Annotated in this window: 221 protein-coding genes and 3 pseudogenes (2 of these 224 cut by a window edge); 102 read left to right on the forward strand and 122 right to left on the reverse strand. The window is 68.7% G+C overall.

From position 1 onward, the window contains the following. From T333_RS26195 to T333_RS26210, 4 genes are all read right to left on the reverse strand, one after another. On the reverse strand, nt 1-92 hold the 5' portion of the coding sequence (locus tag T333_RS26195; protein WP_355001551.1) for an ectoine synthase. It extends 304 nt beyond the left edge of the window; the window shows 92 of its 396 coding nt (coding positions 1-92); it begins with the start codon at nt 90-92; its stop codon lies beyond the left edge, outside the window. Beyond that, on the reverse strand, nt 89-1,399 hold the full coding sequence (ectB, locus tag T333_RS26200) for a diaminobutyrate--2-oxoglutarate transaminase (RefSeq protein WP_496426166.1): 1,311 nt from the start codon (nt 1,397-1,399) through the stop codon (nt 89-91). The genes T333_RS26195 and ectB overlap by 4 nt, the downstream gene beginning before the upstream one ends. After that, complete coding sequence (gene ectA / locus T333_RS26205; RefSeq protein ID WP_496426167.1) at nt 1,396-1,974, reverse strand: diaminobutyrate acetyltransferase; 579 nt, start codon at nt 1,972-1,974, stop codon at nt 1,396-1,398. The genes ectB and ectA overlap by 4 nt, the downstream gene beginning before the upstream one ends. A gap of 118 nt (nt 1,975-2,092) precedes the next feature. After that, on the reverse strand, nt 2,093-2,803 hold the full coding sequence (locus tag T333_RS26210; RefSeq protein ID WP_357247950.1) for a response regulator transcription factor: 711 nt from the start codon (nt 2,801-2,803) through the stop codon (nt 2,093-2,095). 316 nt (nt 2,804-3,119) lie between these two features. On the opposite strand from T333_RS26210, the gene T333_RS26215 reads away from it, so the two are divergent. Further along, nucleotides 3,120-7,826, forward strand: coding sequence for a cation-translocating P-type ATPase (locus tag T333_RS26215; RefSeq protein ID WP_496426168.1), 4,707 nt, complete (start codon nt 3,120-3,122; stop codon nt 7,824-7,826). A 61-nt stretch (nt 7,827-7,887) separates the two neighbouring features. On the opposite strand, the gene T333_RS26220 is transcribed toward T333_RS26215, so the two are convergent. Beyond that, nucleotides 7,888-8,160: a hypothetical protein gene (locus tag T333_RS26220; protein WP_355001555.1), complete on the reverse strand. Its 273-nt coding sequence runs from the start codon at nt 8,158-8,160 to the stop codon at nt 7,888-7,890. Nucleotides 8,161-8,197: 37 nt separating this feature from the next. After that, nucleotides 8,198-8,596: a hypothetical protein gene (locus tag T333_RS26225; protein WP_355001556.1), complete on the reverse strand. Its 399-nt coding sequence runs from the start codon at nt 8,594-8,596 to the stop codon at nt 8,198-8,200. 193 nt (nt 8,597-8,789) lie between these two features. Here T333_RS26225 and T333_RS26230 point away from each other — a divergent pair, with 193 nt between their 5' ends. Next, on the forward strand, nt 8,790-9,149 hold the full coding sequence (locus tag T333_RS26230; protein WP_496426169.1) for a hypothetical protein: 360 nt from the start codon (nt 8,790-8,792) through the stop codon (nt 9,147-9,149). Between the two features lie 74 nt (nt 9,150-9,223). On the opposite strand, the gene T333_RS26235 is transcribed toward T333_RS26230, so the two are convergent. The 5 genes from T333_RS26235 to T333_RS26255 all read right to left on the reverse strand — a co-directional run bounded on the left by T333_RS26235 (nt 9,224) and on the right by T333_RS26255 (nt 14,236). Continuing rightward, nucleotides 9,224-10,009: an RNA polymerase sigma factor SigF gene (locus T333_RS26235; protein ID WP_067777991.1), complete on the reverse strand. Its 786-nt coding sequence runs from the start codon at nt 10,007-10,009 to the stop codon at nt 9,224-9,226. Further along, a complete protein-coding gene (locus T333_RS26240; protein ID WP_357247287.1) occupies nt 9,999-10,430 on the reverse strand; it encodes an ATP-binding protein in 432 nt (143 codons plus the stop codon). Before T333_RS26240 ends, T333_RS26235 begins: the two co-directional genes overlap by 11 nt. 158 nt (nt 10,431-10,588) lie before the next feature. Then, on the reverse strand, nt 10,589-11,209 hold the full coding sequence (locus tag T333_RS26245) for a PAS and ANTAR domain-containing protein (RefSeq protein ID WP_355001719.1): 621 nt from the start codon (nt 11,207-11,209) through the stop codon (nt 10,589-10,591). A 125-nt stretch (nt 11,210-11,334) separates the two neighbouring features. Then, nucleotides 11,335-11,760, reverse strand: coding sequence for an STAS domain-containing protein (locus tag T333_RS26250; RefSeq protein WP_496426170.1), 426 nt, complete (start codon nt 11,758-11,760; stop codon nt 11,335-11,337). Between the two features lie 340 nt (nt 11,761-12,100). After that, nucleotides 12,101-14,236, reverse strand: coding sequence for a catalase (locus tag T333_RS26255; RefSeq protein ID WP_496426171.1), 2,136 nt, complete (start codon nt 14,234-14,236; stop codon nt 12,101-12,103). 223 nt (nt 14,237-14,459) lie between these two features. Here T333_RS26255 and T333_RS26260 point away from each other — a divergent pair, with 223 nt between their 5' ends. Then, on the forward strand, nt 14,460-15,698 hold the full coding sequence (locus T333_RS26260; protein ID WP_355001561.1) for a glycosyltransferase: 1,239 nt from the start codon (nt 14,460-14,462) through the stop codon (nt 15,696-15,698). On the opposite strand, the gene T333_RS26265 is transcribed toward T333_RS26260, so the two are convergent. Together T333_RS26265 and T333_RS26270 are read right to left on the reverse strand one after the other, a co-directional pair. Beyond that, nucleotides 15,652-16,164, reverse strand: a complete 513-nt coding sequence (locus tag T333_RS26265) for a DUF6328 family protein (protein WP_496426172.1) — start codon at nt 16,162-16,164, stop codon at nt 15,652-15,654. The genes T333_RS26260 and T333_RS26265 overlap by 47 nt on opposite strands. Beyond that, on the reverse strand, nt 16,151-16,573 hold the full coding sequence (locus T333_RS26270) for a ChaB family protein (RefSeq protein WP_355001720.1): 423 nt from the start codon (nt 16,571-16,573) through the stop codon (nt 16,151-16,153). The genes T333_RS26265 and T333_RS26270 overlap by 14 nt, the downstream gene beginning before the upstream one ends. Before the next feature lie 123 nt (nt 16,574-16,696). Between T333_RS26270 and T333_RS26275 the strand changes: the two genes are divergently transcribed. From T333_RS26275 to T333_RS26285, 3 genes are read left to right on the forward strand one after another with little or no spacing between them, the layout of a single operon-like run. Further along, nucleotides 16,697-17,275, forward strand: a complete 579-nt coding sequence (locus tag T333_RS26275; RefSeq protein WP_355001563.1) for a nucleotidyltransferase family protein — start codon at nt 16,697-16,699, stop codon at nt 17,273-17,275. A 4-nt stretch (nt 17,276-17,279) separates the two neighbouring features. Continuing rightward, the gene (locus T333_RS26280) at nt 17,280-17,543 is read left to right on the forward strand and encodes a BON domain-containing protein (protein WP_355001564.1); all 264 of its coding nucleotides are present in this window, start codon (nt 17,280-17,282) and stop codon (nt 17,541-17,543) included. Between the two features lie 4 nt (nt 17,544-17,547). Further along, entirely contained in the window at nt 17,548-18,288 is a 741-nt protein-coding gene (locus T333_RS26285; protein WP_355001565.1) for a metallophosphoesterase family protein, read from the forward strand. Between the two features lie 47 nt (nt 18,289-18,335). Here T333_RS26285 and T333_RS26290 read toward each other — a convergent pair whose 3' ends face one another. Continuing rightward, nucleotides 18,336-18,755 (reverse strand): CBS domain-containing protein, encoded by a 420-nt coding sequence (locus T333_RS26290; RefSeq protein WP_355001566.1) that lies wholly within the window; start codon nt 18,753-18,755, stop codon nt 18,336-18,338. 134 nt (nt 18,756-18,889) lie between these two features. Here T333_RS26290 and T333_RS26295 point away from each other — a divergent pair, with 134 nt between their 5' ends. The 4 genes from T333_RS26295 to T333_RS26310 all read left to right on the forward strand — a co-directional run bounded on the left by T333_RS26295 (nt 18,890) and on the right by T333_RS26310 (nt 21,125). Further along, nucleotides 18,890-19,903, forward strand: coding sequence for a glycosyltransferase (locus tag T333_RS26295; protein WP_496426173.1), 1,014 nt, complete (start codon nt 18,890-18,892; stop codon nt 19,901-19,903). A 70-nt stretch (nt 19,904-19,973) separates the two neighbouring features. Beyond that, entirely contained in the window at nt 19,974-20,288 is a 315-nt protein-coding gene (locus T333_RS26300) for a hypothetical protein (protein WP_355001568.1), read from the forward strand. Between the two features lie 2 nt (nt 20,289-20,290). Continuing rightward, nucleotides 20,291-20,788, forward strand: coding sequence for a hypothetical protein (locus T333_RS26305; RefSeq protein WP_357247275.1), 498 nt, complete (start codon nt 20,291-20,293; stop codon nt 20,786-20,788). Nucleotides 20,789-20,813: 25 nt separating this feature from the next. Further along, nucleotides 20,814-21,125 (forward strand): hypothetical protein, encoded by a 312-nt coding sequence (locus T333_RS26310; RefSeq protein WP_355001570.1) that lies wholly within the window; start codon nt 20,814-20,816, stop codon nt 21,123-21,125. Between the two features lie 72 nt (nt 21,126-21,197). Here the strand turns inward: T333_RS26310 and mbp1 are convergent, their stop codons facing one another. Next, nucleotides 21,198-21,443 (reverse strand): microaggregate-binding protein 1, encoded by a 246-nt coding sequence (gene mbp1, locus T333_RS26315; RefSeq protein WP_355001571.1) that lies wholly within the window; start codon nt 21,441-21,443, stop codon nt 21,198-21,200. Between the two features lie 189 nt (nt 21,444-21,632). Between mbp1 and T333_RS26320 the strand changes: the two genes are divergently transcribed. Continuing rightward, the gene (locus T333_RS26320) at nt 21,633-23,123 is read left to right on the forward strand and encodes an FAD-dependent oxidoreductase (RefSeq protein WP_496426174.1); all 1,491 of its coding nucleotides are present in this window, start codon (nt 21,633-21,635) and stop codon (nt 23,121-23,123) included. A gap of 14 nt (nt 23,124-23,137) precedes the next feature. On the opposite strand, the gene T333_RS26325 is transcribed toward T333_RS26320, so the two are convergent. From T333_RS26325 to T333_RS26345, 5 genes are read right to left on the reverse strand one after another with little or no spacing between them, the layout of a single operon-like run. Then, nucleotides 23,138-23,692 (reverse strand): AAA family ATPase, encoded by a 555-nt coding sequence (locus T333_RS26325; protein WP_496426175.1) that lies wholly within the window; start codon nt 23,690-23,692, stop codon nt 23,138-23,140. A 19-nt stretch (nt 23,693-23,711) separates the two neighbouring features. Further along, nucleotides 23,712-24,368 (reverse strand): double zinc ribbon and FHA domain-containing protein, encoded by a 657-nt coding sequence (locus T333_RS26330; RefSeq protein ID WP_496426176.1) that lies wholly within the window; start codon nt 24,366-24,368, stop codon nt 23,712-23,714. After that, entirely contained in the window at nt 24,368-25,654 is a 1,287-nt protein-coding gene (locus tag T333_RS26335; protein ID WP_496426177.1) for a vWA domain-containing protein, read from the reverse strand. The genes T333_RS26330 and T333_RS26335 overlap by 1 nt, the downstream gene beginning before the upstream one ends. Before the next feature lie 22 nt (nt 25,655-25,676). Further along, nucleotides 25,677-27,122, reverse strand: coding sequence for a PP2C family protein-serine/threonine phosphatase (locus tag T333_RS26340; RefSeq protein WP_496426178.1), 1,446 nt, complete (start codon nt 27,120-27,122; stop codon nt 25,677-25,679). Then, on the reverse strand, nt 27,119-29,125 hold the full coding sequence (locus T333_RS26345; RefSeq protein ID WP_496426179.1) for a serine/threonine-protein kinase: 2,007 nt from the start codon (nt 29,123-29,125) through the stop codon (nt 27,119-27,121). Before T333_RS26345 ends, T333_RS26340 begins: the two co-directional genes overlap by 4 nt. Here T333_RS26345 and T333_RS26350 point away from each other — a divergent pair. Then, nucleotides 29,124-29,489: a hypothetical protein gene (locus tag T333_RS26350; RefSeq protein WP_496426180.1), complete on the forward strand. Its 366-nt coding sequence runs from the start codon at nt 29,124-29,126 to the stop codon at nt 29,487-29,489. The two genes, T333_RS26345 and T333_RS26350, sit on opposite strands and share 2 nt — an antisense overlap. Before the next feature lie 40 nt (nt 29,490-29,529). Here the strand turns inward: T333_RS26350 and T333_RS26355 are convergent, their stop codons facing one another. The 6 genes from T333_RS26355 to T333_RS26380 form a co-directional block, all read right to left on the reverse strand. Further along, nucleotides 29,530-30,714: a hypothetical protein gene (locus tag T333_RS26355; protein WP_496426181.1), complete on the reverse strand. Its 1,185-nt coding sequence runs from the start codon at nt 30,712-30,714 to the stop codon at nt 29,530-29,532. Beyond that, nucleotides 30,711-31,679, reverse strand: coding sequence for a glutamate ABC transporter substrate-binding protein (locus T333_RS26360; RefSeq protein ID WP_355001578.1), 969 nt, complete (start codon nt 31,677-31,679; stop codon nt 30,711-30,713). The genes T333_RS26355 and T333_RS26360 overlap by 4 nt, the downstream gene beginning before the upstream one ends. Next, nucleotides 31,676-32,947 carry a GlnX family signal transduction membrane protein gene (locus tag T333_RS26365; protein WP_496426182.1) on the reverse strand — a complete coding sequence of 424 codons (1,272 nt, stop codon included), beginning with the start codon at nt 32,945-32,947 and terminating at the stop codon, nt 31,676-31,678. Before T333_RS26365 ends, T333_RS26360 begins: the two co-directional genes overlap by 4 nt. A 135-nt stretch (nt 32,948-33,082) precedes the next feature. Then, on the reverse strand, nt 33,083-35,047 hold the full coding sequence (locus T333_RS26370) for a CocE/NonD family hydrolase (protein ID WP_496426183.1): 1,965 nt from the start codon (nt 35,045-35,047) through the stop codon (nt 33,083-33,085). 26 nt (nt 35,048-35,073) lie between these two features. Next, a complete protein-coding gene (locus tag T333_RS26375; protein ID WP_355001581.1) occupies nt 35,074-35,934 on the reverse strand; it encodes an SDR family oxidoreductase in 861 nt (286 codons plus the stop codon). 150 nt (nt 35,935-36,084) lie between these two features. Further along, nucleotides 36,085-37,092, reverse strand: coding sequence for a tyrosine-type recombinase/integrase (locus T333_RS26380; protein ID WP_496426184.1), 1,008 nt, complete (start codon nt 37,090-37,092; stop codon nt 36,085-36,087). Nucleotides 37,093-37,367: 275 nt separating this feature from the next. Here T333_RS26380 and T333_RS26385 point away from each other — a divergent pair, with 275 nt between their 5' ends. Beyond that, on the forward strand, nt 37,368-38,012 hold the full coding sequence (locus T333_RS26385; protein ID WP_397102628.1) for a class I SAM-dependent DNA methyltransferase: 645 nt from the start codon (nt 37,368-37,370) through the stop codon (nt 38,010-38,012). 476 nt (nt 38,013-38,488) lie between these two features. Here T333_RS26385 and T333_RS26390 read toward each other — a convergent pair whose 3' ends face one another. The 3 genes from T333_RS26390 to T333_RS26400 form a co-directional block, all read right to left on the reverse strand. Further along, nucleotides 38,489-41,506, reverse strand: a complete 3,018-nt coding sequence (locus T333_RS26390) for a Tn3 family transposase (protein WP_496426185.1) — start codon at nt 41,504-41,506, stop codon at nt 38,489-38,491. A gap of 169 nt (nt 41,507-41,675) precedes the next feature. Then, complete coding sequence (locus T333_RS26395) at nt 41,676-42,320, reverse strand: TetR/AcrR family transcriptional regulator (RefSeq protein ID WP_357247245.1); 645 nt, start codon at nt 42,318-42,320, stop codon at nt 41,676-41,678. Beyond that, a complete protein-coding gene (locus tag T333_RS26400; protein ID WP_496426186.1) occupies nt 42,304-42,915 on the reverse strand; it encodes a TetR/AcrR family transcriptional regulator in 612 nt (203 codons plus the stop codon). The genes T333_RS26395 and T333_RS26400 overlap by 17 nt, the downstream gene beginning before the upstream one ends. A 357-nt stretch (nt 42,916-43,272) precedes the next feature. On the opposite strand from T333_RS26400, the gene T333_RS26405 reads away from it, so the two are divergent. The 10 genes and pseudogenes from T333_RS26405 to T333_RS26450 all read left to right on the forward strand — a co-directional run bounded on the left by T333_RS26405 (nt 43,273) and on the right by T333_RS26450 (nt 52,277). Next, nucleotides 43,273-44,118, forward strand: coding sequence for an MlaE family ABC transporter permease (locus tag T333_RS26405; RefSeq protein WP_355001584.1), 846 nt, complete (start codon nt 43,273-43,275; stop codon nt 44,116-44,118). Next, nucleotides 44,118-44,984, forward strand: coding sequence for an ABC transporter permease (locus T333_RS26410; protein WP_355001585.1), 867 nt, complete (start codon nt 44,118-44,120; stop codon nt 44,982-44,984). Before T333_RS26405 ends, T333_RS26410 begins: the two co-directional genes overlap by 1 nt. A gap of 4 nt (nt 44,985-44,988) precedes the next feature. After that, nucleotides 44,989-46,050 (forward strand): MlaD family protein, encoded by a 1,062-nt coding sequence (locus tag T333_RS26415; protein ID WP_496426187.1) that lies wholly within the window; start codon nt 44,989-44,991, stop codon nt 46,048-46,050. After that, nucleotides 46,047-47,069 (forward strand): MlaD family protein, encoded by a 1,023-nt coding sequence (locus tag T333_RS26420; protein ID WP_496426188.1) that lies wholly within the window; start codon nt 46,047-46,049, stop codon nt 47,067-47,069. The genes T333_RS26415 and T333_RS26420 overlap by 4 nt, the downstream gene beginning before the upstream one ends. Continuing rightward, nucleotides 47,057-48,091 (forward strand): MlaD family protein, encoded by a 1,035-nt coding sequence (locus tag T333_RS26425; protein ID WP_496426189.1) that lies wholly within the window; start codon nt 47,057-47,059, stop codon nt 48,089-48,091. Before T333_RS26420 ends, T333_RS26425 begins: the two co-directional genes overlap by 13 nt. 3 nt (nt 48,092-48,094) lie before the next feature. Then, nucleotides 48,095-49,192 (forward strand): MlaD family protein, encoded by a 1,098-nt coding sequence (locus T333_RS26430; RefSeq protein ID WP_496426190.1) that lies wholly within the window; start codon nt 48,095-48,097, stop codon nt 49,190-49,192. Next, nucleotides 49,189-50,247 carry an MlaD family protein gene (locus tag T333_RS26435; RefSeq protein WP_496426191.1) on the forward strand — a complete coding sequence of 353 codons (1,059 nt, stop codon included), beginning with the start codon at nt 49,189-49,191 and terminating at the stop codon, nt 50,245-50,247. Before T333_RS26430 ends, T333_RS26435 begins: the two co-directional genes overlap by 4 nt. Next, nucleotides 50,244-51,293 (forward strand): MlaD family protein, encoded by a 1,050-nt coding sequence (locus T333_RS26440; protein ID WP_496426192.1) that lies wholly within the window; start codon nt 50,244-50,246, stop codon nt 51,291-51,293. The genes T333_RS26435 and T333_RS26440 overlap by 4 nt, the downstream gene beginning before the upstream one ends. 269 nt (nt 51,294-51,562) lie before the next feature. Then, nucleotides 51,563-52,004 (forward strand): annotated as a pseudogene (locus T333_RS26445) (Tn3 family transposase); the annotation flags it as partial. A gap of 99 nt (nt 52,005-52,103) precedes the next feature. Then, nucleotides 52,104-52,277, forward strand: a complete 174-nt coding sequence (locus tag T333_RS26450) for a hypothetical protein (RefSeq protein ID WP_496426410.1) — start codon at nt 52,104-52,106, stop codon at nt 52,275-52,277. Nucleotides 52,278-52,380: 103 nt separating this feature from the next. On the opposite strand, the gene T333_RS26455 is transcribed toward T333_RS26450, so the two are convergent. From T333_RS26455 to T333_RS26470, 4 genes are all read right to left on the reverse strand, one after another. Next, nucleotides 52,381-52,800, reverse strand: coding sequence for a hypothetical protein (locus tag T333_RS26455; RefSeq protein ID WP_496426193.1), 420 nt, complete (start codon nt 52,798-52,800; stop codon nt 52,381-52,383). Nucleotides 52,801-53,543: 743 nt separating this feature from the next. After that, nucleotides 53,544-54,710: a hypothetical protein gene (locus T333_RS26460; RefSeq protein ID WP_496426194.1), complete on the reverse strand. Its 1,167-nt coding sequence runs from the start codon at nt 54,708-54,710 to the stop codon at nt 53,544-53,546. Nucleotides 54,711-54,805: 95 nt separating this feature from the next. Then, nucleotides 54,806-55,378: a DUF3558 domain-containing protein gene (locus T333_RS26465; RefSeq protein ID WP_496426195.1), complete on the reverse strand. Its 573-nt coding sequence runs from the start codon at nt 55,376-55,378 to the stop codon at nt 54,806-54,808. 41 nt (nt 55,379-55,419) lie between these two features. Then, nucleotides 55,420-55,950 (reverse strand): DUF3558 domain-containing protein, encoded by a 531-nt coding sequence (locus tag T333_RS26470; protein WP_496426196.1) that lies wholly within the window; start codon nt 55,948-55,950, stop codon nt 55,420-55,422. 528 nt (nt 55,951-56,478) lie between these two features. Between T333_RS26470 and T333_RS26475 the strand changes: the two genes are divergently transcribed. The 4 genes from T333_RS26475 to T333_RS26490 all read left to right on the forward strand — a co-directional run bounded on the left by T333_RS26475 (nt 56,479) and on the right by T333_RS26490 (nt 59,805). After that, nucleotides 56,479-56,994 (forward strand): DUF3558 family protein, encoded by a 516-nt coding sequence (locus T333_RS26475; RefSeq protein WP_496426197.1) that lies wholly within the window; start codon nt 56,479-56,481, stop codon nt 56,992-56,994. 47 nt (nt 56,995-57,041) lie between these two features. Continuing rightward, on the forward strand, nt 57,042-57,668 hold the full coding sequence (locus T333_RS26480; protein WP_496426198.1) for a DUF3558 domain-containing protein: 627 nt from the start codon (nt 57,042-57,044) through the stop codon (nt 57,666-57,668). Between the two features lie 77 nt (nt 57,669-57,745). Next, on the forward strand, nt 57,746-58,816 hold the full coding sequence (locus T333_RS26485) for a hypothetical protein (protein ID WP_496426199.1): 1,071 nt from the start codon (nt 57,746-57,748) through the stop codon (nt 58,814-58,816). Next, nucleotides 58,813-59,805 carry a DUF3558 family protein gene (locus T333_RS26490; RefSeq protein ID WP_496426200.1) on the forward strand — a complete coding sequence of 331 codons (993 nt, stop codon included), beginning with the start codon at nt 58,813-58,815 and terminating at the stop codon, nt 59,803-59,805. Before T333_RS26485 ends, T333_RS26490 begins: the two co-directional genes overlap by 4 nt. Nucleotides 59,806-59,808: 3 nt before the next feature. Here the strand turns inward: T333_RS26490 and T333_RS26495 are convergent, their stop codons facing one another. From T333_RS26495 to T333_RS26525, 7 genes are all read right to left on the reverse strand, one after another. Next, entirely contained in the window at nt 59,809-60,273 is a 465-nt protein-coding gene (locus T333_RS26495) for a hypothetical protein (RefSeq protein ID WP_496426201.1), read from the reverse strand. Between the two features lie 465 nt (nt 60,274-60,738). Further along, nucleotides 60,739-61,752, reverse strand: a complete 1,014-nt coding sequence (locus T333_RS26500; RefSeq protein ID WP_496426202.1) for a HEAT repeat domain-containing protein — start codon at nt 61,750-61,752, stop codon at nt 60,739-60,741. Further along, nucleotides 61,739-62,422 carry a HEAT repeat domain-containing protein gene (locus T333_RS26505; protein ID WP_496426395.1) on the reverse strand — a complete coding sequence of 228 codons (684 nt, stop codon included), beginning with the start codon at nt 62,420-62,422 and terminating at the stop codon, nt 61,739-61,741. Before T333_RS26505 ends, T333_RS26500 begins: the two co-directional genes overlap by 14 nt. A gap of 95 nt (nt 62,423-62,517) precedes the next feature. Continuing rightward, nucleotides 62,518-64,044, reverse strand: coding sequence for an FAD-dependent monooxygenase (locus tag T333_RS26510; protein WP_496426203.1), 1,527 nt, complete (start codon nt 64,042-64,044; stop codon nt 62,518-62,520). 200 nt (nt 64,045-64,244) lie between these two features. Beyond that, a complete protein-coding gene (locus T333_RS26515; protein ID WP_357247217.1) occupies nt 64,245-64,535 on the reverse strand; it encodes a hypothetical protein in 291 nt (96 codons plus the stop codon). Between the two features lie 88 nt (nt 64,536-64,623). Further along, the gene (locus tag T333_RS26520) at nt 64,624-65,274 is read right to left on the reverse strand and encodes a pentapeptide repeat-containing protein (RefSeq protein ID WP_496426204.1); all 651 of its coding nucleotides are present in this window, start codon (nt 65,272-65,274) and stop codon (nt 64,624-64,626) included. A 69-nt stretch (nt 65,275-65,343) separates the two neighbouring features. After that, nucleotides 65,344-68,532, reverse strand: coding sequence for an acetyl-CoA carboxylase family protein (locus T333_RS26525; RefSeq protein WP_496426396.1), 3,189 nt, complete (start codon nt 68,530-68,532; stop codon nt 65,344-65,346). 50 nt (nt 68,533-68,582) lie between these two features. Here T333_RS26525 and T333_RS26530 point away from each other — a divergent pair, with 50 nt between their 5' ends. Continuing rightward, nucleotides 68,583-69,215, forward strand: a complete 633-nt coding sequence (locus T333_RS26530; protein WP_357247214.1) for a TetR/AcrR family transcriptional regulator — start codon at nt 68,583-68,585, stop codon at nt 69,213-69,215. Between the two features lie 64 nt (nt 69,216-69,279). Here T333_RS26530 and T333_RS26535 read toward each other — a convergent pair whose 3' ends face one another. Together T333_RS26535 and T333_RS26540 are read right to left on the reverse strand one after the other, a co-directional pair. Then, entirely contained in the window at nt 69,280-69,753 is a 474-nt protein-coding gene (locus T333_RS26535) for an iron chaperone (RefSeq protein ID WP_496426205.1), read from the reverse strand. A gap of 43 nt (nt 69,754-69,796) precedes the next feature. Next, the gene (locus T333_RS26540; RefSeq protein WP_496426206.1) at nt 69,797-70,141 is read right to left on the reverse strand and encodes a VOC family protein; all 345 of its coding nucleotides are present in this window, start codon (nt 70,139-70,141) and stop codon (nt 69,797-69,799) included. A 209-nt stretch (nt 70,142-70,350) separates the two neighbouring features. Between T333_RS26540 and T333_RS26545 the strand changes: the two genes are divergently transcribed. Next, nucleotides 70,351-73,149, forward strand: coding sequence for an ATP-binding protein (locus T333_RS26545; RefSeq protein ID WP_496426207.1), 2,799 nt, complete (start codon nt 70,351-70,353; stop codon nt 73,147-73,149). A gap of 98 nt (nt 73,150-73,247) precedes the next feature. Here T333_RS26545 and T333_RS26550 read toward each other — a convergent pair whose 3' ends face one another. After that, entirely contained in the window at nt 73,248-74,747 is a 1,500-nt protein-coding gene (locus tag T333_RS26550) for a flavin-containing monooxygenase (protein ID WP_355001600.1), read from the reverse strand. A 435-nt stretch (nt 74,748-75,182) separates the two neighbouring features. On the opposite strand from T333_RS26550, the gene T333_RS26555 reads away from it, so the two are divergent. Further along, the gene (locus T333_RS26555) at nt 75,183-76,598 is read left to right on the forward strand and encodes an amino acid permease (protein WP_496426208.1); all 1,416 of its coding nucleotides are present in this window, start codon (nt 75,183-75,185) and stop codon (nt 76,596-76,598) included. Here the strand turns inward: T333_RS26555 and T333_RS26560 are convergent. Next, the gene (locus tag T333_RS26560) at nt 76,595-76,996 is read right to left on the reverse strand and encodes a hypothetical protein (RefSeq protein ID WP_355001602.1); all 402 of its coding nucleotides are present in this window, start codon (nt 76,994-76,996) and stop codon (nt 76,595-76,597) included. The genes T333_RS26555 and T333_RS26560 overlap by 4 nt on opposite strands. A gap of 183 nt (nt 76,997-77,179) precedes the next feature. Then, nucleotides 77,180-78,571: a phenylacetate--CoA ligase family protein gene (locus tag T333_RS26565; protein ID WP_355001603.1), complete on the reverse strand. Its 1,392-nt coding sequence runs from the start codon at nt 78,569-78,571 to the stop codon at nt 77,180-77,182. Nucleotides 78,572-78,778: 207 nt separating this feature from the next. Between T333_RS26565 and T333_RS26570 the strand changes: the two genes are divergently transcribed. The 3 genes from T333_RS26570 to T333_RS26580 all read left to right on the forward strand — a co-directional run bounded on the left by T333_RS26570 (nt 78,779) and on the right by T333_RS26580 (nt 81,434). Continuing rightward, nucleotides 78,779-80,332 (forward strand): alpha/beta hydrolase, encoded by a 1,554-nt coding sequence (locus T333_RS26570; RefSeq protein ID WP_496426209.1) that lies wholly within the window; start codon nt 78,779-78,781, stop codon nt 80,330-80,332. A gap of 21 nt (nt 80,333-80,353) precedes the next feature. Continuing rightward, nucleotides 80,354-80,995 carry an HAD family hydrolase gene (locus T333_RS26575; protein WP_496426210.1) on the forward strand — a complete coding sequence of 214 codons (642 nt, stop codon included), beginning with the start codon at nt 80,354-80,356 and terminating at the stop codon, nt 80,993-80,995. A gap of 286 nt (nt 80,996-81,281) precedes the next feature. Beyond that, complete coding sequence (locus tag T333_RS26580) at nt 81,282-81,434, forward strand: cold-shock protein (protein WP_496426397.1); 153 nt, start codon at nt 81,282-81,284, stop codon at nt 81,432-81,434. A gap of 55 nt (nt 81,435-81,489) precedes the next feature. Here the strand turns inward: T333_RS26580 and T333_RS26585 are convergent, their stop codons facing one another. The 3 genes from T333_RS26585 to T333_RS26595 all read right to left on the reverse strand — a co-directional run bounded on the left by T333_RS26585 (nt 81,490) and on the right by T333_RS26595 (nt 83,737). Then, nucleotides 81,490-81,894, reverse strand: coding sequence for a MerR family transcriptional regulator (locus T333_RS26585; RefSeq protein WP_496426211.1), 405 nt, complete (start codon nt 81,892-81,894; stop codon nt 81,490-81,492). Nucleotides 81,895-82,340: 446 nt separating this feature from the next. Then, complete coding sequence (locus T333_RS26590) at nt 82,341-82,538, reverse strand: hypothetical protein (RefSeq protein ID WP_496426212.1); 198 nt, start codon at nt 82,536-82,538, stop codon at nt 82,341-82,343. Between the two features lie 32 nt (nt 82,539-82,570). Beyond that, nucleotides 82,571-83,737 carry an erythromycin esterase family protein gene (locus T333_RS26595; protein WP_496426213.1) on the reverse strand — a complete coding sequence of 389 codons (1,167 nt, stop codon included), beginning with the start codon at nt 83,735-83,737 and terminating at the stop codon, nt 82,571-82,573. Between the two features lie 81 nt (nt 83,738-83,818). On the opposite strand from T333_RS26595, the gene T333_RS26600 reads away from it, so the two are divergent. Further along, on the forward strand, nt 83,819-84,580 hold the full coding sequence (locus T333_RS26600) for a MerR family transcriptional regulator (protein ID WP_496426214.1): 762 nt from the start codon (nt 83,819-83,821) through the stop codon (nt 84,578-84,580). Here T333_RS26600 and T333_RS26605 read toward each other — a convergent pair. Further along, on the reverse strand, nt 84,567-84,914 hold the full coding sequence (locus tag T333_RS26605) for a hypothetical protein (RefSeq protein WP_496426215.1): 348 nt from the start codon (nt 84,912-84,914) through the stop codon (nt 84,567-84,569). The two genes, T333_RS26600 and T333_RS26605, sit on opposite strands and share 14 nt — an antisense overlap. A gap of 370 nt (nt 84,915-85,284) precedes the next feature. Further along, nucleotides 85,285-86,457, reverse strand: a complete 1,173-nt coding sequence (locus tag T333_RS26610) for an FAD-dependent monooxygenase (protein ID WP_496426216.1) — start codon at nt 86,455-86,457, stop codon at nt 85,285-85,287. A gap of 73 nt (nt 86,458-86,530) precedes the next feature. Here T333_RS26610 and T333_RS26615 point away from each other — a divergent pair, with 73 nt between their 5' ends. Both T333_RS26615 and T333_RS26620 read left to right on the forward strand, forming a co-directional pair. Continuing rightward, complete coding sequence (locus T333_RS26615; protein ID WP_496426217.1) at nt 86,531-87,106, forward strand: TetR/AcrR family transcriptional regulator; 576 nt, start codon at nt 86,531-86,533, stop codon at nt 87,104-87,106. A 50-nt stretch (nt 87,107-87,156) separates the two neighbouring features. Continuing rightward, nucleotides 87,157-87,645 (forward strand): NUDIX hydrolase, encoded by a 489-nt coding sequence (locus T333_RS26620; RefSeq protein WP_496426218.1) that lies wholly within the window; start codon nt 87,157-87,159, stop codon nt 87,643-87,645. 61 nt (nt 87,646-87,706) lie between these two features. Here T333_RS26620 and T333_RS26625 read toward each other — a convergent pair whose 3' ends face one another. Beyond that, a complete protein-coding gene (locus tag T333_RS26625) occupies nt 87,707-89,989 on the reverse strand; it encodes an ATP-binding cassette domain-containing protein (protein ID WP_496426219.1) in 2,283 nt (760 codons plus the stop codon). A 114-nt stretch (nt 89,990-90,103) separates the two neighbouring features. Here T333_RS26625 and T333_RS26630 point away from each other — a divergent pair, with 114 nt between their 5' ends. Beyond that, on the forward strand, nt 90,104-90,682 hold the full coding sequence (locus T333_RS26630) for a class I SAM-dependent methyltransferase (protein ID WP_355001614.1): 579 nt from the start codon (nt 90,104-90,106) through the stop codon (nt 90,680-90,682). A 7-nt stretch (nt 90,683-90,689) separates the two neighbouring features. Here the strand turns inward: T333_RS26630 and T333_RS26635 are convergent, their stop codons facing one another. Genes T333_RS26635 through T333_RS26645 form a run of 3 tightly spaced genes read right to left on the reverse strand, consistent with a single transcriptional unit; the run spans nt 90,690 to nt 92,944 of the window. Next, nucleotides 90,690-91,574: an LLM class F420-dependent oxidoreductase gene (locus tag T333_RS26635; protein WP_496426220.1), complete on the reverse strand. Its 885-nt coding sequence runs from the start codon at nt 91,572-91,574 to the stop codon at nt 90,690-90,692. 56 nt (nt 91,575-91,630) lie between these two features. Continuing rightward, on the reverse strand, nt 91,631-91,852 hold the full coding sequence (locus T333_RS26640; RefSeq protein ID WP_357247156.1) for a hypothetical protein: 222 nt from the start codon (nt 91,850-91,852) through the stop codon (nt 91,631-91,633). Between the two features lie 9 nt (nt 91,853-91,861). Next, a complete protein-coding gene (locus T333_RS26645) occupies nt 91,862-92,944 on the reverse strand; it encodes an SDR family oxidoreductase (RefSeq protein ID WP_496426221.1) in 1,083 nt (360 codons plus the stop codon). Nucleotides 92,945-93,052: 108 nt separating this feature from the next. Between T333_RS26645 and T333_RS26650 the strand changes: the two genes are divergently transcribed. The 4 genes from T333_RS26650 (at nt 93,053) to T333_RS26665 (ending at nt 95,681) form a co-directional block, all read left to right on the forward strand. Continuing rightward, nucleotides 93,053-93,673, forward strand: a complete 621-nt coding sequence (locus T333_RS26650) for a TetR/AcrR family transcriptional regulator (RefSeq protein WP_355001618.1) — start codon at nt 93,053-93,055, stop codon at nt 93,671-93,673. 95 nt (nt 93,674-93,768) lie between these two features. Then, nucleotides 93,769-94,083 carry a nuclear transport factor 2 family protein gene (locus tag T333_RS26655; RefSeq protein ID WP_355001619.1) on the forward strand — a complete coding sequence of 105 codons (315 nt, stop codon included), beginning with the start codon at nt 93,769-93,771 and terminating at the stop codon, nt 94,081-94,083. 40 nt (nt 94,084-94,123) lie between these two features. Next, complete coding sequence (locus T333_RS26660) at nt 94,124-95,266, forward strand: alkaline phosphatase family protein (RefSeq protein ID WP_355001620.1); 1,143 nt, start codon at nt 94,124-94,126, stop codon at nt 95,264-95,266. 100 nt (nt 95,267-95,366) lie between these two features. Further along, a complete protein-coding gene (locus T333_RS26665; RefSeq protein WP_355001621.1) occupies nt 95,367-95,681 on the forward strand; it encodes a hypothetical protein in 315 nt (104 codons plus the stop codon). A gap of 37 nt (nt 95,682-95,718) precedes the next feature. Here T333_RS26665 and T333_RS26670 read toward each other — a convergent pair whose 3' ends face one another. Beyond that, entirely contained in the window at nt 95,719-96,147 is a 429-nt protein-coding gene (locus T333_RS26670) for an MmcQ/YjbR family DNA-binding protein (protein WP_355001622.1), read from the reverse strand. 202 nt (nt 96,148-96,349) lie between these two features. Here T333_RS26670 and T333_RS26675 point away from each other — a divergent pair, with 202 nt between their 5' ends. The 3 genes from T333_RS26675 (at nt 96,350) to T333_RS26685 (ending at nt 99,595) form a co-directional block, all read left to right on the forward strand. Next, a complete protein-coding gene (locus T333_RS26675) occupies nt 96,350-97,570 on the forward strand; it encodes a transcriptional regulator (RefSeq protein ID WP_355001623.1) in 1,221 nt (406 codons plus the stop codon). Between the two features lie 82 nt (nt 97,571-97,652). Then, a complete protein-coding gene (gene exaC, locus T333_RS26680; protein WP_355001624.1) occupies nt 97,653-99,170 on the forward strand; it encodes an acetaldehyde dehydrogenase ExaC in 1,518 nt (505 codons plus the stop codon). A 20-nt stretch (nt 99,171-99,190) separates the two neighbouring features. Beyond that, complete coding sequence (locus tag T333_RS26685; protein ID WP_355001625.1) at nt 99,191-99,595, forward strand: DUF779 domain-containing protein; 405 nt, start codon at nt 99,191-99,193, stop codon at nt 99,593-99,595. Nucleotides 99,596-99,655: 60 nt separating this feature from the next. Here T333_RS26685 and T333_RS26690 read toward each other — a convergent pair whose 3' ends face one another. After that, nucleotides 99,656-101,209, reverse strand: coding sequence for a succinic semialdehyde dehydrogenase (locus T333_RS26690; RefSeq protein ID WP_355001626.1), 1,554 nt, complete (start codon nt 101,207-101,209; stop codon nt 99,656-99,658). A 202-nt stretch (nt 101,210-101,411) separates the two neighbouring features. Between T333_RS26690 and T333_RS26695 the strand changes: the two genes are divergently transcribed. From T333_RS26695 to T333_RS26710, 4 genes are read left to right on the forward strand one after another with little or no spacing between them, the layout of a single operon-like run. Beyond that, nucleotides 101,412-103,757 carry a sensor histidine kinase gene (locus T333_RS26695; RefSeq protein WP_496426222.1) on the forward strand — a complete coding sequence of 782 codons (2,346 nt, stop codon included), beginning with the start codon at nt 101,412-101,414 and terminating at the stop codon, nt 103,755-103,757. Beyond that, entirely contained in the window at nt 103,757-104,152 is a 396-nt protein-coding gene (locus tag T333_RS26700) for a roadblock/LC7 domain-containing protein (protein ID WP_355001628.1), read from the forward strand. Before T333_RS26695 ends, T333_RS26700 begins: the two co-directional genes overlap by 1 nt. After that, entirely contained in the window at nt 104,149-104,523 is a 375-nt protein-coding gene (locus tag T333_RS26705; protein WP_355001629.1) for a DUF742 domain-containing protein, read from the forward strand. The genes T333_RS26700 and T333_RS26705 overlap by 4 nt, the downstream gene beginning before the upstream one ends. Then, nucleotides 104,504-105,118 carry a GTP-binding protein gene (locus T333_RS26710; protein ID WP_355001630.1) on the forward strand — a complete coding sequence of 205 codons (615 nt, stop codon included), beginning with the start codon at nt 104,504-104,506 and terminating at the stop codon, nt 105,116-105,118. The genes T333_RS26705 and T333_RS26710 overlap by 20 nt, the downstream gene beginning before the upstream one ends. 78 nt (nt 105,119-105,196) lie before the next feature. On the opposite strand, the gene T333_RS26715 is transcribed toward T333_RS26710, so the two are convergent. Genes T333_RS26715 through T333_RS26725 form a run of 3 tightly spaced genes read right to left on the reverse strand, consistent with a single transcriptional unit; the run spans nt 105,197 to nt 108,115 of the window. Beyond that, a complete protein-coding gene (locus T333_RS26715; RefSeq protein WP_496426223.1) occupies nt 105,197-105,562 on the reverse strand; it encodes a hypothetical protein in 366 nt (121 codons plus the stop codon). 4 nt (nt 105,563-105,566) lie between these two features. Continuing rightward, a complete protein-coding gene (locus tag T333_RS26720; protein ID WP_355001632.1) occupies nt 105,567-106,085 on the reverse strand; it encodes a hypothetical protein in 519 nt (172 codons plus the stop codon). Then, the gene (locus tag T333_RS26725; protein WP_496426224.1) at nt 106,082-108,115 is read right to left on the reverse strand and encodes a PEP/pyruvate-binding domain-containing protein; all 2,034 of its coding nucleotides are present in this window, start codon (nt 108,113-108,115) and stop codon (nt 106,082-106,084) included. The genes T333_RS26720 and T333_RS26725 overlap by 4 nt, the downstream gene beginning before the upstream one ends. 343 nt (nt 108,116-108,458) lie before the next feature. Between T333_RS26725 and T333_RS26730 the strand changes: the two genes are divergently transcribed. Beyond that, nucleotides 108,459-108,704 carry a hypothetical protein gene (locus T333_RS26730; RefSeq protein WP_355001634.1) on the forward strand — a complete coding sequence of 82 codons (246 nt, stop codon included), beginning with the start codon at nt 108,459-108,461 and terminating at the stop codon, nt 108,702-108,704. 9 nt (nt 108,705-108,713) lie between these two features. Here T333_RS26730 and T333_RS26735 read toward each other — a convergent pair whose 3' ends face one another. The 4 genes from T333_RS26735 to T333_RS26750 form a co-directional block, all read right to left on the reverse strand. Further along, on the reverse strand, nt 108,714-109,211 hold the full coding sequence (locus T333_RS26735) for a hypothetical protein (RefSeq protein WP_355001635.1): 498 nt from the start codon (nt 109,209-109,211) through the stop codon (nt 108,714-108,716). A gap of 62 nt (nt 109,212-109,273) precedes the next feature. Further along, entirely contained in the window at nt 109,274-109,807 is a 534-nt protein-coding gene (locus tag T333_RS26740; RefSeq protein WP_496426225.1) for a hypothetical protein, read from the reverse strand. A 184-nt stretch (nt 109,808-109,991) separates the two neighbouring features. Next, on the reverse strand, nt 109,992-110,408 hold the full coding sequence (locus T333_RS26745; protein WP_355001637.1) for an NUDIX hydrolase: 417 nt from the start codon (nt 110,406-110,408) through the stop codon (nt 109,992-109,994). Nucleotides 110,409-110,417: 9 nt separating this feature from the next. Beyond that, nucleotides 110,418-110,927 (reverse strand): winged helix-turn-helix transcriptional regulator, encoded by a 510-nt coding sequence (locus tag T333_RS26750; RefSeq protein ID WP_496426226.1) that lies wholly within the window; start codon nt 110,925-110,927, stop codon nt 110,418-110,420. Between the two features lie 53 nt (nt 110,928-110,980). Between T333_RS26750 and T333_RS26755 the strand changes: the two genes are divergently transcribed. Continuing rightward, nucleotides 110,981-111,787 carry an acyl-CoA thioesterase gene (locus tag T333_RS26755; RefSeq protein WP_496426227.1) on the forward strand — a complete coding sequence of 269 codons (807 nt, stop codon included), beginning with the start codon at nt 110,981-110,983 and terminating at the stop codon, nt 111,785-111,787. Nucleotides 111,788-111,800: 13 nt separating this feature from the next. Then, the gene (locus tag T333_RS26760) at nt 111,801-113,228 is read left to right on the forward strand and encodes an MFS transporter (RefSeq protein ID WP_496426228.1); all 1,428 of its coding nucleotides are present in this window, start codon (nt 111,801-111,803) and stop codon (nt 113,226-113,228) included. A 50-nt stretch (nt 113,229-113,278) separates the two neighbouring features. Here T333_RS26760 and T333_RS26765 read toward each other — a convergent pair whose 3' ends face one another. Together T333_RS26765 and T333_RS26770 are read right to left on the reverse strand one after the other, a co-directional pair. Beyond that, complete coding sequence (locus T333_RS26765) at nt 113,279-114,097, reverse strand: ABC transporter permease (protein ID WP_355001641.1); 819 nt, start codon at nt 114,095-114,097, stop codon at nt 113,279-113,281. After that, nucleotides 114,097-115,056, reverse strand: coding sequence for an ATP-binding cassette domain-containing protein (locus tag T333_RS26770; RefSeq protein ID WP_355001642.1), 960 nt, complete (start codon nt 115,054-115,056; stop codon nt 114,097-114,099). The genes T333_RS26765 and T333_RS26770 overlap by 1 nt, the downstream gene beginning before the upstream one ends. Nucleotides 115,057-115,148: 92 nt before the next feature. Here T333_RS26770 and T333_RS26775 point away from each other — a divergent pair, with 92 nt between their 5' ends. Then, nucleotides 115,149-115,892 (forward strand): TetR/AcrR family transcriptional regulator, encoded by a 744-nt coding sequence (locus tag T333_RS26775; protein ID WP_357247109.1) that lies wholly within the window; start codon nt 115,149-115,151, stop codon nt 115,890-115,892. 599 nt (nt 115,893-116,491) lie between these two features. Further along, a complete protein-coding gene (locus T333_RS26780; protein WP_355001644.1) occupies nt 116,492-116,746 on the forward strand; it encodes an IPT/TIG domain-containing protein in 255 nt (84 codons plus the stop codon). 178 nt (nt 116,747-116,924) lie between these two features. Here the strand turns inward: T333_RS26780 and T333_RS26785 are convergent, their stop codons facing one another. From T333_RS26785 to T333_RS26800, 4 genes are all read right to left on the reverse strand, one after another. Beyond that, the gene (locus T333_RS26785) at nt 116,925-117,386 is read right to left on the reverse strand and encodes a hypothetical protein (RefSeq protein WP_496426229.1); all 462 of its coding nucleotides are present in this window, start codon (nt 117,384-117,386) and stop codon (nt 116,925-116,927) included. Nucleotides 117,387-117,591: 205 nt separating this feature from the next. Next, entirely contained in the window at nt 117,592-118,698 is a 1,107-nt protein-coding gene (locus T333_RS26790) for a winged helix DNA-binding domain-containing protein (protein WP_496426230.1), read from the reverse strand. Between the two features lie 78 nt (nt 118,699-118,776). After that, nucleotides 118,777-119,703, reverse strand: a complete 927-nt coding sequence (locus T333_RS26795; protein WP_355001647.1) for a M56 family metallopeptidase — start codon at nt 119,701-119,703, stop codon at nt 118,777-118,779. A 17-nt stretch (nt 119,704-119,720) separates the two neighbouring features. Continuing rightward, entirely contained in the window at nt 119,721-120,101 is a 381-nt protein-coding gene (locus tag T333_RS26800; RefSeq protein ID WP_281292405.1) for a BlaI/MecI/CopY family transcriptional regulator, read from the reverse strand. Nucleotides 120,102-120,218: 117 nt separating this feature from the next. On the opposite strand from T333_RS26800, the gene dinB reads away from it, so the two are divergent. Then, a complete protein-coding gene (gene dinB, locus T333_RS26805; protein WP_496426231.1) occupies nt 120,219-121,481 on the forward strand; it encodes a DNA polymerase IV in 1,263 nt (420 codons plus the stop codon). 106 nt (nt 121,482-121,587) lie between these two features. Further along, the gene (locus T333_RS26810; RefSeq protein ID WP_355001649.1) at nt 121,588-121,965 is read left to right on the forward strand and encodes a PLD nuclease N-terminal domain-containing protein; all 378 of its coding nucleotides are present in this window, start codon (nt 121,588-121,590) and stop codon (nt 121,963-121,965) included. Nucleotides 121,966-121,968: 3 nt separating this feature from the next. Here the strand turns inward: T333_RS26810 and T333_RS26815 are convergent, their stop codons facing one another. From T333_RS26815 to T333_RS26835, 5 genes are read right to left on the reverse strand one after another with little or no spacing between them, the layout of a single operon-like run. Further along, nucleotides 121,969-122,847, reverse strand: coding sequence for a phosphoribulokinase (locus T333_RS26815; protein WP_355001650.1), 879 nt, complete (start codon nt 122,845-122,847; stop codon nt 121,969-121,971). A gap of 43 nt (nt 122,848-122,890) precedes the next feature. Continuing rightward, nucleotides 122,891-123,982 carry a class 1 fructose-bisphosphatase gene (locus tag T333_RS26820; RefSeq protein WP_355001651.1) on the reverse strand — a complete coding sequence of 364 codons (1,092 nt, stop codon included), beginning with the start codon at nt 123,980-123,982 and terminating at the stop codon, nt 122,891-122,893. Between the two features lie 14 nt (nt 123,983-123,996). Further along, nucleotides 123,997-125,058 (reverse strand): AAA family ATPase, encoded by a 1,062-nt coding sequence (locus tag T333_RS26825; RefSeq protein ID WP_355001652.1) that lies wholly within the window; start codon nt 125,056-125,058, stop codon nt 123,997-123,999. After that, on the reverse strand, nt 125,048-125,470 hold the full coding sequence (locus T333_RS26830; RefSeq protein ID WP_355001653.1) for a ribulose bisphosphate carboxylase small subunit: 423 nt from the start codon (nt 125,468-125,470) through the stop codon (nt 125,048-125,050). Before T333_RS26830 ends, T333_RS26825 begins: the two co-directional genes overlap by 11 nt. Before the next feature lie 11 nt (nt 125,471-125,481). Beyond that, nucleotides 125,482-126,924 (reverse strand): form I ribulose bisphosphate carboxylase large subunit, encoded by a 1,443-nt coding sequence (locus tag T333_RS26835; protein WP_355001654.1) that lies wholly within the window; start codon nt 126,922-126,924, stop codon nt 125,482-125,484. A 125-nt stretch (nt 126,925-127,049) separates the two neighbouring features. On the opposite strand from T333_RS26835, the gene T333_RS26840 reads away from it, so the two are divergent. Continuing rightward, nucleotides 127,050-127,931, forward strand: coding sequence for a LysR family transcriptional regulator (locus T333_RS26840; RefSeq protein WP_355001723.1), 882 nt, complete (start codon nt 127,050-127,052; stop codon nt 127,929-127,931). 172 nt (nt 127,932-128,103) lie between these two features. Here T333_RS26840 and T333_RS26845 read toward each other — a convergent pair whose 3' ends face one another. The 5 genes from T333_RS26845 to T333_RS26865 all read right to left on the reverse strand — a co-directional run bounded on the left by T333_RS26845 (nt 128,104) and on the right by T333_RS26865 (nt 133,728). After that, nucleotides 128,104-129,042: a sigma-70 family RNA polymerase sigma factor gene (locus tag T333_RS26845; RefSeq protein ID WP_496426232.1), complete on the reverse strand. Its 939-nt coding sequence runs from the start codon at nt 129,040-129,042 to the stop codon at nt 128,104-128,106. Between the two features lie 10 nt (nt 129,043-129,052). After that, complete coding sequence (locus tag T333_RS26850; RefSeq protein WP_496426233.1) at nt 129,053-130,243, reverse strand: NAD(P)/FAD-dependent oxidoreductase; 1,191 nt, start codon at nt 130,241-130,243, stop codon at nt 129,053-129,055. 91 nt (nt 130,244-130,334) lie between these two features. Further along, nucleotides 130,335-131,687 (reverse strand): FHA domain-containing protein, encoded by a 1,353-nt coding sequence (locus T333_RS26855; protein WP_496426234.1) that lies wholly within the window; start codon nt 131,685-131,687, stop codon nt 130,335-130,337. 52 nt (nt 131,688-131,739) lie between these two features. Further along, entirely contained in the window at nt 131,740-132,183 is a 444-nt protein-coding gene (locus T333_RS26860; protein WP_355001658.1) for a hypothetical protein, read from the reverse strand. A gap of 3 nt (nt 132,184-132,186) precedes the next feature. Next, the gene (locus T333_RS26865; RefSeq protein WP_496426235.1) at nt 132,187-133,728 is read right to left on the reverse strand and encodes a hypothetical protein; all 1,542 of its coding nucleotides are present in this window, start codon (nt 133,726-133,728) and stop codon (nt 132,187-132,189) included. 136 nt (nt 133,729-133,864) lie between these two features. Between T333_RS26865 and T333_RS26870 the strand changes: the two genes are divergently transcribed. The 15 genes and pseudogenes from T333_RS26870 (at nt 133,865) to nuoN (ending at nt 150,624) form a co-directional block, all read left to right on the forward strand. Beyond that, a complete protein-coding gene (locus tag T333_RS26870; RefSeq protein WP_496426236.1) occupies nt 133,865-134,275 on the forward strand; it encodes an Rv3143 family two-component system response regulator in 411 nt (136 codons plus the stop codon). Between the two features lie 531 nt (nt 134,276-134,806). Then, nucleotides 134,807-135,181, forward strand: coding sequence for an NADH-quinone oxidoreductase subunit A (locus T333_RS26875; protein ID WP_496426237.1), 375 nt, complete (start codon nt 134,807-134,809; stop codon nt 135,179-135,181). Nucleotides 135,182-135,229: 48 nt separating this feature from the next. Next, entirely contained in the window at nt 135,230-135,784 is a 555-nt protein-coding gene (locus T333_RS26880) for a NuoB/complex I 20 kDa subunit family protein (protein ID WP_141810953.1), read from the forward strand. Continuing rightward, nucleotides 135,781-136,560, forward strand: coding sequence for an NADH-quinone oxidoreductase subunit C (locus T333_RS26885; RefSeq protein ID WP_496426238.1), 780 nt, complete (start codon nt 135,781-135,783; stop codon nt 136,558-136,560). The genes T333_RS26880 and T333_RS26885 overlap by 4 nt, the downstream gene beginning before the upstream one ends. Then, on the forward strand, nt 136,560-137,939 hold the full coding sequence (locus T333_RS26890; protein ID WP_355001662.1) for an NADH-quinone oxidoreductase subunit D: 1,380 nt from the start codon (nt 136,560-136,562) through the stop codon (nt 137,937-137,939). The genes T333_RS26885 and T333_RS26890 overlap by 1 nt, the downstream gene beginning before the upstream one ends. After that, nucleotides 137,936-138,646 (forward strand): NADH-quinone oxidoreductase subunit NuoE, encoded by a 711-nt coding sequence (gene nuoE, locus T333_RS26895; RefSeq protein ID WP_496426239.1) that lies wholly within the window; start codon nt 137,936-137,938, stop codon nt 138,644-138,646. The genes T333_RS26890 and nuoE overlap by 4 nt, the downstream gene beginning before the upstream one ends. Next, on the forward strand, nt 138,643-139,965 hold the full coding sequence (gene nuoF / locus T333_RS26900; protein ID WP_355001664.1) for an NADH-quinone oxidoreductase subunit NuoF: 1,323 nt from the start codon (nt 138,643-138,645) through the stop codon (nt 139,963-139,965). Before nuoE ends, nuoF begins: the two co-directional genes overlap by 4 nt. Nucleotides 139,966-139,988: 23 nt before the next feature. Continuing rightward, entirely contained in the window at nt 139,989-142,499 is a 2,511-nt protein-coding gene (locus T333_RS26905) for an NADH-quinone oxidoreductase subunit G (RefSeq protein WP_496426398.1), read from the forward strand. Next, a pseudogene (gene nuoH / locus T333_RS26910) lies at nt 142,492-143,781 on the forward strand (NADH-quinone oxidoreductase subunit NuoH); the annotation flags it as partial. The gene T333_RS26905 and the pseudogene nuoH, both read left to right, overlap by 8 nt. 15 nt (nt 143,782-143,796) lie before the next feature. Further along, nucleotides 143,797-144,375 carry an NADH-quinone oxidoreductase subunit NuoI gene (nuoI, locus tag T333_RS26915; protein ID WP_496426399.1) on the forward strand — a complete coding sequence of 193 codons (579 nt, stop codon included), beginning with the start codon at nt 143,797-143,799 and terminating at the stop codon, nt 144,373-144,375. A gap of 8 nt (nt 144,376-144,383) precedes the next feature. After that, nucleotides 144,384-145,205: an NADH-quinone oxidoreductase subunit J gene (locus T333_RS26920; RefSeq protein WP_496426400.1), complete on the forward strand. Its 822-nt coding sequence runs from the start codon at nt 144,384-144,386 to the stop codon at nt 145,203-145,205. Then, nucleotides 145,202-145,501, forward strand: a complete 300-nt coding sequence (gene nuoK / locus T333_RS26925) for an NADH-quinone oxidoreductase subunit NuoK (RefSeq protein WP_036536861.1) — start codon at nt 145,202-145,204, stop codon at nt 145,499-145,501. Before T333_RS26920 ends, nuoK begins: the two co-directional genes overlap by 4 nt. Nucleotide 145,502: 1 nt before the next feature. Further along, nucleotides 145,503-147,389 carry an NADH-quinone oxidoreductase subunit L gene (gene nuoL / locus T333_RS26930; protein WP_496426240.1) on the forward strand — a complete coding sequence of 629 codons (1,887 nt, stop codon included), beginning with the start codon at nt 145,503-145,505 and terminating at the stop codon, nt 147,387-147,389. Further along, complete coding sequence (locus tag T333_RS26935; RefSeq protein WP_355001666.1) at nt 147,386-149,008, forward strand: NADH-quinone oxidoreductase subunit M; 1,623 nt, start codon at nt 147,386-147,388, stop codon at nt 149,006-149,008. The genes nuoL and T333_RS26935 overlap by 4 nt, the downstream gene beginning before the upstream one ends. After that, a complete protein-coding gene (gene nuoN, locus T333_RS26940) occupies nt 149,005-150,624 on the forward strand; it encodes an NADH-quinone oxidoreductase subunit NuoN (protein WP_355001667.1) in 1,620 nt (539 codons plus the stop codon). Before T333_RS26935 ends, nuoN begins: the two co-directional genes overlap by 4 nt. A gap of 60 nt (nt 150,625-150,684) precedes the next feature. Here the strand turns inward: nuoN and T333_RS26945 are convergent, their stop codons facing one another. From T333_RS26945 to T333_RS26965, 5 genes are all read right to left on the reverse strand, one after another. Further along, the gene (locus T333_RS26945) at nt 150,685-151,044 is read right to left on the reverse strand and encodes a hypothetical protein (RefSeq protein ID WP_496426241.1); all 360 of its coding nucleotides are present in this window, start codon (nt 151,042-151,044) and stop codon (nt 150,685-150,687) included. Further along, nucleotides 150,935-151,456 carry a hypothetical protein gene (locus T333_RS26950; protein WP_496426242.1) on the reverse strand — a complete coding sequence of 174 codons (522 nt, stop codon included), beginning with the start codon at nt 151,454-151,456 and terminating at the stop codon, nt 150,935-150,937. Before T333_RS26950 ends, T333_RS26945 begins: the two co-directional genes overlap by 110 nt. After that, nucleotides 151,453-151,803: a hypothetical protein gene (locus T333_RS26955; RefSeq protein ID WP_496426243.1), complete on the reverse strand. Its 351-nt coding sequence runs from the start codon at nt 151,801-151,803 to the stop codon at nt 151,453-151,455. The genes T333_RS26950 and T333_RS26955 overlap by 4 nt, the downstream gene beginning before the upstream one ends. A 216-nt stretch (nt 151,804-152,019) precedes the next feature. Beyond that, nucleotides 152,020-153,381: a serine hydrolase domain-containing protein gene (locus tag T333_RS26960; RefSeq protein ID WP_496426244.1), complete on the reverse strand. Its 1,362-nt coding sequence runs from the start codon at nt 153,379-153,381 to the stop codon at nt 152,020-152,022. A 252-nt stretch (nt 153,382-153,633) separates the two neighbouring features. Then, nucleotides 153,634-154,482 (reverse strand): helix-turn-helix domain-containing protein, encoded by an 849-nt coding sequence (locus T333_RS26965; RefSeq protein WP_496426245.1) that lies wholly within the window; start codon nt 154,480-154,482, stop codon nt 153,634-153,636. A 154-nt stretch (nt 154,483-154,636) separates the two neighbouring features. On the opposite strand from T333_RS26965, the gene T333_RS26970 reads away from it, so the two are divergent. Beyond that, nucleotides 154,637-155,383: an NADPH-dependent F420 reductase gene (locus T333_RS26970; protein ID WP_496426246.1), complete on the forward strand. Its 747-nt coding sequence runs from the start codon at nt 154,637-154,639 to the stop codon at nt 155,381-155,383. 41 nt (nt 155,384-155,424) lie between these two features. Here the strand turns inward: T333_RS26970 and T333_RS26975 are convergent, their stop codons facing one another. The 4 genes from T333_RS26975 to T333_RS26990 form a co-directional block, all read right to left on the reverse strand. Beyond that, complete coding sequence (locus tag T333_RS26975) at nt 155,425-155,919, reverse strand: GNAT family N-acetyltransferase (protein WP_496426247.1); 495 nt, start codon at nt 155,917-155,919, stop codon at nt 155,425-155,427. Between the two features lie 146 nt (nt 155,920-156,065). After that, nucleotides 156,066-156,734 carry a hypothetical protein gene (locus T333_RS26980; RefSeq protein ID WP_496426411.1) on the reverse strand — a complete coding sequence of 223 codons (669 nt, stop codon included), beginning with the start codon at nt 156,732-156,734 and terminating at the stop codon, nt 156,066-156,068. Nucleotides 156,735-156,806: 72 nt separating this feature from the next. After that, nucleotides 156,807-157,280 (reverse strand): hypothetical protein, encoded by a 474-nt coding sequence (locus T333_RS26985; RefSeq protein ID WP_496426248.1) that lies wholly within the window; start codon nt 157,278-157,280, stop codon nt 156,807-156,809. A 67-nt stretch (nt 157,281-157,347) separates the two neighbouring features. Continuing rightward, entirely contained in the window at nt 157,348-158,886 is a 1,539-nt protein-coding gene (locus tag T333_RS26990) for an alpha/beta hydrolase (RefSeq protein WP_496426249.1), read from the reverse strand. Nucleotides 158,887-159,132: 246 nt separating this feature from the next. Here T333_RS26990 and T333_RS26995 point away from each other — a divergent pair, with 246 nt between their 5' ends. Further along, complete coding sequence (locus tag T333_RS26995; protein ID WP_496426250.1) at nt 159,133-159,723, forward strand: TetR/AcrR family transcriptional regulator; 591 nt, start codon at nt 159,133-159,135, stop codon at nt 159,721-159,723. Further along, entirely contained in the window at nt 159,720-160,574 is an 855-nt protein-coding gene (locus T333_RS27000; protein ID WP_496426251.1) for an alpha/beta fold hydrolase, read from the forward strand. Before T333_RS26995 ends, T333_RS27000 begins: the two co-directional genes overlap by 4 nt. A gap of 116 nt (nt 160,575-160,690) precedes the next feature. Here the strand turns inward: T333_RS27000 and T333_RS27005 are convergent, their stop codons facing one another. The 8 genes from T333_RS27005 to T333_RS27040 form a co-directional block, all read right to left on the reverse strand. After that, nucleotides 160,691-162,319 (reverse strand): TlrC/CarA/OleB/SrmB family ABC-F type ribosomal protection protein, encoded by a 1,629-nt coding sequence (locus tag T333_RS27005; RefSeq protein WP_496426252.1) that lies wholly within the window; start codon nt 162,317-162,319, stop codon nt 160,691-160,693. A gap of 193 nt (nt 162,320-162,512) precedes the next feature. Beyond that, nucleotides 162,513-163,733: a DUF418 domain-containing protein gene (locus T333_RS27010; protein ID WP_496426253.1), complete on the reverse strand. Its 1,221-nt coding sequence runs from the start codon at nt 163,731-163,733 to the stop codon at nt 162,513-162,515. 119 nt (nt 163,734-163,852) lie between these two features. Further along, entirely contained in the window at nt 163,853-164,602 is a 750-nt protein-coding gene (locus T333_RS27015; protein WP_355001678.1) for a hypothetical protein, read from the reverse strand. A 201-nt stretch (nt 164,603-164,803) separates the two neighbouring features. After that, nucleotides 164,804-166,177 (reverse strand): three-helix bundle dimerization domain-containing protein, encoded by a 1,374-nt coding sequence (locus tag T333_RS27020; RefSeq protein ID WP_496426254.1) that lies wholly within the window; start codon nt 166,175-166,177, stop codon nt 164,804-164,806. 462 nt (nt 166,178-166,639) lie between these two features. Continuing rightward, entirely contained in the window at nt 166,640-168,067 is a 1,428-nt protein-coding gene (locus T333_RS27025) for a S8 family peptidase (protein WP_496426255.1), read from the reverse strand. A 91-nt stretch (nt 168,068-168,158) separates the two neighbouring features. Beyond that, nucleotides 168,159-168,758 (reverse strand): HdeD family acid-resistance protein, encoded by a 600-nt coding sequence (locus T333_RS27030; RefSeq protein WP_496426256.1) that lies wholly within the window; start codon nt 168,756-168,758, stop codon nt 168,159-168,161. A 69-nt stretch (nt 168,759-168,827) separates the two neighbouring features. After that, nucleotides 168,828-169,205, reverse strand: a complete 378-nt coding sequence (locus T333_RS27035; RefSeq protein ID WP_496426401.1) for a maltokinase N-terminal cap-like domain-containing protein — start codon at nt 169,203-169,205, stop codon at nt 168,828-168,830. Between the two features lie 24 nt (nt 169,206-169,229). Then, nucleotides 169,230-170,156 (reverse strand): coiled-coil domain-containing protein, encoded by a 927-nt coding sequence (locus tag T333_RS27040; RefSeq protein WP_496426257.1) that lies wholly within the window; start codon nt 170,154-170,156, stop codon nt 169,230-169,232. A 557-nt stretch (nt 170,157-170,713) separates the two neighbouring features. On the opposite strand from T333_RS27040, the gene T333_RS27045 reads away from it, so the two are divergent. Beyond that, a complete protein-coding gene (locus tag T333_RS27045; RefSeq protein ID WP_496426258.1) occupies nt 170,714-172,045 on the forward strand; it encodes a carboxylesterase/lipase family protein in 1,332 nt (443 codons plus the stop codon). 190 nt (nt 172,046-172,235) lie between these two features. Here the strand turns inward: T333_RS27045 and T333_RS27050 are convergent, their stop codons facing one another. Next, a complete protein-coding gene (locus T333_RS27050) occupies nt 172,236-173,201 on the reverse strand; it encodes a helix-turn-helix transcriptional regulator (protein ID WP_496426259.1) in 966 nt (321 codons plus the stop codon). Between T333_RS27050 and T333_RS27055 the strand changes: the two genes are divergently transcribed. Continuing rightward, nucleotides 173,154-174,050 carry an SDR family oxidoreductase gene (locus tag T333_RS27055; protein ID WP_496426260.1) on the forward strand — a complete coding sequence of 299 codons (897 nt, stop codon included), beginning with the start codon at nt 173,154-173,156 and terminating at the stop codon, nt 174,048-174,050. The genes T333_RS27050 and T333_RS27055 overlap by 48 nt on opposite strands. Before the next feature lie 37 nt (nt 174,051-174,087). Here the strand turns inward: T333_RS27055 and T333_RS27060 are convergent, their stop codons facing one another. The 3 genes from T333_RS27060 to T333_RS27070 all read right to left on the reverse strand — a co-directional run bounded on the left by T333_RS27060 (nt 174,088) and on the right by T333_RS27070 (nt 176,312). Next, complete coding sequence (locus T333_RS27060; protein ID WP_496426261.1) at nt 174,088-175,113, reverse strand: alpha/beta hydrolase; 1,026 nt, start codon at nt 175,111-175,113, stop codon at nt 174,088-174,090. A 157-nt stretch (nt 175,114-175,270) separates the two neighbouring features. After that, nucleotides 175,271-175,717, reverse strand: a complete 447-nt coding sequence (locus T333_RS27065; protein ID WP_357247011.1) for a YybH family protein — start codon at nt 175,715-175,717, stop codon at nt 175,271-175,273. Nucleotides 175,718-175,727: 10 nt separating this feature from the next. Continuing rightward, entirely contained in the window at nt 175,728-176,312 is a 585-nt protein-coding gene (locus tag T333_RS27070) for an NADPH-dependent FMN reductase (protein WP_496426262.1), read from the reverse strand. Between the two features lie 155 nt (nt 176,313-176,467). On the opposite strand from T333_RS27070, the gene sigJ reads away from it, so the two are divergent. Further along, entirely contained in the window at nt 176,468-177,358 is an 891-nt protein-coding gene (gene sigJ / locus T333_RS27075) for an RNA polymerase sigma factor SigJ (RefSeq protein ID WP_496426263.1), read from the forward strand. 159 nt (nt 177,359-177,517) lie between these two features. On the opposite strand, the gene T333_RS27080 is transcribed toward sigJ, so the two are convergent. After that, entirely contained in the window at nt 177,518-177,682 is a 165-nt protein-coding gene (locus T333_RS27080; RefSeq protein WP_496426264.1) for a hypothetical protein, read from the reverse strand. Here T333_RS27080 and T333_RS27085 point away from each other — a divergent pair. Beyond that, the gene (locus tag T333_RS27085) at nt 177,675-177,830 is read left to right on the forward strand and encodes a hypothetical protein (protein ID WP_496426265.1); all 156 of its coding nucleotides are present in this window, start codon (nt 177,675-177,677) and stop codon (nt 177,828-177,830) included. The genes T333_RS27080 and T333_RS27085 overlap by 8 nt on opposite strands. Here the strand turns inward: T333_RS27085 and T333_RS27090 are convergent. Further along, nucleotides 177,827-178,402, reverse strand: a complete 576-nt coding sequence (locus T333_RS27090) for a winged helix-turn-helix transcriptional regulator (protein ID WP_496426266.1) — start codon at nt 178,400-178,402, stop codon at nt 177,827-177,829. The two genes, T333_RS27085 and T333_RS27090, sit on opposite strands and share 4 nt — an antisense overlap. Before the next feature lie 88 nt (nt 178,403-178,490). On the opposite strand from T333_RS27090, the gene T333_RS27095 reads away from it, so the two are divergent. After that, a complete protein-coding gene (locus T333_RS27095; protein ID WP_496426267.1) occupies nt 178,491-179,702 on the forward strand; it encodes a pyridoxal phosphate-dependent aminotransferase in 1,212 nt (403 codons plus the stop codon). A gap of 135 nt (nt 179,703-179,837) precedes the next feature. Here T333_RS27095 and T333_RS27100 read toward each other — a convergent pair whose 3' ends face one another. Then, the gene (locus tag T333_RS27100; RefSeq protein WP_496426268.1) at nt 179,838-180,698 is read right to left on the reverse strand and encodes a TIGR03619 family F420-dependent LLM class oxidoreductase; all 861 of its coding nucleotides are present in this window, start codon (nt 180,696-180,698) and stop codon (nt 179,838-179,840) included. Nucleotides 180,699-180,965: 267 nt separating this feature from the next. Here T333_RS27100 and T333_RS27105 point away from each other — a divergent pair, with 267 nt between their 5' ends. Then, on the forward strand, nt 180,966-182,168 hold the full coding sequence (locus tag T333_RS27105) for a site-specific integrase (protein ID WP_496426269.1): 1,203 nt from the start codon (nt 180,966-180,968) through the stop codon (nt 182,166-182,168). Nucleotides 182,169-182,955: 787 nt separating this feature from the next. Here the strand turns inward: T333_RS27105 and T333_RS27110 are convergent. After that, complete coding sequence (locus tag T333_RS27110) at nt 182,956-183,402, reverse strand: hypothetical protein (protein WP_496426270.1); 447 nt, start codon at nt 183,400-183,402, stop codon at nt 182,956-182,958. A 4-nt stretch (nt 183,403-183,406) separates the two neighbouring features. After that, nucleotides 183,407-184,195, reverse strand: a complete 789-nt coding sequence (locus tag T333_RS27115; RefSeq protein ID WP_357246987.1) for a hypothetical protein — start codon at nt 184,193-184,195, stop codon at nt 183,407-183,409. Nucleotides 184,196-185,182: 987 nt separating this feature from the next. On the opposite strand from T333_RS27115, the gene T333_RS27120 reads away from it, so the two are divergent. Together T333_RS27120 and T333_RS27125 are read left to right on the forward strand one after the other, a co-directional pair. Further along, nucleotides 185,183-186,685, forward strand: coding sequence for an amidase (locus T333_RS27120; RefSeq protein ID WP_496426271.1), 1,503 nt, complete (start codon nt 185,183-185,185; stop codon nt 186,683-186,685). Continuing rightward, nucleotides 186,645-187,028, forward strand: a pseudogene (locus tag T333_RS27125) (GNAT family N-acetyltransferase); the annotation flags it as partial. The gene T333_RS27120 and the pseudogene T333_RS27125, both read left to right, overlap by 41 nt. 261 nt (nt 187,029-187,289) lie before the next feature. Here T333_RS27125 and T333_RS27130 read toward each other — a convergent pair. Next, on the reverse strand, nt 187,290-188,033 hold the full coding sequence (locus T333_RS27130) for an oxygen-binding di-iron domain-containing protein (protein ID WP_496426272.1): 744 nt from the start codon (nt 188,031-188,033) through the stop codon (nt 187,290-187,292). Between the two features lie 312 nt (nt 188,034-188,345). Here T333_RS27130 and T333_RS27135 point away from each other — a divergent pair, with 312 nt between their 5' ends. Further along, nucleotides 188,346-189,797 carry an APC family permease gene (locus T333_RS27135; protein WP_496426402.1) on the forward strand — a complete coding sequence of 484 codons (1,452 nt, stop codon included), beginning with the start codon at nt 188,346-188,348 and terminating at the stop codon, nt 189,795-189,797. A 50-nt stretch (nt 189,798-189,847) separates the two neighbouring features. On the opposite strand, the gene T333_RS27140 is transcribed toward T333_RS27135, so the two are convergent. Together T333_RS27140 and T333_RS27145 are read right to left on the reverse strand one after the other, a co-directional pair. Continuing rightward, nucleotides 189,848-191,464, reverse strand: a complete 1,617-nt coding sequence (locus T333_RS27140) for an FAD-dependent monooxygenase (protein ID WP_496426273.1) — start codon at nt 191,462-191,464, stop codon at nt 189,848-189,850. A gap of 113 nt (nt 191,465-191,577) precedes the next feature. Beyond that, the gene (locus T333_RS27145) at nt 191,578-192,135 is read right to left on the reverse strand and encodes a TetR family transcriptional regulator (RefSeq protein WP_357246973.1); all 558 of its coding nucleotides are present in this window, start codon (nt 192,133-192,135) and stop codon (nt 191,578-191,580) included. Nucleotides 192,136-192,222: 87 nt separating this feature from the next. Here T333_RS27145 and T333_RS27150 point away from each other — a divergent pair, with 87 nt between their 5' ends. Continuing rightward, nucleotides 192,223-192,693, forward strand: coding sequence for a DUF4334 domain-containing protein (locus T333_RS27150; protein WP_357246970.1), 471 nt, complete (start codon nt 192,223-192,225; stop codon nt 192,691-192,693). Beyond that, nucleotides 192,690-193,778, forward strand: a complete 1,089-nt coding sequence (locus T333_RS27155) for an NAD(P)-dependent alcohol dehydrogenase (protein ID WP_496426403.1) — start codon at nt 192,690-192,692, stop codon at nt 193,776-193,778. Before T333_RS27150 ends, T333_RS27155 begins: the two co-directional genes overlap by 4 nt. 87 nt (nt 193,779-193,865) lie before the next feature. Here the strand turns inward: T333_RS27155 and T333_RS27160 are convergent, their stop codons facing one another. After that, nucleotides 193,866-194,600: a TylF/MycF/NovP-related O-methyltransferase gene (locus T333_RS27160; protein ID WP_496426274.1), complete on the reverse strand. Its 735-nt coding sequence runs from the start codon at nt 194,598-194,600 to the stop codon at nt 193,866-193,868. Between the two features lie 95 nt (nt 194,601-194,695). Beyond that, the gene (locus T333_RS27165; protein ID WP_496426275.1) at nt 194,696-195,595 is read right to left on the reverse strand and encodes a 4-hydroxy-tetrahydrodipicolinate synthase family protein; all 900 of its coding nucleotides are present in this window, start codon (nt 195,593-195,595) and stop codon (nt 194,696-194,698) included. Nucleotides 195,596-195,665: 70 nt separating this feature from the next. On the opposite strand from T333_RS27165, the gene T333_RS27170 reads away from it, so the two are divergent. Next, nucleotides 195,666-196,538, forward strand: coding sequence for a LysR family transcriptional regulator (locus tag T333_RS27170; protein ID WP_496426276.1), 873 nt, complete (start codon nt 195,666-195,668; stop codon nt 196,536-196,538). A gap of 6 nt (nt 196,539-196,544) precedes the next feature. Here T333_RS27170 and T333_RS27175 read toward each other — a convergent pair whose 3' ends face one another. Beyond that, the gene (locus T333_RS27175) at nt 196,545-197,021 is read right to left on the reverse strand and encodes a nitroreductase family deazaflavin-dependent oxidoreductase (protein ID WP_355003475.1); all 477 of its coding nucleotides are present in this window, start codon (nt 197,019-197,021) and stop codon (nt 196,545-196,547) included. A gap of 302 nt (nt 197,022-197,323) precedes the next feature. Here T333_RS27175 and T333_RS27180 point away from each other — a divergent pair, with 302 nt between their 5' ends. The 3 genes from T333_RS27180 (at nt 197,324) to T333_RS27190 (ending at nt 202,188) form a co-directional block, all read left to right on the forward strand. Next, a complete protein-coding gene (locus T333_RS27180) occupies nt 197,324-199,546 on the forward strand; it encodes an MMPL family transporter (RefSeq protein WP_496426277.1) in 2,223 nt (740 codons plus the stop codon). A gap of 111 nt (nt 199,547-199,657) precedes the next feature. After that, on the forward strand, nt 199,658-200,458 hold the full coding sequence (locus tag T333_RS27185; protein WP_355003476.1) for a class I SAM-dependent methyltransferase: 801 nt from the start codon (nt 199,658-199,660) through the stop codon (nt 200,456-200,458). Between the two features lie 404 nt (nt 200,459-200,862). Continuing rightward, the gene (locus T333_RS27190; protein WP_496426278.1) at nt 200,863-202,188 is read left to right on the forward strand and encodes a family 1 glycosylhydrolase; all 1,326 of its coding nucleotides are present in this window, start codon (nt 200,863-200,865) and stop codon (nt 202,186-202,188) included. Between the two features lie 50 nt (nt 202,189-202,238). On the opposite strand, the gene T333_RS27195 is transcribed toward T333_RS27190, so the two are convergent. Then, on the reverse strand, nt 202,239-203,561 hold the full coding sequence (locus tag T333_RS27195; protein ID WP_496426279.1) for a PucR family transcriptional regulator: 1,323 nt from the start codon (nt 203,559-203,561) through the stop codon (nt 202,239-202,241). Nucleotides 203,562-203,683: 122 nt separating this feature from the next. Beyond that, nucleotides 203,684-205,303: an amidohydrolase gene (locus tag T333_RS27200; RefSeq protein WP_496426280.1), complete on the reverse strand. Its 1,620-nt coding sequence runs from the start codon at nt 205,301-205,303 to the stop codon at nt 203,684-203,686. 210 nt (nt 205,304-205,513) lie between these two features. Here T333_RS27200 and T333_RS27205 point away from each other — a divergent pair, with 210 nt between their 5' ends. Both T333_RS27205 and T333_RS27210 read left to right on the forward strand, forming a co-directional pair. Next, complete coding sequence (locus T333_RS27205; protein WP_355003479.1) at nt 205,514-206,734, forward strand: cytochrome P450; 1,221 nt, start codon at nt 205,514-205,516, stop codon at nt 206,732-206,734. Then, complete coding sequence (locus T333_RS27210; RefSeq protein WP_496426281.1) at nt 206,731-207,288, forward strand: TetR/AcrR family transcriptional regulator; 558 nt, start codon at nt 206,731-206,733, stop codon at nt 207,286-207,288. The genes T333_RS27205 and T333_RS27210 overlap by 4 nt, the downstream gene beginning before the upstream one ends. A 32-nt stretch (nt 207,289-207,320) precedes the next feature. On the opposite strand, the gene ctaD is transcribed toward T333_RS27210, so the two are convergent. Beyond that, entirely contained in the window at nt 207,321-209,075 is a 1,755-nt protein-coding gene (gene ctaD / locus T333_RS27215) for an aa3-type cytochrome oxidase subunit I (RefSeq protein ID WP_355003481.1), read from the reverse strand. A 406-nt stretch (nt 209,076-209,481) separates the two neighbouring features. Between ctaD and T333_RS27220 the strand changes: the two genes are divergently transcribed. Continuing rightward, complete coding sequence (locus tag T333_RS27220; protein ID WP_496426404.1) at nt 209,482-210,204, forward strand: TetR/AcrR family transcriptional regulator; 723 nt, start codon at nt 209,482-209,484, stop codon at nt 210,202-210,204. Between the two features lie 16 nt (nt 210,205-210,220). Here the strand turns inward: T333_RS27220 and T333_RS27225 are convergent, their stop codons facing one another. The 3 genes from T333_RS27225 to T333_RS27235 form a co-directional block, all read right to left on the reverse strand. Further along, entirely contained in the window at nt 210,221-211,210 is a 990-nt protein-coding gene (locus T333_RS27225; protein WP_355003482.1) for an AurF N-oxygenase family protein, read from the reverse strand. A gap of 123 nt (nt 211,211-211,333) precedes the next feature. Continuing rightward, nucleotides 211,334-212,029, reverse strand: a complete 696-nt coding sequence (locus tag T333_RS27230) for a TetR/AcrR family transcriptional regulator (protein WP_496426282.1) — start codon at nt 212,027-212,029, stop codon at nt 211,334-211,336. 35 nt (nt 212,030-212,064) lie between these two features. Next, nucleotides 212,065-212,748 carry a MerR family transcriptional regulator gene (locus tag T333_RS27235; protein ID WP_355003484.1) on the reverse strand — a complete coding sequence of 228 codons (684 nt, stop codon included), beginning with the start codon at nt 212,746-212,748 and terminating at the stop codon, nt 212,065-212,067. A gap of 101 nt (nt 212,749-212,849) precedes the next feature. On the opposite strand from T333_RS27235, the gene T333_RS27240 reads away from it, so the two are divergent. Next, nucleotides 212,850-214,583: a GMC oxidoreductase gene (locus T333_RS27240; RefSeq protein ID WP_496426283.1), complete on the forward strand. Its 1,734-nt coding sequence runs from the start codon at nt 212,850-212,852 to the stop codon at nt 214,581-214,583. Nucleotides 214,584-214,654: 71 nt separating this feature from the next. Here the strand turns inward: T333_RS27240 and T333_RS27245 are convergent, their stop codons facing one another. Beyond that, nucleotides 214,655-215,311, reverse strand: a complete 657-nt coding sequence (locus T333_RS27245; protein ID WP_357246934.1) for a cyclase family protein — start codon at nt 215,309-215,311, stop codon at nt 214,655-214,657. A 278-nt stretch (nt 215,312-215,589) separates the two neighbouring features. Here T333_RS27245 and T333_RS27250 point away from each other — a divergent pair, with 278 nt between their 5' ends. From T333_RS27250 to T333_RS27265, 4 genes are all read left to right on the forward strand, one after another. Further along, nucleotides 215,590-216,753 carry a lipase family protein gene (locus tag T333_RS27250; protein ID WP_357247925.1) on the forward strand — a complete coding sequence of 388 codons (1,164 nt, stop codon included), beginning with the start codon at nt 215,590-215,592 and terminating at the stop codon, nt 216,751-216,753. 268 nt (nt 216,754-217,021) lie between these two features. Further along, nucleotides 217,022-217,936 carry a D-alanyl-D-alanine carboxypeptidase family protein gene (locus tag T333_RS27255; RefSeq protein ID WP_496426284.1) on the forward strand — a complete coding sequence of 305 codons (915 nt, stop codon included), beginning with the start codon at nt 217,022-217,024 and terminating at the stop codon, nt 217,934-217,936. Nucleotides 217,937-218,012: 76 nt separating this feature from the next. Continuing rightward, nucleotides 218,013-219,347: a hypothetical protein gene (locus tag T333_RS27260; protein WP_496426285.1), complete on the forward strand. Its 1,335-nt coding sequence runs from the start codon at nt 218,013-218,015 to the stop codon at nt 219,345-219,347. After that, entirely contained in the window at nt 219,347-220,750 is a 1,404-nt protein-coding gene (locus T333_RS27265) for an outer membrane protein assembly factor BamB family protein (RefSeq protein WP_357246925.1), read from the forward strand. The genes T333_RS27260 and T333_RS27265 overlap by 1 nt, the downstream gene beginning before the upstream one ends. A gap of 29 nt (nt 220,751-220,779) precedes the next feature. Here T333_RS27265 and T333_RS27270 read toward each other — a convergent pair whose 3' ends face one another. Next, nucleotides 220,780-221,016, reverse strand: a complete 237-nt coding sequence (locus T333_RS27270) for a hypothetical protein (RefSeq protein ID WP_357246922.1) — start codon at nt 221,014-221,016, stop codon at nt 220,780-220,782. Between the two features lie 213 nt (nt 221,017-221,229). On the opposite strand from T333_RS27270, the gene T333_RS27275 reads away from it, so the two are divergent. Then, nucleotides 221,230-222,819 carry a GMC family oxidoreductase gene (locus T333_RS27275; protein WP_357246919.1) on the forward strand — a complete coding sequence of 530 codons (1,590 nt, stop codon included), beginning with the start codon at nt 221,230-221,232 and terminating at the stop codon, nt 222,817-222,819. A 21-nt stretch (nt 222,820-222,840) separates the two neighbouring features. Here the strand turns inward: T333_RS27275 and T333_RS27280 are convergent, their stop codons facing one another. Then, on the reverse strand, nt 222,841-223,317 hold the full coding sequence (locus tag T333_RS27280; protein ID WP_355003492.1) for an HAD-IIIC family phosphatase: 477 nt from the start codon (nt 223,315-223,317) through the stop codon (nt 222,841-222,843). An 873-nt stretch (nt 223,318-224,190) separates the two neighbouring features. Here T333_RS27280 and T333_RS27285 point away from each other — a divergent pair. Beyond that, entirely contained in the window at nt 224,191-225,411 is a 1,221-nt protein-coding gene (locus T333_RS27285; RefSeq protein ID WP_355003493.1) for a PucR family transcriptional regulator, read from the forward strand. A gap of 247 nt (nt 225,412-225,658) precedes the next feature. After that, nucleotides 225,659-226,318, forward strand: a complete 660-nt coding sequence (locus tag T333_RS27290; RefSeq protein WP_496426286.1) for an HAD family acid phosphatase — start codon at nt 225,659-225,661, stop codon at nt 226,316-226,318. Between the two features lie 81 nt (nt 226,319-226,399). On the opposite strand, the gene T333_RS27295 is transcribed toward T333_RS27290, so the two are convergent. Next, a complete protein-coding gene (locus tag T333_RS27295; RefSeq protein ID WP_496426287.1) occupies nt 226,400-226,996 on the reverse strand; it encodes a hypothetical protein in 597 nt (198 codons plus the stop codon). A 121-nt stretch (nt 226,997-227,117) separates the two neighbouring features. Next, nucleotides 227,118-227,276, reverse strand: coding sequence for a hypothetical protein (locus T333_RS27300; protein ID WP_357246908.1), 159 nt, complete (start codon nt 227,274-227,276; stop codon nt 227,118-227,120). A gap of 227 nt (nt 227,277-227,503) precedes the next feature. On the opposite strand from T333_RS27300, the gene T333_RS27305 reads away from it, so the two are divergent. Together T333_RS27305 and T333_RS27310 are read left to right on the forward strand one after the other, a co-directional pair. Continuing rightward, nucleotides 227,504-228,661 (forward strand): NAD(P)/FAD-dependent oxidoreductase, encoded by a 1,158-nt coding sequence (locus T333_RS27305; protein WP_496426288.1) that lies wholly within the window; start codon nt 227,504-227,506, stop codon nt 228,659-228,661. A gap of 485 nt (nt 228,662-229,146) precedes the next feature. Next, nucleotides 229,147-229,440, forward strand: partial view of a 2-amino-3,7-dideoxy-D-threo-hept-6-ulosonate synthase gene (locus T333_RS27310; protein WP_357246902.1) — the 5' end (the start) only. 519 nt of this gene lie beyond the right edge of the window; 294 of the gene's 813 nt are visible here — the first part of the coding sequence; the start codon lies at nt 229,147-229,149; the stop codon falls past the right edge of the window.

Genomic DNA, 229,440 nt, shown 5'->3' on the forward strand with positions numbered 1-229,440 from the left:
TCGCCGCCGAGCACGATCCGCTTGCTGCGCCAGCCCTTGCCCGCGACGTCGCGTTCGGTGCCGGTGATCTCCGCGGTGCTGCGCACGATCACTGGAACTCACCGCCCTCGGCCGGGCCGCGGTGGTGCAGGCGGCCCCAGCCGGTGCACACCGTGTCGATGGCGCCGGTGAGCAGCTGCAAGCCGTGGTCGAGCTCCTCGTCGCTGATCGTCAACGGCGGCAACAGCTTCACCACCTCGTCGGTGGAGCCGGAGGTCTCCACCAGCAGACCGCGCTCGAAGGCCACCTGGCAGACCTTGCCCGCCTGCGACGGGTCGTCGAAGGCGATGCCGTGCACCAGGCCGCGGCCGCGGGTGGACAGGCCGGGGAAGTGCGCGGCCGCCGCGCCGAGCGCCGTCGCGATGCGCTCGCCCTTGGCGTAGGTGGCGCGCTCGAGCGTGTCGTCGGACCAGTAGTGCTGCAGCGCGGTCTGCGCGGTGACGAAGGCGGGGTTGTTGCCGCGGAAGGTGCCGTTGTGCTCGCCGGGCGCCCACTGGTCCAGTTCGGACTTGAAAAGCACCAGGGCCATGGGCAATCCGTAGCCGCCGATGGACTTCGACAGGGTCACGATGTCGGGGGTGATGCCCGCGACCTCGAAGGAGAAGAACGGGCCGGTGCGGCCGCAGCCCATCTGCACGTCGTCGACGATCAGCAGGATCTCGCGCTCCTCGCACAGCTTGGCCAAGTGCCGAAGCCATTCGGCACGAGCGACATTCACGCCGCCCTCACCCTGCACCGTCTCCACGATGACCGCGGCGGGACGGTCGAAGCCCGAGGAGGTGTCGTCGAGCACCCGCTCCATCCACTGGAAGTCGGCGGTGGTGTTGTCGAAGTAGCCGTCGTAGGGCATGTGCGCCGCGTGCACCAGCGGCACGCCCGCGCCGGCGCGCTTGGCGGCGTTGCCGGTCACCGACAGCGCGCCGAGGGTCATGCCGTGGAAGGCGTTGGTGAAGCTGAGGATGGTCTCGCGGCCGGTCACCTTGCGGGCCAGCTTGAGCGCGGCCTCGACGGCGTTGGCGCCGGTCGGTCCGGGGAACTGGACCTTGTAGTCCAGGTCGCGCGGCGCGAAGACGGTATCGCGCAAGGTCTCCAGCAGCTTGCGCTTGGCCGCGGTGGACATGTCCAGGCCGTGCGTGATGCCGTCACTGGCGATGTAGTCCAGCAGCGGCTGCTTGAGGATCGGGTTGTTGTGGCCGTAGTTCAGCGCGCCAGCGCCCGCGAAGAAGTCGAGGTAGTCCTTGCCCTCCTCGTCGCGCAGCCAGGCGCCCTTCGCGGTGGTGAACACGGTGGGCCAGGCACGGCAGTAGCCGCGCACATTCGACTCGAGCGACTCGAAGACGGTGGTTTCGGCGGTGATCATCGAAGCTCCTTCTCAGGCTTTCGCTGCGCGGTCGGCGCGATGCGGTAGAGGTCTTCTGCGGCGTGGTTGTCGGGGAAGACGCCAGGATCGAACAAGGGGCGCTTGGTCATTCGCGCGCCGCGACGGCGGGCCACCGCCGCGAACATCGCGATCGAGGCCGGATTGTCCGGCGAGACGGTGGTTTCCAGCGCCGTGACCCCGTGCGGGGCGACGGTGTCGAGCAGGTGCTCGATCAGCGCGGAGCCGGTGCCCCGGCCGCGCTCGCTGTGCGAAACCGCCACCTGCCAGACGAATACGGTGTCCGGAGCCTGCGGCCGCAGGTAGGCGATGACGAAGCCGACGACCCTGCCGTCCACCTCGGCGACCACCGTCGTGCCGGGGAAGTCCCGACACCACAGCAGGTACGCGTAGCTCGAGTTGGTGTCGAGCACGTGCGAATCCTTCGCGATCCGCCAGATCTGGGCGGCGTCGCCCAGCTGTGGCGCACGAAGGAGTGGAACACCGATGCGGTCGGATCTGTGCCACGCCGACGCGGCGCGATCGATCGTTTCCGTGGACAAGGTTGGCAGTGACATACAACTCCCAGGTCGGGTCTGCAGTACTTATCCAGGCTTACGAACCAACTTTGAGCTGAAGTGGTCGATCTCTTTGCGGTTGTATTACGAACAGATCACGAGGCAAAACATAATGTGATCAACGTTGCACGTCGAGGCGATATCCGAGCCCGCGCACAGTGACCACGACGCACGGATCCGATGGATCGCGCTCGATCTTCGTTCGCAACCGCCGCATATGGACGTCTACAATGCGCTCGTCGCCGAAAAACCCATCGTCCCAAACTCGTTCGAGCAACAGGGCGCGGCTGAGCACGCGCCCCGGCGATTCGGCGAGTTCGCAGAGGAGTCGAAACTCGGTGATTGTCAGGCGTATTTCCTCGGCGCCGCGGCGTACCGCGCCGCCGTCTTTGTCGAGGACGAGCGGCGCGCCCGGATACGCGTCCAGCACCATTTCTCGCGGCGCTTCGCGCTCGGCGGCCAATCGCGCTCTGCGACGTAGTGCGCGCATGCGCGCGGAGATTTCCTTGATTTCGAATGGCTTGGTGACGAAATCGTCGGCGCCTGCCTCGAGCGCGGCCACGACGTCGTGCGTGTCGTCGCGCGAGCTGATCACGATGATCGGGACGTCGTGGTCGCGGCGGATCTCGCGGATGCAGTCGAAGCCGTCCATGTCGCCGAGCATCAGTTCGACGATCATCACATCGGGGGCGCCGTTGCTGCGCAGACGCGACAGCGCGTCCTCGGCCTCGTTCGCCTCGGCGACGTCGTAGCCTTCGTCCTCCATGGCCATCCGCAGCGCGCCGCGGATCTGGTCGTCGTCGTCGACGATCATCAGGTTCGCGCTCAAGACCCTCATCCCTTGCAGACAGGCGGAAGCGCGGCGTGATGCGGAAATCGCATGCCCAGACGACGCGACAGTCCGCTTCGAGCAGCTTGCCGACCACACGAATACCCGTACCGACCGCTCGGTAAACATCGGGTGGCTGGCGGGTGCCGCTCCGTTCGGGTACCCACCCTTACCCGCGCGCGCATCAATGGCAAATCGGCAGTGATCCTCGCCACGTCGTCTCGGCGGCGCGAACCGGCCGAACAGCGCCGTCGGAACCGCTTCCGCGCTGTTTGTCCGGTGCACTGCCGGGTAGCTGACCGGTATGGGCTTATCGGTGCGCAATATCGTGTTCAACCCGCTGGTCTCCTCCGTCGCGGGCACGGCGGTCGACGTCGCGCGCTCCGGGGTGGGGCTCGCCGTCGACACCGGGATGAAAGCCGCCACCGTGCCGATCCGCGTCGCCGAGACCGGTGTGCGCGCCGCCGTCGCGGGCGCGGAGCTGATGCTCCCCGACGCCGCCGGCCACCTGCGTGACGACCTGGCCGACCTGGTCGACCCGCACACCGGACGAACCCATCGCCGGATCGCCGTGAGCGAGGATCGCGCGACCGTCGAGGTGCGCGGCCTCACCGACATGGACAACCCGGCCATCACCAAGGCGCTCGGCAAGCGACTCGACCGGCTGCGCGCGGTGCGCTGGTGGGAGGTCAACGCGGTCACCGGACGGGTGGTCGCGGCGCTGGCCAACGGCGCGGCGGATCTGCCCGCACTGCTCGCCGAGGTGGAGCGGACCGAGCGCGAGGTCAAGGTCGCGGATCGGGAGTGGAACCGTCGCGCCGAGTTCCCCTCGGATCGAGAACCGTTGCTGGTGGCGGGGATTCAGGTCGCCGGGGATCTGTGCGCGATGGCCGTGGCGACCACGAGCTGGCTGCTGCCGATCAAGCCGCCGGTGCGGGTGCTGCGCTCGATGGCCGCGTTCACCGACGCCCAGCCGCGGCTGCGGCGCGTGCTGGAAGATCGATTGGGCCGTCCGAGAACGGATCTGGTGCTGAGCACCGCGATGGCGATCGGCAACGCGATCGGCAACGCGCCTGCCGCGGGCATGGCGAACCTGGTCGTCGACACGATGCAGCGCACTATGGTGCTGACCGAGGTCGTGGCGCGACGCGCCCAGTGGCGCGACTGGGAGTGCGAACTCACCACGCACGAGGCGCTGGCCGTCGACGATCCGTTGCCCGAGCACTCCAGGCCCGCCGAACTGCCGCGCGGGCCGGTGGAACGGGTCGCCGACGAAGCCTCGGCGGGCGCGCTGCTCAGCGCGGCCGCGTTCGGCGCCTCTCGGCGCGGGGGCGCGGCGTCGGAGGCGCTCGAGCTCGGCGCGCCGAAGGCCGCCCGAGCGACGCGGGAGGCGTACGCCGCCGCCGTCTCGATGACCCTGTCGCGCGCAGGTGTGCTCACCCTGGAGCCGGTCGTATGGCGTCGGTTGGATCGCCTCACCGCGCTGGTGGTGGACGGCGAATCGTTGCTGACCTCGCGCCGCCTGGTGCTCGCGGCCGAACCCATCGACCCGCGCTGGCGGGACCCACGCAGGCGTCTGCGGCGGGACGGCGCCGCCGCGACGGACAGCTCGTCCGAGACCTCACGGGTGTCGACCAACGGGTCGCGACCGACGCACGACGAGCTCGACGAGCAAGTGAAAGCCGACGAGGAGCGCGCCGCGGCCCACGTGTGGAGCGCCGCGCAGCGCCTGCTGCGGTCCGCGGACGGCTTGGACGACGAAGCGGGGCCGAGTGGTTCGCACGGGTTGCGCTTGGTCCAGCCCAAGAGCGGAGCGCCGGATCGCGGCGTCACGGTGCGCCCGGTCTGGCGCGAACTGCGCGACGGCGGCCGCCCGGTGGGCCGGGTCCTGATCGGGCGCGAGCTGGACCGTCGCGCGCACGCCTTGCTCGGCGCCGCGCGCACCGCGGGTCTGCGGGTGACGCTGGTCGGCGGCGAGGATGTCGCGGAATTGCGTTCCCTCGCCGACGAATTCGTCTCCGCGGGGGTGTCGATGAGCAAGCTGGTGAACGGCGCGCAGCAGGACGGTCATGTCGTCGCGGTGCTGAGTCCGCGTGCGCACAAGGCGCTGGCCTGGGCCGACGTGGCGATCGGCGTGTGCGGCGGCGAGTGCGAGTCGATGCGGCCCCCGTGGAGCGCCGATCTGATGTGCCGCGATCTGAGCCAGGTCCAGCGGGTGCTGGCCGCGGTGGTCCCGGCCAGGCAGGCCAGCGAACGCGGCCGCGCGCTGGCGCTGTCGGCGTGCGCGCTCGGCGGATTGCTGCTGGCGACCGGTCCGGCGCGGCGCGGACGCAGCTCGCCGATGGTCACCGCGCATTTCGTCGGTCTGGTCAACGGCGCGTTCGCGGGTTGGCAGGCCGTGCGCGGCGAGCCGCGCGCCACTCTGGCGCCGCTGCTGCCGTGGAACGCGCTCGAACCCGACGAGGTGCTCTCCCGGCTACCGGAGCCGCAGGCGCTGGACGCGCGGGTCACCGAGGAATCGCGCACGCCCGCGCTGCTCGCGCCCTTCGCGCCGCTGATCTCGTTCGCCGGGCAGCTTCGCCGTGAGCTGGCCGACCCGCTGACGCCCATCCTCGGTGTCGGCGCCGTCGCCACCGCCATCCTCGGCTCTCCCTCCGACGCCCTGCTGCTCTCCTCGGTGCTGACCGTCAACGCGCTGGTCTCCGCGCGGCAACGCCAGAAGGCGGAGAACGCGCTGCACCAGCTGATCGCCGAAGAAGAGGTGACCGCCCGGCTGCTGGATCGCGCCGCGGTGGGCGAGGGCGGCACCGAGCCGGCCGCCGACGCCGACGAGCGGATCGTGCCCGCCCACCGGCTCGTCCTGGGTGATGTCGTCGCGCTGCGGGCGGGCGACGTGGTGCCCGCCGACGCGCGTCTGCTCTGGGTGGACGACCTGGAGATGGACGAATCCGGACTGACCGGCGAATCGGTCACCGTGGAGAAGCAGCTGGCCGCCACGCCGGGCGCCGAGCTCGGTGACCGGGCGTGCATGGTGTTCGAGGGCAGCACGGTGGTGACCGGCGAGGCCTGCGCGGTCGTTGTCGCCGTTGGCGCCGACACGCAGGCCGGGCGCGCTACCGCGGGCGCGGTGCCGCCCGAAAAGGGCGGTGTGCAAGCGCAATTGCGACGTCTGACCGAGCGCGTGCTGCCGCTGACCCTGGCGGGCGGCAGCGCGGTGACGGCGCTGGGCGGCCTGCGCGGACAACCGCTGCGCATCGCGATCGCCGACGGCGTCGGCGTGGCCGTCGCCGCAGTACCGGAAGGGCTGCCGCTGGTCGCCACCGTGGCGCAGCTCGCCGCCGCCCGCAGGCTGTCCCGGTACGGCGTGCTGGTGCGGGCCAGCCGCACCGTCGAGGCGCTCGGCCGCGTCGACACGCTGTGCTTCGACAAGACCGGAACTCTCACCGAAGGGCGATTGCGGCTGACCACCCTCGCCGACTTGGATCGGCAGTGGCCACACGACGCCGATGTCTACAACGCGCGCCGTCTACTGCGCGCCGCCGCGCGAGCCTGCCCCGACCCGGACGACGGTCCGGTGCTGCACGCCACCGATCGCGCGGTCCTCGATGCCGCCGACGTGCTCGGCGACGACGACCAGTGGGACCCGATCGAGGAGATCCCGTTCGAGTCCAACCGCGGCTACGCCGCCGCGCTCGGGCACACCACCCGCAGGCTGCGCCTCGTCGTCAAGGGCGCCCCCGAGGTGGTGCTGCCCCGGTGCGCGAAGGTGCGCACGGGCGATGAGGACAAGCAGACGCTCACCGACCACCATCGCGAGCGCGCCCAAGCGGTGGTGCGTGATCTCGCCGAACAGGGCCTGCGGGTGCTGGTGGTGGCCCGCCGCGACTTGGCCGAGAAGCCGGCGGACGTCGAGGAGGCGGTCGGCGAACTCACCCTCCTCGGCTTCCTCGGGTTGGCCGACACGCCGCGCCCGCAGACGCTTCCGCTCGTGCAGGCGTTGCGCGAGAACGGCATCGGCATCCGCATGATCACCGGCGACCATCCGGTGACCGCGGCGGCCGTCGCACGACAGCTCGGCATCGACGCGGAGTCGGTGACCACCGGCGCCGATCTGGACCGCCTCGACGACAGCGAACAGACGAAGCTGATCGAGCGGACGACGGTGTTCGCCAGGGTCGCCCCCGAGCAGAAGGTGCGCATCGTCGCCGCGCTGCGCCGCGCGGGGCATGTCGTCGGCATGACCGGCGACGGCAGCAACGACGCGGCCGCGATCCGCAGCGCCGACGTCGGAATCGGTTTGGCCGCACACGGTTCCGCCGCCGCCCGCAACGCCGCCGACTTGGTGCTCACCGAACCGGACCCGACCGCCCTGCTACACGCGCTCGTGGAGGGACGCGGCATGTGGCAGCGGATCAACGACGCCGTCGGCGTGCTGGTCGGCGGCAACGCGGGCGAGGTGGCGTTCACGTTGTACGGCACCGCCGTCAGCGGACACGCACCGCTCGGCACCCGCCAGTTCCTGCTGGTGAACATGCTCACCGACATGTTCCCCGCGCTGGCGCTCGCGCTCTCTCCCGACCGCGCCGAACAGGACGCCACCGATCCCGAAGAGCGCGCCAGGCAGTTGTCCGAAATCCCGCCCGCGCGGCTCGGACCGGAGCTTGCGCACACCATCGCGGTCCGCGGCGTCACCACCGCCGCGGGGGCGGCGACCGCGTGGACCATCGCCCGCTACACCGGGTCGCAGCGCCGGGCCGCCACCATCGGTCTGGTCGCGCTGATCGGCACCCAGCTCGGGCAGACGCTGGTCTCCGGGCACCGCAGCCCGCTGGTCTGGGTGACCACCGCGGCCAGCGGCGTGGTGCTCGGGGCCGTGGTCATGACCCCGGGTGTGTGCGGCTACTTCGGCTGCACCCCGCTGGGCCCGATCGGCTGGACCATCGCGGCGACGACCGCCGCCGCGGCCACCGCGGGCTCGGTGGTGCTCCCCCGCTTCCTGCCGGCACCGGCGGCGACGGACTGACCGCGGACGCGAGAAGATCGGCGCGGCACCGGTGCCGCGCCGATCGCTCGGTCGTTTCCGGTCAGGACTCCTCGGGGCCCCTGGTGAGCGGGGGCTGGTCCGGAGCGACGTCCGGTTCCTCGGCGTCGAGACGCTCGCCGATCGACTCGCCCGCGCGCTGCTCGGCAGGCGACCGGGCGTAGCGCTCGGCGCCGGACCACGCGTCGGGCGGGTCCATCGCCTGCTCGAGCGGGTCGGCGTCGAGTTCGTCCTCGTCGAGCTGTTCGGTGGTGGACGGAATCTGATCGGTCCACGCCGTGTCGTCCAGCGGCTCCTCGCCTATCGGTTCACTCATGCTTGGGGTTTTGCCGCTGCCGAGCCGACGAAACGGATCAGCGGTCCTCGCGGCGCGGTCGCTCCAGCCGGTTGAAATTGCTCGGCGAGCCGTCGGCCCGTTGCTCCTGGTAGAGGAAGCGCAGCCGCCGGTCGTCGAAGGTCTCGAACCACTCGTCCCAGCCGACCGGGCGCAGCACCGCCCCGCCGTAGCCGGGGAAGTCGAAGCGCAGCACGCCGAGGCGGCCGTTGTACTCGCTGCCCGGCATGGTGGCGGGACGAGCTCCGCGCTCCTCGGCCCACCGTCTGATCACGTCGTGGTTGCGCGTGATCAGGGTGCGGCCCGCTCGGTCCGGCCGCTGCGTCGGCGACGTGATCTCCTGTGCCTGCTGCAGCGACCTCGAATGCCCGGGTCCGGTGTACGGAGTCCGGGTGGCGGGTCGTCGTTGATCGTCCATGACGACTCCCTCTGCGCCCTCGTATCTCTTTGTCCGGTTGTTCCCCCTTTACCCGAACCGGATCGTCGGCAAACGAGAGTGAGGCGTACACCGCACCCGATTCGTCCCGTGCTGGGTGGGTACCCGGCTCGGTGACCGGCCCGCTCCGCCGCGCGGTTTCCGGCGCCGCGGGTCACCACCGAGGAGATGTCGCATGGACGACCACACGCCACAGCCGATGCCCGATCCCATTCCGCCGATTCCGGAGCCCGACCCGGTGCCGACGCCGCCGGAGCCGGAGCCGATCCCGAATCCGGACCCCGCGCCGCATCCGTTCCCGCCCCCGTTCCCGCCCGATCCGGGTCCGTCGCCGCTGCCGCCGGAACCAGATCCGAGCCCGGCGCATCCCTTCCCCCCGGAACCGGATCGGCCCACGCCGCCGGTGCCCGGCCCGGACCCGCGCGAACCCGGTACCCCGCCGGTGCCGGGCCCGGGTCATCCCCCGCCGGAACCGTCGCCCAGTCGTCCTACTCCGGGGCCGGATCCGGCGCCCCCACCGCCGAATCCGGTGTGAGCCGCGCGGGCGCCGCGCCAATGAATCGCAAAGCGCCGTGGGCCCGTGCCAACGAGTCGCGGACGTCGCGTCGATCAGTCGCGCAGCGCTTCCTCGCGCAGCCAGCGCAGCGTCTTGGCCAGGATCCGGGAAACGTGCATCTGGGAGACGCCGAGGACGTCGGCGATCTGCGTCTGGGTCTTGCCCTCGAAGAAGCGCATGACGAGGACCTGCCGTTCGCGGTCGGGCAGGTCGGAGATGAGCGGCTTGACCGCCATGAAGTCCTCCACCAAGTGGTAGGACGGTTCGTCTGCGCCCAGGCTTTCCAGCAGCGGAAGCGGGGCGCTGTCGATGTCGTCGCCCGCGACGGCGTCGATGGACGACGATTGGTAGGCATTGCCCGCGATCAGGGCCTGGGTGACCTCGACCAGGTCGACGTCGAGTTCGTCGGCGATCTCCCTGGCGCGCGGCATCCGGCCGAGCCGTTGCGAGAGCGCCTCCACGGTCGCGCCGATGCTGAGCTGAATCTCCTTGGTGCGCCGTGGCACCCGCACGGCCCAGGTGTTGTCGCGGAAGTGCCTGCGGACCTCGCCCATGATGGTGGGCACCGCGAACGCCAGGAACGACGAGCCACGGCTCACGTCGAACCGGTCGGCGGCCTGCACCAAGCCGAGGCGCGCGACCTGGAGCAGGTCGTCGAAGATCTCACCGCGCCCGGAGAACTTGCGGGCGATGTGCTCGGCCAGCGGCAGGCACCGCCCGATCAGTTCCTCTCGGAGGGCTGCGCGGCGCGGGTCGTCGGGGCCGAGGGCGGCGATCTTCTCGAAGAGCGGCTCGATGTTGTCGTAGCTGTCGCCCGCCGATTTCGATTCACCCGCCATCGGCGCCCCCTCGCACCCAGGTGAAGTCGACAACCGTCGGGTACCCCGACAGCGCTCCGTCGTAGGGCTCCTGCTGCGCCGCGATCGATTCGGTGAGGGTCCGCACGATGTGCCATCCGAAACCGGCCTGTTCCACTACCGATTCGGTCGTGGCCACCGAGGAGACGTGCACGAACATGCGGTTCTCGTCGTAGGTGAAAGCGCAGTCGACATTCGAGCCGGGCACCGCGTCCAAGATCAGCGCGGTGGCGACCTCGTCCAAGGCCAAGCGGATGTCGGTCACTTCATCGATGGCGAAATCCGCGATGAGGGCCACGGTTTCGGCGAGCGCGCGGAGCATCGTCAGCTGCTCGAGGCGCGCGGGCACGCGCACCCCGATGGTCGTCGTTTCCGTAGAGGACTGAGAGGTCCACTCCCCCATAACCCATCACCACCTTGTTTCGCGCGGCCGATCCGTCAGGCTACCGCGCAACAATCACCGAACACCTCGAGGTGAGGCGACCGCGGCGTCCCTCATCGTTGCGCTTACCCGTCGGACACGAACTGAAACGTCGGTTATCGCCGACGCGGGTACCCACCCTACCGCCGCACCCGTTCGTGGGCGGTCAGCAACAGGTGATCGAATTCCGTGCGCAGGCCGACGGCGACCTGCGTCGTGGCATGCATATCGGCGATCAACTGGGAGGCGAGCGAGCGCAGTTTCACGTTGGTTTCCTGGGAACGCCAGCTCAGCACTCGGAAGGCCTGTTCCGCGCTGATGCCGTACACCAGCATCAGCGCGCCCTTGGCCTGTTCGATGATCGCGCGCGCCTCGTACAACTCCGGCAGAGTGTCGTCCAGCGTCTCCTGCCGGTGCTCCTCGAGCGTGTCGGTGACATCGATGTAGTAACCCGCGGTGCCGACCACCTCGCCGGATTCGTCGGTCATCCGGTCGGCCACCACGATCATGTGGTGCACCGTGCCCTTCGTGTCGATGATCCGGTGCCTGCTGGAGAACGGCTCGCCGGTCTCGATGGAGTTCGCCAATACCGTGGCGACCTGCTCACGGTCCTCGGGATGCTTGTGCGAGAGCAACAGTTTCGTCGTGGGCCGCACCGTTCCCGGCGAGTACCCGTGCATCAACGCCACCTCGTCCGACCACTCCCACCGCTGGTCCGCGAACCAGAATCGGAAACTGCCGACACTCTGCGGCGTCCCCATACCGATCACCCGGTTCAGCGCGAACGCGTCTTCGGGCTGAACCGACCCACTCTCCGTCACACGGCAAGTATCCGTCCTCGGCGGGTGAGCGGCGAGCAGATCGATGCGGCCGAGGACTATCGGCCTCACGCGTCCAGTGCGGCGCGCATGGAGGGGTAGCGGAAGAACAACGAGCGAACGCCCGCGACGTCGAGCGCCCGTTCGATCTCGGCCCGACCGGCTACGACACGCAGGTCGACGCCCGCGCACGCGGCCCGTTGCCGGAGCGTGCCCAATGCGCTCGCGGTCCGGATGCTGAGGAATCTGGCGGCGCGTAGATCGACGACCACGGCCTGGCACCCCGCTCGCGTCGCATGTTCGACCGTTTCCCGGAATCGGTCGTGCACGAGCGCGTCGATTTCGCCCTCGACGCGGACCACGACGCACTGTCGGCGCCGGTCGACCCGCTGCGACCACATGCGGCTGTCGGGCTGCGAGTGCGCACCACCTGGACGAGCGCTCGGATCGACTCCGTCGATGCGGTGCCGGGGTAGAGCGGCGTCAACTGGCATGGCAAACCTCCCTTGGCAAAGGGATGTCCGGCTCGGTGCGATCGGCTCGGTCGACGGGCGAGCGCCGTCGATGGGAGGGGGCACGGTGGGATGACGGCCCGCTGTCGGGTACGCGGTGCGTCGAGCCGCCGCGTGCCGGGCCTGTCAGCCACCTGGCGGCACGCTCGGAGTTCGTCCCAGCGCGCCCGCCGATCGGCATCGATCGGCAGTTGCCGTCACGCTCCCGTCCGAATGATCGCGGTGGCCCGTCGTCTGGGCCGACCGCGTCGAACCGGGTTCGGCTGTAGTCTCAACCTCCCTACAGTCTGGCACGTCCGCCCGGCGGTGTCAGGGACTTGTCTCAGGCAGGCACCGCGGAGGTCGCCCGGCGCCAGATGCGGTGCCTGGCCAGCGCGTCGGCGAAGGCGTCCACGAAATCCCCAGGTAGTGAGCCGCCGCTCGACTCGGTGGTGACCACGCCCTGTTCGATGCCGAGCCCGCCATCCGGTGGCGTCTCGGGGATGATCCCGGAGATGCGCAGCACCGAGACGCCCGCGCCGAAGGCGGCGACGGCTTTCGCGTGCTTGAACGCCTCCAGCACGAAGTGCACCGCGGAACCGTTGCGCGCCAACGTCTCCGCCGCGCCGGGACCGCCGGGGACGACAACGCCGTCGTAGAGCACCGAGGCGGCGGTGGCCAGCGACCGGTCGACATCGAGCTGGTCGCCGTCGGATCCGTCGCCCCTGATTCGTCCGCCGTGCAGGCCGAGCACCTCGACGATCGCGCCGCGTTCGGTCAGCGCCGTGCGCAGCGCGCGCACCCCGGCCGCGTCGATGCCGTCGGCGGCCAGCACCGCGATCTTGCGGGTCCGGATCGTGTCCATCGCGGTGTTGGCCTGGGACAGCGCGGGCGAGACGAAGGAATCGGAGGTGTCGATGTCGGACTCCGGGGCGGAAGTGCCCAGCTTGCCCGCCACTCGCACCGCGAGGTCGGTGTCGATGCGGACCAGGTGCTCCACGACCCGCTCGCGGATCTCCGTCCGATTCACCTTGCCCAGCTCGAAGGCGAACGCGTCGACGATGTGCTCGGCCTCGGGCGGGGACATGCTGCGCCAGAACATCCTCGGCTGCCGGTAGTACTCCTTGAAGCTCTCCGCGCGCTTGCGCTGCGCTTCGCCGTCGATCCGTTGCGGATAGTGTTGGTAGGCACCGGAATCGGCCAGGAACGGGCACCCGCCGCCGATGCTGTTCTTGGTGTAGGAGGCGGGCCCGACCGGGATGGCGTGCTGGCCGTAGCCGTCCTGCTGGTGATTGCGGACCTCGGCCACCGGCCGGTTGATCGGCAGCTGGGCGAAATTGGGACCGCCGAGCCGGATCAACTGGGTGTCCAGGTAGGAGAAGTTGCGCAGTTGCAGCAGCGGATCGTTGGTGAAGTCGATGCCGGGCACCAGGTTCGCGGTGTGGAAGGCGACCTGTTCGGTCTCGGCGAAGAAGTTGTTCGGGTTGCGATCGAGCACCATGCGCCCCACCGGGCGGACCGGGACCTGCTCCTCGGGAATGATCTTGGTCGCGTCGAGCAGGTCGAAATCGAAGTCGAACTCACGCTCCTCGGGCACCAGCTGAACGCCGAGCTCCCATTCGGGGTACTGGCCCCCCTCGATGCAGTCCCAGAGATCGCGGCGATTGAAATCGGGATCGCGCCCGGCGATCTGCTGGCATTCGTCCCACACCAGCGAGTGCACGCCGAGCTTCGGCTTCCAGTGGAACTTGACGAAGGTGCCCTTGCCCTGCGCGTTCACCAGCCGGAAGGTGTGCACGCCGAAGCCCTGCATCATCCGGTAGCTGCGCGGCAGTGCCCGGTCCGACATCAGCCACATGATGGCGTGCAGGGTCTCCGGTTGCAGCGACACGAAGTCCCACAGGGTGTCGTGCGCCGAGGCGGCCTGCGGAATCTCGTTGTGCGGCTCGGGTTTCACCGCGTGCACGAAGTCGGGGAACTTGATGCCGTCCTGGATGAAGAACACCGGGAAGTTGTTGCCGACCAGATCGAAATTGCCCTGGGCCGTGTAGAACTTGGTGGCGAACCCGCGCACGTCGCGGACCGTGTCGGCGGAACCGCGGGATCCGGCGACGGTGGAGAACCGGACGAAGACCGGGGTGCGCACGCTCGGGTCGGTCAGGAACGCCGCCGCCGTGACGTCGGCGAGCGCGTTGTCGTAGGGCTGGAAGTAGCCGTAGGCGCCCGCGCCGCGTGCGTGCACCACGCGCTCGGGGATGCGCTCGTGATCGAAGTGGGTGATCTTCTCCCGCGCGTGGAAGTCGTCCAACAGCGTGGGTCCGCGATCCCCCGCGGCCAGCGCGTCGTCGGTGCTCTCGACGCGCACGCCCTGCTGGGTCGTCAGATAGCCGCTCTCCCGATCGACACGGTGCGCGTCCAGCTGTCGCTGCTTGGAATCGGCACCGGATCCGCCGACGCCGTTGTCCGATCGCTCGTTCACTGGCTTCCTCCTGCCTGCCGTCAATCGCTCTCGTCCGGCCGACTGCCCGCATTCGGTGCAGGTAAACCGCGCTCATCCGGACATTTCCAGCCGAAAAGGCCGGGCCGCACCGTTTGCGCGCCACGGTGGCGGGCATATCCCGCACATATCGCCGACGACACGTCCGGCCATGGCCGCGCCGAGTATCGGCATGCGCCCGCCTTCTCGCCGGAACGGAGTAGCCGTGAAGATCGCCATGGTTTCCGAACACATCAGCCCGCTCTCGGATCCCGGCGGCGGCGCGGGCGGTCAACAGGTGCACGTCGCGGCGCTCTCCGCGGCGCTGGCCCGTCGCGGGCATCGGGTCACCGTCTACACCCGGCGTGACGACCCGCACGTCCGGACCGAGGTGGCGACCCGCGACGGCTACCGCGTCGTGCACGTCCCCGCCGGGCCGCCGCGGCCACTCGGCCGCGACCAGACACTGCCCCACCTCGGCGAATTCGGCACGTTCCTGCGCAAGCACTGGGCCATCGACACCCCCGATCTGGTGCACGCGCACTTCTGGATGTCCGCGCTGGCCGCCGAGCTGGCGGCACGGGCGCACGACATTCCGGTGGTGGTGACCTTCCACGCGCTCGGCACCGTCAAGCGCCGCCACCACGGACTGGCCGACACCAGCCCACGCTCCCGAATCCGATTCGAGCGGCTCATCGCGACCAGGGCCGCGCACGTACTGGCGACCAGCGCCGACGAGGCCGTCGAACTCGTCAGGATGGGCGTGCCGCGTTTTCGTATCTCGGTGGCGCCCTGCGGAGTCGATCTCGGGACCTTCCGCCCCGAGGGTGGCGTCGCCGACCGCAAGGCGCGCCACCGGATCTTCGCGGCGGGCCGACTGGTGCGCAGGAAGGGATTCGACCTCGCGGTGCGCGCCATGCCCGACCTGCCCGACACCGAACTGGTGATCGCGGGCGGTGCGGTCGGCGACGACGTGGACGACGACGCCGAAGCCAAGCGGTTGCGTCGCATCGCCGTGGAAAACGGTGTGCACGAACGGGTTCGGCTGCTCGGCCGGGTCTCGCACAGCGCTATGCCGCGGCTGTACCGCTCGGCCGACGTGGTGCTGTGCACGCCCTGGTACGAGCCGTTCGGCTTGGTTCCGCTGGAGGCGATGGCCTGCCGGAAGCCGGTGGTGACCACCGCGGTCGGCGGCATGCTCGACACCGTGGTGGACGGAGTCACGGGCAAATTCGTCGCACCGCCCGAGCCGGATGTCGTGGCCCGTGCGGTGCGCCCGCTGCTCGAGGACGCGACATTGCGCGAAACCTGGGGCGCGGCCGGGTATCAGCGGGCGAGCAGCCGCTATTCCTGGGATGCGGTCGCCGCCGCGACGCTGTCGGCGTATCGGCGTGCCGCGCCCGCGCGGGCCTCGGTGGTCACGGGTGCCGTTGGCTCCGGGCGCGCCATCGCCACGGCGCGATGAGCCAGGCCGCGGCGAAAAGCACCGCGGCGACGACGCCCGCGACCACGCCCGCCACGTCCCCGGCGACCACGTCTACCACCAGGACCAACGCCCCCGTCAGCGCGATAGCGAGTAAGGCGACACCCGCCATGGCGCACCGATGCGCGGCCGAGACGACGTTGCCCAGCCGATGCCTGCGGAACAGGATGCGATGCCAGGACACCGGCGCCACCAGGAACACCGTGGCGCCGAACGCCGCGCAGACGGTAACCAGATACAGCGTGCGCATCTGCTGCGACACCACCGCGAACTCGGGTTGGAAGGGCAAGAGCAGCAGCGCGCCGATGAGGAACTGCACGCCGGTCTGTACGACGCGCAGTTCTTGGATCAGGCTGGCCCAGTTGCGGTCGAGTCGTTCGAGCTCGGTTTCGTCCCGTCCCTCGTAGGCCCTTGCCGGGCGCTGCGAGGTGTCCTCATTGTCGTGCACTTGCGGTCTTCCGGCGATTCTCCTTCTCGATCGCCGAGATGAGCTCTTCTTTGGTCATCTTCCAGCGCCCGGTGATCGACAGGCGACCCGCGACATTGATCAGGTGCTTCTTCGTCGCATTGGCGTTCACGCCTTCGGCCGTCCGGCCCCGGGCGTTCGGGCCCCCGCTCTCGGCGCGCTCGTCGGAGGGTCCGCGCCGCTCTTTCGGCTCCCAATGGTCGCCGATCTTCTCGTAGCTGTGCTTCAACGCGCTGTAGCCCACACGGTAGGCGCGTTCTTCGCTGCCGTACTCCTCGAGGGCGGCGTCGTGCGCCTTCGCGAACGTTCGCTGCGCCTTGTCGTCGGACCGGCGCACGGTGCTCGGCAGCTCGGACTTCTTCGCCTCTCCACTGCGGGTTGTCTTCGGCATGTCACCGCCCCTTCCTAGTGGTCGGCCGCGGTCGTTTCCGGCCGAGGTGTACGTCATCGCATACCCGGTCAGGCCCTGATTAACCCGGAATCCGCCGGGTACCACCGCAGCATGGTCGCGACGATGGACGAACTGCTGCACGCGCTGACCCGCGCCGCCAACACGCTGCTCGACGCGGAGATCAGGTTCGCGGTGGCGGGTGGCTGCGCGGTGTACGCCCGCGGCGGTCCCGCGTCGGATCACGATGTGGATCTGTTCGTGAAACCCGCCGATACCTCGCGCGCCATCCAGGCACTCGCGCGGGCGGGTCTGCGGGTGTGCCAGCCGCCCGAGGACTGGCTGTCCAAGGTCTACGACGGCGACACCCTGATCGACGTCATCTACCGGCCCAACTGCCGCGACGTCACCGACGAGTTGCTGGACCGTGCCACGGTCATGCGCGTCGGGCCGACGGTGGCGCCGGTGATCAGCGCGACCGACCTGATGATCGACAAGCTCCTCGTCTTCGACGCGCACCGGCTGGATCTGAGCCCGCTGCTGCACATCGCGCGCGATCTGCGCGAGCAGGTGGACTGGTCCGTCGTGCGCAGTCAGACGAAGGAATCACCCTATGCCCGAGCCTTTCTCGGCCTGGTCGACGACCTCGGTATCACCGACGCGGGCCGGGCCGACCCGGGCACTCGAGACCGAGAAGAAGGCTGAGCCGATGGAAAAGCCCCAGTACCTCGTGGCCCGTCTGCGCCGCGCGCTCGCCGAGGACCCGCGCACCGCCGAACTCGGCGTGCAGGTCACCATTCGCGGTGAGGTGGTGGTGCTCGACGGCGAAGTGACGAGCGAACAGCGCAAACAGCAGATGGAAGCGGTCGTGCGCGAACAGCTGCCGGGCGTCGTCATCCACAACGACGTGCGCGTCTCGGTGCCCACCGCACCGACCGGAACCGAACACCTGTCGACGCACGAAGGGAGCTGACGCCATGCGGATCGCCGCGGTAGGCGACATACATCTGGGCGCCGAGTCCTCCGGACAGCTGCGCCCCGTGCTGCGCGAACTCCCCATGCGCGCCGACGTGCTGCTGCTCGCCGGAGACCTCACCAGGCACGGCACGCTGGACGAGGCGCGGGTGGTGGCGACGGAGTTCACCGATCTCGGCGTGCCCGTCATCGCCGTGCTCGGCAACCACGACCACCACAGCGACGCCCAAGACGACATCACCGCCCTGCTCGGCGACTACGGCATCACCGTGCTCGAGGGCAGCTCCACCACCGTCTCCGTCGACGGGCAGACGCTCGGCGTGGCGGGCACGAAGGGCTTCGGCGGCGGGTTCGCCGGTAAGTGCGCCAGCGTGTTCGGCGAGCGGGTGATGCGCGAATTCGCCTGCCACACCGTGGCATTGGCCGATTCGCTGCGCGACGCGCTGGCCGAGCTGGACACCGACGTGACCGTCGTGCTCACGCACTATTCGCCCGTCAGCGACACCCTGCACGGCGAGCCGAGGGAGATCTACCCGTTCCTCGGCTCCTATCTGCTCGGCGAGCCGATCGACGAATTCGGCGCGGATCTGGCGCTGCACGGCCACGCGCACGCGGGCACCGAGCGCGGAACGACGCCGGGCGGCATCCGGGTGCGCAATGTCGCCGAGCCGGTGATCCGGGCGGCCTACGCGATCTACGAGCTGGAACCCGCCAGGCAGCGGGTCGTCAGCGCGCCTACGTGACCGTGCGCCGCGATGAGCGGCGCACGATCGGTGGGCGGGTTGCCGCATCAGAAGTCCAGCGAGACCGCCTCCACCATGTTCCCCGCCTGCGCGTTGCCCAGGGCGGTCGCGACATCGGCTTGGGCGATGATGCCGACCAGCCGCCCGCGATCGAGCACCGGGATGCGCCGCACCTGGTGCTGGGCCATCAGCGACACCACCTTGCGCACGCCGTCGGTGACGTCCACCGTGTACGGCACACCGCCCGCCAGCTCCCCCGCCGTCACCTGCTGCGGATCCTTACGCGCCGCAACGACTTTCACCACGATGTCGCGGTCGGTGAGGATGCCGTGCAACCGGTTGTCCTCGCCGCAGATCGGTAACGCGCCGATGTCGAGTTCGGCCATCTGGTCCGCCGCCTCGGCCACGGTGTCGCCCGCGCGAATACAGTGCACGCCCGCCGTCATGATGTCGCCTGCCGTTGTCATCCCCGACCTCCCTGGTCCACGTGAGAGGCGCCACGGTATGGGCGCCTCGGTGACCGCGTACCCGGGTCGCGCTCGGGTACACGGGTTCTCGGGTATCCAGGTTTCGGGCGAACGCGCCGGGGCACACCGGGCGTATGGAAGCTCCGACGATCACTTCGAACGGGGCGGCCGGACCGCTGAACGTCCTGGTGTGGCACGCGCAGAGCCCGTGGATGACAGCTTTCGTCCAGGGCGGGCACCGCTATCTGGTGCCCTATGACGCACGCCGCGGCGAGTGGGCGCGTGGCCGGTGCGGTCGTCCCTGGCCCGCGAACGCGGTCGACATCGCACCCGCCGATCTGGTCGACACCGACATCGATCTCGTTGTCCTGCAACGCCCGAGGGAGATGGACCTCGCGCACGAATGGCTCGGTCGCGCGCCGGGCATCGACGTGCCCGCGGTCTACGTCGAACACAACACGCCACATCAGCACGCGGCGCTGACCAGGCATCCCCTGGCTGGCCGCTCGGACATCCCGCTGGTGCACGTCACCCAGTTCAACCGGCTGATGTGGGACAACGGCCGCTGCCCGAGCACGGTCATCCGCTACGGGATCCCCGATCCCGGCCAGCGGTACACCGGTGAACTGGCCAGGGCCGCGACGATCATCCACGATCCGGTGCGCCGCTGCCGCATCACCGGCACCGATCTGCTCGCGCCGCTCTCCGAAGCCGCGCCGATCGATGTCTACGGCGCGGGCACCGAACGGCTGGCTGCCGCGCTGCACCGCCCGCCCGACCGGATCACCGGCGCGGGCGATCTCGAACAGGACCGGCTGTACGAGGAGCTGGCCCGCCGCCGCGTGTTCCTGCACGTGCCGCGCTGGACCTCGCTGGGCATGTCGGTGCTGGAGGCGATGTATCTGGGCATGCCGATCGTGGCGCTCGGCACCACCGAGGTCTCCGCCTCGATCCCCGCGGAGGCCGGGGTGGTGTCGACCGAGCCGGAGATCCTGGCCGAGGCGGTCCGGCAGTTCCTGCACGAACCCCTGTTCGCCGAGCTGGCGGGCAAATCGGCAAGGCAGTGGGCGCAGGCCAATTTCGGTCTCGCCGAGTTCCTGCAGGCCTGGGACCGGCTGCTCACCGACCTCGTCGCCAGCCGCCGCTGATTGACCGGTGATTCCCCGGGTACCCGTCGAACGGCACCCGTTCGCTGGTTGCACTCGGAAGGAGACCACTATGCGTGCCGAGAACAATTTCCGAGACGACAAGAAGCCGGAAGGCGTATTTCCAGACCACCACCGCACCACCCGGACACACGCGGGCGAGGCGATCGAGGACGCGAAGAACTGGCCGGGCATGGTCCTGGTCGGCGTCGGCATCGTGCTCGTCGCGCTGACGCTCACCGCGGCGGGCTACGGCTTCGAGGGCTGGGCGATCGTCGCGGGCATCGCGGCCGGGCTGAGCATCGTCGTCGGCGCCGCGCTGGTCTTCGCCGAACACAAGCGCGTCCAGCGCAAGCACGGCGACTTCTACGACGACCGGGGGCACTGATCGTGCACCACCGATCACCGGAAGCCGACGGCCGAACTCGGCTGCCGAGCCGGAGTCTGGCCGTGCTCGCCGGGCTGGTGACCGTGGGCTCGCTCGTCGCCGGATGCGGCGGCGACGGCAACACCGACCCGGTACCCGCCACCCCCACCGAGGGCACCATCTCGCTGACCATCGCGGCGCCGACGAGCGCCGACGTGCCCGATCCCAACGCCGACGTGCCCAATCCCGACGAGGTGACGCCCGAGGCCGCCGCGCAGCTGTGCGACATGATGCGCGCCGAGGTCGGCAACTGGAGCGAACAGGGTGAGATCGTCGGCCGGGTCAGCTTCAACGGCACGGTGCACAACTGGGCGGTGCGCAACGGCGGACTCAACGACGCCGTGCTCGCGGATCAGTCGATCATCGACACCGCCACCATCCAGCAGTGCCCCGACGTGCGCCAGCAGGTGCTCGACGCGCTCAACCTCGATGACCTGGCCGCCGGCCTCGCCGGATTCTGAGCCGCCCCGACACAGGAGAGTTTCGATGAGAATGCGTAGCCTCGCCGTCGCGGCGCTGGCCTCGGCCGCGATGTTCGCGGCGGGTTGTGCGGAGGCCGAGAAGGCCGTCAACAAGGGCGGCGACACGCCGTGCAGCGAGTTCGTCGAGCAGGACGCCGACAAGAAGCGGACCACCGTCACCAAGTTCCTCGAGCAGGAGCGCAGCGGTCAGGAGGCGCCGGACGACCGCATGGTCGACGCCGCCATCGCCTCGATCGAATTGATGTGCACCGCGCAGGCCAATCCGGACACACCGATCCGGAAAGCGGACCTGACCGGCATCTTCGTTCCGAAGTAAGACAACGAAAAACGGGGTGTCCGGCTCGAGCCGGACACCCCGTTTTTTCACCGCGTGGCGCGGGTGCGGGGACTACTGCCCCTTCTGGTGAGCGCGCTGACGCTGCTCGTCGGCCGACGCCTCGGCACGCTCCTTCTCGGCTGCGGCTTCCTTCTGCGCGGCCTCGCGCTGGGATTCGGCCTTGTCCTGCTGGGCTTTGCCCTCGTCGCGCAGATCGTCGTTTCCGAAGACGCTTCCGGCGGCCTCCTTGGCCTTGCCCTTGACGCCTTCGACAGCGCCTTCGACGCCTTCCCGGGGACCACTCTTGTGCTCGGACACGATATCTACCTCCGAAATATCGGTTATCAGGTGGACAGTGGCGGTCTACCCGGCCGAGGCGGGCTCAATCAGCGGTGCGGATATTCGCCGAAGTCGATCACGCGTGGTCGCCCGTTGGAAGATCGGCCGGTCAGCGCCGGGTTTCGGGCCGGGTCGATCGGCTATGTCCCGACTATGACGTCCTTGTGGATGAACGACGCGCAAGTACCCGCCCGACTGCGGCTGACGCCCGGCTCGCGTTTCGACACCGTCGTGATCGGCGCGGGCATCACCGGGCTCGTCACCGCGCTGCTACTGGCCCAGAACGGCATCCAGGTCGCGGTGGTCGAGAGTCGGCGCGTCGGGCTCGGGACGACCGGTGGCACGACCGGAAAAGTCAGCCTGCTCCAGGGAACTCGCGCGCAGAGCATCGCCGGGCGGCACGGTGTCGGCACCCTCGCGCAGTACCTGGCGGCGAATCGGGACGGCCAGGATTGGCTGTTGCGCTTCTGCGACGAGCACGGAATCGCCTATCAGCGCGCCACGGCGGTCACCTACGCCCAGTCCGAACGCGAAAAGCGCTCGGTACAAGCGGAATTCGAGGCGACAAGGGCGGCGGGACTGCCGACCGAGCTGATCGACGACCTGGAAGCGCCCTTCCCGGCCTACGGCGGGGTCCGGTTGATCGAGCAGGCCCAGATCGACCCGATGGCCGTGCTCGCCGCACTGGCCGCCGAGGTGGAGTCGCACGCCGCCCCGATCTACGAATCGACCCTCGCGCAAGGGGTGCATCACGGCTCCGACGGTGAACTGCTCGTGCAGACCGAACACGGCGACCTGACCGCGGGCACGGTCGTGCTGGCCACCGGGACCCCGATGCTGGACCGGGGCGGGTTCTTCGCGCGGCTCACGGCACAGCGCTCGTACCTCGCGGCGTTCCGGGTACCCGGTTCGGTGCCGCACGACATGTACATCAGCGCGGGGCAGCCCATCCGCTCGCTGCGCTACCACCCCACCCCCGAGGGCGACCTGCTGTTGGTCGGCGGCAGCGGCCACGCGGTCGGGCGGACCGACGAGGCCGCCGAGCACGCCGACGAACTCCTGGACTGGACCGCCGCCTGGTTCCCCGGCGCGGAGGTGCTGCACCGCTGGTCGGCTCAGGACTACCACCCGGTCGGTGAATTGCCGTACGTCGGCTCGCTGCTGCCCGGCCAGGACGACATCCTGGTCGCCACCGGCTACGCCAAATGGGGCCTGACCAACGGCGTCGCCGCCGCGCTCGCGCTGGCAGGCAGGCTCACCGGCAAGCCGCCCGCCTGGTCCGGCACCTTCACCACCTGGCGGCCCGCCGAACTGCGTTCGCTACTGTCCGGTGCGAAAGCGAACACGGCTGTTGCCCAACAACTTTCGACGGGATGGCTGCGCATGCTCGGTGGCGGCTCGGCGAGCATGCCCGAGGAGGGCTGTGGGCGGGTCGAGCGACACGGGCTCACGCCCTCGGCGATCTGCACCGTCGACGGAGTCACCACCGAGGTATCGGCCGTCTGCCCGCACCTGTACGGCATCCTGCGGTGGAACGACGCGGAACGGTCCTGGGACTGTCCACTACACGGCTCCCGCTTCGCGCCGGACGGCGCGGTCCTGGAGGGACCGGCGACCAAGCCGCTCGCGCGGCGCGCGGTCTTGCGCAAGGACGTGTAGGTGACGGCCGGGGCCTAACGGCCCGCTCGGGATCGGTCCTGTTGCCGCGCGATCGGGCGCGCGGTGTCGAGGATGACGTCGACGGTCTCGGCGACGGTCAGCTCCGACGTGTCGAGCCATAGACCGAGGCGGGGTGTGCTGTCGCGCAGCACGGCGTCCAGGGCCGCCACGGTGAAGGTGTCGTAGGCGTTCTTGTCGCGAGCCGACTCACGGGCGGCGATCGCTTCGTGGCTGGGCACGAGCACCACCACGTAGAGCGGATCGGTGCGGATCTGGTCGATCGTGAACGGCAGGAACTCGCCCAGCACCACGTCTTGCAGGATCGCCGTGAACCCCGCCGCGGCGTACTCGTCGGCGACCGACGCGGCGAGCCGATGGCGCAGCCGCAGCTGATCGAGGGCGGCGGCAGACGGTTCCGGACCCATCTCCGCGCGGCCACCGACCACGAATCTGCGAAAGGTATCCCCGCGCACGTGCGCCGAACGGGGCAGGCGCTCGGCCAGCGCCTGGGCCACCGTCGACTTGCCCGCGGCTTGGATACCGGTGATCAGATAGACAGCGGAGGCCATCCGGCCATGATCGCAGACCTCAGGCCGGTTCCACGGTGAGGGTGATGGTGGTCCATGCCCCGACGTGGACGCGGTCGCCACTGCGCAGCGCGACCGGCTGCTCCGCCGGGATCAGGTCGTCGCTGTCGTTGAGGCTGGTGCCGTTGGTGGAGCCGAGATCGGTGACGGTGAGACCGGTCGGAGTCAGGTGCAGCAGCGCGTGCGCCCGCGAGACGCCCGCGTCGGCGGGGGCGATGCCTAGATCGATGTCGGGGTTCAGGCCCTGCGAGACGCTGCGCTTGCCGATCAGGATCTCGCTGCCGCGCAAGGCGATTCGGCGCGGCGGATAGTATCCGGGGAACTCCACGCGATCCGCGTCCGGACCTTCGCGCGCCAGCACGCGATCGTAGAAGGCGCGATCGGCGGTGACGGTGGCGATCCAGGTGACGGCCGGTGGCCGCGCGGTGGCCGAATCGGCGATCTCCGGATCGACTTCGCGCGGAACGGGTTCCGGTGTGGACGGCGCGGGCAGCGCCGAATCGTGACCGCAAGCCTCGCAGAAGCGTCCGCCGCTCGGCGCGCCACAGGCCGGGCAGCGTGGCGCGGCGACCGTCGTCGGCGACGCGCCGATCGGTGCTCCGCACACATCGCAGTAGTCGACCGCCGCCGACGGGTGTCCCTCCGGGCAGGTGACCATCAGGACTCCTTGCGTACCCGCGCCGTCTTGGTGGAGCGGGCGTCCAGTGCCATCTCGTCCTCGGCCGCGACGCGCGACCGCAGCCGCACCGTGCCGTTGCGCTCGTCCACCTCGACCACGCCGCGCAGCAGCTTCGCGGTGCTCTCGTTGCCCGACTCGGCGGCCAGCTGGACCGCGCGCCGCAGTTTGGCCGTCGCGGTCTCCACGTCGCCGTTCTTGCGGGCCGCCAGCCCCTCCTGCACCGCATCGGCCAGCTCGGCCTGACCGGTGTAATGCGCGACGCGCCTGCTGATCCGGGCCGACAATTCCGTCTCGGTGGTCCACACCGCCCGCACCAGACCCTGCCCGACGACCTCGTCGCCCGCGATCACACTGACCCGCGCCGCCAGCTTCTCCCGTCCCGGCGCGGCGGGTTCCACCCGCACTTGCACGTGGTAATCGCGCTCCTCGGCGCCCCACGCTCCGAGCGGATACTCCCCCACCTGCGCGCCCGCCTCGACGCGGCGAGCCGTCAGGTCCTCGATGGCGGGCGCGACCTGCTTGACGAAGCGCACCGTCGCACCGGCCGGAGTCCAGACCCGCAATGTCAGTTCGGGAATCGCCTTGGCCATCGAGGTGTGCGTCATCGCCGCGAAGTCCGCGGCCAAGTGCGCCGGATCGGCGACGATGTCGACGGTGCCGTGCAGCGCCGAGGCGATGGACCGCAATTCGTCCACCCGCCAATCGGTTCCGACGCCGCGGCAGTCGCAGGTGAACACGCCCGCGGACTGGGCGATCTCGGCGGCGAGGGACTCCGGCGACTCGTGTTCGTTCTTGCCGTCGGTGAGCAGGATCGCGTGCACCATGGCGCCCTCGTGTTTCTTGGCCAGTTGCCGGGCCAAGCCGAGCCAGGTACCCATGGCAGTGCCGCCGTCGGCACGCAATTTGTCGAGCTTTCGGCGCGCCGCCGCGCGCGTGGTCTCGTCCGCGGGCACCGAGGGCACGTCGGTCGGAAAGACCAGGCGGGCCATGGAGGTGCCCTGCACGATCGCGAAGCGGGTGCCGTCGGGCAGCGCGTCGAGCGCGGCCATGGCGGCGCGGCGGGCGCCTTCGAGCTTCTTGCCGTTGCCCATCGACCCCGAACTGTCGATGATCAGGATCTCCACGCGCTCCGGCGGCGGCCCGGCCGCGACGAAATCGGCGCCGGTCTCCACCGAGACCACCGCGTCGACCGTGCCCGAACCTTCCGCGAGGAACTCGTTCTGGTCGACGACCACCGAGATGCCATTGCCGGCAACAGAATTCACAGTACTTCTCCTGGCTGGTCGATCAGGGCACCCGCGCGAGCGCGACGGTGATGTTGTCGCTGCCCCCGCTGTGCAGCGCGAACTCGACGAGATCGCGGGCCGCTCGCATCGGTTCCGCGGCGGTCGCGAGTGCGGCGAGCGCGTGGGCGTCCGGCTGGTAGTTCCACAGGCCGTCGCTGCACAGCAGCAGCAGGCCGGGACCACGGGTGCGGAAGACGCGCACGCAGGTGTCCGACCACGGCCGATCCCCCGAGTCCGCGCCGAGCCAGCGCAACAGGGTGTGCGCCCTCGGGTCCTTCATGGCGGCCTGCTCGTCCATGGCGCCCGCGTCGACGAGGGCCTGGGCCCAGGAGTCGTCCACGGTGAGCCGTTGCGAGGGCGGGATGTCGGGCGCGCCGGGCGCGGGCACGAGCCAATACGCGCGGCTGTCACCGACGTTCGCCACCGTGATCTCGACCGTATCGGCGTCGTAGCCGCGCACGATGGCCGAGACGTACGTGCAGGACGGCGCGTGACTCTCGTGCACGGCGATATCGCGCACCGCCTGCGCCGCGGCGGCGAGTCCGGCCAGCGCGGCGTCGGGGGCCTCCTGGCCTTCGGCCAGCGCGGCGAGCGTGGCGTCCACACCCGACCGAGATGCGGTGCCGGAGGCGGCCTGCGGATCCTCGGAGGTGGACACGCCGTCGCACACCACGATGACGACGGTTTGCGGACCCGCCGCGTCGTCCACCACGGCGGCGGCGACCGAGTCCTCGTTCCGCGCGTGCGCGATGCCACGGTCGGTGGCCACGCACACCGCGCCCAGGTCGGCCTCGAAACGGTCACGCGGAGCGCGCAATTGGCCGCAGCCGCGGCAGTAGCCGTCCGGGTCGTACACCTGCGCGCCGCAGGCGTCGCACGGCCGCGGAGTCGCCGACTCGGACTCCGGATGCGGCAGCGCGACCCGGCGCGCGCCCAGTTCCCGCCCGCAGGCCTCGCAGTACCGATCGGCGCTCGAGACGCTCTCCCCGCAACCGGGGCAGCGCGGCGAAGCGCTCGGCGGTTCGGCGGGTTTCGCCAAGGGCATGGTCGGCACGGTGTCCGCCGGATGGGTCGGAACTGCGCTCACAGGTGGGGTCACGTAGGCACTCACGGTCGAAGTCGGCTGGTCGGGTGGGGTCGGCGCCGGGCCGGGCTCGGCGGGGTTGTCAGGCTCGGCGGGACGGGCTGTCTCGGTTGGACTGGTCGGCTCGGCGGGGTTGTCCGGCCCGGTGGTAGCGGTTGGCGCGGTGGGGCTGGTTGGCGCGGTCCGTCTGCCGGGCTCGGCGGGGGTGATCGGCTCGGTAGGTCGGTCGGGCGCGGCAGGGGTGATCGGCACGGTCGGACTGCCGGGCTCGGCAGGGGTGATCGGCTCGGTGGGTCGGTCGGACGCGGCGGGACGGTCGGGCTCGGTGGGTCCGCCCGGCTCGGTGCTCCCGTCCCGGTTCACAGCGTGGTCCTCGGACGGATGGCGTTGGCGCGGTCCACCAACTCGAAACGGGCCCACATGTCCTCGGTCTCGCGCGCCAGGTGGCGGAAGCAGCGCTCCAACCCGGTGCGCACCCCCTCCTGGTCGAATGGGACGCCGAGCAGCGGCACGTGGTTCGTCACCGCTCGGCCGCCGTCGAGCCAGGCCAGCGCGGCGTCCAGCACCCGCATCCGCACCTGTGCGCCACGGCGTTTGGAATCGAGCGCCAGCGCGTCGACCCGGCCGCCCGCGTCGCGCAGTACCGCCTCGGTCAGCTCGGCGGGCCCGCGTTCGGCGAGCAGCGCGTCCACCGCGGCGACGCGCGCGTCGGTGTACAGCGACGAGGACGGATCGACTTGGTCGAGTGCCGCGACCGCGCCGTCCCGGTCGCCCGCGCGGCGGCGCATCCGCGCCAGACCGAACACCGCGGCGGCGAAGGAGCGGTCGGTGCGCCAGACGGTGTCGTAGTAGCGCGCCGCCGCGCCGCCGTCGGCGGTGAGTTCGGCGACGGCCGCCAGCGCGAGCTTGGGCGCCGGTTCACCGGGCAGCGCCGTGTACACGGCGTCGAATTCGGCGCGGGCGGCGGCGAAATCGCGGGCGAGCAGCCTGGCCTGCCCGCGATACCAGGCCAGCCGCCAGTCACCGGGCAACCGGTCGGCGAGCTCGGTGAGCCTGCGCTCGGCCTCGGCCGGATCGCCGGTGTCGAGCGCGGCGCGCACCAGACGCAGCGGGATCTCCACCGATTCGCCGCGGCCGGTGACCACCGAACGCAGCCCGTCGGCGAACGCGCGCTCCAGTTCGCCGGGCGTCGTCCCCGCCGTCGTGGCGAGCAGCGCGGCGCCGCTGTCGCTGGGATCCACCAGCGGCACCGGCAGTCCGGCCACGACGTCTTGCGGCGCGACCGCCGCGTCGACGCCGACACCGAAGACCGCGCGCGGCGGCCCGAAATACGCCGACATGCCGGGGCGCGGTACCGCGTCGTCGGCGCTGAGCACCTCGCGCAGCACGCCGGTCAGCTGATCGGCCACCTCCTCCATCGAGGCGAATCTGGCCTCGGGATCGGCGTCCGTGGCGCGCAGCAGGAACCGGTGCAGCGAGTCGTAGCGGGTGAGCAGGGGTTCGGCGTCGGGTCCCGGCAGCGCGCCGAAATGCCCGCCCTGCTGTGGCACGTGCATGATCAGCACCGCCAGCGTGCGGCCGACGGTGTACACCTCGGTCGCGACGGTAGGTCCGGTGGCGGCGATCTCGGGCGCCTGGTACCCGATCGTGCCGTAGATGGCGCTGTCCTGATCGTCCATGGCGATCACCGCGCCGAGATCGATGAGCTTCAGTTGCTCGTCGGTCTGCATCACGTTGTCTGGCTTGAAGTCGCAGTAGGCGAGACCGAGCGAGTGCAGGTAGCCGAGTGCGGGCAGCATCTCCAGAATGTAGGCGATGGCTTGGGGCACCGGCAGGTATCCGCCGTCGGTGTCGCGCCGATCGCGCAGGATCTGCTTGAGCGAGGTGCCGCCGACGAACTCCATGACGATGTAGCCGACCGCGACGCCATCGGGTCCGGCGTGTTCGACGAAGTTGAAGATCTTGACGATGCTCGGATGCTCGACCTCGGCGAGGAACCGTTTCTCGGCGACGGCCGCCGCCATGGCGTCCAGGTCGCCGGAGTTGAGCAGACCTTTGAGCACCACCCAACGGTTGCCGACATTGCGGTCGGTGGCCAGGTAGATCCAGCCGAGCCCGCCGTGCGCGAGGCAACCGACCACCTCGTACTGGCCGCCGACCAGGTCGCCAGCGCTCAGCTTGGGCGCGAAGGAGAATCGGGCGCCGCAGTTCGGGCAGAAGCCCTCGGTGCGGCCCGGCGCACCGTCCCTACCGCGGCCGACCGGTCGTTCGCAGGCGCCGCAGAAGCGCTTCGACTCGGCGACCATCGGGTCGGCGAGAACGGCCGAGGTGGGATGAATCCGAGGCACCCGAGGCACGTCGACCATGCCCGCGCCGAGCCGTCCGCGCGCGCTGGGCTTCGACGACGTCGACCGGCCGGTCCGCACCGAGCGCGCCGATCCCCGCGTGCTGCCCGCGGACGTGCGGGCCGAGGCGGCGACGGTCTCGGTCGCCGCCGGAGCGGTGCCGCAGGTGTCGCAGTACCCGCCGGATACGGTTCCGCCGCAGCCGGGTTCGGCGCAGACCTCGGCCGTCGTGCCCGCCGAATGCCCTGATCTCGATACCGAGGCCACCGGCGCGGCACCCGCCGAACGGCCGGTCGTCGCACCGGTGGCAACCGGTGCGGTACCCATCGACGGCCCGGCCGTCGCGCCGGTCGCAGCCGGTGCGGTCCCGCACACGGTGCAATAACCGTCCTCGACCGCCCCGTCACAGCCTGGCTCGGTGCAGGTCATGATCTCCTCCCCGATTTCCGCGCGACGATCTGCTGGTAGTCGGCGACCGCGCGGGTGGCCGCCGCGAGATCGCACGGCCGGTGCGCGAGCAGGTCGCTCGCGATCCGATGGCTCGCCAGGAGCTCGTCGTCCTCGGCAAGCGCCAGCCTGGCCGCCTTTGCGCGGTACGCGGACAGTCGCCCGCGCAGCTCGGCGCGGCGGTCCAGCAAGCCCTGGGCGAGTTCGGCCGCGCCGGCGGCCGCCTGGGTCGCCGCGGCGATCCGGCGGCGCAGGTTCAGTAGCTCCGCGGCCGCGCCGGGTTCGGCATCGAGGGCGGCCAGTTCGGCGTCGAGCCCCTTCTGTTCCGCGCCGGATGACGGCAGCGGCCCGGTACGGATCTTGCGTTCGGCTTCCGCACGCGCGCGTCCGGCTCGGGCCTCGGTCTCGGCGAGCACGGTCAGCCGGTCGCGGGTCGCCGCCACGGCGGCATCCCAATTCGCGGTGATCGATGTCAGCTCGGCGAGCACGTCGGCCGCGCGGTCCAGGCGCGCGCCGATATCGGCGAGGCGGGCGTCGATCTCGGGCGGTGTCAACGCCAGCGGGTCGGTGGCCGAGCGGCGCAACAGCTCGGCGATGGCCGCGCCGATGTCCCGCAGTTCGGCCGTGACGGCGCCCGCCCGATCCAACCGATCCTGAAGGGGCGCGAGCCCGGTCAGCACCCGGTCGTTCACCGCGCCGACCTCGTCGAGGAAGGCGGCGATTCGGGGAAAGGTCGCGCGCATGCGATCCACCGTGTCGGCCAAGCCGACGAACAGCACGTGTTCGCCGGGCCCGGTGAGCGACCGCTGCGCCAACGGAATCGGGGTGCGCGAGGCCTCGTGCGGCCGCCCGTACAGCAGCCGGGTGAGTTCGGCGCGCGTCTCGGCGTCCAGCCGGGGGCGCGTGCCGCGCACCGTGCGCGCCGAGTCGAGGATGGCTTTCAGCCTGGCGAAGTCCTGCCACATCAGGTCCAGCTCGGCGTTGATCGGCGTCCACCGGCGCTCGGTGCGGCCGGTGGGCGGAAAGCGGCGCAGCAGGGTCAGTCCGGGGTGCCGGTCCAGTTCCAGCAGGGTGGCGGCGATCGCGTCGAATTCGCCGGTGCGGGCGGCCAATTCGCTGTCGATCTCGGCGAGGGTGCGTGGCTGCATGATCGCCCGGCTCACGCGGTGTACCGGGTTTCCGGCGGGCCGGGCGAAGGTCCGAGGGCGCTGAGGCGCGCGGCGTAGATGCGCTGCCAGGTGCCGTCGGCGCGCATCCGTTCGAGCACCGCGTTGACGAAGCGCACCAGATCGGGTGCGCCCTTCGCCACACCGACGGCGTAGGCGCCGCTGCCGATCGGTTCGCCGACCACCTCGAGGTTCCGGTCCTGGGCGACGAGACCGAACAGAATGGGGTCGTCGGCGCTGATCGCGTCCACGTGACCCTGTTGCAGCGCGGCCAGGCAGTCGGTCCAGTTGGCCACGCCGAACACCGTGAGTCGCTTGGGCAGCGCGAACAGCGGCCCCGACGCGGTGGTGCCCCTGGTGACGCACACCCGCTTGCCGCCGAGATCGGCCCCGGACCGGATGCCGGAGTTCTTCGGCGCCAGAATCCGCTGCGCCGCACGGTAGTACACGGCGGAGAAGTCGACGTCGCGGCGGCGCTCGCAGGTGGCCGAGAAGGTGCGCACGATCAGGTCGACCTTGTTCTCGCGCAGCGCCGAGATGCGCTCCTCGGCGGTCACCGAGCGCAGTTCGATCCGATTCGGGTCGCCGAACAGGGCCCGAGCGATCTCCCTCGCGATATCGATGTCGAAGCCCTCGATCTCGTTGGTGGTGGGATTGCGGAAACCGAACAGGTAGGTGTTCTGGTCGACGCCCACCCGGATCCGGCCGTTGGCCACGATCGCGGCCATCGGCGAGCCCGCGGGCATCGCGCCCGGCGGCGGCAGTGGGCCCGGCCGCAGGCTGGCCTCGGCATCGCACTCGTCCTCGGCCTGGCCGGGCGTGGTGATCTCGGCGAATTCGGGCGGGGCCGGATTCACCGCGGCCGCTGGCGGAGTCGCAGGCACCGAGCTGTCGGTGCTGCACGCGACCAGCGGGCCGAGCGCGGCCAGGGCGACGACCAGTGCGAAGAGCCGTCTTGTCACAGGAACTCCTTCAGCCGCGGCCACAATCCGACGACCGCGGCGCCCGCCGCGAACAGCATCAGCAGCAACACTCCGGAGGGGCTCCAGGTCAGCGCGTCACCGGCGGCGTCGACACCGCCGCGCAGGTCGCTGCGCACCCGCTGCACGTCGGCGCGCAACGATTCGTCGAGCTGGGCGAACCGGGTCGCCGAACTCTCCGGCCCGGCGCCGATGGCTTGGTCGACGGCCGCCGGATAGTCGGCCGCCTGATACGCCGCGAGCTGGCGGCGATGACCCGCGGTCCAGCCCTCGAAGCGCAGGGCCGCGGGCGAATCCGGTCCGGTGACCTCCGCGAGCCGGTCGCGCAGCGCCGCGGTGTGGCGGGTGAAGGTCTCCTCGCCCGCGGCGATGTCACCGCGGGTGATCAGCTGCAAGGTCTCCGCCGTGCGGGCCTGCTGCGCCAGAATCCTTGCCTCGGCGAGAGTTTGGAATCGCAGGGCCGCGCCGTCGTCGCCGGTCTCCAGTGCCGCTGCGGCCACCGAGGTCGCCAGCACGGTCCACAGCAGCGCGACTCCGGTCGCCGCCGCCGCGGCGACGAGTCCGGGGTTGACCCGCCGGTTGGTGCGGCGCAGCAGGACGAAAGAGCCCGCGCCGCAGGCGAACAGCACCAGCAAGAGTGTCGTGATCGTGGTGAACGGCAGCGCGCCGATCGCCCGCTGCTCCTCGTGCAGGGCCGCGAAGCGGAGGGTGCTGAGCTCCTCGGCGTTCTTCAACAGCGAATCCTGCATGACCTCGGAGGCCTCGCGCAGGTAGGCCGAACCGACCGGGAACCCTTGCCGGTTGTTCGCCCGCGCCGTCTCTACGAGACCGGTGTAGGCGGGCAATTCGGCGCTGATGGCCGCCACGATACGGCGGGTGCGCTCGTCGGAGGCGTCCGCGGTGGCTTGGGCCAGCGCGTCGGCCGCGTCGGCGAGCGCCTGCTGGTAGCGTGCGCGGACCTGCGGCGTCTCGATGCCGCCGGTCAGAAATGCCTCGGCCGCGGCGGCGTCGGCCGCCGAGAGCGAGACGTAGAGGTTCTGCGCCGCGTAGGCGAGCGGCTCGGTGCGAGCCAAGGCGGCGTCGCGGCGGTCGATCTTCCCGCTCGACTGGTTCGCGCCCGTGAAACCCGCGAGCAGGCACAACCCCACCGTCACCAGCGCGAGCGCGCCGATCAGTCCCGGTGTCGTATGCGCGAAGCGCCGCACCCACGCCGCCCCGTCGCGCGCGGTCGCCGGAAGGCGAGGTCCCACACCGTCCCCCCTTCATCTACCCGGCCGGTGTCTCCGCACGCGATAGTACGGTAGGTCGCTGCGATCCGCTCCCCCTTGCCTTTCCGGTCTCGCGACCGCGCGGCAACGGCCGCCGATCCAGCTCGTTCGCGAGTTTCAGTCGCCGCCGAGCGCGCGGAAACTCAGGTAGCTGGGACGGTCGGGGCGCAGCAGGATGCGCTGACCGGCGATCTGGCGCTGCTTCCACGGCGGAATCAGATGGCGCGGGAAACTGGTGGGGCTGACCGCGACTCGCAGCCGATGCCCGGCGCGAAGCAGCGCCTCGGTGGGGTTGATCTCGATGTCGATCTCGAAGGCCTTCCCCGGCGTCACCGGCAGCGCGGAATCGGCGGTCATGGGGTGCATGGCGAAAAGCAGTTCGCCCTCGGCGTAATAGCTGTCGGCGGCATCGATCGCGCGGAGCGTCGACAGCAGCGCGCCGCGGGTGAGCGGCGCCGACACACCGTCGGGGCGCACGTCGCACACGGTGACCGACCAGAAAGCGTCGGCCCCGTCGACCGCGGCGAGCAAGTGCAGATTCATCGGACCGGAGAGCACGGTGTCGGTCTCGAACGGCGCGCTGGTGAAGGTGATCGCGGTGGCCTCGCTGCGCCGGTCGTCGTTGCCGAAACGGTCGCCGAACAGCAGCGCGACGCCCATCGTCATGACCGCGGTATTGTTCGAGGCCGCGCTGACCCGGCCCGTCGGCACCGTCAGCGGGTACTCGGTATCCGTTGGCGCGGTCGACAATCCGCCGTCGGCGGCGGCGTGTGCCGCGGTGCCGCTCGGATCGGCGGTGAGGTAGAGCCTGCGCACACGCGTCGCCGGGTCCGGGAACTCGGCGCGGCGGATCCAGCGTCCATCGCCTTGTCTGCGCACCGTCACCGGTCCGTACCGGTCGATTCCGTTGTCGACGCCCTTGACCCAGCGGTCGAAGAACGCGCACTGGAGTTCGTCGAGCGCCTGCGGGTTGCCGGGATCGCCGAAGCCGGAGCCTGGCGTGAGGTGGTAGGAGTCGTCCACCAAGATCTGCTTGGCTCCCGGCGCGACCGGAATACGTTCGTAGATGCGGAAATTCGAGCGGTTGTAGACGTCGTGCCAGCCGCCGTGGATCCAGGTGGGGACGTCGATCTCCTCGAAGTGCGCCAGCCGCGCCGCCCACTCCGGATTGAGGTAGCCGTCGGGGTGGTCGATGCTGACGGCGATCCGGATGGCGCGGCGTACCCAATCCGAGCGCCCGGTGATCCGGTCGCGCAGGTATCGGCCGAGCAGCCCGTTGCGGACGAGACCGGGCAGCGCCGGAAGCCGCCCGGCTCCGTGCACGAACAGGATCCATGCGAGCATGCCCGGCGTGGGCACCCCGCCGGTGAGCCCGAGTTCGCGCACCGGGTTCTCTCCCGCCTCGATGGCGAATACGGCGGCGAGTCCCTCGGGGCGCAAGCCCGCGGTGACGAGCGCCGCGATCGCGCCGTAGGAAAGACCCGTCACCGCAACGCGTCCGTCGCACCAGGGCTGTTCGCGCACCCACCGGACCACCTCGAGATAGTCCTGCTGTTCCCGGTGACCGAAGAAATCCCAAGTGCCCGTAGAACTTCCGGTGCCGCGTACGTCCACCATCAGCCCCACGTACCCACGCGACACGGCGGTACGGTTGATCGCGAACGGTTCCAAGACACCCCCCGCGGGTGTGCGCAGCACGTCCCGCGCGGTCATCCTGGCGCGGTCGGACGGTGCGACGCGACCCGCCAGCGTGCGCAGCGCCCGATTCGCGCGCATGCCGTGCCGGTTGATCATCTTGTTGTAGGCGGTGAAGTTGATCAACGCCGGGAGCGGTTCGGTGGTCGGCCCGGAGCGGTCGCCTGGGCGCAGGACGTCGGCGCTCAGGACCGCGCCGTCGGACATGGGGATCGGAACCGTCACGGACGCATGCAGTTTCGGATAGCGCTCCGGTCCGATGTCGAAACGTGCGTCCGGCGGTGCGCCGGTGGCGCTCGTCAGCGGTTCGACCATGGCGATCCCCTCTCCGAGGTGGGTGTCCGGCCGCTGGCGCAGCCGGACGAAGCCCGCCGTCGACCCGCGCATGGCCGGAGCGAAGGCGGAGGTACGCCTCAGGGTGCGCGCAGCACCCCTGGCTTGTCGACGTACCGCTGCATCGCCCAGTTCAGCCCGCGCATGGCGAGGTTGTAGGCGGGCGGGAAGTAGCGCTGGGCCCAGTGTCCGATGCGAATGTCCTGCGAGGTGTAGATCAGGTACCTGTTCCGCTCGACCCCGCGCACAATGGAATTCGCGGCCTGCTCGGCGGTGACGGCGTGCCGCAGGAACAGCTTCAGCCCGCGCTGTACCGCCTCTGCCTCGCGGTCGACGCCCGCGATGTCCACGCGGTTCACCATCGGGGTCGACATCGCGCCCGGGCACACCAGGCTCACGCCGATGCCGTGCCTGCGCAGGTCGAAGCGCAGCACCTCCGAGACGCCGCGCAGCCCGAATTTGCTCGCGCTGTAGGGCGCGTGCCACGGCAGGCCGAACAGGCCCGCGGCCGAGGACACATTGACCAGGTGTCCGCCGCGTCCAGCCTCGATCATCGGCGGCAAGAACTCCTCGATGACGTGGATCGGCCCCATCAGGTCGATGTCGATGGTGCGCCGCCACTGGTCGTGGGTGAGCCGATCGACGGCTCCCCAGGTGGCGATGCCCGCCACGTTCATCACGATGTCGACGCTGCCGATCTTCTCGTGCACCTTGGCGGCCAGCGCGACGACGGCGGTGTGGTCGCTGACGTCGAGCGCTTCGGCCAGGTGCACGGTGGCGCCCGCCGCGCGCAACTCTTCGGCAGTACGCTGCAGGCCTGCCGCGTCGATGTCGGTGAGAATCAGTGACGCGCCCTTGGCCGCTACCGCGTGCGCGGTGCCGCGGCCAAGACCGCTGGCCGCCCCGGTGATCAGGCAGCTCTTACCGTCGAACTTCGTCATGGCTAGACCATAGTGTTGACGAACATCATTGTCTATAAATCGGGCGCGATCCGTCCCAGACGGAACCGACCATGCGGCTGCGCAGCCCGCCGCCACTGGGGGTCCCGGTAGCAATCGCCGAAGAAACAACGGATATGGAAACGCCGCAGCTCAGCGTCGGCGGTCGGCTCCCGGACCGAGTAGTGCGGTGAGATCGCGCATCGCCTGCGGTGATGGTTTGAAGTAGCGGCGGAGGTTCTCGGCCTTGCGATGCCGGGATTTCGCCATCAGTTCCAGCAGGCTGGCTCCTGATTCCCCCAGGTGTGTCAGGCCGGAGTGCCGGAGTTCGTGCAGATCCCAGCCGGTTCCGGGTCCGTCGATCGCAGTTGCGGTGTCGAGTAGGTCGCGGGCCTGGTCGTAGGACAGCCGCGCCAGCCCGGTGTCGGGGTACAGGTCGCGGTCGGCGAGGTACTTGCCGGGCCCGGGCCGGCGGTGGGTCACGAATACCGGCCCGCGTGTGCGGCCCTTGATCAATCGCGGGAGCAGCCGGGCGGTGCCCGCGTCCCAGTACACGATCTCGAGGACGTGTTCGTGGTGGGCGGGCCCGCGGCGGCGGGTGCGGGGTTTGGCGCCCTTGGACTTCACCGGGGCGCATCGGCCCGTCTGGTCCAGGTCCTCGATGTTGAGTTGCAGCAGTTCCTCTGCGCGAGCACATGTTTCGTAGAGCATTCGCCACAGCGTCTTTTCCCGCACGTGGATCTCGCGGCGGCCGATGAGTCGATCGATTGCGGTGCGCGAGCGCACCGGCGTCTCGGAGTCCGGCGGGGTCGACCGCGCGGCCGAAGCGGGCAGTTGCGGGGCGTCCCAGCCCTGTTCGGCGCACCAGCTCAACCATTTGCCGACCGCGGCGCGCCGGGAGTTCCAGGTGTTGACCGCAGCTTGGCCCCACAGCGATTCCAGCGCCGCGCCGATCTCGGCGTCGGTGACCGAGTCCAGGGCGCGCGAGCGGCCGATCAGCCCGTCGGGGCCGGGCCCGTCGAGGGCATCGACGGTCTTGACGATCGCGATGCCGTAGGCGCGGCGGGTGTTGGGCGATCCGATGGTGTCCAGGAACGCCTCGGCGGCAGTGCACAGGGTCCGCGCTGGCGGCGTGCGCAGCCGGGTCACCTTCGCAGCCATCGCCCCCGCCTCTCCTGGCTTGCCCCGGATAACGGGGCCGGTTCATGTTGCGCGGCAGCGTGATCGCCGCAGCACGACTCCGATGTTACCCCGGATAACAGACCATTATCCGGGGTATCACTGCTATCGTTGACCGGTCACGGCCAGACGCGTACCGCCGTTCGCCGCAGTCACCGATGCCCACGCCACCGTATGACAGAGTCGGCCAGGGTCTCTCGGGCCCGCGCAATGAGCAACGCCGTCCTGCCTACCGGTGATGGAATATCGTGCCGGTCATGACCACGGATGACTGGTTGGCCGACACCCGAACCTCTTATGACACGGTCGCGGTCAGCTATGCCGACCAAGTGCGCGGCGCCCTCGCCGGACACCAGTACCTTCGCGCGGCTCTGGCGTTGTTCGCCGACAGCGTGCGGACCGCTGGCGGCGGACCGGTCGCGGACGTCGGCTGCGGCCCCGGTGAAGTCACCGCCCACCTGCATGAGCTCGGTGTCGACGCCTTCGGTATCGACCTCTCCCCGGCGATGATCGACGTGGCCCGGCGCGACCACCCCGGCCTGCGGTTCGAGGTGGGCTCGATGACGGAACTGAACCTGCCCGTCGCTTCGGTGGCCGGCCTGCTCGCCTGGCAGTCGTTGATCCACATCCCAGACGACGAGGTGCCGACTGTATTCGGGCGCTTCCACCGAGCATTGCGTCCCGGCGGACCGTTGCAACTCCTGTTTCACGTCGGCGACGAGTCGCTGTTGAAGACGGACGGCTACGGCGGTCACCCGATGAAGGTCCATGTCCACCGCCGTCAGCCGGACCAGGTGGCGTCCTGGCTGCATGATGCCGGATTCGTGGTCGAGGCCCAGATGCTGCTCGACCCGGATGCGAAAGCTCAGCAAGCGATTCTGTTCGCACGCAGTAAGTCCTAACCGCGGGGTCCCCGACGTACACGGCCCGGCGGGAAGCGTGGACCTGGGGTACGCATGTCACCGACCAACGCGACGCCGAACCGCATCGCCCCCACTGCCGCGCCGCCCCTTCGGCGCCGCGGTCACCGGCCGACCCGACGCCCCGCCCGCGCAGTCGCCCCAGGAGCCGGCATGGAATCCCGGCGTCACCCACAGCGAGCCAGAAATACGCCCTGCACGTGTGCTGGGTGTGGTGGGTGATCAGCTGGCACACCGGAACGCCAATGGGCGGGCATCACCGCCGACAAGCTGCGGATCGGAGTCGAGGGCGCCCCTACTCCTTCGGCTACCTCGCCGGACCGCACTACCCGCGAGCCTGGGACCGCGACTGGCCCCAGGCCGGACGATCCTGCGCGGACCTGATCCCGGACATGAGGACCACCGAATGGCTCGACCGCGAGCACACGAACCGGGCCCTGGGGTAACGCCGGGACCGGTCAGAACAGGGTGTCGCGCACCCGCAGCGGCCGGTAGCCCGTCGGGTCGAGGGCGGCGAGTTCGGCGTCGATGTCGACTTCGATCGCGCCGAAGAAGTTGATGTTGGCGCTGTGCGCGGGGCTGATGTGGGCCAGGACCTCGTCGTCGATTCGCTGTCCGGCCCGGCGCATCTGCTCGACCGCGAGGCCGTAGTACTCGGTGGTCCGGGCGATCACGGCGTTGGTGGCCAGGGTCAGACACCACGCCTGCTCGGTCTGGTCGGCGAGCTGGCGGGCGCGGATCGTGCCCTCGTGGGCGTAGAGCAGGTCGCGGCGCAGCGCGTGCAGGGATTCGCCCTTGTTGAGCTGGCGGGCGATCTTGCGCCGGTAGTCCGGCTCGGCGAGGTACTTGGCGGCGTAGATCGTGCGCCGCAGCGCCCCGTACTCCTTCAGGGCCGCTGCCAGGGTGTTCTGGCGACCCGACGCCGAGAGCTTGCCGACGAGCAGGGAGGCGGTGGCGTGCCCGAACTTCAGCGAACCGGCCAACCTGAGCAGATCGTCCCAGTGCCCGGCGATCAGATCCAGGTTGGCCTTGCGGGTCATCAACGGGCCCGCGTGCGGGAACCGGGCCTCGGCGCCCGCGCGCGGACCCGGCCGGTAGAGGGTGATGCGGCCCAGGTCCCGGATCCGGGGCGAGAGCTGCATGCCGAGCAGGTCGAACAGGCCGAAGTTGACCAGGGTGACTCCGTGGGTGTCGGTGGCGTGCTCGGTGATCGGCAGATCGGTGGCGTTACCCAGGATCTCGTCGAGCACGTAGTGAGCTTCGCGGCGGGTAGCGACGATGATCTTGGTGCCGTAGGTGGCGTGGGTGTCGGTGACGTGGGTGTAGGTCGACAGGCCCTCGTTCGCGAAGTAGCGGCTCATCGGCCGCGCGGTCGTGGACTTCCCGCGTGTCGGGAAGCGCTGCCCATCGCTCGACGACAGCGTCCCGGTGCCGAACACCGGAGTCAGCGGGAGCCGCTGGTGGTAGCCGATGATCACCAGGTTGGCCGCGCGCAGGGTCTCCTCACGCACATACCATTCGTCGGTCCAGGACAGGATGTCGTAGGAGATGCCGCAGGCCTCGGCCATCCGGGTCAGACCCAGGTTGGTCGAGTGCGCCAGCAGCACCGCGAGCAGGTTGCGCTTCAGCTCGGGCGTTCGGGTCGCCTGGCCGCCGGCGTGGGTGAAGCAGTCCAGGTAGCCGGTGCGTTTGTCCAGCTCGATCAACAACGACACGATCGGCGCGAACGGCAACATCTCGGTCAGCTCCGCCTTGAGTGCGACCGCCTCGGCCGGAACGTCCTCGGCGGTCAGTGGGGAAATGACCAGCTCCCCGGACTCACCGTCCAGCCGCACCGGGCCCTCACCCTCGGCGAGCACCGCTTCGAGTTCACCGACCGCGGTGTGCAGCTCGTCGATGACGGCGGCCAGGGCGACGCCGGGGTCGGCCGGGCGCCCGACCAGACGGCAGAACTCACTGCGCTGTGGTTCCCACTGCTCGGGTGTGAGCAGGTAGGCGGCCGGGTCGGCGTAGCGGCGCGAGCCCGGCACGTACACGTCCCCGCTGCGCAGCCCGTCGCGCAGCCCGAGCAGCACGCACAGCTCCCAGTAGTGCCGGTAGGCGGTGGTGCTGCCGGACTTGCGGGCAGCGTCGAGGTAGCCGCGCCACTTCGCGGGCACGAAGCCGGTCGGGGCCTCGTCGAAGACCTTCCGGCGCCCGGTGGCGTTGAGTTCGCGCAGCATCGCCACCGCGATCAGCAGCTCGACCGCGGCGGTGCCGCCAGCGAAACCAACCGTCGACAGCACCGCGGGCGTGAACTGGCGCAGGTAGTTGTAGGAGGAGTCCAGCGCGGCCAGATGCCCGTGATCACGCGGCAACCGGGGTTTGGCCTGAGCGATCGCCGCGCGCAGGCGCTCCCACCCGATCGCATCGCCACGGATCAGCGCGCCGATCTCCTCATCGGCCACCGCCGGGTCGGTGACGATCGCCAGCAGGTCGTCGAGCAGGGCTTGGCGGTCCTCTCCGGAGCGGCCGCGTTCGGCCAGTTCCTGCTGCATCCGGCGTTCGGCGGTACCGAACTTCGCCGAGATCGCCTGATCGAACAAGGCCACGACCTCGTCGAGGACGTCGGTGCCCGACTGGGCCAGCACCGTGAGCAGGATCGGGTACCGGCGCTGCGGGTCCCGGCGTTCCAGCGCCTGCGGGGTCAACTGGCGCCCCATCGTGGCCAGGAACCGCCGCCGCTCGGTCGGGAGCACCGACATATCGAGGCGGTCCGCGCCCAGCCCGCGCAGGAACGCCAGCTTGTCGACCTCCGCGCGCACCGCGGCCGCCGACGCCTCCACCGGCCCGGTCGACAGCCACCGCAACCGCGACACCCCCAACGAGGCATCGGTGACCAGCAGCGCGTCCAGCTCGGTGCACCGGGCCGGGGTGAACTCGTGGGCCAGCCGGTCGTAGGTCTCGCGCTGGGCCTGCTCACGGGCATGAGCGATGCGTTCGACCATGCTCACCGGGCCGGGCCGGATCACCCGCGCCGAGATCAGGTACTCACATCCCAACCGGAACAGCAGAGTCGGGGAATCGTGCTCCATCGCCCGTGCGAGCAGGAACTCGTCGAGCTCCTTGAGTTCGAGCGCACCAGCCGCCCGCCAGCCCAGATACTGGGCGACCAGGCGCAGATGATCGGTGCGGGTCTGGGCGCGGCGGCCGTAGGAACGGATCTCGCTACCGTCGAGGCGCAGCTGCTCGGCCAGCCTGGCCACCGCGACCGGCGGGGCGCCCACCACGCGGTCCGGCACGAACCCCAGCCATGGCAACGTGCACAACGCGATCGCGATACCGAGCCGATCAGCCGGACCACGCCCGCGCCCCGGATCGACGAACGCCAGATCCGCCGGCGAGAGCGTGAAGAACCGGAACAGCTCTTCGCGGCCGATCTCCGGGAACTCCCGCAGACGCGCCAACTCCTCATCCGCGAACACCCGCGTCGCCACGAAACCGACCTCCCACCAACCAACCACGTTGGGAGCCAAGCCAACCAGTAACCCGCCTCCACCGCAGACCGAACCTGGCCTCACCAGCGGCCAGCTGCGGCTACGCCATATCCGTTGGTTTTTCGGCGGTTACTACCGGAACCCCCACTGCCTCGGAGCCCGTTGTAGCTCAGGGTTTTTCGTACAGCAGCAGATCGACCACCCGCAGAATCCGGTCGAGGTCGAAGCGCTCGGGTTCGGCGAGCATCTGGCGCGCGACGGTCTGCACGGCGCCTTGCACGATTTCGACGAAGACGTCCAGATCCACCTCGTCGGCGCGCTCTTCGGCAGGTCGGCTCGCCAGCCAGTCGCGCAGCAGCCGCCGCAACGGTGCGCGCAGTTCGTCGCGCGCCCGCTCGATCGGTGCGCGCAGTGCGGCGGGCACCCCGTCGATCGGGTAGTAGACCAGCCGCCAGCTGTCCGGTACGGAGCGCAGATCGCACAAGAAGCGCCTCAGGCCCGAGAACAGCGCCGCCTTGGGATCGGCGGGCGCGGCGGCACTCTCGGCGACGTGCGAGGTGGCGGCGACCATGCGCGCGGTCTCGCGCGCGATGAGATCGCGCAGCAGGTCGTCGCGGTTGGCGTAGAGGTCGTAGACCACCGGGCGGGTCACGCCGCCGCGCTCGGCCACCGCCGCGATGGTGACGTCGGCGAATCCGGACTCGGCGAGGATACGTAAGGCCGTGTCGAGCAACTGTTCTCGCCGGTCGGCGGGCTGCAGGCGCTTGGCGTACCTGCGGCGCGGCCGCGCGGCGTCGCTACCGGCCCGCGCCACCGGACGCCTCCCCGATTCCAGTCGTCGCCACCGCTCGGCGCGCGATCCAGCGCAAGGTCGAGGCGATCGCGTCGCGGCGCTGCGTTCCGCCTTCGGCCAGCAGCAAGCGCGCGGCGGTCTCGCTGGTGCTGATGGCGGTGTAGCTGACGAGTTCGGCGTCCAGTTCGCGTTCGGCCATGGCGGCGATGATCCGGATCATCGCTTCGGAGCGCTCGCGCAGCGCCATCCGGCCGCGCGCCACCCGTTCGTGCGCCGAGGGCGGCAGGGCTTGGTCGCGCATCAGCACGAAGCGCCACGTGCCAGGCGCGGCCAGCACCATGTCCAGGAACAGGTCGGCGGCCTCGACCGCGATCGCGGTGGGATCGGTCCCTGGCCGGATTTCGGGAAAGGCCGCGGCGGCCATCGTCAACGCGCGCTCTTCCTCCCGATCGAGCAGGGCGGTGAAAAGTGCGTCGCGGTCGCCGAATTCGGCGTAGAGGGCGGGCCTGGTCAAGCCGGCGGCTCGGGCGATGGCGTGCATGCTCGCCTGGGCGTAGCCCTCGCGGAGGACGAGATCGCGTGCCGCGTCTAGGATCTGGTCGCGTCGCGCTGACACCTTCGCCTCCATGGTCGTGGGTTGTTGAGCGTCAGCACTCCCCCAGCGAACTGGTCACTCGATTGAAACAGTGTACGCAGGAGATGACTCGCTGGGGCGGAGCGCGCTCGAACGTCGGGCTGCCACACCTCGGCTTGCCCTCGGAGACAACGGGATTCGTCGAATTCTACGGCGACGACGTCGGCTCGGAGGTAAATTGACGTCGTTGTATTTGCGTGTGACGTGGATTACTTCCGGCCGGTAAAAGTGCTGGCTGTCACATGCGAATGTGTCGTCGGGCTACCGGCTTCCGGTGACTGTCGGGCGACGAGCGCCGAGGCGGATCGGCGTGTGCAACGGGGGACGCAGGGAGGAATCATGAAGGAGGCGCCACCGAGCGTCGCGGACGCGGGCGCGATCCGGATCGTGCGGGAAAATGTCACCGGCACAGCGGTTTCCAGCGTGCGCACCTTCGGAAGGGCCGTCGATCTCGGCATCGAGTCGGTGCGCGGTGCGCTCTCCGATCTGATCGGCCTGCGCTTCCAGTGGCAGGAGATGCTGCGCCAAGCCTGGTATCTGGTGACCGTCACGGCACTGCCCGCCGTCCTGATGGCGGTGCCCTTCGGCGTGGTGGTGTCGGTGCAGGTCGGCAACCTGATCCACCAGCTCGGCGCCGACTCGATGATCGGCGCGGCCGGCGGGCTCGGCGTGATCCAGCAGGGCGCGCCCATCGCGACCGGCCTGCTGCTCGGCGGTGCGGGCGCCTCGGCCATCGCCGCCGATCTCGGCGCGCGGACCGTGCGCGAGGAGATAGACGCGTTGCGCACCATGGGCATCAGTCCCGTGCACCGGCTGGTGATTCCCCGGGTGGTGGCCATGCTTTTCGTCGCGCCCCTGCTCAACGTGCTCATCATCTTCGTCGGCGTGGTCTCCGGCTACGCGGTGGCGATCAGCGCGCAGAACGTCACGCCGGGCAGCTACTGGGCGACGTTCGGTTCCTTCGCGGTCGTCGCCGACGTGTGGATCTCGCTGGCCAAGGCCATGCTGTTCGGATTCCTGGTGGTGATCATCGCCTGTCAGCGCGGGCTGGAGGCCAGAGGCGGTCCGCGCGGCGTCGCCGATGGTGTCAACGCCGCCGTGGTGATCTCGGTGGCCTCGATCATCGTCGTCAACCTGGTGATCACCCAGATCGTCACGATGTTCCTCCCGCTGCGGGTGGCCTGATGACCGCGACACCGTACGCGCCAAGGGGTCTCGGCTGGGCCTATCGCGTCGTCCGCGAGCGCGGCAGGCTCCTCGCTCCGGTCGAGAACACCGGCTTCCTGCTCGGGTTCGTCTTCCAGGCGCTGTGGGCGATACCGCTGACGTTGCGCCGCTACCGCGCCCAGACGATGCGCACCATCACCGATATGACCTGGGGACGCGGGTCGGTCATCGTCGGCGGCGGCACCGTGCCGATGCTGGTGGTGCTCGGCGTCGCGATGGGCGCCGGTGTCGGCATCCAGTCCTTCGCCGCGCTGGACCTGATCGGGCTCGGACCCGTCACCGGGGTGGTGTCGGCCTTCGCCAACACCAGGGAGCTCGCACCGATCGCGGCGGCGGTCGGCTTCGCGGCGCAGGCGGGCTGCCGGATGACCGCGGAGATCGGCTCGATGCGCATCTCCGAGGAGATCGACGCCATCGAGTCCCTCGGGCTGCGCTCGGTGCCGTTCGTCGTCACCACGCGGGTCATCGCGGGCGCCGTCGCGATCGTGCCGACCTTCCTCATCGCGCTGATCCTGAGCTACCTGGCCTGCTCGGCCGTCATCGTGCTGCTGCACGGTCAGGCGGGCGGGGTCTACAACCACTACTTCTTCCAGTTCACCAGCGGCTACGATGTGCTCGCCGCGGTGATCAAGATCCTGGTGTTCGGCGTCACCGTGATCCTGATCCATTGCTACTACGGCTTTTTCGCCTCCGGCGGACCCGAGGGAGTCGGCATCGCCTCCGGTCGCGCGGTGCGTGCCAGCTTCGTCGCCATCATCGCCCTCGACATGGTGCTCACCATCGTGCTGTGGGGCGTCGACTCCGCCATCGAATTCCCGGGGTGAGCGCATGCCGAACTACGGACTGCCCGGCGTGCCGATGAACAAGCGCGGTTCCCGCGCGCTCGGCGCGGCCGCGTTGATGCTGACGGTCGTCGCGGCTCTCACCTGGCGCGCGGAGCTCGACGACCGGCCACCGGACCGCCTCCAGGTCCAGTTGCGCACCGAGCAGATCGGCGAGGGCGTCATCGAGGGCACAAGGGTGCGCTACGACGGCGTCACCGTCGGCGAGATCACCGAGATAACCGCCATCGGCGTGGGTCGCCAGCTGATCACGCTGAATCTCGACAAGACGCAGACGGCGGGCCTGACCGACGCGCTGACCGTGGACTACGCCCCCGAAAACCTGTTCGGCATCAGCGCTCTCACGCTGCGAGCGGCCGACGGCGGCGCCCCGCTCACCGAGGACGACCTGATCGATCTCGCCGGAGCGCACGCGGACAAGGTCACCGACGTGACCATGGGCAGCCTGCTGCGCGCGCTCACCGAGACCTCCACTGAGGTGCTCACCCCGCGGCTTTCGGAATTGCTCGCCACGGTCAACAGCGAGATGAGCTCGTTCGCACCGCTCTGGGAGGCGATCATCTCGCTGAGCCGCGCCGTGGCCGACACCCAGCGTTATCCGGCGCCGTACCTGATCGACCAGTACTCGGCCTTCTTCGGTGGCGTCGGCGATTTCGCCTCCGCGACCTTCCGGCTGCTGCACTCGGTCATGAACATCGAGATCTTCCTGAACGACCGCCCGCGCTACGACGCCACCATCACCATGGTCGTGGACGGTGCGCTGCCGTCGATCGGCGCGCTCGGCGACGCCGCGAACCGGCAATTGTCGCCGTACACAACCGAACTGACGCCGCTGGTCGCCGCCGAAGCCGCCACCGTGCCCGCGCCGGGTCGCTCGCGCGCCGAGCTGCCGGAACTGATCGATCGGTTGAACCGCATGTTCTCCGACACCCCTGACGGCCCCGCTTTGAACGTGGCCGTGATCCTGCGCGGGATGCCCGGGCTGGCGGTGCCGTTGCTCGGGACATCGGACTTCGCGGCGCTCGATGGTTCGGGGGGTGCGCGATGACGACCCTGCCGATCCGAGCGGTGATGTGGCGACTCGGACTGTTCGCCGTCGCGATGCTCGTGCTGCTCGTCGTCATCGTGCAGGCGATCACCCGGCCGGTGGACGGCGAGACCGGTTCCTATACCGCGGAATTCACCGATGTGAGCGGGTTGAAGACCGGCGACGACGTCCGGATGTTCGGCGTCTCGGTCGGCAAGGTCGCCGACATCGAGCGGGCGGGCACCAACGCGCGGGTGCGCTTCACGGTTCAGCGCGACCGTCCGATCTACGACTCCAGCGTCCTCGCCATCCGCTACCAGTCGCTCACCGGGCAGCGCTACGTCGATGTGCGGCAACCGGATCGGCCGGGCACGCCGCTGCCGCCCGGTGCGGCGCTCGGGGTGGCCAACACGGTGCCGTCCTTCGACATCACCCAGCTGTTCAACGGGTTGCAGCCGGTGATCGCCGAGTTCTCCCCCGGCGCGCTCAACCAGTTCACCGAGAGCGTGCTCGCGGTGATCGAGGGCAACGGCTCCGGCATCGGTCCCGCGCTGGACGCCATCGAGAAACTCAGTCGCTACACCTCCGATCGGCAGGCGGTGATCGCGACCATCGTGGCCAACCTGCACGCGATCTCCGGGCAGATCGGCGGTCGCTCACCGCATCTGGTCACCCTGATGGCAGGCATCGCCGAGGTGATCAGCGCGTTCCGGGTGAAGCTGGACGGATTGCTCGACTTCGCCGCCGCGGCCCCCTCGGCGATGGCGCCCCTGAACCGCCTGATGGAGACCCTCGGATTCACCGAACACGCGAACCCGGACCTGATGACGGACCTGCGGCTGCTGTTCCCCGACCCGGACGCCGCGCTGGACCTGCTCGGCAGGCTCCCCGGTCTGCTCCAAGCGCTGAGCAATGTACTGCCGCCCGCCCCCGGCGCGGCGGGACCGGTGTCGATGAGCTGTTCCAAAGGGTCGGTCCAACTTCCCCAGGTGCTTTCGGTGCTCGTCGCCGGGCAGAGGATCGCGATATGCAACGGATGACGCAACGTCTGCTGAATCGGCTCGCGCCGCACGGGTTTTCGCACGACCGGCACCAGGCGGCGAAGAACGCGAGGGAGTTCCGCCTCGGCGTCCTCGGCGGACTGTCCGTCGCCGCGTTGCTGCTGGCCACGGCGGTGATCTATCTGGTCCCGTTCGGCAAGGCGAGTTACACCGCCGACCTGGTGGAGGCCAACTCGGTGAAGGTCGGCGACCAGGTCCGCCTGGCAGGCATCACCGTCGGCTCGGTGACGGCGCTCGAGCTGGGCGAGACGAAAGTGCGAATGACCTTCACCGTCGACCGCGACGTGTTCCTCGGCGACACGACCAGCCTGGAGATCCGCATGCTCACCGCAGTCGGCGGCCACTACGTCGCGGTGTTCCCCTCGGGCACAGAAGCTCTCGGCTCGCGACCGATTCCACCAGATCGAGTCCGCCTCCCCTACAGCCTGGTGCGCATTCTGCAGGACGCCGCCGCGCCGGTCTCCGAGGTCGACGGCGAGACGCTGCGCCAGAATCTGGCCGCCCTCCAGCAATCCCTCGACACCAGTCCGGACGCGCTGCGTCAGATGGGCGGCGCGATGCAGTCGTTCGTCGACATCCTGCGCAGGCAGAACCACGAGGTCTCGCGCGCGCTCACGGTGATGGACGAGTACCTGCGCACCATCGACGTCAACAAATCGCTCATCGGCACGTTCGTCCGCGAGCTCGGCACACTGATGACCGTCGGCCTCGGCAAGCGCGCCGAGATCGCCTCGGCACTGACCATCGCCGCCTCGCTGCTGTCCAGGATCGCCGCCATAGAGCCGTCTTGGCGCGAGATCCTCGCGCCGCTGGCCGGGAAGCTTCGCGAGTTGCTACCCCAACTGGAACAGCTTGCCGCGCAACTGGATCTGGCCCTTCCGCAGTGGAACCAGCTGCGCGAGCGACTCGTGGCGCTGACCGCCTCCGAGGAGGGTGTCGTCATCGATCAGTCGGCGCTCACCGCGCCGGTGTGCATTCCGCTGCCCGGATGGGAGTGCTGAGCGATGAAACGCATTCTGCGTTCCCAGGGTTTCGTGACCGTGCTCGGCGCGCTGGTACTCGCGGCGGTCGCCGCAGTCGCTTACCTTGTGGTGTTCGATCCCGTGAAGAAGACGGTCGCCTACTGCGCCATGATGCCCGACGCCATCGGCCTGTACGCCGGCAATCACGTGACAGCCCTTGGCATTCCGATCGGCACTGTGAACTCGGTGCGCCCCGAGGGCACTGGTGTGCGGGTGGACTTCGAGGTGCGGGAGGATCGCGTGTTGCGCGGCGAGGTCACCGCGACCACGGTCTCCGACACACTGGTGGCCGATCGCGACCTCGCGGTCCTCGGCGAGCCGGGCGCCGCGCCGTGGGACCGGTCGACGTGCATCACCAACACCTTCACGCCGAAGAGCATCAGTCAGACGCTCCAGGGCTTCTCCCAGCTCGCCGGACAGCTGACCGGCGGCGGAAATCCGGGCGAGCAGACAAGGATTCGCGACAGCGTCGTCGCCTTCGAAGCCGCCACCTCCGGCACCGGACCGGCGCTGAACAAGCTGATCACCGATCTCGGCGACGCGCTGCGCGCGCCCGACGCGGCCATCGGACATATCGGCGGGCTGCTCGACTCCTACGGCAGGCTGATGTCGAGCATCGCGATGAACTGGGACGACATCCGGATCGTGCTGTTGCAGGCGAGCGAGGGCATCGCCTTCATCAACGAGCTCTGGGACCGGGTGGTGCAGCTCATCGACTCGCTGCTGGTCATTCTGCCGTGGCTGAACAGCATCGCCCGCGAATACGGCAGGCCGATCCTCGGGGCGCTGGACGGCGCGCTGCCCGGACTGCGGCTGCTCTCGGCGAACGTCGCGACGCTGCGGCAGCTGGTGGAGATGATTCCGCCGATCGTGCAGTTCTTCGAGGAGGTGATCGACCCGGCGACCGGCAGGCCGCAGCTGACCTACGCCGCGCCCAAGGTCGGACTGCCCCGCGAGCAGGCCCACCAGGTCTGTGCCGCGCTGAACGCGGTGCTGCCCGGCCACTGCGACGGAGCCGAAAACGGTTTGGCCGACATGAATCTCGTGTCCCTGGTGCTCGGAACGGTAGGTGCCCGATGACTACGCGATCTGTCCGGCGCGCCGCGCTCGTCCCGGTGCTGACACTAGGGCTGCTGTCGGGATGCGGATTCGATCCCGCGCAAGTGCCGGTGCCCGGCGCGACGGTGTCCGGCCCCACCTACCAGGTGCGGATCGAGCTGGCCAACGCGCTGAACCTGCCCGCCCGGGCGAAGGTCGTGGCCAACGGCGCGCAGATCGGCAGCCTGCGCGAGGTGAGCGTGGTGGATCCGACGCTCGAGCAGCCGGGCCGGGTGGAGGCCGTCGTCGAGATCGCCGAGCGGGTGCGGCTGCCGGTCGGCACCACCGTCCAGCTGCGCCAGAACACCATCCTCGGCGACATCTACATCGGACTCACCACGCCGACAAGCGATTTCGACCGCACCATCCCGCCGGGCGGAACCATCCCGCTCACGCGCACCCGGCCCGCGCTCCAGGTCGAGGATCTGCTGGCCGGCATGTCCACCTTCGTCGGCGGCGGCGCGATGCAGCAGATGCAGGACATCGTCAACCGGGTCAACGCGACCCTGCCCGACCGGCCCGCCGAGACGGCGCGGATCTTCGAGGTCATCGGTCGCGACGTGTCCGACGTGGCCGCCGACATGGCGGTGGTGGACCGGTTCCTGGACACCATCCAGCGGGATCTGGATGCCGCGCTGGACAATCCGCGTGAACTGGACGCGCTGCTCAGTGAGCGCGGGGCGGTCGAGATCCCGGCCGACGCGAAATCGCTGGTCCTCACGCTCGGCGTCGTCGGCGGGCTCGGCATCGTCGGTCACGCGATCGCCTGGCTCGGCCCGCTGCTGGAGGCGAGTGACGCGGCCGCGAAAGCCTTGGTGCCCTTGCTGTTCGCGGATCAGCCACTGGACTTGACCGCGCCGTCGAACTTGAACCGGGTCGTGTCGCTGGTTCGCGACAAGATCATTCCGTTCGTCGAGCGCGGTCCGAAACTGAACATCGGCGCAGTAGCGGTGGACGGAGCCGAGACGCCGGTCGCCACCGACGAGCAGGTGGCGCGAATCATCGCCACCCTCAGGATGATCGGAGTCGTGCGATGACCGTCGCCACCGAGCCCGACTATCCCGGCTACGTTCCGCCTGCTCCCGCGGGCAGCACGAGCGACGAGGTGCTGCGGCGGCTCGGCCCGGTCGCCTCGCTGGCCGCGATCGCGGCGATTCTGCTGATCGGCGTCGGCTACCTGAGTTTCGGCGTGGTGCGGGTCGGCTGGTTCACCGAGCACACCGAGGCCACGATGACGGTCCCGGATTCCGGCGGACTGCTGCCGCGCTCCAAGGTCCTGCTCTCCGGTGTCCAGATCGGGCAGATCACCTCGGTGACCCACACCCGCGCGGGCATCGAGGTCGACTTCCGCTACGACGCCGAATACCTTGTGCCCGCGAACAGTTCGGTGCGCATCGAAACACTCTCCGCACTCGGCGAGCCCTACCTGGAATTCCGGCCGACGGCCGCGGGTGGGCCGTATCTGCGCGACGGCGACCGGTTGGCGGCCGCCTCGGTGCAGCGTCCGGTGTCGATTCCCGAGGTCGCCCGCACCGCCACCCAGCTGCTGGAACAGGTGGATCCAGCGACGGTGGCCGCCATCATCGAGAACTTCAGCACCGGTCTCGCGGGCACCGAGGCGGTGATCCCGCAACTGTCCAGAGCCTCCGATCTGCTGGCCGCGACGCTCGTGAGCCGCACCGACCTGATCCGCGAACTGCTGATCGACATGCAGGCCCAGGCCGCCGAGATGACCTGGGCGGGTGGCGAATTGACCGCCGCCGCCAACCCGTGGGCGGACTTCGGGCCGCGGGTCAGCGAGGTGGCCGCGGCGATCGCGCGAGTCGTGCGGATCGGCGACACCCCGGGCGACTACCTCACCGACACCGAAGACGTGATCGGACTGCTTCCCTTCCTCGACGCGCTCACCCGGAAACTGGACATGCTCGGACCCGAACTGCGCGAACTGTTCCCGGTCGTCCAGCCGCTGCTCGCGCTGACCACCGGCGTGCTCGGCAAGGTCGACCTCGGCAGCCTGATCTCCCAAGCGCTGCACGCCACGACACCGGACGGCGCGCTGCGATTGCAGATCACCGTCCGGTAGGACGTGTCATGGCCGATCCGGGAATCCGGGAATTGGAAAGTATGCGCGGCAAGTGGATACGCCAGGCCCATCGGGACCGGGGTTCCGGTAGTAACCGACGAAAGACCAACGGATATGGCGTCGCCGTAGCTGATCGCTGATGAGTCCTGGTTCGGCCTGCGGTGATGGCTGGTTGCTGGTTGGCTTGGCTCCCAACACGATTGGTTGGTGTGGGAGGTCGGTTTCGTGGCGACGCGGGAATTCGCGGATGAGGAGTTGGCGCGTCTGTGGAGAACACCCTGGCCGCGGCAATGAAGGAGTACGGGGCGATGCGGCGCACGATCTACGCCGCGAAGTATCTCTCCGATCCGGACTACCGTCGTAAGATCTCCGGTCAGCTCAACAAGGGCGAATCCCTGCACGCACTGCGCCGCGACCTGCTCTATGCCCACGAGGGCATGATCCGGGCCCGCCAGCTCGCCGACCAGACCGAGCAAGCGTGGTGTTCGACCCTGGCCGCCAACGCCGTGATCGCCTGGACCAGCGAGTACTACGGGCTCGCGGTCGAACAGATGCGCCGGTCGTGGCAGCGCATCGATGACGAGGTCCTGGCCCACATCTCCCCGGCCCACAGCGCCGACATCAACTTCTTCGGCGCGATCGAGGTCGACATCGAGGGCGAACTCCGCCCAGCTCGGGCCCAGGGTAGGCGCGGTCTTGTGCGCCCGCGATGGCCAGGACTGGCACCGCGCAGTCCGCCAGGCCTTCGAGCACGCTGTCGCGTCTGACGACCGCGTCGGCGGCTTCTACCTCATCAACGTGGCGTGCACAGTGAATGTCGAGATGAAGGGCGGCAGTCTCGCAATCGAGGTCTATGACCCGAAGGCACGGCCGAATCCTGGCGGCGATGCGATACCCACTGTGAATCCTGGCAGCACCGACGTCTGTGTGCTCGCACGACATCTGACCGAACAGGTCGTGCCCAGCCTGCCCGCAACTGCGTGACTGTCAGTTACCGGCCGACCCGCGACACGTCGGCGACCATCCTGGGCGGGGGCTCGCGTAGGGCTGGGGTGTCGGCGCCTGCGCGGCAGGCTCAGGGCGGTGATTATCCGGCGGCCGCGACGATGTCGCCAGCGATTTTTTCGAGAGCTTGACACGCGTCGAGTGGTGCGGTCGGCCCGGTCGGGTTGATGTCGAGGGTGAGGACGATCAGGTGCGCGGTGATGCTGCCCGGCGCGTCGGCGGGCCGATAGACCAGTGAGGCGGTGCAGCCGACCGCTCGGGCCGGGTCAGCGGTGTGTACGGCGCGGATCTCGAGGCCGTTCAATCCTGCTCGCGGCTGGTAGCGAGAGGATTGGATGAGCTGGCCGCCGTCGAGACCACCGGCGGGCAACCGGATCTCGGCCGAAGGGGCTTGCTCGGCGTTGCGCGCGAAGCGCACTGACAGCGTGATCTCGCGCTGCTCGCCGTCGCGGTGCAGGGTGAGGCGGCACTGGTAGGCCTTGATCATCCCGGTGGATCGCACCTGCCAACCAGGGTAGGCCGCGGCGATCGGTCCCTGAGCTGGGCATGGATCCTTCTGCAGCAGGGACCGGCCGCCGCCGGTATCGCTGATCGGGTGCGGGGCAGAGTGGTGAGGTTGGGCAGGACCGCGGTCATGTACGCGCGGGTGTATGTGCAGCGTTCCGGCCATTCGACCGGGGTGTTCTTCGGCGGCGCGAGTCGGGCGATGCGCAGTCTGGCTGCGTAGCCGGTCTCGCCGTAGAGGGCGGTGAATCCGCAGGAATAGCTGCCTCCGACGTAGTCGCGGTAGACGGTCTGGCCAGCAAGTTGTTCGGCGGTGTCACGCATGCGGTCGGTGGCTGTGTAGTCGCGCGCCAGTTCGAGCTCGAAACGATAGAACGTGCCTGGCCGCTCGCGTCGGCGATGAATCTCTGACAGGCGGTCCAGCTGCCGTCTCGGTCGAGTCGCTGGAACGCACCGAGTTGCTCGCCGACCGGGCGGTCATGCAGCGCGCACGCGTCGGTCGCACGGACTTTCGCCATCGCCTCGGCGGTGCCCGGTGAGACGGCTGCGTCATCGATCGTCGCTGGATACGGCCGCGGAGTGGCTGCCGTCGAGGTGGTCGTGGCACTCGGTGAAGTTGCCACAGGTCTACCGGAGACTGCCTGGTCGCAACCCGCCAGCACGCTGCTGGTGATCAATGCTGCCAACTCGACGGCCGCTGCCCTGCGTAGCGCACCGACATGGTCAACTCCTTGCTGCGCGCTATCCGACACCGGCGACGATGTCGCCAGCGATCTGGTCGAGGGCCTGGCACGCATCGACCCGCGGTGCAGGGCCGCCCTTGCGGTTGATGTCGATCCCGATCGTGACCAAGTGCGCCGAGTTGGGAATCGAGGGGTTCGCCCGCCGATACACCAGCGAGGCACTGCACCCGATCGCCACCGCGGGATCAGCGCTGTGCACCGACCTGATCTCGACGCCGTCCAAACCTGCCCGTGCTTGGTAGCGGTCGGTCATGATGATCTGGCCGCCCTCGAGATCGCCTGCGGGCAGACGCGTCTCGCCAGCGAGGGGTACTTGTTCGGCGTTGGGCTGGAGTCTTACCTCGACTTCGATGGTGCCGTAGGCGTTGTCGCGGCGCAGGGTGAGCTCGCACGTGTAGGCGTTGGTCAGGCCTGTGGATTTCACCTTCCAGTCCGGGAACACCGCGACGATCGGCCCCTCGGCCGGACACGGGTCCTTCTGCACGAGTGAGCGATCGCCCTCGGTCTCGAGCGGATGCGGTGGCAGTGCAGTCAGGTTGCCGATGATCGCGGTCATGTACTCGCGGGTATAGGTGCACGCCTGCGCCCACGGAATCGGCTGGTTCTTCGGTGGAGCCAGCCGCGACACCTCCAACGTCGCGGCGAATCCACTGGCGCCGTGCGCGATCCGGATCGAGCACGACCAGCCATCTGGCTGATCGTTGAGCAGGTGCATCCACACGGGCTGGCCGGCGAGCTGATCGGGTTTGTAGAGGCTGCCGCGGTCGACGGCAAGGAAGTGGTCGATCAGATCGAGTTCGAAGCGGTAGAAGTTGTTCGGGTCCTCGGCGTCGGCGACGAACATGAGGCAGCGAGTCCAGTTGTTGTCACGGTCGAACCGCTGAAACGACCCGAGCTGCTCGCCGAGCGCTCGGTCGTGCAGGTCGCAGGCGTCGGTGGCACGCACTTTCGCCATCAGCTCTCGGGTTCCCGGCGCGACGGCGGCCTGCTCCATCGTGGACGGAACCATCGCGGGCCGCGGCGCCGCCGAGGTGCTCGTGCTGGCTTTGTTGCTGCCGGGTTGGCTTTGTGGTTGTCCAGCAACAGTTTCCCCGCACCCGGCGACCGCCACCACGGCGATCACTGCCATCGCGGCCACCGCCAGCCGTCGAAATACCGCCGCCATCAGGTCCTCCTCTTGCGTTATGTCTGCTCGGCCCGGTCCGGTCCGATCCGTACGCCAGCCTTGCGGGTCGACGGACCCTGTTCCATATCGCGTTCTCACGCGCCCGCGGGCAAGGTGGGTACGACTTTCTCTGCCAGCGCCAGGCCGAGTTCGCAGGTGTCGATGTGGCCGGTGTCGCGGTTGGAGGGCGGGTTGTCGAAGTGGAATTCGAGTGACCCGCCATGGATCTCGACGTTGATGCTGCATACCTGGCGCGGTCGATCCTCATTGCGGCGCGCCATCACCGCGGGACGGCCGCCGATAGTGACCTCGCGCCCCTGGAAGTACCAGGTCTTGCGTACGTGTGGCAGGGTCATGTTGGTGGTTTGGATCGCGACGGCATATCCGCCGGGGACAACCCATCGACAGCCGCGCCATTTCACCCCGTCGGGGCCCTCGGCGTTGGCCCTGTTGTCGGCGATACCTTTGACCATCCGCTCGGACTTCAGCAGGCTGTCGGGGACATCGGTGCAAGGGTTGTAGGACGTTGGCGCGTCGACGAGCAGACCGACTCGGTTCACGGTGCTGGCCACCGCTGGATGTCGCGATTGTTCCTCGCTGGGGCTAGCGCAGCCGACCAGCTGTGACAGCGCTACGGCGCTCAGCAAGACGCTGGCAGCGATGCGCACCGGAGGTTGTTGTGCCATCGGCGGATTCCTCTTCACTCGGGTCACTTCGGCAGGAACGGCTCCAAGGCGCGAGCGTGGCGCACCGCGAACGAGCACGGCGGCCATTCGAGCTTCGAACCATGGTCCATGGCGTGGGTTGCCGCCCATCCGACGATCACGTTGAGCATGCCCTCGGCGAAGGGCATGCTCACATAGCAGCGAGGCTCGGCGGTCTTGTCCCGACAGGTCAGCCCGGAGCGAGCACCGATCATGACCGGTTCGAAGCCGGTGACAGTGCTGTTGCTGCGGACGTCGTCTTGCGGGTGTGTCGAGGCGGCGACGGAGATGAAATATGGTGCCTGCATCGCTCGCCACTGACAGATCCGCCACGCTGCAGGACCCTCGGGCGGATCAGTGACGACGTCCCTGCTGGCTGGATCCGCCCCCGCCGCTGACAGCGCAGCGTCCGACAGATCGGTGCATGGGTTGTACACCACTGTCCGCTCGCCGTATTCAGCATCGAACCCTTCGGCGATGGTCGGATCGCCGGGGATCGTCGCCCCGCAGCCGCTCAGCGAGACGATCGCGAGCACCGCGAGAACGCCGAGGACCCATCGGCCCGAGAATGCGGAGCGTCGCGTGAATCCGCTGCGCGAGCAAGGTTGTGGCATTGCTCCCCCAAGGTGTCGGTGCGGATGGTTCGGTCGCTAGTTCTGACGCACCAGGCTCCCCCGCGGTTCCATTCAGCGGTCGAAAGCCTAACGCAGGCCCCGCCCCGGCGATCGTTGCCGCGGACGGTGATGAATCCACGCCGGACATTGCAGCGGCTGATTTGTAGAACGTTCCTTACCGGCTCACCCGGATCGGTCAGCCAGACTGTCGGGGCCGAGCGCTCAGGTGCTCAGCCACGTGGTCGACCCCGGCGCTAGGCTCGCTCACGCCAGCAGATGTATTGCGCGAGGGGGGAACCGGTGCCATACCGACGTGGGTGGCGGACACTACTAGTTGTGGCAGTCGCCGCCGTGCTGGGTGCAGCTCCGTAGTCTCCGGTCACCCGACCGTAGAGACGATCGTCCACGACGAGACGACACCGCTGTGGAATCCGTGCAGCGAGATCCCCGATGAGGTCTTGCGCGGCGACAAGCTCGATCCCGCAACCAGACGCATTACAGTCGGGGGCCGGGGGGGACCCCAACGGTTGGTGGAACGTCTGCAATTGGGATTCCACCGAAAACCCCTACGGGGTCAGCATCTTCTCCACCCGCCGCACCGTCGGTGAACGACGAACCAATCCCAACAGCGTGTTCCTCCGCGACGTCACCGTCGGCGCAAGCCGCGGGATCGTCACCACAAAACGAGCCGATCCCGACGAGCTGACCTGCTACGTCAGCATCCCTGCCAAACAGGGCATGGTCGAACTCGGTATCACCTGGTTGTACGGCGAACGCCACACCATGCTCGAAGCACCGCCCTGTGCCGTGGCGGTGCAGCACATGACCTACTTCGAACCCGGACCGGTGGTCAACGCCCGGTGGGGGCGCTCTCCAGCCCAGCAGTCCGGCGCCGGATGCGCCCCCAGTGCTGCGGTAATCTCACGGCAGTTGGTTGGGGGCGGACAAGCCGGTCCACCCGGGTGATGCGGCAGCGCTGGCGGAGGGGCACTGGTGACGAATCGGACGAATGCGTGGCGGGCAGGCTGATGCCAGCGCCCAGGATGAACGCACGGCGAGGAGGTTTCACGCATGTTGTGCGGCGCCTAGCACGGCGAGCGGTGGCCTGTGCGGTATTCGCGACCACTATTCTCACCGGCTGTGCTCAGACGACAATCGGAAACCCAACCATCGCAGGCGGTTTCGACACCGAGTCCGGTGAGCGCACGGTGGTCTACAACCCGTGCACCGATCTGTCCGATGCCGCGTTGCGTGCGGCCGAACTCGATCCGGCCAGCAAAGACGTCATCACCGATGCGCCGGAGGGTCCAGCGGCCTGGCGGGTGTGCCAGTGGCGTTCCACGCAGGGCCCGTACGGGGTGGTCGTCGCGTCCTCGATCCGGCCGCAAGACGACGTCCGCTCCAACACCACCGTGACAGACTTCGCGCCGATGACCATCGGCGCCCGCGCCGGACTCACTTATCGCGACAAGGCTGACGAGGACCAGTTGGGCTGCTATGTGAGCATGCCCTACGCAGAAGGCATGCTCAACGTGAAAGCCGCATGGAACTACAGCGAGCGCCACTCCGTGACCGAGCGGCCGCCGTGCTCGATCGCGGTCCAGCACGCCCGCGCCCTCGAACCATTCTTTCCGAAGTGACTTCGGATTGCTCGGGTCCGTCGAAGGCTAGCGTCCGACGTTGAAAGACCCGCCGGTAGGCTCCATTTCGAAAATTCGTGCAGGAGGGGAATTTCGATATGGTGCGACGCAAGCTACCTCGCGCGGTGATGGCGGCGCTGCTGCTAGGGGTGGCCGCGCTTGCCGGGTGCGCCCCGCCGCCGCCGGACGAACCGCTGCGTAAACCGGCGCCGCCGAACAGGCCACAGGTCACCTACGGCGTGACAGTGCCATCCGGCGATTTTCAGAAGCTGCAGGTCGCCGATCAGGCGCGCGCCATCGACCCCTGCGGCCTGATCGATCGTGAACGCCTCGCCGTCCACGGTCAGATCGCCACAGTAGGGCCGGATTTCGAGTTCGGTGACTGCTCGGTGGGGGTAGCTCTGCCGGAGCGAGCGCGGCTACTGGCACGTGTGAGCATCGACCTGTCGGTCGGGGAACCGGGCTCCAAGGACACCCAAACCCGCCAGATCGCAGGGGAAACGGTCTTCGTCGACGGCCTACGCACCGACAGCCTCCAGTGTGTGTACCGGGTGCCCTTGCACTTTCGCGCTGCTGAACCAGCGGCCGGGGGTGCTGTACCCGATGTCGTAGAGGTTCCGGCCGTGCAGTACGCGCGCGTCTCGGCGTTCGCCTTCGACCCCGAACGCGATTGTGGGATCGCCGAGGAGGTGACAGCTTCGCTGCTCGACGCCGTAAAGCACAATCGGTTGCCGCGCCGTGATCAGGCCACTGTGCGCCTGCCGCTGGCCGAGCGCAGCCCGTGTGAATTGATGTCCAAGCTGCCGGCTGGGATTTCGGTGTCGCGGTTCGACGTCCAGACCGACCCGTACGACTGCGATTTCACCGTCGACGGAGACGGCGCGTCACAGCTCCTCAGCAACATGGTCAGCGTCAGCTTCCGGTTGGTCGGTGCCGATGATGCCCTCGTCCCAATCCGCGACGGACAGCACTGCAACCTCGCCTTCCCGGTCGGTCCGATCCTGGACACCTATCAACCGGGGACGCGCGCCAGCCAATCCGAGATCAACGGCGCCCGCAAACAGGTGGTCGTGCGGATGTCCGGTCCATGCCCGGTGCTGGACCGCCTGGCACCGATCGCCGCTGAAACCTTCGGAGCCAACCGATGACCCGCCTGATGGCAATGGCAGCCGCACTGACCGTGGCAGCGGCGTCGCTCCTGGCTTCGGGATGCGCCAGCAGCATCGACGGCACCGCAGTGGCCATCGACCGCGGATACCGAGCCAACCTCACTACCGACACCGCCCGAGAGGTGTTGAACGAGCAAGACCGGATGCGGCGATTGGACCCGTGCGGGTTCATCGATGAGGCCTCGGTCAACACGCTCGGGCGCATCGCCTATTTCGGGCCTGGACTCGACCAGGACGGCTGCGAAGTGCGGTTCGACCGCACGACCACGCCCAAACGGATCTATGCACTGACCCTGGGCCTGACCGTGCTCCGGACCGGGTACGGGCAGGCCACCAGCTTCGGCGGACGCAGCGCCTCGGTAACCAGCGACGAGGACGGGATGTGCAGCATCGCGGTGGACTTCCAGGGGCAACGGGCCTTCCATTACTTAATCCATAGCGATGGCGCCTCACCCTGTGAGGAACTGCGCGCGATCGTGGCCGCCTCCGCCCCGCTGCTCGACACCTTCCCCCCGCGCGCGGCGTCGACGAAGATGCCGAAAACCAAAGCCTGGACATTGGATCCATGCGCCGCACTGTCTACCGCCTTCCCAGCCGATCAACGCTTCTACATGACCGGCCTGCCCAGCAACCCATACAAGTGCGATTTCTGGCTTGGTGACCGCTCCGCACCCGGAGATACCAACCGCCACACCATCACCTACTCCCACACCCAGCAGACCCAAGTCACTTTCATGCCAGAAGCCGACCGACGCCTCCGGATCGTCGGGTTCGACGCCCGCGAACACAGCGGGGACCAGGACTACTGCAAGATCTCCGTATTCGTCGGCGCAAACAATCCATTCCCCACCACCGACTACTACGGCAACCCAGAACCGCTGGTCGAAGTCATCGAAATCACCGGCAAAGGCTGCGACAAAGTCCGCCGCCTCGCCGCCGAAGTCGTCAAGAACTACCAGAACGGCTAGGCCTCATGTTGATGGTTCGGTCGCGGGCTGCGGCAAGTTGCAAGCGGGCCGCTCCAGCAGCCACTGGTGGGCAGGCGCGGTGAGGTGCACACCTGCCAGAACCAGGGGAACCCGCGACGGTCCATACCACCAGACCCGGCGAGATCCTGCACCGCACGCAAGATCATTGCCCCAGTCCATGGCTCGTCCAGCCGATCGACCGCAGCACTGACCACATCGCAGGCCGAACCCCATCAACGGCGACCCGACACCGAGGTAGGCCGGGCTGTCGACGTCGTCGACCAACCGTTCGAACAGTTGCCGAATGCCGGGGTTCGCCTTGCACAGTGCGGCGTCGAGTAGGGCCCGGTTGGAATTGTTGAGCTTGCGTGAGGAATAGGCACGCCATCGAGCCACGGTCGTGGTCGCGACGACGAGGCGCAACGCGGTCACGAAGGTCGCGAGGCTGACCACTTCCAGAAGCCCCATCCGCAGATATAGGTCCCAGTCGGCCCGCAGGCTCGTCCACAGTGGAAATCCGCGGATCACGGCGATCCAAGCAGAGTCACCGCCCAGTCAGCAAGCGCTTGCATGTGGCGGTCGTTGAGCTGCCGCGGCGTTGTCTCGGCAGGATGGCTATGACGGCCGTAATAGACGAATCTCCCACCTCGAGTGGGACATGCAGGCCTACCGAGCCGATGACTGGCCAGCATGACTTTCATGCTGGTTTCGGCCGCACGCAGGACGGTCAAGCCGTCGTCGGCGATCCAGCGCCGTTGCCAGCCACCGATCGCGAAAAGCCCAGCGGTGAACGTCCGTCGAGGTAAGTCATGGGATCTTCCCCTCATTGGTACGGACGAACCATACTGTGCAGAACAACGAGGGCCCACCCTGCAATCCTGGGTCCGTCATGCGGCTAGGCCTACGTCGAGGATGGCTCGCGCACAAGTACTTTCAGGGCCGCGTCGGCGCTTCGAGCACTTTCACGAGGGACGAGGCGAGGAGGGCCACGGCCCGATCATCGTCATCGGCCAGCTGCCGCAGGATATCGAGCGCGATGGTCCCCGGCATTTCGGCGAGTGCCTGTGTCAGTCGCATCCGCACCGCCGAATCCGCTGTGGGGGTCGCGAGTTCATCGGCTATCGCGCTCATGATCCGGGCCGCCCACTCGGGGTCGCCTGCCAAGGTGCCCAGTATCTCGGCTGCCTCCACATCGTTCGGGCCTTCGACCACTGTGCCGACGAGCGTCGGCACAGCTCGGGTGACGCCGCGCGCACCGAGGGCCAGAGCGGCATGTCTGCGGATCGTCGTGTCCGTATCGCCGAGCGCGTCCGTGAGCGCCGCGATCGCTACGTCGCCGGGTAGTTCGGCGAGCGCCATGACCGCGCGCCGCCGGATGTCGACGTCGTCCGAGCTCATGGCGGGTATCAGACTTGCCACACCGTCACCGCCCGCCCTCGTGAGGGCCCACCGAAGGGCCCCGGCGACGTTCGGATCCGATTCGGTGAGGACCGCCTCGGCCAGCAACTCGGCGGGCATCGCCGGGACCTCGGCCGAGGCTAGAACGGCTTGCTGCCGTCGCGCGGCACTCGGCGATTCGAGTCCGTGCAAAAGCTCGACGATGCGCGCGACGTCCCGCCAGCTCGAGGGCTCGGCCGTATCGACCATGCGGAGCCGCTCGAGTAGCTCCCGCTCCCGGTTCAGTCGTTCCTCGGCTTTTCGGATGAGGTCGCCGACCAGTGCGGATGGAGTGAATCCTGGATCGTCGAGAGCGGATCCGATCTGGCGCAGTGACAGTCCCAGGGATCGCAGACCCTCGACGTGGAAGATCCGCCGGATGTCGTCGTCAGAGTATTCCCGGTAGCCGCCCACGGTGCGGCCGGTGGGTCGTACCAGCCCGAGCGAGTCGTAGTGCCTGAGCATTCGGGCGCTTACACCCGAGTAGCGCGCCACTTCACCGATCAGCACGCGTTTCCTCCTTCCGGTCCGGACCGAGCGCGACGACCCGCCGTGCCTCGTCGACGGCGAGGTCGAATCCGGCGTCCGGGTCGTGCAGCAGCCGCCGCGTGGCGCTCGCATGGGCACGCACCGTCGGGTCGTGACTTGCCGTCGCCGCCTCCAGGATCGGCTCGATCACGTCGCCGAGCGCGAGGAGGGCGCGGCTCAGACTCAGCCGTACGTCCCGGTCACCGCGGCCCAATTGACTGGCCAGTTCCGCGGCCAGCACCGCCTTCTCACCATCGGGCACGAGAACGACGGCGGCGCGCCATGCACTCCGCGCGACGTCGTCGTCGGAATCGTGCAGCAACGACCGCGTGAGCGCGGGCCACGCGTCCTTGTCCCCGATCTTCGACAGTGTGTGCAGGGCCTGGCTCCGGGCTTGTGCGCGTTCGGAAGACAGTTCCGCGCACAGTTTCGGAACCGTGATCTCCGACGGGTGGCGGGTCAGCGCCCAGGTGAGCATGTCGCGCACGAAGAAGTCCGGCTCGATCGCGCACCGTGCTACGAGCGCATCGATGAAATCGGGTGCGGGTCGCGTACCGATCGCCAGCGCCGCCTTCAGCCGCGTCGACGAGTTCCCAGCGGCCAATGCGTCGCGCAGCCGCGTGTCCGGTGAATTCCAGTGTCTCGAGTTGATGGGGACCACCTCCGACCGCCAGTGAAGACCTTCGCACTGTGACAAGGTCAAGCTGGCGGGCAAGACGACATGCACATCTGAAGTGGGCATGGCGCTTACGCAGCGGCCGCCGAGCCGAACCAGTGCGACAGCGCTTCGCGCAGAGTCGGTGCGGCGGTCTCGGCCGGTTCGCCGATCGTGGCGGCCCAGGCGATGTGGCCGTCCGGGCGGATGAGCAGGGCGTCCGCTGATTGATCGTCGGCCTTGGCCGTGCGAATGTCGATGCGGTGCGCCCATTCCCCGGCGATCTCGCGGAGCTGCGAGCGTTCGGCCAGGTCGAGGAAAACAGGCCGCCCGGCGCGCATGAGTTCCGCGACACTTGTCGTGCCCTGGTCGGTGCGCAGGGCGAGATCGGTCGCGAAGACGCCGGTCAGGGCATGCTCGCCGGGCATCGGGTAGCGGATGTCGGTGCCGCCGACCAGCGCTCCGATGCGGCGCAGAGCCGATTCGTCCCGGAGCAATTCCTGGAAGACCTCGCGCAGCGAGTCGGCGGCCTCGTCGTGTCCGCGCCGCAACGCCACCTGCGCCCGGGTCTGCAACCGCGCCCGCGCCCCGGCGAAGTGGCGTTCGTCGTGATAGGTGTCCAGCAGTCCGGCCGGAGCCCAGCCCTGGACGTCGGCGGCCAGCTTCCACGCGAGGTTGACCGAATCGAGCATGCCGACATTGAGCGCGGTGCCGGTGGCCGGCAGCAGGTGGGCCGCATCGCCGGCCAGCAGGATCCGCCCGGCCCGGTACCGTTCGGCTTGCCGATCCTTGAAGGTGAAGCGAGACAGTCGCTTCGGATCCGATATGGGAAGATCAACGCCCAGCACCCGGCGCACGCTGTCCGCGAGTTCGGTCAGGGTCAGCGGCTCGTCATCGTCGTAGTCCGCGGTCTCGTCCTCGACGGTCTGCAGAAACAGACCCCCGGGGTTGGGCGCGAACGCGAACATACCGCGGTCGGTTCGGTTGAACCCGAAGGGAAGCCGCCCCAAACCGGGGACATCGATGTCGCCGTTGTCGTGCACGGTGACCGCATCGCCCACCGAGACCTGAGCGACCCGGTTGACCTCCGGATAGGTGGTGCCGGGGAACCCGATACCCGCCATGTCGCGGATCCGGCTGCGGCCGCCGTCGCAGCCGACCAGGTAGCGGGCGGTCAGCCGGTACGGCCCGTCCGGCCCGCGCACGTCCGCGGTCGCCGAGTCCTCGTCCTGGCTCACTCCGACCACCTCGTGACCGCGGCGGATCTCGGCGCCGAGTTCGCGGGCGCGTTCACCGAGTAGTCGTTCGATCTCCATCTGCGGAAGCGGCACCGCCCGCATCGGCGGATCCGCCATCTGTGTGAAGTCGAGATGCGTTCCGCCGAAAGGGAATCGGGCGGCCACGTGTGGGTCGCTGCTGGCCGCTTCGAAGCGATCCAGGATGCCGCGGTAGCGCAGCACGTCCAGGATCCGACCGGCGATACCGCTGGCCTTCGGGACGTCTCGGGGCTCCAGATGCTTCTCCAGCACCAGCGGCCGCACACCGGCCAGGCTCAATTCGGCGGCCAGCGTCAGTCCGGCCGGTCCGGCGCCCACGATGATCACGTCGATGTCGGTCACGCGTTACTCCCAATGTCCGCAGATTCTGGCTCAGGTCGGCAATTCTGCGGCACACCCGGGGTCTTGCCGCAAGGCCCCCGGTCGGCTATACCTTGAAAAGGGAAAGCACCGAGTACCTCCCGTTTCCATGGAGCGGCTGTTCACGAAGAGCCGGTGCGGAAACCTGCTGGCTTACCGGCGATCTGGTGGCCGTAGTCCGCTCAGGGGTTCGGCGGAAGAATCGGCGGCGCGAACACATCCTCCAACGGAGTCGGTCCGTTGTACCGGCGGCACTGACAGCCGACCCACTCCCGCATGCCGTGCATACCTCTCCGCGAGATCTCGGCATGACACTTACCCGTCTCCCGGTCGTGCAGCGCCAGGTCGTGCCCGCAACCGCAGCGCGCGGTGAGCGCCTTCGCCCCCGACCGAGCTCGCCGCCGCCCGAACCTGCCGCACACGAAGCCGACACCGACCAGCGCGGCACCAACCGCAAGGCTCAGGGGATCCATGCCCGAAGTATACGTATACGCATAGCCGCGGTCATTCGAACCGTACAGTGCCGCCAAGGGCCGTGGCCTCGAAGTCGGTGGTTCTCCGTTACGGCTCGTCGGCGACGGTGATGCCGAGGGCGCTTGCGAAACTCGGTGCGAGGTCCATCAGCTGTAATGGGGTGATCGTCGCGCCGCGGAGGCCGTCGAGTCCTTCGGCGACGCCGATTCGGGTGGCGCCGCGTAGGTCGACCTTGCGCATCCGGGTTTTGTTCAGTGCGAGGTCGGTGAGGGTGGATCCGGGGAAGCTCACCGTGTTCAGCTCGGCGTCGCCGAAATCGGGGTGGCGCAGGACGCAGTCGACGAAGGCGACCTCGCGCAGCTTCGCGCCGCGGAAGTTGACCGAGTCGAATTTGCAGCCCTCGAATCGGACGCGGCGCAGCACCGCGCCGCCCGCGTCCACGCCGGACAGCGCGCCTTCGACGAATTCGGCGTCGTGCCAAGAGGTATCGGCGAGCTCGGTGCCGACGAAGGCGACGGCACGCAACCAGACGTCGTCGAACCGGCCGTACCGGAAGCTTCCCCGGGTGACCGTCAGCGAGCTGAACGCGGACTGCGCGAAGCGCACGTGCTCGGCGGCGGGGTGTTCGAGCTGCCGGTCCTCGACGTGCACGCAGTCGTAATCGCCCTCGCGCGCCGGTTCCTCCTCGAACGGCGTCAGGTATCGCGCGAACGGCAGATCCGCCAGCTCACGTGCCACGCCCCACCTCCCTACCTCGGTCGACAACGGTCGGTCCTGTCTATCAGCACCCACCGACAACAGACGTCGTCACCGCAGCGTGCGCAACCAGCGGCGGGTGTCGGCGGGATCGATGACGTCGTCCAGCTCCAGCACGGTCGCCGCGGTGAGCGCTTTGCCGTTGGCGTAGGCGAGTCGCACCAGGTTGTCGAAGGCGGTTTGTCGTTCGGCGGGGTCGTCGATGGCGGCCAGTTCCTTGGCGAAGCCGAGCCGCACCGCGCCCTCCAGGCCCATGCCGCCGATCTCGCCGGTCGGCCAGGCGATCACGAAGCGCGGCGCGCGGAACGAGCCCGCGGCCATGGCCTGCGCGCCGAGGCCGTATCCCTTGCGCAGGATCACCGTGCCCCACGGCACCGACAGCCCGGCGGCCTCGATGAACAAGCGGCTGAACTTGGTCACTGTCGCGTGCGTCTCGGCTTCCGGACCGACCATGAAACCCGGTGTGTCGCAAAGGGATACGATCGGCAGTCCGTGCGCGTCGCAGAGCCGGAGGAACATGGCGAGCTTGTCGGCGGCGGGCGCGTCGATGGCGCCACCGAGGTGGTGGCAGTCGTTGGCGATCAGGCCGAAGGGCCTGCCCTCGACCCGCACCAGGGCGGTCACGACGCCGACGCCCCAGTCCGCGCGCAGCTCCAGCACAGAGCCGACATCCGCGACCGCCGCGATGGCGGCACGAATATCGAAGGCGCGCAGACGATTCTCGGGCACCACGTGACGCGCTAGACGCGGATCGGGCGCCGTCCATTCGGCGGTGCCGCCTTGGAAGTAGCCGAGATAGCGGCGAGCGAGGGCGACGGCTTCCGCTTCGTCGGCCGCGACCAGGTGCACTACGCCGTTGCGGCGCTGGACATCGATCGGCCCGATGTCCTCCGGCGCGTAGACACCGAGACCGCCGCCTTCGATCATGGCGGGCCCGCCCATGCCGATGTTCGCGTCGGGGGTGGCGATCACGACGTCGCACATGCCGAGCAGCGCGGCGTTGCCCGCGAAGCAACGGCCGGAGACGATGCCGATCAGTGGCACGCGCCCGGACAGCGCGCCCATCGCACGGAAAGTGGTGACGTCCAGGCCCGAGATGCCCGGGTAGTCGGTGTCGCCCGGCCGTCCGCCGCCGCCCTCGGTGAAGAAGACGACCGGAAGTCGTTGCTCGCGAGCCAGTTCCAGCATTCGGTCGGTCTTCGCGTGGTTGCGCATGCCCTGGGTGCCCGCGAGCACCGTGTAGTCGTAGGAGAGGACAACCGCGCGGCTCGCGTCCGCGCCGAAGCGGTCGGCGTTGATCGTGGCCACGCCGGTGATCAGGCCGTCGGCGGGGGTGTTGGCGATGAGGTCCTCGGGACTGCGGCGCAGCCGCTGGGCGGCGACCGCGAGGGCTCCGTACTCGACGAAGCTGTCGGCGTCGACCAGATCGGCGATGTTCTCGCGAGCGGTGCGCCTGCCGAGGCGGTGGCGTTTGGCGACGGCCTCGGGCCGGGCGGCGTCCAAGCCGACGCGGTGGCGCTCCTGCACCTCGGCGAGGTCGGCGCGGATCGCGTCCAGGTCCACGGTAGTGACGTCCGCGGTCTCGCCGTCGTGCTCGGCGGCCGCCCAGACCAGCAGCGCGGTGTGCGGATCGACCGTGTCGCCGGGGGCGACCAGGTGTCGCAGTACACGCAGCGGCTGCTCCGCGCGCAGCACGTGCTGCATCTTCATGGCCTCCAAGACGGCCACCTCGTCGCCCGGCGCGACGACGACGCCCGGCTCGACCACGCTCACGACCGTGCCGCCCATCGGCGCCAGCAGCGCGGTCTCCCCGTCGAGGAGCGGGTCGGAAACGCGGGCGACGGCGTTGTCGGACGTCGTGTCGGCCATCGGGAGGGCGGTGGCGAGATCCCCTGCGCGAGCGACGAATTCGGCGACGCGCTGCTCGAACCAGGAGGTGCTCACCGTGCGTCCGTCGGCGAGTTCGTCGAGCACGACGCGCAGCACCGTCGCGTTGGTGTCCACACCGGCGACCACGGTCTCGGCCAGCGCGTCGGCGCACCGACGCAGCGCCGCCGGATACGTCCCGGCGCGCGCGATCACCTTGGCCAGCAGCGAATCGAAGTGCACACCGTGCCGCATACCCGCGTACAGCCCGGTGTCGACCCGCACGCCGACGCCGGTCGGCGCGGCGAACCGCGCGACGGTGCCGGAGGCGGGCAGCACTTCCCCACCGGCCGTGACGATTTCGGCGTTCACCCGAGCCTGGACCGCGTAGCCGCGCGGCGCGAGATCGGGCAGCGCGAGCTCGGTGAGCGAGGCGCCGCGCGCCAGCTCGAACTGGATCGCGACCAGGTCGATGCCCGTGACCTCCTCGGTGACGGTGTGCTCCACCTGGAGTCGCGGATTCACCTCCAGGAACCAGTAGTGCGCTCCGCTGACCAGGAATTCGACGGTGATCACGCCGCGACAGCGCACCGATTCGGCGAGCGCGACGGCGTCCGCGTGCAGCCGCTCGCGCAGCGCGGTATCGAGTCCGGGCGCGGGCGCGATCTCGATCAGCTTCTGGTGGCGGCGCTGCACGCTGCAATCCCGGTCACCGACCGCCACCGCCGCGGCGCCGTCCGCGACGACCTGCACCTCGATGTGCCTGGCCTCCGGAACCAGCGCCTCGGCGTACACCGTGTCGTCGCCGAACCCGGCCCGCGCCTCGGCCCGGCAGTGCTCGTAGGCGGTGGCCAGTTCGTCCGGGTCGCGCACCACTCGCATGCCGCGTCCACCGCCGCCCGCCGCCGCCTTGACCATGACGCCCTCCGGATAGCGGGCAAGCAGCTCGGCGATCTCGTCCACACCGGACCCCGCGGGTGTCGCGGGCAGCACGCGCACGCCCGCGCGTTCGGCCGCCGCACGCGCCGCGGTCTTGTCGCCGAAGATCCGCAGTACTTCCGGCGTGGGACCGACGAAAACCAGCTCGGCCGCGGCGCAAGCGGCCGCCAGATCCGCGCTCTCACTGAGGAATCCATATCCTGGGTGGACCAGCGCTCCGGCCCCCGCCTTCCGCGCCGCGGCGACGATGCTCGGCACGTCGAGGTAGGCGGACGCGCCGTGTCCGGACAACGCCACCGCGTCATCGGCCAGGCGCACGTGCATGGCCTCGCGTTCGTCCTCGGTGTACACCGCGAGCGTGGAGTATCCGTGCTCACGTGCGGTCCGCAGGACTCGAACCGCGATTTCTCCTCTGTTGGCCACGACGACGCGCATGCCGCCCAGTGTCGTTGACATTGACGTCAACGTCAATGAGCATGGGTGTCGTGACCTCTTCCGCCTGGTCGGTGCGCGCCGCGCGCGAACGCTCGCACACCGACCGCCACCGCGACCTGCTCGACGCCGCCGCCAGGGTCTTCGCCGCGCGCGGCTACGCCGAGACCACCGTCGCGGCCATCACCGCAGAGGCCGGTGTCGCGCGCGCCACGCTGTACGTGTACTTCGCGTCGAAAGAGGAGATCTTCCACGCGCTGGCCGCCAGGGTGCGCGACGATTTCCTCGCCGCGCAGGAACCCGGGCTCATCGGCGACGATCCGCGAAAGACGTTGCACGCCACCATCGACGCCTTCGCCGCCGCGGCCCGCGACGCCGGTCCGCTGCTGCGGATGATCGAGGAACGCGGTGCCATCGAACCGGCACTAGCGGGTCTCGCGACCGAGATCGCCGAACGTCCGATCCGTCGCTTCGCCCGATGGATCGAGCGCCAGCGGCGGGCCGCGACGGTCGCGCCGGTCGCCGAGCCGCGCGTGGTCGCGGAGACGATCGGCTATGCGCTGGCCAGCGGCGCGCTACAGCGCCGGGCCGCGGATTCGGCGGCGTGGGAGGAGTATCTGCGCAGCATGCGGACGGTGGCGGAGACGCTGCTCGGCATGAGCTCCGCAGCGGCTCCCGCATCCTGAACTCGCGGTCCCCTGCCACCGGGGTGCGGGTACGGTCCGCTCCGCGCCCCGATAATTGGGCGCCTCAGCCCACCGCCCGCCGCACGAGCTCGCCGATCCTCTTCTCGTCGTCGGCGGTCAGCTTCGTCAGCGCGAAAGCCGTCGGCCACAGGGTGCCGTCGTCGAGGTTCGCCGAGTCGTTGAAGCCGAGCGTCGCGTACCGCGCCTTGAACTTCTCCGCGCTCTGGAAGAAGCACACGACCTTGCCATCCTTGGCGTACGCGGGCATGCCGTACCAGAGTTTCGGCGCGAGCTGCGGCGCGCTGGCCTTGACGATGGCGTGGATCCGTTCGGCCAGAACGCGATCGGCGTCGGCCATGTCGGCGATCTTGGCGAGCACGTCCTGCTCACCGTCGGCCTTGGTGGCGCGCGAGCCGCGGCGCGCGGCCGTCTTCAGCTCCTGGGCGTGCTCTTTCATCGCGGCAAGTTCTTCGTCGGTGAAGGCGACAGCGCTCTTGCTCTTGGCGGCGGTGCGGGCGGTGGTCTTCTGGGTGGTCATCGTCGGTTCCTTCGTTCGGGGGGTTGATGGGGTCGGGCGGCGCTCAGCTGTCCTGAAGCAACCCGAGGACATTGCCGTCGGGGTCGGTGACGGTGGCCACGAGGCGACCGGCACCGACGTCGCGCACGGGCTCCTTGACCGCGGCGCCCGCGGCGGTGACTTCGGCGAGTTTCGCCTCGATGTCGGGCACGTGCCAGTACGCCACCGGGGCGGTCATGTTCTGCGGTCCACCGCCGGGCACCAGCCCGATGTGCTGGCCCTCGACTTCGAAGCCGACGTAGTAGGTTCCGTCGGTCTGCGGCTCGACGCCGAGCAGCGCGGCGTACATCTTCTTGGCCGCCGCCAGGTCGGAAACCGGATGCAGGACGGTCTTGATTCCCGCGGTCATTCTCACTCCTGATGTGGTCGAGATCGTCTTGGGTGCGGAACCGGAGGGCACTCGCACCGTTTCGGCCGTTCCTCCGATGTCCATGGCAATTACGGTAGGCACGGCGCGGGGCACCGACATCCGTGCCGACCACGGAACGCTCCACTGAACGTGCGCGTAGCTTGCCCGTGCGACCCCGGGGACAAGACCCGTACGGGAAGATGGGCGACGTGTCGAAGCAGAAGGTCGCCGTAGGGATCTCCGACCGGGAGGCCGAAGTCCTGAATCTCGTTGGGCAACATCGCAGCAATGCGGAGATCGCCGCGCAGTTGTTCATCTCGGTGCGCACCGTGGAGACCCACGTGTCCTCGCTGCTGCGCAAGGTCGGTGTCCCCGACCGGCGGGCGCTCGCCGCCCGCTCGGCCGAATTCGCGCGGGCGGAGCGGATGAGCGAGACGATCGTCGCCCTCCCCTCGCCCCTGACGTCGTTCGTCGGCCGAGCTCGGGAACGCGACGCGCTGCGCGAAGCCGTCCGGGCGCACCGCCACGTGACCGCCCTCGGTCCCGGCGGGATCGGCAAGACCCGGCTGGCGTTGGCCGCCGCCGCGGATCTGGCCGGTGACTTCGCGGACGGCGTCTGGTTCGTCGACCTCGTGCCGGTCACGGATCCCGCGATGATCGGCTCCGCCGTGGCCAGCGCCCTCGGCCTCGGCGAGAACCCGGGTCGCGGCCTCGACGACTCGGTGCGGTCCGCGCTGGCCGATCGCCACACTCTGCTCGTGCTCGACAACTGCGAGCACCTTCTCGACGCCGCCGTGCCGTTCATCGAGCGCCTGCTCGCGCGCTGCCCCCGCGTGACCGTCCTGGCCACCAGCCGGGCTCGGCTCATGGTGCCCTTCGAGCACGTCTACGTGGTGCCCCCGCTGTCCCTCGACCGCGACAACGACGCCATCGCACTGTTCCTGGAACGCGCCTCCGCTTTGGGCTGGGCCGTGGATCCGGAGCAATACGACCGAGTCACCGAGATCTGCGAGCGGCTCGACGGGCTGGCTCTGGCGATCGAACTCGCGGCCGCCCGGCTGCCCACGCTCGGGCTCGACGGTCTTACCGCGAGCCTGGCCGACCCGCTGCGGCTGCTCGTCGGCGGACGTCGCGCCGACGACCGGCACCGGTCCGTGCGGGCCATGCTCGACTGGAGCCAGGCGCTGCTCACCGACCCGGACCGGTGCCTGCTGCGCCGCGTCGCGGTCCTCGTCGCGCCGTTCACCGCCGCCGACGCCGCGGTGGTGGCCGGTTATCCGCCGCTGGCGCCGGACGCCGTCGCGGACGGGCTGGCTCGGCTCGCCGAGCAGAGCCTGCTGACCACCGTCGCGTCCTCGGCCGGTACCCGCTATCGGGCGTTGGAGGCGATTCGCCAGTACGAGACCGAGCAACTCGGCGCGACCGGCGAACTCGCCGAAGTTCTCGCCCGTCACGTGCGCTGGTGCGCGAAGACCGCCGCCGAACTGGCCGTGGAATTGCCCGCGACGAGCGGCGGGTGGCGCACCAGGTTCGACGCGGCGGTCGACGACATCCGGGCGGCGCTGGCCTGGGCGGCGGAACAGCCCGGTCATCGCGCCGAGGCGCACGAGCTCGCCGTGCTCCTGGCCCAGCTGACTTTCGCCCGGAATCTGGTCGGTGAGTCCCAGCAGCGCTACGAACAGGCGGCCTCGCTCACCGACGATCCGGCGGCCGCGGCGTCGGCGCTTCGGTCCGCCGCGGCGGTGGCCGGTTGTCGCATGCGCGGCGAGGACATGTACCGCCTCTACCGCGCCGCCGCCGAGACCGGCGCCCACGACCCCGCCGCGGCCGCACGCGATCTGGCCACGGCCGCGATCACGGTCTATCGGATGACCGACACGTTCAGCCAGCTGCCGCCCTCGGGCGTCGCCGCGATGCTGTTGTCCGAGGCACGCGAGCTCGCGGGTGCGGATCCAGCCGCGCAGGCCGCGATAGCGCTGGCCGAGTGCGGGGTGCTCGCCGACGCCATCGATCCGGATCAGGGTGGGCTCGGCGCGCCCGAGGCGATCGCGCTCGCCGAACGAGCTGTCGATCTGGCGTATCGGACCGGCGATCCGCTGGCGCAGAGCGCGGCGCTCGACGCACTCGCCGCGGCCCAGTGCTGGGCGGGCGACACCTTCGCCACCGCGGCGACGGCGCTTCGGCGAGTCGAGCTCCTCGGGTTCGTGCCGGTGACGCCTGCGGGCGCGGTCGAGCGGGTCAACGCGCTCGCGGAGGCGGCCGAAACCTGCGTCGGGGTGGGCGATTTGGCGAACGCCCTGCGCTGGGGTGAGCAGCTTCGCGACCTGCCGCTGCTAGCCGAGCGGGGCGACTTCGCCACGTCCCGGCTGCTGGTGGCGAATGCGTTGGCGGGCAATGTCTCCGACGTGCTGGCGGGCAGCGGGCGGTTCCTCGACGGATGGGAACTTTCCGGACGCCTGCCCGCACCTCACCTCGGCACGGCGGCGGCCGCGGTGGCGCTGGTCCACGGTTTGCGTGGTGACGACGCGGCGCGCGCCGAGTGGTTGGCCACCGTCGACGCGCTCGGCGTGACGCGCGAGCAGAAGACCGCCTACAGCGCCGTGTTCGACGCGATCGTCCTGCTGCACCGTGGACAAGCCGACCGGGCGCTGGCAGGGCTGGCGGCGGAGCCGGACGAGATGGACGAGCGAGTCGTCTGGGTATGGCGCCATTGGTATCTGGCACTGCGCGCCGAGGCCGCGGTGCTCGCCGGTCATCCGAACGCCCGCGACTACCTCGCCGCGGCGCGAACCGTCGTGGCGGGCAACCCGATCGCCGACGCGATCCTCGATCGGGCCGCGGCCCTGCTCGACAACGAACCCGACGGCCTACTCGCCACCGCGGCAGCCTTCGAAGCAGCCCGCTGCCCCTACCAACAGGCCCGAACTCTGACGCTCCTCGGGGGCGACTCCGTCGAGGTCGGCAATGCCCTTCTGGCAGACCTCGGCATCACCCCTCCCACGCCATAACGAACCCGCACAACCGCTGGCGAGCCGCACATCGTGCCCTCGAACGACTTCAGCCCGCCGACGTATCGGCGGGCTGAAGATCGACTGTGTCGCGGAGGTCAGGCGCTGCGGCTCTCGAGCAGCGCGTCGGGCCGTTCGGCGGCGGCGCTGAAGGTCAGCACGCCGTCCTCGAGCGGCGCCTTGCGCAGCAGCGCGCGGTCCCGGAAGTAGTTGTTGACGACCTGCCACGGCCCGTTGGTGCCCTGGCGCGGCATCACCGCGTCGCCGCGCTTGATGTAGCCGGAGGTCAGCGCGCCGCCCATGACCGAGTCGGCGCCGCGGTCGCCGTCCTTGGCCACCGCGACGAACTTGGTCAGACCGTTGGACTTCAGGTGGTTGAGCAAGCGGCAGAAGTACTCGGCGGCCAGATCGGCCTTGAGCGTCCACGAGGCGTTGGTGTAGCCGAGCACCATCATCGCGTTGGGCACGCCGTCGAGCAGCGCGCCCTTGTAGACGACGCGGTCGCGGGTCACCACCGGCTCACCGTCGATCTCGAGCGACGCGCCGCCGAGCATCTGCACGGTGAGGCCCGTCGCGCTGATCACGATGTCGGCCTCGAGTTCCTCGCCGGAGGCCAGCCGGATGCCGGTCTCGGTGAACGTGTCGATGCGGTCGGTGGCGATCGAGGCCTTGCCGCTGCGCAGCACCTTGAACAGGTCGCCGTTGGGCACCACACACAGGCGCTGGTCCCAGGGGTTGTAGGACGGCGTGAAATGGCGCATGTCCAGATCCGCGCCGACCTGCAACCGGACCGCGGCGAGCAGCAGCTTCTTGGCCGCCGCCGGGTTGGTGCGGGACAGCTGGAAACTGGCGCGCTGCAAGGCGATATTGCGCGCCCGGCCGATCCGGTAGGCGAGCTTGGCGGGCACCTTGGCCGCCTTCATGCCGACGGCGACCGGGTCGTCGGCGGGCAGTGCGGTGATGTAAGTGGGCGAGCGCTGCAGCATGGTCACGTGCGCGGCGTCGTCGGCCATGGCGGGGATGAGCGTGATGGCGGTGGCGCCGCTGCCGATGACGACCACGCGCTTGCCGCGGTAGTCCAGGTTTTCGGGCCAGTGCTGCGGGTGCACGATCTGCCCGCCGAAGTTCTCCTCGCCGGGGAACTCGGGGCGGTAGCCCTTGTCGTAGTCGTAGTAACCGGTGCAGCCGACCAGGAAGTTGCTGGTCCACTCCTCGGTGGCGCCGGTCTGTTCGTCGAGCGCGGTCACCGTCCACAGCTCGGTCTCGCTGGACCAGCGCGCGGTGGTCACCTTCCTGCCGAACCGGATGTGCTCGGTGACTCCGTACTCGGCGGCGGTGTCCTCGACGTACTGGCGGATGTGCGGGCCGTCGGCGAGCACCTTGGTGCCGTGCCAGGGACGGAAGCCGTAGCCGAAGGTGTACATATCCGAGTCGGAGCGAATGCCGGGGTACTTGAACAGGTCCCAGGTCCCGCCGATGGCGCTGCGCCGTTCAAGGATCGCGTAGCTGCGTCCGGTCCGCTCGCGGGTGAGGTGGCAGGCCACGCCGATTCCGGACAGGCCAGCGCCGATGATCAGTACGTCGACATGCCGCGTCATTGAGGTACTCGTTTCGTTCTGGTCGCGCACCCGGGCGCCGTCGTCCGAGCGTGGTAATCGAGAGTACATGTTATTCGAAGTAACGTCTAGAGCGCCAATCCCCCTGATCGGCGATAAAACCACGGTGGTCGCAAACCGTGCCCCCATGCCCAGCGCTCGGATGGTGCGGTTGCACGGCAGCAGCGCCGACCGGCTGGAGATCGCGCCGAATCCGTGGCCGGTGTCGGACTGGTGCGCGTCGGGACGCCGGGCGCGGCGTCGTTTTCCAGCTGACGGGCGTGCGGCCGCTGCCGATCGGCGCTGTCTGCAAACCCCCGGTTATCGACCCCGCTACGGCACCCACGAGAATGGATCCTCGGTCTCGGCCCACGAAGGCCGAGCCGAGGATCCACATCTCGTATGGGGACGGGTGAACCGCGTCCCGAGAGGAAGCCGATGACCAGCGCAGAACAACGGTGGCGCCGCCGCACGCCCGACGACGCGAGCCTGCCCGGCGCCGACTCGTCGCTGAAACGCAGCCTCGGGCGGCTCGACCTGACCGCCATGGGCGTGGGCACCATCGTCGGCGCGGGCATCTTCGTCATCACCGGCGTGGCGGCCGCGGAGAAGGCCGGGCCGTCGATCGTGCTGTCGTTCGGACTGGCCGGTCTGGTCTGCGTGCTCGTCGCACTCTGCTACAGCGAACTCGCCGCGATGGTCCCGGTCTCGGGCAGCGCCTACACCTACACCTACGCCACGCTCGGCGAAGGACCGGCGTTCCTGGTCGGCTGGAACCTGCTGCTGGAATTCGTCATCGCGGGCGCGGCCGTGGCGATCGGTTGGTCCGGCACCACGGTGTCGGCACTGGATTCGATGTTCGGCATCACGCTCCCGCACGCCATCACCGCCGGGCCCGGCGAGGGCGGTGTGGTGAACCTGCCCGCGGTGCTGATCATCGCTGCGATCGTGGCCGTCCTGGTCGGCGAGGTCTCACTCACCGCGCGCATCACCAAGGCGCTCGTCGCAGTGACCATCGGCGTGCTGGTGCTGGTGATCGCCATCGGCGCCCCGCACGTCGACCCGGGCAACTGGGCGCCGTTCGCGCCGTTCGGCTGGAGCGGCATCATCGGCGGCGCGGCGATCGCGTTCTTCGCCTTCCTCGGTTTCGACGTGGTCGCGGCCTCCGCCGAGGAGGCGCGCAACCCGAAGCGCGACGTGCCCTTCGCCATCATCGGCACCGTGCTCATCGCGACGTTGCTCTACGCGCTCGTCAGCGCCGTGCTCACCGGCGTCGCCCCGTTCCCGACCCTGAACAACGGCGCCCCGATCGCCACCGCCTTCGGCGCGCTGAACATCGGCTGGATCGGCAACGTCATCATCGTCGCGTCGATCATCGCGCTCACCAAAGGCCTGCTGCTCATCGTCTACGCGCAGGTGCGGTTGAGTTTCGCGATGTGCCGCGACGGCCTGCTCCCCCGCGGCCTCGCCGCCACCGGCACGCGTTCGACGCCGGTGCGGCTGACGCTGGTGCTCGGTGCGGGCTGCGCCGCCATCGCGGGCCTGCTGCCCATCGACATCGTGGTCGAATTGGTGAACATCGGCGCGCTGTCGGCCTTCGCCGTGGTGTGCGTCGGAGTGCTGGTGCTGCGCAAGCTGGAGCCGAACCGCGAGCGTCCGTTCCGCACCCCGCTCGTGCCGCTGGTTCCGATCCTCGCGCTGATGGGCTGCGCGCTGATGGCGTTCACCCTGGACGAGCTGACCTGGGTGCGTTTCGCGGTCTGGGTCGCTATCGGTGTCGCGGTCTACCTCGGCTACGGACGCAAGCACTCGGCCCTCGCCGCGAGCCGCGTCCCCGTCGCGCCGAGAAGCTAGCCCCGCCCGCCGGGCTGCACCCAGCGCAGCAATGCGTCCACCGTCGTTTCCGGCGAGGTGTTGAAACACAGCCGGATGCCGGGCGCCGACTCGGTCAGAACGTTCACGATGCGCTCGAACAGCAGCGTCTGCTCGGGCAGCATCCGCACCCCGCCGCCGATCATCGCCAATCCGTAGTCGGCCTCCGCCAGCCTGTCCTTGACCATCTCCTCGGCCGCGTCGGGGTCGGCCGGAACAGAGCACGACACGACGTCGAAGCCCGAATCTCGCAGCATCGCCGTCCCGGCCTCGACCCGCGCGGTCAGCTCGGCCTCGTCGAGACCGGCGTGTTTGCTGTAGTCGAGCTGGCTCGGATGCAGGCCGATGGACAGGATCTTGGTATCGGAACCGAGGGGCATGCCGTCCACAGTGCCAGCGGTCGCCGATTCGCGCAGATCCACACGTGATGCCGGTCTGCACTCGGTGCAGATCGCGCTGTCAGGTGGGAGGTTTCGGATCGCGGCATCGAGTGCAGCCGGAGTTCCACGTGAATCAGGGCGGTTACCAACCGGATTCGCGACGGTCCGCTCGGACGCCCCTCCTCACCGCGTGTACCGATGCTTGACTCCCACCGGGAAGTAGTCCGGATCCCCCAGCGGCCGCAGCTCCACATGCGGCACATGTCGCTCGACCGGCACATAGTTAGCGTATTCGCTGTTGTGGGCCAGCAACTCGTCCCGAACGGCGTCGGCGACGAGCCGGGTCCGTTCGACGGTGTTCGCCTCGTCCGGCCCGAGCTCGACCGTGATCCGCAGCAGCCGATTGCGATCGGCGTCCTCCCAAGCCTCGAGCACGAACTTCCCGGTGACCCAGTCGCTGATCTCCGGGCGCTCCAACCCGAGCGACACCGTTTCAGGATAGACATTGGCCCCGAACACCGAAACCGCGTGGATGGAGCGGCCGAACACGAACACGAAGGGCAGGTCCGGCCCGGTCTCCTCGTCCGGTTCGAACCCGTGCGCCCGGCAGAACTCCACCATGCGTTCGTGCGGGATGACACCGCCGTCGTCGGCGAGGTGATACCGGATCAGCGGCACACCGGAGTCGGCGGTGAACACCAATGTGCCGTCGACTGTTTCGAAGAAGCGGTCGGCCGGGTTGTACTGCATCAGCGCCGGCAGGCGCTGACCGCCGAACAATTCGCGCGCCGCCGCGGGATGTTCGGCGAGGAACCGCCGGATCCGCACGCTGAGCGGGGTCTCGTTGCCGAGCACGCCGGCGTCGGCCGTGCCGTAGAGCGCGGCGACATCGCGCACCGGATCGAGACCCGCCCGCTTACCCATGAGATCGCGCCACTGCTCGCTGAACACCTCCCCCGCGCACACCAGTTTCACCGCGTAGCGCGACCAATCGACCTTTTCGCGCAGCCCCGTGTCGATGACGTCCTTGAGGAAGGGCGGATACCCGAACAGCACCACCTGGTCGAAGTGTGAGCCGAGTTCCGGTACCACGCGCAGGATCTCGGCCTTGTTGTTGCCGGGGGCCACGATCGTCATGGCCAGTTCGGCGGCCAGCCCGCGCAGGCAGGACAGCGTGTAGAGGCCGCCGACCCAGGTGCCGAGCGGGAAGCACACCACGGCGAGGGTCCGCCGGTGGGTGGCGTCGAAGCCGTGCACGAGAACCTGTTCGAAGCGGCGGGTCGCGGCCGCCTCGTCGGCGGCGGAGCGAGGCCAGAAGGTCGGCGTGCCAGTCGAACCGGACGACACCGCGATCAGGTCGCACGCCCCCAGATCGCCGTCGCGGCAGCGCTGTGGCAGCGAATAGCGTTGGTGATAGTTCTCTTTCGTGACCAGCGGCAGTCGCGCGAATCCCGTGCCGTCGACGACCGAGGCCGCGTCGACACCGTGGCTGTCGAGGAAAGCGCGGTAGGCGGGCACGGTCGCCGCCGTTCGCTGGAACAGCGCCACGAGCCGCTGCTGCAGATCCGAATCCATCTCCGAGGTAGCCCTTCCGCGAGGCGAAACCTGCGTGGGTCCAACGTACCGCCGGGCCGTGCCGCGCGGGGCGATCCGCACGGATCGCCACTTTCTCGCTATCTTCGAAGAGACCTGTTGCGAAAGTTCGACGGGCGCGGCGCGATATTCCCGCGGAATGTCGCGGAGGATCGGGGGACGACGGTGCGGTCGAGTCGGTGCGTACTGATGAGCGTCATCGCGGCCGCGGCACTGGTAGCCAGCGGCTGCTCGATCACGCCGACCGTGCAAGGCACCGCGAGTCCCTCCCCCGCCCCGCTGCCCACGCTGCGGGATTACGAGGCGCAGCGGGTCGAGTGGGCGCCCTGCGGCGAGCAACGCGAGGCCGAGTGCGGCGAGATCCGTGTGCCTGTTGATTACGCCCATCCGGAAGCCGCCGCCCTCACCATGCCGCTGGTGCGTTTGCCCGCCACCAACCCCGCCCAGCGCATCGGGGTGCTCACCACCAACCCGGGCGGGCCTGGCGAATCCGGCTACCAGGACGTGCTTTCCGCGCTGAACCCGGACGACACCGGACTGCGCAAATTTCGTATCCGCTACGACCTCGTCGGCTTCGACCCGCGCGGCGTCGGCCGCACCGCTCCCGTGCGGTGTCTCGGCGACCGCGCGATGGACGAATACTTGGCCACCGACTTCACGCCGGTGAACGACGAGGGTCGCCGCTTGGTCGCCGAGGCGCACCGCCGTTACGCCACCGCGTGCCTGCGCAACACCGGCAACCTGCTCGGTTTCGTCGGCACCGAATTCGTGGTGCGCGATATGGACATCATGCGCTCGGCGCTCGGCGAGTCGAAGCTGAACTTCTTCGGCTTCTCCTACGGCACCCGGCTCGGGCAGCTGTATGCCGAGCAGTTCCCGGATCGGGTCGGGCGAATGGTGCTGGATTCCGTCGACGACCCGAGCCTGACGCCGGACCGTTGGGATTCGCTCGACGCTTCCGACGCTCCCGTGCCCGGTGCGATCTCGGCGCGAGATCGCTTGGTGCACAGCATTCTCGAAGGCTGCGCGAGACGTGCGGACTGCCCCCTCGGCAACGATCCGGACGCCGCCATGCGACGACTGATCGACCTGATCGACCGGGTGGACGCCGACCCCATCCCCGCCTCGGACGGCCGCCGCGTCGGTTCCAATCTGGCCCTGCTCGGCATCTTCATGGCGACCTACGACGAGCGCTACTGGCCGCGGTTCGAGCGCGCCTTCGCCGACGCCTTGCGCGGTGACGGCACCGGGTTCGCGGAACTCGCCGACTTCTACGTCGGTCGCGAGGAGGGCCGCTACAGCTCCTCCGATCCGGCGTTCTGGTCCGTGGAGTGCATGAACGACGACCCGGCCGCTTGGCGCTCGAAGCCCGAAGACGTGATCCTCCGGGATCTGGCGCAGGAGGCCGAGTGGGCGGCCGTGCGCTCACCGCTGTTCGGCGCGAACCGGGTGTTCAGCACCCCGCTGTGCCTGTTCTGGCCGGTCCGGCCGACCCAGAAGTCGGCGGGCGTGGACGCGGCGGGCGCACCGCCCATCCTGCTGCTCAACAACAGCGGCGATCTGGCGACCACGATCGAGGACGCCGAGAACGTGGCCGCCACGTTGGCCGACGCCGTGCTGGTGGTCAGCGAACACGACGGCCACATCGCCTTCGACAACGGTTCGGCCTGCGTGGACGCCATCGTCATGGCCTACCTCTACGACGGAACCCTCCCACCGGACGGGACTCGCTGCACGGACTGACCGGCCGGATAGAGTCGAGCGGTGACCTGGACCGTCGGCTTCGACCTCGACATGACCCTGATCGACTCGCGACCGGGAGTCTCGTACGCCATCGACACCGTCGCCGCGGAATTCCAGCTCCCGCTGCGCGGGGCCGACTTCGTGCAGCGGCTCGGGCCGCCGCTGAATCTACTGCTCGCCGAGGCGGGCGCGCCCGACGAGCTCATTCCCGCACTGATCACCCGCTACCGCGAGCTGTACCCCGACGTGGTGCCGCGCATCCCCGCCATGCCCGGCGCGGAGGCCGCCCTCGCCGCGGTGACCGCGCGCGACGGGCGTGTGATGATCGTGACCGGCAAGCACCAACCGCTCGCACAACTCCACCTCGACGCGCTCGGCTGGCGAATCGACTACCTCGCCGGTGGGTTGTGGTCCACCGGCAAGGCCGAGGTCCTGCGCGCGCAAGGCGCGGCGATCTACGTCGGCGATCACGCCGGTGACATGCGCGGCGCCAAGGCCGCCGACGCGTTCGCCGTCGGCGTCACCACCGGTCCCTGCGACGCCGCGGAGCTGGTGGACGCGGGGGCCGACGTCGTACTGCACGACCTCACCGAATTCCCCTCCTGGTTGGCGGAATTCGCGGCGGGCGTGGCGCCCTTCGCGTCGGGCTCGCTTCAGGCGTAGCTCCGCCGCCTCCAGCCTGCGCGTTCTGCGTACCTCGGCATTCGCTCCCGCGTGCGCGGGCCAGGGGCGGCGTACTGGCCGTCCGGCAGCGTCCCTGCTCGGGAGTAGTGGCGCAATCGCCCGGGATCCGGCGCTGAGCCCGGCCAGGGATTGAGACCGTGTGACCTGTTTGGTGAATCGCGGGCGTTGTTGTCTCGACGACTAGGACCGCAAGCTGATCGCAGCCCTGTGCCGCGACAGCAAATCGTCTGGGTTTCGCCGTGCAGTTGGTGACCGTGTCGGCTTTATCGCTCGAGACGGAGGCGGCCCGGACGTCTTCGTGCATTACTCGGCCGTGAACGGCACGGGTTACAAATCCCTCGATGAGGGTCAGCGTGTCGAGTTCTCGGTGGAGCAGGGCCAGAAGGGTCCCCAAGCCCAGGACGTCCGCGCCATCTGATCCCGCGCGAACGGTTTTCGTGAAGAGCTTCGCACCCCTAGGTGCGAAGCTCTTTTCATTTGGTCACCCGACCGCGGGCTGACTGCGTTGGACCTGCATGCGGTGGCTGCGGATGCTCCACGTCGCGGACTTCGTGCGCGTCGAGGGCGTGCTGCAGAGTGGCGTTGAGCGCCTGGGCCTCCGCGAGCTGATCTTCCAGGATCACGATCCGGCACGCGCCCTCCAAGGAGTTGCCTGCGTCGATCAGCTCGCGCACCCGCGCGGCGATCCGCAACTGATAGCGCGAGTAGCGACGATGCCCCCCTTCCGAGCGTTGCGGGGTCAACAGGCGCGCACCATCAAGGGAGCGCAGAAACGCCTGGGTGACACCAAGGAGCTCGGCGGCGCGACCCATGCTGTAGGCGGGGAAATCCTCGTCATCTAGTCGGTCCACCCCGCTTTTATCCGGAGTGGGAGTCATATCCGGTTGCTGCACAGCACCTCTCAATGATTTTCAAACGATAGGAGGCCCCGGCGCACTGGGCGCCGGGGCCTGGGAAATACGTATACGAAGGGGTAGAGCTGATCACCGGCCCTCATAGGCCGATGGCATACACCGCACCCGAGAGCGCTCGGGTCGCGGAACACGATTTCGACTATTCAGTGGCCACCACCTCCATGTGTACGCGTCTTGTCTGCGAGGTTTCGTTTCTTGCTGTGCCCGCCCCGCCAGCGGCGGTCCAGCAGCCAGAGGGCCAGCCGGATTCTCGCCTGCGTCGGCGGGGCGGGGGTACCGCATACCAGGCAGTTCGCCTACCCAGTCACTCGATCTCTCACCTTCGACGGCAGTGAAATTACACAACCACACAGAGAATGTCTAGAGTCACCACTGCAGATTTTCTGGTGAGTGATCGCCCACCGGAAGCATCAGCCAGCGTCGTCGCGCTGCCGGATCGTGCTTCGCAGGTCGGCACCCCGAATCACCTGGACACGCCAGGGGGACATGTCGCCGAACCGTTGCAAGAGCTGCTGCTGCGCTTGGTCGCGCAGTCCCTGAAGACTCCCCTGGAAACCCCCAAGCGGCCCGAGCAGTGTCTGCATCAACGGGCCGAGTTCTTCCAGCATGTCCTCTGCCCCCTGCTCCGGCCGTGCGCGGCTTACGACGGACTCCGTCCCGCTGCGTCGCTCAGGCGGGCACCGGTATTGATGTGCAGGACCGCGTCGGCCGTGTCGAGGATCGCTTGGTCGAGCGGCGAGTAGCCCTGCCGCGGGGTGGTGTCGGTGCGCGGACGAGCGGAGGTCACCGTCTCGGCCGGTGTCAGACCCCAGTCGGCGATGCCGGTCTGGAGGACGCTCTCGTAGGTGCCCGGTTCGGGCTCACCGAGTTCGAGCGTTTCGCTGCGGCCCAGGCTTCCGGCGATGAAGGCGTACCGCTCACCCAGCAAGGAACCCACTATGGCGCCCGCCCCGAACCATCGGAAGTCCATTCCCGCCATTTGGATGCCGCCCATATTCCGCTGTAGGTGGGCGTTGTGGGCGCCGACCATGGTTCCGCCGCGCCGGGCCTCGATGTTTCGGATGTCGAAGAGGTTCTGGGCCATCGACGTCTCGCGGATGTCCAGCAAGCCCGACAGGCGCCTTCGCTCGTCGCCCTGGTGAGCGGCCTGCCGGTGATAGCGCAGCAGACAGAGACCGGCGGTGAGGTGGACCTCGGTCTTCAGCCACGCCGCGCGTGATGTCGCCGCGATCAGTTCCGGTGCGCGCGCGTAGAGCGCGAGGAGCATGTCGTCGGCGATCTCCCGCAGGCGCTCGGCCGCGGCTGTGGCGCCGATCGACATGGCCGGATCCATGATCGCCTCCGCGCGATCCCAGCGGTCGTCGTCCCCGAGGAGTTCGGCGAGGTCGAGATCGAGACGCAGATAGTCGCGGGCGTGCTCGAGATAGCGGCGTGGGCTCGCTGCGTTCGGGTTCTCCATCGGGGCGTCGAAACCGTGGAAGGCCAAGCGTTCCAAAGGCGGTCGGTCCCGGTTGTATTCGCGCATCCAGGCGACCAGTTCGCGGTTGGCGTCCAGTTCGCCGAAGCCGTGCGAGAAGCCTTCGCTCATCGCGGTGTCGAGGCTGCCGACACCCTCCTGCACGAAGTCGTTCACGACGAGCGCGGCGACGCGGTCGGTTTCCAACGCGATCGAGCGGAAGCCGCGGTCGACCAGTTGGACGAACAGCTCGTTGCGGACGAACCCGAAGGACGGTTCCTGGTGCGTCGGTTCGCCGAGCGCCAACAGCTCACATGACGTGGAGACGAAGTCTCGAATGTCCTGACTCATGTGTTTCGATCGTATCGTTGAAAGATCGGTTGAGGCTTCCGCTGCTACGACCTGACATATGCACGGTAAAGTCTCGAACCGGTGATAACTGTGCGTCCCTCCGATCTGGCCCGCGAACACGGCCTCTCGACCCAAGCGGTCCGCAACTACGAGCGCGACGGGTTTCTCCCGCCCGCCGAGCGCACACCCACCGGCTACCGGATCTACACCGAAGTGCACGCGGTGGCTCTACGCGCCTACCTCGGTCTCGTCGCGGCGTACGGGCACGCGACCGCGGGCCGGATCATGAACGCGCTCCACGACGACGAACTCGACGACGCCCTGCGCATCATCGACGGCGGCCACGGCCAATTGCTTCGCGACCGGGAAACCCTCGACTCGGTGCGGCGAGCGGTGAAACACCTGACGGCGGAGTCCCACGCCCTCGCCGATCACGCGGAAGACATCGACAGCCGAACCATCCGCGAACTCGCGCACCGCCTCCGCCTCACCCCCGCGACCCTGCGCAACTGGGAAAGCGTCGGCATTCTCGCACCGGCACGAGTCCCTGCCACCGGATACCGCCGCTACAGTGCGAGCGATGTCCGCGACGCCGAGCTCGCGCACCTCCTCCGGCGCGGCGGCTATCCGCTGGAGCAGATCGCCACCGTGGTGCAACAGATCCGAAATGCCGGTGGCACAGCCGCATTGGCCGCCGCCCTGGACGACTGGCAACGAAAACTCACCGCGCAGGGTCTCGCCATGCTCGACGCGGCCGGTCTGCTCGGGAACTACATGCGCTTGATCGACCACGCTGCGCCGGAACCAGTTTCGACGTCGTCCGCGCCGGTCAGTCGGCGATAACCTCCAGTTCCGGTCGGTGCTCACGCATCGCCTCCGTGACCTTCAACAGCGGGACCGACAGCGATGTCATCGGGATTGACGGCGCGGTGGCGATCGCGAACTCGCGATCCGGATGCGCCAGCACCAGGTCGATGGCGTCGCCACTCGAACACCGGCGCACCCGCACGTGATCCACCGTCGACCACGCGATGCGCCCGAACGCCCGGTGCTCCACACTCTCGTCGGTGATCACCAGATCCGGCCTACGCCGAAACCCGGACCACGCCATCTCCGCACCGATCGCGACAAACACCAGCGCCCCGATCTTGCCACCGATCACCGCGGTATCGGTCACCACCGCGAGCACACAAATCGCGGCGAGCCCCAGACACGCGACCGCCACTCCCAACGTCGTCCGCCACGACCGAAACACCGTGTCCGGCCGCCGAGACGCCCCCTTCCGCACATGCATTGGCGCATCCTAACGGTGGGCCACCGACCACCAGCCCGCGCATACACGCGACTACGCCCCCAGTCCGGCCAGAACCGTCCCGTCGAAGACCCGACACATCAACAGTTTCGGCCAGCAGGCCTCCGCGGTATCCGTCGCGATCGAATGTCCGGCCGGACCCTCCGGCGTTTCACTCGAGATGGTCGGCGCGCGGACGTGCCGCCAGCAGGGGTCGATTCGACCGCACATCGACGAAGCCGAGGCCTCCGGCCTTTCAGCACCCGCCCACATGCCGGTCGCTGGTTCCTTCCGGTGGCTGCCAGGCGAGAACGGGATCCAGGGTGCGCGACATCGCTCGGCTCGGTGTGATTCGAATGAGGTTGTCGCGCAACCACGTTGCCGCCGGTGAAGACCATTGGGCGACGGCGCCGATGCGACGGGACCTACGCGCGATGGCTTGGGTTCGTGGGCGGCGCAGGTGGTCGTAGGCGGTCAGGGCGGACTGGATCGGGTGCCGGGCGCACATCGCGGCGAGGGTGACAGCGTCTTCGAGGGCTTGATTGGCCCCCTGCCCGAGATCGGGGGTCATCGCGTGTGCCGCGTCGCCGAGCAGGGCGACCCGCCCGCGGGCGAATCTATCCAGGTCGGGCAGGTCGTAGATGTCATGGCGGAGGATCGCATTCGGGTCCACAGCGGCAAGCATCGCGGGAATCGGATCCGGCCAGTCACCGAATCGCCGCCGAATCTCGGCGAATTCGCCGACCACCGCGCGTCGACCTTCCGGTGCACCGGCGGCGGCGAACAGGTACGCACAGTCGTCGGTCAGCGGGACGACACCGAAACGTTCGCCACGACCCCAGGTTTCGCTTGCGTCGGGCGTGAAGTCCAGCGTGCGTGTGACCATCCGCCACGCGGTGTAGCCGACATAGCGGGGTTCGCCCGCATCGGGCCACACCGATTCACGCACCACGCTGCGAATCCCGTCGGCGCCGATCACTAGATCGGATTCGCAAGAGCCGCGGGAGTGTGTCACCGTCACGACCGCACCGTGATCTTCGACGCCGGTGGCCGCGACCCCGGATCGCAGGGCTCCGACGGGGAGGGCCTCCATCAGGATGGCCAGCAGGTCCGCGCGGCGCACGACGATCAGCGGGCCGTGCCGACGTGCCAGCGTGGCCACGTCGGTTCGAGACAACCACCGACCGGCGCGATCGCGGATGCCGCCCTCCGTCCCGGCCATCCCAGCGGCCCGCACCCTGTCCCCGAGTCCGAGCGCATCCAAGGCTCGAATACCGTTGGACCACAGTGAGATACCCGATCCCGCCACACCGCTGTCGTCAGCCCGCTCGAGTACTTCGACTCGCCACCCGCGGCGCGCCAGAGCGACTGCGGCAGCCAGGCCGCCGATTCCGCCGCCCACCACGATCGCGTTTCCGGATTCGCTCACGATATCCTCCACTACAGATGTAGTTAATGTTACTACGGTTGTAGTACAGGACCCGGATGAATGGGAAGCGACCGTGACCGACACCGCAGATCGCCGCACCCGGCTGGCCGACGCCGCGATCGATACCCTCGCCGCTACCGGGATGCGTGGACTTACGCATCGGGCCGTCGACCAAGCAGCGGGACTACCGGAGGGGTCGTGTTCGAACTGCTTCCGGACCCGGCAGGCGCTGCTGGAGGCGACTGTCGACCGGCTCGCGGACCGCGACGCCGCCGAACTCGCCCTCCCGATGCTTGCCGCCCCAGATCCCGACGAGCTGGCGATGCTGCTCGCCGACATCATCGAGCGGTGGCTGACCGCCGACCGGAACCGGATGCTCGCTCGCTACGAATTGGCGCTCGAGTCGACTCGGCGGCCCGAGCTTCGCAAAGCCTTGCGTGACAGTGGAACCCGGTTTCGCGCCCTGGCTACGGAGTTGTTCGCAAACCTCGGCGCCCCGAGTCCGGCCGAGCGTGCCCACGCCTTCGTTGGCTGCCTGGACGGGGTGATCTTCGACCGGCTGGCAGGGGCGGGCGGCGGGGAGCACGACCGACAGCAGTTGGCCGAAACGGTGCGCATCCTCGTCAGGGGCTTCCTGCGGATAGCCTGAATCTCCAGGGGCTCGTTCATCGGACAGCCGACCGGGCGGAAGGCACTCGAATGGATGCACACCTCGGCGTCGACCACTACCTCTGCCGGGATATCAATGGCGAGGCGCATATCGTCCATCGAGCGGAGTTGGTCGAGCGGACTTCGGTGTACGCGGTGATTCGAAACGGAAGCGGACTGCTGCTCGTGCGTGACAGTACCCGCGAAGAGGAATTGTGGGACTTCCCCGGTGGTGGCGTCGAACTCGGGGAGGCTTTGGTCGACGCCTTGCGGCGTGAGGTGGACGAGGAGACCGGGCTCCGAATCACCGGGCAGCCGAACAAGATCTGCGGGTTCATCGAGTACTTCTTCGACGTCGTGACGGGTACCGGCTGGCGAGCCGTCAGGCACTACTTCCGGGCATCGGCGGTGGGCACGCCCGAAGCGGGCGGCAACGGCGACGATGTGGTCGGCGCCCGGTACTTCGCATCGCCGCTTCCTATGCGAATGCTGACGCCGGTGGCGCGGAGGGTTGCGGCCATGGCCGATCTCGGTCGGTAGTGCAGCGGCTGGAAGCCGCGCGGCCGCGCCGATTCTCGTCGGTGCGGCCGCGGGGTTCGGGTCAGGCTCCCTTGTACTTGCGCAGGTATTCGCCGGTCAGGGAGGTCGGGTGGGCGAGGAGGTCGGCGGGAGTGCCGGTGAAGACGATTTGGCCGCCGTCTTTGCCGCCGTCGGGACCGAGGTCGATCACCCAGTCGGAGTGGGCGACGACGTCGAGGTTGTGTTCGATGACGACGACGGTGTTGCCGCGTTCGACGAGGCCGTCCATGAGCGCGAGCAGGGTGTCGACATCGGACATGTGCAGGCCGGTGGTCGGCTCGTCGAGTACATAGATCGAGCCGGTGTTCTGCAACTGGGTCGCGAGCTTGATGCGCTGGCGCTCGCCGCCGGAGAGCGTGCTCATCGCCTGGCCGAGGCTCAGGTATTCCAGGCCGACCTCGTTCATGGTGCGCAGCTTGCCGTTCAGCGCCTTCTCCGTGAAGAAGGCGAGCGCCTCCTCCGCCGACATCTCCAGTACGTCCGCGATGGATTTGCCGCGCAGCATGTGGCCGAGCACGTCCTCGCCGAAGCGGCGACCGTCGCAGGCGTCGCAGTGCGTGGTGACCGGATCCATGTAGGCGATCTCGGTGATGATCACACCGCGCCCCTCGCACTGCTTGCAGGCGCCGTCGGAGTTGAAGCTGAACAGGCTCGGCGATTCGCCCGTCGCCTTGGCGAACAGCTTGCGGATGGGATCCATCAATCCCAGATAGGTCGCGGGGGTCGACCGGGACGACGCCGCGATCGGCGACTGGTCGACGAACAGCGCCTCTGGATGTTGGCGCACGAACACGTCTCGGATGAGGGAACTTTTGCCCGAACCAGCCACGCCGGTGACCGAGGTGAGGACACCGGTGGGGATGCCGACGGTGACATCGCGCAGGTTGTGGACGCTCGCGTGCTCGATCAGCAGCTCACCGGTGGCGGCGCGGAAGGTGTCCTTGACGGTGAAGGGCCTGCGCAGACCCGCGCCGGTGGGCGTATCGGCGGAGCGCAGCTCGGCGAAGCTGCCCTGGAACACCACTTGCCCGCCGTGCACACCGGCGCGCGGACCGACGTCGACCACGTGGTCGGCGATCTGGATGACATCCGGGTCGTGCTCGACCACCAGCACGGTATTGCCCTTGTCCCGCAATGCTTTCAGCAGCTCGTTCAACCTGCCGACGTCGCGGGGATGCAGCCCGACACTCGGCTCGTCGAAGATGTAGGTCATCCCGATCAGCGTGCTGGACAGATGCTTGATCATCTTGAGCCGCTGGCCCTCGCCGCCGGAGAGCGTCGAGGTGGACCGGTCCAGGCTCAGGTACCCGAGTCCGATGTCGGCGACTCGCCGCAGCGCGGTCCGGATCGCGTCGGCCAGGCCGAGCGCGGCCGGGTCGGTGATCTCGTCGAGCACCGCCATCAGGTCGGTGATCTGCATCCGCGACCAGTCGGCGATATTCCGGCCGCCGATCTCGGTGGCCAGCGCGGCGGCATTGAGGCGGGCGCCCTGGCAGCTCGGGCACACGGCCTCGGTGAGGAACTTCTGCATCTGCTCGCGGGTCTTCTCGCTGAGCGTGGAGGTGTCGCGCTGCAGGCGGGTGCGGGTGAACTTCGCCGCGAGCCCCTCGTAGTCGGCCTTCCAGGTGCCCTTGGCGAAGGTCAGTTCCACCTTGCCGCCGCTGCCGTACAGGAAGTCCTTGTACTCGGCCTCGGTGTAGTCGGCCAGTTTCTTGTCCGGATCGAAGCGACCGGAATTGCCGTAGAGCTGCCAATCACCGCTGCCCACACCGTAACCCGGGAGCAGGATGGCGCCTTCGTTGAGCGACTTGGTGCGATCGATCAGCCGGTCGGGATCCGCGCGGACCGTCATGCCGAGTCCGTCGCAGTCCGGACACATACCCTGCGGCACGTTGAACGAGTAGTTGTAGACGAATCCCGCCGAGGGCGAACCGAATCGGGCGAACATCGCACGCACCATCGAGTAGATGTCGGTCATCGTGCCGACCGTGGAACGCGGGCCGCCGCCGACCGGCTGCTGATCGATGACGACCGGCGCGGTCAGGTTCTCGATCGCCTCGGCGTGCGGCCGCTCGTAGCGCGGCAGGAAGTTGAGCACGAACGCCGGAAAGGTGGCGTAGAGCTGCCGCTGCGACTCGACGGCGATGGTGTCGAAGACAATGGACGACTTGCCAGACCCGGAAACACCGGTGAAGACGGTGATCTTGTTCTTGGGGATCTCCAGCGAGACGTTGCGCAGATTGTGCTCGCTGGCCCCGAGCACCCGGATGACATCGACGGAAGCGGCCGAATCGGTAGAAGGCATGCCGAACACCATGCCATCGCGCACCGACAAAAGGCCCAGTGCCGAGTGACGCAGATCATAATTCTAGTGAATCGGTATCACCGTTGGCCGGAGGGGCGTCCGTAGAGTCGTGAAGTGACCCGCGACCCGTACTGGAATCACAACACCCACTACCACCCGTGGCTGCTGGCCAAGGCGCCGACGGCCGCGCGGACTGCGCTCGACGTGGGCTGCGGGGACGGGCTTCTGGCGAGGAAATTGGCGACGCGTGGTCGCGAGGTCGTCGGGATCGACGCGGACGCCGCCGCGCTGGAACAGGCGTCGGGAGCGAGCGGCGTGCGCTTCGAACAAGCCGACTTCCGGGAATTCGCAGGGACTTTCGATTACGTGACAGCCGTCGCGACATTGCATCACGTGCCACTCGAGGAGGGTCTGACGGCCTTGCGTCGCCTCGTCGCCCCCGGCGGCACGTTGGCCGTGGTCGGACTGTGGAAGATGACGCCGCTCCGCGACGCGAACTATTTGCCGCTGCTGCCGCTGATCTGGGCCATCGATCGCTTCCCGCCGCGCCTGAGCGGTCCGGACGTGCCCATGCGAGATCCCGTGGACACGCTCGGCGACATCCGGAAATCCGCCGCCGCGATCCTGCCCGGCGCGCGGATCCGGCGTCGCCTCATGTGGCGCTACACCTTGCTGTGGCAGCAGCCCGCATAACCCCGGTTCAGCGCAGGCGGGCGAGGACCGGGGCGAACTGCTCCATACTGCTCTCCAGCACGGTGAAGTAGCTGAATCCGAAGCGCTCGCGCAGTTCTCGGACGCGGTCGGCAATCTCGTCCGGGGAACCGATGAGCAGGGCCGGGACCCGCTCGGGGCTGTCGGCGGCCGCGGGCGGCAGCGCCGGTGTGTACGCGTCGGCGAGCGCGGGCCAATCTTCCCGCGAGACAACGCGCTGCAACAGGAGATTGAGTTCGACCTCGCCCGCGCGATCGCCGAGCCGCCCGTTGACGTAGGCCACCCGCTCGGCGATCTTGTCTTCGTCGGCGAGCTGCACAGGGCCGCCCGGCGTCACCGCTCCCCCGCCCGCGAAGCCGACGATGTCCGCTTGCTCGGCGGCGAGCTTCAGCAGCCGATCGCCCCACCCGGCCAGCAGCAGCGGTGGGCCCGACGGCTGCGTAGGGCGCGGCTGGTAGTCCGGGTCGGCGAACAACTCCCGCAGCGTGGTCACGGTCCGCTCGAGGTGCCGCACCCGCTGACCACCGCTTTCGAAAGGGATTCCCGCGGCGTCGAACTCGGCGCGGACGTAGCCGGCGCCGAGCCCGAGTTCCACGCGCCCGTCGGTGAGCTGGTCCGCGCCCGCCGCGTCGCGAGCCAGCAGCACCGGGTTGTAGAAGGCGGTGTTGAGCACGAAGGTGTTGAGCCGCACCCGTTCGGTGGCCTCGGCGGCCACGATCATGGCGGGAAACGGCGCGGGCAGGCCGAGGTGGTCGGCGACACCGATCACGTCGAAGCCGAATCCTTCGGCCCTGCGGCACTTTTCGACCCATCGGGACCTGGACTCCGGCGTCACCATGTTCACGCCGAAACGGAGCGGACGCTGCACTGTCACCAGAACTGTCTACCCGCCGGCTCGGCGCGCCCGCCACCCGAGGCCGCCGGACGAGTTCAGCACTGCGCGATCGCGCTCGCCGCGACGGCCACGCCGAGCAGCGCGACCGCCGCGCTCAGCGCGGGCACCGGGCGCTGTATCGCGCTGCGGCCCAAGCGGCGCAAGGCCGCCGCGTCGAGGCGGCGCGCCTGCCCTTCGGTATTCGAGGCGTCCCGATCGCGGCGGAACCAGCGACGGACGAAGCCGAGGATCGCCAGGACGATAGTCGCGGTCACCATGCCGGCCCCTCAGGCGCCGAGCGCGTTCGAGGCCGGCCGCGGCGCGGTCGCCTTCGGCCGCACACCCGGCGCGTCGACGATGCCAAAGCTGAGCAAGCTCTCGGCGGTGTCGAGCACGGTCTCCCGGACCGGGCGCATGGTCCAGCCGAGTTCCCTGCGCGCCTTGTCCGCGCTGACCGACTCGGTGCGGCCGAGCACCGGAACGACCAACCGGAGACCCTTGTCGAAGCGGGCGATGAACCGGATCAGCCAGTCGGGCAGCACCCGGGTGGGCACCCGCAGGCCGCGCGGGTTGTATTCGTCCGCCAGGATCTTGGCCAGCTCGCCCATCCACAGCGCATCGGCCGCGCAGATGTACCGGTTGCCCGCGGCCTGCGGCAGTTCCATCGCCAGCCGGTGCGCCACGGCGAGATCGCGCACGTCGACCGGTGTCCAGCCGGTGCGAATCGAGCCGGGCACGTCGCGTGCCAGCAGCCGCCGAATCGGCTCGTGCGAGGTGCTGGTGGCGGGGTGCTGCAGCGGGCCGAGAATCATGCCTGGGTTCACCGCGGCCAGCTCGAGTCCGCGCTCGGCAGGCAGGCCGCGGACGAAGTCCCACGCCGCGCGTTCGGCCAGCGTCTTGCTCTTCTGGTAGGGCGGAATCCGTTCCACCACCGACCAATCCGCTTCCGTGCGCACCTCGTCCACGTCGTGGCCGTAGGCGATCGCGGCGACCGAGGAGGTGAGCACCACGCGGCGCACCCCCGGCTCCGCGGCGGCCGCGCGCAGCACCCGCAGCGTGCCCTGGACGGCCGGTTCGACGAGTTCGCGCTCGTCGTCGGGAACGTACGACGGGAACGGCGAGGCCACGTGCAGCACGTACGCGCAACCCGCGACGGCCTCGGCCCAGCCCGTGTCGTGGTCGAGATCGGCGGCGACGAACTCGAGGTCCGCGCCGAGGCGGCGCGCGAGCTCCACGAGGTGGGCGCGCTTGCCGGTATTCGCGAGGTCGCGCACGGTGGCGCGGACCCGGTAGCCGTGTTCGAGAAGTTCGGCGATGACATGTCCGGCGACGAATCCCGTTGCGCCGGTGACTAGTACCTGGTTGCTCATGTGTCCCACCTGTCTGGGGAAGAGTCGAGACGGCCGGAATCTAAGCGCCGCTCAGATAATCTAAGCACCGCATAGATAGGTTGTCCAGCCCCCGTCGCATACGCTCGGATGGTGAAGCGGACCAGTTACCACCACGGCGCACTACGTGATGAGCTGATCGCCGCGTGCTTGCGCCTGATCGAAACCGAGGGCATCGCGGCGGTGAGCCTGCGTCGCGTGGCCAGGGAGGCGGGCGTCAGCACCGGCGCGCCGTATCATCACTTCGCCGACCGAGCCGCGCTGCTCGCGACGCTGTCCACCAAGGGATTCGAGTTGCTCGCCGCCGAACTCACCGCCACGCGGGCGGCGGCGACCGGCTCACCGCTGGACACCCTCGGCGCACTGACCGTCGCCTATGTCCGCTTCTCGCGCGAGCAGCCCGCCTATTTCCGCCTGATGTTCCGGCCGGAGCTCTCCCAACCGGAGAAGCACCCCGACGCCGTCGTCGCGGGTGACGCCGCGTTCGCGGTCCTGGCCGACGCCATCGGTGACTGCGTTGCGGCCGGTCTGCTGCCCGCCGACAAAGCCGACATCCTCGGCATCACCTGGTGGGGCATCGGCCACGGACTCGCCTCGCTGTGGCTGGACGGTCAGCTGGAGAAACGGAGCAGCCAACTCGGCACGACCGCTCCCGAACTGGTCGAAGAAGTACTGCGCACGGTGTCTTCGTTTCTCGCGCCCGGGCCTTGACCCGGTACGGCGGTTTCTGCCCTAGAGTGGGCGCCAGATGTTTGCTGTTCCGTCACTGCTCAACCCGATTACCGTGAGCCGAGAGGGATGACCGGATGTCCGCACAGCAGCTCGACCCCGTCGTCCAGGAGTTCGTGGACGCGCTAAACGCCAACGACCCCGACCGCTTCCGCGCGGTGCTCACCGAGGACGCGACCATGTCCGACGACGGCGTGGAGCGAGATGTCGCGCAGTGGACCGATGCGGAGATCTTCGCGAGCAACGGCCGGATGCAGGTCGAATCGGTGACCGACGGCGGCATGGAACTGCTCGCCGACTACACGAATTCGCGCTGGGGATCGATGCGCACCGCGTGGCGGTTCATCGTGCGCGACGGCCGGATCAGCCGATTCGAGACCGGACAGGCCTGACCCCTTGCCGTGGCCGCGCCGATCTTGACATTCTGACCTCGTGTTCGACGCGCCTCCCTACGGCTCGGGTTCCCTGGCCGACCTGTTCCCCTCCGTCCTGGCCTGTCTCGGTGTGCCCGGCGAAATCGATCGGCTCGGCCTGGGCCTGTCCGCTCGCCGGATCTGCGTCCTGCTGGTGGACGGGCTCGGCGCGGAAGCGCTCGCCGCGCACCAGCAGGAGGCGCCCTTCCTGTCGAGCCTCGCGCCCCGCCAGCTCTCTGCGGGCTTCCCGAGCACGACCGCGACCAGCCTGAGTTCGCTCGGCGTCGGGGTGCCGCCGGGCGAGCACGGCATCGTCGGCTACCTGATGAACGTGCCCGGCTACGACCGGTTGGTCAACGCGCTGCGCTGGCGTCTGCACGGCGAGGGTCCGAAAGTGGACCTGCTGCGCGAACTCGTGCCGGAGCAGTTCCAGCCCGCCGCAACGGTATTCGAGCGCGCCGCCCGCGCCGGGATCAGCGTCTCGCAGGTCGCCCCGATGTACCAGGCGGGCTCCGGGCTGACCAGGGCCGTGCTGCGCGGCTGCGATTTCCGCCCGAGCCTGTCGTTCGGCGATCTGGTCGACGGCGTGTCCACCGCCTTGCGCGCGGGCGACCGCTCGCTGGTCTACGCCTATCACGGCGACCTGGACACCACCGGTCATGTGCGCGGTCCGTCCTCGGACGCCTGGCGGCTGGAACTCTCGCACGTCGACCGCCTCGCCGCGACGATCGCCGAAAACCTGCCACCCGACGCGGCGCTGTTGGTGACCGCCGATCACGGCATGGTCGAGCTGACCGGAACGGTGGACTTCGACGCGGTCGAGGCATTGCGCGCCGGTGTCGACCGCCTCGGCGGCGAGCCGCGGGCCCGGCACGTCTACACCGTCGACGGCGCGGTGGACGATGTCGCGGCGGCGTGGCGGGAGACGCTCGGTGCGGATTTCGCGGTGCTGCCGCGCGCCGAGGTGATCGAACGCGGCTGGTTCGGGCCGACGGTGGGGTCGGCGGTGGTCGAGCGGATCGGCGATCTCGTCGTCGCGGCGCGCGGGCCGCGCGGTGTCATCCGCACCGGGGCCGAACCGCTGCAATCGGCCATGCTCGGCCACCACGGGTCACTGACCTCGGCCGAGCTGAACGTCCCGCTGCGCACCTGCCTCGCCTGATCGACACACCGGACCGCCTCGACACACCCGAGCCCGACCCGCTTACCCTCATACCGATCGCGGCGGCCCATCCGCTCGACCAGGCGACCAGGAGGAGCAGATGAACGCCACCGTGACCCGGACCGTCCTCGGCGCGGCGGCCGCCGCGCTGCTGCTGACCGGCTGCACCGACATCGAGCGCGCGCTCAACAAGGGCGGCGACACACCGTGCAGCGAGTACGTCCAGCAGGACGCCGACACCAAACGCATGACGATCACCAAGTTCGTCAAACAGCAAACCGGTGACGAGCGCGAACCCGCTGGCACCGCCGTCGACGCCACCATCCTCTCGGTCGACCTGCTCTGCGCGGGCCAGCGCAACGCGGAGACGCCCATCAAGAACGCCGACGTGGCGGGCATCTTCCTCAACAAGTGAGACGCGCGCACCCGCCGGTCGGCCTCATGTGCGCAGCTCAGTGCCGGGCGGGCGGATGGGCGGCCAGCCAGTCGGCGGCGCGCTTGCGTGAGGCGCGGGAGAGCCAGGCGTCCTGGATGATCTCGGTGAGCTCGCCCACGGTGATCTCGTCCAGGCGGCAGGCGCGCACCAGGACCGAAGGGTGTCCGTCGAAGTGCGTGGTCGTGAAGAACGGCGAGTCCGGATCCTGTACCAGGGCTTGCTTATCCGATTCCGAGGGCACCCAGATGACGATGACGTCCGAGTAGCGTTCGCCGGTGTGCGGATCGAAAGCGTCCGGCCGTGGATTGCGGAAGAAGACGAACGACTTCCCGCCGACCTGGTAGATGGCGTTGCCGAGCGGGCCCGCCGCATTGGTCACGTGCGGCATGCCGCGCGCGATGGCGTGTACGTCGGCGACTCGGGCGGGTCGCTCTCGTTTGCCCATGCCCCGAGCCTAATCGGCACCGCCGGACGGAAGCCGTCTTCAGCCGAGCACAGCCGAAGCCGATGCGGAGGAACGCCCTATGGCCGCGGCGTGCGCGGAGGTTCGCCTGATGCCCGCTGCGAAACCGGCGCGTCGGGGTTCTGCGTCCGCCATGATGAGAAGACGAAGAGGCGAGTTCACTCTACGACAAGGGTTTTCCGAGGTGGCACTCTCGCGCACCCTCACCCGGCAGCGGGAAGAACTGGAGAAGGAGTGGAGCCGGTGGGCATCGACCACCGGCTCCCGCGCTCGCGTCCGTCCAGCGTCCAGTGTCCTACGCGACGACGTGGCGCAGTCCTGGCAACGTTCGCTGCACACCGTCGATCCGGCCCGCGCCGTCGCGCCCGCACTCGACCGGATCGACGATCGGTGGGCGGAATCCCCACTGCGCGAGCCGGTCACCGAGCTGGCGGGCCAGATGCGCAGCATCGCCGAGGACGCGAAATACCTGGCGGTGGTCAGCGACGCGGCGGGCACGATCCTGTGGTCCGGCGGCGACCGCAGACTGCGGCGCCAAGCCGAGGATGTGAACTTGGCGCCGGGCGGCTGCTGGGACGAAAGCCATATGGGCACCAACGGGTTGTCCCTCGCGCTGCACGACGACCGCCCGGTCACCGTCTTCTCCGCCGAACACCTGGTCGCCGCGCTGCACGGCTGGGTCTGCTATTCCGCGCCGATCCACGCGCCGGACGGCAGGCAGCTCGGGGTGCTGGATCTGTCCAGCGTCTGGAGCCGGTCGCATCCGATGGCCATGGCCTCGGTGCGGTCTCTGGTGACGGCGGTGGAGACGGTGCTGCGCACGAGCGCGCCGCCGCCCCCAGAAGGGGTTCGGCTCGAATGTCTCGGCACCGCACGGTTGTCGCGGGACGGCAGGCCGGTGCCGTTGCCGCCGCGTCAGCTGGAGATCCTCGCGCTGCTCGCGCTGGAACCGGAGGGCTACACCCCCGAGCAGTTGCACGTGGCGGTCTACGGCGACCGTCCGGTCTCGACCAGCACCCTGAAAGCCGATGTCTCGCACTTGCGCCGGGCCACCGGTGGTGAGATCGCCAATCGTCGCTACATGCTGACCGGTCCGCTGTCCTGCGACGCGGTCGATCTGCTCGCCGCGATCACCGCGGGCGACACCTCCAGCGCGGTGTGGCATTACCGCGGCCCGCTGCTTCCCGGTTCCGACACCCCGGGCGTCGTCGAATGGCGCGACTATCTCGAGGTCGGCATTCGCACCGCGGTCCTGGCCAGTGACCGTCCCGAGCACGCGATCGCGTTCGGCGAGCGCGCGACGGGTGATATCGCCGTGCACGAACACGCGTTGCGGCTGCTGCCCGCCGACGACGTGCGTCGCGCGGTGGTCGCCGCCCGGTTGCACAACGCACTGCACGGCTGACCCGACGCGGTCACCAACCTCGCGCCAACCTTCACCGTCCATAGTGGCGTCGTCGATGGGTTTCGCGCGAGGAGTGATTGCGATGATCTACGCCAAACCGGGTTCCGACGCCGCGATAGTCGGTTACGCCACCCGCTACGACAACTTCATCGGAGGCGACTGGGCCGCCCCGATCGAGGGCCGGTACTTCGACAATCCCTCCCCCGTCGACGGCGAAACCTTCTGCTCGGTCGCCCGTTCCACCGCGGCCGACATCGATCTGGCGCTGGAGTCCGCGCACCACGCCGCCGCGGCATGGGCGGCGACTTCCCCGACCGAGCGCGCGAACATCCTCATCAAGATCGCCGAACGTCTGGAGAACAGCCTCGAGCCGCTCGCGGTCGCCGAGACCTGGGACAACGGCAAACCGGTCCGCGAAACCTTGGCCGCCGACCTGCCTTTGGCGGTGGACCACTTCCGCTACTTCGCGGGCGCCATCCGGGCCCAGGAGGGCAGCATCGCCCAGATCGACGCCGACACCGTCGCCTACCACTTCTACGAACCGCTCGGCGTGGTCGGGCAGATCATTCCGTGGAACTTCCCCATTCTGATGGCGGCGTGGAAGCTGGCTCCCGCGCTGGCCGCGGGCAACTGCGTGGTGCTCAAGCCCGCCGAGCAGACGCCCGCCTCGATCCTGCTCGTGGTGGAGCTGATCGCGGACCTGTTGCCGCCCGGAGTCCTCAACGTGGTCAACGGTTTCGGTGTGGAGGCGGGCAAGCCGCTGGCCGCCAGTCCGCGGGTGGCCAAGGTCGCGTTCACCGGCGAGACCACCACCGGGCGGCTCATCATGCAGTACGCGAGCGAGAACATCATTCCGGTGACCCTGGAGCTGGGCGGCAAGAGCCCCAATATCTTCCTGCCCGACGTCATGGCCGCCGACGACGTATTCCTGGACAAGGCCGTCGAGGGCTTCGTGATGTTCGCGCTGAACCAGGGCGAGGTGTGCACCTGCCCGTCGCGTGCGCTGATCCACTCGTCCATCTACGACGAGTTCCTGGCCCGCTGCCTGGAGCGGACCGCGGCCATCAAGGGCGGGAACCCGCTCGACGACACGACCATGATCGGCGCCCAGGCCAGCAACGACCAGTACGAGAAGATCCTGTCCTACATCGATATCGGCAGGCAGGAAGGCGCCCGCGTGCTCACCGGAGGCGAAGCGCGCAAGGTGGACGGCCTACCCGGCGGGTACTACATCCAGCCCACCGTTCTCGAGGGCGACAACACGATGCGCGTCTTCCAGGAGGAGATCTTCGGACCCGTGGTGGCGGTGACCCGTTTCGACACCGTCGACGAAGCCGTCCGGATCGCCAACGACACCCTCTACGGCCTCGGCGCGGGCGTGTGGACCAGGGACGGCGCCACCGCCTACCGGATGGGCCGGGCCATCAAAGCGGGCCGGGTGTGGACCAACTGCTACCACGCCTATCCCGCGCACGCCGCCTTCGGCGGATACAAGAAGTCCGGCATCGGCAGGGAGAACCACAAGATGATGCTGGACCACTACCAGCAGACCAAGAACCTGCTGGTGAGCTACTCCCCTACCAAGCTCGGATTCTTCTGATGCGGAATCGGATCACTCTGATGTCGAACCGGATCCATCGCGTCGGCATGACCGACGCGGCGCAAGTGGTGTTGCGCCGGTTGATCGAACACCACGGGCCGGTACTGTTCCACCAGTCCGGCGGATGCTGCGACGGCAGCTCGCCGATGTGCTTCCCGGCCCGCGAGTTCCAGGTCGGGGCCGCCGACGTGCTGCTCGGACAGCTGCCATTCCACACCGAATTCTGGATGAGCGGCGATCAATTCCAGCTGTGGAAACACACGCACCTCACGGTGGACGTGGTACCGGGGCGCGGCTCCGGCTTCTCCCTGGAGACGCCGGAGGGCGTGCGTTTCCTCATCCGATCCCGCCTGCTGACCGACGAGGAAGCGGCAGCACTGGCGGCCGGTCCGCCGCCGCGCACCGGAGCCGAACGGCTCACCTGAGGCCCGGCGACGGGACGCCTGGCCGGCTCGCCCGCAGACCGAGCCGGCCAGGCCCCGAACTCAGCGACCAGGAAGGAACCGGAGGCTGCGCGCGACGAACATCAGGAAGCGCTGCCACTTGTCCTGCGAAATCAGCGGCGGCGGATCCAGATTCATGAATCGGGTGACCACGACCGTCTGCGGTTCGGTGAATTTCAGCAGACCGTCCGCGCCGTGCCTGCGCCCGACGCCGGAGATGCCCATGCCGCCCATCGGCGCCGCGGTGGTGCCCCACGCCGGGGCGTAGCCTTCGTCGACGCACACGGTGCCGGCGTGCAGTCGCTGCGCGATCTGCTCGCCCGCCGACTTGCTCTCCGCCCACACGCTGGCGTTGAGGCCGTACTCGGTGTCGTTGGCCAGCCGGATGGCGTCCTCGACGGAGTCGACCGGGTAGATCGACACCAGCGGGCCGAAGGTCTCGTTGCGGCCGCACTCCATCTCGTCGGTGACGTCGGCGAGCACGGTCGGCTCGAAGAACAGCGGGCCGAGGTCCGGGCGCGCCTTGCCGCCCGCGAGCACCTTGGCGCCCTTGGAGGTGGCGTCGGCGACGTGCTTGGTGACGGTCTCCAGCTGCGACTCCGAGATGAGTGAGCCGATGTCGGCCGAATTGTCGTAGGCGGCGCCCAGTTTCGCGGCGCGCACCGCGGCGGTGAACTTCTCGGTGAACTCGTCCGCGACCGCCTTCTCGACGTAGAGCCGCTCGATCGAGATACACAGCTGGCCCGCGTTGGAGAAGCACGCTCGCACCGCGGCCTTGGCGGCCTTGTCCAGGTTCGCGCCACGGGTGACGATCATCGGGTTCTTGCCGCCCAGTTCGGCGGAGAAGCCGATGAGCCTGCGCCCGCACTGTTCGGCGAGGGCCCGGCCGGTGGCCGAGGAGCCGGTGAACATCAAGTAGTCGCAGTTGTCCACGATGGCGGTGCCGACCTCGGTGCCGGGGCCCGGCACCACCGCGAGCAGGTCACGCGGCAACCCGGCGCGGTAGAGCAGTTCGGCGGCGGCCAGCGCGGAGTACGGCGTCTGGCTGTCGGGCTTGACCACCACCGCGTTGCCCGCGAGCAGGGCGGGGATCGAGTCGCCGATGGACAGCACCATCGGGTAGTTCCACGGGGCGATCACGCCGACGACGCCCTTGGGGTGGACGTGCACCGCGGCGCGGTTCAGCACCGGGAACGCGCCAGGCACCTTGCGCGGCTCCAGCAGGCCCGGCGCGACCTTGGCGAAGTAGCGCGCCGCGAACATCATGCCCATGATCTCTTCCTGGGCCGCCCAGCGCGCCTTGCCGGTCTCGGCCTGGATGACGTCCATCAGGGCTTCGCGGTTCTCGATGAGCAGCGCCCGGAAGCGGTCGAACACCGCGGAGCGCTCCGCGGCGGGGCGGGCGGCCCAGCGCGCCTGCGCGGACCTGGCTTTGGCGAACGCCGACGCCACGTCCTCGGCGGTGCCGACCGGCACGGAGCCGAGCGGCTTGCCGGTGAACGTCTCGGCGATCGTCTTGCGCGAGCGAGCCTCGTGGCCGTCGATCGCGGCGAGCGCGCTCAGACGGTCGAAGACTCCGGCTTCCGGCGCGGGCATCCTTGCCTCCTACTTGTGAGTAACTTCGGGATACACACAATCTACGCTGTCGCGCCCCTCCAACACACGCGGTCGGGAGACAAATCGGACCTGCCCATGTTTCGTTCAGTCGTGGATCAGCTTCGTTTCGCGTTGTCAAATCGAGTCCCGCTCAGCGGGACCGGAATTACAGCCGTGTAGTCCGCTGAATTACGGTGTCCCGATGTTCAGAGCGAGGCTCGGTGTCCGGAGCCGGATACTGGCGATCGCGCTCCTGCCGAGCCTGACTCTGCTCGTCATCGGCGTGGGTGCGGCGGGATACCTGGTCGATCAAGGCAACACCGCGAAAGACTGGGCGGCCCAGATGCAGGCCGCGATTCCCTCGACCAGGGAATTGATGGAGGCGACGCAACAAGAACGCCACCTCACCCTGGCGCACTTGGCGGGCGACGATTCGAACGGCCCAGCGCTCACCGCGGCGCGGGTGCGGCTCGACGGCGCGCTGCGCAAGTTGCTGGCGGCCTCCGAGGGAATCCGCGAGGTGGACGACTCGAAGATCGGTGACGACCTCGCCGGGTTCAGCACCCTGGCCGAGCACCTGGCCGGCGTTCGCGCGCAGACGGATTCGCGCCAACTGCCGATGGCCGAGGCGTACGGCTTCTACAACCGGCTGCTCGATGTCGTCTCGGTGGGCTCGCAGGTCGCCCAGCAGTCCGCGCCGGACGCCGAGATCGGCGTGGAGATCACCGAGGGCATGCGGTTGCTCTACGCCGCCGAGGCCATGTCGCGCGGTCACGCGCTGGCCGTCGCGATGGTCACCGCGAACGGCGACCTGCCACTGCCGGTCGAGGAGTACCTGCGCCAAATCGGCTTCTACCACACCGAGATCGGACTGCTGGCCAGCGAGATCGACATCGAGCAGCGCGAAGCGGCCGCCGCGCTGACCGGATCCGAGGCGTGGCAGCGGCTGTCCGCGATGGAGAACGCCATCGCACGGCGTTACGTCGCGCCCGTCGAGGACGAATCGTCCACCGGCACCGCGAGCCGCGAGGAGGCCGAGCCGCTGCCGCTCTCCCCGCAGGACTGGCAGGCCGCCGCCGCGGAGATCAACCGCGGGCTGCTCGATCTGTGGATCACCCAGAACAAGCACACTCAGCGGCTGGCCGAGGAGAAGTCGTCCGATTCCGCGCTCACCTCACTCTTCGGCGGCGGTGGCGTGCTGCTGGTCAGTGTCGCCGCGATCGTGGTCGCCGTGCTGATGGCCAATCGGATCATCCGGCGGCTCAAGGAGTTGCGCGGCGAGACCCTGGCGCTGGCCGACGAGCGGCTGCCCGACATGATGCGCAGGCTGCGCGCGGGCGAACAGGTCGATCCCGCCGAGGAGACGCCGCGCCTGGACTACGGCCGCGACGAGATCGGCGAAGTGGCGCAGGCTTTCGAACACGCGCACGCGGCCGCGGTGTCGGCGGCGGTGGACGAGGCCCGCACCCGCGAAGGAGTCAAGGCGGTCTTCCTCAATATCGCCCACCGCAGTCAGATCGTGGTGCACCGGCAGCTGGAGATCCTGGACGAGGCCGAGGCGCGCCAAGAGGATCCGGCCTTGCTGGAGACGCTGTTCCGGCTCGACCACCTGGCGACCCGCGAGCGCCGCAACGCCGAGAACTTGATCATTCTGGGCGGCGGCCAGCCGGGCAGGCAGTGGCGCTACCCGATTCCGCTGATGGATCTGGTGCGTTCGTCGGTCGGCGAGACGCTCGACTACGCGCGGGTGCGAGTGTCGCGGCTGCCCGAGGTGCGTGTGCTGGGAACGGTGGTCGCCGACCTCGTGCACCTGCTGGCCGAGCTGGTCGACAACGCCACCGCGTTCTCCCCGCCACAATCGCGGGTGGAGATCTTCGGCAACGTCGTCGGCCGCGGTGTGGTCGTCGAGGTCAGCGACCAGGGCATGGGCATGCCCGAGGCCGAGCTGGAGCGGGTGAACGAGATGCTGCGCAACCCACCGGACTTCGGTGTCGCCGCGCTCTCGGCGGATTCGCGCCTCGGGCTTTTCGTGGTGGCGCAGCTGGGTGTCCGGCACGGTGTCACGGTGCGGCTCGCGGAATCCGATTACGGCGGCATCCGCGCCATCGTGCTCCTCCCGACCGCGCTGCTGGTCACCGAGACCGCGCCGAGCGCACCGGAGACACCGGCCACCGATCAGACGCGACGCCCGCGGCATCCGGTGCCGTTCATCGAGGCGCCCGGAACCGAAACGCCCGGCGGCGCTACCGAACCGACGGCCGCGGTGCTCACCATGGACCCGCCCGTCGCGCCGAAACCCGAACCGACGGCGCCGGATCCGAACGGATCGGCCGTCCCGCCCGCGACCACCGCCGACGGCAGGCCAGTGCTGCCCAAGCGGAACCGACAGACCAATCTCGCGCCCCAACTGGCGCAGCCGTCGACCCCGGAACCCGTCGCCGAACGTGAGCGTTCCGCCGAACAGGCCCGGGATCTGATGTCCGCCATCGAGAATGGAACCCGGCAGGGTCGCCGTGCGCAGCCCGCCGACGAACAGGAAGGCGTGTAGTGACCGCTCCCAAACCCGGTGATCTCAACTGGCTGCTGGACGATCTGGTGGATCGGCTGGCCGGTGTGCGGCACGCGGTGGTGCTGTCCACCGACGGACTGCTGCTCGGCCGCTCCGCCGCGATGACCCGTGACGACGCCGAACACTTCGCCGCCATGTCCTCGACGCTGTACGGGCTCGCGCGCAGCGCGGGCAGTCGATTCGACGGCGGCGGCGTGCGCCAGGCGGTCATCGAACTCGACCGCGCCGTGCTTTTCGTGACTTCCGCGGGCGACAACGCCTGCCTCGCGCTGCAAGCCGCCGAGAACGCGAATCTCGGCATGGTGGCCTACGAGATGAACGTGACCGTCCAGCGTGTCGGCTCCTATCTGTCCACCCCCGCCCGATTGCCATGACGCGCCGGGGTGAGCCGTGGTTCGACGACGCGGCCGGACCGCTGATCCGGCCGTACGCGCTGACCCGTGGACGCACCATGGGCGCAGGTCACGATTTGGACATCGTGACGGTGGTGATCACCGCCTCTCCCGCACCGACAATGCGCAGGCCGGAGCCCGAATACGCGGAAATCGTGCGCCTGTGCCGTGATCCGCAATCGGTGGCCGAGGTGGCGGCCAACTTGAAACTTCCCCTTGCGGTGACCAAGATTCTCGTCGGCGACCTGATCGGCGAGGGACAACTGATCTTCCGGGCTCCGGTGCAACCGGAGGCTGGCCCCGGCGATCTCAACATATTGCGAGCGGTACTGGATGGCATCAGAAAACTTTGACCCCGCCCGGCTCGATCCCGACGGGGCCCAGCACTTGGCCGCGTCGGTCAAGATCCTCATCGCCGGCGGCTTCGGCGTCGGCAAGACCACGATGGTGTCGTCGATCAGCGAGATCGCGCCGCTACGCACCGAGGAACTCATCACCGAAGTCAGCAGCGGCGTCGACGATCTCTCGGGCGTCGAGTCCAAATCGACCACCACGGTGGCGTTGGACTTCGGCCGCATCACCATCGACCGCGATCTGGTGCTGTACCTGTTCGGCACGCCGGGACAGGACCGGTTCTGGTTCCTGTGGGACGAGCTGTCCCGCGGCGCGCTCGGCGCGGTGGTGCTGGCCGATACCCGGCGCCTCGGCAATTCCTTTGCCGCCGTGGACTTCTTCGAGCGACGTGGGCTGCCGTTCATGGTCGGGGTGAACTGCTTCGACGGGGCGCCGCGCTACACCGAGGACGAGGTGCGCGACGCACTCGATCTCGACCAGGAGACCCCGGTGATGCTGTGCGACGCCCGTCACCGCGAATCGGCCAAGAACGTGCTGCTGACGCTGGTGCAGCACCTCATCGAGCTGGCCGGACGCGAGCACGTCACCACCTGAGCCGACGCGCCTGACGGGCGCTGCCGGACGTAGTCCGTGCCCAGCTCGCGTACGGCCGGAGCGAAGGCGGAGGTACGCCTACCCGGCCCGCGAGCCGAGGTAACGGCCGAGCACGCCGTCGACGGTGAAGTCTTCCAGGCAGCCGACGAGGCGGCGTTCGGTGTGCTCGCCGAGCGCCGGTGTGAGCGTCACCGCCCAGGCGTCGCCGTCGGCCACCGGTCCCGCGACCACGCGCACGTGGTTGACGTGGCTGGCGCACTTGTCCCACAAGCGAAGTGCGGGCTCGGTCGCCCCGTCGGCGTCCTTGGCGCGCGCGTCGAAGCGCACCACCTGCGTGCTCGCCGCCGCGCCCCGATCGGTCTCGAACTTCATGTTCTGCGCCATGACGAGCAGTACCGTCGCGACGAGGACCGCGCCCGCAGCGAGCAGCAGAATCCGGCGCATCGGGTCACCGCCGCGATCGCACCAGCGGGCCGTGCAGCAGATGCAGGCGGTCCGCGCGCGGGGTGAGGAAACCGTTGGGCGGCAAGTGCAGCCGGTCCAGGCGGTCGACGATATGGCGTTCGGTGACGGGACCCGCGGTGGCTTTGGCGAGCCGCTCCACCAGCCACGCCACCCCGGTCAGCAGCACCCCGCTCGCCAGCAGCACCGGAACGAACACCCCGAGCCGATCGGGTCTGCTGAGCCAGGCGAAGGTGACCCGCGGCGCGGGTGTGGCCGCGTGCACGATCCGCGCGGTGCGCGCCCGGTCCGCCGCCGCTCCGAGTTCGCGCTGCATGTCGCGCAGTCGCTTGGTCAACAGCATGGCGACCAGCGCGATCTCGGCGGCGATGAACAGCACCGCGGTCAGAATGGCGCGGTTCCACTCCCACCGGTACAGGTAGACGAAGACGTAAGCGCCCGTGGCGATCAGCGTGCCGATGGCGAGCAGCACGCCGAGCCCGCGCGCACCGCGATCCCGAGTCATCGGTGTTCCTCCGTCTCGATCGATTGCCGCACTTCGCCGCTGCGCCCGTCCACCTGGACCACCGCGCCGTCGGGCAATCGGCGGGTGGCGTCGGGATAGCCGACCACCACCGGGACGCCGTGCTCGCGAGCCAGGATCGCCAGATGACTGAGCGGACTTCCGGTTTCGGCGATCAGGCCCGACAGCCGCGGCACCACCACGGCGAGCCGCGGATCGAGATGCCGCACGACCAGGACCGATCCCGCGGGCGGACGATCGCCGATGTGCACCATGCCGCGGCCGACGCCGCCGCCCGCGCCGATGCCGCGGTCGGTGCGGCCGCGTCCCCTGGACACCGCGATCGGGAAACCATCGGTGGCGAGCCGGAATTCGGCGGGCAGCGGAAGATCGTCCGGCGCCGTGCGGTCGGCCAGGTCGTCCGGTAGCCGCCGGTATCGCACTGCTGTGCGCAGTTCGTCCAGCGACAACAGGGTCGAAGTGCTTGGGTCGTCCAGCAGTCCGGCCGCGGCGAGCCTGCCGCCGAGTTCCCACGCCGCCCTCGCCCCGAGTTCTTGCACCCAGCGGGCGCGCAGCCGCAGCGCCTCCCTGGCCAGCGCGAGCTCGCCCGCACCGTCGCCGATGGGCAGCGGGTCACCCTCGACTTCGGGCACCCGCGGCGGCGGACCGATCCGCGGCGGGGTCAACGCCAGCACGACCGGCAGTTCCTCGATCACCCGTTCCTCGGGCAGACCGGAGGCGCGGGCGGTGGCGAGCGCCGACAGCGCCATCTCGGCCGCGGTGGGCGCGGATTCGCCCTTCCCGCCGAGCATTCCGGCCAACGCCTCGTAGCCGTGCAGCGCGGTCAGCGCGGTGCGGGTGTTGTCGAGCACCGCGAGCAGCGCGAGGTCGGGGAGTTCGGTGAGCGGCGGCACCTCGGCCAAATCCGTGTCGACGCGCTCGCAGGTCTGCTGAGCCAGGTCGGGCAGCGCCACGGCGAGCCTGCCGACCCGCATGGCGGCGCCGAGCCGCCGCGCTCCTGGCCGCGGATCGAGCAGCCGCGCGAGGCTGCGGCGTGGGCGCACCACACCGAGCAATTCGAGATCGGCGACCGCGATTCCGCGCACCGCGGTGGCGACCGGTGACTCGTGCAGCGCGCGTGGCGACGCGGCTCCGGTCATATCGATCGCGACACGGAGGCCATCGGCGAGGGGCGAAAGCCACAGATCCTGTTCGAGCGGGCGCAGCGGGTCGGGAAAGGTCTCGGCCAGCGGACCGGGTCCGAGGACCGGGCCACGCGCCGGTCCGTGCAAGGCGGTGACCGGCCGGGCCTGTAGCAGGATCACCCGGCCACGCGCGTCGATCGCCCATTCGATGTCCAGCGCACCGCCGAACACCCGCTCCGCGCGCAGCGCCAGCCGAACGACTTTGCGCCGCAGACCGATCGGCAGCGGATCGGCCTCAGGCGTCGCGACCGAGGTCACGCGTCCGCGCCGGGTCATGGTCGCGGTCCACCCGCCCTCGGCGCCGCCGACGACCGCGCTGGGTCCGCGCCGCGAGGCACTGATCATCATGCGGTCGGTGCGCCCGGTCACCGGGTCGGCGGTGAAGACGACGCCGCCCCAGCCCGCCGCGAGGAACGGCTGCACGAGCACCGCCATCGCGGCGTCCACGCCCGCGCCGAGGTCGGCCGGCGGTCCCGAGGCGAGCACCTCGTCGACGGCGTCCCGGAATCCCTGCCAGTCGCGCACGTCGAGCACGGAGGTGAACAATCCGGCCATGGACTGGTGCGCACCGTCCTCGGCGACCGAAGAGGACCGCACCACAAGGGCTTTCGCGCCCGCGCCGGACAGGCCGCGCCATTCGGCTTCGGGCGGGTCGCCGCGGTGCGACCACGCGGTGGTCAGGACGAAGCCCTCCAGCACGGGCAGGCCGTGCGCGGCGGCCGTGGCCAGCGCCGCCGCCTTGGCGCCGGTGAGCTCGGCATCGCGCGCTCGCGGATCGCGCAGGGCGACGATGCCTGGCCGGTTCGTGGTGGTTGTCGTGATGGTCATCGAACCGCCTTCGACGGAAGAACAACGCTGTTTCGGGGGCCGACCGGTCGAACCTAAGAGGAGATGACCTCTCCACTTAGGCGTCTTCCCAGTGTTTCCCCGGAGTCCGGCGCCTGTCAAGGAATGGACGTTCGTCTTGCGAGTCGCGCAGTTCACTGCCCCGTGGTCTGGCGGCCCCCTACTGTTCACGGTACGATCCCGCGCCCGCGCCGAGTGCCTCGCGCGCACAACGTTATTCACCGGCAACGCGGTCGCGACCCAGAAACGAGTGCCCCGGCAGTTCGGGGCTGTCGGGCCGCCGCTCGCTGCTTCGATACTTGCCGCGAACGAAAGGAAGATTCCAATGTCACTGTCTCCGAACATCAGAAAAGCCCTGGTCACCCTCGCCGTCTCCGGCGCGCTGGTGACCTCGACGGGGCTGGTCACCGCGCCCGCTCAGGCCGCACCGGCGCCGGTACCCGCCGCTTCCGCGGCGGTCGCGGATTCCGGATCGGCCAGTGGCTCGGCCACTTACGGCCGCGACTTCGTCGAGCTCATCGTCTGCCTGCTGAAGGGGCAGTTCATGGGCTCGAAGTACCCGCTCTGCTGACGGGGTCGTTCACACCTGGCTGAGCCAGGACAGGAAGACGAACACCCCCGCTACGGCGAGGACGAGCGCCGCCGGGACCGGCCAGGCCGGCCCGGCGCGTTCGAACAACTTGCGAATCAGCCGCAGTTGCAGTGCGCCGAGCCCGGCGAGCACCGCGAGCCAGACCGGAAGCAGACCGACGCCGAGCGCCGCGTGCACCGCCCACGCCCCCGCCAATGTCGGCCCGCCCCAAGAGTTCTCGTAGTCGTCGGCCGCGACCAGCGGATAGCAGACGCCGCGGACGACGGCGATAGCCGCGAGGAAGACCAGAAACCAGGCCAGCAGGCCGACGCCCGCGCTCAGCACCGAATGCGCCACGACCCGAGCGGGCGTGATCCCGCGTCGACGGATCGGCTCACGCAGCCACCTGCGCGGCATGCGCATCCGAACCGCGACCGGCGCGGCGGCCAGCGGCAGCGCGACCACCGCGTAGGCGGCCCAAAGGGCGAGCGAGCGAACCGACCTCATACTGGGACCGTATCGCGGGGCAGGCGATGCCGCCCGCTCGCACCCCGGAGGCGATGCCCGCTTTACCGAGCCGTCCGTCGGCGCGGTTTCGCGCGTACGGCCGCGTGCGCATCGCGGAGCAGACCGGGCGCCAGGCTCCGGTGAACGGCCGACAACCGGCCCCAGATGCGCTCGGCGATCGGCCGGTCGTAGTCGATGATCGTGGCCAGCGACAGATGCTCACCATCGATGTGGACCACCAGATTGCCAGCGAGCATCCAAGAGGGCGCGGCGAGCGTGATCCAGTTGTCGCCCCGTGCCGCGATCCGCCAACCGGCTACGTGGTCAGGTGACCGCCGCCAGGCGAGGCGTATGCCGAGTAGAACGCGCCAGATGAACTGCCCCTGCAAGCCCGCGACGTCCCCGAAGGCGGCGCGCGCCCACTGTTCCGGCGACCAGTCCCCGGCGTCGCCGGTGACGAGCGTGAACAGGTCGATGTAGTCGGGATCGGGGATCGTGGCGAGCGCCAGGATCGCTTCGGGAATCTGGTGCTGCTGGAAGACGGGCAACTCGACGTCGTCCCCGGTCATCTCGTCGGCTCGTGACAACTCCTGCATCGTGCGTCCTCCTTCGCCCACCGGCCCGTCTTATACGGTGCCGTATATGACCAGGTTAGACCTTGCATACGGTGGCGTATAGATGATGCCGGTGTGAGAGCGGGCACGGCTTCGGTGCAGCGGATGTCAAGTACGGCAAGCGAACCGAGCGGAGTGCGGATCGACCCGGTACGGCCGACCGGCTTCAGTGCAGCAGACCAGCCGCGGCCAGATCGTCGAAGAGCAACTGGTCGACCGGCGGCACGGAGTCACGATCGGCGTAACCGAACCAAGCCATCTCATCGATCTCGCTGCTGGCGGTCAGAGTGCCGCGATAGTCGGCGGTGTAGCAACTCATGCGAACGGTCACGCCGTCGGCCGGTCCGTGCACCGCCGCCTCGTAAGTGCCGACGTGCCGGGCGGTTTCGGGCACCAGCGTGACGGTGAGCTCCTCCTCGATCTCGCGCAGCAGCGTCTGCAGATCCGTCTCCGCGCCTTCCCTCTTGCCGCCGGGAATGTAGAAGATGTCCTTGCCGCGCGGTCGCGCGCACAGGATGCGACCGTCTTCGATCCGCACCCACGCGACCGTATCGATCACCGTCTCCACCCGCGCGTCCGTCACGCGCGCAGCCTATCGCGGCGGCGCGCTGCGGGCCGCGTCCTGGGCCAGCGCGGCCGGGATCAGCGACTTGTCGCGGGCGCCGGGACCGTACACCGGCCGCAGTTCACGCCCCTGGACGCGCTCGCCGCACTCCGAGCACACCGGTTCGAGCGTCGTCCGATGGCCGCAAGTGGTGTGCACCGTCTCCAGCGGCGGACCGTCCGGCGCGGCCCATTCGTCGCCCCACTGCCGCATCGCGGTGACGACCAGCCACAGCGAACGCCCCTTCGGCGTGAGCCGGTAGTCGTGCCGAGGCGGATTCTCCTGGTACGGAACCTTTTCCAGGATTCCGTTGGCCACCAGATGCTCTAGGCGTTGGGTCAGCACATTGCGCGCGATGCCGAGCCTGGCGCGGAAGTCGTCGAAGCGGGTTACGCCGAACAGGGCGTCGCGCACGATCAGCAGCGTCCACCACTCGCCCACCACCTCCAGACACTGGGCCAGCGAGCAGTTCATGTCCTCGAAGCTCGTCCTGCGCATGCCGACAGCCTAGTCGGTTGCTTCAAAGAACTCACTACCCTATGGTGCGTTTCATGAAGCAACTCACTGACCGGCCGCTGGCCGAGGAGTTCGCGCTCGACGCGACCGGCCCCGGCGCCTGGCAGGCCCGGGTGGATCGAACGTGGCGGGGCTGGACCGGCCCGCACGGCGGCGTGATCGCCGCGCTGCTCGTGGCGGTGGCCCGGCGGGCGACGGGCGAGGAACTCCCGGTGCGCGCCGTTGATCTGCGTTTCCTCGGCAGGCCCGTCGACGGCGCGTTCGTCTTCTCGGCCACCGCGCGCCCACTCGGGCGCGGCACCGCGATCGTCGACGTGATAGCGCGGCAGGAATCGGGCGAGGTCGCCGCGGCCTCGATCACACTCGGCCGCACCGCGCCGAGCTCGGTACCGGACCGCGCCGAACGTCCTGCCCCCGAGGTCGCGGCCGCCGATGCCTGCGCGACCTTCCGATTGCCGCCCGAAATCGTCCCCGTGGGAGCGCATTTCGACATCCGGCCCGCCGCGGGCCCGCTGCCGTTGACCGGCGCCGCGCAGGCGTGGATGTGCGCGTGGATCGCCCTGAGCCCGCCGATGATCATCGACGCGGCCACCCTCGCGATCCTGGCCGACGCGCTGCCGCCCGGCATCTTCCCTACCCTGTCCGCTCCGATCGCCGTCCCGACCGTCGCGTTCTCGATGCACCTGCACACCGACTTCACCGCGCCCGCCGGGCAGCCGGTATTGGTGCGCGCCGCGAACACCGGCACCGGCGGCGGCTGGTCGGTGGACGACGTCGACATCTGGGACGCGACCGGGCGGTTGCTGGTCTCGGCCAGGCAAACCCGTCGAATTCTCGGCTGAAGCGGAGGAACGTGTGAATACCGTTGTGCCCACAGAGGATCGGCCCGCTGCCGATCCGCGGCTCGTGCTCGGCATCGTGTCCGTCGGTGTCCTGCTGTCGAGCCTGGACCTGTTCATCGTCAACGTGGCGCTGCCCGACATGGCGCGCGAGTTCGGCGGCGCCGAGCTCGCCGGACTGTCCTGGGTGCTGAACGCCTACGCCATCGTGTTCGCGGCGCTGCTGGTTCCCGCAGGACGCCTGGGCGACCGCGGCAGCAATCGGACCACCTTCCTGCTCGGCTTGGCCGTGTTCGTGCTCGGTTCCGCGGCGTGCGCGGCCGCGTGGAATGTGGCCTCGCTGGTGGCGTTTCGGGTGTTGCAGGCGGTCGGCGGGGCCATGCTCACCCCCTCGTCGCTGGGTCTGGTGCTCGCGGCGACACCGCCCGAGCGCCGGGCCACGGCGGTGCGCCTGTGGGTGGCGTTCGGCGGCCTCGGCGCGGCGCTGGGGCCGGTCGTCGGCGGACTGCTCGTCGAAATCGATTGGCGCTGGGTATTTCTGGTGAACGTGCCGATCGGGCTCGTCGCCGTCGTCGCCGGTCTGCGCAGGTTGCCCGATCCGCGCGGCGACGGTGGCGCGCTGCCGGATCTATTCGGCGCGGTCGCGCTGGTCGGGGCGATCGCCGCGGTGGTGCTCGGACTGGTGAAGGGCGAGGACTGGGGATGGACGTCACCGGAGGCGCTCGGCGCTTTCGCCGCCTCGGCGGTGTTCGGTGTCGCCTTCGCTGTTTCCTCGGCACGTCACCACAGTCCGGTCGTCGACCCTGGTTTGCTGCGGGCCCCGAATTTCGCGCTGATGGCGGCCAATTCGGTGCTGTTCCAGGTGGCCTTCGCGGGCATGCTGCTGTCGGTGGTGCTGTGGGCGCAGAACGTATGGGGGTGGTCGGCGCTGCGCACCGGGCTAGCCATCGCGCCGGGGCCGCTGGTGGTGCCGATCGTCGCCGTCTTGGCGGGCAGGCTGATCGGGCGTGTCGGCGCCGGTCCCGTGATCGCCGCGGGCGGTGTGGCTTTCGCCGCGGGCATGGTGTGGTGGGCGCGCGCGATCGAGCTCGCGCCGGACTATCCCGCGGGTCTGCTTCCCGGCATGGTCGTCAGCGGTCTCGGCGTCGGCCTGACGCTGCCGACCGCGTTCGCGGCGGGCACCAGCGGCATTCCGCCGCAACAGTTCGCCACGGGGTCGGCGGTGTTGAGCATGGCGCGCCAGATCGGTTTGGCCGTCGGTGTCGCCGTGCTGGTCGCGGTCCTCGGCTCTCCCGGCGACCCACTCGCCACCCTCGATGCTTTCCGTCGCGGGTGGTACGTCGTTGCCGCGGTCGCGCTCGCCGCGGGCCTCGTCGGGTTCGGCGCCAGGATGCCGCGTCCCGCTGTGCCGGAAGCCGCCGTTCTCGAAACATCGCGGCCGTAAAGAACGTTCGCTGCCCGGCACGATCGGTAGTGCCGGGCAGCGAACGGGTTTCAGCGGCTCAATCGCTGGAAGCGACGCACCGCGAGCGGCAGGAAGATCGCGGTCAGCACCAGCGGCCACACCACCGCCATCAGCACCGCGTGCTGTTCGATCCACGAATCACCGCTGCCCACCGGCGTTCCGAACAGTTCGCGAGTAGCGGCCACGGTCGAGGAGATGGGATTCCACGCCGCGATGTGCCCGAGCCAGCTCGGCATCAGCTGCGGAGCGACGAAGATGCTGGAGATCATCGTCAGCGGGAACGCGACGGCGAACAGCCCGCCCGCCGCCTCCGGATTCGGCACGATCAGCCCGAGCCAGACGCCGAGCCAGATCAGCGCGAATCGCAGCCACAGCAACAGCGCGAAGGACGCCGCCGCGCCGAGGATTCCGCCGTCAGGTCGCCAGCCGATCGCGTAGGCGGTGATCATCAGAATGGTCAGCTCGGCGCAGGCCACGATCAGATCGGTGACGCCGCGTCCGGACACCACCGCAGAAGGCGCCATCGGCATCGAGCGGAATCGGTCGATGACGCCCTTGGTCGCGTCGTAGACGACGAGCGTCGCGGTGTTGATGAAGCCGAACGCCATCGTCATCGCGAACATGCCCGGCATCAGGAAGTCCCGGTAGTCGCCACCGCCGGGCACCGTCATGGCACTGCCGAAGACGTAGCCGTAGAGCAGCACCGACAGAATCGGGAAGCCGAGCTGCCAGGCGATGTTCACCGGCTGGCGCTGGTAGTGGGTCAGCCCGCGCCGCACCACGTTCCAGCAGTCCGCGAACGCCCAATACACGCGGGAGCGGTTCTGCACGAGATCGATCGTGTTCATCAGGCGGCCTCCTCGGCGGTCGTGCGGTGTCCGGTCAGCTGGAGGAAGACGTCGTCGAGGCTCGGTCGGCGCAGGCCGATGTCCTCGACCGCGATGCCCTCGTCCTGCAGCGTGCGCGCCACGTCGGTGAGCGCGGCGACGCGGTCGGTCACCGGTGCGTACACCCGGCGCTCGGCGTCGTCGGTGTCGGGCTCGCCGGTGCAGACCCTGGCGAGCACCTTGGCCACCAGCGGCAGATCGGCGGCCTCCGTGGCGACCACCTCGATCAGGTCGCCGCCCACGGTGTTCTTCAGACCGTCCGGGGTGTCGTCGGCGATTGCGCGACCCTGGTCGATGACCGTGATCCGGGAGGCGAGCCGGTCGGCCTCCTCGAGGTATTGCGTGGTGAGCAGCACGGTGGTGCCGTCGGCGACCAACGCGCGCACCGACTCCCACACCTCGCCGCGGCTGCGCGGATCCAGTCCGGTGGTCGGCTCGTCCAGGAACAGCACATCCGGGGCCAGGATCATCGAGGCGGCCAGATCGAGCCTGCGCCGCATGCCGCCGCTGTACTTGCCGACGCCGCGGTCGGCGGCCTCGACGAGATCGAAGCGCTCCAGCAGTTCGGCGGCCCGCTCTTTGGCCCCGCGCCCGCCGAGATGGAACAGCCTGCCGAACATCTCGAGGTTCTGCCGTCCGGTGAGCACCTCGTCGACCGCGGCGTACTGGCCCGTCAGCCCGATGCGCGCCCTGACCTCCCTGGCTTGCCGCACGACATCGAGTCCGGCCACCGTCGCGTGGCCGTCGTCGAGCCGGATCAGGGTGGACAAGATGCGCACGGCGGTCGTCTTGCCCGCGCCATTCGGGCCGAGCAGGCCGTGCACCGTGCCGCGTCGCACGGTGAGCTCGAAGCCGTCGAGCGCGTTCTTGTCCCCATATCTCTTGCGCAAGCCCTCGGCCCGCACCGCGTAGTCGTTCACCGCATCCTCCCTGTGGACCCTTAACTGGGTACGTTGTACCCGAATTAGGGTACAACGTACCCAGTTCTGCGCCAAGCGTTTAATCTGAAGCCATGACGACCACCGAGACCAGCGGCAGCGGCGACCTCGCGCGCACACTCGACCTGCTCTGGGACACCGGCCACCGACCGAGTCGTGGGCCCAAACCCACGCTGACACTGGATCGGATCGTCGAGGCCGCGATACGGGTGGCCGACGCGGAAGGCCTTGCCGCGGTCACCATGCGGCGCGTCGCCACCGAGTTGGGCACCGGCACGATGTCGCTGTACCGGTATCTGCCGGGCAAGGCCGAACTGCTCGACCTGATGCTCGACCGGGTGCAGCAACCGCCGGAGACGGCCGTCCCGCCCGACGGCTGGCGCGCGATGCTGCGGGAGTACGCGTACGAAATGCTCGAGATGTACCGCCGCCATCCCTGGCTGCTTCAGGTCAATCAGACCCGACCGGTCCTCGGCCCCGGCACACTCGCAGGCATGGAGCACCTCGTCGGCGGGATCAAACCGATGGGCTTGGCCGACCCCGAACTGATCTCGGTGCTGGTGATGATCTCCGGCTACGTCTGGGGCGTCGCCCGCACCCAAATGTTCGCCGAGGAGGCCGAGCGCTCCACGGGCATGACCGACGCCGAGTTCTGGGAAGCCCAATCCCCCGCCCTCGAAAAGGCCATGGCCACCGGCAATTACCCCATCATGGCCTCGCTCTCCGAATCGGCCTTCGACTCCTCCTTCGACCACTTCGACTTCGGCCTGCAACGCATCCTCGACGGGTTGGAAGTCTTCGTCGCCAAGCGCAACTAGCCGGTTGCTTTGCCCGATACAGGGCTGTGCGAAGGCGCGCACGAACTTTCGGCGTCGAAATTGAGCCCCACGGTCGACGTGCAGAATGCAGCCGGCTACGTCCCCGCGATCGATAGCCGAATTCCGGGTCGTCGCGGAGGACGTCGAACCGGGCGCGAACCCGATAAGCAGCGTCGAATTCGGCGCCGGTGACCGGTTCGGTCAGCCACCGTTAGTACGGTTGACGCGCGAGATTCAACACCCGGCACGCCACCGCGACGGGATCCCGTCGACGTCGGCTCATCCATTTTCGACAGCGTTATCAAGCGGATCCCGAAATCGGCGGCGACCTGCTCCAACGTCACACCGCCGTCACGATTGCGAGCGACGCGCACGACATTGTCACAAAACTCGCGGGGATAGGGCTTGGGCACGATGACACCCTCTCGAGCCACCCGAGGGGAAAGCCAACTCGGTTGTCACCTATCCGTGCGGCAGTCCCCTTAGGATTCCTTGCCGAAGTCCGGTTTCGGTGGCTTACTGGATATGTAGCGGTTGCCGCAGAAGATCGACATCCGTTGCAAGATAATCCATTTCACTATTCGGCTTGGAGTCGAACCATGGCAGCTGTACTCACCGCCCTCACACCCAATACCGGCCCAGCGACGACATTCAGCACTGTCGTGATCACCGGCTCCGGGTTCAGCAATGTCGGTCCTCTGACCGTGCGCTTCGGTACGAAGGCGACCACGTTCACCATCGACTCCGACACCCAGATCACGGCCATCTCCCCGACGGGAACAGGCACCGTGGACGTCACTGTCAAAGTGGAGCTGGACGGCATCAGCAACGCACTGCCCTTCACCTACGTCTGACCGCGCGGGTGTGGCCGTCGGTGGGCGACTGCCTGCCGACGGCCGGATCGCGTTGTGTCGCAGGTACGGGCCGTGCTGTCGGGAACCAGCAGGCTACGCCACGCTCGAGCGGGTATAGCGGCGTAGGACCGTGTTGACAGCGGGCATCGAGATGCGCTCTCGTAGCCGCGGATTGCGTTCAGGGTAGGAAGGTCGCCGAGATGACGGTGGCGTCGGCGTAGCTGAAGTACCAGCCGATCCATGTGTCGGCCATATGGAACTGGATCCCGTGACCGCTCGCCGGTCCGCTGGTGATCGACCACAGGCCATTACCGTATCCGGTCGCCGTACTGACGCGGCCGTCCGACCAGGTGAAGGTGGCCGTACTGGTCGCACCCGCCGCGTTCCACGGAATGGTCACGCTGAACTGTCCGGCGTAGATGCCTGGGAGCAGTGGGCTGGCGCAGTCCCGCAGGGTCGCCTCACGGTGGATGTTCTGTCCGGCGCTACCGGTGCCGGGGGTCAATCGGCCGGTCATCAGACCGCCGTGGGCGCAGCCTCCGTTGCCGGAGCTCGGCGGCTGGGTCTGTCCGTGGGGTGCGGCCAGCAGCGGTATCGCCCACAGAATCACCGCGATCAGTATGGCTCGACGTATAAACACGGCACCACCTCCCTGGGACGAGGACAGCACACGAACGCGGTCGGGCAGGACGGCCGTCGACGATCGCGCGGCACGAATCACTACTGACCCGACCTGCAGCTTATCGGCCGCGGCTCGCGTTCGATCACTTTCGACGCGGGACTGTTCTGTCCGCCCGGCGAGGACGCGGATCGAAACGCCGAACACAGCGCGGCGACAGTGGTCCTCAGGCCGCCCGCACGGTTACCGCGTCCAGACCGGCCGCGCGCGAAACGCGAGCGGCGGCACCGTCGAGGTTCTTCGGCAGCGGCGCACCGTCGAACATGCTGACGAGCAGTTCGGATCCGTCGAGTTCCCAAGTGCCCGCGATACGCCCGTCCACGACGACGAGCGGTGCGATCCAGCCCGCGGTCTTACTGACGCGTGCGCGGTGTGCCTTCGGGAGCAGTTCGGTGTCGCCGGTGCCCGGGCCGAGCACGTACTGGTCGAAGGGGCCGAGCAGGTGGACAGAGGGGGTCGGCTCGGTCGTGGTGAGCTCGTCGGCGTGTTCGGTGAGGATGTAGCCGGTACGACCCTCGACCTCCACCGTCGTGAGCGCGTCGCCGAGTTCGGCGAACCAGCCGCGAACGGTGGTCTTGCGCAGGCTGTTGCGGCTGAGCCAGGCGTCGAAGGTCTCGGGTGTGGCTGGGCCGTAGGCGCCGAGATAGGCGGTGATGGCAGCGGGCGCGGCGACCTCGGGCTCGGCGAGCCCCGGCCAGTCCGCGACGAGTCGCGCCGGGCTGGTGAAGGTCACTTTGCTCCCGCGCGCCGGTCCGTGGCAGATCGCGCCTTGCCAGGCCAGCGGTTTGAGCAGCGCGCCCCAGCCCGAGCGCAACTCCTCGCCAAGCTCGCGGAAGGCCCGGTCGGCGATGAGCGCCTCGACCAGCTCTTCGCGGGTGAGTTCGGCGTCGGCCAGAATCCCGCCCACCGCCTCGGTCAATGCGGCGACCTCCGTGGGCGTCGCGCCGAAAGTGCGCTGCCACGAAGGCTTTTCCCAGGTCCGGGCGGACGCGATGAGCGGAAGCACGGCGGCGGCGCCCGCGGGCGTCATGGCGTGCAGGGTGCCGCGCATGCCCCAGGTCTTGATCAGCCGGCCGTTGGACAGCGCGGCCACCACAGCCCCGTCCTCGGGTGCGGCGCTGCGCAGCGCGACCGCCGTTTCCGCCGCCGAGGTGACCTGCGCTTGCACACCGCACAGGCGACCGACGAGCTCGGGCACGGACGCCGCGGTGGGCCGCGCGACATATTGGCGGGCGAGCCGCCAGGCGAAAACCTGATCCCAGGTGACGCGCACCCGATCCTCCTGTGTCAGCCGATGATCGTGCCGCACGCTACACCCGGGCTCCGACAAACCCGCCATGTGCGGACTCGGTCAGTTGATCAACGTGCTGCAGAACAGAATGCCGACGGCGATCTCGAACAGCCCGATGACGGTGGCCGCGATGACGCCGAGCAGCGCGGTGCGGTTGGTGGCGCGGTGCACGCCGCGCACCGGGGCGACGAGCCGCTCGGCGCGGGCCAGCACCGCGGTCCCGGCCGCGCCGAGCGCGCCAACCGGCACCGGGGCGCCCGCGCCGACCAGGGCGAGCAGCCCGCCGAGCAGGGGTTCGCGACCGTGGACCCGGGCCGCGCGATCGTCGGCGCACATCTCGAGCAGCCTGCCGATCTCCGCGCTGCCCGCGGTGAGCAGCCGCAGTCCGGGCAGGGTGGTCGCCATCGCGCGCAACGTGGCGGTGAGCGCGGCGTGGCGGCCGCGCAGGTGTGCGTGTTCGTGGGCCAGCACCGCGGCCAGCTGTTCGCGGGTCAGCGCGTCCAGCGCGGCGCTGGTGACGACGATGGTCTCGGGCCGTCCCGCGACGCAATAGGCTTGCGGCTCCGGCGAATCCAGCACGACCGCGCCGACCTCGGGCAGCTCACGCCCCACCATCCGCACGGCGCGCCCGTGCGCGAAGGTGCGGCGGCGCAGACGCAGCGCCACCCGCGCGGCCTGCAACGACACCGCCGCGACGCCGGAGGCGAGCACCGCCGCCAGCGAGTAGGTGACGAGCTGGGCGGCCCAGCCGTGCATGTGCATCGGGAACGACAGCACCGAATAGCACGCGCGCAGCGCCTCGCTCGGATGCCGCCAATAGGTGGCGAACTCGACGACCAGCAGACCGGCCGCGAGCACCCAGGCGCCGAGCGCCCCGGCGATGGCGACCAGCCAGGCCAGCACCCCCAGCCGCGGCGCGACGCCGCGGCGGGTGAGCCGGTGCAGCACCGGCGGTCCGAAGACCGCGACGGTGCTGCCGTATGCCATCAGGCACAGCGCGACGTTCACGGGGCCTCGGGGGTTCGTCGCGCGGTCAGCCTGCGCAGTGCCGCCCGCAGTCCCGCCGACTCCTCGGCACTGATCCGGTCCACGAAATGGCTGAGCACCAGGTCGGAGCGACCGCCGGAGCCGAGCGCCTCGAGCATCAGCCGGGCGCTGTGTTCCTCGCGGGTCAGCGTCGGCCAGTATCGGTAGGCCTTGCCCGCCCGCTCCCGCGCCAGCCATCCTTTGCGGTGCAGGTTGTCCATGGTGGACATCACCGTGGTGTACGCGATGCCGCGCTCGGCGGAGAGTTCCTCGAAAATCTCCCGTACCGTCGTGGACTCCGCGTCTCTGTCCCAGATGCGGTCCATGATCACCGCCTCCAGGTCTCCGAATCCGCGCACCGTACCGACTCCCTCATCGTCGTCCGATCTACTGTCGCCCAAAGGGTACCGAGGATCGGCTTTGACTACGGAGGCAAACCGTAGATCGGTGCGGTTCGTCGCCGCGTATGCGAACATATGTTCGTGTCCGATCGCCGTGCCTCTCCCGCCGTCGCGCCGCCGCGCGGCCGGGAACGCCCGCGCATCGAGGCGCGCGCCGAGGCCTCGATCCTGCACGCGGACCTGGACTCCTTCTACGCCTCCGTCGAACAGCGCGACGATCCCGGACTGCGCGGCAAACCGGTGATCGTGGGCGGCGGGGTCGTCCTCGCGGCGTCCTACGAGGCCAAGGCGTTCGGGGTGCGCACTCCGATGAACGGCGCGCAGGCGCGGCGGCTGTGCCCGAACGCGATCGTGGTGCCCCCGCGCATGAGCGCCTATTCCGAGGCGAGCAAGGCAGTGTTCGACGTCTTCCGCGACACCACGCCGGTGGTCGAAGGGATCTCGATCGACGAGGCGTTCCTCGACGTCGGCGGGTTGCGCCGGATCGCGGGTCCGCCGCTCGACATCGCCCAGCGGCTGCGGGCGCGGGTGCGCGACGAAGTGGGCCTGCCCATCTCGGTCGGCATCGCGCGCACCAAGTTCCTCGCCAAGGTCGCCAGCGCGGTGGCCAAGCCCGACGGACTTCGCCTGGTGCCGCCCTCCGCCGAGCTCGACTTCCTGCATCCGCTTCCGGTCGAAAGGCTGTGGGGCGTCGGCGATGTCACCGCCCGCACGCTGCACGAACACGGCGTCACCCGGATCGGGCAGCTGGCCGATCTCGGCGAGAACGCGTTGCGCGGCTTCCTCGGCCCCGCGGCCGCCCGCCACTTGTACGCGCTCGCGATGGCCAGGGATCCGCGCCGCGTCGAGACCGGTCGCCGCCGTCGCTCCATCGGCGCGCAACGCGCCCTCGGCCGCCGCGCCCGCCCCGCCGACGAGATCGAGGCCTACCTGCACGGTCTCACCGACCGACTCGGCCGCAGGCTGCGCACCGCCGACCGGGTCTGCCGAACAGTGGTGCTGCGCATGCGTTTCGACGATTTCAGCCGCGCCACCCGATCCCGCACACTGGCCGAGGCCACCGACCACACCGACACCCTCCTGCGCGCCGCGCGCCAGCTGCTCACCGACGCGATGCCGATGATCGAGGAGCGCGGACTCACCCTGATCGGTCTGGCGCTGACCAATCTCGACGACGCGGACGCGGTCCAGCTCACCCTGCCGCTGGAGGCGCGCGCCACCAACACCCTCGACGCCACCCTGGACGACTTACGCCGCCGCTTCGGCTCGGCCGCCGTCACCCGCGCGGCGCTGATCAACCGCGGCGAAGGTCTGTCGGTGCCCCTGCTGCCCGACTGACTCACTACCCGTAAGCTCGTGCGCGGCCGGTTCAGCGGGGGGACTCACTTCGATCTTCGAGAACCGCGAACGGTCCGGGACTTTTCCGTCGTCGCAAGGAGATCGCATGCCTTACGCCGTGCTCGGCTTCCTCACCCTCGCTCTCTGGGTGTACTGCCTCGTCGACATCATCACCTGCCCCGAAGCGGGCATCCGGCATCTGCCGAAGATGGGTTGGCTGCTCGTCGTCGTTCTCATCCCGACCATCGGCGCGCTGCTCTGGCTCTTCGCCGGGCGCCCGCTGCACGAACCGCGCACCCGCTCGACCACCCGCTACGCCGAGTACGACCGCCCCGGTCGCCACATCGCCCAAAACCCCGACGAGGACGAGGCATTCCTGCGCAGCCTGCGGGAGCGCGCCGAGCAACAGCGCGCCGAGGCTCGCCGGCAGGAAGCGGAGCGGCAGCGGGAACAGGATCGCCGCCGCGAAGAGGGCCAGCTCTGAGGCTCACCAGCTTCGCTTGGGCCGCTTGTCCATCAACCGCAGGATCAGCGGCGTGAAGATCAGCTGCATCGCCAATTCCATCTTCCCGCCGGGCACCACGATGCAGTTCGGCCGCGACATGAACGAGTCGTGCAGCATCGACAGTAGATACGGAAAGTCGATGACCTTCGGGTCGGCGAAACGGATCACCACGAAACTCTCGTCGGCGGTCGGAATACTGCGGGCGGTGAACGGATTCGAGGTGTCCACGGTCGGCACCCGCTGGAAGTTGACGTAGGTGCGGGAGAACTGCGGGCAGATGTAGGTCACGTAGTCGGGCATGCGGCGCAGGATGGTGTCGATCACGGCCTCGCTGGAGTAGCCGCGTTGGGTCTTGTCGCGATAGACCTTTTGAATCCACTCCAGATTGATGATCGGCACCACCCCGACGAGCAGGTCGGTGTACTGCGCGACGTCCACCGTCGAGGTGACGGCCGCGCCGTGCAGCCCCTCGTAGAACAGCAGATCGCTGCCGGGAGCGAGTTCTTCCCACGGGGTGAAGGTGCCCGCCGGCTGACCGTACGGCTTGGCCTCGGCGTCGTCGTGCAGGTAGCGGCGCACCGTGCCGACGCCGGTCTCGCCGTAGTCGCGGAACAGCGTCTCGAGCTCCTTCAGCAGATTCGCTTCCTCGCCGAAATGCGAGAACCGCACGTTGCGGTTCTGCTCGGCCTCGGCCATCGCCAGCTTCATCTCGTTGCGATCGAAGCGGTGGAAGGAATCGCCCTCCACGATCGCCGCGTTGATCCCCTCGCGGCGGAAGATCTCCTGGAAGGTTCGGGTGACGCTGGTCGTGCCCGCACCGGACGAACCGGTGATCGCGACCACGGGATGTTTGACCGACATGGCACCTCCTGAATTGCCGGACAACGGGTTTCGGCGCGCCGGATCAGCGACCGGCCGAACGGAACAGCGACCGGTTGCCGAACAGCGAACTGTCGAAGCTGGGCCCTTCGTCCGGCTCGTGGTGGTAGCGCTCGATGCGCTCGACCTCGTTGCGGGAGCCGAAGATCAACGGCACCCGCTGGTGCACGTCGTCGGGGGTCACCTGGAGCACCCGCTCCACGCCGGTGGTCGCCGCCCCGCCCGCCTGCTCGACGATGAACGCGACCGGACTCGCCCCGTACAGCAAGGCGACCCGCCCGGGCCGGGCGGGCGGGCGGGTGTCGTGCGGGTACAGGTAGACCCCGCCGCGAGTGAGGATGTGGAAGGTGTCGGCCACCAGCGAGGCCACCCAGCGCATGTTGAAATCGCGTCCGCGCGGGCCGTCGACACCGTCCAGGCATTCGTGCACGTATCGCCGCACCGGACGCTCCCAGAACCGCTCGTTCGCGGCGTTGATGGCGAAGCCCGCGGTGTCCTCGGGGATCCGCATGCGCGGGTGGGTGAGCACGAAGGCGCCGATCTCGCGATCGAGGGTGAATCCGTCGACGCCGCGGCCGGTGGTCAGCACCAGCATGGTGGCCGGGCCGTAGAGGGTGAAGCCCGCGCACACCTGCTCGGCGCCCGCTTGCAGGAAGTCCGCCGCCGTCGGCTCGCCGCCTTGCCGCCCCCACACCCGCTCCGGCGCGCGCAGCACGCTGAAGATCGTGCCGACGGGCAGATTCACGTCGATATTGCTGGATCCGTCCAGCGGATCGAACGCCAACAGGTATTTCCCGCGCCGGTGCGTGTCCGGCACGGGATGGATCTCCGGCATCTGTTCGGAGAGCAGCGCCGAGAGATGGCCGGTCCATTGGGTTTCCGCGACCATGATGTCGTTGGTGATGGCATCGAGCTTGCGGTGCACCGTGGGCGGCAGGTTGTCCGGTTCGGAGGCGCCGAGCGACCCCACGATCGCGCCACGGGTCACCTGGTTGGCGATGATCTTCGTCGCGGTCGCGACGACGTTCACCAGGGCGGAGAATTCACCGGACGAACCGGGGTGCCGGTGTTCCTCCTCGATCGTGTAGCGGGTGAGGGTCTTCAGTCCTTCTGGCATCGCGTCTCAATCGGTCATGCGGGGGCCCTCGCGGTCGGCCCGTCCGGCTGCTCGGTGGTGCCCGACGAGCGGCGCTCCGCTGCCCCGTCGCGCGCACCGCTGTCGGTGAACACGCTGCTGCCGTACACGTCCCGGTCGGTCAGCGTGATCAGATCGGTCCTGGTCAGCGGTCGCCGCAGCTCCACCAGACGCTTGGCCTGGCGCAGCCGGCACCGGTCCAGCGCGTTGCGGACGCTGCGGGCATTGGAGAAGCGCGGTCGGGTCATCCGCAACTCCAGATACTCCGCGAATGCCGCGGCCGCGGCCGGATCGAAATGGAAGTTCTCCCGCGCCACCATCAACTCGGCGATGGCCATCAGCTCGGCGTGGGTGTAGTCGACGAACTCGAGATGATGCGCGACCCGCGACGACAGACCCGGATTGGCGGAGAAGAACCGCTCCATCCGATCCGGATAGCCCGCGAAGATCACCACCAGGCTGCCGCGTTCGTTCTCCATCTCCTGGAGCAGGATCTCGATGACCTCCTGCCCGTAGTCGCGCTCGTTCTCCGGCCGGAACAGGTAGTAGGCCTCGTCGATGAACAGCACCCCGCCCGCGGCCTTGGCCAGCGCCTCCTTGGTCTTCGGCGCGGTGTGCCCGATGAACTGACCCACCAGATCGTCGCGGGTCACGGTGTGCACCTTGGGCTTTCGGATGTAGCCGAGCGCGTGCAACATCTCGGCCATGCGCAGCGCCACCGTCGTCTTGCCGGTGCCAGGGCCGCCGGTGAAGCTCATGTGCATGGTGGGTCGCGAGGCGTCGAGACCGAACCGCTGCCTGGCCCGGTCGATCAGCAGCAGCGCGGCGATCTCGCGCACCCGCAGCTTCACATTGGCCAGGCCGACCAGCTCGGCGTCCAGCCTGCTCAGCGTGTCCTCGACATCGTTGCCCGCGATATCGGTCGACAGATCCAGCGTCGCGTCCGGCCCGAGCACGGGCGCCTCGGGCTCGGAGTCGGCCGCGGCGTGCACCGGCCGGGGGTCGTCGACACCCGGCCGGTGCAAGCGGAAACCGGAGCCGTTCCGATCAGCCGCCATACCGCTGTCCCTGCGGGTGATCGGTGGCGTAGGCGCGCAGTCCGTAGGTCTGCACGCGGTCGGGGCCCTCGGTGCGGGTCAAGGTGAAGCCCGGCTCCTCCGGCGGACGCTGCACCAGGAAGCTCAGCGCCGTGGTCTGCCTGGTGTAGCTCGCGTCGTAGGCGAGCACCCGAATGTAGTGCCGCGGGAAGGTCGCCCGGCACGCGTCGATCTCGGCGAGCACGCCGTCGGGCTCGTCCAGATCGAACAGCGGCAGACCCCACATCTCCCAGTACGCGTTGCGCGGGTGCGGATCGTCGGTGTACTCGATCGACACCGGCCACCCGTTGAGCAGCGCGTAGCGCACTTGCGCGGCGATCTCGGTGTCGGTGAAATCGGGTAGATACGAGAAGGTTCCGTGACGCAGATACATGCGAACGCCTTTCAAACGCTGGCCGTCGGCACCGCGTCGGGTGCGTCGGTGGAGGTGTAGTCGAAGGTGACATCGCCCCAGGTCGCCAGCGCGACGTCGAGCGGTCGGCAGATCTCGGCCGCCTTGCGCAGCACGTCCGGCCCTTCCTTCAGCAGATCGCGGCCCTCGTTGCGCGCCTTCACCACCGCTTCCAGCGCCACCCGGTTGGCCTCGGCGCCCGCCGCGATGCCCAGCGGATGGCCGATGGTGCCGCCGCCGAACTGCAAGATCACGTCATTGCCGAACAGGTCGAGCAGCTGGTGCATCTGGCCCGCGTGGATGCCGCCGGAGGCCACCGGCATCACCCCGGGCAGGCTGGCCCACTCCTGATCGAAGAAGATGCCGTTGCGCGGTTCGGTGCGAATGTGGTTCTCCCGCAACGTGTCGTAGAACCCCTTGGTCGTGGCCGGATCGCCCTCCAGCTTGCCGACCACGGTGCCCGCGTGCAGGTGATCGACGCCGATGAGCCTGCACCACTTGGCCAGCACGCGGAAGCTCACGCCGTGCGTCTTCTGGCGGGTGAAGGTGGCGTGGCCCGCTCGGTGCAGGTGCAGCAGCACCCCGTTGCGCCGCGCCCAATGCGACATGGACTGCATCGCGGTGTAGCCGACGGTCAGGTCCATCATGATGACCACGCTGCCGAGTTCCTTGGCGAACTCCGCCCGTTCGTACATCTGCTCCATACTGGCCGCGGTGACGTTGAGATAGTGGCCCTTGATCTCGCCGGTCTCGCACATGGCGCGGTTCACGCCCTCCATGGCGAACAGGTACCGGTCGCGCCAGCGCATGAACGGCTGCGAGTTGATGTTCTCGTCGTCCTTGGTGAAATCCAGGCCGCCCTTGCACGCCTCGTAGACCACCCGGCCGTAATTGCGCGCGGAGAGCCCCAATTTCGGCTTCACCGTCGCCCCGAGCAACGGCCTGCCGTATTTGTTGAGGTATTCGCGCTCCATCACCGTGCCGTGCGGCGGGCCCTGGAAGGTCTTGACGTACGCGACCGGAATGCGCATGTCCTCCAAGCGCAGCGCGAGCAATGGCTTGAAACCGAACACATTGCCGATGACCGAGGACGTCAGATTCGTGATCGAACCCTCCTCGAACAAATCGATGTCGTAGGCGATGTAGGCGAAGTACTCCCCCGGCCTGCCCGGAACCTCGTCGATCCGGTAGCACTTGGCCTGATACTTCGAGTGTGCCGTGAGCCGGTCGGTCCACACCACAGTCCAAGTGGCCGTGGACGATTCGCCCGCGACGGCGGCCGCGGCCTCGATCGGATCCACGCCACGCTGCGGTGTCACCCGGAACACGGCGAGCACATCGGTGTCCGACGGCTGATAGTCCGGGGCGTAATACCCCATGGACGCATACGACTGAACGCCCGGATCCCACCGATCCCGTTCGATCTCTTCGGCCATCGTTCCTCCTGGAGCGTTGTGGCGTTGCGAATTCCAGGATGACGGGGCCATCGACCACAAACAATTTGAATGTTTCTGGTAATCCTCAACCTTTTCTTCGGGTTTGCTACCGTCGGTGGGTGGGTATGGTGAGTGCGGCGCGGATGGAAACATTCCTGACCGTCGCCCGCCAGGGCAGCATCCGGCGCGCGGCGACCCAGCTGCACGTCACCGAGGCGGCGGTATCGGCCGCGGTCGCCCACATCGAGAAACAGCTGGGCGCCAAACTCATCGCGAAGGCGGGTCGCGGCATCGCGCTCACCGAGGCGGGGCGCGTCTACGCCGAATACTGCCGCAGCATCCTCGGTCTCATGAAGGAAGCCCAGGCCGCCGTGCGGCAGGCCGAGATCGGGCGTTTGCGCATCGGCGTGGTGGCCACCGCGGGCGAGTCCGTGCTGTTGCGCCCGCTGGCCAAGTTCCGCAACCGCTATCCGGACATCGAACTGAGTCTGTCCATCCATCCGCGCGACGTGCTGTTCGTCGAACTGCTGCACCACGAAACGGATCTCGTCATCGCGGGCCGCCCGCCGCGCGACGCGGGCCTGGTCACCCGCGCCCGGCGCGCCAGCCAGCTCGTCGTCGTCGGCGCGCCCGACCGCTGCCGCGACCCGCTGCGCTCCACCTGGCTGCTGCGCGGCCGTGGCTCCGGCACCCGCGACGCCACCCTCGCCCTACTCGACCAACTCCAGATCTCCCCACCCACCCTGACCCTCGGCTCGCACGGCGCGGTGATCGCCGCGGCCCGAGAAGGATTGGGCGTCACCTTGATTCACAACGACGCGGTCGAACACCACATCGAAACCGGAGCACTGCGCGTCCTGCCGGTGGACGGCACGCCCCTGGACCGCGCCTGGCACGCCATTACCACCCGCACCCCCACCCCCACCACGCGCCTGTTTCTCACGCACATCATGGATCGCGCCGAAGTGGGCGAAGACGCCTTCCAAAATCCAACGACGTTGTCGTAGAGCCCGATCGGCTATCGGGTGCGCCGCCGGCCACCGCCAACACTCGCGCCCGGATTCATCGCAGGGTGAGCGGGGGTGTCTCCTTCGCTCCGAGGGGCTCGAACACAAGACACCGCGGCACCGGCGATCCCGACAGGATGTGATGCGTATCACTCGCGTGTCGGCCAGTCGGTCACCACGATTCGATCAGCGGGGGATCGTGCTCTCGCCGCTGCCACTCCGCTGTGATGCGACGGAGTCGGGCCGGGGCGGCGATGCTGCGCATGCCTGCGATCTTGTCGCCACGGATCTCCAGGATCGCGACGCCGAGAACGCGGTCGTCGAGCGTGAACAGCATGGCCGGGCAACCATTCACCACGACAGCGTGGATCGAGGGTGAGCCACCGGCGAATCGCCGCTTGGCCGCAGACGGTTTGAAGCCCGCCCGCACCGCCTCGGCGAGCCGCTGCGGAGTCGAGTACCGGATCAGCCTCGCGGCCAGCCCGCCTGCGCCGTCGGAGATGCCGGTCGCGTCATCGGTCAGCAGCGCCACCAGCCGTTCGGTCCGGCCCGAGGCTGCCGCATCGACGAAGGCCTCGACGATTCGCCGCGCGGAGGCATGGTCGATGTCGGCGCCGTTGCGGGCGGCGGCGATTCGACGCCGGGCCCGGTGGGCGTGTTGCTGGCTCGCGGACTCGGTGATGCCGAGAATCTCGGCTATCTCGGCGTGGTTGTACGCGAAGGCCTCGCGCAGCACGTAAACGGCCCGTTCGACCGGCGACAGACGCTCCATGAGGGTCAGCACCGCCAGCGTCACCGATTCGCGCTGCTCGACGGTGTCGGCCGGGCCCAGCATCGGGTCGCGGTCCAGGAGCGGCTCCGGCATCCAGGTGCCTACCGCGCGTTCGCGCCGCACCTTCGCCGAACGGAGCCGGTCGATCGCCAGATTGGTGACGATCTTGGTCAGCCAGGCCTCGGGCACTTCGACGTACTCCCGGTCGGCGGCCTGCCACCGCAGGAAAGCGTCCTGCACCGTGTCCTCGGCGTCGGCGGCCGAGCCGAGCAGACGATAGGCGAGCGAGGCCAGCCGATTCCGGCTGGCCTCGAAACGCGCCACGGTGGCAGTGTCCATGAGCACGACTCTATGCGGCGACCACGTCCGCCGAGCGCTCCCTGGTGGCGGCCAAACGGTACTTGTGACTCGGCTTCCCGAAGGTCGGGCGGCTGACTGCCCAGCCGCTGACCGCCACGATCGCCGACTTGACTCGAGCCGCCGAGCGGCCGCACAGTGCCCCCGGCTTCGAGCGAGCGTCACCGTCCACCAACTGGAAGATCCCGTCCTTGCGTCCGAGGCTGATGTGGTTGCCGACGTAGCTCAGCGCGGTCGCCTTGATCTCGCGCCCCGTCAGGTCCCCGATGATCGCGGCCGCCGCCTGCGTGCCGGTGTATCCCGCGGAAGCGCAGGACATCGGCAAGGGATGACCGTTCTCGCCGATGACGAAGACGCTGTCACCGGCAACATAGACATCCGGGTGCGAGACCGACCGCATCTGACGGTCGACGGTGATCTGGCCGTTGGGTTCCACCGCGAGGCCGCTGGCGGCGGCGATGGGGTGGACGGCGAAGCCTGCGGCCCACACGGTCGCGTCGGCGGTGAAAGCGGTGCCGTCGGCGGCGATCGCCGCCGACTCCTCGACGCGCTCGATCCTGGTGTGCTCGTGGACGGTGATACCGAACCGGTCGAAGGCACGCAGCAGGTGACGCCGGGCTTTCGCGCCGAGCCAGCCGCCCAGTTCGCCGCTGGTCGCGAGGCCGACCCGGAGCCCTGGACGAGCTTCGGCGATCTCGGTGGCGGCCTCGATCGCGGTCAGATTGCCGCCGACCACCAGTACCGTCCCGTCCTCGCCGAGCTCGTCCAGGCGTGCGCGCAGGCGCAGCGCGGCGGACCGCGCGGCCACGTGGAAGGCGTGTTCGCCGACGCCGGGAACGTCGTGGTCGGCAGCGGTGCTGCCGAGCGCGTAGAGCAGGGTGTCGTACGCGAGCCGGTCGATGCCCTTGTCGTCGGCGATCGTGACCGTCCGGTGCTCGACGTCGACGCCGGTCACCCGCGCCACTCGTAGCCGGATGCCGGTGCCCGCGAAGATCTCCGTCAGCGGCCGGTGGCGCAGCTCGTGCCCGGCGGCGAGCTGATGCAGGCGCAGCCGCTCGACGAAATCGGGTTCGGCGTTGACGACGGTGATCTCGAAGTCGTCGGAGTGGAGTTGGCGGGCCAGATACCCGGCGGAGAAGGCTCCGGCGTATCCGGCTCCGAGAACGACAATGCGGTGCTTCATGATTCGCTCCTGTCTGGTTCGCGTGCTCCCTGAACGAGACAGCCCGCGAATTCCTGACAGCATCAATCAGTGAAGTGGGTCACCCCGCGGCTCACATCTGGCCGTGCTGCGAATCGAAGGTGGCGGTGCGGCCACCGAGGAGGATTTGGGCGCCGGGTTGCAGGATCACCGGGTGGCCGGGGAGGGCGCGGGTCCAGTCCTGGTGGCCGGGTTGACGGATGTGGGTGCCGTTGGCGGAGCCGCTGTCGATCACGGTGACATCCCAGTCCTTCAAACGGATCTCGGCGTGGGTGCGGGACATGCCGCCGGAGGCGTCCTCCACACGGATCGGGCGGGCGCCGCGCCGCGCCGCCTCGGAGTGGTCGGGTTCGCGGCCGAGTACGCAGTCGGAGTCGAGGATGTAGGAGGTGCCGTCGTCGAACAGCAGCAGGCCGAGCGGCGGGCGTTCGCCGTCGGTGAGGACGCAGGTGAGCTGGTCCATGCGGATGCCGCAGACCGCGCAGAACGACACCCGCGGGTCGTTGTGGTGCTGACGCGCGCACTTGTAGCCCTTGACGATCACCCGCCGCTCGTCCGCGCCACGCGACACCGCCGGTTCGGGCTGGCGGCCCGGCCCGGACGCGACATGCCCGCTGTCGATCGGGCGGCCGCCGGACGAGTGCTCCGGCCCGGTGTCAGGCCGCACCGGCGAGCTCCCGCGGTTGTGTCCACCGTCGACCGGTTCGGGCGCGCGTCGATCCGGTTCCGGTGTGAACGGTCGTGGCACCGCGGTCTCGTCGTCGACCGGCGCGCTCGGCGCCAACGTCTCCTGGAGGTCGATCTCCGCGGTCCGCTGCGCGGCACTCGATCGATCGTCGGTCTGCCGTTGCCCCTGTGCGCCTGGAGCCTTATGTCCTTTTACCACCGCCACTTTCGACACGGGCTGCCCGTACCAGAGCACCGCACCCGACCCCGGAACGGCACCTTCTGCCAACGTGCACACTCCGCGAATCCCCGGCAGCTCGCTCCCCCGATACGCCTCGTCCACGAACAACCCGGCGCCGATCGCGGGCGCCGGGATCACGACCCGGTCCACGGTGAAACCGGCGTCGCTGCCGCGCAGCACCTCCGAGCGGTCGGCGCCGGCGAGCACCGCGCTGACCCGCCCGTGCAGGAACACCGCGAGTCCGGTGGCGGCTGGTGTGAGCACTCCGAACTCGACGGCGTCCTCGTCATCGAGACTCATCAGCCAGGTGGTGGCAAGGCGTGCGAACATGCGTCCGGTGCGCTTCGGCTCCTTGGCCGCCGCCTCGTCCACCAGTTCGCGCAGCGCGATCAGGACGGCGCCCGCGAGAGTGTCTTCGGTCGCCGTCACATCGTCCCGGTTGGCCACCACGAGGACCACCCCGCCGTGGCACGCCACAAGGTGCGTCCCAGGCAGCACCTCGACCCGCGGATCCGTCACGGCCGTCCTCCTTCGCGGCGCCCGTCCCGGCTCGGACGGCGCACCGCCCCGCTCACAGGAACCTGCCTCCGTTGTATCGCCAGCGGTGGAAGAACAGCCGGATCGGCCCGTTCACGAAGAGCCAGAACACGATCCAGGTGACCACGAAGTGGATCAGGAACGCCGCCGCCGATGGCCGCAGCTGCTCGGGCAGCACGATCGTGGTGGTGCGGAGCAGCAGCCACATCAGCAGCCCCTCGTTCACCATCGTCAGCAACCCGAACAGCGTCGGCCAGTCCTTCTCCCATCGGAATTGCTGCAGCAAGTGGTACAGCAGCTCCCAGAGCACGCCGACCAGAATCACCGCGAGCAGCACCGACAGCGTCACCCGATAGGACTGGCCCAGTGAGAGCGAACCGGTCGGCAGCAGCGGCGTGATGAACAACGCGACAAGCAGACCGAGCGCGCCGAGCACGAGAACACGGGTCTGGATTCGCCCGTTCAGAGTGGGAGTCATCGCTCAGATCTTCTTGTCGTTGACCCACAGCCACCACTGCCGCGCGGAGCGCAGCGGGCCGAGGCGCCGGCAGAAGCCGAGCGCGGCGAGGTCGTCGGCCATTTCCAGTGCGGCGTATTGCAGCCCGAGGAACGAGTCGACGCCCGCGTAGTAGCCGCCGAGCGTCGCGCTGCCCGCGGCGTACATGCGCCCCGTGCCGCTGCGGGTGCCGATCAGCTCGAAGGTGCGGTCCACGTCGAGTCGGCCGACGGGATTGCGTCCGGCGCCCGTGTGGTCGAGCAGATCGGCCAGCAAACGGTGTTCGCGGATATCGGCTTCAAGTCCGGTGCAGTCGATGACGTAGTCGGCGTGCGCCTCGAACGGCTGGCTCGGCGGTCGAAACGGCAAGGGCGCCTCGGTATCCGGCGAGATGGTCGTCACCACGCCCGGCCTGCCGTCGGCGGGGCGCAGATCGCGCGCCGTGCCCGCCATCACCTGATACCAGCCCTGCGCGCGGCCCCGCCGCAACTGTTCCTGCCAGCTCTTGCGCACCGGCGTGGTCGTTCCCCCGAGCGACTTGTACAGCGCGGCGCGCTGCTCACCTTCCAGCCCGCGCAGCTTCGCCTTGAGCTGCCCGCCCCACGCACCCTTGGGCCAGTTGAAACCCTGGTAGGACCAACCGTCGCCGCCCTTGCGGCGCAGGAACACGCTCGGTCCCTGCGGTCCCGCCACGTAGGTGCGGAACAGGTGCAGGATCCGGGTGTCGAGTTCGTACTGGTCGCGATCATCGATCAAACGCTGCAACACTCGGCTCGCCACGATCCCCGCGCCGCGGATCATGACCGTCCCCGGTCTTCGCTGCAACGCCTGATAGACGTGTTCGTGCGGTTCGTAGGCGTTCACGACGCGGGTGGGGTCGCGGAAGCGCTCGCGATAGGCCTGCAGGTCGGGCAGCAACCGCAATCCCGGATAGCCGACGGCCACGTGCACGTACGTGCTGCGGAAGGCGACGCGCTTGGTCGGCGTCGCGCCGTCGGGTGGAGTCAGGATCGTGTAATAACCGCCGCCGTGGCGCCTGCGCACCATCCGGACCTGCCCTTTGTAGAGCGAGCGGGCGTAGTCGACGCGGTGGTACTCGCGCTCCATCGCGGCGAAGGCCTGACCGGCGCGCGGGGTGTAGTAATTGGTGAGGATCGGCTCGGTGAGCACGTTCCACAGCGGCGCCAGCGACTTGTCGGCAATCGCCTCGCGTACCGCGTACGACGGGAAGCCCCAAATGTTCTCGGGGGTGCTGCCGGAATCGCTGCGGAGTCGCTCGCCGCGCGGAATCTGCGACACCCTGGTCAGATATTCGTACCCGGCCCACGGCACGTCCTGCGGACCGAGCACCGCGATCGAACGCGCGGGCACACCGTAGATCCGGAGTGTGTCGAAGGCGGCGAACGACCCGATTCCGCTGCCGATCGTCACGAACGGTACATCGATGACCGGTATCCCGGCCCTGTCGAGCAAGTCATCGGTCCACACGTCGGTGTCGACGAGGACCGGGGTGAGATCTCCCCGCATTCGCCGGATGGTACCGGCTAATTCCTATGGGGCGCTTGCGATCACCTTGTACCCACGCAACCCACCCGCGACGACGCGCGCATCGATCTGCGCCAACCTGCCACGCCGCGGACCGCCGCGGACGTACCATCCCTGCGTGGCCGACTCGACTCGTTCCACCCCGCTGCGGGTGCTGGTCTACAGCAACGACGCCGATACCCGGCGCCAGGTGATGCTGGCGCTGGGCCGAAACCCGCACCCGGAGCTACCCGAACTCGACTACCTCGAGGTGGCCACGGCGCCGGTGGTCATCGAGCGGATGGACGAGGGCGGCATCGACCTCGCCATCCTCGACGGCGAATCGACGCCCGCGGGCGGACTCGGCATCGCCAAGCAGCTCAAGGACGAGATCGACGAGTGCCCACCGGTGCTCGTGCTCACCGGCAGGCCGGACGACGCCTGGCTGGCGACCTGGTCGCGGGCCGAAGCCGCCGTCGCGCACCCGATCGATCCGATCCGGCTCACCGAGGCCGTCGTCGCGCTGCTGCACGACCGCACCGCCGCCTGATTAATAGCAATTCCTCATTATTCGACCGGTGGATCGCATCGCCGTTCCGATCCATCCAGCCCAGCAACTGATGAGCAATCGTCACCAATGGCCCTTCGGGTACGCCGCCGAGCAATACCGTCGCGTTCGGTCGCGCGATCATCGCGGGCGACTCATCGGTAGCGAAGAATACTCGCCGGTAGCTCGGCGTCGTGCGAGCAGCACGAACGACGTGCCGGTTCGTCACGTGACAGACCGTGCGGATTGCCCCACATCAGTCATAAATCCCAGTTCCGAATTCGATCAAACAACCGGGAACAAAGGAGTGGCGGTCAGTCCTATCAGTTGTAGGCTGTGCCGTAGCTCACATGGGCGCGAGCACGGGTATGAGACCCGCTGTGTCTGATCTCCCTGGCGCACGCCCCGCCGAGCGAGGCCATGGGGCGAGTCTGGCCAAGGCGGACAACGACGTCAGCCCGCCTCGGAAGCTGCCACCAGCCGCCGTACAGGAGCCCCGGGAGGGCTCGCAGGAGGGGAAGTGCAGTCGTGAACATGGAGTTGCCGACCCTGGTGCTCGGCGCGGTCGCCGCGGCCTTCGCGGTCTTTTCCATACTCTTGGCCGCTCTGATCGGGCCGAAGCGCTACAACCGGGCCAAGCTGGAGGCCTACGAGTGCGGCATCGAGCCCACTCCGCACGCCGTCGCGGGCGGGCCGGGAAACGTTACCGGACAGCGCTTTCCGGTGAAGTACTACCTCACCGCCATGCTGTTCATCATCTTCGACATCGAGATCGTGTTCCTCTACCCGTGGGCCGTTCACTTCGACGCGCTGGGTCTCTTCGGTCTCGCCGCGATGGCGCTGTTCATCTTCAACGTCTCGGTCGCCTACGCCTACGAGTGGCGCCGCGGCGGACTCAGTTGGGACTGATCGCCACCAAGGTTTCGCCCGCACAGTGGAAGTGAGAGTTAGTCGGATATGGGTCTCGAGGAAAAACTGCCCAGCGGCTTTCTGCTGAGCACGGTGGAGGACTTCGCCGGATATCTGCGCAAGGGCTCGTTGTGGCCCGCCACCTTCGGTCTCGCCTGCTGCGCCATCGAGATGATGGCCACCGGCGCAGGACGATTCGACATCGCCCGCTTCGGCATGGAGGCGTTCCGCGCCTCGCCACGCCAGGCCGATCTGATGATCGTCGCGGGCCGGGTCAGCCAGAAGATGGCGCCGGTGCTGCGGCAGGTCTACGACCAGATGACCGAGCCGAAATGGGTGCTCGCCATGGGCGTCTGCGCCTCCTCCGGCGGCATGTTCAACAACTACGCCATCGTGCAGGGCGTCGACCACGTGGTGCCGGTCGACATCTACCTGCCCGGCTGTCCGCCCCGCCCGGAGATGCTGCTCAACGCGATTCTGGCACTGCACGCCAAGATTCAGGAGATGCCGCTCGGCGTCAACCGCGAGGAGGCGGTCCGCGCCGCCGAGCAGGCGGCGCTGGCGGCGACACCGACCATCCGGATGGAGGGTCTGCTGCGATGACCTTCGACTCCCCCGAGAACGCCGAAACCAGTTCGCCCCAGTCGGAAATCGACGCCGCCGCGACCGCGGGACCCGAGGGCACGCTGCCGCCGGAGGCCGAACCCGAGCCCGCGGGCGAGGACGTCATCGGCGTGCGGCGCGGCATGTTCGGCATCTCCGGCACCGGCGACACCTCCGGATACGGCCGCCTGGTCCGCCCCGTCACACTGCCCGGCAGTACGCCAGCGCCCTACGGCGGCTACTTCGACGCGATCGTCGACGCGCTGCGAACGGCGTTGGCGCCCACCGGCACACCGTTCGAGAGCGCGATCGAGAAGGTCGTCGTCTTCCGCGGCGAGCTCACGCTGCACGTGCGCAGGGAGCACCTGCCGCTGGTCGCACAGGCGTTGCGCGACGACGCGGCACTGCGTTTCGAACTGTGCCTGGGCGTCAACGGCGTGCACTACCCGAACGACACGGGTCGCGAACTGCACGCGGTGTACCACCTGATGTCGGTCACCCACAGCCGCAGGCTGCGCGTCGAGGTGTCCGCACCCGACGCCGACCCGCACATTCCCTCCCTGTACTCGGTGTACCCCACCACCGACTGGCACGAGCGGGAGACCTACGACTTCTTCGGCATCCTCTTCGACGGTCATCCGTCGCTGACCCGCATCGCCATGCCCGACGACTGGCGTGGCCACCCGCAGCGGAAGGACTACCCGCTCGGCGGGATCCCGGTCGAATACAAGGGCGCGCGCATCCCGCCGCCCGACGAGCGGAGGGCGTACAGCTAGTGAACGACATCGATACCCAGCCCGGCGTCGACACCACCGACTCCGGGCGCGAACCCGCTGCGCACCGGCGGGAGCACGCCGCGAACCCATCGGAACCGACCGTCGTCACCGTCGCCGGTCAGGACTGGGACACCGTCACCGAAACGCTCGACGGCGCGGGCGAAGAACGCATCGTCGTCAACATGGGCCCGCAGCACCCGTCCACACACGGCGTGCTGCGGATCATCCTGGAGATCGAGGGCGAGACCGTCACCGAGGCCCGCTGCGGCATCGGTTACCTGCACACCGGCATCGAGAAGAACCTCGAGTTCCGCAATTGGACGCAGGGCGTCACCTTCGTGACCCGGATGGACTACCTCTCGCCGTTCTTCAACGAGACGGCGTACTGCCTCGGTGTGGAGCGGCTGCTCGACGTCACCGAGCAGATTCCCGAGCGGGCGACCGTCATCCGGGTGCTGCTGATGGAGCTCAACCGCATCTCCTCGCACCTGGTCGCGCTCGCCACCGGCGGCATGGAACTGGGCGCGCTCACCCCGATGCTGTTCGGGTTCCGCGAGCGCGAACTCATCCTCGACGTCTTCGAGACGATCACCGGCCTGCGGATGAACCACGCCTACATTCGTCCGGGCGGCCTGGCCCAGGACCTGCCCGACGACGGCGTCACCAAGGTCCGCGAACTGCTTGCCCTGCTGCCGAAACGGCTGCGCGACATGGAGCATCTGCTCACCCAGAACCCGATCTGGAAGGCGCGCACCCAGGACATCGGCTACCTGGACCTGACCGGTTGCATGGCCCTCGGCATCACCGGCCCGGTGCTGCGCGCCACCGGCCTGCCGCTGGATCTGCGCAAAGCCCAACCCTATTGCGGTTACGAGAACTACGAGTTCGACATCCCCACCACCACCGGCTGCGACTGCTACGGCCGCTACCTGATCCGGGTGGAGGAGATGAAGGAATCGCTCAAGATCGTCGAACAGTGCCTGGACCGGCTGCGGCCCGGACCGGTGATGATCGAGGACAAGAAGCTGGCCTGGCCCGCCGACCTGCAACTCGGCCCCGACGGACTCGGCAACTCCCCCAAGCACATCGGCCGCATCATGGGCACGTCGATGGAGGGCCTCATCCACCACTTCAAGCTCGTCACCGAGGGCATCCGGGTCCCGGCCGGGCAGGTGTACGTGGCGGTCGAATCGCCGCGCGGCGAGCTGGGCGTGCACATGGTCAGCGACGGCGGCACCCGGCCCTACCGCGTGCACTATCGCGATCCTTCGTTCACGAATCTGCAAGCGGTGGCGGCGATGTGCGAGGGCGGCATGGTCGCCGATGTCATCGCCTCCGTCGCCAGCATCGACCCGGTGATGGGTGGTGTCGACCGATGACCGAGATCCTGCTCAAGTTGTCCACTCGGCCCGAGCCGTTCCCGCCCTACGTGCGGGAGCGGCTGGAGATCGACGCGGCCGCGATCATCGCGCGTTACCCACACCCGCGTTCGGCACTGCTGCCGCTGCTGCATCTGGTGCAGGCCGAGGAGGGGCACGTCTCCGGCACCGGCATCGAGTTCTGCGCCGAGCAGCTGGGCCTCACCGGCGCCGAGGTGACCGCGGTGGCCACCTTCTACTCCATGTTCCGGCGCACGCCGACCGGCGATTATCACGTCGGCGTGTGCACCAACACGCTGTGCGCGGTCATGGGCGGCGACGCGATCCTCGCCGCGCTGGAAACCCATCTCGGCCTGCGCCACGGCGAGACCACGGCCGACGGGTCGATCACCCTCGAGCACATCGAATGCAACGCCGCCTGCGATTTCGCGCCGGTCGTGATGGTGAACTGGGAGTTCTTCGACAACCAGACACCGGAATCGGCGCGAGCCCTGGTCGACGCGTTGCGTGCCGGGCAGCAGGTGACACCGACCCGTGGCGCACCGCTGTGCACGTTCCGGGAGACCGCGCGGGTCCTCGCCGGCTTCCCCGACGAGCGGCCCGGCGCGCTCGACGGCGCGGCCGGGGAGGCGACCGTCGCGGGTCTGCGGGTGGCCAAGGACAACGACATGCAGGCGCCGCGGCCGAACGGGGAGGGCCTCCGATGACGATGTTGACGCCGGTGCTCACCGAATACTGGGACGATCCGCAGTCCTGGACCATCCACACCTACCGGCAGCACGACGGCTATCAAGCCGTGCGCAAGGCGCTGCGGATGGAGCCCGACCAGGTCATCCAGACGGTCAAGGACGCCGGACTGCGCGGTCGCGGCGGCGCGGGCTTCCCGACCGGCATGAAGTGGGGCTTCATCCCGCAGGGTCCCGGACCCGACGGCACGGTGAAACCGCACTACCTGGTGGTCAACGCCGACGAGTCGGAACCCGGTACCTGCAAAGACATTCCGCTCATGCTGGCCACGCCGCACGCGCTGATCGAGGGCGTGATCATCGCCGCCTACGCCATCCGCGCCGCCACCGCGTTCATCTACGTGCGCGGCGAAGTGGTGCCCGTGCTGCGCAGGTTGCAGGCGGCGGTCGCGCAAGCCTACGAAGCGGGCTACCTCGGTCGCGACATCCTCGGCTCCGGCTTCGACCTCGAGCTGATCGTGCACGCGGGCGCGGGCGCCTACATCTGCGGCGAGGAGACCGCGCTGCTGGATTCGCTGGAGGGCCGCCGCGGCCAGCCCAGGCTGCGCCCGCCGTTCCCGGCCGTCGCGGGTCTCTACGCCTGCCCGACGGTGGTCAACAACGTGGAGTCCATCGCCAGCGTGCCGCCTATCATCCTCAACGGCACCGACTGGTTCCGTTCCATGGGCAGCGAGAAGTCCCCCGGTTTCACGCTCTACTCGCTGTCCGGCCACGTGGCCAGGCCCGGTCAGTACGAGGCGCCGCTCGGCATCACGCTGCGGGAGCTGCTCGACTACGCGGGCGGCGTGCGCGCGGGCCACCGGGTGAAGTTCTGGACGCCGGGCGGCTCGTCCACCCCGCTGTTCACCGAGGAGCACCTGGACGTCCCGCTCGACTACGAGGGCGTCATGGGCGCGGGATCCATGTTGGGCACCAAGGCTTTACAGATCTTCGACGACACCACCTGCGTGGTGCGCGCGGTGCTGCGCTGGACCGAGTTCTACGCACACGAGTCCTGCGGCAAATGCACACCGTGCCGGGAGGGCACCTACTGGCTGGTCCAGCTGCTGAAGCGGGTCGAGGAGGGCCGCGGCACCGAGTCGGATCTGGACAAGTTGCTCGACATCAGCGACAGCATCAACGGCAAATCGTTCTGCGCGCTCGGCGACGGCGCGGCCAGCCCGATTCTCTCCTCGCTGAAGCACTTCCGCGAGGAGTACATCGACCATCTGCGCTCGGGCGGCTGCCCGTTCGATCCCGCGCGCTCGACGGCCTGGGCCGAGGAAGAAGGGGCTCGATGAGCACGGCATCGCGCAGCGATTCGATGAGGGGTGGCGGCCGGGAGACGGGTGGGCCGGCGACTGTGAGTACCAACACGAGCGGGCTGACGCCCGCGGATCTCGTCACCGTCGTCATCGACGGCACGCCCGTCAGCGTGCCCGCCGGAACCCTGGTGATCCGCGCCGCGGAACTGATCGGCATCCAGATCCCGCGCTTCTGCGACCATCCGCTGCTCGATCCCGTCGGCGCCTGCCGCCAATGTCTGGTCGAGGTGGAGGGCCAGCGCAAGCCGGTCGCCTCCTGCACCCAGACCGTGGCCGACGGCATGATCGTGCACACCCAGCTCACCTCGCAGGCCGCCGAACGGGCGCAGGAAGGGGTGATGGAGCTGCTGCTCATCAACCATCCCCTGGACTGCCCCGTCTGCGACAAGGGCGGCGAGTGCCCGCTGCAGAACCAGGCCATGTCCTCCGGCCGTCCGGAGACCCGGTTCGACGGCGTGAAACGCACCTACCCCAAACCGATTCCGCTCTCCTCGGCAGTCCTGCTGGACCGGGAGCGCTGCGTGCTGTGCGCCCGCTGCACCCGGTTCTCGCAGCAGGTGGCGGGTGATCCGTTCATCGAGTTGATGGACCGCGGCGCGCTCGAACAGGTCGGCACCGCGCAGGCCGAACCGTTCGACTCCTACTTCTCCGGCAACACGGTGCAGATCTGTCCGGTCGGCGCGCTCACCGGCACCAGCTACCGATTCCGCGCCCGTCCGTTCGATTTGGTCTCCAGCCCCAGCGTGTGCGAGCACTGCGCCTCCGGCTGCGCGCAGCGCACCGATCACCGCCGCGGCAAGATGTTGCGCCGGCTCGCGGGCGACGACCCGCAGGTCAACGAGGAATGGAACTGCGACAAGGGACGCTGGGCGTTCGCCTACGCCACCGAGCGCGACCGCCTCACCACCCCGCTGGTCCGCGGCTGGGACGGCACCCTGCGTCCGGCGTCCTGGTCCGAGGCGCTCGCCGCCGCGGCCGAGGGGCTGGCCGCCGCGCACGGCAACGCCGGTGTGCTCGTCGGCGGACGGGTGACCGAGGAAGACGCCTACGCCTATTCGAAGTTCGCGCGAGTCGCGCTCGGCACCAACGACATCGACTTCCGTATCCGTCCGCATTCGGTGGAGGAAGCCGATTTCCTCGCCGCCCGCGTCGCCGGGCAAGGCGTCACCGTCGACTACGACGCGCTGGAGCGGGCTCCGATCGTGCTGCTCGTCGGGTTCGAGCCCGAGGAAGAGTCCCCGATCGTCTACCTGCGGTTGCGCAAGGCCGCCCGCAAGCGCGGCCTGCCCGTCTACGCGCTGGCGCCGTACGCCTCGCGTGGTCTCGAGCGCATGTCGGGCACCCTCATTCCGGCGACGCCGGGGGCCGAACCGCACCTGATGGAGGCGCTTCGCACGGGCGAGATCCCGTTCGACGGCCAGGAATCCGAGACGATGGCCGCGGCCGCGCGACTGTTGCGTGATCCGGGCGCGGTGGTCATGGTCGGCGAGCGCATGGCGGGCATCCCCGGCGCGCTGTCGGCCGCCGTCCGGCTGGCCGAGGAGACTGGCGCCGCGCTGGCATGGGTGCCGCGGCGGGCAGGTGAGCGCGGCGCGGTCGAAGCGGGGGTTCTCCCCGGACTGCTGCCCGGCGGTCGACCGGTGGCGGATCCGCTTGCCAGGCAACAGGTTCGCGAGATCTGGAACGTCGACGAACTGCCGGTGACGGCGGGGCGCGACACCACGGCGATCTTGGACGCCGCGCCGACCCTGGGCGCGCTGGTCGTCGGCGGCGTCGATGTCGCCGATCTGCCCGACCCGAACGCCGCGCTCACCGCCATCGACGCGGCACGCTTCGTCGTCAGCCTGGAACTGCGGCACAGCGCCGTCACCGAGCGCGCCGACGTGGTCTTCCCGGTGGCCGCGACCATGGAGAAGTCCGGCACCTTCCGCACCTGGGAGGGCAGGCCGCGGCCATTCGACGCCGCGCTCGGCGAATCCACCGTGCGCCGCACCGCCGCACCGCTGTCCGATCAGCGGGTGCTGCAAGCCATCGCCGACGAGATGCGGGTGCGCCTCGGCCTCCCCGACACCGCGACGGCGCGCGCCGAACTCGCCGCGCTCGGCGCCTGGGACGGCCAGCCCGTCGCCGCGCCCGCGCACCGGCCGCATCCGATCACCCAGCCCCGGCAGGGCAGCGCGGTGTTGGCGGGCTGGCGAATGCTGCTCGACCTGGGCCGTATGCAGGACGGTGAACCGAATCTGGCGGGCATCGCCCGTCCGCCGGTGGTCCGGCTCTCCCCCGCGACCGCCGCCGAGATCGGCGCGGCCAACGACGATCCGGTCACCGTCACCTCCGAGCGCGGCATGCTCACGCTGCCGCTGCTGATCACCGACATGCCCGACCGGGTGGTGTGGCTGCCGCTGAATTCCCCCGGCAGCTCGGTGCCCGAACAGCTCGCCACCCAGCCGGGCGGCGTCGTGCAAGTGCGCCACGCCGACGAGAGGATGAAGGAACACCGCCATGAGTGATCCGGCTCTGTTCGCCACGGCGACCGTAGGGCCCTCCGTGGCCACGCGAGCTACCGCCTCCGCGCCTGACACGCTCGCCCTCTTCGGCCACGACCCCCTGTGGCTCGTTATCGCCAAATCCCTGGCGATCTTCGTCTTCCTGCTGCTCACCCCGATGATCGCGGTGCTCGCGGAACGAAAGATCGTGGCGCGCATGCAGATGCGCATCGGCCCCAACCGCGTCGGCCCCAAAGGCTCGCTCCAGAGCATCGCCGACGGCGTGAAGATGGCGCTCAAAGAGGACATCGTCCCCGCCATCGTGGACAAGCCGATCTACATCCTGGCGCCGATCATCGCGGCCATTCCGGCGTTCATGGCTTTCGCGGTGATCCCGTTCGGCGGTGAGGTGTCCATCGCGGGCCACCGCACCGCACTGCAGCTGACCGACATGCCGGTGGGCGTGCTGTACATCCTCGCCATCACCTCGATCGGCGTGTACGGCATCGTGCTCGCGGGTTGGGCGTCCGGCTCGACCTACCCGCTGCTCGGCGGACTGAGGTCGACGGCGCAGGTCATCTCCTACGAGATCGCGATGGCGCTCTGCTTCGCCGCGGTGTTCCTGCACGCGGGCACGATGGCGACCTCCGGCATCGTCGCCGCCCAGGACGGCACCTGGTACGTCTTCCTGCTGCTGCCCTCGTTCCTGATCTACTGCGTGTCGATGGTCGGCGAGACCAACCGGGCGCCGTTCGACCTGCCGGAGGCCGAGGGCGAACTCGTCGGCGGCTTCCACACCGAGTACTCCTCGCTGAAGTTCGCGATGTTCATGCTCGCGGAATACGTCAACATGGCAACGGTTTCGGCACTGGCGACCACGCTGTTCCTCGGCGGCTGGCACGCGCCGTGGCCGATCAACATGTGGTCGGGCGCGAACACCGGCTGGTGGGGCCTGCTGTGGTTCACCGCCAAGGTGTGGACGTTCCTGTTCGTGTTCATCTGGCTGCGCGGCACCTTGCCGCGGCTGCGCTACGACCAGTTCATGAATCTGGGCTGGAAGCTGCTCATCCCGGTGTCGCTGCTGTGGGTCATGCTCGTCGCCGCGGCTCGGGTGCTCGACAACGAGGGTTTCGCCTGGGCGACCGCCGCCATGATCGTCGCGGGCGTGCTGATCACGGCGCTGATGATCGGGCTGTTCCTGCGGGCCGGACGCCGACCGGGCGCCCCGCCGCTCGTCGACGAACCAACGGCCGACGCGCACGCGCCGAGCGGCGTCTTCCTCGGCTTCCCGACACCGCCGCTGCCCGCCGGCATCCGTCACGTGGACGCGACGAAAGGTCATCCGCTGGAACCGCTTTCCGGTTTCGCGGTCACCGCGCTCACCATGTTCAAGAAGCCGAACACCGAGTTCTACCCCGAGCACAAGGTGCCGACCGCGCCCCGCTACCACGGTCGCCACCAGCTCAACCGTCATCCCGACGGTCTGGAGAAGTGCATCGGCTGCGAACTGTGCGCCTGGGCCTGCCCCGCCGACGCGATCTACGTGGAAGGCGCGGACAACACCGAGACCGAACGCTTCTCCCCCGGCGAACGGTACGGCCGCGTCTACCAGATCAACTACCTGCGCTGCATCGGCTGCGGCCTGTGCATCGAGGCCTGCCCGACGCGGGCGCTCACCATGACCAACGAGTACGAACTCGCCAACGACAACCGCGCCGACCTCATCTACGAGAAGGACCGGCTGCTCGCGCCACTCGAACCGGGCATGACCGCACCGCCGCACGACATGTACCCCGGGACGACCGAGGGCGACTACTACCGCGGCACCGTCCCCGGCGCGGACGCCGAATCCGACGAGAAGCAGCGCGCGACAGCAGGCGCGGAAGGAGGGACGCGGTGACGCTACTGATGGCCGCCGAGCCACTGACCCGCACATCCACCGGCGAGGCCGTGCAGTTCTGGATCCTGGCCCCGCTCGCCGTCCTCGGCGCGCTCGGCATGGTGTTCGCGGCCAAAGCCGTACACTCCGCGATCTGCCTGGCCGCCACCATGATCACGCTCGCGGTGTTCTACATCGCCCAGGACGCGCTGTTCCTCGGCGTGGTGCAGATCGTGGTCTACACCGGCGCGGTGATGATGCTGTTCCTGTTCGTGCTCATGCTGGTGGGCGTCGACTCCGCCGAATCGTTGAAGGAGACCCTGCGCGGCCAGCGCTTCGCCGCCGCCGCGGTGGGACTCGGTTTCGGCTTCCTTTTCATCAGCGGCATCGCCACCGGCGTCCGCGACTCCGGAATCCGATTCCCCGCCACCGGTTTCGCCGGTCGCGACGTGATCGGCGAACTCGCCGAGCTGATCTTCGTCCGGTACGTGTGGGCCTTCGAACTCACCGGCGCGCTGCTCATCACCGCCACCATCGGCGCGATGGTGCTCGCGCACCGCGAACACTTCGGCCCGCGGATGGATCAGCGCGAACTGTCCCGCAGGCGGTTCCGCGACGGCACGAGCCGCGCCACCCCGCTGCCGACGCCCGGCGTCTACGCCAGGCACAACGCCGTGGACATTCCCGCCAGGCTGCCGGACGGCTCGTTCGAGGAGCTGTCGGTCAGCACCATCTTGCGGCACCGCCGCACCAGGGCGCTGACCGAGGCGGCCGTCATCTCGGTCGGCTCCGGCGACGGTGACGCGAAGACCAACGGCCACGAACCCGCCGACGAGGAAGGCACCCGGTGAACCCCGAGAACTATCTGTTCCTGTCCGCCCTGCTGTTCACGATCGGCGCGGCCGGAGTGCTGTTGCGGCGCAACGCGATCGTGGTGTTCATGTGCATCGAGCTGATGCTCAACGCGGTGAACCTGGCGTTCGTCACCTTCGCGAGGATGCACGCGAACCTGGACGGCCAGGTGTTCGCGTTCTTCACGATGGTGGTCGCCGCGGCCGAGGTGGTCGTCGGCCTCGCCATCATCATGACCATCTTCCGCGCCCGCCGCTCGACCTCGGTCGACGACGCCAACCTGCTGAAGTTCTGACGTGGATACCGCGATCCTGACGCTGCTGCCCGCGCTGCCGCTGGCCGGGGCCGTCATATTGCTGCTCCTCGGGCGCGTCGCCGACAAGTGGGGCCATCTGCTCGGTTGCCTTGCCGCGCTGGCCTCCTTCGGCGTGGCCGTGTGGGCGTTCGTCGTCATGCTCGGGCGCGACGGCGCCGAGCGGGCGGTGCACGCCGACCTGTTCAGCTGGGTGCCGGTGAGCGGCCTGCAAGTGGACTTCGGTCTGCAAATCGACCAGCTGTCCATGTGTTTCGCGCTGCTGATCACCGGTGTCGGCTCCCTGATCCACCTGTACTCGATCGGGTACATGAGCCACGATCCGGATCGGCGGCGCTTCTTCGCCTACCTCAACCTGTTCCTCGCGGCCATGCTGCTGTTGGTGCTGGCGAACAACTACCTGGTGCTCTATCTCGGCTGGGAGGGCGTTGGTCTCGCCTCCTACCTGCTGATCGGCTTCTGGTACGGAAAGCCCTCCGCCGCAACGGCCGCCAAGAAGGCGTTCGTGGTAAACCGAGTCGGCGACATGGGCTTGGCGCTGGCCATGATGGCGATGTTCGCGACCTTCGGCTCGATCGGATTCGGCGAGGTGTTCGCCGCAGCGCCGGGAGCGAGCGAGGGCACGCTCACCGCGATCGGCCTGCTGCTGTTGCTCGCCGCGTGCGGCAAGTCCGCGCAGGTGCCGCTGCAATCCTGGCTCGGTGACGCGATGGAGGGCCCGACGCCCGTGTCGGCGCTCATCCACGCGGCCACGATGGTCACCGCCGGTGTCTACCTGATCGCGCGGTCCAACGTGATCTTCGATCTCGCGCCGAACGCCCAGCTGGCCGTGGTGCTCGTCGGCGCGGTGACGCTGTTGTTCGGCGCGATCGTCGGCTGCGCCAAGGACGACATCAAGAAGGCGCTGGCCGCGTCCACCATGAGCCAGATCGGATACATGGTGCTCGCCGCGGGTCTCGGACCCGCGGGCTACGCCTTCGCGATCATGCACCTGCTCACCCACGGCTTCTTCAAGGCGGGCCTGTTCCTCGGGGCGGGCTCGGTGATGCACGCGATGAACGACGAGGTCGACATGCGCCGCTACGGCGGACTGCGCAAGGTGCTGCCGATCACCTACGTCACCTTCGGGCTCGGCTACCTCGCGATCATCGGAGTGCCGCCGTTCGCGGGCTTCTTCTCCAAGGACAAGATCATCGAGGTGGCCTTCGCCGAGGGCGGCGCGGCCGGGTACGCGCTGGGCACGGTCACCTTGCTCGGTGCGGGTCTCACCGCGTTCTACATGACGCGGGTGATGCTGATGACCTTCTTCGGCTCGCCACGCTGGAAGCCCGACACGCATCCGCACGAGGCGCCCGCGGTGATGACCGGTCCGATGATCCTGCTGGCCATCGGCTCGCTCGCCTCCGGCCTGGTGTTCGTGCTCGGCAACGCGCTGGTGAACTGGCTGGAGCCGGTGGTCGGCGCGCACCACGGCGAGGAGGTGGTGCCCGCGGGCGTGGTCACCGTACTCGCGCTGGCCGTCGTCTCGGTCGGCGTCACCATCGCCTACAGCCAGTACGCGCAGCGCGACATCCCGGAAACGGCGCCGGAGGAAGTCTCGGCGCTCACCGTCGCCGCCCGCAAGGATCTCTATGGCGATGCGGTCAACGAGGGCGTGTTCATGCGTCCCGGCCAGCACCTCACCCGGTCGCTGGTCTTCGTCGACAACCGCGGCATCGACGGGATCGTCAACGGCACGGCCGCGCTGATCGGCGGGCTCTCGGCCCGCGTCCGCCGGGTCCAGTCCGGATTCGTGCGGTCCTACGCCCTGTCCATGTTCACCGGCGCGGCCCTGGTGGCCGCCGCCCTGCTGGCGGTGAGGATCTGGTGACTACCTATCCCTGGTTGACCACCCTCTGGCTGCTTCCGGTCGTCGGCGCGGTCCTCGTGCTGGCGTTGCCCGCCGCGCGGCGGGTGCTGGCACGCGGTGTGGCGCTGACATTTTCGGTGGCCGCGCTGGTGATCGCCGTCGTGCTCGCCATGCGATTCGAGCCCGGCGGCGAGCAATACCAGTTCGTCGAATCCCACGAGTGGATCCCCGCCTTCGGCGCCGGATACACCCTCGGCTTGGACGGCATCGCGCTGGTGCTGGTGCTGCTCACCACGGCGCTGGTGCCGCTGCTGATCCTGGCGGGCTGGCACGACGACCGCGCGGCGGGCTCCGGCAGGCGGGTCGCGCACACCTATATGGCGCTGATCCTGCTCGTCGAGGCGATGGTGCTGGTCTCCTTCGTGGCGCTGGACATCCTGCTGTTCTACGTCTTCTTCGAGGCCATGCTCATCCCGATGTACTTCCTCATCGGCGGCTTCGGGCCGAAGACGGCGGATGTGCAACTGCGCCAGCAGCGTTCGCGTGCGGCGGTGAAGTTCCTGCTGTACAACCTGTTCGGCGGACTGATCATGCTGGCCGCGGTCATCGGTCTCTACGTGCTGACAGCGCGCGAGGGCCTCGGCGCGGACGGTGCGGGAACCTTCGACTTCCGCACCGTGGTCGCCGCCGCCAATGCCGGTGAGCTCGGCGCGGGTCCGGCGGTGCTGAACGCCCTGTTCCTCGGGTTCATGTTCGCCTTCGCCGTGAAGGCGCCGCTGTGGCCGCTGCACACCTGGCTGCCCGACGCGGCGGTCGCCGCGACACCGTCCAGCGCCGTGCTGATGATGGCGGTGGTCGACAAGGTGGGCACCTTCGGCATGCTGCGCTACTGCCTGCTGCTGTTCCCCGACGCGTCGGGAACCTACGCGCCGCTGGTGATCACGCTCGCGGTGGTCGGCATCGTCTACGGAGCGCTGCTGGCGATCGGCCAGACCGACGTGATGCGCCTCATCGCCTACACCTCGATCTCGCACTTCGGCTTCATCATCCTCGGCATCTTCGCCATGACCAGTCAGGCGCAGACCGGGGCGACGCTCTACATGATCAATCACGGCATCTCCACCGCCGCGCTGTTCCTGATCGCCGGGTTCCTCGTCTCGCGGCGCGGCACCCGGGTCATCGCCGAGTACGGCGGGGTGCAGAAGGTCGCGCCGGTGCTGGCCGGGACGTTCCTCATCGCGGGACTCGCGACGCTGTCGCTGCCCGGTCTCGCGCCGTTCGTCAGCGAATTCCTCGTGTTGATCGGCACTTTCAGCCGCTACCAGGTGGCCGCGATCGTCGCGACCGGCGCGCTGGTGCTCGCCGCTATCTACGTGCTGTGGCTGTACCAGCGGATGATGACCGGTCCGGTGACGAAGGGCAACGAGAACCTCCACGATCTGGCGCCGCGCGAACTGCTCGTCGTCGCACCGCTGATCGCGGCGCTGCTGTTCCTCGGTCTCTATCCGAAACCGGTGCTGGACTTCATTGATCCCGCCGTCGGCCAGACACTGACCACCATCGGCCGCCAGGATCCCGCGCCGACGGTTCCGGCGCCCGCAGCGGGCGCGGCGAACCTCCAGGAAGGAGGGCACAAGTGACCACGCACTCGATCCCGCTCGCCGCGTCCGTTCCCGCGCCGAGCATCGAATACGGCGCGCTCGCACCGATGCTCATCGTGTTCGGCGTCGCGGTGGCCGCGGTGCTGGTGGAGGCGTTCGTCGCGCGGCGCTACCGCTACGGCACCCAGGTGTGGCTCAGCCTGATCGGTCTCGCGGCGGCGTTGGTGGCCGTCATCCGGTTGGCGGGCACCGAATCGACCGCGGTGTCCGGGGCCGTCGCGATCGACGGGGTGACGTTGTTCTTGCAGGGCACCATCCTGGTGGTGTCGCTCCTCGGCGTGCTGTTCATCGCCGAACGCGGCGCGCAACCGCGGTCGCAGGCGCGGTCCGGGCCCGGCACCTGGAGCCTGGCCGCGGCGACCGTCGGTCGCGGCGCGGACGCGTTCACCCCGCAGGCGTCGGCGGTCCCCGGCAGCGCGGACGAGCAGGCCGCGATCCGCGCGGGCATCGCGACCACCGAGGTCTTTCCGCTGACGCTGCTCGCGGTCGGCGGCCTGCTGCTCTTCCCCGCCTCGAACGATCTGCTGACCATGTTCGTCGCGCTGGAAGTGCTGTCGCTGCCGCTGTATCTGCTGTGCGGGCTCGCGCGGCGCAAGCGACTGCTCTCCCAGGAGGCGGCGCTGAAATACTTCCTGCTCGGGGCATTTTCGTCGGCGTTCTTCCTGTACGGCGTCGCGCTGCTGTACGGGCAGGCTGGGACGGTGCGGCTGTCCGGGATCGCCGACGCGATCGCGGAGCACCCGTCCGACGCGATGCTGGCGCTGCTCGGCGTGGCGATGCTGGCGGTCGGGCTGCTGTTCAAGATCGGCGCGGTGCCGTTCCAATCCTGGGTTCCCGACGTGTATCAGGGGGCGCCGACCCCGATCACCGCGTTCATGGCGGCGGCGACCAAGATCGCCGCGGTCGGCGCCATGTTGCGCATATTGCAGGTCGCGGTGCCTGGCTTGCGGGACGACTGGCGGCCGGTGCTCGCCGCGGTCGCGATCGCGACGATGGTGGTCGGCGCGGTGCTCGCGGTGACGCAGACCGATGTGAAGCGGATGCTGGCGTATTCGTCGGTGGCGCACGCGGGCTTCATCATCACCGGTCTGGTCGCCGCCAACGACGCGGGCGTCGCGGCGGTGCTGTTCTATCTGGTCGCCTATGGGCTGGGCACGCTCGGCGCGTTCGCGGTGGTGAGCCTGGTCCGCGAGCCCAGCGGTGACGAGGCGACCGCGCTGGCGCAGTGGGCCGGGCTCGGCCGCCGCTCCCCCTGGCTGGCGACGGTTTTCGCGCTGCTGCTGCTCTCCTTCGCCGGTCTGCCGCTCACCAGCGGGTTCGTCAGCAAGTTCGCCGTGTTCGAGGCGGCCGCTTCCGGTGACGCCGTGACGCTCGTCATCGTCGGCGTCATCTCGAGCGCCGTCGCGGCGTTCTTCTACATCCGCGTGATCGTGTTGATGTTCTTCACCGATCCCCCGACGGATGCCCCGGTGGTGGTCACGCCCGCGCTCACCCAGGCACTCGTCCTGCTGACCGCCGTGGCGACCCTGGTGCTCGGTGTGTTCCCGCAGCCGCTGCTGGATCTGGCCGAGCGAGCGTCGACCTTCGTGCGCTAGGCTCGTGCGCACACGCGCTGGCCCCGACCGGAGACTCGGTCGGGGCCAGCGCTTTTCGCGCTACTTGTCGAGTTTCGCCCGGAACGGGCCGCCGACGCTGTTGAACAGCAGGTCGCCGTTCGGGAACGCCTCGATGATCGCGTACGCGCCGTTGCCGTAGTTCGACTGCCCGAAGATGGTGCGGTGCACGGTCTCTCCGGTCTTCCAGTCCAGGCCCGTGACCTCCCAGCCGTCGGCCTTGCTGTAGCCGTTGACGAACACGATTCCGGCCTCGGTCGACACCGCGGGCACCATGGAGGTGGACACCACGTCACCGCGCTCCCACACCGACGTCCACTTGTCCGCGGCCGGATCCCATTCGAAGCGCTGCATGCCGTGCGGCGGTTCGTCGACCGGACCGTTGGCGAGCACATCGACCAACCGGTCCGGATTGCCGGGGGATCTCGTTGCGCCAGAAGGCGACCAGCTTCATGTGGTCGGCGCCGTCGGTGATCACCACGAGTTCGTCGGAGCCCTCGCCGAAGCCCATCAGGGTGGGCGTCGATCCGGTGCCGATGCCGAACTTCACCGCGGGCGGCTGGCGGCCGAAGTCGTAGGGCGCGGACCAAGCGCCGTCGGCTTGCTCGGTGGACAGCTTCATGCCGGTCCACACCACCTTGCGCATGATCTTGTCGGAGGCGACGTAGATGCCGCCCTTCTCGTCGACGGCGATCGAGTTGGAGACGGTCTCGTCGTCGCCGAAGCGGATCTGCTGCGGCTGCCCCGACAGTTCGCGGTCGATCGCGATCAGACCGCGCGAAGAGACGACGATCAGATGGCCGTCGTAGGTCATGTTGACGCCGACGATGCTCTCGGGAATGCCGAGCGAGGTGCCCCCCGCGCCGAGACGCGATTGTCCACCAAGCCGTTCACGCCGTTGGCGATGCGCTGCCAGGTCGCCCCGCCCCAGTCGTCGCGGATGGCGCTCTGGATCCGGGCGGTGTCGGTGAACGTCTGGTCCAGCACCTCGTCCAGCGCCTGCGGCGGGATGGGCTGCACGCCGGGGGCGTCCATGGCGGCGACCTCGCGGAACCCTCGATCCGAGACGTCCACGTACCGCACGCCGGAGCTCGACGAGATCCACCTGTACTTCTCCGACGGCGAGGTCAGCGTGATGATGTTGACCGGGCCGGTGGCCACGCGCGGCATCTGTTGCGGGTCGAACCGGAAGGCGCCGCGCGGCGCGGGATCGGCGAAGCTATCGGACTGGCCGGGGTCCAGGTGGGTGACACGATGCGCGCAGCCACAAGATCACTTTCCGCACTCGGTGCAAGCAAGAGGCCCTGTCGACTACCAGGACCGCGGTTCAGGTGGCCTCAGGCGAGGCGAGGTAGCGGACGGCGGCCGCGCCTAGGCTCACGCGTCGACGCGCTGGAACAGCCGTCCCGCGAGGTCGATACCGACGATCCGGCCGTTGTCGTCGCGGGAGAAGTAGCCGAGCTGTCCTCGCAGGCCGCCGTCGGTGACGACGTATTCGTCGCGGTCGCCGGGCAGCAGGCCGATGGCGGCCGCCGGGTAGTCCGGCGGCAGTTCCTGGTCGGAGGCCGCGCGAATCTCCGGCTTGATGCCGACCGCGAGGCTGAGTCCGGTCGCGTCGGCGGCGATGGTGAGCGTCATGGCGTCGATGTCATAGGTGCCCGCCAGTTCCGCGGCGCGCGTCGCGTCGTAGGGCAGCGGTTCGGGGTCGCGGTCGAGGACGTTCAGGTAGTGCTCGAGCGCCCAGCGCACGACCACCTGGTTGCAGGCGATGCCCTCGGGTCCGGCGTTGGACATCACGACGATCGCGAAGTCGTGTTCGGGGACGATGAGCAGTTCGGCGAACTGTCCGTTGCCGGAACCGCCGTGGCCGATGGCCCGCACGCCGTCGATGTCGCGCAGGAACCAGCCGATGCCGATGGCGTCGCCGAACGAGCTCGCCCGCAGTTCGACGGTGGGACGACGCATCGCGAGCAGGCTCTCGGCAGGCAGCACCGCGCCACCGTTGCCGAGCTGGAAACGGGCCCAGCGCAATTGGTCGGCCGCCGAGGAGGCGAGGCCGCCGCCCGGGTTGTTGGCGCGCGTGGGCCGCCATGTGCGCGCGACCGTCAGCGAACCGTCCGGCTCGGCGTTGTGCCCGTCGGCGAATCGGCGGGCGGTGATCTCGCGCGGATCGAAGAAGCTGTGCGACAGGCCGACCGGCGCGAAGACGAGCTCGGCGACCGCCTGCTCGAACGACTGTCCGGTGACCTTCTCCACGATCCGCCCGGCGAGGTTGTATCCGGCCTGGCTGTAGGAGGCTCGGTCGCCGGGTGCGGCGATCATGTCGAGTTCGGGGAGCCGGGCGACGAATTCGGCCAGCGCGTCGTCGCCATCGCCGGTGTCGACGACGAGGTTCCAGTCCAATCCCGCGGTGTGGTTGAGCAGGTTCGCCACGGTGATCTTGGCGGCGGCGTCCTCGTCGGCGAGTACGAGCTCGGGGATGTACTTCCGCACCGGGGCGTCGAGTTCGACGCGCCCTTCCGCGACCAGTCGCATGAGCGCGGTCGCGGTGTAGGTCTTGGTGATCGAGCTGACCTGGAACAGCGTGTCGCTGTCGACCGGCTGCGGGTTGTCCACGCTGGTCACGCCGTGGCAGGCGAAGACTTCCCGACCGTCGGCGAGCACACCGACCGCGAGGCCGGGAATCCCGAACTTCACGGCGGTCGCTTCGACGAACTCGGACAGGGTGACATCGGACATCGGCGTTTCCTTTCGTGTTTCTGGAACGCCCATGACGATGCCGACCGTCGCTGACAGCGCACTGACAGCGCGCTGATCGCCCATCCGCCGCGCGGCACACCGCGCAAGTATGCGGTGCACGCCATCCCGCACGCTTCCACCACACACCCGACCCGCTGGAGTGTCTCGCATGTGCAAAGCGAGAACGTGGTGAGCCGTTGATGGAGCGTCGATCGACACCTTCGCGCTGATGCGACAGCTCGGCGGGTTGTCCTAGTCGGCGGCCACCGGCAGGCGACCACCGAGCTTCCGCAGCGCCCGCTCGGAGGCGGAACCAGGTTCGGCGGCGAACAGGTCCAGCCCGCAGCACGACGGCGCGTCGGGAAGCGAGACGAGTTCGCGGTGCAGCGTGAGTTCCCCCGCGATCGGGTGGCGCAGCACGTACGTTCCGGACCGAAGCCGCGCGACGGAGTGCTCCGCCCACATCCGCGCGAAATCCGGGCTGAGAGAACGCATTCGCTCGATGTGCGCCGAGAGATCGCGATCGCCACGATGCCGCCCGAGCAGCACGCGCAGGTGCGCCACGTGCTCGTGTGCCACCCGCGACCAATCGGCGCCGTGCAGGTCGCGCAGATAGGGCTCGGTGAACAGGAGGTGCGACAGGGTGCGGCGGTCTTCGGGCAGTGCGGGGAAGTCGCCGAACACCGCCACGGCGAGGTCGTTCCAGCCGACGATCTGGGTGTGCCTGCCGACCAGCAGCGCCGGTGTCATTACGAACGACTTCAGCAGGTAGCGCAAGCCCGCGAGCGCGTCCGGCGTGGCAGTGTCGTCCGCACACGCCTTGGGACGCCGTGCGATCCGGTGCAGGTAGGCCAATTCATCGCCGCCCAGGCGCAGTGCCGTGCCGATCGCGTTCAATGCCTCGTCCGAGACACTGTCGCTCTTGCCCTGTTCCAGGCGCGTGTAGTGCGCGATGCTGACGCCAGCGACCCGAGCCAGCTCCTCACGCCGCAGTCCGGCGACCCGGCGCACTCCCCCGTAGTCGCGCAGCCTGACATCCGCCGGGCGCAGGCGCGCGCGGCGGGACTTGAGGAACTCGCTCAGCTCTGTCCGGTCGTCCACGTGACAACGCTACGCCCGAGTTCGGTGGGTGATCACGCCGTGAGTACGCAAACTCCGGCCCTGGTCGGGTGATCGCGTCGGTTCCATGCTGTCAGTCGGGCCAGGCGCGCATTCGCTCGCCGGTTTCCGTCAACACGAACGAACGGAGAAGTTTGTGCCGCACACACTCGGACTCATCGGCAGCGGAATGATCGGTTCCTCTGTTGCCCGCCTTGCCATTTCGGCAGGACTCGAGGTCGTCCTGAGCAATTCCCGAGGCCCCGAGACCCTCGCCGACTTGGTCACCGAACTCGGCGGGCGCGCCCGAGCGGCAACCCCGGCGGAAGCAGCACGCGCCGCGGACCTGGTGGTCGCGGCCATCCCGCTCACAGCCTTCGCACACCTGCCCGCCGCCGCGCTGGCCGGAAAAACGGTACTCGACACGTCCAACTACTACCCCGAGCGCGACGGCCACCTGACCGAACTCGACACAGCGACATCGACTTCCAGCGCCCTTCTGCAGCGCCATCTCCCAGATGCCCGGGTGGTCAAGGCATTCAACAACATCACCCCACACCAAATCGTCTCCCTCGCCCGTCCCGCTGACGCACCGGACCGCAGCGCCCTTCCCATCGCAGGCGACGACGCGAAAGCCAAAGCCGAGGCCACCCGCCTACTGGACGTGCTCGGTTACGACGCGGTCGACATCGGCCCCCTCGCCGCCAGCTGGCGCAGCGAACCCAACACCCCGGTCTACATCGAGCCCTATCTCGGCGAACGCCCCGCCATGAACCTCGAGGAGTTCTTCCGCTGGACACTGCAAACCCCCGGTGTCCCCGTACCCGCAGCACGGATCTCCGAGCTCGTCCGGACGGCAGTTCGCCAAAAGCCGGGCGAGGCCAGGCTCCCGAGCGCCGATTGACGTCCGCAGGCACGCTTCGAGGCCAGGTCGGCGAGCCGAAACTACGTCGTCGGGCGTTCTAGGCGAAAGAAGCGGCTACGGCGCTGCGTACCGTCGCGGCGGACGAAATGATCCGGCTGCACACCGAGTTCCGTCGCGCCGAGCTTCCGAATTGCGGCCGCCGACCGCCCATTACGCTCGTCGGTCCGAAACTGGATCCACTCCGCTCCCCGATCGAACAACTCCCGCACCAGCAGCCGCTTCACCCTGGTATTGACCCCTGTGCCCCACACCGACGGATCGAACTGCGTCGCATCGATTTCCACACCCGCAGGTGCGGACGGGTCGTAGATGATCGAGGTTCTCCCTACGATCTCCCCCCACTGACGCACAGTAAACGTCATACGCGGTGAAGCGGCCGCGGTGGGTTGCATGTCCGCCGTGAGCTCGTTGACATCGCGTGGGATTCGTCGCGGGATGTGTTCCCAGGCCAGCTCGTGGCGCAACGCCTCGAAAAGCCCCACCGCATCGTCGGAACAGTAGTGCCGCAAGGACACGTCACCGTCCTCGAGACGAGCGGCAGGTATGCATGGTGGCCAGATCACAACCACATGCTGTCATGCCACCGAAAAGCTGATTCGGTCAGCCGAGGTCGGCAGCGCTCGAACGCTCGGCGGCTTCGGGTATCCCGAGAGATCGGTTTTCAGCTGGCCTGCGGGTAGCCGATTTCGGAGATGTCTCGGGCCAGGTCCGCCAGGGTGATCTCTGTGTTCAGCGACGACACGAGTTCCTGGTTCAGCGGCCGCAGGGCGTACACGGCACGCACCGCTTCCAGGTCCACGGGGACCTCGTAGTAGTCCTCGGCGAAGCGCTGGAACGCTTCGGGTGAGCGGTCGATCAGGAGTCGAAACAGATCGGTCGCACCATCGGGATCGGCCCGGTCCGAAGGGAAGTCGATCGTGCCGTGGCGCCAGCGATCGTCTGTCGCGTCCCGCCACAAACAGGCCGTCACGATGGGCACGCCGTCTTCGTCGGTGAACGCCGGCTCCTCGACGAAGCGTTCGAAGACATCGGGAACATCATCGATCACTCCCGGCCAGGGCTCGCCGTCATTGCCATATGGGCTCATCGGAGATTCGTGACTGAAGCCGCGGACATAGACCCCGGCCGCAGAGAACACGATGGTGTACTCGTCTCCGGACCCGTTGCTCATCGAGGCCATCTCCTCGCCTTCGGTCCAAGCGGCGTCGAAGGAGTAATACCGGCTTTCCCAGTCCGGGCTCAGGATCGCATCGAGCATCGCAAGCGAGCGGCACAGATCCCGCAGGTCGGTGATGGCCGGAAGCCGGCGGGCTACGTCATAGACAGTCACGGCCTCATCCAACCGGATCCCTCCGACATCGACGCCGAGCTGGCGCAGCTCGGCCCGACCGGGTACCGGCCGCTACAGGTTCGCGACACCCTCTGCTGACCTCGCCCCCAGGCTCCTGCTTCCGTCGGCGCTCGGGATTCGGGGCGACTGCTGTGTTCGTGTCTGGCCGAACCGTTGGGCTCGCGCGGCATCGTAGCCGGGAAATCGATCGCGCAGAGCTCCGTCGAATGCTTTTGCCTGCTCACGCTTTCGGTCGTTGCGGAACTCGTAGTTCGCGAGGAACCACGCCATCGGATCGGAGGCGAGGTCATCGCGGCCGTCCAGCGTGCACAACGCTGCCGCGGATTGCACCAGCCGGGAGTCGATACCCATCCCGTACGACCCCTGCTGTGGCTGTTCGGCTGCGGCAACGAGCTCTGCGAGAGCGGTCCGGCCGGCCCGCCAGCCAGCCATGGGGCCGTCGATGAACTCGACGAACTGGCCGACGCCCTCGGCGATCCGGTCCGGATCGTCGATGACGATCGAATGAGCCGAGCCGGTGAGCAACCGGTCGATGGATAGCAACTGTGAGAACCGATCCGGGTCGAGCGGAGCGGCTGTCTTCGGCAAGGCTTCAGGCGAACGGGATTGCGTCCGGATGGCAGGTCTCGCCCTCGGCGGGAAGGGTGCCCGAGGTCAGGTAGTCGGAAATCGCGCGGACGCCGCAGCTGGACTGTTGGGTGACGATGTGGCCGATCCCCTCGTGGATCAGTACACGGCTGCCGTCGAGGCGTTGGGCGACGTCGAGGGCTCCGGACAGGGGTGTGGCCGGGTCGAAGCGGCTGTTGAGGATCAGTGCGGGGGTGTCGGTGCGCACCTCCCAGGGGCCGGTGTAGCGGTCCGAAGGTGTCGACTGCCAGAACGCGCACATGCTGGTGCCATAGGCGCGAAGAGTCGCGAAACCTGGTGCGACGGCTTCGCGGCGCTGCGCACTCGCCCACCACGCGGGGGCGAAGCGTGGCAATTGGTTGTCGTTGCAGGTGAAGGCGCTGAAGGGCGCGTCCAACAGCGAGTAGGCGCGGTCGAGTCCGCTCGCATCGATCTGCTCGATCACGAGCTGAGCCAGTTCGGCGGCCTCGGTGTCGGTCGGCGCGGTCGCCACTCGATAGGCGAGGTGCAGCAGCCGGTCGAGACCCGCCTCGCGCCACACCCACGGTTGGTAGAGCACGCCGCCCACGTAGGCGACGAGCTTGGAGTAGGTGAGCGAGGTGCGGGCGCCGTCCGCCGCGACGAGTGGTATGGGATGTTCCCGCAGCCTTGCCAGCAACTCCGGAAAGGCCCGCGCCGGATCGTCGGCGGCGAAAGCGCAGGACTGCCCCACGGCGCAGAGTCGGAGCGCTTCGTGCATCGCCTCCGCCGTCGCGACATCGCTCCCGGTTCGTTCCGAAGACACCGAGTCGATGGGTCCGGACCAAGCTTGGACCGGATTCAGCACGCTGTCCATAACAAACGAACCAACCTGGCGCGGAAAAAGATTCGAGTAGACAAGGGCGAGCGCGGCGCCGTAGGACTGACCGAGGAAGTTCAGTCTCGGTTCGCCGAGGGCCGCGCGGACCAGGTCGAGGTCTCGGGCGACCGCCGCCGTGGTCAGATGATCGAGCAGGGTGCCGTGGCGTTGTCGGCATGCGATGGCGAACTCGGCGTCTCGGGCCGAACGCACCGCGGCATCCTGCGGGTTCATCGGAACAACCGTGGCATCGGATCCGAACGCGACGGCTTCGGTCGGATCGAAGCAGGTTACCGCCGGTGTGGCGAAGCCGACGCCGCGCTGATCGACCGCGATCACGTCGTAGCGATCCCACACCCGGTCGTCCCAGGGGGACGGCACCGCGCCGGAAACCAAGCTGGCCAGATAAACCGACGAAGGGTAACCAGGTCCGCCCCGGTTGATGACGAGGCTGCCCAGTCGCTGCCTTGGATCACGCGCTGGCGCCTTGAACAGCGCGATACGTGCCGTAGGGCCGCCGGGCACGGTGTGGTCCAACGGCACGTCCAGTGTGGCGCACTTCAGCTGGCCTAGACCCGGAATCTGTTCCAGCGCAGCACAATCGACCCATTCCAAGGCAGGCTCGTCCGCCTCGGCGATATCTCCGCCCACCAGTGTGGCGGCCACTATGAGAACCATCGCGCCGAGAGCTCGGCACCACCCCCGGATATCGCCCATTCCCCGAAAGTACCTGAGAACGAACGCCTTCGGATTGCTGGGCGCTCGTGGTCGGCTGGAGTGCTGATCGAGGGCGCGGGTGAGCGGCAGCGTGAGTGGATTCGCCAGGCCACCAGCACCGGTGCAGCACAATTCGACAACTCAACCTATGGCCTCTAGGGTAAAACCTAGACGTACTAGGTTTGGAGCGATGAAATGGCACCACGCGCCGGTCTGAGCGCTGACCGGATCACCCGTGCCGCGGCGGATCTCGCGGATCGGGTCGGCTTCGACAACATCAGCGTGTCGGCCCTGGCCAGGCAGTTCGGCGTGAAAGACGCGAGCATGTACTCGCACGTGGCGAATCTGCGCGAGCTGCGCGCCCGCGTCGCGATACTGGCGGCGGACGAGAAGACCCTGTCGATCGCCGCCGCGGTGGCCGGGCGGTCGGGCAAGGACGCCTTGGTCGCCTACGCGGGCGCGTACCGGGACTACGCGTTGCGCCATCCCGGCCGCTACGCCGCCACCCAGATCCCCCTCGACCCCGAACTCGCCAGCGACGCGCCAGGTTTCGCGCGCGCCATCGAGCTCACCTACGGCATGTTGCGCGGTTACGGCTTGGCCGAGCCCGCGCTCACCGACGCGGTTCGACTGCTGCGCAGCACTTTTCACGGCTTCGCCACGCTGGAGGCGGCGGGCGGTTTCGGACATTCCCGTCCGGCCGAGGAGTCCTGGGCCGCGATCCTCGACGCCCTGCACACCGCGCTGACCCACTGGCCGACTACCGACGAGAAGGCGAATCCATGAGCACCCGAACCGAGCCTGCGGCCGCGACCTTGCGCGTGCCAGGCGCGACACTGCACTACGAGATCCGCGGCCGTGGCCCGATGCTGCTGCTTCTGCCGGGAAGCGGCGGTGACGCCGTGATCTTCGATGCGATCGCCGACACCCTCGCCGCGCGCTACACCGTCGTCGCGATCGACCCGCGCGGCTACTCGCACAGCACCATCGACTCCCCCGCGCCGGTCGGTCAGCGCGTCGAGGTGCAGGCCGACGACGCCTTCCACTTGATCGAACACCTCACGCCCGCAGGCGATTCCGCCTCGGTCTTCGGCGGAAGCGGCGGCGCGATCGTGGCGCTGGAGCTGCTCGTCCGTCATCCGGAGCGGATCGCCCGCGTCATCGCGCACGAACCCCCGCTCTTCGAACTGCTCCCAGATGCGGCCGAGCAGCGCGCGTTCGTCGCCGAAGTGCATCAGCTCTTCCGCACCAATGGCCTGGTCGCCGCCTCCGCCCGATTCCTGGAGGGCATCGGCGGAACACTGAAACCGCTCCCTGCTCCCGAATCCGTCCCGCCGCGCACGGCCGCCATGCTCGCCCGCCTGACGGCCAACGCCCCGCTGATGATGGAACACGAACTGCGTCAATTCACTTCGCATCGCCCCGACCTCGCCGCCCTACGTCGCCACACCGACCGCCTAGTCTTGGGCGCGGGCCGCGACACCTCGCTCCACCTGCCCGCGCGCCCCGCATACGCCCTGGCCGCCGAGTTGGGCATAGAGGTCACCGAATTCCCCGGCGGGCACAGCGGTTTCACCGATGCACCGGCCGAGTTCGCCGACTTGCTTCTGCACCTCCTGTCGACCCCGCGGGGCTGAATCCACGAGGAATCCGTCGAACCGGCCCAGGGCGAACGCCTCGTTGTCCTCGGGGCACCAGATCCGATCAGCTGGCTCGAGCTGGCGGCCGACCGAACACGCCTGGCCGCCGAACTTCACGCGGCCAGCGCGCCCGCCGACATCTCCATTCGTCTGCCGCCGAAGCGGTTTCGCATGGCGCGGTCGTGAGTCACCACCACGACCGCGCCGGGATAACCTTCCAACGCGGCCTCCAATTCCTCCACCAAGCCCGGGGCGAGGTGGTTGGTCGGCTCGTCGAGCAGCAGTAGGTCGGCGGGTTCGGCGACGAGCCGGGCCAGTTCGAGCCTGCGGCGCATCCCGTAGGACAGTTCGCCGAGGCGCAGGCGCAGTTCCGCGGGACGGAACAAGCCCATGGCCAGCAGGGTGTCGGCGTGGTCGTCCGGGTGTCCGAGGCGGCCCAAGGCGAATGCCTCCAGCACCGTCAGCCGCGGCGGCCACGGCAGTTCCTCCTGACGAAGGAAACCGACGCGCCCCGCGACCCGCACCGACCCTCGGTCGGGGGCGAGTTCACCGGCGAGGACCCGAAGCAGCGTGCTCTTGCCCGCTCCGTTGGGTCCGGTGATGAGCAGCCGTTCCCCGTCGGCGATGCGCAGCCCGTCGAGCCACAGCCTGCCCTCGACGACAACGTCCTCGAGTTCGGCCACCGGACAAGACATTTCAGCCTCGCTCGCCCGGACGAGGTCGACGCCGAATCGCAACGGATCCGGCGGCGCCGAGACCGGGTTGTCGGTCAGCCGCGCCACTCGCTCCTTGGCGTTGCGGATCCGCGACATCGCCCCGTGGTCGCGCCCCCGCGCGCGAAACGGTCCCGCGGCGAACACCGCGAGCGGCAGCTTCCGCGGAATCGCCTCGAGGCGAACGACGTTGGACTCCGCCAGGCGACGGTTCCTGGCCAACTCGACCTTCCAGTCGGCGTACTCCTGCTCGCGGCGACGACGCTGGGCGGCCTTGGCGGCGAGGTAACCCGCGTAGCCGTCGCCGTGCCGAGTCACCGCGCCTTCGGCCACCTCCAGGACGGTGGAGGTGATGCGCTGCAGGAACACCCGATCGTGGGTCACCGCGACGACGGTGCCGCGATGCCCGCGCAGGTGTTGTTCGAGCCACGCAACGGCCCGGTCGTCCAGGTCGTTGGTCGGCTCGTCGAGCAGCAGCAGTTCCGGCGCGGCCGCGAGGGTCGCGGCCAACGCCAGCCGGGATCGTTCCCCACCGGACAGGGTCTCCAATCGTCGCGAACGATCCAGCCCGGGCAGGCCGAGGCCGGTGAGCGCGATGTCGACGCGGGTGTCGGCGTCGTAGCCGTCACGCGCCTCGAAGCGGGCGAGCAACTCGCCGTAGGCGTCGAGCCGCTGCTCGACGGGCCCGGGCAGTGCGAGCGCCGCCTCCGCGGCACGCAATTCGTTTTCGAGCTCGCGCAGGTCGGCCAGCGCCAGGTCGATCGCGTCGGCCACCCTCGCCGATCCCGGGAGTTCGAGAGTCTGTGCGAGATAGCCGATTCCACCGGGGGCTGTGACGGTCGCCGTGCCGTTGTCCGGGCGTTCGCGCCCGGCGATGACCTTCAGCAGCGTCGATTTGCCCGACCCGTTGTCGCCGATGATGCCGACGGTCTCGCCCGGCTTGATGGTCAGCGAGACCCGGTCGAGCACGACCCGGTCGTCGTAGCGTTTGGTGACGTCGGAGAGGGTGAGTTGAGCAGCGGTAAGCAAGGGTGCCTCCTGTTCTCGGCCGATCGGGCCGGATCGATGGGGAACCCGCACACGACGACACGACCGCGACAGCGGTGGGGAGGGTGCGGGGATTACCGACGCGGAGCGAGGCTCGACGCGTACGGCGCGATCAGGAGAACAGGAAAATCAAACCCATGAGGTTTGCTAAGTTAGCGGCCCAATCCCGCTGTCGTCAACCCTCTTTCGCGGGGACGTGATCCGGATTACGCCACGCCGGTGCGCGCAGGTAGGTGACCGCCCGCAACAGCCATTCCACCGGACCGTACCGGTGGTCGCGCAACCACCACGCGCTCAGCGCGAGCTGCGCCGCGTAGGTGAGCAGCGCCAGCCCGATCACCCCGGCGGGCGGCACCTTGTCGGCGAGCGCGAATCCGTAGCCGGTGTAGAGCACCATCAACACGATCGACTGCCCGATGTAGTTCGAGGCCGCCATCCGTCCCGCGGGCGCGAGCCGGGCGATAGCCCGCCTGGTGCGCGGCGCTCGGGCGAGCAGCACGATGCCCGCGATGTAGGCGAAGGTCATCGCCGGATTCACCAACTCCTGCACCCCGAACCACCACCACGGACCATCCCAGCCGACCGAGATCGCGAAGGTCACCGCCGAGATCGGCACACCGATGCCCAGCCCGATCGCCAGCACGCGCGGCGCCCACCGATCCAATGTCTGGCCGTCCTCGAACACACCCCGTTTGCCCGCCGCCATGCCGATCAGGAACAGCCCGAGGCTGGTCATTCCTTGCGCCAGCCAGGTGAGCAGCAGAAAGAGCGGCGCGTAGGACAGTTGGGTGTCGAGGGTGTCGGCGAAACCGCCGGTGTAGCCCTCGCGCAGCGCGGGGAGGTCGATGAATTGTGCCAGCGCCTGGTACGGGTCGCCGCCGGAACCCGGCGCGAACGCCCACAGGCACCACAGCGCGTACAGCACGCCGCCGATGATCAGCGCGGTGCGCGGCCGCAGCTTCCGCAACAGGATCAGGATCAGGCACAACATCGCGTACAGAGTCAGGATGTCGCCGATCCAGAGCAGGAAGACGTGCGCGAGCCCGATCGCCATCAGCGCCGCGCAACGCCGCAGCAATCGCGCATTGGCCGAGACCCCCGCCCGCTGGGCCGCCGCGATCTGGAGGGTGAACGAGTAGCCGAACAGGAACGCGAACAGCAGGTAGAACCGTCCGGAGAACAGCGCGTCCACGACACCGGTGACGAGTTGGTCGACGGTGCCCTGATACCGCTCGCGCGGATGGTCTCGGGTTCCGTCGAACGACCACAGCATCGTAGCGACGGTGACATTGGTGATCAGAATTCCGAACAGCGCGAAGCCGCGCAGGATGTCGAGTTCCGCGATCCGCCGTCCGGTGGTCGCGGCGGGCAGCACGGATTCGGTGGCACCGGACATGATTCGACGTTAACGGCCGACCGGCCCGCACGCGTCCTCCGTCGGAGCGACACGCGAACCACGAAGTCAGGGCGGTTCGCGACCTCCGGCGTATTGACCACGCGGGATCAGAGCGGGCGTCAGCCCAGATCCGCTACCTCCAGGTAGATCTGGCGTTCGACCGCGAGCTCGGCGAGGAAGCCCTGCGCGCCGCCGACCGACGGGGTGGCGCGGAACGCCGCCACCGCGATCTCCCCGGTGCGCAGGCGCTGACCGTGGAACTCGCGCTGCCCCAAGATGATCGGCTGCGCGGTGTCGAAACCGCGTTCGTGCACGTCGTCGGACAACGGCCTGCCGAGCATGTCGGTGACCGTGCCGGGGATGAGGCGCACGGCGACGATCTGATCGAAGCTGGGCCGCCGCGCGATGCGGTGCGCGAGATACAGCCGGCCGGGACGGCCGAAGCACAGGTGCGTCAGCAGTTCGTCACCGCCGTACGGCTGGAGTTCGGCGAAGTACACGACGTCGCGGACCGTGGCCACGACATCGCGCGCGACGATCGGCCCGCCGCGTTCCAGGTGCCCCCGGTACAGCGTGCCGCGCAGCTCGGTGCGCGGCCGGTCGCCGTGCGGATCCAGCTCCGTGAGCGGGAAGAACTCGGGTTCGAAGGTGTGGAATCCCTCGTAACCGATCCTGCGGTCGGCGCCGAGCGCGCGGCGTCCGTGCTCGTCGAGATCGACCGCGAGCAGCACCTGGAAGTTGTGTCGCGCCTCGAACGTCGGCAGATGCGACAGATAGCAGTCCACGCCCGTGCCGAACACCAGCATGGCGTGCGTGCCGGTGGCCGTGGCGCTCGACCGCTCGATCGCGTGGGTGTGTATGCCGAACATCGATGGGGCTCCTCTCTCTCCAACCCCTGTAGCTAGGGAGAGTGGCACCAAACCCGGTCACAGCCACGAGTGCCGGGCTACTCGATTCCCTGCGTTCCGGCTACTCGCCGGGGCCTATCCGTGTGCGCTGCGCGCTCGGGCCCTCGGTCACACTTCCGTTTACACTTGGATCATCGTCACGATACGCCCGAACGCAACATCTCAGTTATACGACTGAGTGACCCCGTCGAGCAGATGCTCCATGGTCTCGAACGTCGGCGCGTCGACCACATCGATCAGATTCGCGGGTACCGGCACCTTGTTCTCCGTGGTGACCTGCGCGAACTGTGCCGCGTCTCCGGTGCGGAAGCCGTGTTCGGCGGCCAGCCGCTGCAGCTCGGGATCGGTGGACAACAGGCGGCCGAGCCGATCGCCGGATTCGTCCAGCGGCACCAGCGTGTGGGTGGACAGGACCGTCGGCGACGGGTAGGTCAGCACCATGTCCGGCTTCAGCTGTCCCTGCACGGCCGCCTCGACGAACTGGGCTTCGTAGATCATCACCAGCGGCGTCGGCCCCATCCCCGCGGTGAGGTACTCCTGGAACGGGCCCGCGCTCGAGTTCTCCGCGTAACCCTGGCCGGTGAACAGCCGCGAGACGATCGGCAGCACCCGCTGCTCGGCCTCCGCACCCTGCACGACCGCGCGGTCGTTGGCCACGAACCCGGCGATGGCCAGGTACATCGCCGCGGAGTTGGAGGTCCGCGGGTCGGTGGTGGAGACCAGGATGTTCTTGCGCACCGGATAGGTGGTGTTGTCGGGCAGGTGCGCCCACTCGGTGTTGCGGCCGACCAGTTCGAGGTAGCGGGCCATGTCGAAGGTCGGCACCGGACCGGGCCGCAGCACGCCCGCCGCGGTCAGCAGGTCGGCGATCGGGCGGAAGGTGGCGATCGCCATCGGCGAGGCGAACGGCGTGTACTTGGTGGCGACGTTGCGTGCGCGCTGGATCCGCTCGGCGGCGGGCGCGCTGGAGGGAAACGCGAAGCTGTGGTTCGCCAGGTCGATCGAGGCGATCTGGCGGGAACCCGCGGGCTCGACCTCGGCCTCGAGCCCGTGCCGGGCGAGGGCCTCGACGACGCGGGGGTCTTCGAAGAACGCCATCTTCTCCGAACCGACGACGCCGTGCACGGTGGTGAGCGCGGGCGTCGACGCCGCCGAGGGGGCGGGGTCGGGCTGGCGTACCACGAGCACGACGACCAGCAGTGCGACGACGGCCAGCGCGCCGCCGAGCAGCGCGAGCTTGTTGTTCAGGGGGAACTGCCGTAGCCAGGCGGTGAGGTCCGGACGGTCGCTTGTCACCGGAGCGGTCGCGACGCGTTCGGTCGGGGCGTCCGCGGGTTCGGGTTCTAGCTCTCTGCGCACGATCCGTTCGACGAGGATCGGAACGAACTCCCGCACGGGCCGCCCGTCGAAACGCTGCCGCGCGGAGCCGATCGCGGTCTGGATCCGTTCGGCGGAATGGGTTTCGGTGTAGTTCTCGACCAGGCTGTCGGTCAACCGGCGGATCGCCTGTTCTTCGCGGACGGTGTCGACAGCCACCAGCTCTCCTCGATGTGCTCGGTCGGATCTCGCGACAGCATTCGGACACCTGCGCGCGCCGAAACCATACCGGCATTCGGGCGAAGCCGATACTCCTCGCAAACCTGCGGATCGGGCAATTCGGCTGCGGGTGAACGCATCTCAGCGGTGCGGCCGAGACGAGAAGACCCACCGTCGCGGTGCAGGTCAGCGCGTATCTACCCGTCTCGCAAGTTCCCTGCGCACCCAATGCTGAACCGCCACAAGGCATGCCATGCCGCAGCCACGGCAAACACAGAGTTCAACCCGACATCGGCTGCACGCCATCGAATGTTGTGCCACGGTTCACCGACCGACCGCGGCACGTACCGGGCCGTGATGGCCCTTCCCACACACCGTCTGTACGCCTCGCATAGGCGGTGTCTATGCGAGGCGTACGGAACCTATGTGGGACGGGGCCGTGTGCGGGGTTGGGGCATGAGTTCAGCTGTGTCGGTCGGCGGTTGTGGGTCGCTGGGGATCCCCCACCATGGCGCGGATATCGGGGAGGTTGCCGATGCGCTGGGCGGCGGTGCGGCCGGGGGCGTCGGTTTGTGGGGAGCCGGTGGCGCGGAGCAGTTCGCGCAACCGTGCCGGGTCGCGTCGCCCAGAATCGGCGGTGATGCCCAGGTAGCAGGCGAGTGCGCCGACGACGATCGGTGACGCGCTCGAGGTGCCGCTGAATTCGTCGGTGTACCAGTAGTCTTCGTCGCTGCCGCCCTGCAGGTCGCCGTATCCGGTGGTGGTCACCTCGCGTCCCCAGCCTTGCGCGTCCACGCGGGAGCCGTAGTTGGAGAACGCCAGTCGAGACCGGGCCGGGCCGTGGTCGCGGCCGTGCGTGCCCGGCGGCGGTGCGCCCGCGCCGACCAGCACCGCGCCGGAATCGGCGGCGCCGCCGCGGAACGGGTTGCGCCACGTCTCCGGGAAACCGTCCGGGCGGGTGTCGTAGAGCGCCGCGTCGAGGTCCTCGCCGCCGTTGCCCGCCGCTTCCACCACGATGACGCCGCGTGCGGTGGCGTAGCGGATGGCGGCGAGGTCGTCGGGCCACCATTCGATGGCGATGTAGCCCAGTTGGTCGGGGCGGCCCTGGTAATTGCGGCGCGGTCCGGGCCGGTGCAGTTCGATGAGGATGATGTCGCCGGGGTTCAACGCGTCGGCGGCGGTGCGGATCGCCGTGGCCGAGCCGGGACCGAACACCGAGACGGCGCGGATGGTGGCCTCGGGCGCGATGCCGGTGACGCCGAAACCGTTGACGTCGCCGCTGATTTCGCCCGCGACCGCGGTGCCGTGGTTGCGCCAGCCTCCGTCGGCGGAGGGTTCGCCGCCGATGACGCCACCCTGATTCTGGGTGAGGTCCTCGTGGGTGAAGCGCCACGCGCCTTCGATGTCGATCACCCGCACGCCCGTTCCGCGCCCGCCGGGCCTGTTCCACGCCCAGCGCGCGTCGATCCCGGTCGGCGCGGCGTCCAGATAGCCCTGCCTGGCTTGGAAATCCGGAGTCACCGCGGGGGCGGCGGGCGCCGAGGCGGACACGGTGGACTGCGGTGCGATGGGCGGTTCCGCCGGTGGTTTGACGTACGCGCCGGCCACCGCGTCGTCCTCCCGCAACTGTTCGGCAACCGCTTCGAGGTCTTCGGCGACGCCGAGCACGGTGAAGTAGTTCAGGTACTGCGCGCCGATCGGTTCCTGGTCGGTGCCGCGCAACCGCCCCGGCAGCCGATCGGCCGGACCGAAGATCGGGGCCAGCCGGGCGCCGCCGGGCAGTGTCGCTTGTAGATGGGATCGACCAGCGGCGCTGTCTCGCAAGGCGATCGGGCCGATGGGACGCGCCGCGCCGTGGGTGACGACGATGAGTTCCGTCGGCGATCGCATCGAACCCGGTACCGGAGGCCGTGCCGAACTACGCCGCTGATCCGTTGGTGCCATAGAGACAGTGAACCGGTTGCGCGGGCGCCCCGCCAGTTCAGCTGCGTGGCACGGGCACTCGCGTCGTGGTCGGCACCCGGACCGTGCCGGGTCGACCGACGCCGGACAGTGCGATCTCCAGCCCGCCGAGCACCGCGAGGCACCCGCCGACCAGCAATCCGAGGGTGTCGAGTTCCTCGAGCGGCAGGACGAGCACGACGATGCCGACGATCATCGTGAACAGCCCGAACAGTTCGTGCCGCCCGCTGTCGGAGAGCAGCTCGTCGTCCCACACCGCCACGGTGGCCTGGGTGATGCCGCGGATGGTCCAGCTCAGCCCGATCCACATGGCCAGCAGTAGCACGGAATTGCCTCCGCGCAGACAGGATACGGCCATCAGCACCGTGAGCGCTCCGCTGACGAATACCAGCGTCCGTAGCGGCATCGCGAAGCGTGCGCCGAGGGCGATCCATAGCTGCGCTGCTCCGGAGGCCAGCAGATACAGGCCGAACAACAGCTCCAGTGTCGGCACGGACTTCTCCGGCCAGACCGCGACAAGCACGCCGAGGGCGACGGAGCAGACACCCACGACCAGAATCGCCTCCCGTCCCCCGCGGACCCGCGATTCCCCACGCCCCTCACTATCGATTCCGGGCATAGCTCCATGATATGACCGCAGACCATGGTTAGCCTGAAGTTTGCCCTTTTTGCGGACCTGCTCCGGAGATCAGCCTTGCGCCGAGAGCAGCACAGACCGACCGCACGGTGCGGTGACCGTCGTGATGCCCGGCCCCAGCGCCACTCCCGGTTCGAGCCGCCGATGAACCCGGAGAACCACTCCCCCGACCATGCTGATCTCGGTGTCGTCGACTCCGTCCACCGTGGCGAATTGCCCTGCCGCGACGCCGGATACCGGGTTCGTGACCATGACCGAGTCATCCGGGGTGTTGCTTTCACTCTGCGCCTGCGGCTGTGCGTTTCCGCTCGACAGCGTGGCGATCCGCTCGACCGCCACCGGGTCGCGCGGTCCGTCGTAGATCCAGCGCAGGCCGAGCACACCGTGCTCCGAGGTGCCGATCAGCGCGTCGGCGGCATCGGGCCGGATCCTCGCTCGCGCTCCAGTTTTCGGTCAGTGGCCTTGGACCGGTTCTGTGGTGGCGCCGGTGCGGGTGGCGGCGAGCAGCTCGTCGAGTTGGCGTTCGGCGCGTTCGGCGCGGGCCAGGGTTTGCGTGCGGGCGTCGTCCAGGGCGGCGATCCGTTGGGCGGCTTCGGCGCGGGCCTGTTCGAGGGATGCGGCCGCTTCGGCGCGGTAGGCGGCGGCTTCGGTGGCGGCGGTGCGGCGCAGGTCGGCGAGTTCGGTTCGGGTGTTGTCGAGTTCGGCGCGCAGGCGGGTGAGTTCCTCGCGGGCCTCGGCGAGGGCTTGGCCGCGTTCGGCGGTGGCCTGTTCGGCGCGGTCGATGGCGCGGTCGGCGTCGGCGGCGCGTTGTACGGCGAGGTCGCGTTCGGCGCCCGCCGCGGTGATCTGCTGGGCGGATTCCCTGCGCACCTGTTCGATCTCGGCGGCGGCTTTGCGCCGCGCCTTGTCCACGTCCTCGCTCGCCTGCTGACGTACGCGTTCGACGTCGTCGGCGGCTTCGCGGCGCACCGCGCGGATCTCGGCCTCGGCTTCGGTGCGTGCGGCGAAGACGTCGTCGGCGGCCTGCTTGCTGACCCGCTCGACCTCGCGCAGTGCGTCCTCGCGCGCGGTATCGGCCTCGGCGACCAGCGTTTCCGCACGTTCGGCCGCGGCAGCGGCGTCGTCGGCGGCGGACTCCGCGATCCGCCGCGCCTCCTCGGCCTCGCGCCGTGCATGCTCGGCGGCGGCCGTCGCGACCTCGGCCTCCGCGATGCGCCGGGCGGCGTCGGCTTGAACGGCCTGGACCTGCGCTTCGGCGATCGAGGGATCGGCCAGGGTGGAGAGCTCGACGACGGCCGCATTGAGGTTGTTGCTCAGCTGTTCGGCCAGGCTACGGAACTGCGCGAGCAGCTCATCGGCCCGCGCCCGTGCCGCAGTCACCGGACCCTGTGGCGTCACAGTGACGGAATCGGCGGGGGCCTGCGACTCCTGTTGCAGCCGTTGCCTTTCCCGCCACGCTCGCCATCGCGTGTGGTCGGGATGTTCGCAATATTCCGATGGTCGCCCGGGGCCGCCGCCGCGTGTGATGGGCCGGGTGCATCCCGGATAGCTACAGGTGCTGGACACCGGAGAATCGTAGCGTTGTTTTCGTCGTCTCCAACGCATTCACACGAAACGAAATCCATGTCGGCGCAAGGGGAAGCATCGGCCTAGTGCGCCGATCTGACCACCGATAAGTGAACATTATCGGCGGTCAGGATCTGAGACTTCCCCGCATACAGCCCGATTCGATTCGTTTACGTTTGGTCGCATCAAACGCAACGCAATGCCTACGAAACCCCACGAAAACTAGGACCGCTGGCACAGACGTACCACTCCCGCTCGGACGAGCCGGAATCCGGCCGCTGACCTCCCCGTCGAGCCTGTGCGTCTGGTGGAATTCGGTTGATCGACCGGAAAGCGGTGTGCGACAGTTCGAGGAAAAGGGGGAAATCCGAGTGACAGTCGAACCTCGAGTCCGCACGGCAGCTGGATTCGTGCGGGGCAGGCGGGAGGGCAACGTCGCGGTCTTCCGCGGTATCCCCTACGCCGCACCGCCATTCGGCCCGCGACGGTTCGCGGCTCCCGTCGCAGCCCAGCGGTGGGACGGCATTCGTGACGCGGTGGTGTTCGGTCCGCCGGTTCCCCAAGCGACGAACAGAGCTTCGGTGATGTCGTCGGTGTCCGGCCGCACCGACGACGGTTCCGACGACTGCCTATCCCTCAACGTCTGGTCGCCCGACCTCGGCACCGCGCGCCTACCGGTGATGGTGTGGATCCAGGGAGGCACCTACCTGGAGAACAACTGCGCCAACCCGCACTACGACGGTGCGAAGCTCGCCGCGTCCGGTGTGGTGATGGTGAGCATGAACTACCGCGTCGGCGTGGAAGGATTCGCCCACATCGCCGGAGTTCCCGACAACCGAGGCATTCTCGACCAGATCGCCGCGCTGCGATGGGTCCGGGACAATATCGCCGCGTTCGGCGGAGATCCGGACAACGTCACCGTCTTCGGCCAGTCCGCCGGTGGAGCGTGTATCGCCGCATTGCTCGTCATGCCGTCGGCGGCCGGACTGTTCCGTCGTGCGATCAGTCAGAGCATGCCGGGCACCTACTTCTCCGAACGGCTCGCCGCCGCGATCGCCACGACGATCGCCGCGGAACTCGGCGCCAAAGCCACCGTCGACGAGCTGGCCCGAATCCCGCCGCGCGCGTTGACCGAGGCGACGGCGGCGGTGATCCAGAAGATGCCGGAGTTCGTCGAATCTTGGGGTCCGATGGCGCTGACACCGACGCCGTTCTCTCCCGTCGTCGACGGCGCTGTGCTCCCGGAGGCGCCGTGGCGCGCACTCGCGCGCGGCGCCGCGCGCGACATCGACCTGCTGGTGGGACACACCCGGGACGAATACCGGCTCTACACTTCCCGTCCCGGCGGTGCGCCGAGCGATGCGCGAATAGCCGCGGCATTCGACCACCTCGCGCCGACCGACTGCCGCACCGCCTACCCGGACGCCACCCCGGCCAACGGTACGAACTCCTCAACACCGACTGGCTGTTTCGCATGCCCAGCCTGCATCTCGCCGACGCCGCCCATACCGGCGGCGGATCCGTGTGGCTCTATGAACTCTGCTGGAGCTTCAACCGGGAACAGGGCGCCTCGCACTGCCTCGATTTCCTGCTCGTCTTCGGCACGCTCGGCGCCGACGAGGTGCGCGCCCACCGGTCCGCCCACCCGAACGCCGCGAACGAGATCACCCAGGTCTCCGCGGACATGCGCACCGATTGGGTGAACTTCGCGGCCACAGGCGGACCCGGCTGGGCGCCCTACGATCCGCGGACACGAACCACTCGCGTCTACGACGCCACACCCACTACGCGGCCGTACCCCGAGGAACGCTCCCGCCGCATGTGGTCCACCCATGAGTTCGACACCCTGGACCTGCTTCGCGCGCCCGGGAGCAACGATCGGAAGTCCGGCGCTCAGGAGTGATGCGTAGCTGCCGTGTAGCGTGCCGCGAGCGCGGTGATGGCGGCCGCGAGCTCGGGCGCGTGGCCTGCCTCTAGACGAAAATCGAGGTCCATCGCGGCGAGATATGCCGCGAGCAGTTGCGGGCTTTGGGCCCCGGCCTCGAGCGCGCTGGTGTGCGGATCGATCGGTTCGACCGTCCAGATGCCGGTAGGTATGCGCGCTGCGACGGTTTCGGCAGGCGCGTCGACGATCACTCGGGCGGTGTAGTTCCACAGTGCGGCCATCCGTCCACGGGTCACGAAAGTCGCGAGATCGCGCGCGGGAAGGTCTCTGGCGGTGAATCGAGGCCCGGTCGGTGTCTTCGGTGAAATCCGGTCGAGGCGGTAGCTGCGCCAATCCTGGCGATCGAGGTCGTAGCCGACGAGATACCACCGGCCGCCGGACTGCACCAGCCGGTACGGTTCGACACGACGCTCGCTGGCTGTTTTGTGCCGATCGGTGTAGTCGAAGCGGAGTAGTTCGCTGCGCTCGACGGCCGTGGCGACATCCCGAAAGACGCTGAGTTCCACCGGATTCCGAGAGTTCGGTATCGCCTCGGCAACCGCGCTGATCGTGTGTAGCCGGTGACGCAGCCGGGGCGGGAGTAGCTGCTGGAGTTTGGTCGCCGCGCGGGCCGCGTCTTCGCCGATGCCGACCACACCGGCGCCGACGGCGGTGCGCAGGGCTACGGCTACCGCGATGGCCTCGTCGTCATCGAGTTGCAGCGGCGGCAGTGTCGCGCTGGCACTGAGTCGGTATCCGCCTGCCACACCGGGAACGGCGTCGACCTGGTAGTCGAGCCGCCGCAGGCGTGCGATGTCGGCACGGATCGTGCGGGTGTTCACGCCCAGCCGCGACGCGATTTCGGCTCCGGTCCACAGCCGTTGGGTTTGCAGGAGCCCGAGCAGCCGCAGCAGCCGGACAGTGGTGTCGGCCATGGTCATCAGCTTCTCACCGATTGCGGAGCGATTCGTGCCGCGATCGATGCCACTGTTGCCGACATGACCACTTCGACAAGTCCATCTGCCAGCTCTTGCCACCTGCTTGCCGGGCGGGGCGCCCTGGTCACCGGAGGATCGCGCGGTATCGGGCGCGCGATCACCAGCCGGTTGGCCGCAGACGGCGCCACCGTGGTGTTCACCTACGCCACGCGCTCCGATGCCGCCGATACGCTGATCGCCGAGATCGCCGAGTCGAACGGGCGAGCATCGGCCGTGCAGGTCGATCTCGCCGACCCCGACCAAGTCACCGCCGCATTCGCCGCAGCGGACGAGGTGTTTCGGACCGCGGGCGTCGGGCTCGACATTCTCGTAGCCAACGCCGGTGTCTTCAGCAGCGCGCCACTGGCTGAGTCGACTGTCGACGAGTGGGATCGGGTGATGGCCGTCAACGCCCGAGGCACGTTCCTGACCCTTGCTCAGGCAGCGCAGCGACTGCGCGACGACGCACGAGTAGTCACCGTCTCCACTGTCGGCACCCATTGGCCCAGCCCCGGGGAAGCGATCTACGCGGCCAGCAAAGCTGCCGTCGAGCAGCTCACCCGCGTCGCTTCCCGCGAGCTCGGGCACAGGGGCATCACAGCCAACACCATCTCACTCGGCCCGACTGATACCGATCTGCTGCGTGCCAGTGCACAACCAGGTGCGGTGGAGGGGGCCGCTGCGATGACCGCCCTCGGTCGCATCGGCCGACCTTCCGATATCGCCGACCTCGTGGCGCTGCTCGTCCACCCTGACAGCCGATGGGTCACCGGCCAGAACATCCGCGCCGACGGCGGATTGACCTGACCGAACACGCTGGTGTGCCGCTCCGGCGCAGGCGGATTCATAATCCTCGCGCGGTCAGCCAGTCACCGAGCAGACGCCGGAATTCGACAGCGGTCGGCTCCAAGGTCAGGCCATGGGTGGCTTGGTCGATGACATGGGTCGTCACATCGCGGCTGCCGGTGAACAGATTGCCCTGCAGGCGGGCCCGGTCGACGTCGAAGACCCGGTCCCGGCCGCCCGCCACGATCAACACCGGCACCGTGACCTGACCCAGCCTCGCCAGGTCGATCGCCGTGGCTTCGGTCAACGTGACCATGTCGCCGCAGGGATTCAGTTCGCGTTGCGCCGAGGCGGGCGCTCGAACCTCCGGGGGAGATTGCGCCAGGAAATTGTCCTGGAAAGACGCGAGACTCGGCGTCAGGTAGGCGTAGCCGGGCGCGCCCGCGGTCGAGCGCTGACCGCCGGACAGGCAGGTCGCTCCCCATGTCAGGGTCCCCACCAGCGTCTCCCCGCTCAGCGCCAGATCGGAATAGGACAGCACGCCCAGAGCGTCGACGTCACCGTACGAGTAGGTCGCCACCTGCGCTATCGCGCCGCCCAGCGAGTGCCCCAGCAGCGCGATCCGCTCGAACGCGACCGCTCCCTCGGCGGCCGTGTAGCGACCGGACCGCAGTTGCTGCACGATCTGGTGCGCGACATCGGCTTGCCCGCCGACACAGCTGAGCAGACCGGATGGTTGCCCGCTCGAGCCGTAACCGATCCGATCGATGGTGACCGAGACGTGCCCGTGCGCCGCCATCTCCCGCGTGTGGTCGTAGCCGGGAGCATCGTCGAACCGCCAGAACCATTCACCCAGTTCGAGCCCGTGCAAGTACAACGACACGCTCTCTGCTGAGGCACCGGCGAGCTTGTCGAGGGGGCCGGTCAAATGACCGCGCACTTCGTAGGTGGCGCCGTCGGTGCCGCACGGCACACCCGAGGTATTGGTATTGCGGACCGAGAAGACGACCTCACGGTCGACGATGCCGCTCGCGGGCGCGGCCGACACCGGCGTGCCCGCTGCGGCGACAACCCCCAGAAGCACCGAGCCGACCGCTGTTGCGAAGGACCGTTTCAAAACAGTGGACTGCGACATTTTCCTCGCCTTCGATAGGGAAACCGTCCGTGCTGTACACACTGTCAAGCGCCGCATCGACGGCAGCGGAACCTGGCCGCAACAGCTTCGATCCAGTTGGACTCCGTCACGGCTCCAGATCGACCACGCCTTTGCCGCTCGGGATGTCGAGCGGCACCGAGACCTGGTCGTGCGCGATCAACCACCTGCCGTCGATCTTCCGCATGCCATAGGTGACCCGGACCCACATACCACTCGTCGCCGCCCCGTTCTTCAGCGTGCCGCTGAGACGCGCGAAGGCGTGTCCGAATGCCACATCATCGCCCACGGTGAACGTCAGGTCGCGGACCTCATAGGTCACGGTCTCGAAGAGCGAGAACACCCTCGCCCAGTTCTCGAGTTTCGCCGCTCTACCGACATGCTGGAGTGGCGGCTCGACATCGAAGGACACGACGTCGGTCGTGTAGAGCTGCTTCAGGGTCTCGAGATCTTTGGCTCGCAGTCCTTCGACCGCCTTGTCGATTTGCCTGCGGAGCTCGGCGTCATCCGTCTGGAAGTCGTTGAACATGGTCATGCTCGGCTCCTCAGGACTCGACGAGAGCGGATTCGGTGTCGGCGCGCAGCGGTGCGAGCGCGGCGCTCCAGGCAATGAGCTGATCCAGCGTCTTGTTCAGTGCGGTGACGTGGTGGACGCGCGGTGTGAAGGTGGTGTGGTTCTCGAAGTCGGTGAGCAGCGAGATCGCGACCTGATAGCTCACATCGGCCATGCCCAGCGTGCCACACACCACCCGCAGTTGCGCCACCGCGCGGGCGCCGCCGTGCACGCCGTAGGAGACGAATCCGACGGCCTTGTCGGTCCATTCCGCGCACAGGTGGTCGATGGCGTTCTTCAGCACCCCGGGGGCACCGCCGTTGTATTCCGGGGTCACGACCACGAAGCCGTCGAACGGGGCGATCCGTTCGGCCCAGGCGCGGGTGTGTTCATGGATCGATGGGCCGAACATCGGCGCCACGGGCTCGTCCAGATGTGGCAGCGGGTGATCGCGCAGGTCGATCAGTTCGAACTCGGCGTCGCCGCGCCGCGATGCCGCGTCCATGACCCACTGGGCTACCTGCGGGCCGTTGCGGTTGGGCCGGGTACTGCCGAGGATGATGCCGATTCTGATCATTTTGCGAACTCCTGCTTTGCTGAGGGTGTGTCGATGTTTCGACGGTGCAGCGGTCCGGAATGTCAGGTCGCCTGATCGTGGCCTCTGGCGTGGCTGACATTTCGGGTTGCTGTGTCGTCGGTTCTGGTGAGGAGATAGATCGAAGGAGTTCGAGGATGTCCGACCCGCAGTTGCCCGTGGTGATGAGTGAGCGTCGTCAGTTGGTCAATCTCGCTTACCGGCTGTTGGGGTCGGTGGCGGAGGCCGAGGATGTGGTGCAGGAGACTTACCTGCGCTGGTACGCGTTGTCGGAGCGGCAACGGCGGGAAGTGGCCGCACCCGGTGCGTGGTTGACGACGGTGGCCAGCCGGATCTGTCTGGATCTGCTCGGCTCGGCGCGTGCCAGGCGGGAACGGTATGTGGGTGAATGGATTCCGGAGCCGGTACCCGGGCGGTCGGAATGGCTGGATGGTTCCGACTCGGTCGATCCCGCTGACCGGGTGACTTTGGATGAGTCGATCAGCATGGCTTTTCTCGTCGTGCTCGATTCCATGACACCGGCCGAGCGGGTGGCGTTCGTCTTGCACGACGTCTTCCGGTATTCCTTCGCCGAGGTCGCCGAGGTTGTCGGGCGCACCCCGGCGGCGTGTCGTCAGCTCGCCTCCAGTGCCCGCCGACGTATCCGCACCTCGCAGGGTCCGTCGAGCACCGAGCACGCCGGGGTGGTCCGGGATTTCAAACGGGCCTGGGAGACAAAGGATATCGAGGCGCTGGTCGGCCTGCTCGATCCGCGAGCGATCGCGACGGCCGACAGCGGTGGGCTGGTACCGGCCTTCCGCGATCCGATCATCGGCGGTGAGCAGATCGCTCAGGCTTGGATGGAGATCGCCGCTCGCGGCCCCGCGATGAGCCTGCTCGAGCGCACGGTCAACGGCCAGCCCGGCCTGGTCGCACAGTTCGAGGACGCCATTGTCTCGGTTTATGCCTTCGACATCGCCGAGGGCCGGATCACGCGCATCTGGGCGATCCGGAATCCGGAGAAACTACGGACCTGGACGGCCAGCTGAACCGAACAACGGAGTGTTCCCGCGACGGCGATCGCGTAGACCTGTTTCCCGTCGCGTTGACGCCCGCGTTGCCCAGTTGGACTGTGGAGTTGCTGCGTCGAGGGACCACCTACCGTTCGGCCGCCGCCCGGGCGTTCGCCGCGATCGCCGCCCGCACGATCAGATTTCCGCACCACGGCGCGAAAACCCCACCGTGATGACTTGTTCGACGCGATTGCCCTGGCTTGCCGCGATGACGCTGGCCGTCTGGTCATAGGCGGGCCGTAACTCATCGCGCAGCGGTTTGCCGAGGGGCGTGAGCCGCACGATGCGGCTGTTGCTCAACACTTTCTACGACGAGTCCGCCACCCTGCGAGCAGCGGCGCCGCCCATGCGCTACGCACCGCACGACGAAGCGGTCGGCGTCTATCGACTCTGGCAGGAACGCAATGGCGGTGAGCGACGTCTCGCTGGAACTCCGACGGGCGGTTAACGGTTCACCGGCGCAGCCAGGGAGCGCGTGCCCATGGCCACCTCGGTCGCGGCGGCCAAGTCGAGGTGGAGTTCGAGGTCCGGCGCTTCGGCGGGACCGTCGTGGTGGCTGATGCCCGTGCCGGTCACCACGTAGTGGAGGGTGGTCTCGCCGATGTGAACGGTGACGACCCCTTCGGCGATCATCTCGGCGACCGCGCGACCCAGCGGCAGCGCGAACCAGTGCGCGCGCACGGCGTCGGTAGCGCCGCGTTCGCCGAGCAACGGTGCGCCCCAAGCCGAGAGCGCGTCCAGGACGGGTCGCAGACCGTGGCCGGACTCGGTGAGTTCGTAGACCGCGGTGGCCGCGCGCGGACCGACGCGACGGCGGGTGAGAATGCCGTCGCGCTCGAGATCCTTGAGCCGGGCGGCCAGCACGTCGGTGCTGATACCGGGCAGGTCCGCGAACAGGTCGCTGTAGCGGCGCGGGCCCGAGGACAGTTCGCGGACCACCAGCAGACTCCACCGGTCGCCCACGACATCGAGTGCGCGGCTCACGGCACAGAAGTGGTCATAGCTTCGGCGTGGCACCATCCCACTGTAACCAATCGCTTGGAAAATCCAAGTGCATACTTGGAAAAACCAAGTAGAGTGTGCGGCAACCGCACTGAAAGGGATGTTCATGCAGGTCAAGCAGTCGAGCAAGCTCTCTGGCGTGTCGTACGAGATCCGCGGCCCCGTGGCCGAGCATGCCGCGCGACTGGAAGCCGAGGGCCACCACGTCGTGAAGCTCAACACCGGCAACCCGCTGCCGTTCGGTTTCGAGGCGCCCGCGGAACTCCTGCAGGACATCGTCCGCACGCTGCCCGCCTCGAGCGGCTACTCCGCCTCCAAGGGCTTGCTCTCGGCGCGGCGCGCGGTGGTGCAGTACTACCAGACCCTCGGTGTCGACGATGTCGATGTCGAGGAGGTGTTCCTCGGCAACGGCGTCTCCGAACTGATCATGATGGCGTTGACGGCGCTGCTGGAGAACGGCGACGAAGTGCTCGTCCCCTCGCCGGACTTCCCGCTGTGGACGGCGGCGACCACGCTCAACGGCGGTCGTCCGGTGCACTACGTTTGCGACGAGTCCGCCGACTGGTTTCCCGACGTGGACGACATCGCCGCCAAGGTCACCGACCGCACCCGCGCGATCGTGATCATCAACCCGAACAACCCGACCGGCGCGGTCTATCCGCCGGAGGTGCAGCGCGAGATCCTCGAGATCGCCCGCCGTCACAATCTGGTGGTCTTCTCCGACGAGATCTACGACAAGATCCACTACGACGAGCTGACCCACACCGCGACCGCCGCGTTGGCCCCCGACCTGCTGTGCCTGACGTTCTCGGGTCTGTCCAAGGCGTATCGGGCCGCGGGATTCCGGTCCGGCTGGCTGGTGGTGTCGGGTCCCACCCACCACGCGGAGAACTACCTGGAGGGCTTGACGATGCTCGCCGGGCTGCGTCTGTGCGCGAATGTGCCCGCGCAGCAAGCGATTCAGGCCGCGCTCGGCGGACATCAGAGCATCAACGATCTCGTCCTGCCAGGCGGACGGCTGCGCGAGCAACGCGACCGAGCCTGGGAAGCGCTCAACGCGATCCCCGGTGTCTCCTGCGTCAAGCCGAAGGGCGCGATCTACGCGTTCCCGCGCATCGACCTCGACATGTACCCGATCCACAACGACGAACAATTCGTGCTGGATCTGCTACTCCAGGAGAAGTTGCACATCGTGCAGGGCACCGGGTTCAACTGGCACCGGCCCGACCATTTCCGCATCGTCACCCTGCCGCACGCCGACGACCTCGAAGCGATCATCGAACGCATCGGGCGATTCCTGGCGACCTATCGGCAGTGAACGTCGAGGCGCAGCCCCGCCCAGCCGTCGCGCGAGTTCGAGGCCGTCACCGCGGCGGGCGCTCGCTTGCAGCGTCCACCGCGGGAATCCGTTGTGGTGCAGGTCTTTTGGCAGGACCTAGCGATGGCGTCCGGTTCAGCTTCGGGTGGCGATGAATCGTTCGGCGAAGCGTGACAATTCGTCGAGTTGCTCGGCGGGGTCCGAGGCGGTGGCGCTGACGACCACCCGAGTGACGCCTTGTGCGGCGAAGGCGGCGAGGCGTTCGTCGGTCATGTCGATGCCGCTCCATCGGGTGTATTCGAGTGCGTCCGGGTCTCTTCCGGCTTCCTCGGCCGTCGAGCGCGCGAGTTCCCATTGCGTCGTTCGCTCCTGGGGGACCAGCGCGCCACCGGCGAAGTATCCGTCGCCGCGCAGGCCGACCCGGCGCGCGGCCGCCTTGCTCGATCCGCCGATGTGGATGGGAAGCGTCGACGCGTTGTAGGGCTTGGGGTACTGCACGAGGTTGTCGAAGGTGAAGAACTCTCCGTGGAAGCTGACGCCCTCCGCACCGCCCGCCCACAGCAGCCGCAACACATCGATCGCTTCGTCGGCGCGTCGCCCGCGGGCGCGGAAGTCGACGCCCGTCGCCGCGGCCTCCTCGGGGACGACGCCCAATCCCACTGTCAGCAAACGCATTCGGCCCTTGGACAGCACGTCGATGGTCGCCAGCTGCTTGGCGAGCACCACCGGGTGCCGGTACGGCAGCAGCAGCACACCGGTGCCGAGCAGGAGCCGGTCGGTCGCCGCGGCGACGTAGGCGAGGGTGTCGAGCGGGTCGAGGAACGGCAACGTCGGCGGGACCTCGAAGTTGTGCAGTCGCGCGCCCGGATAGAGGACCAGGTGTTCGGGCAGGTACAGGCCTTCGAATCCGCATGCCTCCGCGTGGCGGGCGTGGGCGACGATCCGATCCGGATCGGTCCCGAAATGGGCGCTGCTGTAACTGACCGCGAACTTCATACCCGCATCCCTTCCGGCCCGACATCCGTTCGGGCGGCTGCACAGTTCTCCGCGTGCACAACCTCTGACCACGCCCGACAATTCCCACCTCGGTGTCCGTAGCAGAGGCGTCGAACAGTTCCCGACGGTGTGGCTTGCGCGAGCCGTGTCGATGCTCCGCGAAACCCGTCGCGCCACGATGTACCAGGTGCATTGCGGAGGCACGGGCAGCGCATAGGCTGGGGCGATGAATTTCGGTCGGCGGCAATCTGTTCTGCGTGGTGGCGCGTGAAGGAGGACAGTGTCGTCGCGCTGCCGGAGGTGGTGCGCAGCGAGTTGCGCCGCGGTGTGCGCAGTGTGCTCGTCGACGCGGCGGCGTTGCGGTTGGTGCGCGAACGTTTCGACGATGTCCAGGCCGGTTCGCTGCGCCGGTATCTGGAGGCCTCGCAATCGGCGAACACGGTGCGCGCCTATCGCGCCGATTGGATCGCGTGGGCCGGATGGTGCGCGGCCGAGGGGCGCCAGGCGCTTCCGGCCGACGCGCTCGATGTCGCGGTCTATCTGGCGGCCGCCGCCGACGCGCGACGCCCGAACGGAGAGTGGGCGTTCGGCCCGGCCACGCTCGAGCGCAAGTCGGCGGCGATCGCGGCGGTGCACGCCGCCAATGGACTGCCCTCCCCCACCCGCTCCGACGTGGTCCGTCTGACGCTGCGGGGTATCAGGCGCACCCGCCGCACGCCGCCCTCGCGCAAGCGTCCGATCCTGCTGCACACCCTCGATCAGTTGCTCGCCGGTCTGCCCGAACCCGGCTGGCCCGCCGAACCCGCCCGCCGTCGCGACGCACTGGTCTTGCTGATCGGTTTCGCGGGCGCGTTGCGCCGTAGCGAGCTGGCCGCCCTGCGCGTCGCCGACGTCCGGGTGAGCGTGGATCACGCGACCGGTGAACCGGTCCTGCTCGTACACCTGCCGACCACCAAGACCGATCCGACCGGCGCCGCCGAACAGCGCGTCGCCCTACCCCGCGGGCAACGTCCCCACACCTGCCCGGTCTGCGCCTACGCCGCCTGGGTCCAACTCCTCGAAATTTACACGGCCGCAGGGCCACTCGCCTTACGCGACCAGTGCGCCGCACCCCCACCCGACCCACGCATCCATCGCTGCCACGGCTTCACCGGCACACCCCTCGCCCAGCACCCGGACCTGCCGCTGTTCCCGACCATCACCCGCCACGGCGGCATCGGCGACCGCCCGATGTCGGGTCGCGCCGTCGCCGAACTCGTGAAACGCTACGCCGCCCGCGCAGGCCTCGACCCGAACCTCTTCTCCGGACACTCCTTACGCGCCGGCTTCGCCACCCAGGCCGCCCTCGGCGGCGCCAGCGACCGCGAGATCATGCGCCAGGGACGCTGGTCCAACCCGCGCACCGTGCACGGTTACATCCGCACCGCGAATCCGTTGGAGGACAACGCCGTAACCAAACTCGGCCTGTGATCCGTGAGGGACGGTCGAATGCTGCTGCGGCTTATGCTGGCCGCGTGGAACGACTGGTCTTTGTCATTCCGTTGGTGTGCTGGCTGCTGGCGGCGCGGTCGCCCCGGTATCGCCGACGAGAACGCCCGGTCCGCTGCACAGGGCTTCAGCCACCGGCTGGCCCGAGGGCGCCCCGGAAGGCTCGGTCACCGTGGTGACAATCGGTATGAGCCATCGTCAATGCCATGCATGATGCCCCCGCCGCTGCTCGACGCGGTCGCGGTGCCCCGCCTCGATGGCGGCCCACCCCGACGCGATCCCGATGTGGTGATCGCCGTCCGCGCCTATTCCGCAGCATCGAATCGAACCGAACTCTGCTGCGCCGCAACGGCATCCAAACCGTGATTCCTGAACGCCACGATCAGGTCGCCCAATCGCAAACGCAAGGGCCGCGCCGGTGGCCGGGCACCGAGCTTCGACATCGAGACCTACAAACGGCGCAACGTCGTCGAACGTGCCTTCAACAGAGCCAAGCACTGGCGCGCGGTGGCCACCCGCTATGACAAGCCCGCGATCACCTACCGAGCCGGATTCGTCCTGGCTCTCATCATCGAATGGCTGAAGTCATTGGGAGACACGGCCTAGTCGTGGCGGCCGACTGCCGAGGCCGACGCTGGACCTCGTCGACTGATCTGTTGTCGCCGAGCTGCCCGCCGGAATCGACCGCCACGTCCTGCGCCGTTCGAGCGCTTTCGCGCTGTAGCGGGTTGAAGCGCGTGCCACCGAGTGCGGGACCCGGGGCGTCAGTTCATGCGGAGGTGGGGTCGAATTCGGCGGTGACGCGCTCCACGAGTGCCCTGGCTTCGGGGCTGTTGTGATCGGTGGGCAGCTTTACGGGTTGCCCGTTGATCGGGACGGTCACCGGCCGGCGGTTCGCCAGTACCTTTCCAGCACCGTCGCCGAGCGGTAGACCGGCCGCCGCCCGGATACGGCCCATGACAGTGTCACTGCCGACCGGCGGGAGGGCTACGACGCCCTGCGGCCACTGCACGCCTTTGATTTCGAAGAACCCATGGTAGCCGCCTATGTGCTGGTAGCCGACCTGGCTCCAGTACAAATCGTCTGGCGTCGAGCCTTGCGTTTGATTTATCTCATTGTTGAACGTTCCTTGGAACACGCCGCTGGTGGGTTCGAAGTGTGCATATTGGCCTGACACGGACGCCTGCGCCTCGAGCAGGTCGAACACAACTTCCATACCACTAGGAGCAGGCTGGTTGTTCTTGGAGTAGAGAGCCTTGGCGCCATCGATGTCGGGCGGGTTCCACATGTGCGGGACGACGTCGAGGTCGTTGGCGTAGCGCTGCACTCGTTGCAGGCGTTGGGTGGTGTAGTTGACGAATTCCTGATTGCAGAAACTCGGTCCGGCGGTCGAGAGCACGCTGATCTTGGCTTTCTCGGAATTGTCCCATAGCCATTGTGTCGCGTAGGAACAGGGCCAGCGTGGGTGACAGGGCACCGCCGAGGCTGTGGCCGGTGACGGTCAGGTCGATCGCCTTGTCGTCGAGCGCGCTCAGGAACTCGGGCAAGGTGTGACCGGCACCGGGACGGAGGCCGGAGGGTCTGATACCGAGGAGAGTTTTCACCCCGATGGCCGTGCCGATCGTGTGCCAGGCGGCGCTATTCGCGAACCACGGCGTCTGGAGAATGAAGGAGTCCTCGACCAGCCAGTCGAACACCAGTGCGTCGCTGCTGCCGGCCATGGCGATCACGTACCGGGAGCGATCCTCGGTGCTTCGCACCATGTACAGGGCGTTGACCGCGTACAAGTCGGTGTCGGACAGCGCTACTCCCGGACCCCAGACGATCTCCCACCCCCCGATGATCTCCTCGTTGGCGTCGAGATACTGCTGGACCTTCTGATAGAGCGTGCCCTCCAGGTCGTTGTCTTCTTTGCTGATGGTGTTGACCAGATTCGCGTACTCGCACAGCTGGTACGTGACCTTGTCCTGGAGAGTCGGCTCATCGATCGTCGTGAATCGTGCAGTCATGTACCGCTCCTTACCGTAGGAGTTTCATCCGAAACAGAGAGGAGAAAGCGGTGACGCGAATTGACACGCCGCGTCCGCATCAGGGAAAGACATCCCGGACCGGTAGCCGTGTATACGAGTCTAGACGATCCACCACACATGCGGGCGAATAACCTGCCTGTCCGGGACTTGGACATTTCAGCCTGCCAGTTTCTGGTTGGGTGGCCCACCACTAGGGTGCGTATCCCGATGATTCTGGCCTCCAGTCAGCTTGGCGTAGTTCGTATTCGACCTCGCCGTGTTCGGTGCCGGGCAGTGGGTCGTCGAAGTGCTGGTGGAAGGTCCGGACGTCGGTGAGGCCGGACTTTCATGACGCGGCGAGACGCGATGTCGACCGCCATGGTCTGGGCCCACACTCGCTTCACGGCGAGTTCGGTGAATCCCTTTCCGGATCAGCGCCCGCGCTGCCTCGGAGACGTAGCCCCGGCCCCTAGACCGATGCTGCGAGCCGGTAGCCGAGTTCCACCTCGGTGACACTGCCGTCGTCCGGTGGTTGCAGGGCAAGCCAGCCCACGAACGCTGCGGTGGATCGCTCGACGACTGCGAAGCAATCGCGTCCTACCTCGAATAATTCCGGCATCCCGCTACTTCCCAGTTTTTGGGAACGGATTGCAGTTTGCGTCCGTGCACGGGGTCCATATGCCTCATGGGCACGTCTCCTGAATTTTCGGGACAGGTATCGATCTCGCCGCACGCCGCCACGACCGGTGGTTGGGTCGCACCCTCTGCGGCCGAAGGTGAACACGGCACCGATGGTGAGATCTGTCCCATTGTGCGAAACAGCAGTTCATGGCCTGCGGCAATCGGGTTCGGCTCTGCCGACACCGCGACCTGGGAGATATGACCGAACGACTGCGTTGATTCGAACTGACGGTCACCCGTTCGACTTTCCCGTTTGCGCGGAGCGACATTCTATGTCCACTGCGGCAGACCGATACCGTCGAATTCATGGATTTGAATCTGTCTTCGGCCGAGAAGCTTTCAGCTGCCTTGCGCGCCGGTGAGGTTACCTCGGTGGAAGTGACCGACGAAGCGATCGCCCGTATCGAGCGGGACGACAAGGTGATCAACGCGATCTGTGTGCCGGACTTCGACCGTGCGCGGGCCGCCGCACACCGGGCCGATCGGGCCCGCGCCCGCGGCCAGGACCGGCCGTTGCTCGGTATTCCGGTGACCGTCAAGGAGTCCTACAACATGGCTGGGTTGCCCACGACCTGGGGCATGCCGCAGCACCGGAACTACGTACCAGCCGAGGATGCGGTCCAGGTGTCGCGGCTCGAGGCCGCGGGCGCCGTTGTGCTCGGCAAGACCAATGTGCCGCTCGGGCTGCAAGATATCCAAAGCTTCAACGAGATCTACGGCACCACCAACAATCCGTGGGATCACGGTCGCACGGCGGGTGGTTCCTCCGGCGGATCGGCGGCAGCTCTGGCGTGCGGATTCGGCGCGCTGTCCATCGGCTCCGACATGGCCGGTTCGCTGCGCACGCCCGCCCATTTCTGCGGGGTCTACGCGCACAAGCCGACAATCGGGCTGGCGGCGACCCGTGGCATGGTCACGCCGCCCGCGCCGGCACTGCCGACCGATCTCGACCTCGCCGTCGTCGGTCCGATGGCGCGCACCCCCCGCGACCTCACGCTCCTGCTCGATGTGATGGCCGGACCTGATCCGCTGACGCACGGCGTCGCGTACGACTCGAGCCTGCCGCCCACGCGCCATGAGCGGCTCGGCGACTTCCGTGTTCTGATCCTCGATGAACATCCGCTCATTCCGACCGGATCCGCTGTGCGGGAAGGGGTGAACCGGGTGGCCGACGCGCTCGCCGACGGCGGCGCCCGCGTCGAACGGCACAGTCCGCTGCTGCCCGATATGGCCGAAGCCGGGACGCTCTTCATGCAGTTGCTGTTTTCGGGCTCCATCGCGTACTTTCCCGTCGACGAGTACGAGCAGCTGCGCAGCCGCGCAGGCGAACTGAGCGCGGACGACCAGAGTCTGGGCGCGGCCCAGTTGCGCGCGATGGTCTTCAGCCACCGCGACTGGCTGGCGGCGTACAACCGTCGCGAACTGCATCGCCACGGCTGGCGGCAGCTGTTCGCCGAGTTCGATGCCGTGGTGTGTCCGATCACGCCGACTCCCGCGTTCCCGCACGACCACGACCCTGATCTGCTGGGACGCCGAATCGACATCGACGGCGTCGAGTACCCGTACTTCGACCAGCTCGTCTGGGCCGGTCTGGCGACTATGCCCGGCCTGCCCGCCACCGCCATACCCGCGGGCCGCTCACCCGAGGGCCTGCCGGTGGGAGTGCAGCTCATCGGTCCGATGTTCGAGGACCGCACCCCGCTGCGGCTGGCCGAACTGCTCGAGCCGAAGATCGGCGGCTTCCAGGCGCCGTACCTTCGGTTCCACCCTTGCCTGGGCGCAGGCCCGCACCGATCAGGATTGGCGTGAGTTGCTCGCGGCCCGCACCCAGTTCCTCGCCACTGCGGGCGATCACGATCTCGGCACCGTCGGTGCGGTCGCGGAAAAGGCTGTGGCACATTTGATCTCGATGTGGGTGGCACCCGAAGCTCGTGGGACCGGCGTGGCCGACCTGCTTGTCCGCTCGGTCATCGACTGGGCCGCCGCCACCGGCCACCTCGGTATCCACCTCGAGGTCTCCGACGGCAACACCGCCGCCGAACGCCTCTACCAGCGCCACGGTTTCCGCCGCACCGGCGTCGCGGGTGCTATTTCCCCCGATGACGCGCGCGTGGAATTCCAAATGCGGCTCACACTACCGACGCACCTGTAGATCTGTTGGCGCGCCGGTGACGACTGCCCGTGCACGCTCGGCAGCGGAAAGCATTGGTGCGCAATGGTATCGGCTGCTGCTCTATGAGGGCGAGGCGCGTCCTCACCCCTTCTCGCACGATCACGTCCCACGAACACGCCTCGAGGTATGTGCCGACACCGGCGGCTTGCTGTCGAGCAGCAGCCCTGCGGTCACCATCACCCGGAATCGTGCCTTCACCACTCCCATCGGCACGAAACGAGTTCCTATTACCTGAACAATTCAGTCAGTGGATCCGCCGCCTGGGGCTTGCTCGTTCAGCCGATCCTCGTAGACCGTCGCGAGGTCACGTAACGCTGTCGCGCAGTCCCCGCTGAAGCTCGAACCGTGCATGATCGCCAACGTGGTCGGCCGCAACTGCGCCAGCCTATGCAAGGCGGCGGGCACGGCGGGTCCGAGAGAGGTCGCGTGGAAGACGTCCTCGGCGACCGTCGCCGGTTCCACCAGATCGGCGTCGGTCAAGGCGGGACCGTTGCCCAGTTGCGTCATCAAGTCACCGCAGAACAGCACGCCGGTGGTCTGCTCGTACAGCACCCGCGCCTCCCAATTGTGTGGCGCGTGCGGGGTGTCGAAATGCTGAACCCGCCGGTCGCCCAGGTCGATCACCTCGCCGTCGAGGAGCCGTCGCGGCGGCCGGTCGGCCATATCCTCGATGGAGACCAGGCACCCGACTACGCCGTGCGCCACCTGCGCATGCGGTGCGGCCGCGAGGAAGTGATTCATCGCCCCGCATTCGTCGGCCTCCACATGACCGAAGGTGATCCAGCGCAGCTGCTCGACCGGCCGGATCCGCGCGACCGCCGCGGACACCAGCGGAAACAGCGCCCGCATGCCGGTGTGGAACAGCAGCGGTTCGTCGGCGTCGACGAAGAACTGATTGAAGGTGAATCCGGTCGGTCCGATCTCCGGAATGTAGGTGGAGATGCGATAGATGCCGTCGGCGATTTCGTCGGTGTGGGTTTGCATGACTCGATCCCGTGCTAGTGCCGACCCCCGCTCAAAACCATGCGCAACCTCGCAGTTTACTCATGACACCACCGCGGCACCGACAGCTCACGGAAAAAGGGCGTCCGATCGGTTTCGCGATCGGGTCGTCGATCCACCACGCGAGGGCCGGCCTGGAAATTCCCCGAAGCCGAGCGCACGCGAATAGGGTTTCACTCGTATCCCGAGCACGACATCACCAGCGAGATTCGGACGACCATTCGCCCCGTCGACCCTCGGTTCGGCGGGACTCCTTCCGAGAGAAGTGAGGTGATCGAGGTGGCGGACGCCAGCATGCCCGCGGGGACCGGCGAGAGTTCGGTGGAGGCCGGGGGCTATCGGCAGGAGCTGAAACGGACGCTGGGCTCGTTTCAGGTCTTCGCGATCTCGTTCGCGTTCATCTCGGTGGCGGTCGGCATCTTCGCGACCTACGACGACGTGCTCCAGAACGCGGGACCGGTCGGGATCTGGTTGTGGATCGCGGCCGCGGTGGGCCAGGCGCTGGTGGCCTTGGTGGTGGCGCAGTTCGCCGCGCGCATTCCGCTGAGCGGCTCGTCGTATCAGTGGGCTTCGCGGTTGGCCAACCCGAAGATCGGGTGGGGGTTCGGTTGGCTGACCTTCTGTTATCTGGCGGTGGCCGTGGTGGCGGTGGACAACGCGCTGGCCAGCGAAGCGTTCATGCCACTGCTGGGCATGCGGCCGGACGAGGGCACCGCGCGCCTGATCACGCTGGCGGTGCTGCTCCTTCAGGCGGTGCTGGCCATCGCTTCGACGCGCATCGTGAGCATGATCAACGCGTCCGCGGTGGGCTTGGAGCTGGTGCTGGTCGTGGTGGTGGCGATCGCGCTCGTCGTGGCCGTGGCGGTCACCGGCAACGGCACGACCGACAACCTGACCTCGCGCGGTGTCACCGAGAACGCCTCCGACTATTTCGCCGTCGGCGGTGGCCTGATGATCGCGATGATCATGGGGTTGGGCACGCTCGTCGGTTTCGACGCCGCGGCGAACCTGGCCGAGGAGGCCAAGGATCCTTATCGCAGCGTCCCTCGCGCGATCGTGGGGTCGGTCGTGGCGGCCGGGGTGCTGGGGCTGCTGTTCGTGGTCGCGCTCACCGTCGCGATCGATGACATCCCGAAGATCAGCGCGAGCGGTTCGCCGGTCGCGGCGATCATGCGCGACCAGCTCGGTCCGGTGATGGAACGCATCCTGCTCGTCGCCATCACCTTCTCGTTCTTCGGCGCCGGGATGGTGGTGATGGCCGCCTGCTCGCGGCTCGTTTTCGCGATGTCGCGCGACGCACGCTTTCCCGCTCACCGGCTGATGCGGCGGGTCGACCCGCGCACGCGCACGCCGGTCCCGGCGACGATCCTGATCTTCTGCCTGGGTGTCGTCTTGATGGTCGCGCTGCCCGGCGACGCGCTGCTGGAGCTGATCACCGCGTCGACGATCCTGCCCGCCCTCATCTACGGCTCGACGATCGTTCTCTACCTGACGGTGCGCAAACGATTGGACCGCAGGAAGGGCGCCTTCGATCTAGGCCGCTTCGAACTTCCCGTCGCGATCGCCGCGCTGCTGTGGTCGGCCGTCGCGCTGTTCGTGCTGGTGACGCCCGAAGACGCGGTGGTCCCGGTGCTGATCGTGGCCGGTCTACTTCTCGCGGGTGGGGCGTTCTTCCTCGCCCTGCTGATATTCGACCGCGAGGCGCTCGAGACCGAGCCCGGCGAGGTGAACGTCTTCGAGCACTGACCGATTGGGCCGATCACGCGACCTCGCGGCGCCCAGGTTTCGCGGGCGGTTCAGCGGAAGATCTGCGCGAAGTGTTTCGTCAGGTCTTCCGGGGTGGGGTCGTGTTCGGCGAAGCCGAGGTAGCCGTCGGGCCGGATGACGTAGGCGGCCAACCCTTTTGCGCCGTAGGCGCGGGCGAAGGCGCCGTCGCGGTCGCGGATGACCGGCAGCACCGAGGTGTCGGGGTCGGCGGTGGGGGCGGTGATCAAATAGAGGTCGACTTTTCCGTGGGTGGCGCGGCGCGCGGCGTCGGTGAGGGCGCACACGGTGGCGGACGACTCGGGGCCCGCCGCTTCGTCGAGGTAGAGCAGCACGGTGTGGTCGGTGCGGCCGAGCAGGGAGAACAGCCGGATCGGGTAGGCGACGGCGTCTCGGGTCAGACCGGCCGCGTCGGGGGCGCGGCATCCGGGGCGCGGGCCGGGCTGGTCGTCGGGTGCGTGGCTGATCAGCGGGCTTTCGGAGTAGTCGATCAGCAGTTGGGCTTCCCTGCGGATGACGTAGTCCGGATCGGTCTCCCCCGCGCCGATGCCTTCGCGCGCGCTGCGCACGGTGCGGCCGACGACTTCCTGCCCGACCGGTCTGCGCTCGGCGTCGTAGCTGGCGAGGAGATCACCCGCGCCGATGCCGCCGAGGGTCAGAGCGAGCTTCCAGGCGAGATTGTGCGCGTCCTGGATGCCGGTGTTCATGCCCTGCGCACCCGTGGGCGGATGAATGTGCGCGGCATCCCCCGCGACGAAAACCCTTCCGCGCGAATAGGAATCGACGATGCGATGACTGATGCGGAACACCGACGACCAGCGCAGGCTCGACGCGGTGACCGGTTCGGGCGCCAGCCGGTCCAGCACCGCTTGGATGTGGTGCAGCTCGGGCGCATGAGCTCCTTCGAAGCCGTGCTCGACCGCCTCGCCGGTGCTCGGCGCCGTCGCGAGTTCCTCCGGCACCAGCATCGATACCCGGTACCGGCGCTTGCCCGGCAGCGGGATGCACACCAGCAGATCGTCGGTGACGCCGTCGGTCCGGTGCATCGATCGGATGCTGTACCCGCGCGGCATCGACCAGTCCAGTTCGACATCGCCGAGCATGTACTGCTCGGCGAACGCCGCGCCGTCGAACCCGAGTCCCAACGCCTTGCGCACGAGGCTGTGCGCGCCGTCGCAACCGATCAGATACTGCGCCTGCACCCGGCGCTCACCCTTCTCGTCGGTGAGCACCACGTGCACGCCGGAGTCGTCCTGCTCGAGATGGGTGAGCGAGGTGCCGCACTCGATGCGCGTGCCGGTGGTCGCCAGACGTTTGCGCAGAATCCGTTCGGTCTCGTATTGCGGCAGCCCGACGAACCGGTACGGGACGTCGGCGGGCAGCGTCAACGCCACGCGCTCGACCGCGGCGCCGTTGACGTAGACGATCTGGCCGCGCAGCAGGATCGACGAGTCGAGCACCTGGCGCAGCACACCCATGCCCTCGAATACCTCGAGCGTGCGTGGCTGAATACCGACCGCTTTGGCGTAGCGCGGCGGTTCGACGGCCGCGTCGATGATCCGGCACCGCACCCCGCGCCGAGCCAATTCGATGGCCGCGGTCAGTCCGACCGGACCGGCACCGACGACGAGCACTTCCGTGTCGACCATGTGACATCACCTCGCAGTGGATGTTCACGGAGCGATCCGGCGAGTCTACGCCCGCTCGCCTGCGCCCATTCGCGCTTCCTGGCAAACACCCAGCATTCGCAGCGGACCGGGCGTCACGGGGCGGCCAGACGCCGCGCGGCCGAAACCACCGCGGCGCGGCGTTCGGCGATGCTGTGCGGTTCCGCGACCCGCGCGGCATGCACGGCGGCGGTGCGAACCAGATCGGTGAGCATGACGACGAGCGTGACGGGCTGGAAGTCGGTGGTGATCAGACCCTCGCGCTGTCCGCGTTCGATTTCGCCGATCTTGGTGGCGATCACCCGGCGCACCGCGTCCTCGGCCTCGGGAATGCGGATGTGTTCGATCTCGGCCCAGGTTTGCAAGCGGGCGTTCTCCGGGTGTCGCAGATAGTGATCGAACAGGCGGCCCGCGTATCCCGGCAGGTCCGCCGCGTCGAGCGCAGTCTCGTCGGTGGTCTGGCCCGCCCACTGTTCGGTGACCGCCGCGTAGAGCTCGTCCTTGCTCGCGAAGTACGCGTAGAGCCGGTCCTTGCTGGCGCGCGCGGCGGTCGCGATGCGGTTGATCCGCGCACCGGCGACCCCGTAGCGGGCGAATTCCTCCTTGGCCGCGGCGAGGATTCGGTCCCTGGTGGCGTGGCCTGCTGCGCGCATGCCCGGAATCCTATATTGCCGAACCATTTGGTTCGGGATATGGTTCGCGAACCAGATGGTTCTGCAACTTCGGAAAGGCGACCGACGATGAGCACTGCGTCCTGGCGGGATCTGGCCGCACGAGAATCCGGGGTCTCGACCCAAGCACTGGACGAGCTGTGGGCGGGTCTGCCGACCGTACGGGCCGAACAGATCCTCGGCGACTGGCGCGGCGCCGCGTTCCAGACCGGCCATCCGCTGTGCCGCGCGCTGCCCGCGAGCCGCTGGTACGGCAAGCGATTTCGCTCGCTGACCCACGCCGAGCCGCTGATCTGCCGCGCCGAGGACGGCTCGCTGTACTCGAACAAGGAACTCGGCGACGGCGAGGCGTCGCTGTGGAACGTCGAGTTCCGCGGCGAGGTGACCGCGACGATGGTCTACGACGGCAAGCCGGTGTTCGATCATTTCAAGCCGCTCGACGACTCGACGCTGCTCGGCATCATGAACGGCCGCCCGGACCTCGTGCTCGCCGACGGCGCGCACTTCTACTTCCTGCTCGAACGGGTCACCGCGTGCTGACCACCTCCGCGGTCCTGTCCCGCGATCCGTCCGCGCCGTTCTCCGTGGAAGCCGTGCAGATCGACGCGCCGCGCGCCGGGGAGATCCTGGTCCGGGTGCGGGCGGTCGGCATCTGCCATACCGACCTCGTCACCCGCGCCGCGGGCGGACCGGACCGGCCGCTGTTGCTCGGGCACGAAGGCGCCGGTGTGGTCGAGGCGGTCGGCGCCGAGGTCACCACCGTGCGCCCGGGCGACCACGTCGTACTGACCTTCCGGCATTGCGGACGCTGCGCCAACTGCCGCGGCGGCCGACCCGCCTACTGCCATCGGTCGATCACGTTGAACCAGTTCGGCTCTCGCGAGGACCGCGCACCGCGCGTCACCGCGGCCGGGACGCCGGTGCGGGACGGATTCTTCGGGCAGTCCAGCTTCGCGGGCTACGCGCTGACCACCCCGGACAACACCGTCGTCATCGATCCCGCGACCGATCCGGTCGTCGCCGCGCCGCTCGGGTGCGGATTCCAGACCGGCGCGGGCGCGGTGCTCAACGCCCTGCGACCCGCATCCGACGCCCAGTTCGTCGTCTACGGCGCGGGCGCGGTCGGGATGGCGGGCCTGCTCGCCGCACGCGCGGCCGGTGTGGAGCGCATCGTCGTCGTCGAGCCGAACCCCGCCCGCCGCGCACTGGCACTCGACCTCGGCGCCACCGCCGCACTGGATCCGACGACCGACGACACCGCCACCGCCGTCCGCGAAACCACCGGCGGCGGTGCGACTCACGCCCTGGACACCACCGGACATCCCGGCGTCCTCACCGAAGCGGTATCGGCACTGACGACCGGCGGCACGGTGGTGGCGGTCGGACTCGGCACGGGCGTTCCCGACATCGACGTGCGCGATATCGTCCTGGGCGGCAAGACGATCCGCGGTTGCCTCGAGGGCGACGCCGACCCGCACACCTTCATCCCACACCTGCTCGAACTCCATGCCGCGGGCCGTTTCCCGATCGATCGGCTCGTGGTCGACTACCCGCACATCCAAATCGACACCGCACTCGAGCACCAACGCGACGGCCGCACCGTCAAACCCGTCCTCACCTGGTAATCCGCTGCGGCAGAATCATTGGGGTGGAACGGATCTCCTTCGAGCTCGCGGAACGGCTGCGCGCCGCGATGGCGACACCGATCTGACTCAGCGCACGGTTTCGTTCGACGCGGCCGCCGCGGAGACGGTCGGCGGGATCGCGTGCCGGTAGACGCCCAGCGTCCAGGTCGGGTCCGCGGAGACCACGCTGACCGCCAGCGGTGTGCCGAAGACGTCCTCGCACGCTTTCATGACGCCCGGCGCTTTGGGTTGCGCGACGGCGCGATCGGGCGGTGACGCGGGGTCGGCGTAGTCGTCGATGACCAGAATCGCGCCCGGCGCCAGCCGCGGCAGACACGCACGCAGACACAGCAGCGTCGACTCGTAGCGATCGCCGTCCAAGTAGGCGAAGGAGATCCGGGCGGGCAACTGTTCGGGCACGGTGTGGGCGAACCAGCCCGCGTGCACGTGCGGGCGGCGCAGGCCGAACCGCTCGTGCAGGTTCACCACCTCGCCGACCGAGGCCGCGAACTCGCCCTCGGCCAGATAGGCGCTGTCGTGGCGACCCGGCGCGGGCAGCCCGCGAAACGAGTCGTAGGCGTGCACCGGCGGATCCGCGCCTACGGAGTCCAGCACCGCCCGCAGCCACGCGGTCATTCCGCCTCGGTAACAACCGAATTCGACAACGGCGCCCGGAATGCCCGCGCGCGCCACGCGGGCGAGCTCACGCTCCACGATCGTCATCCGCCCTCGATCGACGGTCCGGGGCTGGGTCCGCAACAAGTACTCCTGTAACGCGCCGCGACGATCGTGCACAACGCCCTCCGCTCGTGCGGTTGCCACACCGGACTACGCCAGAATAGCAATCGGCTATCTCCAGCGACGGGGAACGCCTAGGCCTCCCGCACACCAGTGGCACCGCCCGACGCTGACCTGGTCTACCGGGCGACCACGGGCACCGCGCCCAGCGCCCCCAGCGCCCGATCCACCGAATCCGCCGCGGCGGGCAACAGCGGCAACCGCACCGCCGGGCTCGGAATGCGTCCCAGCGCGTGCAGCACGCCCTTGATCACCGTCGGATTCGGCTCGGCGAACGCCGTCACCGCCACCCCGGCCAGCTCCGCGCCGATCGCCCGCGCCGACGCGAGGTCCCCGATGCGCCAAGCATTTTCGAGGGCGACGAAACGCGCTGGCGCCAGCTGCGCGGTCGCCACGATGCCGCCCGCCGCGCCCAGCGCGAGCAGCGGCGAGAGGAACGCGTCGTCCCCGGCGAGCACCGCGAAATCCGCGGGCGGATCGGCGAGCAACTCGACCGCGTCGGTGTCCACACCGCCGACCGCGTACTTCACACCGACGACGCCGTCCAAGGCCGCGATCTCCCGCAGTGTGCTCGCACTCAACGAACGACCGGTCCGATAGGGAATGTGGTAAACGATCAGCGGCACCGGCGAACTCGCCGCGAGGTGAGCGTAGTGCGCGACGACCCCGGCCTCGGAAGGCCGCGTGTAGTACGGCACCGGCACCAACGCCGCGGTCACCTGCGGCCACGCCGCCAGCTCCACCAGCCCGGCGAGGCTGGCGCGGGTGTCGTTGCCGCCCGCCCCGACGATCAACGGCGCACCCGTCGCCGCGCACACCCTGGCGCACACCTCGATCACACCGCGCCGTTCCACGGCGTCCAGCGTCGCCGCCTCGGCGGTCGTGCCCAACGCCACCAGTCCCGCCGCGCCCGCGTCCAGCACGCCGCGCGCCAGCGATTCCAGCGCGTCCCACGCGACGGCGCCGTCGTCGGTGAACGGCGTGACCAGCGGTACGAAAATTCCTTGGAATCGGTGCATACCGCCAGCGTGCCGCACCAAGAGATTAAGAACCAGTTCGCATTTGTGCTGCCGAACGTAAGCTGAACTGATGCTCGACGTGCGCAGGCTGCGGCTGCTGCGGGAACTCGCCCGGCGCGGCACCATCGCCGCCGTCGCCGAGGCGCTCGCGTTCACCCCCTCCGCGGTCTCCCAGCAACTCACCGCGCTGGAACGCGAAGCGGGCGTCGCCCTGCTGGAACGCACCGGACGCCGCGTCACGCTCACCCCGGCCGGACACACCCTCGTCGCACACGCCGACGCGGTGCTCGCCCGGCTCGAAGAGGCCGAGGCCGACCTCGCCGACGCCAGAGCCGGACTGACCGGACCGCTGCGCATCGGCGCCTTTCCCAGCGCCACCCAGGCCTTCATCCCCGACACCCTCACCAGGCTCGCCACCGCCCACCCCGGCCTGGAACCCCGTGTCACCGAACTCGATCCGGCCCGCGTCGCCGCCGCGCTGCGCGCCGGGGAACTCGACGTCGCCCTCGTCCACGACTACGACCTGGTCCCGTTCCCGCCCGAACCCGGCGTGCACACCGAACCGCTCTACCGCGAAGCCATGTTCCTCGCCGCCGACACCGCGACCCCCGGCGCCACCCTCGACACCTGGCGCGACGCACCCTGGATCGTGGCCACCGCGGGCACCCGCTGCCACACCATGACCCTCCGCGCCTGCCAAGCCGCGGGATTCACCCCGCGCGTCCACCACCAGGTCGACGACTTCAGCACCGTGCTGGCCTTCGTCGCCGCCGGACACGGCGTCGCCCTCGTCCCCGAACTCAGCGCCACCGAACCCCCACCCGGTGTGCGCCTCGTCCGGCTTCCGATCGCCCGCACCACGACCATCGCGTGCCGCGCGGGCGCGGGCCGGCATCCCGCCGTCTCCGCCTTCTCCACGGCCGTGCGATCCGCCCTCGGCTGATCGCGCTCACTCCCGGCGCAGTTCGAAGATCCGGAACTCGCGGCCGCCGGAGAGCTCGTACTCCATCTCGTAGCCGGGCCAGAACTCCACGGCCAGATCCCAGACGCGCTTGCGCTCGACGCCGGTGATCTCGGTGACCCGCACCGGGAAACGCTGGCCCCGATGCCCGACCGTCGCGACACTGGCCGCACGCAGGTTCGCCGACCACACCGGATGCTTCGCACTGCCCCAGTTCGACCCGATCACCAGGAAGTCCGCGCCGCGCGGCACATACAGCAGCGACGTGGTGCGCGGCACCCCGGTCTTGCGTCCGGCCACCGTGACTTCGATCGACGGCAGGCCCACCAGATCGAGCACGCCGAACCGCCCGCGAGTCACCCACCGGATGAACCGCTCCAGCGGCAGCACCAGCGGCGCCGTACGCATCACCCACCGCTGCTGCGCGAGGCGCCTGGCGAGAGTCGGCAACGGATTGGAGACCATAACCGCATGGTGCCACGTCGCGGCGGCCGCGTCCGCCCGCGAACGCCGAAGCGGTCCAATTCACACCGCACACGCCTCCTACGACACCAGAACTCCGGCATCGCCGCACAGATGTGCGAACCGCTGACCCATGAATTCAATAGTTAAACGTCGACATTTCAACAACGTCTGTACTTTTGATGCCAGAAACCCCGGCGAACCCCACGGAAAGGACACGGCCCCTTGGTCTTCCGCACAGCAGGATCGGCACACCGACCGAAACCGGCCACCCACGCCCACCCCTGCCCCCGCGGAGACCGCTGATGTTCGCGCGATGGGGGGAACTCGTCCACCGATACCGATTCGGCGTACTCGGCATCGTCATCGCCGGACTGCTCGCACTCGCGGGCTACGGCATCGGCATCGAAAACCACCTCAGCTCCAGCGGATTGGAAGACCCCACCGCCGAATCCGCCCGAGCGAGCCGCCTCGCCGACGAAGCATGGGGCCGCGACCACGAATCCGACGTCGTCCTGCTCATCACCGCCCCCAACGGCAAAACCGTCGACGACCCCGACCTCAGCCGTACCGTCGTCGACCACCTCGACAACCTCACCCGCGACCACCCCGACGAGATCACCGGCATCAACGGCGCCTACTGGGCCACCGAAACCGGTAAGGCCAGCGGCCCCCTCTTCGCCGGAGACGACCGCCGCCACGCCTTCGTCCTCATCGCCATCCGCGGCGACGACGACACCGAAATGGTGCGCAACTACCGAAAGGTCAAGAACGACTTCCCCATTCCCGGTGTCGACGTCCAAGTCGCCGGACTCCAACCCATCGCGGGCACCCTCACCGACACCCTCACCGACGACGTGCACCGCATGGAGGTCGTCGCATTACCGGTCGTCGCCGTCCTGCTGTTCTTCGTCTTCGGCGGACTCGTCGCCGCCGCACTACCGCTGGCCATCGGCGCGCTCACCGTCACCGGCGCCAACGGCATCATGCGGATATTCACCAACTTCACCGAGGTCAACTCCTTCGTCACCGGCGTCGTCTCGATGATCGGCGTCGGCCTCGCCATCGACTACGGCCTGTTCATCGTCAGCCGCTTCCGCGAAGAACTCGCCGCGGGCCACGACACCCGCACCGCCGTCCGGCGCACCGTCAGCACGGCGGGCCGCACCGTCGTCTTCTCCGCGACCATGATCGTCGCCAGCCTCGGCGGACTACTGATCTTCCCGCAAGGATTCCTCAAATCCCTCGCCTACGGCGCGATCGCCACCGTCCTGCTCGCCGCGCTCACCGCGATCACCATCCTGCCCGCCGCTCTCGGCATCCTCGGACCGCGCGTGGACAGCCTCGGCCTCAGCCGATTCCGCCGAACCAAGACCGCCACCGAGATCGAGAACGGATTCTGGGGCCGCACCACCGACTGGGTGATGCGCAAGCCGCTGCGCGTCGCCGTCCCGCTCGTCCTCGGACTCTGCCTGCTCATCATCCCGATGCAGAACCTCGCCTTCGGCGGCATGAGCGAGACCTACCTGCCACCGGACAACTCCACCCGCCTCGCCCAGCAGCACTTCGACGAACTGTTCCCCAAACGCCAGCCCGACCCGCTCCAGCTCATCGTCGTCTCCGACGACCGCGCCGCCATCGGCGCGCTCTACCGCCAGGTCAACCAAGCACCCGGGCTCGCAAGCGAATTCAGCGTGCCCGCCTCCGCACCAGGCCGCACCGACCTCTATCGCATGCGCGCCACCCTCGCCGATTCCGACAACGCGGGCCCGACGATCGACTACCTCCGCGCACTCGACGTGCCCGACGGACTCACCCTCCTCGTCGGCGGCCAGCCCGCCATCCAAGAGGACAGCATCGACACCCTGCTCGAACGCATGCCGTACATGATCGCCGCGGTCGTGCTCGTCACCACGCTGCTGATGTTCCTGACCTTCGGCTCACTCGTCCTGCCGATCAAGGCCGCGCTGATGAGCGCACTCGGCCTCGGCTCCACGCTCGGCATCCTCACCTGGATCTTCATCGACGGCCACGGCGCTGAGCTGCTCAACTTCACCCCGCAGCCGATCATGTCCCCGGTGCTGGTGCTCATCATCGCCATCGTCTACGGACTGTCCACCGACTACGAGGTTTTCCTGCTGTCGCGCATGGTCGAAGCGAAGGCCAAGGGCGCCGACACCACCCAGGCGATCCGCGTCGGCACCGCGCACACCGGCGCGATCATCACCGCCGCCGCACTCATCTTGCTGGTGGTGACCGGCGCGTTCGCGTTCTCCGACCTCGTGATGATGCAGTACATCGCCTACGGCATGATCGCCGCCCTGTTCATCGACGCCACGATCCTGCGCATGCTGCTGGTCCCCGCGGTCATGAAACTGCTCGGCGACAGGTGCTGGTGGGCGCCCGCCTGGATGCAGCGGATCCAGCGCAAGATCGGCCTCGGCGAGTCCGTTTTGGACGACGAATCACGAGGCCGCGCCGCGCCCGAGGCCACTCCGGACTCGGCAACGGTGTCCGCGCGGAGCTGATCGGCGGCCGAGTCACCCGGGAAAACGCGGGGTCGCCACCTTCACCCGGAGTACGCTCACCGCCAGAAGGGAGCGTCACCACCCGCCGACCGGACCGAAGGACGTGCACCGATGAGCAGCCGTCTCGACGCCGAGTACGCCGATCCCACACCGCTACGGGTGCGGATCGACACCCACGAGCGCTACTCGGAGATACCCCACGACCCGGGCGGCGAAGTCCTCGCCGCACTCGCCCTCTCCGGCGCGGAATACCTCGCCGACGTCGGCTGCGGTGACGCCCGGTTCCTCGCTCGGCTCGTCGCGTACGGCCATCGCGGCCCGCTGCTCGGCATCGACACCTCCCCCGCCATGGTCGCCGCCGCCCAGGCCGTTCCCGGCGTGCGCGGCGTCCGCGCCGACGCCCGCCATATCCCGTTCGACGACAACAGCTTCGACGTCCTCACCGCACGCCACATGCTCTACCACGTCCCGGACCCGGCGGCCGCGCTACACGAATTCCGGCGCGCCACGAAACCAGGCGGCACCGTCGCGGTCGTCGTCAACCATCGCGAAACCTGCCCGTACATCGGCGAACTCGTCGACGCGCACGCCGCGAGCTACGGCATCGAGCCCGGCGCCGCGCCGCCGCGCACCGTGGATTCGGAGAGCTTGCCCCGGCTCATGTCCGACGTCTTCGGGACCGTGCACGTCCAGCGCTGCGACAACGCGCTCGTCTTCGACAACCCCGCGCCGCTGATTCGCTTCGCGGAAGCCATCTTCGGTTGCCGCGGCATCGAACGCGATCACCCCGATCGCGACGCGATACTGGCCGATCTGAGCGCCGACGTCGAAGACTGGTTCGGCCATCACCCCGGGCGCACCTGGCGCGATCCCAAGGGGTACGTCGTCGCCACCGCACTCGTCGCGGAGTGATCGCCCGCCCCTTGCGGTAAGAGCTTGGTGAGTGGGCACTTTCGGTTTCTTCTCGGTGTACGTGAGTCGTGGCTGTATTTCGTGAAAGTGAGGTTACATAGTTAGATGCGCATATCTACGTATCAGCATGTTGATTACCAAGACCATTCAGTCGCTTCACCCGTCCGACCAGCGGGACCTTGCGCAGTCCGAGATCGCCGATACCGGCCTCGCCTACCCCGGCCCTCGTCTCGCTCGAGCCGCTTCTCCCCTACCCCACCGGGAAGCCCTGCCGCACTCCGCGATCCTCCCCCGATACGGACGGGCGACCAGTTACAGTGTTCGCCGTGGTCTCACCCGACCCGGTGCCCTACCCGGCACCGGAGGTCCACGAGCGCCGACCACCCATTCGGAACAGGAGTTCGATGCGATCCCCCAGTCGCCGCCACGTCCTGGCCGCCCTCGCGGCCACTACCGCCGCGCTGGTCGTCGGCGGTAACGCGCCCGCGTACGCCCGCCCAGCTCCGCCAGCGCAGGTGCAGCCCTTCGGCAGCGACTTCCTGTGGGGCGTCGCCGCGTCCGGATATCAGTCGGAAGGCGATGCGCCGGACAGTAATTGGTCGCGGTACGTCGCGGCGGGCAAGACCCAGGACCCGTACGAGAACGCCATCGACTTCCACAGCCGCTACCGCTCGGACATCGAGCTGGCCGCCCAGCTCGGCGTGCGGGTGTATCGCATCGGCATCGAATGGGCGCGGCTCCAGCCGCGGCCCGGCGAGTGGGACGAAGCCGGATTCCGCTTCTACGACAACGTGATAGCGGCGATTCGCGACGCGGGTATGCGACCGATGCTGACCATCGACCACTGGGTCTACCCCGGCTGGGAGGTCGACCGCGGCGGCTGGCGCAACCCTGCGATCGTCGAGGACTGGCTGGCCAACGCCAGGCGGGTGGTCGACCGGTACGCGGGGGCGGACCCGCTCTGGGTGACCTTCAACGAGCCGATGATGTACGTGCTCAACGAGCTTCGGCACGGCGGCATCGGCCCCGCCGACGTGCCCGCCATGCACGACCGAATCGCCAGGGCGCACAACGCGATCTACGACCACATCCACGCGGTGCAGCCGGGCGCCATGGTGACGAGCAACGTCGCCTACATCCCCGCCGCCGAGGACGCGGTGAACAAGCCGCTCATCGACAAGATCGCCGCCAAGCTGGACTACGTCGGCATCGACTACTACTACGGCCTCTCCCCCGACAACCTCACGGGGATGACGAACTTCACCGAGCTGTGGAAGAACCCGTTGCAGCCCGAGGGCATCTACTATGCGCTGCAACACTATTCGCGCGCGTTTCCCGGCAAGCCACTCTACATCGTGGAGAACGGCATGCCCACCGAGAACGGCATGCCGCGCTGGGACGCCTACAGCCGCGCCGACAACCTGCGTGACACCGTCTACTGGCTACAGCGCGCCAAGGCCGACGGCATCGATCTGATCGGCTACAACTACTGGAGCCTGACCGACAACTACGAATGGGGCTCCTACACACTCCGTTTCGGCCTCTACACGGTCGACGTGCTGACCGACCCGACGCTGACGAGGCGCCCCACCGACGCCGTCGCCGCCTACCGCGCCATCACCAGCCACGGCGGCGTACCGGCCGACTACCTGCCGACGCGGCTGCCGAAGGAATGCTCGTTCGTGGACGCGCTCGCCAGCTGCGCCGATCCCGTGACCGTGCCTCGCTGACCCGCCCGCCGGGCGTGCGGCACGTGGGCTCGCGCGCCGCAGGCCCGACGTCAGGGGCGTCGTCCGCGCGGGGGCGCCGCGATGTCGTGCACCACGGCTTCCTGTTCGCCGCCACCGGTTTCCGGCTCGCCGAAGCCGACGGGCGGGGGCACGTCTCCGGTGCGGTGTGCCCGGGCGACCAAGGCCGAGCGCAGATACCACAGGCCCGAGGCCTGGGTGGGGTCGAAGGCGATGAGCTGGCCGATTCGTTTGAGGCGGTAGTCGACGGTGTTGGTGTGCACGTGCAGCAGCCGCGCGGTGCGCTGCCGGTTCAGGTTCGTGCTGATGTGCACCTGAAGGGTTTCCAGTAGTTCGGGGTAGTCGTCCAGCGGATCGAGCAGCGAGCCGAGGAAGTCGCGCGCCGGGCCCGGCCGGGTGAGCTGGTATTCCAGCGCCAGGTCGTTGAAGCGATACAGACCCGACACGCTGTGCATCCGGTGCACCATGTCGAGCAGCTCGTGCGCCTGATCGGCGGCCTGCGGTATGCGTTCCGGGGTGGCCTCGACGGCGCTGGCGCGCACGGGAACCTGAGCGGCCCTGGACAATTGGGCGACCAGCTCGTCGAGTTCCGGGTCGTCGAGGGTGGAGGTCGGGATGAGAATGGTGCCGCCGTCCACGCTCAACAGCGAGAGCGCGCTGTCGCCGCACCGGGTGGCCAGCTCCGCCTGCAACCTGCGTAGCTTGCGGCGGGCGACCACCTTGCTGTCCAGCGTCGGGTTCCGTTCGTCGCGGTGCGGCGGCACCGCGAGCGCGAGCACGTGGTAGGAATCGGCGATTTGGATGCCGCATTCGCGGGCCATGGTCGAGGTGCTGTTGCCGCCGAGCAGTGCCGAGGTCAGCGTGTGAACGGCCGTGTGGTGCTCGCTCACCACGGCGCGCAGTTCCTTCACGTACGCCACCGAGACCGTCGCGATGATGGTGTCGAGGATGTCCATGAAGCGGCGGGCCACGTTCACCAGGCTCTCGTGATCCTGCGTGGTGGCATTGGCCAGGATCAGATCGAAGCCGAGTTTGAAGCCCTCGTGGATGGCGTGCTGGATGGTGTCGATCGGAATGCCCTCGCGCGCCCAGCCCGCGGCCGCGGCGCCGACTCGCTCGATGTCCTCGCCGACCTCGTTGCCATCCAGCATCCGCACGGCCAGTTCCAGACACACCCGGGTCACCGCGGTCACGTCGCCACTGAGCGCCTCGCCGGGTAGCGTGCCGCAGGGCACCACGTTCTTCACGAAGTGCCCGACCATGCGCTGGGAGAGGGTCCTGGTGTCCTTGAGATGGGTCGAGACCGGACGGCCCGAGACGATGAGATCAGGATCGGCCATGTTGGGAGCGGTCACGAATGGTTCCTTCCGGCCGGAATTGCACAGCGATCAAACGTAACGGGATTCGTGTGCGCGGTGGGCCGGGTCGATCGCGGATTGTGAATACTTCCAATGTGTTTGTGACTTGTCACAAATGCTCAGGCTTGGTAGGTCGGCTCCCCCGCCAGGTACGTGGCGCGCACCTCGATGTCGGCCAGTTCCTCCGGGGGTACCCACCGGGGATCCTGATCCAAAACGACCAGATCCGCGTACTTGCCGGGGGTGAGGGAACCGGTGATGTCGTCGGCGAACAGCTGATACGCCGCGTCGATGGTCTGGGCGCGCAGCGCCTGGTCGACGGTGATCCTTTCCGCCGGTGCGAGTACGCGTCCGCTGCGCGAGGTTCGCGTCACCGCCGCCGCCATGTTGCGCAGCGGTTCCTCCTCGGTGACCGGGCAGTCGTTGTGGAACGACACGCGCATACCCGCGTCGAGTGCCGATCGGGTGCGCACCCAGTTCGCGCCGCGCTCGGGGCCGAACAGGTCGTCGACGAGCACGTCACCCCAGTAGTAGACGTGATCGACGAACAGACTGCACGTGATGCCGAGTCGCGCGGCACGCCGGAATTGCTCGGGCGTCATCGCGCCGCAGTGCTCCAAGCGCAGCCGGTGATCCCGGCGCGGATACCGGGCCAGCGCGTTCTCGTAGACGTCGAGGATCGTGTCGACGCCGTGATCGCCGTGCACGTGACAGGCGATCTGCCAGCCCATCGGGTAGTACGCGCCGACGATCTGGTGCAGTTGGTCCGCGGTGTAGTTGGCGTGGCCGCGGTGGTCGTGCCCGAGCCCGAGTACGGCCGTGGCGGGGGTGTTCAGATACGGGAACGAGGTGTCGATGTTGCCGACCCACGGTGATCCGTCGACCCAGATCTTGATGCCGATCTGGCGGAACAGGTCGTCGCCGTTCTCCAGCGGGCAGTACGACTCCCCGCCCGGATCGGCCATCTCGTAGACCCGCATCCGCACCTTGGCTCGCTGCTGCTGATAGAGCGCGCTGGTCAGCGGACGCATCTGCTGGGCGAAGGCCATATCGCTGCACAACGTGACACCGCGGCTCGCGAGGTCGGCGTGTTCGCGGGCCAGCAGTTCCGGGCCCGCGAGTTGCTCGGCGAGCATGGGTCCGATGAGCGAGAGCACGGCGGGGGCTTCGTAGACCTTGCCGGTGAGCCTGCCGTAGTCGTCCCTGTCGTAGTGCCCGCCTGCCGGATCCGGCAGGTCATCGGAAAGACCGGCGAATCGCATGGCCGCCCCGTTCGCCCACGCGAGGTGTCCGGAGTTCTGCCAGATCACGATCGGCCGGTCGGGTCCGAGTTCGTCCAGCCACGCCCTGGTCGGCTCCGGAAAACCGGTCTGCAACAGCACATCCAAGCCGTAGAAGATCAATGGACGGCCCGCGGGAGCCGCGGCGACCGCGCGCAGAATCTCGGCGTGCGCGTCCTCGGCGCTCGGACAGGTGGTGACCGGGCGAATGTCGATCACGATGTCGGAGTACAGCATCTGATCCTGGGTCGGATGGGTGTGCGCCTCCACGAAGCCCGGCATCAGGCAGCGATCTCCCAGGTCGATCATCTCGGTGCCGGGTCCGCGCATGGCCAGCACGTCGTCTCCGCCGACCGCGGCGATACGCCCGTCGGACACCGCGACCGCGCGCGCACCCTCGCGCTCGGGATCCAACGCGAGGATCGTGCCGCCGGTGAAGATCAGATCGGCTGTGCTCATCGAAACCTCCGTGGAACGGGTCGGGCCAGCGGACGGGCCGCTTTGCCACTCGATTGCGAAGAGCGTGCGATCTACGACGATAACAGTTGGTACAGGTGGTTTGTGTTGACAAATGGATGTTGCCGATCCCCCTTCGCGGCGGTGAGGAACCCGAGAATCGAGTTGAAACGCGTTCTAGACAAAGAACATAGTTTGTCTTACCGTCGATATATGCAAGCAGGTTTGTCACACAACGGCGTGTTCCAATTGCGGTCCGGCGACACTTGGCGCGATCCGTGGCCGATGTACGCCGAGCTGCGCGATCACGATCCGGTCCACCACGTGATTCCGGCGGACCGCCCCGACGAGGACTACTACGTGCTGTCCCGTTTCACCGACGTCTACGACGCGGTGCGCGACGCCGAGACCTTCTCCTCGGCCTCGGGCATCACGGTCGACTACCACGATCTGGAGAAGATCGGCCTCGGCGAGAACAAGCCGTTCGTGTTCACCGACGCCCCCGACCACACGATCTTCCGTCGCCGGGTGGCCAAGGGCTTCACTCCCCGGCAGGTCGAGGAGATCCGTCCCGCCGTAAGGGAATTCGTCGTCGAGCGCATCGAGCGGCTGCGCGAAGCCGGTGGCGGCGACATCTCCGTCGAGCTGTTCAAGCCGCTGCCCACCATGGTGGTCGCGCACTATCTGGGCGTGCCCGCCGCGGATCGGCCGAAGTTCGACGAATGGACCGACAGCATCGTCGCCGCCTCGGCCACCGGCAACGTCTACTCGGCGCAGGCCGCCGTCGGCGAACTCACGCAGTACTTCACCGCGATGATCGAACGCCGCCGCCTCGAACCGGCCGACGACACCATCACCCACCTGGTGGCCTCCGGCCTCGGCGAACCCGACGACATCCCCGGCATCCTGCAGATCATCGGCTTCGCCTTCACCATGATCACCGGCGGCAACGACACCACCACCGGAAATCTCGGCGGCGCGGTCCAATTGCTGACCACCTACCCCGACCAGCGCAAGCGGCTCGTCGACGATCCGAGCCTGATCCCGGACTCGGTCACCGAGTTCCTGCGGCTGACCTCGCCGGTGCAGAACATGGCCCGCACCGTGACCAGGGACGTGGAGATCGAGGGCGTCACCATTCCGGCGGGCAGGCGGGCGCTGATGCTCTACGCCTCGGCCAACCGCGACGAACGCGAATTCGGCCCGGACGCCGCGGAATTGGACGTCACCCGCAGGCCGAAGACCATCCTCACCTTCGGCCACGGCAACCACCACTGTCTCGGCGCGGCGGCCGCCCGCATGCAGGCCACCATCGCGTTGCAAGAGTTGCTCGCCCGCTGTCCGGACTTCACCGTCGACATGGATGGCGTCCGCTACGCGGAGGGCAACTACGTGCGCTGGCCGGTGCACGTCCCGTTCGTGGCGAGCGCATGAACACCGACTGGCTGGCCGAGCAGCGCACCGAACTGGCCGCGCAACGGATCCTGGACGCGGCCGCGCGCCTGTTCGCCGAACGGGGTGTGGCCGAGACCCAGATGGCGGATATCGCCAAGGCGGCGGGATGTTCGCGCGCGACGGTCTACCGCTACTTCGAGAACCGGCACGCGGTGCGGCTCGCCTTCGTGCACCGGGAGGCGCGACGCGTCGGTGCGGCGGTGGTCGCGGAGGTCGACGGGATCGCCGATCCGGGCGAGCGGATCGTGACCGCCATGCTCACCGCGGTGCGCGCGGTCCGCGCGGAGCCGCTGCTGATCGCCTGGTTCCGGCCCGCCGACGCGGGTCTCGCCGTGGAGATCGGTCAGTCCTCGCAAGTGATCGAGGCGCTCGCGGCCGCCTTCCTGCCGGAGTCGATCGGCGGCGACCGGGCGCGGCTGGCGCGGTGGCTGACCCGGCTGATCGTCTCGCTGATCACGGTCCCCGGCGTCGACGACGCGGACGAACGCGCCATGCTGGAGCATTTCGTCGCGCCGCTGTTCGCCTCCGCCTGACCGCTCGGCGACGGTCGCGGGCACCGAAGTCGCTATGCCTTCTTTTCGGGCGCGCCCGCGACCGGTTCCATGACGGCTTCACCGTGCCGCGGCGCACCCCAGCCCACGTGCGCCTCGGCGCGCATGCGATCGATCATGTGCGGGTAGTGCAGCTCGAACGCGGGACGCTCGGAACGGATGCGCGGCAGCTCGTAGAAGTTGTGCCGCGGCGGCGGGCAGGTGGTCGCCCACTCCAGCGAATTGCCGTAGCCCCAGGGATCGTCCACCGTGACGGGTTCGCCGTACCGTGCGCTCTTGAAGACGTTCCAGACGAACGGCAGCACCGAGGCGCCCAGGATGAACGAGCCGATGGTGGAAACCGTGTTCAGGCCGGTGAATCCGTCCGAGGGCAGGTAGTCGGCGTAACGACGCGGGAAGCCCTCGTTACCGAGCCAGTGCTGCACCAGGAAGGTCATGTGGAAGCCGACGAACGTGGTCCAGAAGTGCCACTTGCCGAGCCGTTCGTCGAGCATCCGGCCGGTCATCTTGGGGAACCAGAAGTAGATGCCCGCGTACGTCGCGAAGGCGATGGTGCCGAAGAGCACGTAGTGGAAATGCGCGACAACGAAGTACGAGTCGGACACGTGGAAGTCCAGCGGCGGGCTGGCCAGGATCACGCCGGACAGGCCGCCGAACAGGAACGTGACGATGAAGCCGATCGAGAACAGCATCGGCGTCTCGAAGGTCAGCTGACCGCGCCACATGGTGCCGATCCAGTTGAAGAACTTCACGCCGGTGGGCACCGCGATGAGGAAGGTCATGAACGAGAAGAACGGCAGCAGCACCGCGCCGGTGGCGAACATGTGATGCGCCCACACCGCGACGGACAGCGCGGCGATGCCGAGCGTCGCGTAGACCAGCGTGGTGTAACCGAAGATCGGCTTGCGGCTGAACACCGGGAAGATCTCCGAGACGATGCCGAAGAACGGCAGCGCGATGATGTACACCTCGGGATGGCCGAAGAACCAGAACAGATGCTGGTAGAGGATCACCCCGCCGGTGGCCGGGTCGTAGATGTGCCCGCCGAGGTGGCGGTCGTAGGCGATCGCGAACAGCGCGGCGGTGAGGATCGGGAAGGCGAGCAGGATCAGCACACTGGTGACGACGATGTTCCAGGTGAAGATCGGCATCCGGAACATGGTCATGCCGGGCGCGCGCAGGCAGACCACGGTGGTGATCATGTTGACCGCGCCGAGGATGGTGCCCAGACCCGAGACCGCCAGACCGAGGATCCACATGTCACCGCCGACTCCCGGCGAGTGCATCATGTCGCTGAGCGGTTGGTAGGCGGTCCAGCCGAAGTCGGCCGCACCGCCCGGAGTCACGAAACCCGCGGTCGCCATGGTCGCACCGAACAGGTACAGCCAGTAGCTGAAGGCATTGAGGCGCGGGAAGGCCACGTCGGGTGCGCCGATCTGCAGCGGCAGGATCAGGTTGGCGAACGCGAACACCACGGCGGTCGCGTAGAACAGCAGCATGATCGTGCCGTGCATGGTGAACAGCTGATTGAACTGCTCGGTGGACAGGAACTGCATGCCGGGCCTGGCCAGTTCACCGCGCATGAGCAGCGCCATCAGGCCGCCGATCATGAAGAACGACATGGAGGTGACCAAGTACATCTGGCCGAGCACCTTCGGGTCGGTCGTGGTGACCAACTTCAAGACGAACGACCCCTTCGGCCCCACCCGTCCCGGGTACGGCCGGACGGCCTCGAGTTCCGACTCCGGCCTGGGAGCTACGGCAGTCACCACATCCTCCTCGCGCGTCAGATTCCGGTCCGTAGCTCGTGTCTCCGCTGCGGATCCCCACGATCGAACGACGGCGAGCATACGCCGGGCAATTACGCAAGAGTGCAGTTTCGGGCACCTTGTTGCCGTGTCGTTGCGTACTGTCCGACCTGCGTAAATGTGAACCGCATACTTTTGCCTCGTGGCCGGATTCCGCGTCGGCTTCCGGTGACACACCGCGCCGACCGCGATTCTCCAGAGAACCGCGAAGGACTCGGTTAGGGTCGGCACGTCATGACCGCCGGGCTCGGTGCCCTCGCGACACCACCCTGCGGGTCCGGCGGTCATGGCCATCCCCACCCCCACCGCGTCGAGATCCGCAATGCCACCCGCGCTCTCACCGGTGCTCTAAACTCGAGCCGTGTCGATGTCCTCGTCACCCGCCCCGCAGCCGACCGGTGGCAGGCAGGCGCGCTGGCAGCCGCACAACACTCGGCGGCGCGAACGCATCGTGACGGCCCTGATCGAGTTGATCGAGGAGACGCCGATGGGCGTCGAGGTCTCCATGCAGCGGATCACCGAGCGCTCCGGATTGTCGAAATCGGTGGTGTACCGCCAGTTCTCGGGTCGCGAGGACCTCGACCGACGCACCAGGACCGCGATCGGTGATCAATTCACCGACGACATCGACGCCGCGCTCGACATCTCCGACGGTTCCATCCACGTCATCCTGCGCCGCACCATCGCCGCGGTCGTGGACTGGATCGACCAGCACGCGCGTCTCTACGACTTCCTGCGCCGCGGTCCCGCGCTCGGCGACCCCGACGACGTGGACGGTGTGAGCAGCCTTAAGGACCGGATCGCGGCACGCACCCGCCAGCTGGTCTCCGGCCTGGCCGGGGTGGTCGGCGTGGTGGACGAGGCGGCCGCGGACACGATGACCTTCGCCATCGTGTCCATGACGGAGGCCACCGTGACGCGCTGGGCGCGCGCTCCGGAACGCTCGATGAGCCGCGACGAACTCGTCACCGAGCTGGCCGGTTACGCGTGGAGCGTGCTGGACGGAGTCGCGCGGGCGCACCGTCTCGCGTTGGACCCCGACGAACCGCTGCTCGCCGCGCTCGCCCGGTTGGCGAGCGTCGAGTCCTGACGGGCCGCGAAATGCCTCAGGCGATGCGGCGTTCGGGTTCGCTGCGGTAGCGCGCGGCGTCGCCGTCGATGTGCAGCATCGACCACACCCGCTTGGTGACCGGGTTCATCAGACCGAGTTCGCCCGCGAGTTTGCGGATGTCGCCGAAGTAGCCGGACAGGATCCGGCGCGACTGCGGAGCACGCCAGAACGCGTCGCGGAACACCTCGCGCGGGATGTCGAAGTCCTTGGCGAACGAGCGCGGCGGCACCATGATCTCCCCGGCCAGCCAGCGCATCGCCAGCGGAAAGGCCAAGGCGCAGACGGCTTTACCCGCCGGGCTCATGCGTTCGATGTGCGCCTTCAGGAACTCGTTGGCGAAGGAGATGTGCCGCGCTTCCTCGGCGATGTGGATCTCCATGGTGCGCAGCACGGCGGGCGGAATGTTGCCGCCGTCGCGGATGATCGCCTTCTGGTAGTGGTCGATCGGTTCCTCGCCGCCGAGGATGCCGATGAACAGGATGACGTGCGCGTAGCCGCCCGCCACGCCGATCAGCGGAGAGAGCGCGCGGAAGATCGGCCGCATACCGGGCACATCCACGCCGATCCGGTTGACCAGCTCCTGGAACATCTGGATGTGGTTGCACTCTTCGGTCATCTCGTGCAGGCAGTAACGGAACTCCGGAGAGCCGTTGGGCAGCTTCATGATGTACTGCATCATTCCGCGGATCAGCACGCTCTCGAAGGCCGCGCCCACCTTGATCACGTTCGCGGTGCGCCATCGGCCGATCTCGATCTGCCGCTGCGGCGGCAGGTTTCGGTACCAGTCGGTCGCGCCGAGCGGATCGAACTCCGGGGACAGGATCCATCGTGGATCGTCCTTGTCGATCGCGAATTCCGGTCCGTCCCAGTCGATGTCCAGGTAGGGGTCGAATTTCCGGTGCACCGAACCCTCGGACAGGGTGTCCAGCGTCTCCCAGTACTCCCGATCGAACAGTCCGGTGCGAACCGATTCGGACAGCGTCATCGATGCCTCCTCGCTCAGGCCGACGCTGGGCGCCGGCACCGCGCACGCTCCTCGCGTGTTGTGATCCAGAATATATGGGACCGGCGGTCCCACACAATGGGGCGAGAGAGGTTTGTCCGGCGGTCAGGCGGGGAAGCCCAGCAGGTCCAGCAGGTTGTCCAGGACGAGCTCGAACAGCTCGGTGCGGTCGGCGAAGGTGTCGCGGCCGTACATGTCGAACACGTCGAAGCTCACCGCGCCGAACAGCGCGCTCCAGACCCCGACGCCACGCACCACAAGCCAGTCCGGCACGTCCAGGTCGAATTCGTCGCGGACACCGGCGAAGCTGCCCGCCAACGCGGTCGACACGCGGACCGGGCGGGTCGGCTCCCGCAAGCGGCCCGCCCCGTGCGCGTCGGCGAAGATCCTCATCAGCGTGGCGATCACCCGCACACCGGGATCGACGGTCTGCTCGGCGGGCGCCTCGTACCCCGGGACCGGCGAGCCGAAAAGCAGTCCGTACCAAGCGGGTTCGGCCAGCGCCCAGGCGCGCACCGCGCGGCCCGCCACCCGCAGCCGCTCGGCGGGATCGGCGGGCGCGGCGGTGAGGGCGTCGTCCACGGCGTCGCCGAGGGCGTTGTAGCCGTCCACCACGAGCAGGGTCAGCAACTCGTCGCGGCTGCGCACATACCGGTACACCGCCGAGGAGACCACTCCGAGATCGCGGGCCACCGCGCGCAGCGACAGCGCCGCGGCCCCGTGCGTGGCGAGATGCTCGCGGCCGATCCGCTTGATGTCCTCCATCGTCTGGGCTCGTGCCCGCGCGCGCGGCGTCGTCATGGGTGTCACTTTAGTGAACACCGCTCGCGGATCCGTCAGCCGTCCAGTTCGCGGACCGCGCGCTCGATCTCGTCGGCCAAGGTCGCGCCGCCGACCTCCCACGCGGCGGCGCGGAAACGTTCGCGGAACCGGCTCAGGTCCGTGCCGATGCCCTCACCGCCATAACTCGTCGCGGCCGCGTCGCGGAACGTGCGCACCATCTCGTCGGCGAGATCGGCGATCCTGGCGCGGATGAGTTTGCGCAGCGCGCCGCTCAAGGTGATGTCGGTGCCGACGTCGTAGAGGATCAGCGCGCCCTTGAGCATCGGCTGATCGGGAATGCGCCAGCCTTCCCCGCATCGCTCGACGTATTGGGCGGCGACGAGTTCGTCGAGGATGTCGGCGCGGCGATCGCCGAGCAGGGACGACAACTCGTCGTCGTCGATCACCACCGACTGATCCGCCGCACCCGGATACCGCGGATCGAGCACCGAGCGCCAGTCCGCGGTGGCGCCGCGCTGGGCTTCGGCGTCGAACACCTCCCGGATCGCCTCCAGGCGCAGTCCGCGCGCCTGCATACCGGAGATGTCGCGCAACCGATCCAGATGCTCGTCGGTGTAGACGGCCTCCTTGCCCGCGCGGCCGGGTTTCGGCAGCACACCGAGCGAGTGGTAGTAGCGGATGGTGCGCGCCGGTACACCGCTGAGATCGGCCAGCTGAAGACGGCTGTATCGGGACACGCGACTCAGCATAGATACCCCGGTCGACTCCTCGTTGACAGCTCCTACTGTCCGCATTAGCGTAACGCGGGTCACTGCCGACCGTTCGAGGAGTTCCGCGCATGTCCCAGCGAGCAACCGACTTCGATGTGCTCATCGTCGGTTCCGGTTTCGGCGGCAGCGTGACCGCGCTGCGCCTGGTGGAGAAGGGGTACAAGGTCGGCGTGCTCGAGGCGGGTCAGCGCTTCGCCGACGACGAACTCCCCAAGACCAGCTGGGACCTGCGCAAGTTCCTGTGGGCGCCCGCGCTCGGCTGCTACGGCATTCAGCGCATCCACTTGTTGCGCGACGTGCTGATCCTCGGCGGCGCCGGTGTCGGCGGCGGTTCGCTGAACTACGCCAACACCCTCTACGTGCCGCCGGAGCCGTTCTTCCAGGACCCGCAGTGGCGCGACATGACGGACTGGCGCTCGGAACTGACGCCCTACTACGAGCAGGCCCAGAAGATGCTCGGCGTGGTGCGCAATCCGCACATGACACCCGCCGACGAGGTCTTCAAGAAGGTCGCCGAGGACATGGGCGTCGGCGACACCTTCGTGCAAACCCCGGTCGGCGTGTTCTTCGGTGAACCGGGCAAGACCGTGGCCGATCCGTACTTCGGCGGTGTCGGCCCTGAGCGCACCGGCTGCGTGGAATGCGGCGACTGCATGGTCGGCTGCAAGTTCGGCGCCAAGAACACTCTCGTCAAGAACTACCTGTACCTGGCCGAGCAGGCCGGCGCCGAGGTCGTCCCGATGACCACGGTCACCGCGCTGCGGCCGCTGCCCGACGGCACCTGGGATGTGGAGACCAAGCGCACCGGCAAGCTGGTCCGCAAGCAGCCCAAGACCTACACGGCCGCGCACGTGGTGCTCGCCGCGGGCACCCGCGGCACCCAGAAGCTGCTGTTCGACATGCGCGACAAGGGCGTGCTGCCCGGCCTCTCCGAACGGCTCGGCGTGCTGACCCGCACCAATTCCGAGTCGATCGTCGGCGCGGCGACCAGGAAGGTCACCCCCGGCGTCGACTTCACCAAGGGCGTGGCGATCACGTCCTCGATCCACCCGACGCCGGACACCCACATCGAACCCGTCCGCTACGGCAAGGGCTCCAACTCGATGGGCCTGCTGCAGACGCTGATGGTGGACGGCGGCGGCCGCATTCCGCGCTGGCTGCGGTTCCTGCTGCTCGTGCTGCGCCATCCGCTGCACCTGTTCCAGTTCCTGAGCACCAGGAACTGGAGCGAGCGCACCATCATCTCGCTGGTGATGCAGCACCTGGACAACTCGATCACCACCTACACCAAGCGCGGCGTGTTCGGGCGCAAGCTCACCTCGAAACAGGGCCACGGCCAACCGAATCCGACGTGGATCCCGGTCGGCAACGAGGTCACGCGCAAGGTGGCCGACGAGATCGGCGGCATCGCGGGCGGCAGCTGGGGCGAGATCTTCAACGTCCCGCTCACCGCGCACTTCCTCGGCGGCGCCACCATCGGCGCCGACCCGGAGCACGGCGTCATCGACGGCTACCACCGCGTCTTCGGCTACCCGACGCTGAGCGTGGTGGACGGCGCGGCGGTCTCCGCCAACCTCGGCGTGAACCCGTCGCTGACCATCACCGCGCAGGCCGAGCGGGCCGCCGCCTACTGGCCGAACAAGGGCGAGGTGGACACCAGGCCGTCGCAAAGCGAGGGGTACCAGCGGATTTCGCCGGTCGCCCCGGTCGCGCCGGTGGTACCGGCCGGTGCCCCCGCCGCGCTCGTGTTGCCGATCGTTCCGGTGCGCACGGCGAACCAGGAGACCCCGGCCGCCGGCTGAGCGCGGTCGGCCGACGGAGTATCGGCGGCCCGTGGTCGATTCGACCGCGGGCCGTCTTTCGTATACCGGCGCTACCAGTCGGTCCAAGCGACGGCGCGCAGCGGAAACGAGCCGGTTCCGCGCACCGGCGCGGGCAGCGCGACCAGCTCGGCGCCGATGTCGGGCACCGCGTCGAGGTTCGTCATCTGCTCGATGATCGGGATTCCCGCGCCGAGCAGCGTGTGGTGACACGGCCGCGTCGGCAGGGACGTGTCGTCGATGTCGAGCGAGTCGATGCCGACCAGCGCCACATTGGCGGCGACCAGCGCGTCGGCGACCTCGCCGACCAGGAACGGATGTCCGGGGCCCTGGTACGAAGCCGAACCCCATCGCGAGGACCACCCGGTGTGCACGAGCACCGCCTTGCCCCACAACCGGGCGGGGTCGCCGAGCAGATTCGGTCCCACCGCGCGGATCCCCGCCGCACGGATCATCACGATCGGCACGTTGAACAGCCGTTCCAGCGGCAGTTCGGCGATGTCGCCGCCGTCGGCGTGGAAATGGAAGGGCGCGGCGAGGTAGGTGCCGGTGTGGCCGACCATGTCCACGCGGGCGATCTCGTAGGCCATGTCGATCAGCGGCGACTGCGTGCGCGGAATATCCGGGGTGATTCGTGGACGAGGCAGGCCAGGGTAGGTGAGCATGCCATCCGAGATCGGATGGGACAGCTCCACGACCGACTTGCTCATGCTGGCGACCGTACCGGCCGCTCCCGCTGTGATCTATCGATCCACACGCATCGTCGGATCGGCCTCCGAGGCGGCGCGGCCGAAACACGATTTTCCGGGGCGCTCGGACCCCTATCGGCGTGTCGCTGGGAGTTTGCCGACGAGGGCATTTGAATGCTGGTGGCTCGTCGACGTATCCGCGCTCCCCTTGGAGGTCAGAGGTCGTGACTCGTCCGTTTTCCCTGTTACCCAGCAATAGATGCCACCGTGTGACCCAGGTCATCGGCACCCTCGGCGGTATGGCGCTTGGTGTGCTGCTGGCAACAACGGCAACCGCGGCACCGCTGTATCCGATACCCGATCCGGACCCGTTCTACGCCGCCCCGGCGGACCTGGCGGCGCACCGACCCGGTGACGTGCTGGACGTGCGGGCATTGCCGCCGCTGCCGCTCTTCCCCGGCGCCACCGTCCGGCAGGTCGAGTTCCGGTCCACCAACTCACGCGGCACACCGATCGCCGCGACCACGACGATCCTCACGCCCCTCGGCAGCCGGCCGGACGCACCGCTGCTGTCGTATCAACATTTCATCAACTCACTCGGCACCCATTGCGCGGTATCGCGCAGGCTCTACGACGGCGATCTGAATCTGGGTATCACCACGCCGATTCTGAACGTCGCGTTGCAGCGGGGCTGGAGTATCGCACTGCCGGATCATCTCGGTCCGCAGTTCGCCCTCGGCGCCGCCCGTCTTGGTGGCCAGATCACCTTGGACGGCATCCGCGCGGCCAAGCGACTACCCGAACTCGGTCTGGCGAACAGTCCGGTGGGGATGGTGGGCTACTCGGGCGGCGGCATCGCCACTTCGTGGGCGGCGGCGCTGCAACCGACGTACGCGCCCGAGCTGAGGCTCGCGGGCGCCGCCATCGGCGGCGTGCCGATGAACTTGATGACCATGGCGGAGGCATTGGGCCCCGACCCGCACCCGGCCTTCGGGCTGGCCATGGCGGTGGCGATCGGTCTGGAACGGGAGTACCCGGACCGGGTACCGCTCAGCGCGCATCTCAACCAACGTGGCCTCGCGGTCCGTGACGCGATGGCCAACAGCTGCACCAATGAACTGCTCGCCATCGGCGCCAACACCGGTGCGCGGGACTATGCCTCGAACCCCTCGATCTTCGACATGCCCGGCGACGCCAGGGCGGTCGTGGAGGAGAACAGCTTGGAGCTGTACCCCGGCGTGCCGGAAATCCCGATGTTCGAATGGCATTCGCCGAGCGACCCGCTGATTCCGATCGGTGCCATCGTGAACACCGACCGCCGTTGGTGCGAGTCGGGGGTGCAGTTGGAAATGCAGCGCGTGCAGATGCCCGAGCATCTGACCGCGGCGTTGATCGGCGCGCCCGCGGCGATGACGTGGATAGAGGCCCGGATCAAGGGTGAGCCGGCGCCGAGCAACTGCTGAGCGTCGATCGTCCGAACGTCAGCGCCGGTCACGATCCCGATCGGCGTATCGCGCAGCGGCCCGTGTGGTGTGGTCCCACCCGCGGGCCGCTGCGGCGTTTCGCAGGCCCCCGGGCACCCGACCGCGCGGTCGCCCCGTTCGACCGGAATTTCGCGCCGAGGGCCAGCGCGTGCGTGATTAGCCGTGCGTATGCTGTCGCCGGTGCCGTGCGGAAATACGGCCGGCGAAATCCCGCTCATCAGCGGGGATGAACGGCACAATGTGGGCCATGCGAACATTTGCCCGATTGTTGCAGGCTACCGTCGCCAGTGCGTTGATCGTGGCGGCTGGTCATGGTGTCGGGGCCGCCCCCGCCGCAAGCATGCCCCATATCCAATTGCCCTGGCTGACTTCCGAACCGGACGGAGTTCAGGCGTCGGGGGCGGTGCTGGCGGACGGATTCACCGGCACGGCGCTGTGGTCGCGACGGCCGGACACCCCGGTCCCGATTGCCAGCATCACCAAGGTGATGACGGCAGTGGTCGTGGTCGACGCAGGCGATCTCGACCGGACCATCACCGTGCCGCAAGAAGCCATCTCCTACTGCATCAGGCACGACGGCAGTACCGCGGGATTGGTCCCCGGCGAGGTACTCACCGCGCGACAGCTTCTCTACGGGCTGATGCTGCCGTCGGGCTGCGACGCCGCCTATGCCCTCGCCGAGGCATACGGGCCCGGCCAAGACGGCTTCATCGCCAGGATGAACGATGTCGCGCGTCAGATGGGCCTGGCGGGAACGCATTTCACCGATCCCAGCGGACTGCCCATCCCCACCGATCACTCCAACTCCTCCACACCGGCGGACCTGGTGGCCCTCGGCCTGCGCGCGATGCGCCAACCGGCATTCCGCGAAATCGTCAGCGCGCAAAGCCATCATGTACCCGAGGGCCCGAGCAACCGCGAGCACTTCTGGCGGACCACGAACCGGCTGCTGCGCGACTATCCCGGCGCCATCGGGATCAAAACCGGGTGGACCGACGCCGCGGGAACCTGCCTGCTGTTCGAGACGGTCAGGGCGGGAATACCGCTGATCGGCGTGGTCTTGGACAGCTCACCGCACAGCGACGTCATCGCGAAGGACGACGCCGAGCGCATGCTGAACTGGGCCTACGACCCCGTTCTGAGCGTGCTGCCGCTGCGTTAGGCAGGGCGGCAGCGAATCCTGTTGATCGGCTTGGCCCCCGGGCTGATCTAATGGTCGGGATCCGAGGGGAGCAACGGTGCCGGAGACAACGAGCGCGGACGCCACGCCGTCGCGCGCGGTCACCGCGTGGACGCAAGGCCTGCTCTGTGTGGCGATCGTGGCGAGCGGCGTGATCGTCGGCGGACTGCTGCACGACCCGGATCCCGACCTGACGACGACGCCGACGACCACGACCAGCACGGCGGACGAGGCCGAACCGCCGCGGGCGTCGGTCGTCACGCCGCCGGTCACGTATCCGACGCGCATTCCCGGCTGCGACGCCGTCGAACCGCCCGGCGAAGGCGGATTGACGGGCTTCGTGGTCAGCAGCGAATTCGGTTACGACAACCCGGCGTATCCATGGTTCTCCGGGCCCAAAGCCGTGGCGATGTCGACCGCGCTGCACGAGGCGCTGCCCGACGGAGTGGTCATCGGCTTCGAACCCGTCGACGAGTCGCTGTGGTTCCAGCCGATCGTCGCAAACTCAGGCGACTCACCCGAATTCGCGGAGTTCGGCGGCTTCACCGACGCGCGCGCCACGCTGCGGCGGGGCGATCTGGCGGGGTCGCTGTCGGTATCGGTGCGGCAATCCACCGCGCCGATACCGCCCTGTGTCGCCGGGCAACTCGACGAGCGTCGCCTGCTCGCCGACGGTACGACGGTCGACACACACGACACCTGGTCACAGGTCGACGGTGTGCGCACCCTGTCCCGCACCGCCCACGCCTACACACCGGACGGCAGCGGCGTCGTGGCCATTGCCACTGATGCGCCACACGAGCTCGGGCCCACCGGGACCGTGCCGTTGTCCGTCGACGAACTCGTCGGCTTGGCGAGCGCCCCGGGTGTACGGGTCGCAGCGCCCGTGCCACCCGGAACGCCGGACCCGCCCGAAGACTGCCGCCTGGCCGCGGAGGATGCCGCCGCTATCGATGAGGCCGAAGCGAGCAGGCTGGACGCGGTGCTTGCGCGGATCCCACTGGATGGCCTCACCCTCGACCGCCCGCTGGGGGCGTTGCGTCCCGGAGCGGACGACTCCGGCGGGGTTTGCCAGGTGGTGCGGGTCATCGCCGGTGACCACCGATCGCGGCTGAGCATCGCGATCGGCGCCGGTCGAACGGCGCCACTGGATTCCGGGCCGTCGAGCGGAGATCGGGTCACCACACGGCAACTCCCGGACGGAACAGTGGTCGAAAGCCGTGAAGTGCGAATATTTCTCGCGGCGACCTCGGAGATGACGCGCACCGTCGTCGTGACCCGCCCGTCGGGCGCCACGGTGCGTGTGGTTTCCGGCGCGGACAGTCCCCACGAGCCACTGAGCGTCGCGCAGCTCGAGGCGATCGCGCTGACTCCCGGACTGGAGGTGCCGTGATGGCGTGGCCGCCGGGCGTCCGCAATCTGGTGCTGGCCACCGTAGCCGCCGTCGTGACGAGCGCGGGCGCGGTCGCGGTGCTGTTGCACCCCGAGGACGGCACCCGCAAGATCACCGGAACCGGCGACGCCGCACCGGGTTTGGCGTGGTCGATCGACGCGGCGGCCATCGACGGGCGAGCGGCCGCGGAGTTCCGCGATCCCGTCGCAGGCACCGAATACGACATGGACACCACGGGTTTCGTCGACGCGGGTGACACCGTGGTGACCGTGGTCGGGGTGGTGGAAGACGGCACGGTGCGCGACCCGGTGATGTACGGCATCGACGCCGCGACGGGCGCGACGCGCTGGCGGGCGCCCGCGGCCGGGCTCGGCGGATGCGCGGGCACTCCGGTCGACGGCGACATCGTCTGCTTCACGTCTCCGACCGCCGACATACCGGCCCTGGTCGGCTACGACGTCGCCAGCGGAGCGATCACCCGCACGCCCACCGACTGGCTCGTCTTCGCGCTCGCGGCCACCGACGACCGCGTCTACCTCGCGGAGGGCGATGTCGAGTCCGACGACGTGCGGGTACACGCCGGGACGCTCGCGGACCCCGACGCCTACTGGACTCGCGCGTTCGAGATGGGCACGTTGTGGGAGGACCTTCCCTCCGACGCGCTGGACGTCTCGCACGGTCAGGGCGTGCTCACCCTCGGCGCCGACATCGCCGGTTTCGATCCGCGAGGCGGCGATCCGACCTGGACCGCGGAACTGCACGGATGTTCCCACGTCACCCAGACTTTCGACGCCCTCGTCCTACACGACCACACCGGGTGCGCCGGGTATTCGCCGACCGGCGCCGAGATCCTCGACCGCACCGGACGCACGCTCGTCGCGACCGACGGCGAGGACGAGGGCGTGCACGATCTGACGGTCGACAGGCCCGCGGACGCGACGATTCCCGTCCTGCTGGCCGACGTCGCGTACGACCGCCGCGACGGAACCATCCGGTGGACCAACCGAGACCTCGTGCGGACCGGCCCGGACCGCTACGGCAGCGGCGCGAACCGAGGCACCGCGACGGCTGTGCTCGGTGACGTCGCTCTGCTGCACGATCCGGCGACCCTGACCTCGACCGGGCTGGATCTCCGTACCGGACAACGTCTCTGGCGTACGAACACCGAGCGCTTCGGCGCGGTGCACGGCTGGGACGGTCACGTCGCCGTCCTCGCCGACACCACCGGCCTGTGGGCCATCGATCCGCGTACCGGCGAAATCGTCTGGGACATACCGTTCCTCGCGATCCATGCGGACCCCGACGCCCTCACCGGTGGGGGCGAGTTCAGCGCGAAAGGCGACGGCCGCTACATCTACGCCGCCCCACACACGATCATCGGTCTTCGCCCACTCGACGAATAGGCGCGATCGGGGCGGCCGGCGGCGGTGCATCACACGATCGGCTCGTGCGGTTCGACGTCGAGGACGTAGTCGAGCATCCTCATCTGATCCGCGAGAGCGCTGGCGCAGCAGACGACGACGCGGTCGGCGCCGCAGAGCTGGACGACCTCGGCGGAGGTGGGCTCGAGCCAATCGAAGAGTTTCGCCCGGTTTCCTCCCGCACCTTCGGCGTCGGCGAAGTGTGCGGGATCGAGTCGGACGAGGTAGGTGCGGCGCTGCGCTGGCATGGACCCACTCCTCGGTCGTTGGACAGACGTTGGATCAGGTTGGGCGCCCGGTGGGCGGCCACTGCTTCACGCTAGTCCAGAGCGCGGTAGCACCGCGGCACAAAGCCGCAGAAGCCTGTCGATGATCCGCCCGGGCGTGCTCTGCGCGAAACCTCGCCGCGGCGGGGTCGTTGGCCGTATCTTTGCCGTAAGCGGTGTGGATCGGAGTGAACAGTGGCAGCAGGGCAGCTCTCGGCCGACTATGTGATCGTGGGATCGGGCTCGGCGGGCGCGGTGATCGCCAACCGGCTCAGCGAGGATTCCGGGACCCAGGTGGTGGTGCTGGAGGCGGGCCCGCCGGACAAGGACAAATTCGCCCATATTCCCGCGGCGTTCGCGAAACTGTTTCGCTCCGAACTGGATTGGGACTACCTGACCGAGCCGCAGCCGCAGCTCGACAACCGGCAGGTGTACTGGCCACGCGGCCGGACGTACGGCGGCTCGTCGTCGATGAACGCCATGATGTGGGTGCGCGGCTTCCGCGCCGACTACGACGAGTGGGCGCTGCTGGCCGGCGAAGACTGGGGATTCGCGGCGGCCGTCGAACAGTTCCGCCGGATCGAGAACGTGGAGGACGCGCAGTACCCCGACGAGGGCACGGCCGGACCGCTGTACGTCTCGCACCAGCGCAGCCCGCGCTCCTCCACCGCGGCGTTCCTGACGGCGGCGCAGGAGTCGGGGTTCACCGTCGAAGCGCCGAACCGCCCGCAACCGGACGGCTTCAGCCAGACCATGGTGACCCAGCGCGCGGGCCGGCGCTGGAGCACCGCCGACGGCTACCTGCGCCCCGCGCTACGCCGGGACAACCTCACCGTGCACAGCGAAGCCCTCGCCACCCGCGTGATCTTCGAGGGCAAGCGCGCGGTCGGCGTCGAATACCGCCAGAACGGCGAGACCCACACCGTCACCGCGCGCCGCGAGGTGGTGCTGTGCGGCGGCGCGATCAACAGCCCGCAACTGCTCATGCTCTCCGGCATCGGCGACGCCGACGAACTGACCCGCCACGGGATCGAGGTGGTGGAGCACGCGCCCGAGGTCGGGTCCAACCTGCAGGACCACCTGGTCGCGGGAATCGGCTACGGGGTGGCCGAGGATTCGCTGTTCGGCGCCGACAAGAAGCCGCGGCAGCTGATCGACTACCTGCTGCGCCACCGCGGCATGCTCACCTCCAACATCGGCGAGGCCTACGGCTTCGTCCGGTCCAAGCCGGAACTGGAACTGCCGGACCTCGAGCTGATCTACGCGCCCGCGCCGTTCTACTACGAGGGTTTGGTCGATCCGACCGAACACGGCGTCATCCTGGCGACCGTGCTGCTACGCCCGAACAGCCGCGGACGGATCGCGCTCGGGTCGGCCGATCCGACCGCCAAGCCGGTCATCGATCCCCGCTACCTGTCCGACTCCGCGGGCGCCGACCGCGCCGCCCTGCTCGCGGGCCTGCGTACCTGCGCGAAGATCGCCGACGCGCCCGCGATGAAGGCGGTGCTCGGCAGCCTCATCTATCCGCCGAACGCGCCGGACGAGCTCGAGGCCACCCTCGAACTGGCGATCAACGGTTACTCGCACACCCTCTACCACCCCGTCGGCACCTGCCGGATGGGCACCGACCCGGCCAGCGTTGTCACACCGCGGCTGGAAGTGCGTGGCGTGCAAGGACTTCGGGTCGCCGACGCGTCGGTGATGCCGCTGCTCATCCGCGGCCACACGCACGCGCCGAGCGTGTTCGTCGGCGAGCAGGCGGCCAAGTTCCTGCGGGAGGCCTGACGTTCCCGGCGGGGTCCCCAGCTAGAAGACTGGCACCCGGTCGAAACCGAGCGGCGGCGTGGGGGTCGGGCCGGTGCCGAGCACCGGCTTGAAGTCGGGCAGCGCGGTCAGTACGTCGATGTTGCGGGCCGCGTAGCAGCGCACTTGCGGCAGCGCGCGGGACACTTCGGCTCGCTCCACCGGCTCGTCGTCGACGAACGCGATGGTGTCCAAGCTCAGGCCGAGGGTTCGGGCGATCCGCACGATGCTGGCGGATTTCCGGCCCCAGCCGATCTCCAGCGCCGAGAACATCTCGTAGAGGCCGTGCCGGTACAGCAGGTCCAGCGTGAGATTGCGGTCGCTGCGGCTCGCCACGGCGTGCCAGATGCCGCGGTCGCTCAACGTGCGCAACGTGCGCAGGGCCGCGGGCCTCGGCGTGGAGCTGGTCGCGTCGCACACGACACCGTCCCACATGGTGTTGTCCAGTTCCCAGACAAGACATCTCAGAGCCGGTCTCATCGCCTGCCCCTATCGTTTCGTCAGCGCTGCCTTCCCTGCCGTGGCGTGCCCGGCAGACGGGCTATTGCAACCATCGGGGCACGACACGTGCCGGGCAAGCCCCAGGTTTCTGGGTGGCCGGTCCGGCCCGGGTGATACTACCGGCCGCTCGGCGGAGCGGCACCCGACCCGATGGGGCAAACCGTCAGCTCCCCGCGTCGCGCGAACGACGTTGTCGCGCTTGTACGGTCGGCGCGGCAGGGCGTTCCGGCACCCGAGCCTTCGACCGCACAAGCGCTCGCTTGGGACGGAAGGTGATGCGGGGGTCGATGCCGTGGCTGTTCGTGCCGCTCCTCCCCCGTGGACGATCTCGGTCAGCGAACCTGCGTGCGAGGCGGTTTCGCGCCCTCCCCCTCGAATGAGCGACCGCCGAGTAAATCCCGAGTCGGGCGCCCGGTGCCATATCGGAAGATGCGCTCGAGGGCCGCCCGGCCGGGTCGCCGAAGGCTTGCGGTCACGCCGCCCGGCAGCCGTGGATGGACGTGTATCCGCTTGCTCGCCAGACCGTCTCGGTCCACACCCTCGATGGGGCCGAGTGGATCGAATAGGGGTATAGCCGCGTCCGTTGCGAGGCGTGACGGCCATATCGTCCCAGACGATTTCGGCGACAATTCGACTCGCAGATATTCCACTTCGCCCGGCCTACGAATTGGCCCGCGGCAAGCCCGGAACCGTATCGGAAACGTCGACTCCTCCCCGTCCTGTGAGCGCTCACAAGGCCGCGAATTCCGCCGCGTCGTCATCTCACAGAACCTGACGAATCGATCCGCGCCGGAGATCGTGCAGTTAGTGTGAATGCGCCGCACAGCAAAATCCCGGCGGAAGGAGTCGCCAATGACCGTCGACAGTGGGGCCAGACCGAGCTTGACTCTGTCCGGCCGACCGATGTCTTCGCCGTTGCAGGACGTCCGGAGCCTATCGCGCCAGATGGTGGGGCATTTCGTCGAGAACGTGATCCCCTGCGGCACCCTCCCCGGCGACGCCATCAGCGGCGACGTCACGACGATCACCCGGCTTTGCCTCGAGTTCGCCGTGAGCATGCTCGACGGGCAGGACATTCCCGCCAAAATGCAGCGGCTACAGGACGCCGCGGCGGGCTGGGCGCGCGAGGGCGTGCCGATCGACACGATCCACCACTCGATCCACGAGGGCTTCAAGATCGGGCTGGATCTAGTGGTCTCCAATGCCACCATCAAGGACTACGGCAACCTCGTCGACGGCGCGAAAATGGTCGTGGAAATGCTCGACCAGATCACTTCGGCGATCTCGGTGGCCTATGTGCGCGAGTTGCGTGCCGTCGTCAGCGAACACCACACCGCGGTACACACTCTCACCTCCGCGCTGCTCGGCGGGCACAGCACCTCCACGATGGCGCGCGAATGCGGCATCGCCATCGCCTCGTCCTACGCGGTGATCGCGGTCGCCATCCCCCAGCATCGCGACGAACGCAATCCGGCCGTGGACGGTCAGGTCGTGGCCAGGCGCAAGCTGCGCCGGGTGCAGGCCGAGCTGGCCACCCGGTGCGGCAACACCGCGCTGTCCTTGCTCAGCGTGGACGGCGGCACCATCCTGATTCCCTCCGGCGCGCTGGACAAAGGACAGCTGGACGCGCTGATCACCGAGCTGTCCCGGTCCGCCCAAGTGGGCATCACCGCGACCATGGTCGAGGCCGGTCCCGAGCAGATACCCAACGCCGCCGACCAAGCGCACGAACTGCTCGACATGGTGCAGCGCCTCCAAGCGGTGGCCGGGCTCTACCGGTTCGACGAGCTGGCGCTCGAATACCAGTTGACCCGACCGGGTCCCGGCCGCGAGTACCTCGGATCCCTGCTCGATCCGCTCGACGAGCACCCGGAACTGCTGGAGACGTTGCAGCGGCACATCGCCAACAACCTCAACCGTCAGCGCACCGCCCGTGTGCTGCACGTACACACGAACACCGTCGACTACCGGCTCAAACGGATCGGCCAGCTGACCGGCTTCGATCCGTCGCAGCCCTCCGGGCTCTGGTATCTGCGTTCGGCGCTGGTAGCGCGCACCTACCGCACCGCGTGATTCCGGGCGGGTGCGTGCACGCTCTCCCCTGTCGGGCGTGCACGCACTCGCCAGCGGCGACGCGGACGCGCACGCCGTGCCGGATCGGGAATTCGCGGCATCGCGGTCACCCCCGAATTCGCGCCTGTACCACGAAATCGTCACCGCGCCTTACGTTTCCACGGCCTGTCCCACTGAGCGGGAAATCCTGAGCGAGACAATGTGAAACACCTGCGCGTCTGTTTCGTCGCCGATAACGTCCCCGCCCATGAGACGCTCTGTTGCAGGCATCGCCCTCGGCATCACCATCACCGCCGTCGCCCCACTGTCCGTCGCGCAGGCCGACACCGGCTCGTCCTCGCTGTCGGGGGGCTCCGGTTCGTCGTCGCTGTCGGGCGGCTCCGGTTCCTCCTCGCTCTCCGGTGGCGGTGGGCTTCCCCCGTACTCGCAGTGGATCACGGAGGTGCAGACGGTCGCCGCCCAGGCTCAGGACTACTTGGCCGGACGACTGCCCGGCGCCACGCGACCGGCCATCGTCCTCGACATCGACAACACCTCGCTGGAAACGCAGTACAACCCCGGCCCCGTCACACCCGCGATGGCGCCCGTCCTCCAACTCGCCAAATGGGCCAAATCACAAGGCGCGGCAGTCATTTTCGTCACCGGCCGCCCCGCGCTGACGAACCTCTACACCCAGACCAACCTGACCGCCGTCGGCTACCCGGTGGACGGGCTCTACGGCAGTCCCCTCACCACCCTGTCCGCGGGCTCGGCCGGTCTCGAGCAATACAAGACCAACGCCCGCATCGACATCGAAGGCGACGGCTACACCATCGTCGCCAATATCGGCAACAGCGCGTCGGATCTCGCGGGCGGGCATGCCGAGCGGACCTTCAAACTTCCCGATTACGACGGCAAATTGTCCTGAAACGCGAACGGAATCGGCCGGTTTCGCCGTCGAGCGAGATCGGCCATCGGGCGTCGCGGCCAGCGCACCGGGGCCGCGACATCAGTTGTAGGCGACGCTCTCGAACCAGACGACGGTGTGGCCGGAACGGTCGAATACGCTCACACACCGGTTGTTTCGGTCCAGAACCCAGCCCTCGTCCCGGCATCCGGACCAGTCGCCGCCGCGACCTCGGTACAAGGACCAATCGTGCGCGCTCTCGAGATGGCGACGAATACGGTCGCTGACGTCCTCGGCGGACACATTCCCGGATGACCCGATCTCGAAGGCGCGCAGACAGATCGTCGACGAATTCCCGCCGCAACCCCGGTCCTGGTTCTCCAGCAAGACCAATCCCTCGGGCAGCGGCAGCAGCGCGTCACTGGGCGGAACCGAGGCCCGTTGCCCTTTCATGACCCCGACCACGGCGAGGGCGCCCAGCACGCTGAGAACGCAGTACCAGATCACCAGCTTCCGCCCGATACGGCGCACCGCCGGGTTTTCCGCGTCCTGCGCGCGATCCGACATCAGACCCCACACCACGGCAACGCAATTCAGCACCACCAACAAGACCATCACCGTCATCGTCCCGCTGCGCAGCACCCATCCCAAGCTCACCAGCATCTCGGCAACGGCGATCGCTCCCAGAACGACTCCCACCCGAACCCGAATGCGTGGCGTCGCCGCAGCGATCGGCCAACACAGCAAAGGAACGAGGAACAGCGCTCGAATCACGGTGTCAGCCTATGGTTCTCGCGCGCGTCGGCGAAGCCGACCGAAGTCAGTACGCGTTGGAGGTGCAGAGCACCTCGCTGATCTCCGCCCCCGACTTGTCCGCGGAACCGACATGGGCAAGCAGCGCAGGCGGGTAGTACTCGGCGAGGCTGGTGTAGGCGGCGAACAGCGCGTCCGAGCGGGTCGGACCCGCGCCGGTGCCCACCGCGGCGGACGACTGTCCGATTCGCCCAATTCGTCTGAGGAATCACGTTCAGGCCCGACGGCTATCACCACATCGACGAGAACTCCGAGTTCGCGCTGCCCAGGGCCGTGGCATGCCGGAAGGCGGCGCTGGGAACAGGCCGGTTCTCGGGGAGGGGGATGTTCGAGGTGCGGGCGGAGAACTCGGAATGCCAGCGAACGAGGGGCTAACGGGTGGAGAATGGGCGTATGCGAACCGTGCTCATTCTCGGCGCCGGGTTCGGGGGGTTGGAGCTGGCCACGCTCCTGTCGCGTTCGCTGGCCGAGGAGGTCCGGGTCGTTCTTGTCGACCGGAACGACTCGTTCACCTTCGGCTTCGCCAAGCTGGAGATCCTGTTCCGGGATGTAGCGCCGGAGGCCGTTCGGGTTCCCTATGCCGACCTCGCGCATCCAGGTGTCGAATTCCGGCGTGAGGAAGTCACCGAGATCGATCCGAGGACCCGCCGCGTGGTCACCGATCGGTCCGAGTACGAGCCGGACATCCTCGTCGTCGCGCTCGGCGCCGACTACGACCCGGCCGCGACCCCGGGCTTCGTCGAAGACGGCTACGAGTACTACTCGATCGAGGGCGCCGCCAGGCTGCGCGACCGGCTCGACAGCTTCGACGGCGGCTCCGTCGTCATGGCGATACTTCGTGTTCCCTTCAAGTGCCCGCCCGCGCCGTACGAGGGCGCGATGCTGTTGCACGAGAAGCTCGCGCGGCGCGGTCTCGGCGGCAACACGCGCATCCGGATGATCAGTCCGATGGATTCGCCGATCCCGGTGTCAGCGGACACCTCCGCCGCGCTCGTCGAGGCGCTGACCCGGCGCGGGATCGAGTACACGCCCGGGCAGCTGGTCCACGGCCTGGATCCGGATCGTCACGTCGCGCTCACCCGTGCGGGCGATATCGCCTACGACCTTTTCATCGGCATCCCGGCACACTGCGTGCCCGCCGTCGTCGAAGCGTCGGGGTTGACCGTCGGCGGCACGGACGGCTGGGTGGCGGTCGATCCGGCCACCCTCGAAACGCCGTATCCGAACGTCTACGCACTCGGCGACTGCGCCGACGCGCCGGTGCCGCGGGCCGGGGTCTTCGCCGAGGATGCCGCCCGCACGGTCGCCGCGGGCATCGCGGCGAAACTGCGCGGATCGGACGCGACCGACCGGTACCGCGGCCGAGGCGCGTGCCATATCGAATTCGGAGACGGGTTGGTCGGCAAGGTCGACGCCGATTTCCTGTCCGGTCCGGCGCCGCGCGCGCCCTTCACCGCGCCCTCGGTGGCACTCGCCCGCGAGAAGGCCGAGGCAGCCGCCGCTCGAATCCACCGCTGGTTCCCGGGTTCGCTGGACCGCGCCTCGGAATAGCCGGGCGACGCGCGCTCCGAAATCCAGGCGGTCAGGGGCTCGCAGAGGAAAGGGCATGGCGAGCCCGCCGCGATAGCCGAAGCGGCACCCGAACCGAATTGTGTACCGACACCGATTTCCGACCGCGGCGTTCACCTCCGACACCACTATTCCGTCCTCGGAAACTAAATTTCCGGGGAAATATTGTGATTCGCGACGAATTCCACGTGCGCCGGGCGCACCCCAACGCGGACAGGGGACAATTCGCGCGAATCGGGGGTGGAGCGGGGTGGCGGCCTCGCTTCGTGCGCGAGATCACCCTCGCGCCGGGTCGCGCGCTCGGCGGTGGCGGCATAGTTTTCTCTGAAACCTCCAGTAGGTCAACAGCTTCCGCGCTCCCGACACGACGCCTCGCACGGCGGTGCAGTCGGGCTCATGCGTCACGCGGGATGGGAGACGACCGGTCCGCGTCTGCGGCGCAGGGGGATACGACAAGGGAGGCACGCGTGACCAAGACGTTCGCAAGACACGATCGAACCGAAAACCTACATCGCTACGGCGATTCGAAGCTGCTGATCGTCCCGCTCGATCACACTGTCGGCGAAGGCGCGCTGTTGCGTGCGCACCGCCTGCGCGAGGTGCTCCACGCACTGCGCGTCGGCGGCGCGGACGCCACCGTGCTGCACAAGGGCGCGCTCGATCACGTCGACCCGGCGGTCTTCGACGACCTCGCTCTCATCGTCCACCTGTCGGCCAGTGCTCGCTGGGGCGCCGATCCCGATGACAAGGTCATCGTCACC

Source organism: Nocardia sp. CNS-044 (genome assembly GCF_059570515.1).

Coding starts and splice junctions, on each gene's coding strand:
- T333_RS26655 (WP_355001619.1), top strand. CDS start 93,769: ATGTCCGCACAGCAGCTCGACCCCGTCGTCCAGGAGTTCGTGGACGCG.
- T333_RS27245 (WP_357246934.1), bottom strand. CDS start 215,311: ATGAGCAAGTCGGTCGTGGAGCTGTCCCATCCGATCTCGGATGGCATG.
- T333_RS27290 (WP_496426286.1), top strand. CDS start 225,659: ATGAGACGCTCTGTTGCAGGCATCGCCCTCGGCATCACCATCACCGCC.
- T333_RS27200 (WP_496426280.1), bottom strand. CDS start 205,303: ATGAGCACAGCCGATCTGATCTTCACCGGCGGCACGATCCTCGCGTTG.
- T333_RS27095 (WP_496426267.1), top strand. CDS start 178,491: ATGCAGGTCAAGCAGTCGAGCAAGCTCTCTGGCGTGTCGTACGAGATC.
- T333_RS26420 (WP_496426188.1), top strand. CDS start 46,047: ATGACGACCCTGCCGATCCGAGCGGTGATGTGGCGACTCGGACTGTTC.
- T333_RS26795 (WP_355001647.1), bottom strand. CDS start 119,703: ATGGCATACGGCAGCACCGTCGCGGTCTTCGGACCGCCGGTGCTGCAC.
- T333_RS26250 (WP_496426170.1), bottom strand. CDS start 11,760: ATGCCAGTTGACGCCGCTCTACCCCGGCACCGCATCGACGGAGTCGAT.
- T333_RS26960 (WP_496426244.1), bottom strand. CDS start 153,381: ATGTCCGATGTCACCCTGTCCGAGTTCGTCGAAGCGACCGCCGTGAAG.
- T333_RS27030 (WP_496426256.1), bottom strand. CDS start 168,758: ATGCCCGGAATCGATAGTGAGGGGCGTGGGGAATCGCGGGTCCGCGGG.
- T333_RS26535 (WP_496426205.1), bottom strand. CDS start 69,753: ATGACCACCCAGAAGACCACCGCCCGCACCGCCGCCAAGAGCAAGAGC.
- T333_RS26490 (WP_496426200.1), top strand. CDS start 58,813: ATGACCCGCCTGATGGCAATGGCAGCCGCACTGACCGTGGCAGCGGCG.
- T333_RS26440 (WP_496426192.1), top strand. CDS start 50,244: ATGACCGTCGCCACCGAGCCCGACTATCCCGGCTACGTTCCGCCTGCT.
- T333_RS27170 (WP_496426276.1), top strand. CDS start 195,666: ATGCTCGACGTGCGCAGGCTGCGGCTGCTGCGGGAACTCGCCCGGCGC.
- T333_RS26410 (WP_355001585.1), top strand. CDS start 44,118: ATGACCGCGACACCGTACGCGCCAAGGGGTCTCGGCTGGGCCTATCGC.
- T333_RS27220 (WP_496426404.1), top strand. CDS start 209,482: ATGTCCTCGTCACCCGCCCCGCAGCCGACCGGTGGCAGGCAGGCGCGC.
- T333_RS26730 (WP_355001634.1), top strand. CDS start 108,459: ATGTCACTGTCTCCGAACATCAGAAAAGCCCTGGTCACCCTCGCCGTC.
- T333_RS27025 (WP_496426255.1), bottom strand. CDS start 168,067: ATGCGATCGCCGACGGAACTCATCGTCGTCACCCACGGCGCGGCGCGT.
- T333_RS27180 (WP_496426277.1), top strand. CDS start 197,324: ATGTTCGCGCGATGGGGGGAACTCGTCCACCGATACCGATTCGGCGTA.
- T333_RS26570 (WP_496426209.1), top strand. CDS start 78,779: ATGAGCGTCATCGCGGCCGCGGCACTGGTAGCCAGCGGCTGCTCGATC.
- T333_RS26885 (WP_496426238.1), top strand. CDS start 135,781: ATGACCTTCGACTCCCCCGAGAACGCCGAAACCAGTTCGCCCCAGTCG.
- T333_RS26560 (WP_355001602.1), bottom strand. CDS start 76,996: ATGCCCCTCGGTTCCGATACCAAGATCCTGTCCATCGGCCTGCATCCG.
- T333_RS27270 (WP_357246922.1), bottom strand. CDS start 221,016: ATGCCAGCGCAGCGCCGCACCTACCTCGTCCGACTCGATCCCGCACAC.
- T333_RS27205 (WP_355003479.1), top strand. CDS start 205,514: ATGCAAGCAGGTTTGTCACACAACGGCGTGTTCCAATTGCGGTCCGGC.
- T333_RS26840 (WP_355001723.1), top strand. CDS start 127,050: ATGGTGAGTGCGGCGCGGATGGAAACATTCCTGACCGTCGCCCGCCAG.
- T333_RS27010 (WP_496426253.1), bottom strand. CDS start 163,733: ATGTCCGGTGCCACCGAATCCGTGCTGCCCGCCGCGACCACCGGACGG.
- T333_RS26905 (WP_496426398.1), top strand. CDS start 139,989: ATGAGGGGTGGCGGCCGGGAGACGGGTGGGCCGGCGACTGTGAGTACC.
- T333_RS27280 (WP_355003492.1), bottom strand. CDS start 223,317: ATGAGACCGGCTCTGAGATGTCTTGTCTGGGAACTGGACAACACCATG.
- T333_RS27120 (WP_496426271.1), top strand. CDS start 185,183: ATGGATTTGAATCTGTCTTCGGCCGAGAAGCTTTCAGCTGCCTTGCGC.
- T333_RS26495 (WP_496426201.1), bottom strand. CDS start 60,273: ATGGGGCTTCTGGAAGTGGTCAGCCTCGCGACCTTCGTGACCGCGTTG.
- T333_RS26645 (WP_496426221.1), bottom strand. CDS start 92,944: ATGAGCAACCAGGTACTAGTCACCGGCGCAACGGGATTCGTCGCCGGA.
- T333_RS26295 (WP_496426173.1), top strand. CDS start 18,890: ATGGAAGCTCCGACGATCACTTCGAACGGGGCGGCCGGACCGCTGAAC.
- T333_RS27225 (WP_355003482.1), bottom strand. CDS start 211,210: ATGACGCTGTCCGAATCGGTTCGCACCGGACTGTTCGATCGGGAGTAC.
- T333_RS26285 (WP_355001565.1), top strand. CDS start 17,548: ATGCGGATCGCCGCGGTAGGCGACATACATCTGGGCGCCGAGTCCTCC.
- ectA (WP_496426167.1), bottom strand. CDS start 1,974: ATGTCACTGCCAACCTTGTCCACGGAAACGATCGATCGCGCCGCGTCG.
- T333_RS27070 (WP_496426262.1), bottom strand. CDS start 176,312: ATGATCAGAATCGGCATCATCCTCGGCAGTACCCGGCCCAACCGCAAC.
- T333_RS26810 (WP_355001649.1), top strand. CDS start 121,588: ATGCCTTACGCCGTGCTCGGCTTCCTCACCCTCGCTCTCTGGGTGTAC.
- T333_RS26590 (WP_496426212.1), bottom strand. CDS start 82,538: ATGCTGGAAGAACTCGGCCCGTTGATGCAGACACTGCTCGGGCCGCTT.
- T333_RS26280 (WP_355001564.1), top strand. CDS start 17,280: ATGGAAAAGCCCCAGTACCTCGTGGCCCGTCTGCGCCGCGCGCTCGCC.
- T333_RS26715 (WP_496426223.1), bottom strand. CDS start 105,562: ATGCGCCGGATTCTGCTGCTCGCTGCGGGCGCGGTCCTCGTCGCGACG.
- T333_RS26750 (WP_496426226.1), bottom strand. CDS start 110,927: ATGCGCAGGACGAGCTTCGAGGACATGAACTGCTCGCTGGCCCAGTGT.
- T333_RS27100 (WP_496426268.1), bottom strand. CDS start 180,698: ATGAAGTTCGCGGTCAGTTACAGCAGCGCCCATTTCGGGACCGATCCG.
- T333_RS26245 (WP_355001719.1), bottom strand. CDS start 11,209: ATGGGGACGCCGCAGAGTGTCGGCAGTTTCCGATTCTGGTTCGCGGAC.
- T333_RS26830 (WP_355001653.1), bottom strand. CDS start 125,470: ATGTATCTGCGTCACGGAACCTTCTCGTATCTACCCGATTTCACCGAC.
- T333_RS26375 (WP_355001581.1), bottom strand. CDS start 35,934: ATGACGAAGTTCGACGGTAAGAGCTGCCTGATCACCGGGGCGGCCAGC.
- T333_RS26405 (WP_355001584.1), top strand. CDS start 43,273: ATGAAGGAGGCGCCACCGAGCGTCGCGGACGCGGGCGCGATCCGGATC.
- T333_RS26765 (WP_355001641.1), bottom strand. CDS start 114,097: ATGAACACGATCGATCTCGTGCAGAACCGCTCCCGCGTGTATTGGGCG.
- T333_RS27250 (WP_357247925.1), top strand. CDS start 215,590: ATGGCGCTTGGTGTGCTGCTGGCAACAACGGCAACCGCGGCACCGCTG.
- T333_RS27090 (WP_496426266.1), bottom strand. CDS start 178,402: ATGGTGCCACGCCGAAGCTATGACCACTTCTGTGCCGTGAGCCGCGCA.
- T333_RS26525 (WP_496426396.1), bottom strand. CDS start 68,532: ATGCGCGTCGTCGTGGCCAACAGAGGAGAAATCGCGGTTCGAGTCCTG.
- T333_RS26380 (WP_496426184.1), bottom strand. CDS start 37,092: ATGGCTGCGAAGGTGACCCGGCTGCGCACGCCGCCAGCGCGGACCCTG.
- T333_RS26220 (WP_355001555.1), bottom strand. CDS start 8,160: ATGAGTGAACCGATAGGCGAGGAGCCGCTGGACGACACGGCGTGGACC.
- T333_RS26425 (WP_496426189.1), top strand. CDS start 47,057: ATGCAACGGATGACGCAACGTCTGCTGAATCGGCTCGCGCCGCACGGG.
- T333_RS26740 (WP_496426225.1), bottom strand. CDS start 109,807: ATGCAGGAGTTGTCACGAGCCGACGAGATGACCGGGGACGACGTCGAG.
- sigJ (WP_496426263.1), top strand. CDS start 176,468: ATGTCCGACCCGCAGTTGCCCGTGGTGATGAGTGAGCGTCGTCAGTTG.
- T333_RS26850 (WP_496426233.1), bottom strand. CDS start 130,243: ATGAAGCACCGCATTGTCGTTCTCGGAGCCGGATACGCCGGAGCCTTC.
- T333_RS26725 (WP_496426224.1), bottom strand. CDS start 108,115: ATGACCATCACGACAACCACCACGAACCGGCCAGGCATCGTCGCCCTG.
- T333_RS26685 (WP_355001625.1), top strand. CDS start 99,191: ATGTCGAACCGGATCCATCGCGTCGGCATGACCGACGCGGCGCAAGTG.
- dinB (WP_496426231.1), top strand. CDS start 120,219: ATGTTCGTGTCCGATCGCCGTGCCTCTCCCGCCGTCGCGCCGCCGCGC.
- T333_RS27145 (WP_357246973.1), bottom strand. CDS start 192,135: ATGCGCGCAGCAGGCCACGCCACCAGGGACCGAATCCTCGCCGCGGCC.
- T333_RS27230 (WP_496426282.1), bottom strand. CDS start 212,029: ATGACGACGCCGCGCGCGCGGGCACGAGCCCAGACGATGGAGGACATC.
- T333_RS27140 (WP_496426273.1), bottom strand. CDS start 191,464: ATGGTCGACACGGAAGTGCTCGTCGTCGGTGCCGGTCCGGTCGGACTG.
- nuoE (WP_496426239.1), top strand. CDS start 137,936: ATGACCGAGATCCTGCTCAAGTTGTCCACTCGGCCCGAGCCGTTCCCG.
- T333_RS26815 (WP_355001650.1), bottom strand. CDS start 122,847: ATGTCGGTCAAACATCCCGTGGTCGCGATCACCGGTTCGTCCGGTGCG.
- T333_RS26515 (WP_357247217.1), bottom strand. CDS start 64,535: ATGGATCCCCTGAGCCTTGCGGTTGGTGCCGCGCTGGTCGGTGTCGGC.
- T333_RS26345 (WP_496426179.1), bottom strand. CDS start 29,125: ATGGTCGACGTGCCTCGGGTGCCTCGGATTCATCCCACCTCGGCCGTT.
- T333_RS26235 (WP_067777991.1), bottom strand. CDS start 10,009: ATGGCGGGTGAATCGAAATCGGCGGGCGACAGCTACGACAACATCGAG.
- T333_RS26735 (WP_355001635.1), bottom strand. CDS start 109,211: ATGAGGTCGGTTCGCTCGCTCGCCCTTTGGGCCGCCTACGCGGTGGTC.
- T333_RS26650 (WP_355001618.1), top strand. CDS start 93,053: ATGGTGAAGCGGACCAGTTACCACCACGGCGCACTACGTGATGAGCTG.
- T333_RS27285 (WP_355003493.1), top strand. CDS start 224,191: ATGACCGTCGACAGTGGGGCCAGACCGAGCTTGACTCTGTCCGGCCGA.
- T333_RS26820 (WP_355001651.1), bottom strand. CDS start 123,982: ATGCCAGAAGGACTGAAGACCCTCACCCGCTACACGATCGAGGAGGAA.
- T333_RS26475 (WP_496426197.1), top strand. CDS start 56,479: ATGAGGTCTTGCGCGGCGACAAGCTCGATCCCGCAACCAGACGCATTA.
- T333_RS26865 (WP_496426235.1), bottom strand. CDS start 133,728: ATGCGGGGAGATCTCACCCCGGTCCTCGTCGACACCGACGTGTGGACC.
- T333_RS26225 (WP_355001556.1), bottom strand. CDS start 8,596: ATGGACGATCAACGACGACCCGCCACCCGGACTCCGTACACCGGACCC.
- T333_RS26435 (WP_496426191.1), top strand. CDS start 49,189: ATGACTACGCGATCTGTCCGGCGCGCCGCGCTCGTCCCGGTGCTGACA.
- T333_RS26690 (WP_355001626.1), bottom strand. CDS start 101,209: ATGCCCGCGCCGGAAGCCGGAGTCTTCGACCGTCTGAGCGCGCTCGCC.
- T333_RS26290 (WP_355001566.1), bottom strand. CDS start 18,755: ATGACAACGGCAGGCGACATCATGACGGCGGGCGTGCACTGTATTCGC.
- T333_RS26665 (WP_355001621.1), top strand. CDS start 95,367: ATGAACGCCACCGTGACCCGGACCGTCCTCGGCGCGGCGGCCGCCGCG.
- T333_RS26565 (WP_355001603.1), bottom strand. CDS start 78,571: ATGGATTCGGATCTGCAGCAGCGGCTCGTGGCGCTGTTCCAGCGAACG.
- T333_RS26320 (WP_496426174.1), top strand. CDS start 21,633: ATGAACGACGCGCAAGTACCCGCCCGACTGCGGCTGACGCCCGGCTCG.
- T333_RS26300 (WP_355001568.1), top strand. CDS start 19,974: ATGCGTGCCGAGAACAATTTCCGAGACGACAAGAAGCCGGAAGGCGTA.
- T333_RS26695 (WP_496426222.1), top strand. CDS start 101,412: ATGTTCAGAGCGAGGCTCGGTGTCCGGAGCCGGATACTGGCGATCGCG.
- T333_RS26860 (WP_355001658.1), bottom strand. CDS start 132,183: ATGACTCCCACTCTGAACGGGCGAATCCAGACCCGTGTTCTCGTGCTC.
- T333_RS26625 (WP_496426219.1), bottom strand. CDS start 89,989: ATGCCTTCTACCGATTCGGCCGCTTCCGTCGATGTCATCCGGGTGCTC.
- T333_RS27265 (WP_357246925.1), top strand. CDS start 219,347: ATGGCGTGGCCGCCGGGCGTCCGCAATCTGGTGCTGGCCACCGTAGCC.
- T333_RS26845 (WP_496426232.1), bottom strand. CDS start 129,042: ATGGACACTGCCACCGTGGCGCGTTTCGAGGCCAGCCGGAATCGGCTG.
- T333_RS27165 (WP_496426275.1), bottom strand. CDS start 195,595: ATGCACCGATTCCAAGGAATTTTCGTACCGCTGGTCACGCCGTTCACC.
- T333_RS26415 (WP_496426187.1), top strand. CDS start 44,989: ATGCCGAACTACGGACTGCCCGGCGTGCCGATGAACAAGCGCGGTTCC.
- T333_RS27185 (WP_355003476.1), top strand. CDS start 199,658: ATGAGCAGCCGTCTCGACGCCGAGTACGCCGATCCCACACCGCTACGG.
- T333_RS26555 (WP_496426208.1), top strand. CDS start 75,183: ATGACCAGCGCAGAACAACGGTGGCGCCGCCGCACGCCCGACGACGCG.
- T333_RS26550 (WP_355001600.1), bottom strand. CDS start 74,747: ATGACGCGGCATGTCGACGTACTGATCATCGGCGCTGGCCTGTCCGGA.
- T333_RS26670 (WP_355001622.1), bottom strand. CDS start 96,147: ATGGGCAAACGAGAGCGACCCGCCCGAGTCGCCGACGTACACGCCATC.
- T333_RS26325 (WP_496426175.1), bottom strand. CDS start 23,692: ATGGCCTCCGCTGTCTATCTGATCACCGGTATCCAAGCCGCGGGCAAG.
- T333_RS26460 (WP_496426194.1), bottom strand. CDS start 54,710: ATGGCGGCGGTATTTCGACGGCTGGCGGTGGCCGCGATGGCAGTGATC.
- T333_RS27050 (WP_496426259.1), bottom strand. CDS start 173,201: ATGGCCGACACCACTGTCCGGCTGCTGCGGCTGCTCGGGCTCCTGCAA.
- T333_RS26240 (WP_357247287.1), bottom strand. CDS start 10,430: ATGGGGGAGTGGACCTCTCAGTCCTCTACGGAAACGACGACCATCGGG.
- T333_RS27110 (WP_496426270.1), bottom strand. CDS start 183,402: ATGGAAGTTGTGTTCGACCTGCTCGAGGCGCAGGCGTCCGTGTCAGGC.
- T333_RS27255 (WP_496426284.1), top strand. CDS start 217,022: ATGCGAACATTTGCCCGATTGTTGCAGGCTACCGTCGCCAGTGCGTTG.
- T333_RS26875 (WP_496426237.1), top strand. CDS start 134,807: ATGGAGTTGCCGACCCTGGTGCTCGGCGCGGTCGCCGCGGCCTTCGCG.
- T333_RS26755 (WP_496426227.1), top strand. CDS start 110,981: ATGAAGCAACTCACTGACCGGCCGCTGGCCGAGGAGTTCGCGCTCGAC.
- T333_RS26310 (WP_355001570.1), top strand. CDS start 20,814: ATGAGAATGCGTAGCCTCGCCGTCGCGGCGCTGGCCTCGGCCGCGATG.
- T333_RS26780 (WP_355001644.1), top strand. CDS start 116,492: ATGGCAGCTGTACTCACCGCCCTCACACCCAATACCGGCCCAGCGACG.
- T333_RS26620 (WP_496426218.1), top strand. CDS start 87,157: ATGGATGCACACCTCGGCGTCGACCACTACCTCTGCCGGGATATCAAT.
- T333_RS26270 (WP_355001720.1), bottom strand. CDS start 16,573: ATGCCGAAGACAACCCGCAGTGGAGAGGCGAAGAAGTCCGAGCTGCCG.
- T333_RS27000 (WP_496426251.1), top strand. CDS start 159,720: ATGAGCACCCGAACCGAGCCTGCGGCCGCGACCTTGCGCGTGCCAGGC.
- T333_RS26995 (WP_496426250.1), top strand. CDS start 159,133: ATGGCACCACGCGCCGGTCTGAGCGCTGACCGGATCACCCGTGCCGCG.
- T333_RS26835 (WP_355001654.1), bottom strand. CDS start 126,924: ATGGCCGAAGAGATCGAACGGGATCGGTGGGATCCGGGCGTTCAGTCG.
- T333_RS27240 (WP_496426283.1), top strand. CDS start 212,850: ATGTCCCAGCGAGCAACCGACTTCGATGTGCTCATCGTCGGTTCCGGT.
- T333_RS26585 (WP_496426211.1), bottom strand. CDS start 81,894: ATGACTCCCACTCCGGATAAAAGCGGGGTGGACCGACTAGATGACGAG.
- T333_RS27115 (WP_357246987.1), bottom strand. CDS start 184,195: ATGACTGCACGATTCACGACGATCGATGAGCCGACTCTCCAGGACAAG.
- T333_RS26825 (WP_355001652.1), bottom strand. CDS start 125,058: ATGGCGGCTGATCGGAACGGCTCCGGTTTCCGCTTGCACCGGCCGGGT.
- T333_RS27130 (WP_496426272.1), bottom strand. CDS start 188,033: ATGCAAACCCACACCGACGAAATCGCCGACGGCATCTATCGCATCTCC.
- T333_RS26705 (WP_355001629.1), top strand. CDS start 104,149: ATGACGCGCCGGGGTGAGCCGTGGTTCGACGACGCGGCCGGACCGCTG.
- T333_RS26775 (WP_357247109.1), top strand. CDS start 115,149: ATGACGACCACCGAGACCAGCGGCAGCGGCGACCTCGCGCGCACACTC.
- nuoF (WP_355001664.1), top strand. CDS start 138,643: ATGACGATGTTGACGCCGGTGCTCACCGAATACTGGGACGATCCGCAG.
- T333_RS27015 (WP_355001678.1), bottom strand. CDS start 164,602: ATGTTCGGCATACACACCCACGCGATCGAGCGGTCGAGCGCCACGGCC.
- T333_RS27175 (WP_355003475.1), bottom strand. CDS start 197,021: ATGGTCTCCAATCCGTTGCCGACTCTCGCCAGGCGCCTCGCGCAGCAG.
- T333_RS27065 (WP_357247011.1), bottom strand. CDS start 175,717: ATGACCATGTTCAACGACTTCCAGACGGATGACGCCGAGCTCCGCAGG.
- T333_RS26230 (WP_496426169.1), top strand. CDS start 8,790: ATGGACGACCACACGCCACAGCCGATGCCCGATCCCATTCCGCCGATT.
- T333_RS27305 (WP_496426288.1), top strand. CDS start 227,504: ATGCGAACCGTGCTCATTCTCGGCGCCGGGTTCGGGGGGTTGGAGCTG.
- T333_RS26880 (WP_141810953.1), top strand. CDS start 135,230: ATGGGTCTCGAGGAAAAACTGCCCAGCGGCTTTCTGCTGAGCACGGTG.
- T333_RS27135 (WP_496426402.1), top strand. CDS start 188,346: ATGCCCGCGGGGACCGGCGAGAGTTCGGTGGAGGCCGGGGGCTATCGG.
- exaC (WP_355001624.1), top strand. CDS start 97,653: ATGATCTACGCCAAACCGGGTTCCGACGCCGCGATAGTCGGTTACGCC.
- T333_RS26275 (WP_355001563.1), top strand. CDS start 16,697: ATGGACGAACTGCTGCACGCGCTGACCCGCGCCGCCAACACGCTGCTC.
- T333_RS26920 (WP_496426400.1), top strand. CDS start 144,384: ATGGCCGCCGAGCCACTGACCCGCACATCCACCGGCGAGGCCGTGCAG.
- T333_RS26350 (WP_496426180.1), top strand. CDS start 29,124: ATGCCCGCGCCGAGCCGTCCGCGCGCGCTGGGCTTCGACGACGTCGAC.
- T333_RS26710 (WP_355001630.1), top strand. CDS start 104,504: ATGGCATCAGAAAACTTTGACCCCGCCCGGCTCGATCCCGACGGGGCC.
- T333_RS26330 (WP_496426176.1), bottom strand. CDS start 24,368: ATGGTCACCTGCCCGGAGGGACACCCGTCGGCGGCGGTCGACTACTGC.
- T333_RS26540 (WP_496426206.1), bottom strand. CDS start 70,141: ATGACCGCGGGAATCAAGACCGTCCTGCATCCGGTTTCCGACCTGGCG.
- T333_RS26430 (WP_496426190.1), top strand. CDS start 48,095: ATGAAACGCATTCTGCGTTCCCAGGGTTTCGTGACCGTGCTCGGCGCG.
- T333_RS27210 (WP_496426281.1), top strand. CDS start 206,731: ATGAACACCGACTGGCTGGCCGAGCAGCGCACCGAACTGGCCGCGCAA.
- T333_RS26385 (WP_397102628.1), top strand. CDS start 37,368: ATGACCACGGATGACTGGTTGGCCGACACCCGAACCTCTTATGACACG.
- T333_RS27150 (WP_357246970.1), top strand. CDS start 192,223: ATGAGCACTGCGTCCTGGCGGGATCTGGCCGCACGAGAATCCGGGGTC.
- T333_RS27190 (WP_496426278.1), top strand. CDS start 200,863: ATGCGATCCCCCAGTCGCCGCCACGTCCTGGCCGCCCTCGCGGCCACT.
- T333_RS26370 (WP_496426183.1), bottom strand. CDS start 35,047: ATGCGCGGGTCGACGGCGGGCTTCGTCCGGCTGCGCCAGCGGCCGGAC.
- ectB (WP_496426166.1), bottom strand. CDS start 1,399: ATGATCACCGCCGAAACCACCGTCTTCGAGTCGCTCGAGTCGAATGTG.
- T333_RS26720 (WP_355001632.1), bottom strand. CDS start 106,085: ATGACTCGGGATCGCGGTGCGCGCGGGCTCGGCGTGCTGCTCGCCATC.
- T333_RS26595 (WP_496426213.1), bottom strand. CDS start 83,737: ATGAGTCAGGACATTCGAGACTTCGTCTCCACGTCATGTGAGCTGTTG.
- T333_RS26950 (WP_496426242.1), bottom strand. CDS start 151,456: ATGACCTACGACGGCCATCTGATCGTCGTCTCTTCGCGCGGTCTGATC.
- T333_RS26640 (WP_357247156.1), bottom strand. CDS start 91,852: ATGGTGACCGCGACTATCGTCCTGGCGATCCTCGGCTTCGTCCGTCGC.